We start from the raw sequence: 223263 nt of genomic DNA, 5'->3' as shown, positions 1-223263 counted from the left end.
GCCGCGTCGAGGTGACGATTCCGCGGCTGGGCAAGGGGCTCGACGGGCTGAAGATCGTCCAGCTCACCGACACCCACTACGGGCCGATCGACCGCGTGCGGTGGTCCCAGGGGGTCACCGAGGTCGTCAACTCGCTCGGGGCCGACATCGTCGCGCACACCGGGGACATCGCCGACGGCACCGTCGCGCAGCGCGTCGAGCAGGCGGCGCCGCTCGGGGACGTCAGGGCCGGGCTGGCGCGGGTGTACGTCACCGGCAACCACGAGTACTTCGGCGAGGCGCAGGGCTGGCTCGACCACATGCGGGCGCTCGGCTGGGAGCCGCTGCACAACCGGCACATCGTCGTCGAGCGCGGCGGTGACCGGCTCGTCGTGGCCGGCGTCGACGACCGGACCGCGGCCGGGACCGGCCTGGAGGGGCACCGGGCCGACCACGCCCAGGCGCTGGACGGGGCCGACCCCGACCTGCCGGTGCTGCTGCTCGCCCACCAGCCCAAGCAGATCGACGCGGCCGTGGCGCACGGCATCGACCTGCAGATCTCCGGCCACACTCACGGCGGGCAGATCTGGCCCTTCCACTACCTCGTGCGCGTCGACCAGCCGGTGGTACAGGGACTCACCCGCCACGGGGAGCGCACCCAGCTGTTCACCAGCCGCGGCGCCGGCTTCTGGGGCCCGCCGTTCCGGGTGTTCGCCCCGAGCGAGATCACGCAGCTCACGCTGCGCTCGGCGCGGTAGACCGGCGGCCCGCCCCTTGGTACCGTGGGGTACCAAGGGGGTGGGGTCATGCTGGCGGGGACGGCGGTCCGGTGGGCCACGAAGCACGGGTTCATGCGGGCGGGCATCAGCGCCGCCGCGCGCAAGGGCGACGAGCAGGCCCGGTTCTTCTCCGATCCGGGCGTGCGCGAGAACCCGTACCCCTTCTACACCTCCGTCCGCGAGGCCGGGCCGGTCGTGCCGGGCCGGCTCATGTGGGCCACCGCGCGGCACGACGTCGTCAGCCAGGTCCTGCGCCACGACGCGTTCGGGGTCGGCTTCACCGACCGGCCGCTGCCCGCGCCCGTGGCGCTCGCGTTCCGGTTCAGCCGGCGCAGCTCGCCGATCGGGCCGGTCGACCCGCCGTCGATGCTCGTCGTGGACCCGCCGGACCACACGCGGTACCGCCGCCTCGTCTCGAAGGTCTTCACCGCCCGGGCCATCGAGGGGCTGCGGCCGCGGATCGAGCGCACGTGCGCGGAGCTGCTGCGGGACAAGCCCGCCGACCTCGTCGCCGACTTCGCCTCGCTGCTGCCGGTGACCGTCATCGCCGAGATCCTCGGGGTGCCGCTGGACATGCGCCGGCAGTTCCTGGCCTGGGGGCACGCGGCGGCGCCGACGCTCGACCTCGGGCTGTCCTTCTCGACGTACCGCCGCACGGAAATCAACATCCGCAAGGTCAACAACTGGATGCGCGGGCACTTCGCCCGGCTGCGCCGCGAGCCCGGCGACGACCTGCTCAGCCAGCTCGTCCAGCTCGACGACCTCGGTGAGGACGAGCTGCTGGCGACGGCCGGCCTGCTGCTGGCCGCCGGGTTCGAGACCACCGTGAACCTGCTCGGCACCGGCGCCTGGCTGCTCATGCGCCACCCCGAGCAGCTGGCGCTGCTGCGCGAGGAGCCGCAGCGGTGGGGCAACGCCGTCGAGGAGGCGCTCCGCTTCGACCCGCCGGTGCAGATCACCGCGCGGGTCTGCCGCCGTGAGGCCGAACTCGCCGGCGCGCACATCCGGCCCGGGCACGTGGTGATGGCGATGCTGGCCGGCGCCAACCGCGACCCGGCGGTCTTCGCCGACCCGGACACGTTCGACGTGACGCGCCCCAACGCGCGCGAGCACCTGTCGTTCTCCGGCGGCGTGCACTACTGCCTCGGCGCGGCCCTGGCCCGGCTGGAGGGCGAGATCGGGCTGCGCATGCTCTTCGAGCGCTACCCGGACCTGCGCATCGACGGCGAGCCGCATCGACGGACCACCCGGGTGTTGCGCGGCTTCGACGCACTGCCGGTGACGATCTGACCAGGGACGGGTTCCCGGGTGCGCCATCCGGCCGCCCGCCTGTGCATTCCAGCATCGCTGAAACGGCGCCGGATCGGGTTGTGACGGCGCATTCGTGAGCGCGCCGCAGCATGCCGGCCGTGCGTCCGCGGAGCTCGTGGGCCGGCCGGCGGTGGCGTACGTCCTCGGCTACGACCGGATGCCGCGCGGGTCCAGGGCCGGTGAGCGCACCTTCGTCCGGTCGGCATCCCGGCGGCGTGATCGGCATCCTGGCCCCTGAAGGGACAACGCGAGGTTCCTACGGCATGCTGTTCGCGTGCAGTTCGAACTCGGGACCGACGGCCCGAAGGTCATCGTGGTCGGTGTCGACGGATCGGACACGTCCATGCGCGCCGGCGCCTACGCCGCGGGCCTGGCCCGCCGCCAGCGCGCCCGCCTGGTCGTGGTCTACGTGACCGGCGCCCCGGCGGCGAGCCGCCTGGTCGCGGAGGCGGCGGGCGCGGTGGAGCAGGCCATCACCGAGTCGATCGAGGACATGCGCCGCCAGGTCCGCGAGGGCGCCCTGCACACCGGCGTGCCGACGGACTTCGTCGCGGTCCGCGGCGACCCGTACCAGGAGCTGGTAAGGGTGGCGACGGAACTGCGAGCGGACGCCGTCGTGGTGGGCGCGAGCCGCAGGTTCGGCCACCGCTTCGTGGGCTCACTGGCGGTAAGGCTGGTCAAGTCCGGCCGCTGGCCCGTCACCGTCGTCCCCTGACCGCGGCACGACGACGCGAAGGAGGCCGCGCGGGCCCGCGACATGGCCGCCTCGACCAGGGTTCGGGTCACCATGGCAGGCCCCGCAGGTCGATGAGGCCGTCCGGCCATTCGGACAGCGGGCGGCGGCCGGGGCGGACGAAGGTCGGGAACTCGCCCTCGTTGACGGTGCGGGCGTCGCGGACCGACAGGAAGCGGGTCGGGTTCGGCACCCGGGTCCAGCCGGTGCTCGCGTAGAAGCCGGTGACCGCCTCGCGGCACTGCAGGAAGCCGAAATCGACGGCGAGCGGGCCGGATGCCAGGGCCGAGTCCAGCGCGTCCATCAGGGCCGCGCCCAGGCCCTGGCCCCGGCGCGCGGGGAGACCGCCACGTCGCCCACGCCGGCGATCAGCAGTTCGCCGGCCGGGGTGGCGACCAGGCGGCGTTCAAGGCCCAGGTGAGCCAGAGGCGGGCCTGCTTGCGGGCCCACGACGCCGGCCACGAGCGGTCCGCGGCGAACTGCGGGCCGGGGAACGCCGCCTGCAGCAGGGAAGACAACGACCGGTGGTCGGCGGAGGTCAGGGACGTTTCCCAGGCGGTCCGGACCCGCATGTCACTGGAACTTGCGGGCCGAGCTGTCGCGGTTCTGGGCGCCCGGCGTGTCGGTGAAGGCGCGGCGCAGGTGTTCGTGCTCCGTGCGGCGCTCCTCGGTCACGTCGCGCAGCGTCACCACCATGCCGCGGACCAGGCGGTCGTCGCGCAGGTCGCGGAAGATGACCTCGAGCAGGACCCGCGTGCCGTCGGGGCGGCGCAGGGTCCACTCGTCGCGGGTGGCGCCCGTCGTGTCCGAGCCGGCGCGGGACACGGTGCGGGCGACCTGTTCGCGGTCCTCCGCGGCGACGATCTCGCGCAGCGTGGCGAACGGCGTCGGCCAGATGCCCAGGACCTCCGCCGCCGACGGGCTGGTGTAGCGGATGCGCTGGTCGTCGTCGAGGACCAGGACCACGTCGCCGGCATGCTCGGTCACCGCGCGCAGATACTCGTCGCTGTCGCGGCGGCTCGCGGCCTCCGTCAGGCTGATCCTGGCCAGGGCGAGCGCGGCCTGGCCCGCGACCACCGAGACCGCGTCGATCGCGGCCAGCAGGTCGCGGCGGTGGCCGGCCACGTAGAGCACGCCGGCGTCCAGGGGACAGACCAGCACGTGGTCGTACTCCGCCAGCTTCGCGCCCCACAGCGGCGGGATCTCGCCGACCGGCTGGATGTGCGGCGCGGACAGCTCGCCCAGCGGCAACAGGTCGGTGAGGCTGAAGTCGACGACGATGGCGTGCGGGGCGCCGGCCGGCAGCAGCGTGCGCACGGCGGACTTCACCGCGGCGGCGACCTGGCCCGCGTCGGCCGCGCCGACCAGGACCGTGCCGGCCTGGCGGAGGGCGCGCTCGCGGCGCAGGGCGCTGCTGTGCTTGCCGATCGCGTCGCTGAGCCGGACGACCAGCAGGAGCAGGGTGATGCCGGACGTGATGGCGATCATCGGGCCGTCGTGGACGCCGCCGGTCAGGGACTGCACCAGCAGCATCAGCGGGGCGAGCGCGACGCAGGCCAGCAGCAGGGCCAGGCCCAGGCCGTGGACCGGCTCGCGGGGGGCGCGCACGGCACCGGCCGGGGGCGCGGTGAGCCGCGCCATCGACGGGAGCAGGGCCGCGGCGCCCCAGGTGCCGTAGAGCACCGCGTAGGCCAGGTCGGCCGCGCCGCCGGGGCGGACGCTGCCGTCGGCCACGCCGACGCCGTAGGCCACGTCGCCGATCAGCATGCCCACGGCGCCGACGGAAAGCAGGATCGCGGACGGGTTGCGCGGGGCGGCGGTCACCAGCCGGACGGTCACCACGAGGACGATCACGTCGCCGAGGGTGAACGCGGCCTGGGTCGACCAGTCGGCGGGGCTCATGCCGCCGGCCAGGCGCGGGGAGGCGATGAAGACCCAGCCGGCCAGCAGTGCGGCGGTGCCCAGGGCCAGCAGGTCGACCAGGCGGGAGCGGTCCTCGAGGAAAGTGCCGGTGCGGGTCAGGCCGATCAGGGCGGCCGAGACGATCGGGAACATCGCGAGGTAGGCGACCTCGGCCAGGGCCGGCGGGCGGTCCGGCGCGAGGCCGTAGAGGAAGTCGCCGATCATCATCGCGACCAGGGCGGCGGCCAGCGCCCACCACAGGGCCGGGCGCTGCGGGCGGAAGCGCGCGATGCCGGCGACGATCGCGCCGGCCGAGCTCAGGCCGATCCCGGCCCACGCCACGGAGTCGAGGCCGGGCCGGGCGACGAGCATGGCGACCAGAGCCGTGACGAGCACGGCGAAACCAACCAGGAGTCGCCTTCCGCTCAGCGCGCCCATCGACATCCTCACCGTAGGTGACGTCCTCTATACCACATCGTGGTTGTTCAGCCCAGATCCCGCAGGTCCGAAAGCAGCCAGGGGGTGACCCATTCGCGCCGCTCGCGCGCGGTTTCGCCGACCACGGCCCGGCTCGGCATCTCGATCAGGAGCAACAGACAGAACTGGATTCGGTACAGCATGAGCCGGGCCCGCTCCGCCTCCGTGAACGCGTGCGGGACGCGGCCGTAGTAGCCGTGCAGGACCGGGTGCGACGGCTCCTGCTCGATGCGCCGGCCGATCGCCGGGGACACGAAGTCGTAGAGCGGGTCGCCCCAGAAGTACCGCTCGCCGTCGACGAGGCCGGTCAGCTTTCCGTCCTCGTGCAGCACGTTGCCGTCCCACAGGTCGAAGTGGACCAGCGCCGGGGCGCGCACCTCGGCCAGCACGCCGGTATGCCGGTCGATGGCGGCCATGATCCGCTCCTCGGGCACCGGCAGGCTCACGCCCCAGTCCCGCCCGTCGGCGAGCAGGTCGGCGGTCATCGCGGTGAACGCCTCGGGCCACGTGTCGCCGCCGGCCCGACCCTCGCCGTCGTAGCCGAACCGGGTCCCCTCGACCGCGTGCAGGCGCCGGAGTGCCTCGCCGAGCTCACGGCGTACGACCTGCTGCTCTTGATCTGTCGCCGGATCGCTCAGCGGCCGCCCCGGCAGCAGGCCGACCAGGACGACGTCGGAGTCGGCGGCGAGGACCGGCGGGACCGGGACCCCACCGGCGGCCCCGGCCAGGCGGTAGTAGCGCGCCTCGGCGGCGATCACGCCCCGCTCGTAGCGCAGCAGCGGCACGCCGGGCGGCGGGCCGATCTTCGCCACCGCCTCGGTGCCGTCGTTGAGGGTGACTCGCCAGACCGCGGCGAACGTGCCGCCGGAGAGCGGTCCACAGTGGACGGCGACGCGGCCGAAGCGCTCGTGCAGCAGGGCCGCGACGGTCTCGGGCGTCAGCTGGCGCTGGGTCGGGCTGATGGCGGCGGGCACCCGGACACCTTACGCGCCCGCGCCGGCCGCGCCGCGACCGTCCGGACGACATTGGCGATGATCGTTGTGGTGATCGAATTCTCCATTGATTGAAATTAGTGGATAAGAAAGGGTGGTGCGGGCGACCTCGCCGGTCATAGCGTGCATGAAACAGCCTGACTCAATGGGGAGGCCAAGTGAGGAAAAGGCTCGCGAGTATCGCCGTGGCCGGCCTGATCGCCGGGACCGTGGTGATGGTCGCACCGGCACCGGCGGGCGCGGCACCCTCGTCGCCGCACGGTGACCTCGAGGCGGGGATCCGGCGGCAGCTCGCCGCCGGGATCCAGGTCGTGCCGAAGCAGGCCGCGGCGGGCAAGCTGGCCGCGACCAGTGCGGCGAACCCGTACACCGCGCTGCTGCGCGACCCGGCCAAGGTCGACAAGTACTACTGGTCCGAGCAGGCCAGGACCCGCTCGGCGGCCCGCGCGCAGCAGAAGACCGCCCAGAAGGGGCTGGCGGCCGTGGCGAACCCGATCATCCACGACGAGGCGGAGCCGAAGGGCACCCACGGCTCGAACGACTCGCACGCGACCGCCGAGCTCATCAAGGGCTTCGGCACCGGCAAGAAGCTCAACAACCGCGTCCGCGTCCTCGGCCAGCTCTCGCCCGAGACCGTCAGCCCGTCAGCGCTGAACCCGGCCACCGAGGACGACGGATCGATCCCGCTGGCCTACGAGTTCGGCCTGGGCAGCCTGCGCAACGGGTTCACCACCACCGGCACGATCGGCGACGGCCCGCACGGCAGCGCCGGCGACGGCAGCGGCGACTTCGACTTCGCCAAGGTCCACGCCCGCGCCGGGCAGCAGCTGGTCGCCGGCACCTCAGGTGCGCTGGACACCGTCGTGGGCCTCTACGACGCCGGCGGCGTGCTGGTCGCCTCCGACGACGACAGCGGACCGGGCCTGAGCAGCCTGCTCGACTTCACGATCCCGGCCACCGGCGACTACTTCCTCATGGTCGCCGGGTACGGCCTGGGCACGGTGCTGCCCGAGGACCCGTTCGACTCCGGAAGCGGCCTCGGCACCGGGCGCGAGGGCGCGTACAACCTCGACGTCTCGCTCGCGTTCCCCGACCTGGACTTCTACGCCGTCGACCTGCTCGCCGGCGACGTCCTGGGCGGCTCGGTGACCGGCGTCGGCACCCGGCTCACCGTCCGCGACCCCGGCGGCCGGATCGTCTTCGGCTCCGAGCAGGACGCGAGCTTCATCTACGCGCCCGCCGCGCCGCTGCCGGGCGGTGGCAACGCGGTCGTGTCGTACGTCGCCCCGCGCGGCGGCCGGTACACCGTCGAGGTGGGCGGGCTCGCCGGGCAGTACGACATCACCGTGGAGGCCTACCGGCCCGGGCCCGAGGCCCTGGACCAGGGCACCACGCAGACGCTGTTCCTCGACTTCGACGGGGCGCGCGTCAACACCGCGATCTTCGGCGGCCCCGGCGTGCGGCAGCTGAGCCCGCTGCAGGGCTTCCTGGGCCGGTGGGGTCTCACGGCCGCCGACGAGGACAAGGTCATCGACCAGGTGATCGCCGCCGTGCGGGAGAACATCCTCGCCGACGCCAAGGCGCGCGGCACCGACCCGCGGGTCGGGCTCACGATCCTCAACAGCCGCGACGATGCGGACCCGTTCGGCCGGCCCAACGTGCACCGGATCGTGGTCGGCGGGACGATCGACGAGTCGGGGATCGACACGATCGGGATCGCGCAGTACATCGACCCGGGCAACTTCGCGACCGAGGACAGCGCGATCGTGCTGCTCGACACGCTGAGCGATCCGAGCGGCGCCGCGTCGCTGAACACGTACATTACGCCCGCCTCCAACAAGATCAAGTTCATCGGGCGGGCGCTGGGCAACGTGATCTCGCACGAGGCCGGGCACCTCTACGGCAACTTCCACACCGATCCGCTCAACGAGACGCCGAACCTCATGGACGCCGGCGGGGCCTTCCCCGGCCTCTTCGGGGTCGGGCCGGACAACGTCGGCGGCACCGCGGACGACTTCGACTACGACTTCGGCGAGGACGTGTACACGCCGGACGAGGGTCTCGCCGGGACCGAGGACACGCTGAACACCACGGCCTGGGCCCTGGTGAAGGGCAAGGCCAAGTAAGGTACGTCACCTGCCGGAATGGCGCGCGTCCACGGCGGGGTTGACCCCGTCGTGGACGTGGTGGTGATCGGGGCCGGGCAGGCCGGGCTGTCGGCCGCCTACTGGCTGCGGCGGCGCGGCCTGTCCTTCGTCGTGCTCGACGCCGATGCGGCACCCGGCGGCGCCTGGCGGCACCGCTCGCCGTCGCTCGACGTGTCGGCGCTGCACCGGATCTTCGACCTTCCGGGGTATCCGTTCACGCCGCCCGCCTCCGGACCGGCGGCCGCCGTCGTGCCGGCGTACTTCCGCACCTACGAGTCGCGGCACGCGCTTCCCGTGCTGCGGCCGGTCACCGTCCACTCGGTGTCCCGCGCCGGGGAGTCCCTGCTCGTGGAGGCGTCCGGCGGCGATCACCTCACCCGCGCCGTGATCAACGCGACCGGCACCTGGCGATCGCCCTACGGGCCCTACTACCCGGGCATCGCCGACTTCTCCGGACATCAGCGGCACTATGCGCAGTATCGCGGCCCGGACGAGTTCGCGGGGCGGCGGGTCCTGGTCGTGGGCGGCGGGAACTCGGCGATCCATCTGCTGGCGGAGCTGCCCGACGCGTACTGGGTGACCCGCCGCGAGCCGGTGTTCCACGACGCCGAGTTCACGGCGGAGTACGGCCGGACGGTCGTGGCCAAGGTCGCCGAGCGGGTCGAGGCCGGCCTGCCCCCGCGCAGCGTGGTGAGCGTGACCGGCCTGGGGTACACCGCGCTGGCGCGCCGGGCCCTGCGCCGCGGCGCCCTGGTCCGCCACCCCATGTTCGACCGGCTGGTCCGGGGCGGTGCGATGTGGGGCGATCACTTCGAGCCCTTCGACGCGATCATCTGGGCCACGGGCTTCCGCGCCGCGCTGTCGCACCTCGCCCCGCTGCACCTGCGCGAGCCCGGCGGCGGCGTCCGCATGGCCGGCACGAGGGTCGTCCGCGAGCCCCGCCTGCACCTGGTCGGCTACGGCCCGTCGGCGAGCACGGTCGGCGCCAACCGCGCGGGCCGGGCCGCGGTCCACGAGCTTTCCGCCCTGCTCGCGCCCCCTGTCGGCATAACCCCCCCTCTGTTAAATCTCGACGGCAGGGTCCGAGGGTCTAGACATTGACGTGGGCGACTGCCAGAGTCTCCGCCGTGGCTGACAATGGGTTACCGAGCCTTCGCGCTCGGGTGAGGTCGGTGGCCGGCTCCGTGAAGGCGAACCCCGGCCTCTATTTCGGCGCCTACCCAGCCGCCGACTGGCCGCTCATCATCGCCGCCTGGACCGCCGCCGACCTGCTCCGCCTCGCGCCGGCAGCCCCGCACGTGGCGGTGACCCTCCACCGCGACGGCAGCCTGTCAGCAACCGTCTGCGGAGCGACGGTGACCGCCCCGTCGTCGGGCGACCAGCGCCCGCTGCCGGACATCATCCGCGCCGGCATGTGGTACACCGAGCTGTCCCGCGCCACCACGGTCACCATCACCCCCGAGTGCCCACCGGTGGTGCTGGGCCCCGAGCGTATGTGGTCGGGCCTGACGGTCACGATCGGGTCCACATTGGATGCGAGCCTGTTCGGCCTGCCCGAGGGCACCTGGTGGCGCGACGGCGTGCCCCGCCTCGCCAAACTGCTGGCCGCGCCCCGCCACCGCCTCCCCGGCGGCCGCCGCGTCCACATCACCGACGGCTCCACCGGCGAGACCGCCGCCCTGCCGTAGAGCGTGTTGGGTAACTGAGTGACAACGGCCCGTATCAAGCCGCCGTCGCTCGGATGTTCTGGTAGCGGATCTGTTGCCCAGCAAGGCGGCTCAGGTTCGGCGGCGGGAATCCAACTCCGGCAATCCGCGACACGGCGACATGCGGCGCAGTCGTCACGCAGTCGCGGGACGCTGGCTGAGCGGCGGTAGCTGGCCCGTGGCGGCCGATGCTTTCAGTGCCGCCAGGATCGCGTGTATCGCGGGACTGTCGTCGCCGGCTGCCGCGATCAGCCGGTCGGCCTGCTGTTGATCGCCGAGGTAGACCTCGGCGACGGCGCGGATCTGCATCATCAGCGCTCCCGTGCGGGGGTAGGCGCTGGTGATGCTGTGGGCGCCGACGAGCAGGCCGCGGGTTTCCAGGGGTCGGTGGTCCAGGAGCCTGACGATGGCCAGCCCGATGCGGGCGTGGATGTCATCTGGTCTCAGCCGGAACGCGAGCTCACCGATATCGATGATCTCGTCGGTGTCGGCGCGGCTGACCGGCGCGCCGTCCACGATCGCGACGTACAGGTATTGCATCCCGAAGAGCGTCGCGAGACGGCCGGCGATGAGCGATGCGTGATTTGGATCGGTACGTTCGTCGTGCGCGATAGCGCTGAGCCGCTCGGCTTCGGCGACGATCCGGGCCCGGTCCTCGTCGGTATCGACTCGCGGGCGCCGCTCGAACGCCGCGAGGAGCACGAGTGGATCGTCGCTCGCGGCAACGATCTCATCGATCCGTGCCCCGTCCACGCGGCCACCTACGATCGCGTGGACCGTTCGTACCCTGGCTGCGACGCGCTGCCTGCGCTCGAGTTCGGCACGGGCCTTGCCCGGGTTCAGCGTCCAGCGCAGCACGTTGGATCCGTCTGAACGCAGCCCCGACGGCAACCGAAATGGCAACAGGTTGAGCAGGCCTGTGGCGAGGCCGGTCACCGTGGCCACGACCAGGGCGTACCGCGCCAGTACCGGCATTGATTCCGAGGCGAGCTGATAGGTCAGCGCCGCGCACCCGAGGTTCGCCAGCGGCCCACCAAGCGCGAAAACCACGGTCCGTACCGCCAACGCAGCCGAGGACGGTCGTAGCCGAACCACGACCATGCTGTGTGACCGCAAGCTGATCCGCACCCTCGTGACCGGCAGGCCGGTCAGCAGCGCGGCAAGCAGATGCCCTCCCTCGTGGATTATCAGGTGAGCGACGATCGCAACCATGAGGGCAGCGACGGTGACCTCGACGCCGATTGGTCCCTTACCACTGCGCAACCCCCAGGCGACGGCTGCACCGACAATCACCAGAGCAAGCGGCCAACGCCACGGGCTTCTGGCAACGCTGTTCCGGACGTCGCTCATCCGCGCACGATACGCACCGCCGTCGAGCGATGGCCGAAGATCGCGAACTGTTGCCGGCGCATTAATCCGGCCTTCAAGGCACTTCGACGGGTGATCAGCCGGCGGTTGGCGAGGCATGCGGCGCCAGCCGTCACCAGGCCCAGGCGCTCCAGGCGGCGGATGCCGGGGAACACCGCGAACTGGGTCCAGCCCGCGGCGAGGTCGGCGACGAGCCGGCGCACCTCGGGCTGCAGCCAGGTCGGCGCCGGGCCGGCGGGCGGGACCGCGTCCGGGGCGAGCTGCAGCAGTTGGTTGCTCAGGGGCCAGCCGCGGCGCCCGTCCGGCGGCAGCGAGTACACGGCCTCGATCGACACCATGGCCGCAGTCTGCCAGCCGCGATCAACCCAGGTGCAGGCCTCGCCCCGGCCAGCGGGACCGCAGCCAGCGGTCGTGGGACGCGACGACGAACGCGCCCGGGCCGGTGGCGAGCGCCTCCTCCAGTTCGTCGCACAGTGCGGGCGACAGGTGGTTGGTCGGCTCGTCGAGCAGGAGCAGGTCGGGCGGGTCCGCGATCAGCAGCGCCAGGTCGAGCCGGCGGCGCTGGCCGACCGACAGCTCGCCGACGGGGCGCGCGGCGTCGCGCGGGGCGAGCAGGCCGAGGCTGCGCAGCGGTACCGACTCCGCCCGCTCCTCGCCGAGGACCGCCGCGTAGGTGGCCAGCGCCGTGCGGTCCGGGCGCTCGAAGGTCGTGTCCTGCGCGAGCAGCCCGATCCGCAGGCCCGGCCGGCGCCGGACGCCCTCGGCCGGCAGCCGCCCGGCGATGACGGCCAGCAGCGTCGACTTGCCGGTGCCGTTGGCGCCGGTGACGAGCAGCCGGTCGCCGGCCGGCAGGTCGAGGCGGTCCAGGCGCAGCCGGCCCGGCACCCGCACGTCCCGCAGCGCGACGAGCAGGCCATCAGCGTCGGTGGCGAGGGCCGGGGCGCGCAAGCGTAGCGGTGGCGGGGGCTTGCGGACCTGTTCGCGGGTCAGCGTGTCGAGGCGGCGGGTGGCGTTGCGCACGCGGCGGGAGATCTGCTGCTCGACGCGGCCGGTGGTGCGGCCGAAGTTGAGCTTCTCGTTGTCGCGCTTGGCCCGGTTGTGGGCGACCTGGTGGGCGGTGACGGTGGCGGTGCGGCGCAGTTCGGCGAGCTGCTCCTGCTCCTCGGCGAAGCGGCGCTCCCAGCGTTCGCGTTCGGCGCGGCGCTCGGCCTGGTAGGCGGTGTACCCGCCGCCGTAGCGGACCGGGCCGCCCACCGCCGGATCGAGGTCGATCAGGTCGGTGCAGACGGCGTCGAGGAAGGCCCGGTCGTGGCTGGCCAGCACGATCGCGCCGGGCAGGCCGCGCAGCTGCTCCTCGAGGAACGCCGCGGCGGCGTCGTCGAGGTGGTTGGTCGGCTCGTCGAGCAGCAGCGCCGACGGGCGGCGCACGAGCAGGGCCGCGAGGGCGAGGCGTCCGCGCTGCCCGCCCGACAGGGTGGCCAGGCTTCGCGCATGCGGTACTGCCGAAAGCCCGAGCCCGTCAAGGACGATGCCGGCCCGCCGGTCGGCGTCCCAGGCGTCGATCTCCTGGGCGCGCTCCAGCAGGACGGCGTAGTCGTCGAGGCGCCCGTCGGCCAGGGCCGCGTCCATGCCGGCGACGCAGTCGCGGGCCTCGCGCAGCGCGTCGGCGACGACGCCCGCGACGGTCTCGGCCGGGTCGTACGGCATCTCCTGGTGCAGGTAGCCCAGGTCGGGCGGGCGCACGACGGTGCCGCCGTCGGGCTCGTCGGCGCCGGCGAGCAGGCGCAGCAGCGTCGACTTGCCGGTGCCGTTCTCGCCGATCAGGCCGATGCGGCGGCCCGGGGCGGCGGTGAGGGACACCCCGTCGAGCACGCGGCGGGCGCCGAAGGTGCGGACGAGGTCGTGGGCGAGCAGGGGTGCGGGAGGCAAGGCAGACCACCGGAGGGTAGACACTTCCGCCCGCCGGGCAGTCAGCCTCGGTCGCGGGCGCGGGAAGGTCCGGTGATCACATCCCGTCCAACGTAACCCGCACCCCACGGCCCCGCAACGTGATTTCCGTCAGACGCTGATGTTCCCGGCGCCCTTGAGCGACCGGCTGATCTTCTTCTTGTCCACCATGGCGTAGCAGCGGGCGGTGTGGTTGCCGGCGGCCCAGTCGGCCTTGTTCGCCGTCATCCAGTACCCGTAGTACAGCGCCTTCTGCGACGCCCAGCTGTTGCGGCTCATCCCGATGTACGACAGCATCTTCGCCTCGCACGTCTTGCCGAATGCCGCGTCGTAGGCCTTTTCGTCGGCGGGGTAGTCGTTCCCGGGGCTGGTGACGGTGCCGACGTACTCGGTGTCGTGCGGCTGGTCGCACGGCGTGGCGGTGATGTCGTCCCAGCTGTCCTGGCTGACGCCGACCTGGGTGCCGCAGCCCAGCCGCAGCGCGTCGCCGCCCTTGGCCAGGGCGCCCTTCATCGTGGTGGTGCGCGGGTCCAGCTTGCCGAACTCGGAGCGCACGGCTGCGATGTCGCAGCGGTAGTATCGCGCGCCGCCGTCCCACTGCCGCTCCGGTGGCACCCTGACGAGCACGACGACGCGGCCGTCCTGCCACTGCGCGCCGAGGTAGTCGTCGGCGGCCTGGGAGCAGTCCTTCCACGCGTCGGCGAGCTTCGCGCTCTGCGGTGAGGCCGAGCCGCTCGCCGCGTCGCCGGTGAAGTGGCCGACCTTCGCCGTCTCGAAGGAGTGCTCCATGTCGCACGGCTTCTGGGTCCCGAGCGTGTAGAACGCGTCGGCGACGTCGGTCGCCGTGCTCGTCCAGCACGAGCCGGCCTCGGGCTCGGGCACCTTGGCCGCGGCCAGCATGCCCCAGTCGTCGACCAGGTCCCCGTCGCCGGCCTTGACCTGCCCGCAGCCAGTGGACGCGCCCAGCAGCGCCACGGCGCACGCCAGCAGCGCGATGCGCTTCATCAGATTGCCTCCCCCGCGAATGATGCGAGGGCACTATGTCAACTTCTTGATCGCCCCGGAATCAACCGAACAGCCGACCTCAGCGCGCCCGGCCGCGGCGCTGCCGGTCGGCGGGGCGGGCCGGCCCGAGCAGCGCGTCGAGGTGCGGCGCCGGCACCGACTCGGCCCCCGCGATCTCGCGCACCGCGGTCGGCATCGCGTCGAGCTCCAGGCCCGGCTCGCCTCGGCGCCCTGCGGCATCGAGGTCTTGAACGCCCCGAGCCGGCGGGTCACCGCGTTGCGCTCGGCGGGGCTCGGCTCGATCGGGCAGCCGATCCGCGCCCGGATCGCCGCCACCTCCCGCATGACCGCCCGCGCGAACCCGTTGACGAGCGGGTCGTCGAGGATCAGGTCGCGGCGGTCATCGGCCGGGTCTCGGCGTCGAGTGACCAGCCGCGCTCGCGCAGGCCCGTGAGGGTGGCCCGGTGGCCCTGCGGGCCAGGACCTCCAGCGGCTCGGCGATTCGGGCGGCGGGCACCGTGCAATCCTTGGTCGCGCGGGCGTTTCCAGGAGGTTCTCCTCGAGCCGGGCGAGGCTGGCCCTACGGGCCAGGACCTCCGGCGGCCCGCGATCCGGGCGGCGAACACCGTGCAAGCCCTGGTCACGCCGGCGCTTCCAGGAGGTTCTCCTCGAGCCGGGCGAGGGTGGCGTCGGGCAGGGCGAGGTAGTCGCGGACCGAGCCGTGCCGGGTCCGCAGGTCGGCCAGGAAGTACGTCATGGTGGCGGCGGGGGACAGCAGCCACCGGCGCGGCATCTGCGCGACCTCGGGGTTGAGCGCGCGCAGGAACGCGATGCTGCGCTCGGTCGCGGCGCTGGTCAGCGCGTAGTCCGCGGCGATGACCTCGTCGGGGACGCCGAGCGCGGCCAGGGTCACCGCCGACACCACGCCGGTGCGGTCCTTGCCGGCCACGCAGTGCACCACGACCGGGGCGTTGTCGGCGTCGGCGATGACCTCGACGGCCCGGGCGACGGCGGCGTGCCCGTCGCGGGCCAGCTCGAGGTAGCGGTTGGCGAGCCAGCGGGCGTCGTCGGTCTCCTCGGGGTCGAGGGCCTCCTCCCACTCGGCGTGGACGGGGCTGATGTGGTGATACGTCAGCCCGTCGAACGCGTGCACGCGCCCGTCGCGGGCGATCTCCCGCGGCCGGCGCAGGTCGATGACGGTCTTGACGCCGAGCTCGGTGAACGTGGTGGCGTCGGCGGGGTCGATCCGGCTGAGCGAGTCGGACCGGAACAGCCGCCGCCACCGGGTGACCCGCCCGTCGGCCGTGGCGTATCCGCCCAGGTCGCGGAAGTTGAACAGGTTGGGATGGTCGTAGTTCCGCACGGCATGGACCCTACTGGTTCGCGCGGCCGGTCGCGGCCCCGCGCGGAGCCCGGCCCGGCATGGCGGAGCTCTCACGATGTGTCCGTGCGGCCGGCGTTCTGCGGGGATGGGGGAGGATTGAGGGCGTGGCGCGCAGACCGCACGAAGTTGTGACCGAACCGATCGGGGCGCTGCTGGCCAGCGTGCCGAAGAGCAAGCCGAGCTGGCTCACCATCGTCAAGACCACCGCCGCGGCGACGATCGCGTGGATGCTGGCCCGGCAGTTCGGCGAGAACGCCGCCGTGCTCTTCGCGCCCGTGATCGCGGTGCTGACGCTGCAGGCCAGCGTCTACGGCTCGATCGCCACCGGGCTGCAGCTGCTCTTCGCCAACCTCGTCGGCACCGCACTGGCCGGCGCCTGGACGAAGCTGCTCGGGCTCACCTGGTGGTCCCTCGCGCTCGCCGCGTTCGCCGCGCTGGCGGTCGCCCGGCAGATCACCAACACACCGCTCGCCCGCAACCAGCTCACCATCGCCACGCTCGCGGTGCTGGTCCTCGCGCCGGTCGCGCACGGATACGGCCAGTGGCGCTTCATCGATGTCGCCATCGGCTCGGTGGTCGGGCTCACCATCGCCGTCGTCGTGCCGGAGCGGCCGCGCATCGCGCACATCCGGGCCACGCTCGACACCTGGGGGCGGACCGCGGTCGCGGTGCTGTGCAGCGTCGCCGACGAGCTCAAGGGCGCGGACGGGCCGCTGGAGCCGGACGGGCGGCACGCCTGGATCGCCGAGTCCCGGCAGCTCAACGAGGTCGGGTCCGAGGCCGTCGCCGCGGTCGCCGGGGTCGAGGAGGTCACGCTGCTCAACGTGTTCGCCCGCGGGTTGCGCCGCGACGTCGAGGACGTGCGGCGCCAGCAGCTGTGGCTGGTACGCATCACCCTGCAGGTGCGGGCGATCTCGCTCGCCGTCGACCGGCTCTACGACCGGCCGGGGCAGCCGCCGGCGCTGGAGCGCGAGACGCTGCGGGCCCTGCTGCTCGCCCTCGCCGATCTGCTGCGGCGGCGCCTCGATGGCGAGGAGCCCGTCGACACCTCGCTGCGCGCCGGGTTGATCGCCGCCGTCGAGCGGGTGCACACCGTGTTCCCGACGGCGCTGGCCGCGCTCGACTCCGTTTCGCTGCTCGGGCGGCTCGACCAGCTGCGCCAGGACATCGCGGGCGAGACGGCGGAGGCGCTCGTCGACGCGGACACGCTGCCGCGCAACTCGTCGAAGGGCAGGTGAGCGAAGTTCGTTCATCGCAGTCAGCCATGCGTGAACGACCGCTCCTTGCCTCGCTCGTTCTTCATAGGGCAGGCTAACCTTCGTTCGGCACGAGGGCGGGCGAGGCGGGGGACGGATGGCGCGCGAGGAGGAGTCGCTCAGCGACCTGCTGGGCGGCTGGCGATCGGCTGTGGAGACCGCCGCCCCGGTGCTCGGGTTCGCGGTGGGCTGGCTGGCCGGCGGGCACTCGATCCCGCTCGGTGCCGGGATCGCGGTCCTGGCCGGCGCGGCCGTCGCCGGCTGGCGCCTCGCCGCGCGCAGGCGCCCGATCGGCACCGTGTTCAGCCTGCTGGTCGTCTGCGTCGGTGCGCTGGTGGCGGTGCGCACAGGCCGCGCCGAGGACTTCTTCGGCGTCCGGGTGCTCACCAACGCCGCCAGCGCGCTCGGCTGGGCCGCGAGCATCCTGGTCCGCTGGCCCCTGCTCGGCCTGGTGGTCGGCACGGTGCTGGGGCAGAAGGCGCGGTGGCGGTCCGATCCGGCGCTGCTGCGGGCCTATCAGCGGGCCAGCTGGGTGTGGGTCCTGCAGTACGTCCTGAGGCTCGCCGTCTTCGTCCCGCTCTGGTGGGCCGGGGCGGTGCTCTGGCTCGCCGCCGCGCAGACGGTCCTCACCTGGCCGCTCGTCGCCGCGTGCCTCGCGGTCAGCTGGTGGGTGCTGCGCCGCTCACTGCCCGCCGGGCACCCCGGGATCCGCCACCCCGTCCCGGTCCGTGAGCGCGGCGAGCGCCTCGTCGACGGTGTCGGTGAGAATTAGGACCCGGTCCAGCGCCGTCAGGTCGAAGATGCGCCGAATCCGCGCGTGCGGGCAGACCACGGCGAACCCGCCAGCATCCCGCAGCCGCTTGTGGATCGACACCAGCACCCGCAGCGCCGTCGAGTCGAGGAAGTCGACCCGCGACAGGTCGAGCACCAGGCGCGTCGCCCCGTCGTCGAGGATCCGGTGCAGCAGGGTGTGCAGCTCCGGCGAGGTGGCCACGTCGAGCGCCCCGGTGGGCGTGACGACGGCGCACCCACCCACGGTGCCGGTCGCGATACCGTCGGTCATACCCGCCCCCACGGCCTGCAGCGGTGCGTCAATCGAGGTCCCTCTCCGGTCGAGCTTGCGGCATGGTACCGCCCCGGCCCGCGGCGCCGGCGATCCCACGCCCGGACCATTCCGTGCGTGACCCCTCGGCGCCTCCCGCCGTTGAGCCCTGCGACACGACCGCATCACCTCACGACGCCGCGACGGGATTGGACTCCATGGACGGGACCGCCACCGAACAGCTCAGCATGACCGCCGCCGAACTGTCGTTCCTGCTGGCCAGCGGCGATCGGCAGGGTCAGACCCCGCGCCTTCTGGGCCTGGGCGACGCCGACCGCACCGACGCCGTGCTAAGCGCCGGCGTGGGCTCGCTGCTGCTGCGCCACCTGGCCGCTCCGGTCGAGGGCAGCCGGCTGGAGCTCGCCCCCGCCGTGGCCGCGGTCGCCGCCGGGCTGCACCGCCCGCGCGGCTTCGTCCAGGTCGGCCTGACCGCCGAGGACCACACCGACGGTGCCCTGCTGCTCGACGCCGGGCACATCCGGCTGCTGGTCGCGGCGCGGGCGTACCGCTGCTACGACATCACCCCGATCCCGGCCGACGCCGACCTGCGCGATCCGCTGCTGGCCGTCGCCGACAAGTTCCTGCACCGCCACCGCCCGGCGCTGGCCACCTTCACCGCCTCGTCGACGGCCGACTTCGAGCGCGGCGTCCAGCCGGCCCGCGCCACGCTGTCGTCGTCCGCCGAGGGCACCTGGAAGGTGGCGGCCCGCGACGGGACCGAGACCTCGGCGGACGACTTCGACATGGCGGCGAAGGTGCTGCGCGAGGAACTGGCCGGCATGCTCCCGATGGCCCCCGTTTCCTGAGGTGGCCGTCATCGAGGCGATCGGCGCGCGCGACCCGGACCGGGCGGAGCCGGCGATGCGCGCGCACCTCGACAGCAAGCTCGGCCTACTATCGGGACTCGCCGTTCACGCCCAGCCGTAGCCGGAGCGCAGCTGCGCGGCGACGCGGTCGAAGCGCTCGCGGTCGAGCACGGCCCCCTCGCGGCGGATACCGTCGGCGTCCACGGTGAGCACCCGGTCGAGGCGCACCCAGCTCGGGCGCTGCTCCCGGTCCCAGGTGCCGGGGCCGAGGGCGTACCAGTTGCGCTGGCCGTCGCGGTCGGACTGGCTGGAGAGCATCAGGCCGAGCACGTCCCGGCCCTTGCGCCCGACGACCAGCACCGGACGGTCCTTGCCCTGGCTGGGGTCGTCCTCGTACGCCACCCACGTCCACACGATCTCGCCGGGGTCGGCGTCGCCGTCCAGCGCCGGGGAGTACTCCAGCAGCTTCTGCGTCTCGTGCTTCAGCGGGGGGCCGGGGACCGGCCCGCGGGCGGGCTTGCGCGCGACCGTCACCGGGGCGGGGGAGGAAGGGGCGGGACGGCGCATGCCCAGCCGCGTTGCGACCGCCTGAAGAAGTCGTTTCACGCCGACGACCATAACGTTCCCCGTCTTTACGGTCTTGTCCGCGGCAGGAACACTGTGCCCCATGTACGACTTCGATGTCCTCGTGCTCGGCTCCGGGCCGGGCGGGCAGAAGGCCGCGATCGCGGCGGCGAAGCTCGACCGGCGGGTCGGCGTCGTCGAACGGCGCAACATGATCGGCGGGGTGTGCATCAACACCGGCACGATTCCGAGCAAGACGCTGCGGGAGGCGGTCATGTACCTGACCGGCCTCAACCAGCGCGAGATGTACGGCCAGAGCTATCGCGTCAAGGAGGACATCACCGTCAGTGACCTCGGCGCCCGGACCACCCACGTGATCGGCCGGGAGATCGAGGTCATCCGCAGTCAGCTCGCCCGCAACCGGATCCGGCTGCTGCCGGGCACCGGGCGGTTCGTCGACCCGCACACCATCGAGATCTCCGACGAGCAGGGGCGCGAGTCCCACGTCACCGCCGACAAGATCATCCTCGCGGCCGGGACCCGCCCGGCGCGCCCGGAGAGCGTCGAGTTCGACGACGTGACGATCATCGACTCGGACGGGATCCTCAACCTGGACAAGGTGCCGCACTCGATGGTGGTGGTCGGCGCCGGGGTGATCGGCATCGAGTATGCGTCGATGTTCGCGGCCCTGGGGACGAAGGTCACCGTGGTCGAGCGGCGCGACCGGATGCTCGACTTCTGCGACCTGGAGATCGTGGAGGCGCTGAAGTACCACCTGCGCGACCTGTCGGTGTCGTTCCGCTTCCGCGAGTCGGTCGCGGCGGTCGAGAAGCACGGGCGCACCGCGGTCGCCGTCCTGGCCAGCGGCAAGCGCATCGCGGCGGACACGGTGATGTACTCGGCCGGGCGGCAGGGCGCGGCGGACCTGCTGTCGCTGGACAAGGCGGGGCTGACCGCCGACGCGCGCGGCCGGATCACCGTCGACGAGCACTTCCGCACCGAGGTCCCGCACATCTACGCGGTCGGCGACATCATCGGCTTCCCGGCGCTCGCCTCGACGTCGATGGAGCAGGGCCGCCTCGCCGCGCACCACGCCTGCGACGAGCCGGTGCGCGCCATGCAACAGCTGCAGCCGATCGGCATCTACACCATCCCGGAGATCAGCTTCGTCGGGCGGACCGAGGACGACCTGACCGACGCGAGCATCCCGTTCGAGGTCGGCATCTCCCGCTACCGGGAGCTGGCCCGCGGGCAGATCATCGGCGACTCCTACGGCATGCTGAAGATCATCGTGTCGCCCGAGGACGGCAAGATCCTGGGCGTGCACGTCTTCGGCACCGGGGCGACCGAACTCGTCCACATCGGACAAACCGTGATGGGGTGCGGCGGGACGGTCGACTACCTGGTCGACGCGGTCTTCAACTACCCGACGCTCGCGGAGTCGTACAAGGTTGCCGCGCTTGACGCGATGAACAAGATGCGGTCGGTGTCGCGCCTGAGCGCGTGAGCGGGGTTAGGGTCGGCGCGTGACGAGGCTTCGGGGGATCCTGCTCCTGCTGTGCGCGCTGGCCCTGCTCACGCCGCTGGCCGCCGCCTGCGACGACGGCAAGCCGTCGGTCGACGAGCGGTTCGCGGCGTTCCTCGACGCCTGGCGCAAGGCCGACTTCACCGGCTTCCAGGACCTGCTCACCCAACAGGGCCGCACGCTGAACCCGGCCGCGGCCAAGGAACTGCTGGCCGGGACCGAGGGCGACCTGTCGGCGCGGCGGCCGGCCCTCACACCGCACGGCAAGGCGGTCGTGCAGGCCGCGGACGCCACGCTGAGCGTCGGGGTGTCGTGGCCGCTGCCGGACGGTCGGACGTGGACGTACGACACGAAGGTCGCGGCCCGGCTGCTGGGGCAGCGCTGGCAGCTGTACCTCGGGGCGAGCACCGTCAATCCGGGGCTGGAGGACGGCGAGCACCTGGCTCTGCGCTCGACCCCGGCCAAGCGCGGGATCGTCACCGCCGCCGACGACAGCCCCATCGTCAGCGACACCCCGGTCGTCTACGTCGGCGTCGAGCCGCAGCGGGTGCCCGACGTCGCCGGGCTCGTGCGGCACCTCGACGCCGTGTTCCGCTCGGTGCAGGTCGAGGTCGACGTGCAGGGCCTGCCGGCGAAGCTGCAGGCCGCCAAGCCGGACGCGTTCGTCGACGTCGTGACCCTGCGCAGGAGCGACTACGCACAGATCGCCCGCGACCTCGGCGCCGCCGAGGGTGTCCGCACCCGCGACGGCGTGCTGCCCCTGCCGCTGACCCGCACGTTCGCCCGCGCGCTGCTGGGCACCTCGGGCACCGTGACCCGGGAGCTCATCGACGCCGGCCAGGGCGCGCTCAAGCCCGGCGACATCGCGGGCCTGACCGGCCTGCAGCGCCGCTACGACACCCGGCTGCGCGGCCTGCCCGGCGTGCAGATCGTGGCCCTGGACAAGGGACCCGGCCGGGAGCTGTTCACGCTCCCGGCCCAGGACGGCGCCACCGTCGCCACCACGATCGACCCGCGCGTGCAGAAGGCCGCCGACGCGGCGATCGCCACGACCGCGAAGCCCTCGGCGCTGGTGGCGCTGCGGGTCGGCGACGGTGCCGTGCTCGCCGCCGCGAACGGGCCGGGCGCCGCGGGGTACAACCTCGCCTTCCTGGGGGAGGTCCCCGGGCCGGCCTGGCCCGCGGACCCCGCCGCCCTCGGCGTCGGCGCCAGGTGGGACGCGCTCGGTGCGGACGTCTTCACCGGCCGCACCGCCCAGAGCGGCGTGGTGGCGGCCCCCGTCGGCTACGCCGCGGCCGCCGCCGCCCTGTCCCGCGGCAAATGGCAGGATCCGGTGCTGGTCAAGGGCGGCAAGCCGGCGGCACCGGGCCCGGTCGTGTCCGGGACCCTGAGCGTGCCCGGCCTCAGCGTCGGCGTCCGCGGCGACATCGCCTACTGCGTCTACGTCACCGACGCCGGCCACGACGTGACCGATCCAATCGCGGAGGCCTTTCTCGCCGCGATCCGGTAGCGTCCGCCTCGTGCCCTTCGGTTGACGTCGCGCCCCTGAACCCCTGCCCGCCGATGTCCGGCGCCTGAGCCGGCGCGGGGTCGGGTGGGCACTGCTGTCCGACGCGGTGCCGCTCTACCCGCTCTACGCCCTGCTGTTCACCGACACGGGCCTGTCCGGCGGGCAGATCTCGCTGCTGTTCGCCATCTGGTCCGCGGTCGGGATCGCCGCCGAGGTGCCCACCGGCGCGCTCGCCGACCGGTTCTCCCGCCGCGCCTCGCTCGTCGCGTCCGGGCTGCTGCAGGCGTCCGGGTTCGCGCTGTGGACCGCGCTGCCGTCCTTCGCCGTGTTCGCGGCCGGGTTCGTGCTGTGGGGCCTGGGCGGGGCCCTCCCCAGTGGGGCGCTCGAGGCGCTGCTCTACGACGGGCTCGCGGCGGCCGGACACTCCCACCGCTACGTGCGCGTCTGCGGACAGGTCACCGCGGCCGGGCTGATCGCGCAGGTCCCCGCGGCCGTGGCCGCCGTGGCGCTGTTCCCGCTCGGCGGGTATCGGCTCGTCGGCTGGGTCAGCGTCGCCGTCTGCCTCACCGCCGCCGCCCTGGCCGCCCGGCTGCCCGAATCCGTCGCGGACAGCGACGAGGAGTCGTGCGCGGACGGCTACTTCGCCACGCTGCGGGACGGCCTTCGCGAGGCGGCCCGGCGCCCGGCGGTGCGCACCGCGGCGCTCGTGCTCGCGGCCCTCGCCGGCCTCGATGCCTTCGAGGAGTACTTCGCGCTGCTCGGCGCCGCCTGGGGCGTGCCGACCGCGGTCAACCCCGCCTTCACCCTGGTGATCACGCTCGGCGGGGCCGCGGGCGCCGCGCTCGCCGGGCGCGCCGGATGGCTGCCGGGCGGGGGCCTGGCCGGGCTGATGCTGGCCGCCGCGGTCGCGCTCGCCGGGGCGGCCGCACTCGACCGGCCGGCCGGGATCGTCCTCGTCGCCGTCTTCTATGCGTTGTATCGGCTGGTGCTCGTCGTCGCCGACGCGCGCCTGCAGGCCGTGATCGCCGGCGCCGCCCGGGCCACGGTGACCTCGGTCGCGGCGCTGGCGACCGAGGTGTCGGCATTCCTGGTGTACGGTGCCTGGGCGTTCGGCGGTGTCTGGTGCGTGGCCGCGCTGACCGTCGCGCTGTCGATTCCGTTGGCCGGCGCGGCAAAGGGTGGGAAACGTGCGCGTGAATGAATCGGATCGGCGGTTGCCCTGCGTAAAGGTCATCGTCGCTCGGCGTAGATAAGTCGGGCGCTCGGCAGTACCATCTAAGTCGCTAAATGCGCAAAAGCCTGCAAAGGCGTCGGGCCGGCCGCTCGGAACGATCCTGCCAGGTACTCCTCATTCGGCAGCGAACTGGGTAGCGTCTGCCTCGCTGCGGTCAACCGCGGGGCGGGCAAGGCGTTGCAGATAAGGGCAGCTGGGAGTGAACGGGTCGGCACGTGGGGTGCTGGCGGGCTACGTCGGCGCGATGGCGGTCCTGGTGATCGCCAACTTCGCCCTGCCCGCGTTCCACCTCGTGCTGTGGTCGGCGATCGGCTACGCCTCCGTCGCGGCGATCCTGCTCGGCGTACACCTGCACCGCCCCCGCCGCCGCGCGCCCTGGCTGCTGCTGGCCGCCGCGGTCGCCTGCTTCATCACCGGTGACCTGACCGCGGACGTGCTCACCCGCCTGCTGCACCGCTCCGGCTTCCCGTCGCTGGCGGACGCGTTCTATCTCACGATGTACGTCCTCATCGCCGCCGCCATGGTCTGGCTCTACCGCCTCGGCGTCGTGCGCCGCGACCCCGCCGGGCTCTTCGACGCCGCCACGCTCACCGCCGGCCTGGGGCTGCTGTCGTACATCTTCCTGATCCGCCCGTACGTCGAGAACGAGTCGCTGTCGATGGTGGACCGCAGCATCTCGATCGCGTACCCGCTCGCCGACATCGTCGTGCTGCTCGCCGGCGCGCGGCTCATCGCCTCCGTGCGCCTCAACACCGCCGTCGCGCTGCTGGCCGCCGGCGGCGCCGGGCTGCTCAGCTCCGACGTCGGCTACGGCCTGCGCCAGCTCGCCGGCGAATGGGCCACCGGCGGACCGGTCGACATCGGCTGGGCCGCGTTCTACGTGCTGTGGGGCGTCGCCGCGCTGCACCCGTCGATGGTGCAGCTCACCGAGCCACAGATGCAGCGCGGCGGCGACGAGCGGCTCGGCCGCCTGCTGCTGATCGGCCTGTCGCTGTTCATCGCCCCGATCGTGCTGTTCGTCGAGATGCGGGGAGGCCGGGTGCGCGACGCCGCCGCCATTGCCGCCGTGTCCGCGCTGCTGTCCGGCCTGGTCCTGCTGCGCCTGGGCCGGGCGGTCCGCGCGCAGCGGCTCACCGTCCAGCGCGAGCGACGCCTGCGCAGCGCCGGCGCCGCGCTGCTCATGGCCACCGACGAGGACGCCGTGATGCGCACGGTCCGCGTCGCCGTCGCCGACCTGCTGCCGCCCGGCCGCCCGCACGCCGTCGCGCTCGGCCCGGCGCTGGGGCCGAAGGCGTCGATGCCGTACCGCTCCGTCCTCGACCCGCGGGTCGCCGCCGAGCTCGGCGCGTTCGAGGTGACCCTGTGCTGCCCGCTGGCGCTGGCCGACGGGCGGGCGGCGGAGCGGGCGCTGTACGTCGCCGCCGACGAGGTGCTGCTCGTCGGGCTGCAGGAGGCCGCGCAGATCCTGGCCACGCAGGCGGCGATGGCCGTGGAGCGCATCGCGCTGGGCGAGGAGGTCGGGCGGCGTAACAGCGAGGCGTACTTCCGGACCCTGGTGCTCAACACCGCCGACGTCATCCTCATCGTCGGCGGCGACGACCTCGTGCACTACGCGAGCCCCTCCGCGCAGGCGCTGTTCGGCTCCGACCTCGTCGGCACCGCACTGCCCGCCGCGTTCGCCGCCGACAGCGCCACGGAGGTCGGCCGGCGGCTGCGGGAGGTCCGCGCCGGCATCGCCGCCCGCCCCGGCGACGACCTGCGGGTGACCGGCCCCGACGGCCGCCCGGCGCTGGTCGAGGCGACCTTCCGCGACCTGCGCGACGAGCCCACCGTGCGCGGTGTGGTCGTCACACTGCGGGACGTGACCGAGCGCAGCCGGCTGCAGGCCGAGCTGTACCAGCGGGCCACCTTCGACGCGCTCACCGGCCTGCCCAACCGCGAGGTGTTCCTGACCCGGGTCCAGGAGGCCGTCGCCTCCGGTGCGGAGACCGGCGCCACGGTCGGCGTGCTCATCGTCGAGCTCGACGACTTCAAGGTCGTCAACGACACCTTCGGCCACAGCGCCGGCGACGAGCTGCTGGTCGCCGTCGGGCAGCGGCTCACCGAGGCGCTGCGGGCCGTCGACGGCTCCTACGGCGCGGCCGGGACCGTCGCCCGGCTCGGCGGCGACGAGTTCGCCGCGCTGGTGCGCCGGGCCGGCACGTCCGCCGAGGTCGAGCGGGTCGCCGAGCGGGTGCTGCGCAGCTTCAAGGCGCCGTTCGAGCTCGCCCACGGCACGGTGACCGCGACCGCCAGCATCGGCGTGTCCACCACCACCGAGGCCGCCACCGCGCAGGAGCTGTTACGCCACGCCGACCTCGCGGTGTACGTGGCCAAGGACGCCGGCCGCGACCGCGTGCGGCGCTTCGAGTCCTCCCTGCACAGCGCCGTCGTCGAGCGGCACAAGCTGCGCGCCGACCTCGACCGGGCCATCGCCGACGAGGCGTTCCTGCTGCACTTCCAGCCCATCGTCACCCTCGCCGACGACCGCACCCGCGGCTTCGAGGCCCTCGTGCGCTGGGACCACCCGACCCGCGGCATGGTCCCGCCCGACGAGTTCATCTCCGTCGCCGAGGAGAGCGGCCTCATCGTCCCGCTCGGTGCGTGGGTGCTCACCAACGCCATCACCGCCGCCGCGCAGTGGCGCATCGCATACCCCGGCGAGGAGATCTACGTCTCGGTCAACGTCTCGGCCCGGCAGTTCCGCTCGCCGGACTTCGCCCAGTGGGTCCTCGCCGAGATCGACCGGCTCGGCCTGCCGCCCGGCGGCCTGCTGCTGGAGATGACCGAGAGCCTGCTGCTGCACGACGACGGCGAGGTCGCCGCCGAGCTCGCGGCCCTGCGCCAGGCCGGGGTCCGGATCGCCATCGACGACTTCGGCACCGGTTTCTCTTCGTTGTCGTACCTGCGCCGCCTCCCCGTCGACGTGCTGAAGCTGGACAAGAGCTTCATCGACACCGTGGTCTCCTCGGCCGAGCAGCACGCGGTCGTCGACATGATCGTGCAGCTGACCCGGATCCTGAAGCTGCAGGTGGTCGCCGAGGGCATCGAGACCGAAGCGGAGCGCGAGCTGTTGGTGACCATGGGTTGCGATCATGGCCAGGGTTATTTGTTCTCACGGCCGTTGAGCTACGGTGACGCGAGCCAATGGTTGTCGGACGATGCATCGGGGCCTCAGCGGAGAGGCCGCTCGGCGGCCTGAAAAACCCACCGGAGGGCACGTGTACGCCTCGGAACTCGCCACCGAAGTCGACCTTGATCCCCGATACAGCGGCATCGCCCGCCTCCGCGCCGAGACCCGCTTCTACGACGCCGTCATCGACGAGATCGACGGCCGCCGCATCCGGATCGGCGAGCACTGGCTGACCGACTGGGCCTCCTGCAACTACCTCGGCTTCGACCTCGAGCCGCAGATCATCGGCGCCGTCGAGGAGCAGCTGCGCCGCTGGGGCACCCACCCGAGCTGGTCGCGGATGCTGGGCAACCCGGCGCTCTACCCGCGGATCGAGGAGCGTCTCGCCGACCTCCTCGGCGCCCCGGACGCCCTGGTCCTGCCGACCATCACCCAGATCCACCTCTCGGTCATCCCCGTCCTCGCCGGGCAGGGCACGATCCTCATCGACTCCCGCGCCCACAAGACGATCTGGGACGGCTGCGTCTTCGCCCGCGCCCAGGGCGCCACGCTGGAGCGCTTCCGCACCCTCGACCAGCTCGCCGGGCTCCTGCCGGCGGCCGCGGCGAAGGGCGGCCCCGTGCTGGTCTGCATGGACGGCGTCAACAGCATGACCGGCAACATCCCCGACGTGCGGCAGTATCTCGACCTGTGCCGCGCCCACGGCGCCGTCCTCTACGTCGACGACGCACACGGCTTCGGCGTCATCGGCGCCCGCTCGCACGACGAGAGCAGCCCCTACGGCACGTCCGGCAACAGCATCATCCGCTACTTCGGCGAGTCCTACGACAACGTCGTGCTCGTCGGCGGCTTCTCCAAGGCGTACAGCTCCCTGATGGCGTTCCTGGCCGTGCCGACGGTGCTCAAGAACCGCCTCAAGTCCTCGGCCGCGCCGTATCTCTACTCCGGCCCGTCCCCGACCGCGTCCCTGGCCACCGTCCTGGCCGGCTTCGACGTCAACGCCGAGCGCGGCGACAAGCTGCGCGCCGAGCTCTACCGCATGTCGATGCGCGTCCTCAACCACGTGCGCGGCCTCGGCGTCTTCACCCCCAACACGGACGACACCCCGATCATCGAGCTGCCCATCGCCCTGGACCGCGACCTGGTGGCCGTCTCGGAACTGCTGTGGCAGCGCGGCCTGTTCGTGACGCTGGCGCCGTATCCGGGCGTGCCCCGCGACCAGGTCGGCTTCCGGGTCCAGGTCACCGCGGCCAACACCGACGCCGAGATCGACCATCTCAACGCGGTCATCTCGGAGTTGGCCGGCGCCGGCGTCTTCCAGGAGGCCCGCGAGGGCAGCGCCAGCTGATCCCGGCCCGCCGTAGGGCGCGATGCTGGGTGCGTGACCCGTTCTCACCCCTGGACGGGCTCGGGCTGCTGCGGCTGTGCTGATCTTCGCGAAGTGGCCCGCCATGGCGTCCAGGTGGCGACGTGCCCACTGCCTCGGCGAGGCGGCCAGTAGCGGCCGGATGACGCTGCGAAGTATTTAAGGTTCGGATTTTTTCGGGTCGTCTACCGTAAGTGGATAGAAGGAACGCCCGCCCGCGAGGGAGGTCCCTCAGGGGCGGGCCGCTATCACGGATTCATGCTGTGCTGCCGCTTCACCCCGAGCTGCTCGCACGACGCCGCCGAGGCCATCACCAGACACGGCGCCGCGCGCGGCCTGTGGCTGGCCACCCGCCGCCTGGCCCGCTGCCGCCCCGGCGGCACCCACGGGCTGGACCCGGTCCCGATCTGAGGTCCCGTCCGAGCGCTTACCTTTCCGGTTCGCGGCCCCCGGCTGTTCGTGGCCCCCGCTATTCGTGGCCCCGCTACTCGCGGCGCTGGTGGCTCAGACGCTCCGGGTGACCAGGACCGGCGACGCGGCGTGGTGCACGACCATCTGCGTGATCGGGTTCGGGCGGGGCTGCTCGTACCACCCGACCCGGTGGGCCCCGACGATCAGCATCAGCGCGTCGCGGGCCGCCTCTGTCAGCGTCTCCAGCACCCCGGTGTCGCGGCTGTCGAAGTGCGTCTCGACCTCGGGGTGGCGCAGCAGCCACGGTTCGAGCTCGGCCGCGACCACCCGGTGCGGCCGGGCCCGGCCGGCGTGCATGGCGACGAGCGGCACGTGGCGAGCGGCCGCCTCGCCGTAGCCGAACGCGAGCGCCCGCTGACTCGACGGCGACCCGTCGACCCCGACGACGATCGGGGCATGGGCGGGCAGCGCGGCCATCGGGTCGGCCCAGCGCCAGCCGTTGTTGACCACCAGGACCGGGCAGTGCGCGAACGCGGCCAGGTGCGAGCCGACCGACGCGTCGAGGGCCCCGCCCTCGTGGACCCGCCCGCCGATGACCACCAGGGCCGCCGTCCGCGACTGCTCGCGCAGCACCCGCGCGGGCGACCCGCCGAGCGTGACCGTCTCGACCGCGATGCCGGGCTGCCAGGTCTTCGCCTCCGCGGCGGCGTCGAGCGCGACGCCCTGCCCGTCGGCCGGCCCCTCCCATGACAAGGCGTGCACGATGCGCAGCAGGCGGCCGTGCCGGGCGGCCTCGTCGGCGGCCCAGCGAGCGGCCCCCGTCGACGCGGCGGACCCGTCGACGCCGACGACCACGGGACTGTGTTCCAGCAGCATGACGCACCCCCCTTCCCCGTTCCACCCTCCCTCTCCCGCCACCCCGGGAGCAAGGGACGTTTGCGCAGCTGAACGACGCTGGGGCGCCGGACAAATCGGACGAGTTGCCGCGTCGGGCCGGCGAGCGGTTCGCTCTGGAGGCGCCGGGCGCGGGGTTCGAACGCGTCACGGCGGGCAGTGACCGGCGCATGAGCACACCTGTCGTACTCATCACCGGGGCCCTCAGCGGGATCGGGCGGGCCACCGCGCTCGCGTACGCCGAGGCGCACGCCACCGTCGTCGCGGCCGGGCGGCACGACGAGGCCGGCGCCGACCTGGTCGACGACCTGCGCGACGCCGGTGGCCAGGCCGCCTACGTGCACGCCGACGTGCGCCGGGACGACGAGGTCCGCAGGCTCGTCGCCGCCACCGTCGAGCGGTTCGGCCGCCTCGACGTCGCCGTCAACAACGCCGGGACCGAGGGGTTCACGGGGCCGATCGAGGAGCAGACCCCGCAGACGTACGCCGAGACGTTCGAGACCAACGTCCTCGGCACGATGCTGAGCCTCAAGCACGAGCTGCGCGCGATGGTCCCGCGGGGCGGCGGCAGCATCGTGAACGTCTCGTCGATCTACGGGCACACCGGGGAGCCGGCCCTGCCGGTGTACGCGGCCAGCAAGCACGCCGTCGAGGGGCTCACGAGGTCGGCCGCGCTGGAGGTCGCCGGGGCCGGGGTGCGGGTGAACGCGGTCGCGCCCGGCCCGGTACACACGCCGATGCTCGACCGTTTCATGCCGACGCCGGAGGCCGTGGCGGTGTCCGCTTCCCGGGTGCCGATGGGCCGCATCGGCACCCCCGACGAGATCGCCGACGTCGTGCTGTTCCTCGGCTCCGACCAGGCCAGGTACATGACCGGCCAGGTGGTCACCGTCGATGGTGGCGCCTCGGCCGGCTGAGTGACACCCGTCGCTTTCCCCGGTAGCTGATCGTGTACGGTCCCGTTCGACCGAGATCGCGAGGGGAGCGCGGGACCATGCACATCAACGACTTCTGGGTGGCCATCCCGATCGGCCTGGTCATCGGAGTGCTCGGGCGCCTGGTGCTCCCCGGCCGCCAGTCCATCGGCGTCTTCATCACGTTCCTGATCGGTGTCGGCGCCGCGCTGCTCGGCACGCTCGTCGCCGAGCTGGTGAACCTCGACGACAAGGCCGTCGTCAAGATCTGGAAGATCCAGTGGAGCTGGTGGGAGCTGGGTATCCAGGTCCTCTTCGCCGCGGTCGGCATCGGCCTGGCGAACATGCTGACGTACACGAAGCTCGCCTCCGGCAACCCGCGCCCCCGCAAGCGCACCACCCGCAAGAAGCGCACCAAGAAGACCGAGGACGACTGATCACTCGTCCAGCCAGTTGATGGGCCCCGGCTTCGGCTTGGGCCCGAACAGCGGCCGCGGGACGTGCCGCGGCGTGGCGGGCGGTGGTTTCGGCGGCGGCTCCGGCTCGCTCTGCCAGGGCTCGGCGGTCTCGTACTCGAACCCGTCGACCGGCACCGCCTCGACCCGGATCCGGGTGATGGCGGGCGCCGGCGTCCGCAACGGCCGGACGGCCAGCTGTGGCGGCGCCTCCTCCTTGGGCTCCTCGCGAACCTCCGGCACCGGGCGGGGCCGCGGCGGGGCGGGCGGCCGGCTGAAGACCCCGGCGGCGGTCTCCCGGTTCGCGTACCGGTAGCCCCGGACGGGCGGGGGCTCCTCGGTCTCCTCGGCGCGGCGTCTCCATCGGGGCATGGCGGCACCTCCTGCCCTGCTGTACGGACAAATCGCCCCCGGGGATCAGCGCCTGTCGGCGACCGCGTCCCGAGCTGAGCGGCTGCTGCTCGGGGACCGAGTGTTTTCGGTTGACGGTCGGCGCGGTGCTCGGCAGCATCCCGCTCATGGACGCGACGACGCGGGCGAACCGGGCCGTCTGGGAGACGGCGTCGCAGAAGCACGTGCAGGAGTACGACGAGCTGCTGGCCGAGGCGGCGAGCGGCTCCTCGCTGTTCGGGGCCGAGCGCGAGCTGCTCGGCGGGATTCTGGGCCGGGCGCCTCGGGTGGTACACCTGCAAAGCGGCCACGGCCTGGAAGACGTCGCCCTGGTCAAGGCCGGCGCCCGCGAGGTGGTGGGCGTGGACTACAGCACCGTGGCGACGGGCGCGGCCCAGCGCCGGGCCGACGAGCTCGGCGTGGCCTGCCGCTACGTGGTGGCCGCCCTGCCCGGCGCGCCGCTGGCCGATGGGTGCGCGGATCTGGTGTATACCGGCAAGGGCGCCCTGATCTGGATGCCCGATCTGACGGCGTGGGCCGGGGACGCGGCCCGCCTGCTGCGCCCGGACGCCCACCTGTTCATCTACGAGTCCCACCCGGCCGTTCCCCTGTGGACCTGGGACGAGGACGAGCCCCGCATCCGGCCCGACCGCAGCTACTTCGCCCGCCGGCACGTCAACGACACCTTCCCGGCACGCGGGGCGGTCGAGTGGCAGTGGACCCTGGGCCACCTCATCACCGCGCTGGCAACGGCCGGCCTGCGGCTCGTGCACGTCGCCGAGTACCCCGACCCGTTCTGGCGCCCGTCGCACGTGCGAGCGGCGGCGTGGAACGGCGCACTGCCCAACGCCTTCTCGATCCTCGCCCGCCGCCCCGGGCCGCCGGTGTAGGCGTGCTCGGCCGATGCCGGCCAGAAGCTCCTCGTGGCGTACCCGGCGAAGTCCCGGCGGCTGCAGTACGGTGAGCCCATGCGGGCCATTCGCGTCATGGCCGATCTGCGGGTCGGCGACCTCGAGGCGGCCAAGGAGTTCTACGCCGGCTTCCTGGGCCTCGGCGTCGAGGAGTTCAACCTGGGCTGGGTCGCGCGATACACCTCGGAGGACCGCCAGGCCATTGTCCAGCTCCTCACGCGCGACGCGAGCGCGGCCGAGGACCCGGTCATCTCCGTGCACACCGACGACGTCGAGGCGGCCTACGCCGAGGCGCAGGCGCTGGGCTACGAGATCGTGCACCCGCTGACCACCGAGGCCTGGGGCGTCCGGCGGTTCTTCGTACGAGACCCCGACGGCAACGTGGTCAACATCGTGGGCCACAAGGACTGAACACCGGCCAGGCGGTGCCTTCGCAGGGTCATGGTCATCGCAGGAATGCGGCGATGGTGACGGTGGCATGCAGCGACACGCCGTCGATGTCGAGCCTGTCGGTCATGTCGCTCTCATCATCGCGGTGACGACTAAACCTCACCGATCGCAGCGGCCTGGATCGAGCTGTGCAGGGCGGGGCCGATCGGTCCGCTCAGCTTGGTGAGTTCCTGGATGCGCTGTTTGCTGGCGCGTCTGGTCTTGCGGTCGAGGACGAGCTTGAGGTCGCCGGCGGCAATGATGGCCACGAGTGCGGCGTCGGCGGGGTCGATGCTGCCGATGGGGTTGTGCAGGGCGGTGTTGACCCGGTCGAGGAGTTCCTTGCGGACGCGGGGGTCGCGGATGGTCACCTTGGTGGTGGGGAACAGCCCGAGAATTCTGTGGGGTTGGAGGTGGACCCAGCCGCCATCGTTGAGCTGCTGGCGTACCGTTCGGACGGCGGCGCGGCCGCGTTCGTCGGTGAGGTGGCCGCCCCGGTAGAGGTCGGCGAGGGCCGCGGCGCGGAGCATGGCGCCCAGGTAGGTGCCCAGGCCGACCCGGCCTTTGTCCGGGTTGTAAGCCAGCAGGAAGATGCGCTGGGGGAGGCTGTGGGGTACGGCCATGTCATGCTTCTTTCGGGTCGCGTGTGGCGGGGGATACTGCGACGCCCCTGGTCAGCGCTGCTTTGACGATGCGGATGGCCTCGTTGGCGTCGATGCCGACGCTGGCGATGACGGCGGCGTATTCGGCGGCGGCGCGACTGGCCCGTTCGCGTCCCTTCTCGCCGGCCGCGGACACGAACGAGCCGGCTGACCCGCGGGTCTCGATCAACCCTGCCTCCTCCAGCTCCCGGTAGGCCCGGCCGACGGTGTTGACGGCCAAGCCGAGGTCTGCGGCCAGCCGACGGATCGTCGGCAGCCGGGTGCCCACGGCGAGCGTGTGGTCCTGGATCTGCCGGGCGAGCTGAGCACGCAACTGCTCGAACGGCGGGACGGGCGAGGCCGCGTCGATGACGATCATTCGGTTCACGATGCGCTCATGACGTGCCGCGCCACCATGGCGGTCCGCTCGGTCCGCGCCTCGATCAGGGCCTGCGCGATGACGCTCAGGACGATGAAGACGAGCCAGACAACGTTCCACCACCCGAATGTGGTACTGAACACCGACACCACCGGCAGCGACCACACCGACCACACCGACATCGGCACGGCGCCGACTCGGGCATCGTCGACCCGCATGATGACGTCAGCGCCGCCGGAAGCTGGCGAAACGCCCTGCCGTGACGGTCCGGCCCCGGGCGCCGGTCGGCGAGCCTTCGAGCTTGGCGAGGACCGCCTCGGTCATCGGGTGCTCGAGGCGGTCGAGGGTCTGCGGGGCGCGCCGCCAGGCGGTGCGTGCGGCGGGCTCGTCGTCGCGCCGCAGGTTGATGATGGTCTCCTCATCGTCGGCGGCATCGGGGTCTCGGCAATCGCGCACCGCAAGGGTGTCCAGGCCCCCTCTGGTAACAGGCCTTCGACTCGGCGTGGCTGGCCCAGGCTGTCCCAGGCCGCGGCCTCGCGGCTGCCGTTCTTGCGGGGCGGTTCCATCCCGGCCCGGCGGTGCAGTGCAGCCGCGAACCACGCCAGCGCCGCGTCCACGTCCGGCAGCCAGCCGGCCGGCACGACGGACCCGGGACGCTCACGCTGGCTGTGCCATGCCGGTGTGGGCGTCCCGCGTGTCAATACGACGTGGGGCTGGCCGCGGAACGGTGTGGACAGCCGGGCCCGGCCGCCTCAGCACCAGGCGGTGTATTCGCCGGCGAGCTCGGCCCGGACGGCATGAACCGGTGAACAGATCTGCGGTGTCCAGTACGTTGTCGCGGTGCTGATGTAACAGATGTACACCCCGAGCCACGAGCTCTGGCTGTATCCGGTGTCCTGCTTCGCCACAAGGCTGCCACCGCCGACGCATCCGAGCCCGGTCGGGTACACCACCAGGCGCTCGCCGTCCCCGCCTGACGGTCAGGGGCGGCTCAGGTTGGCCAGCAGGGTCGCGCGGACCATGGCCCGGCCGGCCTCCTGGGCGCCGAGCAGCGCCGCGTCGTCCTCGACCAGCGTGGTGGCGATCGTCGTGTCCAGCGGGGCGGCCTCGGACAGGGCCGTGGCCACCGCCGTGCCCAGCGGCGGGCCGCCGGCCTGGCCGACCTCGCCGCCGATGACGACCAGGGGCGGGTCCAGGACTGCGACGACCGCGGACAGGCCGATCGCGATGCGGCCGGCCAGGGCGGTGATGAAGTCGTGGGCGGCGGTGTCGCCCTCGGCGGCCCGCACCGCGGCGGCGGCCATGGTGCCGGCGGCCGTGGGGGTGGCGATGCCGTGGGCCGCGGCGAGCTCGAGGACCGCGGCGCCGCCGACCAGGTCCTGGAAGTTGCCGCCGCCAGGGCCGCCGATCGGCATGTACCCGATCTCGCCGGCGCCGCCGCGGGCGCCCCGCAGCAGGGTGCCGCCGAGGTCGATGGCCAGGCCCAGGCCGGACTCGCCGAGCCAGAGCAGGGCGAAGCTCTCGGCGTCGCGGCCGGCGCCCTGGGCGCGCTCGGCCACCGCGGCCAGGTTCACGTCGTTGTCGACGCCGACCGGGACGCCCAGGCGGTGGCGGAGGTCCTCGACCAGGCCGGGGCGGCCCCAGCCGGGGACCTCGACGTGGTGCAGGACGTCGCCGCGCGGGTCGTACGAGCCGGCGACCGCGATCTGTACCTGCGCGACGGGCTCGCGGGCGACGCCGGCCTCCTTGCACACCGCCTCGACGATGTCGACGACGCCGGTGACCGGGTCGGTGCGGGCGAAGTCGACGGCGGACTCCAGGCGCGCGCGGACCGTCCCGGCGAGGTCGGTCACGGCGGCCGTGACCGCCGGGGTGTCGCGGTCGCCGCGGTCGCGCACGGACAGCGCCACGGCGTAGGCGGCGTCGGGGTTCACGGCATACACCTCGGCGTTGGGGCCGGGGCCGGCGCTCACGTAGCCCACGACGCTGACCAGCTTCGCCTCGGTGAGGCGACGCAGCGCCTCCGAGATCGTCGGCTTGGACAGGCCGGTGAGGTCGCGCAGGTCCCCGCGGGTCAGCGGCCCGCGTTCCAGGATGTGACTCAGTGCGGCCGCGTCGTTCATGGCCCTGAGCAGCTTCGATGATCCGCCGAGGTGCGTCATTGTGGCTCGAAAAGTACGGGCGGCCCTCGCCGGTGTCAATCCGCGACCCGCCATAAATGCCACGGAATCGACAAAAAGCGACGCCGTCTATGCTGCATGTCATGCCGCTGGAGCGCGGCGCGGTCCAGGAGATGATGCTCGTCACGCTGCACGCCCGGGCCGCGCGCCGGCAACGAGGCCGCGCGCCGGCTCGTCGAGGCGACCGACCACGACTTCACGCAGTCCGAGCGCCACGCCGGCTGACGCTGTTCCACGTGCTGCGATCATTCGGCGTACGACGAGCGGACGCGCCGGTTCCTCGCCGAGTGTCCACACAGGACGGCGGTGGAACTCGGGACGGCCGGTGGAACACGGGACGGCGGTGGAACTCGGGGCGAGGCTGAGCACGCGCGCGGACCGGCTCGACAACGCCACGGCGCGCTGGATGCTCGCGCACCTGCCCGACGTGTCCGCGCTCCGGCCCGGGCTGCTGCCGGACAGCCCACGGCGCCCGACCGTGGTCGGCTCGGTGCCGCAGCCGGACTGGGCCGACGCCGTCGCCGCGCCGCCCGGCCCTTGCAAACGATGAACTCGGCCGGTTCATGTCGCGACGTGGAGCTCGACAAGCAGGCCCCTGCGTGTGCATGCCTGCCCGTCGCGCGCCCGCGGTGCGGCAGCCGAAGCCGCGCAGCACGGTTCGGGATCCCGTCGGTCGGTGATGCCGGGCGGCTGGCTCGGCGGCCAGGGCGGCACCGGAGCGTCGGCTCCGTCTGTTGACGACATTACGGTCACTTCGGAGGGGATCGTGCTCCCGTTCCTCCTCGGCCCCTGATACCTGAGGTGGCGGTCGCGGCGAGTGACGGACTCGGCGTCGTCGTCCGTGGTGGTGCGGTCGAGCCGCGCGCCCAGCGATTGCCGTCAGGCCGTCTGATGGTCGAAGGCGACGGGCGGCGAGATCGGACACGTGAATGACGAAGTGGACGTGGTCTGGGTGAAGCACACGGCGGCCGGGCTGAGCCGGGGCTCGGCGGCGGTGAGGATGCGCCGGTGCGGCGGTGGGCTGGCGGGTGGCGGGTGTCGGGGAGGTGGGTGGTGGTGCGGCGGTGGTGCGGCGGTGGGCTGGCAGGTGTCGGGGAGGTGGGTGGTGCGGCGTTGCTGGAACGGCTCGGACGTTGCTGCGGCGGTGACGCAGCGGCGTCGCCGCAACGGCCTGGCTGGTGCGGTGGTGGTGGCGCTGCGGATTGAGAGCACGACGACTGGACGCCTCGGGGGTGTGACGTCGGCGCAGGCTGGGAACGCGGCGATGGTGTAGGCCTTGGCGAAGGCTCTGGTGATGGTGCACGGGATGTCGGCGGCGATGGTGGCCTCGGCGACTGCGTACGAGCTGCCGGTGGGGGCGGGAGCGATGGGGCGGCAAGGTCGTGAGGGCGGGACGATCCGGGCAGCGCGGGCGCGGACGGATCGGAGCGGGGGTTGGGCTGGGTGGCTGGGTGGTCGGGGTTGGGCTGGGGCCCCGGGCGGTGGGAGTCGGGCTGGATCGGCGGGCCGCCCGGGTTGGGCTGGGTGGCCGGGCGGTGGGGGTTGGGCTGGATCGGCGGGCCGCCCGGGTCGGGCTGGGTTGGCGGACGGCCGGGGCTGGGCTGGGTGGACAGGGAGCGGCGGCGGGCGGCTCGGGCGTCCTGTTCGGCCCAGTGGGCGGTGATCTCGGCGGTGCGGGCCTCGGCGTCCAGGCGGGCCAGACGTTCGGCATGGCGCGCCTCCAGACCACGGCGGCGGGCCTCGGCGAACTCGGCGCGGACCGCACGGCGGCGGGCCACCTGACGGTTGTGCTCGGCCAGCATCGCGTCCAATCGGCTGCGCCACTCCGATTCGGCGGTTGTGGTCAGCACCTCGCTCATGGGAAGAACTTAGAACAGGGGTATGACAATATCCGCTGAGCAGGGGAAACGGGTGGGCTGGCCGGTGCCGAGGGGTGAGACACTGGAAGTCGCTCTTGGAGCGCCCGGCGGCTCATTGAAGATGTTCGTCCGGGCGTGGGTGCGTTTTACGACCCGGCGCCGGTCGGGAGGTGGCGGCCCGACGCGGCCGCTTCGCTCGAACAGGTCCCTATTGTCGGACATCCCGCGGCGTTGACCGGATGAGCGTCACGCGGTTGCCGGCTGGGTCGGTGATCTGGGCCTTGACCACCCAGCCGTTGTCGGTTGGCGGCATGATCACGGTGCCGCCCAGCGATACGGCCCGCTCGACCGCCTCGTCGAGGTCGTCGACCGCGACGCCGAACACCACGCCGGGGGCGTCCTCGGACTCGACCAGGGCGCCGTCCGGGCTGCCCGGTGGCGTGCTGACCAGGGCGTAGCCGGGGCCCTTGGCGTTGACCTGCCAGCCGAACAGGTCGGCGTAGAAGCGGTGCTGGGCGGGCTCGTCGCCGCCGTGGATGTCGATGTGCACGATCGGACTGCTCATCATGAAATTCCTCCAATATCCGAAAAATCGGTCAGATAGCGGGCGAGCCAGCGCAGCGGGGCGGGATTCGTGCGGTACAGCCGGAATGTTCCCTGCTTCTCCAGTGCGACGAGGCCGGCCTTGCGCAGCACCTTGAGGTGCTCGGACGTGCTCGCGGGCGCCAGGCCCAGGGCGTCGGTGAGTGCCCCGGCCGCCTGAGGGCGGGGGCCGCACAGTCGCAGGATCTCGCGCCGCGCCGGATGCGCGACGGCCCGCAGCAGCTCGTCGACCTCCATGAGCTCACTATTTCGCCACTACCCGAAATAGTCAACCAGCCGGGGGAGCGCGGCGGTGACAGAATCGGGCACCTATGGAGCCCAGTCGCGTCCTCGCCGCCCTCGCCGACCTCGCGCCGGCCGGGCGGGACCGCGTGCTCGACGTGGCCAAGGGCGCGCCCGCCCCGCTGTGGCTCGCCGATCCCGAACGCGTCCCGGCCGGCACGGCCGCCCAGCGGCTCGCGGCGCTCGACTCGCTGCACCGGGAGGAGCGCATCCTGCGTCGCGGGTGGGCGTGGCTGCTGGGGACCGCCGAGATCGATGGCACCGCCCGGCCGATCCGGCTGCCGCTCGTCGCCGAGCCGGTACGGCTGGACGGGTCGGGGAGCCGGCTGCGCGGATATCGGGTCGTGCCGGCCGGCGATCTCGAGGTCACGCCGCTCGTCGGGGACCGGGAACTCGCCGCCGTGCTGGAGTCCGCGCCGGGGCTGGGCACCTCGGCGTGGCTGGGCGCGCCCGGGACCGGCGCCTGGGTCGGCACCGCGGCCGAGGCGGCCGGGTTCAAGCCCGACCGGGTCGCCGCCGACGATACCCCGCTTGCCCGGCTGCCCGACCGCGAGCTCATCGGCCAGGCCGTCGCCGGGCTGTTCGTCTCCCGCGAGGTCGCCACCCCCGGCCTGCGCGACACGCTGCGCGCCTGGGCCGCCCGGCCGGGGCTTGCCGAGACCGCCCTCGCCCGCGTCTACGGCGACACCCCGGCGCCCGAGGAGACCGCCGACGAGGAGGTGTACTCCCCGCTGCCGCTCAACCCCGCCCAGCGCGAGGTCGTCCGGCGCGTGCGGCGCGAGCGGATCGTCGTGGTCTCCGGGCCGCCGGGCAACGGCAAGAGCCACGCGGTCGTCGCGGCGGCGCTGGACACCGTCCACCGTGGCGGCTCCGTCCTCGTCGCCACGCAGGCCGCGCACGCGGCGGAGGTGCTGGGCGGGCTGCTCGCGCGATACCCGGGCGCCGAACCCGTCCTCTTCGGCAACGCCGAGCGCCGCGACCGGTTCGCGCTCGCGCTCACCTCCGGGCGGGCCGAGGGCGTGGCGGGCCGGCAGGTCGACGCCCGGCGGGCCGAGATACGCGCGGCCGCGGACGCCGTCCGGGCGATCGAGGACGGCATCGGCGCGGCCCTCGATCTGGAGCGGAAGGCGGCGACCATGGCCGTCTGGGAGCCGCTCCTGGCGGGCCTGCGCCTGGAGGCGCCGAAGGTGTTCGGGCCGGCATTTGACGTACAGAAGGCAAGAAAGGCCCTTGAATCTCGCTTTTTCCGGACATGGCGGGTGCGGCGGCGCGCGGGGGTCGCCCCGCGGCGGCTTCCCGCGCTGCTGGAGGCGCTGGAGGCCGACCGGGCCGCGGCGACCCTGGCGGTGAACGGCGGGACCGACCTCGCATCGGTGTGGCCGGCGCTGCTGGCCGCGGACGCGCGCCTGCGGGAGGCGGCCGGGGCGGCCATGCGCGACGCCGCCGCGGCCGCCGACCGCTGGGGCCGGGCCGCCCGGGGCAGCGCCGCCGAGCTCGGCGCCGCGCTGCGGGCCGGACGCAACCGGCGGCGAGAGGCGCTGGCCGCGCTGGACGGGCCGGCGCTGGTACGGGCGCTGCCGCTGTGGGTCGGTACCGTCGCGGACGTCGAGGACCTGCTGCCGCCGACACCCGGGCTGTTCGACCTGGTCATTCTCGACGAGGCCGCGCACATCGACCAGATCCGGGCCGCACCGGTACTGGCCCGCGCCCGGCGCGCCCTGGTCGCCGGCGACCCGAGCCAGCTGCGGTTCGTGTCCTTCGTCGCCGACGTCGACGTGGCCGCGACCCTGGCCCGGCACGGGCTGCCGGAGCGCATCGACGTACGGCGCTCCAGCGCCTTCGACGTGGCCGTCGGCGCCGCCCCGGTGACGTGGCTGGGGGAGCACTACCGGTGCGCGCCGCACCTCATCGCGTTCGCGGCGCGGCGCTTCTACGACGGGCGGCTCACCCTGATGACCCGCACGCCGGCGTCGGAGCGCCTGGACGCCATCGACGTCGTACGGGTCGCTGGCGCCTCGGTCCGCGACGGCGTCAACCAGGCCGAGGTCGACGCGGTGATCCAGGTCGTGCGCTCGTTGCCGGGCCCCGGCATCGGCATCGTCACGCCCTTCCGGGCCCAGGCCGACGCGATCGAGGCGGCGCTGCTCAAGGAGTTCACCGCCGAGGAGATCGAGCGGCTCGGGCTGCGGTCCGGGACCGTGCACGCCTTCCAGGGCGCGGAGGCCGACACCGTCATCGTCTCGCTCGGCCTGGTCGACGGCGACACGCCGGCCCGGCAGCGCTTCGCCGCCGAGCCGAACCTGTTCAACGTGATGACCACGCGGGCGCGGCAACGCCTGGTGTTGGTCACGTCCCTGACCGCCGGCACCGGCCTGATCGCGGACTTCCTCGCCCACGCCTCGGCACCATCCGCGCCGGTCGACGCGGCGGCTCCGGCGACGGCGACGTGGGCGGCCCGCCTCGCCGCCGAGCTGTCCGCGGCCGGCCGCGAGGTCCACGCCGCGTACGCGGTCGGCGACTGGACCATCGACCTCGTCGTGGACGGCGTCGGCTACATCTGCCGGCCGCACCCGGACGGCAACGCGGCCCACCTGGAACGGCAACGCGCCCTGCTGCGCGCCGGCTGGACCTTGCGCGACGCCTTCCCCACCCGCTGGCGCGGCGACGCCGTCCGGGCCGCCCTCGACCTGTGAACCGAGGCCGCCGGCCGAGACCGCCGGCCGAGACCGGGGGGCCGGGATTGCCCCGCGATCGGCGAACTCGGATCTCCGGGCGGACGACGGGGTTTTCCCTGAGGTCACCAAGGCGATTGCGCACCACACTCGACGTATGACCGTACGCCGCATCTTCACCGTCGTCGGCGCCGCCCTCGCCGGCACCGTCAACGCCGCCGACGAGGCCGTCCCGCCCGCCGACCCGCGCGAGGTGCGGGCCCTGCTCATCGACATCGGCCTGCTGCGCCCCGGCGCGTTCGACGCCGAGCTGCCCGCCGCGCTGCGCCGTTTCCAGGCCCGCGCCGGCCTGGTCGTCGACGGCATCGCCGGGCCGCGTACCAGTCAGGCCCTGGCCCGCTCCGCCCGCGAGGCCCGCCACCTGCGCGACCTCGGCATGGCTGCCTGAGCCGCTGCAACGCCGATGTGGGCCAGTCGCTCGGTGGTACCTGCGGCGGGGTCGCAGGCGGGGTGCTGCGCCGTGGGCGTCGTCGCACGTTCGGCGAGCTGGACGGCTGTCGGCTGCGACTCCCGACCATGGCCGGGTCCGCGCCGTTGTGGCTGCGGCTGAACCGGGCGATACCGTATCCGACCGAGCAGGTGCGGTCCGTGACGCTGCTCGCCGACGGTGGCCGGTTGCGGCTGGAGGTCACCGCCGAGGTCCCGGTCGCGACCTATCCGGCCGGGACCGGCCCGGGTGCGGGCGTCGACCTGGGCATCATCCATCCCTGTGCCGTTGCCGGGCCGGACGGGCGGTCCGAGCCGAGCGTTCGTGTGGCGGAACGTAGTTGGACTGCTGCGGTCCGTGGTTCAGGCCGGCAGTGTCGCCTGTAGGCGGTCGAGGCCCTCCTGGGTGCCGATGCCTGGCCGGTCCTCCACGTGGTTCAGGTAGTGGTTGATCACGTCGTGGAGGAACTCGCGGTCCACGGCGCTGGACTGCAGCTGCAGCTGGACGCGCTGCAGGTTGCGCTTGCGGCCCAGGCCCCGGCTCGTCACCAGCTCCGGCCACAGGATGCCCAGGCGGCCCACGCCGAAGACCGTCGGCAGCGGGCCCGACATCACGGCCGCCCACGGCACTTCGTGCGTCGTGAACGCGTCGACGACGGTCAGGCTGTCGGCGCGCAGGACCAGGCCGCCGGTGCCGCGGATGAGCATCACGAGGGTGTACACCAGCAGATAGACGCAGCCCATCGTCGCTGCGAACAGCATCCAGGTGAACACGCCCCAGTCGTCGTCGTCATAGACGATGCTGAACAGCACGCCGACCAGCGCGGGCATGGCCGAGGCGTTGACGGCGAGCCGGAAATACGACGGCGGCGCGACGAACTCGTCGGGGCGGATCAGCAGGGCTCGGGGCTTGTGCGCGCGCAGCGCCGCCACGAGGCCGACCACGCCGGTGCCGACGAGCAGCAGGAACGCCAGCAGCTCCGGCCAGAGCTCGGCGTGCAGCGCCACCGTGAAGGGCAGCAGCAGGATGCCCGCGCCGCCCACGAGCAGGTAGTAGAGCCAGGCCTTGCGTCGGCCTAACTCGTCTTCCCCGTTCGCACTCTGTGACACTGCGCCACCTCCTATGCCCGGGAATGTATCGGGTCGCCGGGAGTCACCGCCGCCGCGAATTCGACACAGCCTAAGGGCAACCGGTGAACGGGCTCACACGCCCCTGGGCGGGCACGATCGGTGAACGGCGGGGATTTCCGCGTCTGTACCGATATGACTGTCATCGTGGACGCCGACACCTTCGGGGATCTGAGCCGCCGGTACCGCCGAGAGCTTCAGGTCCACTGTTACCGCATGCTCGGCTCGGCCGACCTGGCCGAGGAGCACGTCCAGGAGGTGTTCCTGCGCGCGTGGCGGGGGCGGGACACGTTCGAGGAGCGTGCCAGCCCGCGCACGTGGCTGTACCGTATCGCCACCAACGCCTGCCTGGACACGCTGCGCCGCCCGAGCCCACCCCTGCAGCCGTACCCCGACCAGCTCCTCGACGACGAACCCGGCCCCGAGTCCGTGGCGGTGAGCCGGGAGACGATATCGCTGGCGTTCATGGTGGCGATCCGCCTGCTGCCGCCCAGGCAGCGGGCCGTGTTCGTGCTCCGCGACGTGCTCGCCTTCCCGGCCGCCGACACCGCCGCGCTGCTCGGCATCGGCGTCACCGCGGCCAACAGCGCCCTGCAGCGGGCCCGGGCCACGCTGCGCTCGCACTGGCCGGACGGCCGCCTGGCGTGGCGGGCTGAGGCCGGGCCGCAGGAGCGGGAGCTGCTGCGACGGTACATCGAAGCCCACGAGAACGCCGACCCCGACGCGCTCGTCGCCGTGCTCGGCGACGACGTGCGCATGACCATCGAGGGGCTCGGCACCTGGAACGGCCGCGAGGAACTCGCCGCCGCGCTGCGCAAGGACATGAACACGCCCGGCCGCTGGCGCATGCTGCCGGTCGCGGCGAACCGCCAGCCCGCCGTGGCCGCGTACGTCTGCCCGCCCGGCGGATCGCGGTACGAGGCCTTCGCCCTCATCGTGCTCGCCGCGCGCGACGGCCGCCTCGCCGAGATCGACGTGTGGCACGACCCGGCGCTGTTCCCCGCGTTCGGGGTGCCGGACGCGCTGCCCTTAGGCTGAGGGTATGCAGCCGCTGCCGAGCACTGACGACCTGCTGCGGGCGATGACCGTGCTGGGGATCGCGGGCGATCCGCTGTACATCATGCGGGATCTGGACCCTGACCGGCGGCGCGCGCACCTGCTCGCGCACATCTGCGCCGCGCTCGTCGCGCGCCAGGAGGCCCTGGAGAGCCTCGCCGGCCTCGAGGTCGACGACCGCGCGGACCTGCACTGGGAGGCCGACCGCGCGGCCGGCGACGTCGAGGCGCTGCAGGCGGCCCGCCTGGCGTGGGTCCAGCACATTGTCGCCCGGCAGCGCGGCCGCCGCCCGGACCCGGTCGCCGACGCGGTCGCCACGACCCTCGGCGTGCTGGTCGAGCTGCTCAGCGCGCCGCCGCGCACCGGGCCGGTCGTCGCCGACGCGATCCAGGGCCTGTGCGGCGCCGCCGACCATCTCGGCACCGTCCTGCGCGCTCACACCGAGCCGGCTTGAACGCACGCGTCCCTGGACCGGATCGGCTTCAGCCGGGTACACCCGCGACGTTCTGGTCCAGATACCAGCCGTACGGGCTGGGATGAGCACCCTGGGCGGCCCGTGGTTCGTAGTGCCGGTGGTAGATGGCGGCCACCAGTTCGCTGCGGCTTCGCACACCGACCTTCGCGAACACGGACTTGAGATGGTCGGCGACGGTGAACGGCGAAATGCCCAGCTCGCCGGCGATCTGACGGGTGCTGCGACCCAACGCCACCAGTCCGGTCACCTCACGCTCACGGACGGTCAGACCGTGAGCGCTCGCGATGACGTCGCTGACGACGATCGGGCGGGCGCCCTCGATGATGACCGAGACGGCAGGATCGGTGATCCCGGCGCCTGAAAGCGGGGAACCATGCAACACCACGTAGTGGCCGGAGCGGCTGGGGACGGCGGCCCGCGCCATCGGATTGCCGGCGCGCACGGCCGCGGCCACCGACTGCACGACGGCCGGGACACGGCCCCGGTCGTCAAGCATGCTCAACCAGCGTTCGGCGGCGGCGGACACCCCTCCCACGGTCCCGTCCGGCTCGACCAGCAGCATCCCGGGCGGATGCTCGAGCCCGACCGGGACGCGCAGCGCCGCGCGCAGCAGTGCGAGCCGGAAGATCTCGGCCATCGTGGAACTCGCGTCCGCGACGAGTGCGACGTCATGGGCGGTGAAACGGGGCGCCTCGCCGGCTCGGTAGAGCGTCAGGGTGGCCCAGCACCGCTGCTCGGATCGCAGGACCGCCCGGAGCTCATCAGTGACCCGCAGCTGGCTGAGCAACGTCTGCCATCGGGCCGCCCGTGACAGGTCACCTCCGGTCGCCTGGTGCAACGACGCCACCGGGACGGCCCGGGTCGCCAACTCGGTGTAGCCGTTGACATCCTCGCCCCGGAACTCCAGGTCGAAGAGGACCCGTTCCCGGTCGCGAGACCCCGCCGGATCGATGCCCGACACGTAGCAACTGGTCCACAGCATGGTGGCGGGGTCGATCGTCGAGATGGCGGCGAAGTCGTAATGGACAGCGCTGCGCAACAGCGTGTCGAGACCCCGGCGCACCGCGTCGAGGTCGCTGTCGCCGGCAGCGAGACGCCTGACGGCTTGCCGCAAGTTCATGTCGCCAGTATCGCCGGTTCCGGATGCGGCCTGTACCCCCACAAAGCAGGGATGGTGGCGCGCTTTCCGCTCGCCATAGGTTGCTGACGAGCCACTGATGAATGGAGTACTCGCCTGATGACCGAGCTGACCACGCCGCGCGTCGACCTTTTCACCGGAATTCACAAGGCCATCCGGGCCGGCCTGTGCGACCTGACCGTACGCGCCGGCGCGACGGATTGGAGCGACCCGGCCGAGCGCGCCGAACTCGGCACGTGCTGGGATGCCATGGTTGAGCTCCTGCACAGCCACACCGAGCACGAGGACAAGTACATCTTCCGGCTCCTCGACGGCCACGAGGCCGCGCTCGCCCTGCCCGAGGACGACCATCGAGACCTCGACGATCTACTGGCCGACCTGCAGGAACGCTTCATCGCGTTGCGCACCGAGGCGGACCCGGCGGCTGGGCTCGCCTGGTACCGCGACCTCTCCCGCTACGTCGGCTCGACGCTGCACCACCTGCACGAGGAAGAGACGGCCGTGATGGCGGCGATCTGGCAGGTGTGCACGGACGAGCAACTGGTCGCCTGCCGTGAGCAGTTCCTCGCCGCCACCCCTGCCCCGGTGACCCGAACCTCGATCCGCTGGCTGTTGCCGGCACTCGATCGTCCGGCCCGGCTCGCGTGGCTGTCCGGTCTCGCCGCCGCACCGGCGGCGATCCGAGGAGCCGTCGCGGACGTGGCACAGCAGGTCCTCGCCCGCGAGGAGGTGGAGCAGGCCCGCGTGGCGCTGCGCCTGAGCTGAAGGGACCAGCTGTGCCGTGCCGTCAGGCCGGTCAGGTCGTACACCACGTGTGACGCCGGCCCACGACCACGCACAGCTGACCACGTGCACCCGATGACGATCAGCCGTCCCGCCGCGCGACCCGCGGCCGCCGCCGGTCGCGCACGTCCGTGCCGCGGTCCCAGATCAGCGGGTTGAGGCCGGCCGGGGACAGCGGGCCCGGCCGCTCGGCGAGCACTTCGCGGCGGGCCGTGCCGGCGGCCGACACGCGGCGCCGGTAGTCGCGGAAGACCTGGATCTCGCCGTTGGGCCAGTCGATCTCGGCGTAGTCCATGCCGGCGAAGGCGTGCTCGCCCAGCTCATGGACAACCGCCGCGTTCTCCTTGAGTATTGCCGGCGTGGCGGTCAAGGTGACCAGGCCACCGATCCGGTCGGCCCGTTGCTGAAATCCGCGCGGCGGGATCCACGGCGCACGCCAACTGCCCGGGATCCGTTTCCGCGCCTCACGTCGCGCGGCGACCGCGGCGTCCAGTCCGTGGGTGTGCCATCGGACGGTGCCGTCCGGGGCGCCGCGCAGCGGCAGGCGCTGACGCAGCTCCCGGGCGGCCTTGCCGGTCATCGGGGTGAGCAACGCCGGCACCAGCGCGATCGGGTCGGCGGGTTCCGCGTCGAACGGGTTGGGATCCAGGTGCGGCCGGTCGATCAGCACGAGCGTGCCGGGAACGCGCTGGTACGCCAGCCCCCACAGCAGGCGGCCGAGCAATCGCGCGCCGCGCCAGTCCGACAGTACGTGCCACGTGCCGTGGTAGAAGTTCGTGCTGAAGCGGACCTCGGTGCCGGGACGCAGCGTCACCACCGTGTACTCCCGCCCGTCCAGCCGCAGCCGGCGGCGGTGCAGCTTCATGCGATCGACGACCTGCGTCACCGCGTGCGGACGCGGCCTTCCGCGCACCCGTACACCTCCTGCGCAATGGGGTTCGGCACGCTCCACTACAACAGCCCGCAGCCGAGCCGGCAAACGGGTTTCCGGTCGGCGATCACGCCACCGGCCACCACGTTTTCCCCGCGGGGGCGTCCTTGACGAAGACGATCCCGTCGTGGCGGGCCACGTGGGCCGGGTCCAGCGGGGCGTAGCCGAACCAGGGGGACACCCGGGGAGCCACGTCGCCGAGGACGGCGGTCAATCGGCGGGCGTCGACGACGTACCGGTCCTCCGGGAGCGCGTACAGCAGCCCCTCGATGGTGTCCGGGGACGGGGTGTCCACACCGCGGTGGCGGATCGTGCCGATGGCCGTGGGCACGAAGGCGTACCCCTCGCCGAGTTGAGCGCTGACGATTGACCCGGCGCTCCACCAGTGCAGCGCCAGGCCGCCCATCCGCGCGCTGCTTTTGTCCCGCTGGAGATGCCCGTTGTGGGCGTACACCATCGCCGGGCCCCGCTCGGCGACGGCGAGCAGGTTGGCGGCCATCATCGACGCCCGCCCGCCCAGCAGTCGCGCAATGCGGCCCGGGGACGAGTCGGCCATCCAGAAGTGGTACCGCAGCAGCCCGACGGCGGTACGACCGTGCATGCGGGCCCGGTCCCAGTCCTCGCGCGAGGACGCAGCGATCAGGTGTGGCGTCTGCGCGTCGAGCAGGGCCACCAGGTCGTCGGCGAGCAGTCGCAGCTGTCCGGCCTCGGGCGTCTGCCCCACGGACCGGGACGGGTCCAGCACGGCCGCGGGATCGCTCCACCGGTCGTCGGCGCCGAGCAGGCGGTCGAGGGTTTCCGCGGTGCACGGAAGCAGGTCGGCGTCGACCCGGGCGGTGAGGTAGGCGTGGAGTGCGGTGAGGGCCTGCCGAGGGCTCGCGGCGCCGGTCGTCTCCAGCGGGCCGTCGAAACCGGCGAAGCGCACCCGCTGGGACCCGGGCCGGCCGTCGTTGTACGCGCGCATCCAGCGCACAAGCTCGCGGTTGGCCGCGGACGCGCCGAACCCGTGGCTGAAGCCGCGCTCCATGGCCTCGTCGAGGGTGCCGGCACCCGACGTCACGTAATCGTCCACGACCAGCCCCATCAGACAGTCGCTCTCGATGGCGATCGTCCGGTACCCCTCCTGCTCGACGAGTTGCCGGAAGAGCTCGTTTCGCACGTCGAGCAGAACGTCCTCGCCGTGCGTGGGCTCGCCCATGGCGAGCAGTCGCGGCCGGGCCGGGAGCAACCCCATGACGGTAGCGGCGTCGACGACATGGACGGCGTCTTTGATGGCAGCAGTCATGCCATCGACCGTATCGTTGAACCAACGGTTGATACTTTTCCGCGACAGTGGCGAACAAGCGCGGCCAAACCTTCAAATCGCGTCCCTGGCCCGGGTCACACCGGCAGGGCTGTCTTCCCGAGGCCCTTGAGGCTGGCGTGGACCTTGCGCTGGTATGGCACCATCGCGAAGCACCGCTGGTGATGGTCGCCGGATTGCCACTGGTTCTGGCTCATGCCGTCCCAGGTGATGTGGATGTCGGAGCGGCTGCTGAGCTGTGACTGGGTCAACCCGAGAAACGCGGCCACCTTGGCCCAGCAGGCGTCGATCATCATGGTCTCGAGCTTGTCGCCAACCGGGAGCGTGGTGCCGGGGACGATGACGCTGCCGGTGTACTCGGCGCCGTGCGGCTTCGCGCAGTCGATCGGGGTCATCGCGGACAGATGCTGGTACCAGCCGTCGGCTCGCTGCTCGGCGACGACGTCGAGGCAGTGCATCGCCGACGGCGCCGCACCGGCCATCGCGCCCTTGAGTGAACCCGTGCGGAACGCCATCGTGCCGTACGCGGTGGCGCTGCCGTAGACCGTGCACACGTAGGTGCGCTGCCCGCCGCCCCACGGGGTCTTCGTCGGCAGTTGCACGTCGATGCCGAGCAGCCCGTCGTGCCAGTCCCCGCCGACGTACTCGTCGGCGGCCTTCCCGCACGCGGCGTACGCGGCCTGGTATCCCGCGCTTCCCGGCTCGGGCGGCGCCGCGGCGGCCGCGGCCTCACCGTCGACGGTCCCGACGAGCACGACCTCCAGCGCGTGACGCCGCTCGCACGCGACCGGCGTGGCCCGGTAGAACCGGGGATCGAACGAGAACCGTGCCTGGCCGTCGAAGCACTGCCCGACGTCCGGTACCTCGAACGCGGGCGAGGGCAGCGGCCGCCAGTCGTCGGCGAGGTCCCCGTCGGTGCCGGCCGGCGCCTGGCACGCGGCCGTCGCCAGTACGAGCGCGCCCACCGTCACGAACCGTGCAGCCTTCTTCACCGTCGTCGCCCCCGTGTCGTTCCGCGCGCCGATAAAGAGCGTCAGCACCGGTACCGGTTTTGTCAACGCTCCGGCCGGGCGGCACGTTCCGGGTGGCTCAGCATGCCTCGCCGCTGGCGTCGTGGCGGGCGCGTGCGGATGTCGTTTCCGCCCAGCGGCCGGAATCACCGGCCGCGGGCCGTCCAGGCGAATTGGCGGGCCGTCATGCCGAACCAGCGATCAGTCAGGCCCTCGTCGGCCATGCCGAGGCGGCGCGCCACTGCCTGCGACGCGGTGTTGTCGAGGTCGGTCAGGGCGAGCACGCGATGGACGCCGGCGTCGGCGGCGGCGCTGAGCAAGGCTCGCGCGGCCTCGGTGACCAGACCGCGTCCGTGGTGGTCGGGGTGCAGATGCCAGCCGATCTCGGTCTGATCGGTGCGACCGTCGGCATCGTGCAGCGGCAGGAGCAGCACCGTTCCCACGGGGTCCGACGCCGGTGCGGTGCTCTCGAGCGGCACCAGGGCCCAGAGACCGAACGGGGCGTCGAGGCCCGCTTCCCGTTCGTGCCATCGAGCGAGACGTTCCCGTGCCTCCGACATGTCCTGGACGGCCCGTCGCGGTGCCGCACCGAGCCAGCGCATGACTTCCCAGCGCGAGTAGAGGTCGAAGTACGCGGGCAGGTCGTCGCCTTCCCAGCGGCGTAACAGGACCCGCGACGTCCGGAGCAGTTCCATGACGACATGGTCGCTTCCCCGTCCGGGCGTAACCACATGAGGGGACGCGCCGTACGACGCGGGCTCGCCCAGGGTTTCTCGTCGAACCGACCGGGTAGCGGCGTCGCCGAAGGCAGTCTGTGCGGTCGCAGGAAAGGGAGGCGCGCCATGACGTCGGCGGATCGCGGGCAGGACCCTGGCACGGCCGAGGAACGGAGCATCGTCGAGGACGACGCGTCCGGTGCCGCCGGCGGTGCGTCGGGTGGCTCCGGTGGTAATTCCGGGTTGCCCGGCCGGCCGGATCCGGGCGGTAACGGGTCGCGCGGGAGGCTCGGAGGACTCAGGCTGCGCCCGCTCGAGCAGCAGACCGTGGTCATCACGGGCGCGTCGAGCGGCATCGGATTGGTGACGGCGCGGATGGCGGCGCGGCGCGGCGCCCGCCTGGTGCTCGCCGCCCGCAACGAGGACGCCCTGCGCACGCTGTGCGACGAGATCCGCGACGCGGGCGGCGAGGCGGCGTTCGTGGTGACCGACGTCGGCCGGCGGGATGACGTGGCCCGCGTGGCGCGCACCGCCGTGGAGACGTTCGGCGGGTTCGACACGTGGGTCAACAATGCCGGCGTTTCGCTGTACGGGCAGGTCTGGGACGTCTCGCTGGACGACATGCACCGGGTGTTCGACACCGTGTTCTGGGGCGTCGTGCACGGCTCGCGGGCCGCCGTCGAGCACTTCCGCGACAGCGGGCGGCCGGGCGCGCTCATCAACGTGGGCAGCGTCTTCGGCGACCGCGCCACCCCCGTACAGTCCACGTACGGCAGCGCCAAGTTCGCCGTGCACGGATTCACCGACGCGCTGCGGGTCGAGGTCAACGCGGCGGGGCTGCCGGTCTCGGTCACCCTCGTGCACCCCGGCGGGATCGACACACCGTACGACGAGCACGCCGAGAGCTACCTGGACGAGCGGCCGGCCCGCCGGGGCATGCTCTACCCGCCGGAGGCGGTCGCCGAGGCCATCCTCTACGCCGCCGCGCACCCGAAGCGGGACCTGTACGTCGGCTCGCAGGCGAAGGTCCTGGCGACGGTGGCGAACATCGCGCCCAAGCTGACCGACCGCGTGATGCGCCGGTACATGTACTGGTCGCAGCGCGCGGACCGCCCGTCCCGGCCACGCGAGGCGAGCGCGCTGTGGCACGCCGGCGACGACCTGCGTGAGCGAGGCTCGCACGAGGGCTGGGTCCGCCGGCGCAGCTACCTCGTCGCGGCGAGCACCCATCCGGTCGCGACGGGCACGATGGCCCTCGCGGCGGCGGCCGGCGCGACGACGCTGGTGCTGCGCCGGATGCGCGACCGCTGGTGACTTCGGCCCGCCCTGCTGTGTCGGGTTGTCGGCAAACCTGGCCGGTGGACCGGGTTTTCGGCGAACCTGACACTGTTGTGCGAGAGAGGGGTGGGCGGTGGTTCGCGGTTCCGGCGGGGCGGTCCGGACGGCCGGTGTCCGGGTCGCGGCGGTCGTCTTCGCGCTGACGTGGCTGGTCTATCCCGGGTTCGGGGTGCCCGACCTGGCGGTGACGTGGGACCCGGCCTGGGCGGTGGCGCTGAATGCCGGTTGGGGGCTGCTGTTCACCGTACTGGTCGCGGCGGCCTTCGTGCGGATCGCCGTGCGGCCCCAGCGCTCGGCGCCCGCCGTGGTACAGCTGCTGTGCGTCGCGGCGGTGCTCGCGGTCTCCGCGGCCGTCTCGTTCGAGTGGGGCCTGCTGCTCGTCGCGCTGGCCGTGGCCGGGGAGACGCTCGCCGTCGCATTCGTGCCGGGGCGTGAGCCGCTGACGGCCGGCGGTGTCCGGGTGGACCGGCCGCTGGCGGTTCTGGCCGGGCTCGGCGCGCTGCCCTGGCTGCTGTACGCCCACGAGATGTACGCGGCGAACCGGGTTGGGCTGCCCGACGACATCACCATCGGGCTCGACCACTACAGCGTGCAGGGGGCGGTGGGTCTCGTCCTCGTGGTGCTCAGCGTGACGGCGGCGGCCTGGGCGCGGGGCCGGCGCTACGTCGGCGTCGGAGCCGGGCTGGTGGCCGCCTATCTCGGCCTCGTCTGTCTCGCCCAGCCGGACACGCCGGGCGGTCTCGCGCCGGTCTGGTCGGCGCTGAGCATACTCTGGGGCATCGCCTTCGGCGCGGTGGCCGCCGTCCGGGGCACGGGTGCGGTGACCACGGACGCGGCGGCCACACCGGTGCCGGAACACTGAGCCGGGAAGCCCTGCTCGACCTGCACCGACCCGCCCGGGACGCCGAACACTCGGCCGGAAGGTCGTCATGACCCCAGCCGTGGACGTCTGCCTGCCGACGTTGCGGATCGTCCGTTTCCGCGGCAACCCGTGCGATCAGCGCTTGTAGCTCGTCCGACTCCTCGGCCGTAAGCTCACCGAGTAGGCCGACCGCATCGTTCAGCAGGTCCGATCCCACCTCCGCCGAGATCTCCTCCTCGTCGGCAAGGTCGATCGACACCATCAAGTTCGCGAGGGCCAACACGAGCTTGTAGGTCAGCACGTGCATCCCCCCAGACATCGAACTCGGACCGATGAAGCCTTCGGCCCATCGGTCCTCGTCGAGGGTGTAGCGGTCGATGAGGAAGCAGTCGGGCTCGTCGCGAAAGCCGGGCAGCGACCGGGCGCGGGCGATGCGGTCCTGGGCCTTCTGCTCCGAGGAGTAGACGCCGAGGGCCTTCAGGTCGTCGCCCTCCTCCTCGTCCCAGTCCAGTTCACCCGCCGCGTCGCGATGTCGTGTCGGCCGGCCGTCGGCGAAGGGCGCGTGCCGAATGTGCCAGAGGAGAAAGACGTCCACCGGCCAACGGTACGGCCACGCCAGCACGTAGGGCGGCCTTCCCCGTGGCGTTCAGGGCCGTCTCCCGGGCTGTCGTTTCCGTACAAGACGGCCGTAGGGGCGCTTCCTAGCATGGGCGGGGTACGCCGCGTCTCGTCGCCTGACCATGAGGAGAACAGCACGTGCGTGAATTGGTATATACCGGCTTTGTCTCGCTTGACGGTGTCGTGGATTCCCCGGGCGGTGGGCCGGGCGAGGATCACCGCAGCGGTGGCTGGGTGATCAAGGACGTCGAGTTCCTGCCGGAGGCGTTCTCGCTCAAGGGCGAGGAGCTCGAGGACACGACGGCGCTGATGTTCGGCCGGAGAAGCTACGAGGCGTTCGCGCCGGTCTGGCGCGACTCGGACGACCACGCCGCGTATCGGGAACTGCCCAAGTATGTGCTGTCGACCACGCTGCGCGACGGCGCCCTCGTCGATGGGTGGGGTCCGACGACGATTCTGCGCTCGGCCGACGACGTCGTCGAGCTCAAGAAGAGCGAGGGTGGCGCGATCTTCATCCATGGCAGTGCGGAGCTCGCCCGCCGGCTGGCGGACGCGGGCCTGATCGACCGGTACCACCTTCTCGTCTTCCCCGTGCTGCTCGGAGCCGGGAAGAGCCTGTTCAGCCGGGCGGACAAGGACAAGCAGATGCTGAACCTCCGCGCGTGCGAGCCCTACCCGAACGGCGTGATCAAGCTGATCTACGACGTTGTCGGCTGATCCAGGTCCAGGGCGATGGCACCGCCGGTGCCCTCGCGCAGTTGCCGCGCTGTACGTCCGACGTACCGGCGCAGCGCACGGGCCAGGTGCGGCTCGTCGAAGTACTCGAGCCCGGAGATGACATCGGCGACCGGGACGCCGGCGGCCAGCAGCGTCGAGGCCCGGCGGGCGCGTCCGATCTGCCGTACGGCACCCTGGGTGAGGCCGGTCGCGGCCCGGAACCGGCGCTCGACGGTGCGCGCGGAGACCGCTGGGCGGTGGCCCCGGCTGATCTCGGTGACGAGCGGGTCACGGACCACGGTTCCGGAGTGGACGAGCCGGTCGACCAGCGCCTCGGCGTCGTCGGGCCCGGGCGTCTCCCAGCGGACGCCATCCAGCCGGAAGGTCCTGCGCGTCACGTCGGCGAGTTCGATGCCGCCGTCGACCAGGGCGAGCATGGGCACAGCCCGCAGCCGGGTGCCCACGGCGAACTCGATCCCGACGAAGGTCGCGCCCTGCGGCACCGGCGCGGTGCCGGTCCGGGTCTCGGGGCCGGTGATGCTCGCGTAGGCGGTGCCCTCGCGTTCGAAGAACACCAGGCCCCAGCACACCGCGGCGACGGAGGTCATCTCCGCGACCTGCTCGCTCGTGCAGGTCCACACGGTGTCGACCCACGGCGAGTCGGACGCGCGCGTCTCGAACCGCAACCCCACGGCAGTAGGATAGGCACGGTTCGCCGCGCATCCCATCCGCGTCGGTCACCAAGCCCGGACGTGGCCGGGGTGTTCGGGCGGCGATATGGTGCAGCGATGGATCGCACCGCGCTGGTCACTGGGGCGTCGTCCGGGATCGGGAAGGCGACCGCCGCCGCGCTGGTCGCGCGGGGCTACCGGGTCGTGGGCACCAGCCGGCGGCCGGAGGCGCTCGCGGCGGGGCAGCGGGCGGACGGGGTGCAGTACCTCCCGCTCGACCTCGGCGACGACGCGTCGATCGACGCTCTCGCGGGCGCCGCCGGGGCGGTCGACGTGCTGGTCAACAACGCCGGGGAGAGCCAGTCGGGGCCGTTCGAGGAGCTGCCCGGCGACGCGCTGCGACGGCTGTTCCAGGTCAACGTGCTCGGGCCGGTCCGGCTCGCCCAGCTGCTCCTGCCCGGCATGCGTGAGCGAGGCCGCGGGCGGGTGGTGATGGTCGGGTCCATGCTCGCGTCGTTCCCGCTCGCGTACCGCTCGTCGTATGTCGCGTCCAAGGCCGCGTTGAAGGGGTTCAGCGACGGGGCCCGGCACGAGTACTCGCCGTTCGGTGTGTGGCTGACCACCGTCGAGCCCGGGTCGATCAACACCGGGATCAGCGAGCGCCGCACGAAGTACACCTCGGAAGGCTCGCCGCACCGCGGAGACTTCGAGCGGATGCTGGCCGCGCTCGACCGCAACGAGCGGGCGGGCGTGCCGGCCGAGCGGGTCGCCGCGACCATCGTCAAGGCGATCGAGGCGCCCCGGCCGAGGGCGCACTACGCCGTGGGCAGCAACGCGCCGATCGTCTTCCCGCTGCGCCGCCTGCTGCCCTCGGCGCTGGTGGAGAAGGCCACCCACCGCCGCCACGACCTGCGCCGCTGACCGGGTATCCGATCGCGGCGACATCGTCGCTCAGCCGCGGGAGCGTGGGCGCCGACCGGCGGGGTTGGGTACGATCCGCGCGTGGCTGATGGGGGTTCGAACGCTGCCGTGCTCGCGTTGGTCGGTGCGCTCGGGGGTGTGCTGGTCACCGGGGCGATGAGTCTCATCACGGCGGCGCTCAATCAGCGGTGGAGTGAGCGGGCGCGGGTGCAGGCGTCCGACGAGTCCAGGGTGCGGGCGCGGCGTGACGAGCTGCGTGCCGCCTGCCATGCCTACCTCGTGGCCGCCAACCGGTTCTACCAGGCGCTGGAGGAGGCGCGGCGGGGGGAGCCGGCCGATGCCACGGAGCGCACCCGGCCGGCCGTGACGGCGATGCAGGACGCCTACCTGTACCTGACCATCAGCGCGGGTGCCCGAGTGCGCAAGCTCGCCCAGGCGTACAACACGTCCCAGTACGAGCTCGAGGCCGTCGGATTCGACGACCGGGCGGCCTGGGACGAGCGGGTTCGCATCGTCAATCAGCGCCGCGAGGAGCTGCGCGCCGCCATGCGGGCCGACCTCGGGGTCGAGGACTAGGCGGCGGGACGGAAGAAGCGGTTCGCCGGCGGTACGCAGAGCAGGACGAGGCTCGCCAGCAGGAGTGTGGGTCTGCTCGCCGTAGCCGTAGTCCAGGAAGCTCAGCAGGCGACGGACGCGACCAGCGGGGCGGCCACGGCCAGCAGGACGGCTGACGCGGTCACGGTGCGTGGCATCGCCGGGGCGCCTCCAAGGTCAACTTCGAAGGCGTGATTCAACCGCACTGGCGGGCGTTTGACATCGTGGAGGGATGAGCGGGGAGCGGGTTCTGCACACCTCGGCGATGCCGACCGGTCATCGGCGCAGTGTTGTCGTCACGGTCGGTGGCGAGCCGGCCAGGCTCACCTTCGCGGAGAAGTACACCGGGGACGGGATCGGATGGATGGGGCGGTTCACCTCGTTCCGGGTCGAGGCGCGGCTCGACGGCGATCCCGAGCCGCTCGTCGCCGCCGTCGCCGATCTCGCCGAGCGCGGGAAGCTGGACCTGCCGCCGATGGGGGCACGGGAGCGGGTCGCGGATCTGCTCGCCGCGGCCGGGCTGCTCGTGCGGCGGGCGAGCACCGTGCCGTGGGCGCACCTCACCAGGAGCGTCACGCTCGCCGTCGAGCCCGACGGGCGGCCGCCCGCGATCACGTTCTCGCAGCACGGCGGGCAGGAGGGGCGGCGGCAGGTCGTCATGGAGTACGACGCCCTGGACCGGATCGCCGAGCACCTCTCGGGCCGGTATCCGCAGTCCTCTGTGGACATCGCGGCGGGCGACCGGATCGGGCGGTTCCTGGCCGGGTTCACGGCGTTCGCCGGCGATGGGGGCGCGAGCGTCGAGGCCGTCTCCGGGCTCTGCGCGGGGCTCGGGGTCGAGACGCAGGAGCGGTTCGAGCGGCGATACCCGCTGCTGCACACCAGGCGCGAGAACACCGACTGCCTGTTCTCGCTGACGCTGCTCGTGTCCTCGATCGAGAACAAGATCTCGTTCACGGAGTTCTACGACTACGGGGCCCGGCCCGGGGATGCCGGGCGCGAGTACGTCTACAGCGCCGTCACGCCGTACGACTCCCTGGAGGCACTGCTCGCGCACCTGGAGGGCAGCCTCGGCCTCGCCCACGACGGGCTCGGCGCCGATCGGCTCGCCGCCTGCTTCCGCGAGCTGGTCGCGCGCGGCGCGCTCGGCGACGGCCGGGGCATCGAGGCGAACCGCGACATCGTCGCCGGCTGGTTCGTGGAGGCGGGCGTGCCCTACAAGCCCGACGTCTGGGTCTGGTTCAACAGCGACTGAGTCGGGGCGGCCCGGCGCAGGCCGCGGACGGCGGGGATGAGCAGCAGCGCCAGGCAGCCCAGCGCGCTGACGCCCGCGGACGCGCCCAGCACCGTCTCCGCGCCGACGACGGCGGCGACCGGGCCGGCGAGCGCCTGACCGATCGGCAGGCTGCCGTCGGAGCCGAAGACCTCGTACGACGTGATGCGGTTGAGCATCTCCGCCGGCACGTGGGTCTGCACGCTCGTCTGCCACATCACCGACCAGAACGCCCACGCGGCGCCGTTGACGACCGCCGCGCACAGCAGCGGGACCAGTGGCGCGTGCAGGGCGATCGCCAGGGGCAGCAGCCCGTAGCCGAACATGGCGACCGCCCCGGCGGCGAGCGGGCGGCCGGGCCGGACCCGGGCGGCGAGGAGTCCGCCGGCGACGGCGCCGACCCCGAGGCCGGACTCGGTCCAGCCGTACGCGGGCGCGCCGAGCCGCTGGCTGACGAGCACGGCGCCGAGCGGGATGAGCGGGCCGAAGAGCAGCACGCCGTACACCACCCAGACCAGGATTACGCTCCAGATCCACGTGCGGGAGCGGAACTCGTGCCACCCGGCGGCGAGGTCGCGCAGCGGTGACGAGCCGGCCCCGTTCGCCGGCATCCGGCTCAGGCGCAGGCCGGCGAGGCAGGCCGCGCTCACCGCGAACGAGGCGGCGTCGGCGGCGTACACCGGCCCGGCCCCGAGGAACCCGAAGACCAGGCCGGCGCTCGCGGGCCCGAGCAGCTGCGCCACGGACTGGGCGACCTTTAGGGTCGCGTTGGCACGGTGCGGGTCGTCGGCGACCAGTGGCACGATCCCGTTGACCCCCGGCTGGAACATCGCCGCCGCGGCGCCGCTCGTGGCCGAGCAGACGAGCAGGAGCCACATCGAAGGCGTACCGGCGAAGAACGCGACCGCGACCGTGCCCTGCGCCACCAGCCGGACCAGGTCGGCGCCGAGCATCAGCGGGCGCGCCCCGATCCGGTCGGCGAACACCCCGCCGAACAGGATGCAGCCGAGGAACGGCACCATCCACGCGGCGAGCACGAACCCGACCCCGGTCGAGCCGTAGGCCTGCCCGACCGCGAGTGCTGCGGCCACCACGAGCATCGCGTCGCCGAATACGGATACGACCCGGGCGATGAAGTACCGCCTGAAGTTGGGCGTCCAGAGCACGAGTCAGCGAAGCATGATCGGCTCGCGTTCGCCAATCCCATTAGAGGAAGGAACTGTCCAACGAACCCCCCGGCGGGGATCGCCGGCTACGCGCCGAAGCCGGGCAGCGTCAGGGAGCCGCCGGCCGGGCCGGGCGGTGCCGGCCGGGTGCCAGCAGCAGCAGGAGGCCGAGGCCGCACAGGGCGGTCGAGAGGCCGTACGCCCAGCGGTACCCGAAGTGCGCCGCGACGCCCAGCAGCGGGCCGGCGATCGCCGCGCCGATCGGGAACGTGTTGGTGAACAGGGTCGTGGCGTGGCCGGGGCGCCCCGGCATCAGGTCCTGCACGTAGGATATGCCCACACCCGAGACCGCGGAGATGAACACGGCGTTGACCGGCTGGGCGGCGACGAGGATCCACAGGCTCGGGGTGCTCAGCGCGACCGCGTAGTACGCGACCCCGGCCACGGCGCCGGCCAGGATCAGCGTGCGCAGCCGGAACCGGGTGGTCAGGGCGCCGAGGCCGAGCATCAGCGGGATCTCCAGCGCCGCGCACAGGCCGAGCACCAGCCCCGCGGCGGACGGGTCGCGGTGCAGGTCCTCGCGGATGAACAGCGGCAGGGCCTGCACGGCCAGCGTCATCGGGATCTGGAGCAGGACGAACGCGGCGAGCGTGAGCGGCAGCAGCAGGCGGGGCAGTGCCGGGGCCGCCGCGTCGCCCGGGACGTCCGGCGGGGCCTCGGGCCGCGGGGTGGCGACGTTGCCGAGCACGAGCGCGGCGACGAGCGCGGCCACGGCGTACAGGGCCGCGGCTACGCCGTAGAGCAGGCGGAACCCGCCCACGTCCAGCAGCAGCGCCGCGAGTGCCGGGCCGCCGACCCAGGCCAGGGAGAACACGGTGCGCATGGTGCTGATGCCCAGGGCCGCGTGGCCGGGACTGTCGCGCTCGAGGACCTGGCGGGCGTAGGCGAAGGTCTGCGGGAACAGCGCCCCGGACAGCGCGGTCGCGGTCACCGCGAGGGCGAGCAGCACCCAGTAGTCGCGCACGAACGCGGTGGCGGCCGTGCCCGCGACACCGGCCAGCGCCGCGCCGACGAGGATGCGGCGGCGGTACGGGCCGCGGTCGGACAACCGCCCGACGAGGGTCGTGAGGAGCACGCCGGCGGCCGGCGCCGCGACGAGGAACACGGTCACCCGGGCCGGGCCGGCGTGGACGTCGGTGCTGAGGAACAGGGCGAGGAACGGGAGGACCACGGCTGTGGACATGCCGACGGCCAGGAACATCACGCCCAGGGGGATGAGGGCGGGGCTCAGGCCGCGCAGCCCGGCGCGGGCGGTGCTCGTCATGGGCGTACTTTACCGGTCATGAAGCCGGCCTGCCCCGGCGTGGTTGGTGACCGCGGGGCCGGATGCCGGGCACCCGAACCGGCCCCGCCGGCCGACCGCCACGAGCCGCGGCGTCACATCCCGGACCTGCACGTCGCCGCGGCCACCCGACCAACGGCCGGGCCGGGTTTGTTTCCGGGTGAGGGCACCGGGTAGGCGCAGCGCATGAGCCAAGCAGCAACGGCCGGGCCGGGGTCCGCGCCATGAGGGCGGTCGCCTGGCACGGCAAGCGCGACGTGCGGGTCGACACGGTGGCGGACCCGCGCATCGAGCGGCCCAACGACATCGTCATCAAGGTGACCTCGACCGGCATCTGCGGCTCCGACCTGCACCTGTACGAGGTGCTCGGGGCGTTCCTGAGCGAGGGCGACATCCTCGGCCACGAGCCGATCGGCGTCGTGGAGGAGGTCGGCGCCGACATCACCAACGTGCGCCCCGGCGACCGGGTCGTCATCCCGTTCAACATCTCCTGCGGACACTGCTGGATGTGCAAGCGCGGCCTCATGGCCCAGTGCGAGACGACCCAGGTGCGGTCCGAGGGCAAGGGCGCGGCGCTGTTCGGCTATACGCGGCTGTACGGCCAGGTGCCGGGCGGGCAGGCGGAGTACCTTCGGGTGCCCGAGGCGCAGTTCGGGCCGATCGTCGTGCCCGAGGGGCCGTCCGACGACCGGTTCGTCTACCTCTCCGACGTGCTGCCGACGGCGTGGCAGGCGGTCGAGTTCGCCGCCGTGCCGCCCGGCGGGACGCTCGCCGTGCTCGGCCTGGGACCGATCGGCGACATGTGCACGCGGATCGCCTCCTACCGCGGGTACCGCGTCATCGGCGTCGACCTCGTCCCGGAGCGGCTGGCCCGGGCGCACGCGGGCGGCGTCGAAGCCGTCGACCTGTCCGAGCACGACGACGTCGCCGAGTGGCTGCGCGAGCTGACCGGCGGGCGCGGGCCCGACTCCGTCATCGACGCCGTCGGCATGGAGGCGCACGGCTCGCCGGCCGGCAAGCTGGCCCAGACCGCCGCCGGTCTGCTGCCGGACGCGCTCGCGGCGAGGTTCGTCGACAAGGCCGGCGTGGACCGGCTGGCCGCCCTGCACCTGGCGATCGACGCCGTCCGCCGGGGCGGGACGATCTCGCTGTCGGGCGTCTACGGCGGCACGGCGGACCCGGTTCCGCTCATGGTGCTGTTCGACAAGCAGATCCAGCTGCGGATGGGCCAGGCCAACGTCAAGCGCTGGGTGGACGACATCCTGCCGCTGCTGACCGGCGACGACGACCCGCTCGGCGTCGAGTCCTTCGCCACGCACCGGATGCCGCTGGACGAGGCGCCCCAGGCCTACGCGGCGTTCCAGCAGAAGAAGGACGGCACCGTGAAGGTACTGCTACAGCCCTGACCCGGCACTCTCGCCGCGATGCGGCCGCTGGACGGGTCGAGGCCTACGAGGTCGGCGACACCGCCGGCTCCGAGCGCGGGGTGCGCAGGCTGCTGGCGCGCTCCTGGGCGGTGGGCAGCGCGATGGTCTCGCCGCGCAGGACCGGGGTCACCTCGGCCGGGATGCGGGCCGCGACCGTGGGCTGCAGGAAGTTCGACACCGGGTCGCGGAAGGCGGTGTAGTCGTCGTGGTGGATCGGGATCACCAGCTCGGGGCGGATCAGGTTGGAAAGCGCCACGCCGTCGCGGGCGTCCATGGTGACCAGGACGCCGAGCACCCGCGTGCCGCCCAGGTGCAGCAGGGCCACGTCGACGTCGCCGAAGCGGCGCGGGATCTCGCGCAGGAGCCGGCGGTTGAACCGGGTGTCGCCGCTGACGTACAGCCGTAGCCGCCGCTCCCCGTCGCGTTCCCAGTCCACGATGGTGCCCATCGTCGGCGGCATCGCCAGGTGCACGCCGGTCGGTCCGTGCCGGGCCGGGACCGCGGTGACCCGCAGCGTCTCGCCGTCGCGGTGCAGCACCGCGTCGTGCCACGTGCGCAGTCCGACGGCGTCGTGGAAGCGCCACTTGCGCAGCTTGCGCGCCGCCGAGACCGTGGTGAGCACCGGCACCTCCCGGGGCAGCCGCCGCCGCGCGATGCGGTCGAAGTGGTCGCCGTGCAGGTGCGACAGGACGATCCCGTCCAGCGCGGGCAGGTCGTCCGGCCCCATCGCCGGCTCGGTCAGCCGCCGGGTCCACAGCCCGTGCCCGAGGTACGCCCGCTGCCCCTGGTGCAGGAAGTTCGGGTCGGTCAGCACCGTGAACCCGCCCAGCCGCAGCAGTACCGTCGCGTTGCCGATGAACGTGACCGAGGCCTCCATGTCGGCTCCCCTCCGTGAACGTCCGTCGAAAGAGGACTACCCGCCGGGCGGCGATACAACCCGGACGTCACCGCGCGGTCAGCAACGTGTCCGTGGTCACCGGGCCGTTCTGGCTGCCCGGGGTGAGGTGTGGCTGAAACGGGCCAGCTACCGTCGGAGGCGGTGGCCTTCGAAGGGATACGTGATGTCCTCGACCGCAACTGCCCTCGCCGTCATCATCATCGTGCTGATCGTCGCTGCCTTCGTCGCGACGATCGTCGCCCGGCACCGCCGGACCCAGGAGCTGCGCCGCCGCTTCGGCCCCGAGTACGACCGGGCGGTCGCCTCGGGCTCAGGCCGCCGCGCGGGCGAGCGCGACCTGCGGCACCGGGAACGCCGCCACGACCGGCTGGAGCTGCACGAGCTCGACCCCGAGCAGCGGCGGCGCTACGCCGACCAGTGGCAGCGCACCCAGGCCCACTTCGTCGAGGAGCCGGAGATCGCCACCCGCGACGCCGACGCGCTGGTGACCCGCGTGATGGCCGAGCGCGGCTACCCGGTCACCGAGGACTTCGACACCCGCGCGCAGGATCTCAGCGTCGAGCACGCCGAAACCCTCGGCCACTACCGCGAGGCCCACGAGATCAGCCAGGCCAACGAGCGCGGCCAAGCGACGACCGAGCAGTTGCGCCAGGCCCTCATGCACTACCGGGCGCTCTTCGCCGAGTTGCTGGGCGAGCGCCCCGGCGGCCACCCCGCCCCCGGCTGACCCCGGCGGCGCAGCAGCAGCACGCCGAGCGCGACGATCCCGCCCAGCACCACCAGCGCCCCGGTCGCGGCCACCCCCAGCACGATCCGGGTGTTGGGGCCCAGACCCGAGGGCGGGTGCCCAGGGCGCTCCCGGCCGCCCGCGATCGCGTCGTCGGCCACGTCGATCGAGAGGACGTCGGGGCCCTGGACCAGCACCCGCGTCGCGCCCGTCGGGCTCGCCGGCACGGCGAGGACCCGCGCCGCGCTGACCCACTCGTACGCGGTCAGCCGGGTGTGCACCGACGCCAGGGTGTCCTGGTTGGTGGAAAAGTCGAGCACGGCCGTGCCCGCCTCCGGATACAGCGCGGCCACGACCGCCTCGCCGGACGGTGACCAGCCCAGCAGCCGCACCGCGACCAGCCCGGCCAGCTCGGGCAGGACCGGGGCGGTCCGGGCGGAGCCGTCGGCCGGGGCGACCACGGTGAGCTGCCACCGGGACCCGTACTGCTCGCCCTGGCAGCAGCGGCGCTGGCTGACCAGGGTGAGGCCGCGGTCGTCCGGGGTCCAGGCGCCCTTGCCGGCCAGCCGCGCCCCGGCGGGTGCGGTGAACCGGCTCAGGACCTTGCCGTCCAGGTCGGTGACGGTGATCTCCTGGCCGGACTGGTACGCCAGCCGCCGGCCGTCGTGGGCGAACGCCACCGTCCAGCCGTCGGTCACGCCCTGCGGCAGCAGGTCGCCGATCTTGCGATGCTCGCCCGAAGCCGGGGCGACGAGGTGGAGTCCGGCGGCGCTGGCCATTAGCACGCCGGTGCCGTCGGCCTGTTGGCGGTGCGTGGCGTACGCGATCACCGCCAGCCACCGGCCGTCGGGCGACCAGGCCTGGGGCACCAGCGGGTCGGCGCGCAGGTCGGGCAGCCGGGTGACGGCACCGGTCCGCAGGTCGGTGACCCGGCCCGAGCCCGCCAGGCGGCCGCCGTCGGGGGAGAGCACGGCCTGCTCGCCGGCGTAGAGGAAGTCGTCGTTCTCGACGATGCCGTAGTCGTCGGTGCCGGCGCCGACGACCGCCGTGACGCCCTTGCTCTCGCCCCACCACCAGGTGCCCGAGCCGAACGCGACACTGGCGGGGCCGAGCCGCTCGTCGGTCACCGGCGGGGTCCCCCACAGCGGCGCACCGATGCGGGCCGGCAGGCTCGGGGGAGCAGGCGGGGGCTCGGCCGGTGCGGGCGCGATCCGGTGCAGCCACAGCGGCACGGCCAGCCCGGCCACCGCCGCGATCACGACGGCCGCGGCCGCCGCGGTCAGGCGCCGCCGCCGGTCCCGGCGCATCCGGGCGACGGCCCCGCGGTAGAGCTCATACGGCTCGGGCCGGTCGGTGACCCGCTCGGCCGTCTCGCGCATCGCCTCTCGCAGCCGGGCCGTCACCGCAGGCCTCCCGTGATCCGCACGTCGTCGACGAGGTGGGGCGCGACGCTCCGTAGCCGGACCAGGCCGTCGTGCGCGTGGCGCTTGACGGTCCCGACCGTGCAGCCGAGCATCGACGCCGCCTGCGCTTCGGTGAGATCTTCGTAGAACCGCAGCACCAGTACTGCCCGCTGCCGGGGCGTGAGCAGCGCGAGCGCGCGGTCCAGGCTCATCCGCAACGCGGTGCCCGCGTGCGGGTCAGCGCCGGCCTGCTCGGGCGGGGCGGCGAAGAGTTGCTCGCGCACGCGGCGCCGGCGCCACCAGGACATCCGCAGGTGGTACATGGTCCGGCGGACGTAGGCTTCGGGATCGCCGTCGCTGGCCCGCCGCCAGTGCCGCAGCACCCGCGCGAGCGCGGACTGCAGCAGGTCCTCGGCGGCGTGATGGTCTCCGGTCAGCAGATAGGCCGTGCGCAACAACGCCGTGCCGCGTCCGGACACGAAATCACGGAAGCCCGGATACGGCTCCTCGTCCACGCCACCACCTCCTGCCCCTCTCAAACGCCTCCCGGCCGCCGCATGGTTGAGGGCATTCGATCGATTCTGCTCCGGCGGTTCACCGCCGGGGGTGCTCTCCGCGATGACCGTCGATGCCGAACGCCCTTGCCCGCGATGTCGAGGGCGGCCGCGGCGCGGGTTGAGATCCTGGCCACGCTGGTGCGGCGGTGGTGGGGGGCGGGGCGTTTGCGATGATCGGACCGTGTCCGGGACCTCGCCGCCGCTTGCGCCGGAGGTGACGGACGTCCCCAGCGGGCCGCCGCGGCGCCGGCCGTGGGGGCGTCTGGTCGCCGTCGGGCTCATTGTGCTCGTGCTCGCCGCGATCGGGCTGCGCGGGCGGCTGCCGGCGCCGCACGAGATTCTCGGGGCGCTGGGCGGGGCGAAGTACGGCTGGATCGCCCTCGCGGCGCTGCTGCAGTTCGCCTCCATCGAGTCGTTCGCACTCCAGCAGCGCAGGCTGCTCAACAGCCTCGGCGCCCACCTGACCCGCGGCCACGTGATGGCGATCACGCTCGCGGGCACGGCGCTGTCGATCTCCATGCCCGCGGGTCCGGCGGTGTCGACCGCGTTCACGATCCGGGAGTACCAGCGCGGCGGCGCCACCCGCGAGGCCTCGGCCGCGTCCGCGATCGTCTCCGGCCTCGCCTCCATCGGCGGGCTCGCACTGCTCTACGTCGGCGGCGGACTGGCCCTGCTCGCCGGCAGCCCCGACGGCCTGCTCAACTGGCGCCCGCTCGCGGTCGTCGTCGCGCTGGCCGCGCTCACCACCGCCGCGATCCTGGCCGGCCGCCGCCTCGCGAGCCGCCCCGCCCGCGACGCGGCCCGGCCTGCCGGCAACCGCGTCGCCCGCACCCTGCAGGGCCTGCTGCGCTCCGGCCGCGACGCCTGGCGGGCCGGCGCCGAGTTGCGGATCGCGGACTGGGTGTTCGCGCTGGTGTACGCGACCGTGAAGTGGCTCACCGACCTGCTCTGCATGGTCGCGGTCGCCGAGGCGCTGCACCTGCCGGTCGGCGTGACCGCCATGGCCGGGATCTACCTCAGCGTCCAGATCGTCCGGCAGGTCCCGCTGACCCCGGGCGGTGTGGGCGTCGTCGAGACCGCCCTGGCCGCCGGGCTCACCGCCGCGGGCGCGACGGGCGTGGGCGCGGCGGCCGCGGTCCTGGTGTACCGCGTCCTGTCCTGCTGGATCCTGATCCCGATCGGCGGGATCGCCGCGGTGACGCTGCGCCGCACCCGCGATCAGAAGTCGTAGACCGTGGTGGCGATGTCGCGCTCGCACAGGGCCGCGACGACGAGCGGCTCGACCCGCTCCCACCGGCCGCCGGCCAGGCCGCAGCCGATGCGCGGCATGTGGACGCCGGCGTTGCGCTGGGCCGCGTGCTCGGCGACCGTGTGCAGGCAGCGCTCGATCGCCTCGTATCGCACCGGCGGCCCGCCGCTTCCGGTGCGGATGCCGCGCTGGCCGACCATGTTCGCCACCCAGATATCGGGGCGGACCTGGACCAGCTGCGTGGCGCCGAGCCCGAAGTCGTTGCCGGCGCGCTCGCGGTGCCACTGCCGGAAGGCGCGTTCGGGCTCCGGCCATCGCCGCGAGATCGCCAGGACGAACCCCTTGCCCCACCCGCCGAGGTCGTTGCAGACATGGGCGATGATCTTCGGGCCGGAGGCCTGGGGGCTGGTCGCGTCCCCGTTGATGATCCGCAGCGGTACCACGCTGTGATGCTGCCACCCGCCGCGATCCAGCGTCGAGCCGGTTTCGGCGGCGCTCAGCCGGCCGGTCGCTGCTGCCGCCGCCGGGCATCGACGCGCACGGCGGCCTCACGGGCGTACCGGCTCGCGGCGGCGGACCGCTCGTCGTGCCCCTTCGCCGCCTCGGCGGCCTCCCGTGCCCGCGCCCGGGCCCGGGCCGCGAACGCGACGTACGCACGCATCCGCTCGACCGCTCCCGACTCCGTTGTATCCACGCCTGTCATGGCGCCGCGCCACGGCGGTTGACGCAAGATATCGTCCGGCTCGGATTCGTTTTCCGGTTCGATCGTTCGCATGATGGCGTTCCGGGTTCGCCGCGTGTGATCCTGCAGCGTGCGCTCACCCGTCAGCCCGCCCGTCGTCCGGCTCGCCACCAGCCACGCCGACGAGTTCCGGGACTGGATCGCCGCCCGCTACACCGACCATGAGCGGCGGGTGCGCCCGCGGGCCCGGGGCTTCGCGTTCCTGGGCGTGCACGGGGCGATCGGCGGGCTGACGTACATCCGGACGCAGTACACCGCGGTGGCCGTCGACATCGACTGCCCGCCGAATCCCTTCGTCTGCGTCGCGGACCTGTCCGCCGGCCGGGCCCTGGTGCGGTGGGACGGCGGCGAGGGGCGGGCGGCCGGGAGCGACATTCTGCTGCTGCCGCCGTACGGAACCAGGATGGTGTTCGACTGCAACGACGCCGGCACCGTCGGCGTGACCCTCGACGGGGTGCTGCGGGTGGCCGAGGAGACCGCGGGGCTGGACCGGGCGCACGTCCGCTTCACCGGGCTGCGGCCCGTTTCCGCCGCCGCCGGGCGGCAGTGGCGGGACACCGCGCAGTACGTGCGCCGCGGCGTCTACACCCGGGGGCTGGACCACCCGCTGCTGCTGGCCGCGGCCGAGCGGCTGGCCGCGGCGAGCATGCTGGCGACGTTTCCGAACACCACCATGACGCTCGAGCTGCGTGTCCCGCGGGACGCGGCCACCCCGGCGGTGGTGCGCCGGGCGATGGCGTACATCGACGCCAACGCGGCCCGCCCGATCACCCTGAGCGACGTCGCCGCGGCGGTCGGGGTGGTGCCGCGGACGCTGCAGTACGCCTTCCGCCGCCACCGCGACACGACCCCGGCCGCCTACCTGCGCCGCGTCCGGCTGGCCCGCGCGCACGAGGAGCTGCTCGCCGCGCAGCCCGGCGACGGGACCACGGTCGTCGCGGTCGCGGCCCGCTGGGGCTTCGCCCGCGCGCACCGCTTCGCGGCCGCCTACCGGCAGGCGTACGCCCGGCCGCCGGGCCAGACCTTGCGCGCCTGACCGCGGTCTACGCCCCGGCCCGAGGTAGGAGGTGGTCGAGCAGGAGTGGTGCCAGCCGGACCTCGCCCGGGTGCGCCGGGTTCAGCCAGTGCAGCTCCTCGATCTCGGCCAGCGGCGCGACCGGGCCGTCGAGCGGGGCGGTGTAGACGTCCGCGTCGACGGTGTGGCCGGGCTCGTTCGCGGCCGGGGCGGTGAAGCGGCCGACGTAGCCGAGGCGGTCGGGCGAGACGAGCAGGCCCAGTTCCTCGGCCAGTTCCCGGGTCAGGGCGTCCGCGGCCGCCTCGCCCGGCTCCAGCTTGCCGCCGGGCTGCATGAACACCGTGGTTCCCCGTTTGCGGACCAGCAGCCAGCGGCCGTCGGGGTCGCGGAGCACCGCGGCGACGATACGGATCGTGGGCACGCGGTCAGGCTATCGCCTCGCCCACCGCCGTCCATCGAGCGGCCGGGGTCAGGGGGCGCGCCGGCGGGACCTGGTGCGGGTCGTGAGCGGGGCTGCGCCCGGTCCGGGCGGCGCGGGCGGCCCTGCTCAGGCGGTGAAGCCGCCGTCCGAGGTGATGACGGCGCCGTTGACGTTGCGCGCCTCCGCGCTGCCCAGCCAGCCGATCAGACCCGCGATCTCGTCCGGCTCGGCGGTGCGTACCGTCCGGGTGAACGACGGCGACAGCCGGTCGAACGCCCACTGCGACCCGACGCTCGCCGTGCGGCCGATGCCGGTGTTCACGCCGCCCGGGCACACCGCGTTGACGCGGATGCCGTCGGGCGCGTAGAGGTAGGCCAGCGACCGCGTGAGGCCGATCAGGCCGTGCTTCGCGGCGGTGTACGCGGTGCCGGCGACCGACCCGGTGAGCGCGCCGATCGAGGCGACGTTGACGATCGCGCCCCCGGCGTTGGTGCGCATCGCCGGGATGACGGCCCGGCACAGCCGCATCGGGCCGGTGAGGTTGACGGCGATGACCCGCTCCCACGTCTCGTCGTCGAGGTCGGTGACCGGCAGGAAGTGGTCCATGATGCCGGCGACGTTGGCGAGCAGGTCGATGTCGCCACCCGGCAGCGCGGCGACGGCCCGCGCGACGCCGGCCGGGTCGGCGACGTCCGCCTCGAGCAGCGTCGCGGCGTAGCCGTCGTGGGAGAGGAGCTTCTCGGTGGCCTCGAGCCCGGCCGGGTCGACGTCGCAGCCGACGACCGTGGCCCCCTCGTGCGCGAGCCGCAGCACGGTCGCCTGCCCGATGCCGCAGCCGGCCCCGGTTACCAGGGCGACGCTTCCGGAGTACCGCTGGTGTGTCATGACGATCCCTCCTCGGTGGACGGCCCCAGCGTGCTCGCGCGACCCCGGTCCGGACAGGGGCGAAAGTCCCGGCGGCGGTGGCCCGTCGGCCCTGCCGCGATCCGGCCCGAAGGCACAGTGTTTGTAGGTACGTGGGGAACGCAGGAGGGACCCAATGATCAGCACATATGACCTGATGGTCGGGCACCCGTTCCTCGCCGGCATGCGGCCGCGCGATGTCGAGCGGCTGACCCGGTGGGCGCACCGTGCGCCGTTGCGGGCGGGGACCCGGATCTTCGAGGAGAACGGGCGGGCCGAGCGCTTCTGGCTCATCCGGGAGGGCGGCGTCGAGCTGGACACCAGAGTGCCCGGCGGCGGCGCCGTCGTGGTGGACACGCTCGGCCCCGGGACGGTGCTGGGCTGGTCGTGGCTCTTCCCGCCGTACCGCTGGCATTTCGGCGCGGTCACCACCAGTCCGGTGCTGGCCATCGCCCTGGACGGCCCGGGCGTGCGCGGCCTGTGCGACGCCGACCCGGTTCTCGGCCAGGAGCTGACCCGCCGCTTCATGGCCGTGGTCGTCGCGCGGCTGCAGGCGACCCGGTCCCGGCTGCTCGGCCTGGGCCTGGACCGGGAGATACCGGCCGGGTGAGGCTGGACCGGGGATACCGGCCGGGTGCGGCCGGGTCAGCGGTGCGGCCGGGTCAGCGGTGCGGCAGGGTCAGCGGTGCGGCAGGGTCAGCGGTGCGGCCGGCCGGACCCGGGGTCCGATACGGCGGTGAGGCGGCCCTGCCAGGCCGCCCGGGCCCCGGAGTCGCCGATGCGGTAGATGTCGTAGACGGCGAGCCCGGCCACGACGACCGCGACGGCGGTGACGACGGCGGTCACGGCCGACGACTGCGGCGCGAGCAGGCGCCGGGGCAGCAGTGTGCGACCCTCGCCCGCCTCCCGCTGCCGCCACCAGATGACCAGCGCCACCGCCGCGACCGCGAAGGCGGCCCACACAGCGGTGTCGCCGAGCTCCGTGTGCTCGCGCAGCGCCGTCGTCGACGGGGTCTGCCGCTCGAGCCACTCCCCGGCGTCGGTGGTGACGGGCGTCAGGACAAGCACGGCGGCCGCCAGCGCCAGGTTCGGCCCGGCGAGGCGGCGGCGGGCGGCGGGCCAGGCGGCGGTGAGCACCACCAGCAGCGCGCACAGCGGCAGCAGTACGACGATGGCGTGGACGAGCAGGACGTGGGCCGGCAGGCCGTTCACGGTGGTCACCAGCGTTTTCCTCTCCCGGGCGCGCAACCCGCCCGTCACGGCGAAGCGTAGGGTCGTGATTCTTGGAGTTCTCCAATCCGGGCGCGGCAGCGTGGGCCTCGCACGAAGGGAGGGGCTGGCGTGAGCGGTACGCAGCGCAGCGGAGTGGCTGGCGTGAGCGACCCGGCGGCGGCCGGCGGCGCGCGTGTGCTCGTCGTCGAGGACGATGCGCCGCTCGGCGCGCTGCTGCTGCGGATGTTCCGCGCCGAGGGATACCACGCCGAGCTGGCCGCCGACGGCCAGCGCGGGCTGCACCTGGCACTGACCCGGCGCTACGACGTCCTGGTGATCGACCGCGGGCTGCCCGCCATCGACGGCCTCGACCTGCTCCGGCGGCTGCGCCGGGGCGGGCTGAGCACGCCGGCGCTGATCCTGACGGCGCTGGGCACGCTCGCCGACCGCGTGACCGGGCTGGACACCGGGGCCGACGACTACCTCGTCAAGCCCTTCGAGGCCGAGGAGCTGGCGGCGCGGGTGCGGGTGCTGGCCCGCCGCAGCGCCCGGGGGGCCCACGTCATCCCGGTCGGGGCGGCCGAGTTCGACCTGATCACCCGGGCCGTGACGGCGCCGGGCGGCGACGCGGTCACGCTCTCCGGGCGGGAGAGCGACCTGCTGCGCCTGCTCGCGCGGCACCCGTCGCGGGTGTTCACCCGCGACGAGATCATGGCCCAGGTCTTCCCCGACTCCGGCACGGACTCGCTGGTCGACACGTACGTGCACTACCTGCGCCGCAAGCTCGGTGCGCAGGTCGTGCACACGGTGCGCGGCGTCGGATACCGGGCCGGCGCGCTGTGAGCCGCGACGCGGTGCCGGACCCGGACGCGGCGGTGCTGGCCCGCGCCCGCCGGGTGCTCGGGCTGCAGGCGGCCGCGGCCATCACCGTGAGCCTGCTCGTCGTCGGCCTGCTGGCCCTGGTCGTGGTCGACCGCGGGCAGGACTCGGCGGTCGAGAACGTGCTGCGCCACACGGCCGCCACCGAGGAGGACGTCATCGATCCGCCACCCGGCGTGTGGCTGTTCGACCAGCGGCCCGACGGCTCGATGACGGCAACCCCGGGCGCCCCGGACGGCCTGCCCGACCGCGACGCCATCGCCCGGGTCCGCGCCGGCGGCCCCGCCGTCCTGCGCGCCCTCGACACCGACGACGGTGACTTCGAGGTCCTCACGCAACGCCGCGGCGACGACGTGGTGCAGGTCGTGGCGAGCCTGGCGGGCCGGCGGGCCGACCAGCGGCGGCTGCTGCTGGCGCTGGGACTGTCCGAGGTCGCCGGGCTGGGCGCCGCGCTGCTGTTCGCCGTCGTGCTGTCCCGGCGGGCCACCGCGCCGCTGGCCGAGGCGATGACCCGCCAGCGGCGCTTCGTCGCCGACGCCGGCCACGAGCTGCGCACGCCCCTGGCCCAGCTGCACCTGCGCGCCCAGCTGCTGCGGGCCGACCTCCGCGCGGGCGCGGCCACCCCGTCCATCACCGAGGACGTCGAGCAGCTCGTCGTCGGCACCCGCCAGCTCGGCGAGGTGATCGAGGACCTGCTCACCTCGGCGCAGATGTCGCAGCGCCTCGGCGATCCGGCGCCGGTCGACCTGACGGCCGTCGCCGGCGGTGTCGTGGCCCAGCACGCGGCGCAGGCCCGCGACCGGCGCATCGAGCTGACGCTGGTGCCCGATCCGGCGGGGCCGGCGATGGTGGCCGGCCGCGAGGCCGCGCTGCGGCGGGTCGTCACCGCGCTGGTCGACAACGCGCTGAACCACACGCCGGCGGGCGGCCATGTCACCGTGGAGGTGACGCATACGGACGGGCCGCGGCGGGTCAGCCTCGTCGTGCGCGACGACGGCTCGGGCTTCGATCCGCGCGACACGGAGCGGCTCTTCGCCCGCTTCGCCCGCGGCCACTCGGACCATCGCCGGTTCGGGCTGGGGCTGGCGCTGGCCCGCGAGGTCGTGACCGGGCACGGCGGCACGATCACCGCGTGGGGGCGGCCGGGCGAGGGCGCGGCCTTCACGATCGTGCTGCCCACGGCGCCGGGCTGAGCGGCGGGAGCGCTCAGGGCCGGCCGTCTCGCCCGGTGCGGACGACCAGCAGCGGGCAGGCGGCGTGGTAGAGCAGGCGATGGGTGACGGAGCCCGCCAGCAGCGCCGAGGCGGGCCCGTGGCCCCGGCTGCCGAGCACCAGCAGCTGGGCCTCGCCGGATGCGTCGAGCAGGACGCTCGCCGGGTCGCCGGCGGGCACGCGCGCCGTGGCGGGCACCGAAGGGTACTTCTCATGCCAGCGCTGCACGTCGTCGGTGAGCTCCCACAGCAGGTCGGCGCGCTCCCGCGGGCGCGGGCCGGCGCTCCACGGCCCGGCCGGCGTCGCCAGGGCGTGGATGGCCACCACGTCGCAGCCGCGCCGGTCCGCGTGCTCGAACGCCGCGGCCAGCAGGCGGTTGTCCGCGCAGGAGCCGTCCAGGCCGACCACCACCGGCCCGTCGGCGGCGCCGGTCCGGCCGCGCACCACGGCGACTCGGCCCGGGGCCCGCAGGGCGACCCGGGTCCCTGTGGCGCCGTGCAGCGCCTCGGCGAGCGCGGTGTGCCCGTGGCTGCCGACGCCGCCTCGGAGGCCGCCTGCGTGAGTGCCTCGACCGCGTCGCCGAGGACGACCTGGCCGGCGACGTCGACGCCCGGGCGGGCCAGCCGGGCCACCGCGACCGCCCGCCGGACGGCCTCCTCCGCCCGCCACGGCTCCGGGCGGGGCCAGGCGTGCAGGATGCGCAGCCGGCCGCCGGTGCGCGCGGCCTCGGCCGCGGCCCAGCGCACGGCGGTGTCGCTCGCGTCGGTGCCGTCGATGCCCACGATCACGTCGTCGATGCCGTTCATGGCCGCCTCCCGCGGGTGGTGACGCAGAGCCTGCACGTCGAACGCTCTCACCGCCGCGTCCGGCGCGGCAGGGGCGCCCGGCCGGCCGCCGAGGTGCCCAACGTCCCGTCCGGGGGGTGTCCTTGGACCCTGGGCACGCCGGTGCGCCGGTCATACGTTCGGAGCGTGACGAGCGGGTGACACGAGCGAGGAGGCCGGAGATGAACCGCTGGGACGTCGCGGATGTGATGACCGTCGGGGCGGTGTCGGTACAGCAGGACACGCCCTTCCGGGAGATCGTCGACCGGCTGGAGGCACACGGCGTCAACGCCGTGCCCGTGGTCGACAGCTTCGAGCGGGTGGTCGGGGTCGTGTCGTCGGCCGATCTCCTGGCGAAGCTCGAGTTCGCCGGCGACGACGACCGGGTCCGGCTGTTCGAGGCCCGCCACACCCGCCAGGCGCGCGGCAAGGCGCACGCCACCGCGGCCGGCGAGCTGATGACCGCCCCGGCCGTGACGGTCACGGGCCGCACGACGCTGCCGGCCGCGGCCCGGATCATGGAGTCGGCCGGGCTGAAGCGGCTGCCGGTCGTGGACGACCTCGGGCGGCTGGTCGGCATGGTGACCCGCCGCGACCTGCTCAAGGTCTTCCTGCGTCCGGACCGGCAGATCCGCGACGAGATCCTGGACGTGGCGGTGCAGGGCCTCGCCGGCGTGGAGCCGGAGCAGCTGCGCGTCGAGGTCGCCGACGGCGTCGTGACGCTGCTGGGCCAGGTGGAGCGCGCCTCGCTCGTGCCGCCGCTGGTGCGCCAGATCGAGCGGGTGGACGGGGTCGTCGACGTGGTCAGCCACCTCACCGCGGCGCTCGACGACGAGGCGCGGCCGTACAACGCCCCGGTGATGTTCTGAGGACACGCGACGGGCGGCCCGCACCTGCGGGCCGCCCGTCGTCGTATCCGCTCAGACCAGCGGTAGTCCCAGCCTCCGCCCGGCCTCCCGCAGCTCGTCGCGGGCGGACGGGTGGGCGGCGTGGTCGAGGATCTGCTGGGCCTGCTCGGCCGAGTCGCGGCCCCAGATCTGGGCGGTGCCCTGCTCGGTGACGATGAAGCTGTGCTGGAACGACGTCACGGGGCCCGACAGCAGCGGCACCACCGCCGAGACGTCCGCCTTCGGGTGCCAGGAGCGCAGCGCGATGACCGCGTGGCCGCCGGGGGAGTGCATGGCGCCGACGATGAAGTCGGTCTGGCCGCCGAAGCCGGAGTGGGTCCGGGCGCCGACCCGGCTCGCGTTCGCCTGGGCGAACAGGTCGACCTGCAGGGCGCTGTTGATGCTCATCAGGGCGGGATGCCCGGCGATCGTGCCCGGGTCGTTGGTCTTCTCCGTGCGCAGCATGCGTACCCGCGGGTTGTGGTCGACCCAGTCGTAGAGCTCGGCCGAGCCGAAGCAGAACGACGCGGTCACCGGCGTGGCGGGGTCCAGGGCGCCGGCCTTGTCCAGCGCCAGGGCGCCATCGCTGAACATCTCCGACCAGATGCGCAAGCCCCGGCGCGTCAGCAGCGCCTCGAGGGTGGCGTCGGGGATGGCGCCGATGCCCAGCTGCAGGGTCGCCTCGGGCGGTACCAGCGCGGCCACCCGCTCGCCGATCGCCAGTGAGGTCCCGTCGGGTGCGGCGGCCGCGGGCACGGCGAGCGGCTCGTCGGCCTCGAGGACGTAGTCCACCAGGTCCAGCGGCAGCTGGGCGTCGCCGAACGTGACCGGCATGCTCGGGTTGGCCTGGGCGACCACGATCCCGCCGCGGGCGCGGACCGCCTCGACGGCCGCCGGCAGCACGTTGACCTCCACGCCGAGGCTCACCGACCCGCCCGACGGCGGCGAGGTGTGCAGCAGCGCGACGTCCGGCACCAGGCGCTGGCGCAGCAGGTGGGGCACGAGGGACAGGCGGCACGGGAAGTACCGCAGCCGCGCCCCGCCCCGCATGCCCGGCCCGACGAACGAGGTCTCGTGCACCACTCCCTCCCGGTCCGGGATGCCGCGCTGGGCGTTGAGCATGACGAGCCGGAACTCCGCGATGCTCGCGTCGGCGACGGCCAGCAGCCGCCCCGGGGCGGCGAAGTTGCCGCTCGCCACGATGCGCGGCACGCCGGGCAGGGCGGCGAGGATTCGGCCGAGCTCGGACTCGGTCACGGTTCGCATCAAATCTCCTTCGTGTCGGTGCTGGTCATCGGCAGTACCGCAGGCCCGCGCGCCCGCCGGCGGTCCGGGCGAACGCGGTGGAGTGCTCCGGGGCCGCCGCGTCGGCGGAGCGCAGCATGACGTGGTGCAGCGGCCGGCGCGGGCTCGCCGGGACGTGGTGGCCGTAGCCGACCCGCAGGATCATCTGCGGATACCAGCGCCCGCCCGGCGCGGCCAGCAGCCGGCGCAGGTGTGCCACCTCCAGCGCCTGCGTCATCGGCTGCGCGGCCAGGCCGTGGATCGCGGCGGTGAGCAGGACCCGCTCCAGCGCGCGGCCGGCGTCGAGCCAGTCGCCGGGGCCGTCGCCGCGCGAATGCAGCACGACCAGGTTGGGGTGGGCCTCGAACCGGGCCGCGTCCCGCTCGGCGCCGGGCTGCCCGAGCCCGAAGTCCCGCAGCGTCAGGGCCGCGCTCGTCGGCCGCGGGCCGAAGAGCGGGGCGACGACGCCGTCGCGCCGGTCGCCGTGCTCGGTGGTCCAGCGGGCCAGCTCGGCGCGGTACTGCGGGTCGTCCCGCTGCCAGGCGTCCGCCGCCTGGGTGAGGGCGAGCACGGCGCCGCGGCGCACGGGGTCGAGCACGACCAGCCGGCAGTCGCGCGTCGCGGCCGCCTGCCGCAGCGCCTCGAGCACCGCCACCGGCACCGGGTCGCCGTCGTAGGGGCCGCGGTTGGTCCGGCGGCGGGCGATCGCCAGCGCCAGCGCCCGCACGGACGGGCTCGGCTCGTGGCGGTCCGCGGCCACGACCCGGGCGAGCGCCCCGCCGGTCGCGGGGTGCTCCAGCCGCGAGGTCCAGCCGTCGGCGGCGAGGGCGAGCCGCAGGTTGCACAGCGCCGCGCCCACGCTGATGTGCAGGGCGCGGTGGGCCGGGTCGACGACGCGCAGCGCGCGCCCGGCGTCGGCGAAGACGTCGAAGCCGGCCCCGTCGAACCGGAACCGCCACGGCTGGGTGTTGTGGATCGAGGGGGCGGCGACAGCGGCCCGCAGGCACGCCGCGGCCGACCGCTCCGGCAGTTGCTCGGACATGGTCGTCACCTCCAGCGGCGGATGCTCCATGCCGACGGTCGCCCATTCGCGGCTCACCGGGCAGGGCCGATGGTCCCGGTCCGCCGGGACGGCGGGCTCTGGGTGCGGGCCCCGTCCCGGCCGAGGATTCGAGGCGGACCGATCGGTCCATGCCGCCTGAAAGGGCATGTCGCCTGAAAGGCAACGCCGAGAAGGGACGTGATGACGGTGACCGGGACACTCGCCCAGTCCGCCGCGGAGCTCGAGCTGACCGTCGAGGACACCGCGGCGGCCATCGACCGGCTGGTGCGCCGGGCGCTGGGCGCGCTGGACGGCTACGCCGCACTGGACCAGCAGCGCATCGACCACATCGTCAAGAAGGCCTCCGTCGCCGCGCTGAGCGAGCACGGCCGCCTGGCCGAGCTGGCGATCGAGGAGACCGGCCGGGGCGTGTTCGAGGACAAGGCGGTGAAGAACATCTTCGCCTCCGAACACATCGCGCACAGCCTGGACGGGCTGCGGACCGTCGGCGTGATCGGCCGCGACGAGATCGACGGCATCGTCGAGATCGCCGACCCGGTCGGGGTCGTCTGCGCGGTGACGCCGGTGACGAACCCGACCTCGACGACGGTCTTCAAGGCGCTCATCGCGCTCAAGACCCGCAACCCGGTCGTGTTCGCGTTCCACCCGTCGGCCCAGCGCTGCAGCGTCGAGGCCGCCCGGATCGTGCGCGACGCCGCGATCGCCGCCGGGGCGCCGCGGCACTGCATCCAGTGGATCGAGCAACCCTCGATCGAGGCGACCCAGGCGCTCATGGCACACCCGGGGGTGGCCGTCATTCTGGCCACCGGCGGCGCCGGCATGGTCCGGGCCGCGTACTCGGCCGGCAAGCCCGCGCTCGGCGTCGGCCCCGGTAACGTCCCCGCGTTCATCGAGCGCAGCGCCGACGTGGTGCGCGCGGTGCACGACATCGTCGTGTCCAAGACGTTCGACAACGGCATGATCTGCGCCTCCGAGCAGGCTGCCATTCTCGACGAGCCGATCGAACGGGCCGCGCTGGAGCAGTTCCGGCGGCTGCACGCGCACGTGGCGACGCCCGAGGAGAAGCTGCTGCTGGAGCGGTTCGTCTTCGGCGACGGCGCCCGCGTCAACGCCGACGTGGTGGGGCGCCCGGCGGCCTGGATCGCCGCGCGGGCCGGCTTCACGGTCGCCGAGGACACCTCGGTGATCCTGGTGCCGGTCGACGGCGTCGGCCCGCAGGAGCCGCTGACCCGCGAGAAGCTGTGCCCGGTCCTGGCGGTGCTGCGGGCCGAGTCGCGCGAGGAGGGATTTCGCCTCGCCGAGCAGATGGTGCAGCTCGACGGGCTCGGCCACAGTGCCGTCATCCACACGGCCGGCGCCGACGTGGCCGAGGCGTACGGCCGGCACGTGAAGGCGGTGCGGATCATCTGGAACTCGCCGTCGTCGCAGGGCGGCATCGGCGACGTCTACAACGCCTTCCTGCCCTCCCTCACGCTCGGCTGCGGCAGCTACGGGCGCAACTCGGTGTCGGGCAACGTCTCGGCGGTGAACCTGCTCAACATCAAGCGGGTCGGGCGGCGCACGAACAACCTGCAGTGGTTCAAGGTACCGCCGAAGATCTACTTCGAGCCGAACGCGATCCGCTACCTCACCGACATGCCCGACGTGCACCGCGTGAGCATCGTGACCGACGCGACGATGACCCGGCTCGGCTACGTCGACCGCATCCGCACCGCCCTGCGCGCCGGCGCGAACCCGGTCACCGTGCAGATCCTCGACAACGTCGAGCCGGAGCCGACCATGGCGACCGTGGAGCGCGGCGCGGGGCTCATGCGCGAGTTCCGGCCGGACACCATCATCGCGCTCGGCGGCGGCTCGCCGATGGACGCGGCGAAGGTGATGTGGCTGCTGTACGAGCACCCGGGCACCGAGTTCGCCGACATGCGGGAGAAGTTCTTCGACATCCGCAAGCGGGCGTTCCGGTTTCCGCCGCTGGGCCGGCTCGCCCGGCTGGTGTGCATCCCGACGACCTCCGGCACCGGCGCCGAGATCACCCCGTTCGCGGTCATCACCGACACGGACACCGGCAAAAAGTACCCCCTCGCCGACTACGCGCTCACGCCGAGCGTCGCGATCGTCGACCCGGTGCTCACCGCAGACCTCCCGCCGGCCGTGACCGCGGACAGCGGCTTCGACGCGCTCACCCATGCCACGGAGGCGTACGTCTCGGTGTACGCCAGCGACTACACCGACGGCCTCGCGCTGCACGCGATCCGGCTGGTGTTCCAGAACCTGCCCGGTGCCGTGCACCGCGGCGCCGCCGACCCGGTGGCCCGCGAGAAGATGCACAACGCCGGGTCCATCGCCGGCATGGCGTTCGGCAACGCGTTCCTCGGCATCGTGCACGCCCTCGCCCACACGCTGGGCGCGACGTTCCACATCGCGCACGGCCGCACCAATGCCATCCTGCTGCCGCACGTCATCCGGCACAACGGCAAGGTGCCGGCGAAGCTGAACTCGTGGCCGAAGTACGAGCGGTACGTGGCCCCGGAGCGCTTCGCCGACATCGCCCGGATGCTCGGCCTGCCCGCGGCCACGCCGGAGGAGGGCGTCGAGTCCTACGCCCGCGCCGTCGAGCGGCTGCGCGACGAGGTTGGCATCGAGCCGTCGTTCCAGGCGGTGGGCGTCGACGAGCGGACGTTCCTCGACGCGCTGCCGCAGCAGGCGATGAACGCGTACCTCGACCAGTGCGCCCCGGCCAACCCGCGCATGCCGATGCTCGCCGACCTGCGCGAGATCATGCGGGCGGCGTACTACGGCACCCCGGGCGCCTGACGGCACCTCGGCCGGTGGGCCCGCGCAGCTCGGGACCACCGGCCCTGCCGTGCGGTCCGGGCGAGCGGGATCGTGGAAACGGAAGGCATCGTGGAAACGGAAGGCACCGGGAAACGGAAGGCATCCGAAACGGGAGGGAGCGGGCCATGACGAAGCCGGGACGTGCCGAGATCGACCAGGTGGCCGAAGCGTCGATCGCGGCCCTGCGCGCGCCGTCCATCTTGAACACCCAGCCGTGGCGCTGGCGGCTGTCCGGCGACCGCGGCGAGCTGTGGGCCGACCGGACCCGGCAGTTGGCCGGCCTTGATCCCGATGGCCACCTGCTGCTGCTCAGCTGCGGCGCCGCCCTGCACCACGCGACGGTCGCGCTGCTCGCGGCCGGCTACGCCGCGGACGTGTCGCGCCTGCCGGACCCGGACCGGGCGGATCTCGTCGCCCTGGTGCGCCAGGGGCGGCCGAGCGAGCAGGACGACCGGCTGTACCGGGCGATCTACCGCCGGCGCACCGACCGCCGCCCGTTCGCCGACGAGCGGCCGTCCGCGGCGGTGCTTTCGCAGCTGCGGGATGCCGCCGAGCGGCACGGTGTGCACCTGCACGTCATCCGCGCGGACCAGGCGACCGCGTTCGCCGCGGCCGTGGCGCACGCGGGCGCGGTCGAGCACGGCGACGCCCGGTTCCGCGACGACGTGCTGGCGTGGACGACCCGGGCCCGGCCCGACCGCGACGGGGTGTCCGCCCGCAACATGGTGCCGCCCACGCCCCGCGACGTCGCGCCCCGCGACCTCGCCGTGGCGCGCCCCCCGGCGCTGCATCCGGGCCCCGGCCAGGACCGCGGAACCGTCTACGTCGTGCTGGCCCTCGACGCCGAGGAGCCCGAGGACTGGCTGGCGGCCGGCGAGGCGCTGTCGGACGTCTGGCTCACGCTGACCGCGGGCGGCCTCGCGGCCTCGCCGATCAGCGAGGTGATCGAGGTCGAGCCGGTGCGCCAGGCGCTGCGGCGGCTGCTCGGCGTCGGCAGCCCGGCGATCGCGATGCGCGTCGGCGTGCCCGTCGCCGACCTCGAACCGGTTCCCGCGACGCCGCGCCGCTCCGGCACCGACACCGTCGGCCTGCCCGGCGAGCCCTGACCGCGAGGAGGCCGGCGGGAAACGGCCGCGGCGGCCCGGATGCCAGACGCATCCGGGCCGCCGCGTGCTCGTCCCGGGCCGTGAACCCGCATGGATTGCGGCACGTCATACGGGCCGAAAGGCAGCCCAGTCCAGAACGTGGGATCAACAGGAGTGTCGTATGCCTGAAACACAGCGTCCTTCGGAAACGGAATGTCCGCGCCCGGGCGGCTCCGCGCCGGGGGCCCGCCGGTGGTACCGCGGCCCGCTCGCGGGACTCGTCACGCTCGCCGCCACCGCCGCTGCTCTGACGGCCTTCCAAGCTCCCGCGCAGGCGGCGTGGGTCGGCGAGAAGAACCTCAGGAACCGGTCGACCGGACTCTGCCTCGAGGCCGACGCGAACCACGAGGTCTTCATGCGCAAGTGCGCGAGCGGCAGGACCCTGCAGCTCTGGGTGGGGGAGTACGTGAAGAAGGACAACCACGAGGTCGTGGTGATCAGGAACAAGGCGAACGGCTGGTGCCTGGAGAAGTTCAACGACACTGACGTGCGTCTGTTGAGCGAGGTGAACTGCAAGGCCGACCAGGTCGCCTTCAGGGCGATCGGGACGAGCTGGGACAACGTCATGCTCCAGCACTACGACCATTTCAAGAACCTACCGGCCAACTTCGGGTGCCTCGACAGCAGCAAGGATCCCGCTGGCGTCTCGGGGGACTCCTACCTCGGGACCTGCTACGCGGGGGACCGGTCGCTGCACTGGCAGTTCGTCAAAGCCTGAGCCGGTACCACCCGCAACGCACAGCAGCGACGGCTCGTCCGGCGTCGAGGACGAAGACCCTGACCGGCTTTGCGCCGGTCGGGGTCTTGTTCATCATCGCGACACCGCTGCCTTGCGCTCGTGCGCGATGAGCACGGGGCACTCGGTGTGCTGCATGAGCTGCTGGCCGACCGAGCCGAGCAGCAGCCCGGCGAAGCCGCCGTGGCCGCGGCTGCCGACGACGACGAGCTGGGCGGTGTGGGAGACGCCGATGAGCACCTTGGCCGCCCGCCCGGCGGCGACGAGGGCCTCGACCTGCACATCGGGGTACTTGTCCACCCACTGCGCCAGCGAGGCGCCCAGCTCGGCCCGCTCGTGCTCCTCGATGTCGCGCAGCGGCAGGGCGGGCTGGGCGGGCGTGACGTGCGCCCGGATGGCGACCAGCCCGGCGCGCCGGGACCGGGCCGCCTCGAACGCCAGGGCCAGCGCGGTACCGCTCGCGGGCGAGCCGTCGACGCCGACGACCACCGGGCCGTCGCCCGCGCCGCGGCCGCGTACGACGGCGACCGGGACGCTCGCGTGCGTGGCGACCTGGTGGCTCACGGAGCCCATGACCAGGTTGGTGATGCCGCCCGCGCCGCGGTTGCCGACGACGAGCAGCCGGGCGCCGGCGTCGCCGAGCTCCAGCAGGGTGGACGCGGGCAGCGCCTGGACGCTGACGCCGAAGACGTCGACGCCGGGGTGCCGCTCGCGGACCTGATCGCAGATCTCGGCGATCATTCCCTCGGCGGCCTCCCGCGCGGCGGTGGTCTGCTCGGCGACGGCGGCGTAGTAGGCGCCGGGCCACGTGATCTGGTACGCGTTGACGATCTGCAACGCGGTGGCGGTGCGCTCGGCCTCGGCGGCCGCCCACTCCACCGCCGCGCGGGCCTCGCCGGACCCGTCGTAGCCGGCGACGATCCGGTGTGGGCTGATGTTGGCGTGCATCGCTTCCTCCTCGATGGGCTCCTACCGCCAGCATCGATCGATTCCCTTCGACCCGGCAGAGGACATCGGCGGGCGGCGGCGGGTCCTACGTCCCCTCCGGGCGCAGCGCCGCGGCGATCTGGTGTGCCCAGCCGCAGACCTCGCCCGGTTCGGGCTCCAGCGCGTGCGGCGCCCACGCGATGCGGGCGCCGCCGGACAGGAACGGGTGGTGGTCGCGGGGCTCCACCGCCTCCTCGACGGGGTCGAGTGCGATGCGCTGCTCGGGGACCAGGGCGTCGCCGGGAGAGCTGTTGGAGTACAGCCACACCGGCACCCGGCGCAGCCCGGCCTGGTTGGCCAGCGCGAACCGGACCGCGCGGCGCAGCCAGTGCCCCGCGCGGGCGGTGCTGCCGAGGACCACCGCGTCGTAGCCGCCGATGGCGCCGGCCCGGTCCACGGGCCGGACCGTGCTGTGCAGCCCGTGGAGCACGAGCGTGTCGGCGATGAGCCGGGCGGTGTGCGCGGCGGCCCCGTCGTCGTCGGCGTAGGTGACCAGGATGTGCGCGGCGCCGGTCATCGGGTGTCCGATCCCGCCGCGGTGACCGCGCTGCGGCCCGCCTCGAGCCGCGCGACGGGCACCCGGAACGGGGAGCAGGACACGTAGTCCAGGCCGGCCTCGTGGAAGAACCGGATGGAGGCGGGGTCGCCGCCGTGCTCGCCGCAGACGCCGATGTGCAGGTCCGGGCGGGCCGCGCGGCCCTCGGCGACGGCGATGCGGATGAGCCGGCCGACCCCGTCGCGGTCGATGGACTCGAACGGCGAGACGCCGAAGATGCCCAGCTCCAGGTATCGGCCGAAGAACGCCCCTTCCACGTCGTCGCGGGAGAAGCCCCAGCCCATCTGGGTCAGGTCGTTCGTGCCGAACGAGAAGAAGTCCGCGGCCCGGGCGATCTCGCCCGCGGTCAGCGCCGCGCGGGGCACCTCGATCATGGTGCCGATGCGGGCCTCGACGCCGAGCTCGTCGAGCAGCCGCTGCGCTTCCTGCCGTACGGCCTCCAGCTCCTGCACGGCGCCGACCAGCGGCACCATGATCTCGGCCCGCGCGCCCGGGACCGCCGCGGCCGCCTCGGCGATCGCCCGCACCTGCATGGCGAACAGGCCCGGGATGACCAGGCCGAGGCGCACGCCGCGCAGGCCGAGCATCGGGTTCTCCTCGTGCATGCGGTGGACGGCGTCGAGCAGCTCCCGGTCGTGGCCGGGGTCGGCGCCGCGCTCCTCGGCGCGCGCGACCCGCACGGCGAGGTCCTCCAGGGGCGGGAGGAACTCGTGCAGGGGCGGATCGATCAGCCGTACGGTCACGGGCAGGCCGGCCATCTCGCGGAACAGCTCGGTGAAGTCGGCGCGCTGCAGGGGCAGCAGTTCGGCGAGGGCGGCGTCGCGCTGCTCGCCGGTGCGGGCCAGGATGAGCCGCTCGACGAGGGCGCGGCGCTCACCGAGGAACATGTGCTCGGTGCGGCACAGGCCGATGCCCTGGGCGCCGAAGCGGCGGGCCCGGGCCGCGTCCGCGGCGGTGTCGGCGTTGGTGCGCACGGCGAGCCGGCGGCGCTTGTCGGCGTGGGTGAGGATGCGGTCGACGGCGCGGATGAGCGGCCCGCCGGCGTCGGGGGTGACGCTACCCTCGAAGTAGCGCACGACCGGCGAGGGCTGCACGGGCACCGCACCGAGGTAGACCGCGCCCGACGTGCCGTCGATCGAGACGACGTCCCCCTCGCTGACGGTGATGCCGCCGGCGCGCAGTTGTGCCCCGGTGATGTCGACGTCGATCTCCTCGGCCCCGCAGACGCAGGTCTTGCCCATGCCGCGGGCGACCACGGCGGCGTGCGAGGTCTTGCCGCCCCGGCTGGTGAGGATGCCCTGGGCGGCGATCATGCCGGGCAGGTCGTCGGGGTTGGTCTCCCGGCGCACCAGGATCACCGGCGTGCCGGCGGCGGCGAGCGCGGCGGCGCGGCGGGCGTCGAAGGCGACGGCGCCGACGGCGGCCCCCGGCGAGGCGGCGATGCCCGCGGCGATCCGCCGCGGCCCGCCGGACAGGTCGAAGGCGGGGAACATCAGCTGCGCCAGCTGCGCGCCGGTGACCCGGCTCAGAGCCTCGTCGAGGTCGATGACGCCCTCGTCGACGAGCTGGGCGGCGATGACGAACGCGGCGGCGGCGGTGCGCTTGCCGACCCGGGTCTGCAGCATCCACAGCTTGCCGCGCTCGATGGTGAACTCGATGTCGCACAGGTCCTTGTAGTGCTCCTCGAGCTTCGCCATGATCGACATCAGCTCGTCGTAGCCGGCCTTGTCGCGGCGCTCGAGCTCCTGCAGCGGCATGGTGTTGCGGATGCCGGCCACGACATCCTCGCCCTGGGCGTTGGTCAGGTAGTCGCCGTAGACCCCGCGCTCGCCGGTGGCCGGGTCGCGGGTGAACGCCACGCCGGTGCCGGAGTCCGCGCCGAGGTTGCCGAACACCATCGCCACCACGTTGACGGCGGTGCCGAGGTCCCCGGGGATGTGCTCCTGGCGGCGGTACAGCACGGCGCGCTCGGCATTCCAGGACCGGAACACCGCCCGGATCGCCTCGCTCAGCTGTTCGTGCGGGTCCTGCGGGAAGTCGCGGCCCGTGTGCTCGCGGAAGATCTCCTGGTACCGCCGCACGCACTCGCGCGGATCCGCGTCGAGCGGACCCGGCTCGAACGCCTCGCCCGGGATGTCGCAGACGGTCCGGCCGAACATCTCGATGAGCCGCCGGTAGCAGTCCCAGGCGAAGCGCTCGTCCCCGCCGGCCTGCGCGGACAGCCCGGCGACGCTGTCGTCGGTCAGCCCGACGTTGAGCACCGTCTCCATCATCCCGGGCATCGAGAACTTCGCGCCCGAGCGCACCGAGACCAGCAGCGGGTCGGCCGCGTCGCCGAGCCGCCGACCGGCCCTGCGCTCCAGGCGCTCCAGGTGCACGGCGATCTCGTCCCGCAGGCCGTACGGTTCCGTGCCGGACCGCAGAAAGGCCCGGCAGGCGTCGGTGGTGACGGTGAAGCCGGGCGGCACCGGCAGGCCGAGGTTGGCCATCTCGGCGAGGTTGCCGCCCTTGCCGCCGAGCAGGTCCTTGAGCTCCCGGCTGCCCTCGGCGAAGTCGTAGACGTACTTGGTCATGGCGCACCTCCACAGGGGTCGGCAGTAACGCTAGGCGCGGTGCGGCGGTGGCCGGCAGGGCCGTGGGCCCGGGCGGACGGGGACTTCGGCCCTGCTGTGCGCCGCCCGCGCGAGAGAGGCTGGCCGTGAAGGTACCCGATCGGGGAGGAACCATGAGCACCACGAGTGTTCCCGCTGCCACCGAGTTCGCCGCCTGGCGCGGTTTCCGGGGCGGGCGGTGGCGCGACGAGGTCGACGTCGCCGACTTCGTCCGGGCGAACGTTCGGCCGTACGAGGGCGACGGGGCGTTCCTCGCCGGGCCGACGCCGCGGACCCGGCACGTCTGGGGTCTGCTGACGGCGATGTTCCCGGCCGAGCGGGAGCGCGGAATCCACGACGTCGACGTGCACACGCCCGCCTCGATCACCTCGCACGCGCCCGGCTACATCGACCGCGACCGGGAGCTGATCGTCGGCCTGCAGACCGACGCGCCCCTGCGGCGGGCCATCATGCCGGCGGGCGGGCTGCGGATGGTGGAGAACGGCCTGCGGGCGTACGGCTACGAGCTCGACCCCGCCGTCCGCGAGATCTTCACCCGCTACCGCAAGACCCACAACGACGCGGTCTTCGACGCGTACACCCCGCAGATCCTGGCGGCGCGCAAGGCGCACATCATCACCGGGCTGCCGGACGCCTACGGGCGCGGGCGCATCATCGGCGACTACCGCCGGGTGGCGCTGTACGGCGTGGACTTCCTCGTCGAGGCCAAGCGCCGCGACAAGGCGTCGCTGGAGCACCGCCCCGCCACCGCGGACGTCGTGCGCGACCGGGAGGAGCTCGCCGAGCAGCTGCGCGCGCTGGGGGAGCTCAAGGCGATGGCGGCCTCCTACGGGTACGACATCTCGAAGCCGGCGCGGACCGCGCGGGAGGCGGTGCAGTGGCTGTACTTCGCCTACCTCGCCGCGGTCAAGGAGCAGAACGGCGCCGCCATGTCGCTCGGGCGCACCTCGACGTTCCTCGACGTGTACCTCGAGCGGGACCTCGCCGAGGGCAGCCTGAACGAGTCGCAGGCGCAGGAGCTGGTCGACGACTTCGTCATCAAGCTGCGCATCGTGCGGTTCCTGCGCACGCCGGAGTACGACGAGCTGTTCTCGGGCGACCCGACGTGGGTGACCGAGTCGATCGGCGGGATGGGCGCCGGCGGGCGCACGCTGGTGACCCGGACCTCGTACCGGTACCTGCAGACCCTGTACAACCTGGGTCCGGCGCCGGAGCCGAACCTGACCGTGCTGTGGTCGCCGTCGCTGCCGGAGCCGTTCAAGCGCTTCTGCGCGCAGGTGTCGCTGTCCACCAGCGCGATCCAGTACGAGAACGACGAGCTGCTGCGCGAGTACGGCGACGACGACACGGCCATCGCCTGCTGCGTGTCGGCGATGCGGGTCGGCAAGGACATGCAGTTCTTCGGCGCGCGGGTGAACCTCGCCAAGGCGCTGCTGTACGCCATCAACGGCGGCCGCGACGAGATCACCGGCGCGCAGGTCGCGCCCGCGTCCCCGCCGGTCACCGAGGACGTCCTGGACTACGACACGGTCCTGGCCGCGTACGAGCGGACCCTGGAATGGCTGGCCCGCACCTACGTCGACGCCCTGAACATCATCCACTACATGCACGACAAGTACGCCTACGAGCGCATCGAGATGGCCCTGCACGACTACCCGGTCCGCCGGTTCCTCGCCTGCGGGATCGCCGGGCTGTCCGTGGCCGCCGACAGCCTGTCGGCGATCCGCTACGCCCGGGTGACGCCGGTGCGCGACGAGACCGGCCTCGTCGTCGACTACGTCGTCGAGGGCGAGTACCCGGCGTACGGCAACGGCGACGAGCGTGCCGACCGCATCGCCGTGCGGCTCGTGGAGACGTTCATGGACAAGGTGCGCGGCAACCCCGCCTACCGCGACGCGATCCACACCCAGTCGGTGCTCACCATCACCTCCAATGTGGTGTACGGCAAGCACACCGGCAACACCCCGGACGGGCGGCGCGCGGGTGAGCCGTTCGCGCCCGGTGCCAACCCGATGAACGGCCGCGACCGTCACGGCATGGCCGCGTCCGCGCTGTCGGTGGCGAAGCTGCCCTACGCCTCGGCCCGCGACGGGATCTCGCTCACCTCGACCGTCACCCCGGACGGGCTGGGCCGCGACGACGCCGAGCGTGCGGCGAACCTCGCCGGGCTGCTCGACGCCTACACCGCCGCCGGGGGTTTCCACCTCAACGTCAACGTGCTCGACCGCGAGACGCTGCTGGACGCCATGGCGCACCCGGAGCGCTATCCGCAGCTGACGATCCGGGTCTCCGGCTACGCCGTCAACTTCGTCAAGCTGACGCCGGAGCAGCAGCGCGACGTGCTCAACCGCACCTTCCACGGTGCGCGATGAGCACCTCGGTCGTCCCGGCGCGGGCCCGTCGCGCCGGGACCGCCCGGCCGGACGCCACCACGGTCTCCTGCCCTCCGTGGCGTCCGGCCGCGGGCCGGTTGCACTCCTGGGACCTCTCCACCGGCGTGGACGGCCCCGGCACCCGGTTCGTGGCGTTCCTGGCCGGGTGCCCGCTGCGCTGCCTCTACTGCCAGAACCCCGACACGTGGCACATGCGCGACGGCAGCGCCACGACCGCCGGCGAGGTGCTCTCGACCGTCGCCGGCTTCGCGCCGTTCCTGCGCACGGCCGGCGGCGGCCTGACCGTCAGCGGCGGCGAGCCGCTGCTGCAGCGCGCGTTCACCCGGGCCCTGTTCGCCGGTGCCCGCGAGCTCGGGCTGCACACGGCGCTGGACACGTCCGGGGCGCTCGGCGCCCGCGCCGGCGACGACCTGCTCGACCTGACCAGCCTGGTGCTGCTGGACATCAAGTGCTGGGACCCGGCCGGATACCGGCGGCTGACCGGCGGCGAGCTGCGCCCGACCCTGGACTTCGCCCGCCGGCTCGCGCGCCGGGGGACGCCGGTCTGGCTGCGGTACGTCCTCGTGCCCGGCCTCACCGACGACCTCGACGACGTGGCGGGGCTGGCCGGGTTCGCGGCCTCCCTGGGCAACGTCGAGCGGGTCGACGTCCTGCCGTTCCACCGGCTCGGCGCGGCGAAGTACGAGCGCCTCGGCATCCCGTTCCCGCTGCGTGACACCGAACCGCCGGACGCCGCACTGATCGGGCGGGTCCGCGACCGGTTCCGCCACGCCGGCCTGGTCGCCTACTGAGGGCGCAGACAAGTCTTGCCTGTGACGTGACGTCACAGGCAAGACTTGTCTGCGCAAGCTGTTTATCGTTCGGCGTCGGTGTCGAGCAGTCGGCGGACGTCGCGCTCGACGAGCACCGGCACGAACGCGTGCACCTCGGCCGTGGCGTACCGCTCGCTCACGAGCCGGACGGCCGCGCGGACGGTTTCGGCGTCGTGGCGCCCGGCGTACCGGCGGATCAGTCGTTCGGTCGCGTGGTCGATGGCGTGCGTCTCGATCTGGGTCTTGAACTCCACGGCGAGCATGGCGAGCTCCTTCGGCGGTGACGTCTGCCTTCACGTCTCACTCTCGTCCGCGCACGCCGCCGCAACCAGGGGCCAACGACCCGCTCGACTCGGGACCGGCGACTCAGGTGCGCGGGCGCCGGGTGCGGGACCGTCGAGGTGGACCCGAATACGAGAGGTGGGCAGCGACAATGAGACGACTTCAGGTAGTGCTCCTCGGTGCCGGGGTCGCGGTGCTGGGCGCGGCGATGAGCGGTGCCCTGGCCCGGATGACGGTCATCGCCCAGCGCGAACCCGCCGCGGGCCGGCGGGAACCGGGCGGACGGAGCTGACGATGCGCGCGCTGCTGGTACGCGACGTGATGACCACGAGCGTGGTCACGGTCGCGCCCGACCTGGGCTACAAGCAGATCGCCGATCTGCTCGTCGAGGTGGGCGTGAGCGCCCTGCCGGTGGTCGGCGACGACCGGCGGGTGCTGGGGGTCGTCTCCGAGGCCGACCTGCTGCACAAGGTGGAGTACAACGGGGCCGACGTGCACCCCGGGCTGTTCGAGCGGCGCCGCTCCCGCGAGGCCAAGCAGAAGGCCACCGGCGAGACGGCGGCCGAGCTCATGACGGGCCCGGCGGTCACCGTGGCGGCCTCGGCCCCGCTCACGGTCGCGGCCCGGCTCATGGAGCGCCACAACGTCAAGCGGCTGCCGGTGGTGGACGACGACGGGCACCTGACCGGCATCGTCGCCCGCCGGGACCTGCTGCGCCGATACCTGCGCACGGACGACGAGATCCGCGCGGACGTGCTCGACGGGGTGCTGTCCGGGGTGCTGTGGCTCGATCCGATCGAGGTCGCCGTCGCCGTCGCCGAGGGGCACGTCAGCCTGACCGGCAAGGTGGACCGGCGCAGCACCGCCCAGATCGCCGTGCGGCTCACCCGGGCCATCGACGGCGTCGTGGGCGTGACCGACGAGCTCGAGTGGGGCTTCGACGACACCACCTTGCAGCGCCGGTACGCCTTCGACGTCTGACCGGCGACGGTCCGGCACCGAGGAGGGGTTTCGCAATGTCCAGCAGGATCGTCGCCGGATTCGACGGCTCCGCCGCGTCCCTGGCCGCCGTGCGGTTCGCCGCCGCCGCGGCGGCCGCGGCCGGCGCCGCCCTGCGGGTCCTGCACTCCCGGCTGCCGATCGCCGGCTACACGCTGCTGCTGCCGGCGGGCCGCGTGGCCCGGGGGGACCCGGCCCGGTGGCTCGTCGAGCGGGCGTGCGACGCGCTCCGCCACGACTATCCGGGCCTGGACGTCTCGACGGTGGCGACCGACGTCGGCGCCGCCGTGGCGCTGCTGCGCGCGTCCCGCTCGGCCGGGGCGCTCGTGATCGGCCGCACCGGCCACGGCACGGGGCGCCGCTCGCCGGTCGGGTCGACCGCCCGGCGGCTCACGGCCGGCGCGAGCGCCCGGTGACGGTCGTCGGCCCGCGGCTGCCCGGCGGCGGCCCGGTCGTGCTGGGCTTCGATCCGGCCGATCCGCGCTCCGCGGCGGTGCCGTACGCCTTCGGCGCGGCCCAGCGGCACGGAGCCGGGCTGCGGATCTGCTCCGTGCGGCCGGGCGAGGACCAGCCCTGGGCGGATGACGCGACGCTGCGGCGGGGCATCAGCGAGGCGATCGCCGGCTGGCGCGGGGCGTTCGCCGACGTCGCGGTGGCGCTCGACGTGGCCGCCGGGCTGGACCCGCTCACCCGGCTGCTCGACGTGTCGGCCGGCGCCGCCCTGATCGTCGTCGACAGCGGCTCCGGATGCGGTTTCGGCGCCGGGCAGCGGTTGCCGGACGTCCTCGCCCGCGAGGCCGTGTGCCCGGTCGCCGTGGTCCGCCCGCAGCGCTCGCACGGCCGGCGCCCCGTCCCGGCCGGCTGACGCTCAGGCACGGACCGGGTCGTCGGCCTTCCTGCCCGCGGGGCGTCGCGGCGCCGTGTCGTCGGTCCGCCACCGCAGCCGATCGTCGACCGCGGCGACGCAGTCGACCGTGCGGGCGAGCGCCACGAGCCGCTGGGCGGCGCTGCGCCGCTCCACGGTGCCGCGCAGGGTGGCGACCCCGTCGCGCACCTCGACCTCGATCCGCGTCGGGTCGACGCCGAAGGCCGGCAGGACCACGTTGTCCACGATCTCGTGCTCGACGGCGGCGTCGCTGCGCATCGTGCGGCGGATCAGGTCGCCGCGGGTGAGCATGCCGACCAGGCGGCCGGTGCCGTCCTCCACGACGGGCAGCCGCCCGACCCGGTGCCGGGCCATCAGCCGGGCGGCGATGCGGACCCCGGCGTCCGGGCCGACGGAAACCGCCGGCGTGGTCATGAGCTCGCGGGCGCTTCGCCGGGCGACGGCGTCGTCATCGGCGTCCCCGGCCAGCGCCGGGAGCAGGTCGGCCTCGGACACCACGCCGATCACCCGGTCGTCGGAGTCGACCACGGGCAGCCCGCTGACGCCGTAGTCGGTGAGCACGTCGATGATCTCGCGGACCAGGCAGTCCGCGGTGGCCACGACGACCTCGGGGGTCATCACGTCGGCAACGGTCAGCTGTCGCATCGGGCATCTCCCTTCGCCTCCATGGTCGGTCGCGCGGCCGCCCATCGTCACGGTCTTCGGTCCCGGATGGCGGACCCATCGGGCCCTACCGGCCGGCCGGTGCCGCGCCAAGCTGGAGTGAGAAGCCCGGACGCGGGAGGTGCCCGATGACCTCGACGACGATTCCCCGCAGTTGGAGCCCGCAGACCGTGGCGTCGCCGGTGGGCGACGCCGTCTGGGCGCCGTCGATCCACAACAGCCAGCCGTGGCGGTTCCGGTGTGCCGGCGTCGGTGTCGAGGTCCGGCTCGACACCGCCCGCCGGCTCGCGGTCTGCGACCCCGACGGGCGGGCCGCGCGCATATCGTGCGGCGCCGCGGCGTACACCCTCGCGCTGGCGCTGGCGATGTCCGGCCTGCCGGCCGACTGCCGCCTGGACGACGGCGATGCGCTGGTGCGTCTCGTGCCGGCTCCGGCGCGCCGGGTCGCGGGGATCGAGCGGCGACTGTACCAGCAGATCCACCGGCGGCACACCAACCGTGAGCCCTTCGCCGACCGGCCCATCGCAGCCGGGGAAGCGGCAGCGCTGGAGGAGGCCGCCCGGCAGGAGGGCGGCTGGCTGCACTTCGTGACCTGCGAGCAGGAGCTGTGGGACCTGGCCGCCCTGATCCGCGCCGCCGATGCGCAGCTGAACGCGAACCCGGCCTACCTGGCCGAACTGCGGGCGTGGAGCACCGCGGCGGACCACCGGGTGGAGGGCGTCTGCCGGTCCGCGGCCGGCGCCGCGCCCCATCCGGCGGAGCTGCTGACCAGGCGCGACTTCGGCGGCCCGGCGCACCTGGAGACCCGGGAGCTGTCCCAGCGGCCGGCCGTGGCGGTGCTGGGCGCGTTCGGCTCCGACCCGGCCGCCGAGGTGCGGGCCGGCATGGCGCTGCAGCGGCTCCTGCTCACGGCGGCGGACGCAGGTCTGGCCGCGGCGATGTTCTCGCAGCCGATCGAGGTGCCGGCGATCCGCGAGACGCTGCGGCGCTCGGTCTTCGCGGTGCACGATCCGCAGCTGGTGCTGCGCTTCGGCTACGCGCCGACCACCTGCTACACCAACCGGCGGCCGGTCGCCGAGGTCATGGACCGCTGAGCGGGCCTATGCCACCACGGCGGCCGTCGCCTCCGCGTGCGCCGGTATCCGGGCCGGGCCGTGCGCGACCAGGACCGGGCAGGCGGCGTACTCCAGCAGCCGGGCCGTCACCGACGGGTGCGGCGGCCGCGCGTGGTCGGCCGGGCATTGCGTGCCCAGGACCAGTAGGGTCGCCCACTGCGACGCGGCGGCCAGCGCGTCCACCGGGTCCCCGGGCTCGCTGCGCACCTCGACCTCGAGCAGCGGGTGCTCCGCGTGCCAGGGCCGGATGGTCTCGCAGAGCGCCTCGTGCACGGCGGCCTCGTCGGTGCTGAGGTCGCTGCCGCGCGCTGAGCCGGGGTGCCACAGGTCGGGGTGGCGCCACGCCTGGACGATGACGAGCCGGTCGCACCGCGCCGCCGCCTCCTCGAAGGCCGGCCGCAGCGTGCGCAGGGCCGGCTCGGAGCCGTCGAACCCGACGACGACCGGCCCGGTGTGGGGCAGGACGGCCTCCGGGGAGGCCCAGCGCTGTGCATTGTGGACGATGAGCACCGGGGCGTCAGCCCGGTGGCCGAGGGCCCGCGCGACCGAACCCAGCGGCGGGTCGAGGTGCTCGCCGGCACCGCGCCCGCCCACGACGACGAGGCGGGCGTCCTCGGCCAGCCGGCGCAGCACCTCGATCGGCCGGCCGCGGTGGGTCTCGCCGACCGCCGCGACCCCGACCCGCCACCGCCGCGCCTCCTCGGCGGCCCAGTCCGCGATCCGTTCCTGCTCGCGCTGCGCGTCCAGGGCCGCGTCCGGCGGCAGCACGCTGACCGCCAGCAGCATGCGGGTCCACCGGCAAGCCTCGTCCGCGGCCCACCGCAGCGCGCCGATGCTGTGCTGCGATCCGTCGACGCCGACGACGACCGGACCGTACTGATAAGTCATCAGGTCCTCCTGTCACGTGGCCGCCCGCTCCCGTGCCCTCTATCCATGCTGCCTCGCCGGAGGTCCAGGTGGTAAGGCCGAAGGGCCGGGGACACCGGGGACACACGCCCGCCGCCTTCGTGCATGAGGTGCCGATTCCCGGGAATCGAGCGCCGGACGGTGACATCGCGCGAGGAGGGTACGCCGATGACGGGCGAGCCGGTCGTGGTGGGTGTCGACGGGGGTGAGACGGCGCTGGCGGCGGCGCGGTGGGCCGCGGCCGAGGCCGCCCGGCGCGGGGCGGGGCTGCACGTGCTGCTCGCGTACCACTGGCGGGTGCCCGCGGTCCTCGGGCCGCGCGGCGGGCTCGCCGAGACCGCGCAGGACCTGGCGGAGATGGTCGCCGCCGACGCGGCCCGGCGGGCCGCGGACGCCGTGCCCGGGGTGGACGTGCAGGCCTCGGCCGTGCTGGGCCAGCCGGCCGATGTGCTGCTGCACGCGGCGGAGGGCGCCGGGCTGCTGGTCGTCGGCACCCGCGGCCGGCACGAGATCACCGGGACGTTCCTGGGCTCGGTGAGCCAGCAGGTGACGGCCCACGCGGCGGGGCCGGTCGCGGTCGTGCGCGGCCGCCCGGACCCGAGCGGGGACGTGCTGGTGGGCGTCGACGGCTCCGAGCCGTCCGACGCCGCGCTGGAGCTCGCGTTCGCCGAGGCGACCCGCTGGGGCAGCCGGGTGGCGGCGGTCCGGGCGCTGGAGGTGCCGATCGCTCCGCCGTCGCTGGGCACGCCGCCGCTGCTGTACGACGTGGAGGAGACCCGCCGGTCGCTGTGCCAGACCACCGCGGCGCACGTGGCCGCGGTCGGCGAGCGGCATCCGGGCGTGCCGTGGGAGTTCAACGGGATCGTCGGCGACGCGGCCGAGGTGCTGACCGAGCGCTCGGCCCGGTGCCGGATCGTCGTCGTCGGCAACCGCGGGCACGGCGGCTTCCGCGGGCTGCTGCTCGGCTCGGTCGGGCTCCGCCTGCTGCACCGGGCTGAATGCCCGGTGCTGGTCGCCCACGCGCCGGCACCGGGCGCCGTCTCCGGGGCATCGGCGGACGCCGCCGCGGCGGCGCCGTGAGCGCACGAGAGTCGGGGCGTGCAAACGCGGGGGATCGTGCGGGCGGCATGCCTCCCCGCAGCGCGACCTTCGTGGGAGGTAGGCCCGGATGGAGACGATGACCGCCTGGCAGGTGCACCGGCCCGGGCCGATCGCCGGGGGGCCGCTGCGGCGGGCGGTGGTGCCGGTGCCGGAGCCGGCCGCCGACGAGGTGCTCGTCCGGGTCCAGGTCTGCGCGGTCTGCCGCACCGACCTGCATCTGGCGGAGGGGGATCTCGCGCCGCGGCGCCCCGGCACGGTGCCCGGCCACGAGGTCGTCGGCACGGTCGAGCGGGTGGGCGCGCAGGTGACCGACCCGCCGCCCGGGACCCGCGTCGGCGTGGCGTGGCTGCGGCGGACCTGCGGGCGCTGCCGCTACTGCCGGCGGGGCGCGGAGAACCTCTGCCCGCAGTCGCGGTACACCGGCTGGGACGCCGACGGCGGATACGCCGAGTACTGCGTGGCCCCCGCCGCCTTCGTGTACCGGCTGCCCACCGGCTACAGCGATGCCGAGCTGGCGCCGCTGCTGTGCGCCGGCATCATCGGCTACCGCGCGCTGCGCCGCAGCGAGTTGCCGCCCGGCGGGCGGCTGGGCGTCTACGGGTTCGGCGGGTCGGCGCACCTGGCCGCGCAGGTCGCGATCGCCGAGGGGGCCACCGTCCACGTCGTGACCCGCGCGGCCGCCGCGCGGGAGCTGGCGCTGTCCCTCGGCGCCGCGTCGGCGTCGGCCACCGCGCCGCCGGAGCCGCTCGACGCGGCCATCCTGTTCGCGCCGGTGGGCACGCTGGTGCCGCCGGCGCTGGCGGCGCTGGACCGCGGCGGCACGCTGGCGATCGCCGGGATCCACCTGACCGACATCCCGCCGCTGCGCTACGCCGAGCACCTGTTCCAGGAGCGGCGGCTGGGCAGCGTCACCGCGAACACCCGGGAGGACGGCCGGCAGTTCCTCGAGTTCGCGCAGCGGCACCGCCTGAAGGTGACGGTGAACCCGTACCCGTTCGACGGCGCGCCCGACGCCCTGGCCGACCTCGCCGCGGACCGGTTCAGCGGCGCCGCGGTGCTGCACATGCCGGCCCGATAGCCGGGGCCGGCCTCAACCGGCCGGCGGCCCGTCGGCGGTGGGCTCGATGCCGTGGTACACCCGGCAGTGCGGATGGGCGTCGCCGTGGCGCATGTCGTGCAGCGCCCGCTCCTGACCCATGCAGGTGTCCTCGACGTAGTCGAGCCCGGCCTCGGCGGCGATGCGCCGGGCCGGCGGGCTGACGATGCCCAGCTGCAGCCAGACAGCGCCGGCACCGGCCGCGATGGCGGACCGGACGATCCCGGGCGCCTCGCCGGCCGGGCGGAAGACCTCGACGACGTCGATGTGCTCCGGGACCTCCGCCAGCCGGCGGTAGGCGGGCTCGTCCAGGATCCGTTCGGCGAACGGGTTGACCGGGACGATGCGCCAGCCCTGCTCCTTGAGCATCCGGGGCACCCAGTGCGCCGGCTTCTGCGGGTCGCGGGAGGCGCCGACGACGGCGATCGTGTGGGCCTCGGCGAGGATCTGTCGCGGGGTACGCATGCGGACCCGCCTCCTGTCGGCAGCGGCGGACGTTTCAAGCATCCGCCGCCGCGCCGCCGGATGGCGACCCGTCGGCCGGGACGGGGTCGGCGACGACCTCGACGATCTCGATCGCCGGGCGGCGCGGTGCCCGCGGCGGGGCCGGGCCGGCCGCCGGGACGCCGATGCGCAGGCCGATCGCCGGGTATCCGACGCCCCCGAGCATGTGGCGCAGCGTGCGGCGGGACACCTCGCGCTCCACCAGGTCACTCATCGCGGACGTGGCCAGGTGCTCGGCGGTGGCGGTGAGCATGACCGCGGAGAGCGCCACCCCGGCGGTGAGCCAGTCGTTCGGGCCGTCGCCGTCGGTCACGACGACGCCGTAGCGCGCCTCCCGGTCGCCGACGTCGACCTCGCTGGTGATGCTCGGCCCTCCGCCGGTGCCGGTGAAGTCGCGCAGCGGCACCGGCCGCGCGCCGGGCGGCGCGACCGTGTCCAGCGGGACGCCGTCGTCGCCCTCGCCCGGGCGGCGGACCCAGGCGGCGAGCTCGCTGCGGCACGCGGGGTCCGACAGCATGGCGGCGGTGGCCTGCCCGGCCGCGGTCGCGATGTCGGTCAGGTCGCGCGACCACGTCAGCTGCAGGTGAGCGCCGACCCGCTGGGCGGCGCGCCGCATGCGCTCCAGCGCGGGCTCCGGAACCGGCCGGGCCGCGAACGGGCGGCGGTCGGAGCTGCGGACCGGGATGGCACTGTGCAGGCGCTGGGCGCGGACGGACGGCGCGGCCGGGCCGCGGTACCGGATGACGGCGAGCAGGTCGCCCTCGCCTTCCGGGAACGGCTCGACCGTGAAGCCGGCCCCCTCGGCGGCCAGGGTGACGCACGCGTGGTGCAGTGCCGCGCCGCAGCTGACCACGAGCATCCGCCCGCTCGGGTCGAGGGCGGCCAGGCGGCGGCGCCGGTCGGCGTAGAGCAGCGCCGCGTCGCCGGCGATGCGCCAGTGCCACGGCTGGGTGTTGAGCACGGAGGGCGCCTGCACGGCGGCCACCGCCGCTCGGGTGAGCTCCCGGCTGACGGCACCGATGCGGAACGCGACCGGCGTCCCGGAGCCCGGTCCTCGCTGACTGCTCGGCATTGCGGTTTCCCCTCGCTCTTCCGATACTGCCTCCCCCTGCCCATTCCGCAGCGGACTACTCGGCTGCCGCGCAGTGGGCAGGCGCCCGGGCGAGCAGCCGCGCGGCGAGGCCGGGGACCGCTGCGAACCCGGCGGCCGTGGCGAGCTCGGGCAGGGTCAGCGCCTCGGTGCCGAGCAGGTCGCGCAGCCACGGCAGGTACAGCGCGCCCAGCTGCAGGGCCAGTGACACCACGACCGCAACGTCCAGGCCCCGGTTGTGCCGGTCCGTGCCGCGGGTGCGCACGGCGAGCGCCACGCCGAGCTGGGCCAGGCCGAGGACGGTGAACAGGACGGTCTGCCACGGGGCGCCGGCGTGGCGGGCCCACAGCGCGGCGCTGAGTGCGGTCGCGGTGATGAGCGCGGCGATGCCGGCGATGCGTCCGGTGAGGCCGCCGAGGATCGCGTCGCCGGGGCGGCGCGGCCGGCGGTGCATCAGCCCGGGGGCCGCGGGCTCACCGCCGAGGGCGACGCCCGGCAGGCCGTGGGTGTTCATGTTGATCCAGAGGATCTGCGCGGGCAGCAGCGGTACCGCCAGACCCAGCCACGGCCCGGCCAGCATCACGAGCACCTCCGCGGCGCCGCCGGACAGGGCGTAGACCAGGAACCGCCGGATGTTGTCGTAGATGCGCCGCCCCTCCAGCACCGCGCGCCCCACGGTGGCGAGGTTGTCGTCGGCGAGCACGAGGTCGGCGGCCTGCCGGGCGGCCTCGGTGCCGCCGCGACCCATGGCCACGCCGATGTCGGCGCGGCGCAGGGCCGGCGCGTCGTTGACGCCGTCGCCGGTCATCGCGACCACGGCGCCCTCGCGCTGCAGCCGCTCGACGATGGTGAGCTTCTGCTCCGGGTCGGTCCGGGCGAAGACCTCGATGCCGGGATCCGCGCTCGCGGCGGCGTCGCCGAGCGCGACCCGGGCCGGGCCGGTGGCGAGGCCGACGCGCTCGGCGATCGCGGCGGCGGTGGCCGGGGCGTCGCCGGTGATGAGCACCAGGCCGATCCCGGCCTCGCGGAACGCGGCGACGGTCTCGGGCGTCCCGGCCCGGACCGGGTCGGTCAGCACCGCCAGGCCCAGCAGGTCGAGGCGGCGCTCCGCCTCGGCGGCGCTGACGTATCCGGTGCGGCGGGCCCCGGCGACGGCCAGGACCCGGTAGCCCGACCGGGACAGCGCCTCGGCCGCCGCCGCGAGCACCCCGTCATCGGCGCACACCGGGCCGAGCAGGGCCTCGGGGGCGCCCTTGCACAGGACGAGGTACCCGCCATCGGGGTGGCGGTGGATGGTGGTCATCCGGCGCCGGACCGGGTCGAAGGGCACCTCGTCGATGCGGGGGAGCGCGCTGCGGAGATCGTCGGGCACTCCGCAGCGGGCCGCGGCCGTCAGCAGCGCGGCCTCCATCGGGTCCCCGACCGGCCGCCAGGCGCCGGGCCCGGCCTCGGGCGCGGCCAGCGCGGCGTCGTTGCACAGCGCGAGCGCTTCGGCCAGCCGCACGGCCTGCGGGCCGGGCGTGGGGTCGGCCGTGCCGCCCGGGTCGTAGCCGCGGCCGGTGAGGGTGACGGTCGCGCCGCCGGGCAGCACGAGCCGGTCGACCGACATGACGCCCTCGGTCAGGGTGCCGGTCTTGTCGGTGGCCAGGATCGTGACCGAGCCGAGCGTCTCCACGGCCGCGAGTCGCCGCACGATCGCCGAGCGGCGGGCCATGCGGTGCGCGCCGAGCGCGAGGGCGAGCGTCACCACGGCCGGCAGCGACTCCGGCACCGCGGCGACGGTCAGGCTGACCGCGGCGAGGAGCATCTCGCCGAACGGCTGGCCGCGCAGCACACCGACGGCCAGTACCACCGCGGACAGCACCGCCGCGGCCAGCGCGAGGACCCGGCCGAGTCCTGCCAGCCGGCGCTGCAGCGGCGTCGGCCGCCGTGGCTGGCCGGACACCAGCGCGGCGATGCGGCCCAGGGCGCTGTCGGGGCCGATGCGGGTCACCTCGCCGACCGCACGGCCACCGGCCGCCACGGTCCCGGCGGACAGCTCCTCACCGGCGCCGCGGGCCACCGGCATCGACTCGCCGGTGAGCGCGGCCTCGTCGACGCTGAGCTGGACCGCCTCGACGATGCGCAGGTCCGCGGGGATGATGTCGCCGGACTCGACGCGCACGATGTCGCCCGGCACCAGTTCGGCCGCCGGGATCGCGACGTCGGCGCCGTCGCGCCGCACCCGGGCCGACGGCGCGGCCATGCTCCGCAGCGCCGCCACCGCGCGGTCGGCCCGGATCTCCTGGACCACGCCGATGGTGGTGTTGAGCACGACGACGAGCAGGATGACGACGAGGTCGCTGACGTCGCGCAGCAGGGCGGTGACCACCATGGCCGCCAGCAGGACCAGCACGAGCGGGTCGCGCAGCTGGGTGCCGGCCCGCGCGGCGAGGGACGGAGGCCGGGGTGCGGGCAGCTCGTTGCGGCCATGGCGCCGCTGCCGCTCGGCGGCCTCGCTCGTGGTGAGCCCGGCGGTGCCGAGGGCTGGAAGGGCGGTCATGCTTCCACCGTGCCGCCCGGCGGCGCGGGACTGCAGGGCCGAACGTCACGCCCGGGTGAGGATCCCGTCACGACCGCCCGCCCGCCGGGCAACCGGATCGCGTGTTCGCGTGTCGGCGCGGCGATGGCGGGTAGCCGGGGCTCTTCCCGCTCACCGGATTCGGGAGTAGACATGCAGAGACCTGGATCGACGTGGAGACCGGCGGCCGTCCTCGCGATGACGGCCGGGGCCGGCGTGCTCGCCGGTGCCGTCATCGCCGCGCGGCGCCGCGGCCGCCCCGAGCCCGACCGCTGGCACAGCGTCACCATCTACAGCTCGCCCGAGAGGCTCGCGTCAATGCCGCCGCCGCTGGACGAGCTTGGCTTCCCGGTCGAGATCCGCATCCGGCCCGCGCCCGGGGACCGGGGCACGGAGCTCGCGGCCCGGATCGCGGACGGCTCCGGTGGCGACCGGGTCCGGCAGTTGCGCACCGCACTGCGGGAGGCCCGGTCCCTGGCGGAGGTCGGCGAGGTGCTGCGGCCGGACGCGCCGTCGGCCACGCAGCCGACCCTGACCGGGGCGCCGCTGGAGTACGCGACCCGGTACGGCAGGGAGGAGGGGCGGCTGTGAGGGCGATGTGCTGGGAAGGCGTGAACAAGGTCGGCCCGCAGGAGGTGCCCGACCCGCAGATCCGCAACCGCGGCGACATCATCGTCCGCGTCCGCCGGTCTGTGGCCTGCGGCTCGGACCTGCACCTGCTCGGCGGGTACATCCCGTTCATGCACCCGGGTGACGTGCTCGGGCACGAGTTCATCGGCGAGGTCGTCGAGGTCGGCCCGGACGTACGGCGGCACTCGGTGGGTGACCGGGTCGTCGTGTCGTCGTTCATCGCGTGCGGGCAGTGCTGGTACTGCCGGCGAGAGGAGTACTCCCTGTGCGACAACGCCAACATCAACCCGGCGATCACCGAGCAGCTGTGGGGCGCGGCGCCGGGTGGCTGCTTCGGCTACTCGCACGCGATGGGCGGCTTCGCCGGCAGCCACGCCGAGTACGTCCGGGTGCCGTTCGCCGACGTCGGCGCGTTCACCGTGCCCGAAGACGTCAGCGACGAGCGGGCCGTGTTCGCGTCCGACTCGGCCTCGACCGGGTGGATGGGCGCCGACCTCGGCGGCGTGCGCCCCGGTGACGTGGTGGCCGTCTGGGGCGCGGGCGCGGTCGGGCAGCTGGCGGCGCGGGCGGCGATGCTGCTCGGCGCCGAGCAGGTCATCTGCATCGACCGGTACGACTACCGCCTCGACATGACCCGGCGGCACATCGGCGCCGAGACGATCGACTACTCGAGCACCGACGTCGAAGCCGAACTGCTGGAGCGCACCGCAGGCCGCGGCCCGGACGTGTGCATCGAGGCCGTCGGCATGCAAGCCCGCACGGGCGGGCCGCAGGACGTCTACGACACGGTCAAGCAGCAGTTGCGGCTGCAGACCGACCGCCCGGCCGCGGTGCGCTCGGCGATCTACAACTGCCGCAAGGGCGGCAGCGTCTTCGTGCTCGGCGTCTTCGCCGGCATGGTGGACAAGTTCCCGCTGGGAGCGGTGATGAACAAGGGCCTGACGCTGCGCGGTGCGCAGGTGCACGGGCAGCGGTACATCCCGATGGTGCTGCGGCGCATGGCGCGCGGTGAGCTGGTGACGGAGCACCTGGCGACGCACACCATGCCGCTTTCGCGCGGGCAGGAGGGGTACACCATCTTCAAGGAGAAGCGCGACGGCTGCGTGCGCACCGTCTTCACGCCGTAGCGGTTCCGGGGGTAATTCCCCAGCCGACCATGACCAGCACGGGAACAGGAGAGAAGGACCCGACGTGTCTGATCCGAAGGGCGCGACCGAGAGCGTCAGCGAGAGCGAAAACCCGTCAATCCCCGCGCCGACCGCGAAGCCCCCGGGCCGGCCCCGCACCAACCGGGACTGGTGGCCCAACCAGCTGGACCTCTCGGTGCTCCACCAGCACTCGCCCCGGTCCAACCCCCTGGGCGAGGACTTCGACTACCGCACGGAGTTCAGCGGCCTCGACGTCGAGGCGCTCAAGCGGGACCTCGTCGAGCTGATGCGCACCTCGCAGGACTGGTGGCCCGCCGACTACGGCCACTACGGGCCGCTGTTCATCCGGATGAGCTGGCACGCCGCGGGCACCTACCGCATCGCCGACGGCCGGGGCGGTGGCGGCAGCGGCGCGCAGCGCTTCGCCCCGCTCAACAGCTGGCCCGACAACGCGAGCCTGGACAAGGCCCGGCGGCTGCTGTGGCCGATCAAGGAGAAGTACGGCCGGAAGCTCTCCTGGGCGGACCTGCTCATCTTCGCCGGCAACTGCGCCTACGAGTCGATGGGCTTCACCACCTTTGGCTTCGGCTTCGGCCGCGAGGACATCTGGGAGCCGGATGAGATCTTCTGGGGCCCCGAGGACACCTGGCTCGGCGACGAGCGCTACAGCGGCGACCGGGAGCTCGCCGGCCCGCTCGGTGCCGTGCAGATGGGCCTGATCTACGTCAACCCGGAGGGGCCCAGCGGCCACCCCGACCCGCTCGCGTCGGCCCGGGACATCCGCGAGACGTTCGGCCGGATGGCGATGAACGACGAGGAGACCGTGGCGCTCATCGTCGGCGGCCACACGGTCGGCAAGACGCACGGCGCCGTCGACCCGCAGTACCTCGGCCCCGAGCCGGAGGGCGCGCCCATCGAGCAGCAGGGCCTGGGCTGGAAGAACGCGCACGGCACCGGCGTCGGCGCGGACGCGCTCACCAGCGGCCTGGAGGGCGCGTGGACCTCCGCCCCGACCCGATGGGACAACGGCTTCCTGGACAACCTGTTCAACTACGACTGGGAGCTCACCACGAGCCCCGCCGGGGCGAAGCAGTGGACGCCGAAGAACCCCGAGGCGCAGGGCACCGTGCCCGACGCCCACGACCCGGCCGAACGGCACGCCCCGATGATGCTGACCTCGGACCTGGCGCTGCGCCTCGACCCGGTCTACGGCCCGATCGCGAAGCGGTTCCACGAGAACCCGCAGCAGTTCGCCGAGGCGTTCGCCAAGGCGTGGTACAAGCTGCTGCACCGCGACATGGGCCCGATCTCGCGCTATCTCGGCCCGTGGGTGCCGCAGCCGCAGCTGTGGCAGGACCCGGTCCCGCCGGTCGAGCACGACCTGGTCACCGACGCCGACGTCGTCGCGCTCAAGGCGAAGCTGCTCGAGTCCGGCCTGACGCCGCCCCAGCTGGTCGCGACCGCCTGGGCCGCGGCGGCGAGCTACCGCGGCACCGACAAGCGCGGCGGGGCCAACGGCGCCCGGCTCCGCCTGGCCCCGCAGAAGGATTGGGAGGTCAACGAGCCGGCGGCGCTCTCGTCAGTACTCGCGGTGCTCGACCGCGTCCGGCAGGACTTCACCGCCGGTGGCCGGAGGATCTCGCTGGCCGACCTCATCGTGCTGGGCGGCTGCGCGGGCATCGAGCGGGCGGCCCGGGACGGCGGGCACGACGTCACCGTGCCGTTCACGCCGGGGCGTACCGACGCCTCCCAGGAGCAGACCGACGCCGAGTCGTTCGCCGTGCTCGAACCGCGGGCCGACGGCTTCCGCAACTACGTGCGGGCCGGCGAGAAGCTCCCGCCGGAGGTGCTGCTGATCGACCGCGCCTTCATGCTCGAGCTCAGCGCCCCCGAGATGACCGTCCTGCTCGGCGGCCTGCGCTCGCTGAACGTCAACCACGGCGGCCGCGCCCACGGCGTGCTCACCGACCGCCCGGGCACGCTGAGCAACGACTTCTTCCGCAACCTGCTCGGCATGGGCACGGTCTGGTCGCCGTCGCGCACGCAGGAGCACGTCTACGAGGGCCGCGACCGTGCCACGGGCGAGCCGAGGTGGACCGCGACCGCGGTGGACCTGGTCTTCGGCTCCCACTCCCAGCTGCGCGCCATCGCCGAGGTCTACGCCGCGGCCGACGCCGGCGAGCAGTTCCTCCGCGACTTCGTGGCCGCCTGGACGAAGGTCATGAACCTGGACCGCTTCGACCTCGCCTGACAGCGCGTGCGTACGGCCGTTCGCGAGCCTCGCCGGCCGGGCCCGCGCCCGCACCGGGGCGGGCGCGGGCCCGCGGCAGCTCAGCGCGACAGGGCGCGCTCCAGCTCGGCCTTCGACATGTTCGAGCGCCCCTTGATGTTGCGCTGCTTGGCCTCGTTGTAGAGCTGCTCCTTGGTACGGCCCTGTGCGCCGGTGTGCGACCGCTTGCCGCCGCGGTGGCCCGACGACACGTCGGTGATGGAGGAACGGCTCGCGGTCCGCGATTCGCCGGCGCGGGCGCGTTCCTTGTTGACGGTCCGGGCCGCGATCTCCTTGGCCCGCTTGGTGGACTGGCCGCGGTTCTTGGCGCTGTCCTTGATGTGTTCGTACTGCCGTTCGCGCTTGGCGCTCGAACCCGCTGGCATGATCCCTCCTCCTTTGCGGCTTTTGATAAAGGGTTTCCCAGCCCGCGCCGCCTGTAACGCGTGGGTCACCAAGCCGTAGCTGTCGTATGCGCGATTGACGCGGGCCTTGCGGGGCCGCGGCGCCGACGATGGCCGCCATGAGTTCCTCGAATATTCTCGTCCGGCGTCGCCTCACGGTCGGCGCCGGCGTTCTCGTTCTGCTTCTGGCCGTGTTCACCGTCGTAGCGCGGGCGAACCCCGGGAATCTGATACTGCTGGGGCGGATCGGGCGGTGGACGCTGGCGGCGGCGCTGTTCCTCGGGCCGCTGGTGGTGGCCGGGTTCGTCCTGCTGTACGTCCGTGAGCGCGCCATCTCCATCACCGTCACGGTGCTGTGCGCCGTGCTCAGCGTGGTGCTCTTCGGCTGCTCCGGCTTCGCGTGGTTGTTGACGCCGAGCCACGAACGGACGGTGGTCGCCTGGTCGAGCGACCTGCGCTACCAGGTGGTGATCGACAAGAGCGACGAAGGGCTCAGCGAGCATCAGTGGGTGAGGGTCGTGCGGCCGGCGGGGCTGAACACCCGCGAGTCGGCGCAGCCGCTGCTGTGCGCGCGGGCCGAGTTCCAGGACCCGCCGCCGATGCAGTACTCGTCGGTCGCCTTCACCGGCGCGCACGAGGTCGAGCTGACGCTGACGGACGGCAGCCGGCACCGTATCGGCTTCCATCCCTCGACGGTCGAGCCCGAGTACACCCTCGACATCTGGTGCTACCTGGACGGCCCGCGGGTCCGCACCCTCGCCTGACGGCCGGCGCCCGCGGGCCGGGGCACCGCCCCGGCCCGCGGGCTCTATGCGCAGCCGCCGGGCGACTAATCGATGGGTACGTCCTCCACATTGCCTCCATGAGAAGTTGTGTCGACGCACCTGTTACAGGAAGGTTTCCCCTCCTAGCGTTCTCTGCGGGAAGTTGAGCAGTTTGACCGACTTGTCCGCTACCTGTCGGTGTAGACGCGGCCGGCTTCCCACCGACAGATCGGAAACGGAGGTCTAGTGTCAATCCGCCGTAGCACCCCACGCCGAACAGGCATGCTGGGTCTCGCCGCAGCCCTGACCGTGGGATTCCTGGTCGCCATCGCGCAGCAGCAGACCGCCGCCGCTGCTGGCGCGTGGACCAGCGAAACCATCGCGGGCATGAACGTTCGCGTCTACACCCCGTCAACCCCAGGCCTGCTGGCCGGCAAACGCGCCCTCATGATCAGCCTTCACGGCTGCGTCCAGACAAACGCCAATCTTCAGTCCGGGGCCAACTGGGCAAGCACCGCCGACCAGTACGGCATGGTTGTCGCACTCCCCGCCGCCCCGAACGGCGGCGTCATCCTCGGTTGCTGGGACTACTACGACACGAACCACAGCAGTAGCAATCCCGCCAGACACGACGACGATCTGCTGAACCTGGTCAGCGCCATGCTCGCGCGCACAGCGCTCAACCTCGATCCGAATCAGGTCTACATCTCGGGACTGTCGTCCGGTGGCGGCGAGACCATGGTCATGGGGTGTCTCGCGCCCGACGTCTTCGCGGGCATCGGCATCAACGCCGGACCGACCGTGGGAACGACGTCCGGCCAGATCTCCTCGGTCGCCACCAATCAGTCGACCGGAACCTCGGTCTGCAAACAGTTTGCCGGATCGCACACGGCCGGCTTCAGCACGCAACTGACCTCGGTGATCTACGGCAGTAACGACACGACGGTCGCGCCCGGCTACGACACGCTCGATGCTCAGATCATGGCGGGCATCTACGGCGCCAACACCACGTCGACGTTCAGCCTCAGCGGCCTGGCCGGCACCAACACCGCAGGCAGCGGGACGTTGTACTCCGACGCCCAGGGACCCCGGGTCTCGCTCATCCAGAACACGAACCTCGGCCACAACTGGCCGGCGGGAGCACAACCGGGTGGCAGCTACATCAGCACCAACAGCATCAACTACCCGGCGTATCTCACCAATTTCCTCTTCACCAACAACCGGCGTGTCGACCGGTCGACGACCCCGACCTCATCCCCGACCGCAACGCCGACCGCATCGCCGACCCCAACACCTACGCCTACGGCAACGCCGACGCCGACGTCGACGCTGTTCTGTGGCGCGGCGACGAACCTGCAACATCAGGCCGCCGGGCGGGCGACCAGCTACGGCGTGAACCCGTACAACCCGTACTACGCGAACGGGTCGTGGGGTTACATGGGGATGGGCGACGCGACGGTGACAACGTTGAAAGAAACCGCGCCCAGGACCTTCACGGTCGTAACCAGCTGCTGATCCACACCTCGACGACCTGTGGCGCCGAGCGCTGGCGCCACAGGTCGTGCGGGCGCGCCGAGGCGCTGCCGGTGATGCCGGCGGAGCGAGAATCGCCCGCTGGACTGATTCACGTCCAAGCGAAATTGACTACCGTACGGCCATGATGACCGTCGAAACCCGGCACGACCCGGAGCACGAGCTCATCTGGATCACCGTGGCCGGGCAGCTGACCACCGAGCGCAAGCACCATCTGCGCACCAGCATCAGCAAGGCGCTCGTCGCCTGCCCGCGGGCCGTCGTCGTCGACCTCACCGACTTCGACGACCCGACCGGCACCGCGGCGCCGCTGTTCCGGGCGGCACAGGACCGGGCCGCCAGCGACTACGGCGTGATCCTGCTGTGGGTGACGCCGGCCCGCGGGCAGCTGCGGGAGCGGCTGTTCAGCCCGTTCTGGCACCGCAGGCTGCGGCTGTACGGCGACCGCGCGCAGGCTGAGGTGGCCGCGCATCACGGCGCGCCCCCGCCGGACCGGTTCCGGCTCACCCTGCAGCCGGACGCGTTCGCCGGCAGCCGCGCCCGGCTGCTCGTCCAGGACGCCTGCGCCGCCTGGGCCGTCCCGCAGATCGCCACGGCCGCCCGCCGGGTCGTCTTCGAGCTGGTGTTCAACGCCGTCCTCTACGCCGGCACGGAGGTGACCGTCACCGTCAGCCGCCGCGGGGCGTACCTGCACCTGGCCGTCCGCGACGGCGACCGGCGCCCGCCGACGGTCCTGCCGGCCGCCCGCCGGCCCCACCCGGACCAGCCCGGCCAGCCGGGCGACGGCCTGCGCATCGTCGCCCGCACCGCGACCGCATGGGGCTACCTGCGCGACCCCGCCGGCAAGACGGTATGGGCCGCACTCCGGCTGCCGGGCACGGACGCGTAGCCGCCGGCGTCGTCGGGGTGCGGCCGGTCGCGCCACCGCTGGTGCTACCCGGCCCGGCCGCCGGGGCTCGGGGCCCGGCGACCGGTGAGCCACTGCACGAACCACGCGCCGGTCAGCTCCGTCAGGGCGGCCAGGGTGCCCGCCTCCTGCAGCTGGCGCCCGGCATCGCGCAGGATCGCCAGGCGGCCACCGTGCGCCAGCCCCTCGTACGCCGCCCGGTTGAGCTCGGCCAGATGCTCGTCGCGCCCGCCGGCCACCAGTAGCGCGGGCGCCCGGACCCGGCCCAGGTCGCGCCAGGCCAGGTCCGGCCGTCCGTCGTGGCACACGACCGCCGCGACCGGGTCGCGGGCCGGTCGAGCCGCGACCGCGAGGGCCGCGGCGGCCGCGTTGCCGGTGGCGAACAGGCCGATCGGCAGCGCCCGGACCGTCGCATCGGCGCGCAGGCGCCGCAGACCGCCGGCGAGCCGGTCGGCGAGCAGCCGCACGTCGCAGGCCGCTGTCCAGTCGAGCTCCTCCTCCGGCCGCAGCAGGTTCATCGACAGGGTGGCCAGCCCGGCGTCGCGCAGGCGGCCGCCGATCCAGCGGTACCGGGGCCCGAACTCGGCCCGCCGGCTGGTGTGCGCCAGCACGACGGCGCCCACGGCGTCCGGCGGCACGGTGAGGCGGCCGTGCTCCTCGGGCGGGTCGGCGACCCGGCGGCGGCCGGACGGCATGCTCCGGCCGTCCGCGGCGGCCAGCAGGGAGACCACCTCGTCGTCGGGCACCGGCCGGAAGTCGGCGTACCGTCCGCCGGCCCGTGCGCCGTCCGCGACCGTGTCCAGGTGGATCATCTGGTCGGCCGCCGCCGGCTCTTCCAGGCCGGCCTCGCCGGCGACAGGTACCGCCGCCAGCACTCGGGTCGCGCCCGCGATCCGTGCGGCCCGGCACGCCGCCCGCACCGTCGCGCCCGTGACGATCACGTCGTCCACGACGATCACCGGCCGCCCGCGGATGTCGGGCGCCGGACGCCCGGCGAGCAGCCGCCGGGCCCGGTCGGCGGCGCAGGCCCGGGCGCGGCCGGCCTCGGTCGCCAGCTCGTCGGCGTCGACGTTCGCCTCGTGCAGCACCGCGGCGTTCACGGCGAGCGCACCGCCGGGCCCCAGGGCCGCCATCGCCGAGTCCGGCTGGAACGGGACGGCGAGCCGCTGCACGACCAGCGGAGCCAGCCGGGTGCCCAAGGCCGCGGCGACCTCGACCGCGACCGGAACCCCGCCGCCCGGGACGGCCAGCACGACCGTGTCGCTTCGCAGTTCGCGCCCGAGCCGCTCGGCGAGGCGGCGTCCGGCCTCCGCGCGATCGGTGAATCGCCGGGGCCCGTTCGCGGGCCGGCCGTCGGTCGTCGCGGTCGTCATGCCGCCTCCGGCCTCGACACGTCGTCCTCGGGCAGGCCGAGCTCGCGGGCCTTGAGCAGGCGGCGCAGGACCTTGCCGTTACTGGTGTGCGGCAGGTCCGGCGCGAAGTCGATCTGTTGCGGGGCGAGCGCGCCGAGCCGGCCGCGGGCGAAGGCCAGCAGCTCCCGGCGCAGGTCGGTCGAGGGCCGATGACCGGGGCGCAGCGCGACGAACGCCTTGACGAGCGATCCCGCGCCCGGGTCGGGTTTGCCGATGACCCCCGCCTCGGCGACGGCGGGGTGCCGCATCAGCTGGCTCTCCACCTCGAACGGGCCGACGAGGTGGCCGCCCGACTTGATGACGTCGTCGGCCCGGCCGACGAACCAGTAGTATCCGTCGTCGTCGCGGCGGGCCAGGTCGCCCGAGAGGTACCAGCCGCCGGCGAAGCAGCGCGCGTACCCGGCCGTGTCGTGCAGGTAGCCGCGGAACATCGAGGGCCAGCCCGCCCGCAGCGCGAGCTCGCCGACGGCGCCCGGCTCCTCGATCGGCGACACGCGGCCGTCGCGCACGGCGGCCCGGCCGTCCTCGCCGCGGCGCAGCAGTGCGGCCTCCACGCCGGGCACCGGCAGGCCCATGGAGCCGGGCCGGATGTCCAGACCCGCGAAGTTGCTGATCATGATGGCCCCGGTCTCCGTCTGCCCCCAGGCGTCGTGCACCGCTCGCCCGAGCGCGCGCAGGCCCCATCCGACGATCTCGGGGTTGAGCGGCTCGCCGGTGGACGCCACGTGGCGCAGCGCGGACAGGTCGTGCCGCGTCGCCAGGTCGCCGCCGTGGCGCATCAGCATCCACAGCTCGCTCGGCGCGGTGTACCAGACCGTGACCCGGTGCCGGGCGAGGTTGGCGTACCAGCGCTCGGCCTCGTACTCGCGCTCGTCGACGAGCACCGTGGCGCCGACGGTGAGCGGGGCGACGATGCCGTACGAGGTGCCGGTGACCCAGCCGGGATCGGCGGTGCACCAGAAGACGTCGTCGGGGCGCAGGTCCAGGGCGAGCCTGCCCGTCGCGTGGTGGGCGACCACCGCCTCGTGGACGTGGACGACACCCTTCGGCCGGCCCGTGGCGCCGCTGGTGAAGTGGATCAGCGCCATGCTCAGCGGGTCCGTCGGCGGGACCTCGAAGCCGGCGCCGGCCCCGGACATGGCACGCTCGAGGCTCGTCGTGCCCGCGGGCACGTCCTCACCGGTGACGAGGACGTGGCGCAGCGCCGGCAGCATGGGCAGCACCGGCGCGACGCGCTCCTCGTACAGCTCCGGCGTGGTCACCACGACGGCCGCGTCACCGAACGCGAGCCGCTGCCGGACCGGTTCGCGGCCGAACGCGCAGAACAGCGGCGCGAGCACGGCGGTGTACTTCAGCGTGCCGAGGGCCGCGACGTACAGCTGCGGGCAGCGATCGAGCAGGCAGAACACCCGCTCGCCCGGCTTGACGCCCAGTCCGCCGAGCACGTTGGCGAAGCGGCTGGTCTGCTCGGCAAGCTGCGCGTAGGTCAGGTCGTGGCCGGCCCCGGCCTGGTTGAGGCACCGCAGGGCGACGGCGTCCGCGCGCTCGCCCCGGGCGTGCCGGTCGACGGCCTGGTAGGCGATGTTGAGACCGGCGCCGGAGGGCTGTTGCGGCAGCCACGTGCGCGCGTGCCGCCAGGTGAAGTCGTGGCACGCCCACCGGTAGTCGCTCAGGTTCGCGGCGGAGCGCTCCGCCGCGCTCTTGACGACGGGTTCGTACCCCATTGCCGGACTCTGCCCCGCCCGCGGCTGGTGAAACGGCCGCCGGGGCAGGCCGCGGGCGGGGTTTCGGGACGTTCGGCCTTGGATGTTGGCGAGGGTTGGGCGAGGTTGGATAGGGAAGAGTTTCGGCTCGAGGATGGGAGATGGGTCCGATGCGTACCGCACGGCAGATTCTGGCGGACGCGAGGACGATCGCGGTCGTCGGAGCGTCACGGGATCCGCTCAAGGCCGGGTACTGGGTGCCGAAGATGCTGCAGGAACAAGGCTGGCGGATCATTCCGGTCAACCCGCACGCCGCGCGGCTCTTCGGCGAGCACTCCTACGCACGGCTCTCTGATGTTCCGTGCGACCTCGACGTGGTGAGCGTCTTCCGGCCGGCCCACGAGGCACCGGGGATTGTGCGTGCGGCGGCGGCGATCGGCGCCGGCGCCGTGTGGCTGCAGATCGGCCTGGCCAGTCCGCAGGCGCGGCAGCTGGCCGAGGCGTCCGGGATCGACTATGTCGAGGACACCTGCATCGGCATGGAACGCACGCTGTCTCAGATGGTCGCCGGCGGCGTCACGCCCGCGTCCCCGGTGTACCACGGCATCAACCCCCGCCTGGCGCCGGCGGCCGCCGGCAAAGCCGCGCCGGCACGGCCCGCGCAGCCCCATCGGTCGGTCGCCTGGCAGGAGGCCCGGCACCGGGCCGGCCGCCATGCCGGTCGCCGGCGGGCCGGGACACAGCAGCGGCTGGCGCGGTGGCGCACGCACACCGCCCACAACCCGGGGGGTGCGGCGAGGCCCGGACGGTGAGTGCGGGCCGCTATCGGGCGGCGGTGCCGGCCGACCGGCGGTGCCTGGTGTTCACCTGGGCGGTGATGTAGATGCCGATGATCGCGAAGATGATCTGGATGGCGTGCCGGATCCAGTCGACGCCGCTGGTCCTGCCCACGCCGAGCCAGGTGGCGACCAGGCCTCCGACGAAGGCCGCGATGATGCCGACCACCACGGTGGCGAGGACCGAGATGTTCTGCCGTCCGGGCAGAATGAGCCGTGCCAGCACGCCGAGCACGGCGCCGCCGATGATCGCCCACAGGATTGTTCCGATCATGGTCGTCGGCCTCCTCTCGGCGGTGCGCCGGATCGACGCACCTTCACGCTCAACGTACCGCCGCGCCCACGATCCGGACGGATGGTCATGCGTGTGATTTCGTGCGGGCGCGCCGGTCGACGCCGATGCCCGCCGAACCCGGTTGACACCTCCCGGTCTGGGTAGGGAATTGTCGCGGAGATTGCCAGCTGCACCGGAAGGAGGCCGGCGATGACGGGCGGAACGGGATACCACACGTTCTCCTCCACAGTGGACAAGACCAATCACCTGCTCAAGGACATTGAGCAGGTGTACGGCTGGCCGAGGGAGCGGCGCAACCAATCCTTCGCCGCGCTCCGGTCGGTGCTGCACGCCGTGCGCGACCGGCTGCCGGTGGCCGAGTCGGCGAACTTCGCGGCGTGCCTGCCGATGCTGGTGCGCGGCCTCTACTACGAGGGCTGGGAGCCCAGCCGCGTGCCGGTGAAGATGAACCGGGACGAGTTCCGCGAACGGGTGCGCAGCGAGTTCCCGTTCGAGGTCGACGGCGGCATCGACGCGCTCATCTCGACCGTGCTCACCGCACTCAAGCGCTTCGGCGCCGAGGGCGAGTGGGAGGAGGTGAAGGGCAGCATGCCGAAGGAGTTGGCGGCGGCGATGCCCTGAGGACGCCGAGGGCAGCGTTGAGGAGGGGCTGTGACACCGAGCCTTCGCCTGGGCACCATTGCCGGCATCCGGGTGGGCGTGCACTGGTCGGTGCTGCTCATCATGCTGCTGCTGACGCAGATCCTCGCGTTGACGGTCGTGCCGCGGGGCGCACCCGGACTGCCGGCCATCACGACGTGGCTGCTCGGTGTGGCCGGCGCGGTGGTTTTCCTGCTGTCGCTGCTGGCCCACGAGCTGGCGCACGCCCTGGTCGCCCGGGCGTTCGGCATCCGGGTCGAGCGGGTGACACTGTGGCTGCTCGGCGGGGTCGCCGAGTTCGGCGCCGAGCCACCGCACGCCCGGGCCGATCTGCTGACCGCGGGTGCGGGACCGGCCACCAGCGCGCTGCTCGGCGCCGGCTTCGCCGGGATCGGTGTGGGCCTGAACGCGATCGGCGCGCCGGCCGGCGTGCTCGCCGTCGTGTTCTGGCTTTCGGGGATCAACCTCCTGCTGGCCGTGTTCAATCTGCTGCCGGGCGCACCGCTGGACGGCGGACGGGTGCTGCGCGCGGCGCTGTGGCACTGGCGCGGCGACCGCTACTGGGCCGCCGCCGCGGCGGCGCGCGCGGGCCGGGCGATCGGGCTGGTGCTGATCGCCGTGGGCGCGGTGCAGGTCCTGCTCACCAACGTGTTCGGCGGCCTCTGGCTCGCCCTCATCGGATGGTTCCTCATGTCCGCGGCGACCGCCGAGTCGCAGGTGGACCGCTACCGGGCGCTGCTGGGCCGGCTGCCGGTGTCCGCGGCCATGCATCCCCAGGTGACGTATGCCGATCCGAACCGCAGCGTGGCCGACGTCGTGGCGGACGTCGACGCGGCGCCCGGCAGCCGGTTCATCGCGTTGCGCACCGACGACCTGCGACCCGCCGGGCTGGTCCGCCTGACGGATCTGGCCCGCGTTGCGGAGTCCGAGCGCGCGGACACTCCGGTCAGCCGGGTCGCGACACCGGCGGCCTCGGTGCCCACCGTCAAGGCGTCCGAACCGCTCGCCGACGTCGCGTACATGGTTTCCCGGTCCGGTACCACCTTCGTCGTCGACCAGGGGCTGCTCGTGGGCGTGCTGGAACCGGAGGACGTCACGCTGGCCACCCAGCGCTCGGCCCTGCACCCTCCTTCGGCGGACGGCACCCGCTGACCAGTGCCGGTTCATACGGCGTTTACTTGGCGCGCCTAGATTTTCGCGGACACGGACCCGAAGGGAATCGCATGTCCGCTCTGCTCTCCGCCATCGCCGTCGAGGTGGCCAGCGCCCTGCTGATCTCGCTCATCGTCGCCGCCGTCCGCCGGCTCTTCAGCGACCGCGCCGGGCGGACCGCCGCCGCCTGAACGCGAGGCGGGATTCCACCCGGGGCCGGCCGGTCCTGGGCTCGATTCGTGATTGATCACATGTGGTCCGGGTAGGCACTTCTCTTCTGGAGGTGCTTGCCATGACGACAACCGCACAGCCGCGCACGCGAGGCCGTTCCCAGCCGAAGTCGACCGATGCGGCACAGGCCGCGACCCGGCGTCCGAGCCGGGCGCGAAAGGCGACCGAGCCACCGGCGGCGGCGAAGACCGCTGAGCCGGAGGCTCCCGCGAAGGCGGCCGAGCCGGAAGCTGCCGCGAAGCCGGCCGAGCCGGAGCGTGCCGCCGAGGGGCCCGAGACCGAGCGGGTCACCTGGCACGAGGTGCCGATGCCGCACGTGAAGGTGCCGGTCGTCCACATGGGTGCGGCCGATGCGGGATCCGCCGTCGAACGCGTGCGGTGGACCACCCGCACGATCGTGTCCGCCATTCCCTTCCCCAGGCCCGGGCCCACACGGCTGCTGTACTACGGCGGTGTCGGCGCACTGGCCGTGCTCGGCGTCCTGGACTGGCCGGTCGCCGTCGCGGCCGCGGCGGGGGTGTGGGTGGCGACCCGTGGGCGTCGCACCGCAACCGTCGCCGGGTGACGGCGCGGTCCGCGCACCGGCCGTCCCGCGGCCGGCGGAAGGCCTGGACGCGGGACGGCTTGGCGCACATCGAGATTCGCGGCGCCCGGCAGGGTCTGGTCACCGCCGAGCACGGCCGGCTGATCGAGAAGACGGTCGGCGCACTGCACGGGGTCGACTGGGCCGCATGGAATGCGGCCCTCGGCCGGCTGCTCGTCAGCTATGACGAGGACGGCCTCGACCTCGGCGACCTCATCGACGCGGTCGCGGACGTCGAGTCCGACCTCATTCCCGGAACCGGCGCGGACAACCTGGACGCCGAGACCCGGCACCGGCTCACGCTGGTCGCCGATCTGCTCGGCGCCGCCGGGTCGGCCGTGGCGCGGCGGCTGCGGCTGCCCGTGGCGGCCCGCGAGCTGGTCGCGCTCGTCGCGTTGGTCGACCACCTGCCGGGGGTACGCCACCGGCTGCAGCGGCTGCTGGGCCGCCACGAGGCCGACCTGCTGATCTCCGCGGTGAACGCGACGATCAACGCCGCGGGCCAGGCCGAGCTGTCCCTGCTCGCCGACGCGGCCCTGCGCGTGCTGCTGCTGCGGGAGGACTCGGCGCAGCGGGAGACCTGGCGGCGCCGGGGGAGCGAACTGGCGCCGGACGCGGCCGCCGGGCGGGCCGACCGGCCCGGTGACGGCCGGGCGGGCGAGCCCCCGATGGCCCGCTCGAGCGGTACGCCCGCCGGATCAGCACGATCACGCTGCTGGCCGCCGCCGCAGCGACGCCGCTGCCCGCAGGGATTCGCCGGGCGGCCCGGGTGCTCATGGCCGGGTCGCCGGTCCCCGCGCACACCGGGCGGGAGGCGTTCGCCGGCGGTCTCGGCCGGCTGCTCGCGCGCCGCGACGTGCTCGTGCGCGACCGTGCGGCGCTGCGCCGGCTGGACCGGGTCGACACCGTCGTCATCGACGCAGCCGTGTTGACCGGCGGCCGGCAGATCATCACCCACGTGGTACCCGTGCACGAAACGGTCGAGAGCGCCTGGGAGGCCGCCGCCCGGCTCGTCGGCGACCCCGGTGCCACACCGCCGGCCGAGGCCGGAGCCGATGGCTGGGCGCTCACCGACCTGCGCCACCTCGACACCCGGATCCCCGATGCCGTCCTCGACGACGCGCGCGCGCATGACGGGCAACGCGGCAAGCTGTACGCGCTGACCCGCGATCGGGCCGTCGCGGCGGTCGTCGTCGTCGAGCAGGCCCTGGATCCGCTGACCGCGGCCGTGATCGCGGCCGGCCGCCGGGCCGGAACCGTCCTGCTCGCCGGGGCCACGGCCGGAGTCCGCCGCCGGGTCCCGGCGGACGGGCACGTGCCCGGAGGCTCGCGACTGGCCGCGTCGGTCCGCGCGCTGCAGGCCGACGGGCACGTCGTGGTACTGATCGCGGATCGCAACGACGCCGCGCTCGCCGCGGCGGACTGCGGCTTCGGCGTGCTGCGGGAGGATCGCCGCCCGCCGTGGGGCGCGCACCTGATGGGCGGACCCGACCTGGAGACGGCCTGGCTGCTGCTCGAGGCGGCGGAGATGGCTCGCGTCGTGAGCCGGCGGAGCACCCACGTGGCGTTGCAGGGCTCCGCGGCCGGCGCGCTGCTGGGGCTCGCGGACCCTTCCGAGCAGGGCGCCCGCCGTACGTCGATCGCCACGGCCGTCGCGCAGGCGGTCAACGTCGCCGGCGGGATGTGGTCGGTGCTGGGGCTGTCCCGCCGGACTCCGCCCGTGCCGGCCCCCGACGTCGCCTGGCACGCCCTGCCCGTCGGCGAGGTCCTGCGGGTGCTGGGCACGGACGCGCACGGCATCGCCGAGGCGGAGGCCGAGCGGCGCCGGCGGGACCGGATCGCGGACCAGCCCTCCGAGACGCCGGCCGGGCTGGGAGTGCTCGGCACCATCGCCCATGAGCTCGACACCCCGCTGACACTGCCCCTGGCCGCCGGTGCCGGCGTCTCCGCCGTGACCGGGGCGACGAGCGACGCGGCGCTGGTCGCCGCCGTCCTGCTCGGCAACGCGATACTGTCCGGCGCCCAGGGCGCGGCGGCCCGCCGCGCGCTGCGACGGCTGGTCACCGAGGCGGCACCCCCGGTCCGGCTGCGCCGCGACGGCGTCGACCGGGTCGGCATCGTCGACGATCTGGTGCCGGGCGACATCGTGCTCCTGGAACCGGGCGACGCGGTGCCGGCGGACTGCCGGCTCATCGAGACCGTCGGTCTGGAGATGGACGAGTCCCCGCTGACCGGCGAGTCCGTGCCGGTCGCCAAGAGCGCCGCCGCCACCCGGGCGGCCGCGATCGGCGAGCGCACCAGCATGGCGTACGCCGGCACGACCGTCGCCGCCGGGTCGGCCGTCTGCGTCGTGGTCGCGACCGGCGCGGAGACGGAGGCCGGTCGCAATGCGCTGACCGCGTTGCAGGAACCGCCGAGGAGCGGTGTGCAGCAGCGGCTGCGCGAGCTGACGAAGGCGTCGCTGCCGGCGGCCGGCGCGGCCGCGGCGGCCCTGCTCACCACCGGCCTGCTGCGGGGCCGGCTGGCCGAGTCGGTCAGCAACTCCGTCGCGCTCGCGGTCTCGGCGATCCCCGAAGGGCTGCCGTTCATCGCGACCGCCGCGGAGCTCAGCGCCAGCCGCCGGCTGTCCCGGCGCAACATCCTGGTCCGCGATCCCCGTTCGATGGAGGCGCTCGGCCGGACGGACGTGATCTGTTTCGACAAGACCGGCACGCTGACGGAGGGGCGCATCGCGCTGCGCGTCGTCTCCGACGGCCGGGTATGCGCGTCGATCGATCAGCTCACGCCGGGGCAGCGTGGAATCCTCGGCGCCGCGCTGCGGGCGAGCCCGCCCTCGAACGGGCAGGAGGTGCTGCCCCACCCGACCGATCAGGCGGTCGTGGCCGGCGCCGAGACGGCCGGCGTCACCACGGGCGAGGCCGCCGATGGCTGGCACGGCCTGCGCGAGCTGCCGTTCGAGCCGGTGCGCGGGTTCCACGCCGTGCTCGGCGCGGCGGACGCCGGCCTGATGATCAGCGTCAAGGGTGCGCCCGAGACGACACTGCCGCGGTGCACCAGCCGGCGCGTCGACGCACAGGTACAGCCCCTGACACCGGCCGATCGCCAGGAGATCGAGGCGGAGGTCGACCGCATGGCCCGCCAGGGGCTGCGGGTGCTGGCGATCGCGGAGCGGGCGGCGTCGACCCGCGGCCGGCTCGTCGACGAGCGCGTCGACGGCATGCAGTTCCTCGGCCTGCTCGGGCTGGCCGACCCGACGCGCCCCACCGCCGCCGAGGCGATCCGCCGGCTGCGCCGCGCCGGCATCACGGTGCTCATGCTGACCGGTGACCATCCCAGCACCGCGGAGGCGATCGCCGCCGAGCTCGGGCTGCTCGACGGCGGTACCGTCGTGACGGGCCCGGAGCTCGACGATGCGGAGGCGGACGACGCCGCCGTCGACGCACTGGTGTCGAAGGCGTCGGTCTTCGCCCGGGTGAGCCCCACCCACAAGGTCGCGGTGGTTCAGGCGCTGCACCGAGCCGGGCGCAGCGTCGCGGTCACCGGCGACGGCGCCAACGACGCGCCGGCCATCCGGCTCGCCGACGTCGGCATCGCGCTCGGCGAGCAGGCCACCGCCGCGGCCCGCCAGGCGGCTGACCTGATCGTCATGGACGGCCGGCTCGAGACGATCGTCGACGGGGTCGTGGAGGGGCGCGCCATGTGGGCGTCGGTCCGCGAGTCGCTGGCCCTGCTGCTCGGCGGCAACCTGGGCGAGATCCTCTTCACCGTCGGCGGCTCCCTCGTCTCGCCCACGCCGGCGCTCAACGCGCGGCAGATCCTCTTCGTGAACCTGATGACGGATCTGCTGCCCGCGATCACCGTCGCCGCCCGCCCGCCGCGGAACGTCGACCCGGAGCGGCTGGTCCGCGAGGGGCCGGACACCTCCCTGGGACGGGCGCTGACCGGCGACGTGATCCGGCGCGCGGTCGCGACCTCGACCGCGACGGCGGGCGCCTGGCTCGCGGCCAAGGCGACCGGGACGCAACGGCGCGCCAGCACCGTGGCCCTCGCCTCACTCGTCGGTGCGCAGCTGGGCCAGACCGCGCTGCTGTCCGGCGGCGACCCGATCGTCCTCGGCGCCGCCGGCGCGTCCGCCGCGGCGCTGGTCGGTGCCGTGCAGACCCCGGGTGTGAGCCAGTTCTTCGGTTGCCGGCCGCTGGGACCGTTCGCCTGGGGCATCGTCCTGGTCGCGACGGCGGCCGGTACGGCGTTCGGGACGCTGCGGTTGCCCGTGCCGGGGCCGGACCAGTCGCCGCCGACTGGGGAAGCGGACGGCGGTCATGGGGAGGACTGAGCGACCCTTCGAGTCGGGAAGTGAGGTACGACGACGATGTCGACGATCACCCGGCCGGCTGCGTGGCCGGCGCCGACGACGGACACCGGCGACACGGCACTGCGCCAGGCCTGCGCGGAACGGCGGATCGAGGCGCTGTCGGTCGCGATCCTGCTGCTGCTGGACCAGGCCAAGACCCCGCAGCAGCGGCGCGCGGCGGCGCTCGCCCGCGAGGCGCTGGACGAGGTCGGCCTCCCGCACGGCTGAACCGGCCGACGATCGAGGAGACGCGGAGCGAAGGAGGAGCGATGCACGCCAAGGACATCATGAGTACCCCGGCCTACACGGTGCGAGCCGGCGCGCCGGTCGGGGAGGCCGTGGCGTTGCTGGAGCGGCGGTCGATCACCGAGGTCCCCGTGGTCGACGACGACGGCACCCTCGTCGGCATGCTCAGCGAGCGGGACCTGCTGCGGCAGGCGTTCTCCGCCGCCGCGCCGCGCCGCGTGCGGGACGTGATGACCGGCCTGCCGGTGACGGCCTGGCCCGACGCCGACGTCGCCGACCTGGCGGCGGTCATGGTGCAGCGGGACGCCCACACGATCCCGATCGTCACCGAGGAGCACGTCGTCGGCGTGGTCAGCCGCGGCGACGTGCTGCGGACGCTGCTGCCGACCGACGAGGCGGCCCAGCGGCGGCTCGACACCTAGAGACCGGAGAGCCGGTTGAAGGCGTTGTGCCAGGCGTTGGTTGCCCGGACGATTCCTCACCGGTGCGCCGCTGACCGGACGATGGCCACCGGGCAGGCGGCGTGGTGGATGGCGGCCTGGCTCACCGAGCCCAGCATCAGCCCCGCGAACCCGCCCCGCCCGCGGGAGCCGACGACGAGCAGTTCGGCACCCGCGGAGAGCGCGATGAGCACGGCGGCGGGCCGGCCCTTTACCACGGTGGAGCGGAAGTCGACGTCCGGGTACTTCTCGATCCATCCGCAGGTCGCCTCGGCCAGCGTGCGCCGCTCGTCCTCGCGCAGGGCGCCGGGATCGAAGGCCACGGGCAGCATGTCCCCGGGTCCGTTGGACTTCGGCCAGTGGTAGGCGAGCACGGCCGTCAGGCCGGTGCCGCGGGACGAGGCCTGCTCGAACGCGAACCGCAGGGCGCGTTCGGCGTCGTGCGAGCCGTCGATGCCGATGACGACGCGGCCCGCCTCGGCGCCGGCCGGCCGTTCGGCGCGGCGGACGATGACGACCGGGCAGGCGGCGTGCGCGGCGAGTTGGACGCCCACGGAGCCCAGCAGCAACCCGGCGAACCCGCCGCGGCCCCGGCTGCCCACGACGACGGTGCCGGCGTGTTCGGCGGCTCGCAACAGCGCCGAGGCCGCCGGCTCCACCTGCATGGCGGTGGTGAGCCGGACACCGGGCGCGGCGGCCCGGGCCCGGGCCGCCGCCTCGGCGACGATCTCCGCGGCGACCGCCTGCATGCCCTGCTCGTAGGGTGTCGGCACCGGCGCGGCGACCGGGGCGTAGACGCTCGGCCACATGAACGCGTACAGGATGTTCAGCGGCCGGCCGCGGTGCGACGCGTCGAGCGCGGCCCAGGCGACCGCGTCCAGACTCTGCGGGGAGCCGTCGACGCCGACAACGACGCCCTGCTCGGCAACCATGATGACCTCCCTGCCGTGGTGGGCGGGTCACTTTCAGCGTTGCGCGCGCATCGCCCGGATCGGAAGGGCTCTCCGGCCTCAGATGGGCTGCGCGTCCAGATCGGCGCGGTCGGCCGGCACCGCCTGGCGCACCGGGCGGGCGGCCTGCTGGCTGTCCATCCAGGCCTGCAGCTGCGGGCCGGACTCGAAGCTGGCGATGAGCGCGTAGCGGTCGCGGGAACCCGGGTGGAACGCGGCGTGCCAGAGCCGTTCGGTGTCCACGACGAACTGGGCGCCCCGCGGCAGCGGGATGCGGTGCTCGGTCGCCGGGTCGTCGCGGTCCTCGCGCAGGAGCATGTAGCTGTCGGGGTCGTCCGTCAGGTTCAGCCAGGCGCGCACCACCCAGCCCTCGCCCTCGGGGTTGAGCCGGTTGTTGTCGTCCAGGTGCATGTACCGCTGCACGACCGTGGCCTCGTCGGTGGACGGCGCCAGCTTGATGATGCGCACGCGGCCGTAGCGGGCTCCGACCGACGTGACCCACGAGCACAGCGCCGGCGCGAGCGCGGCGTTCGGCGTCCACCGGCCGTCCTTGTCCGCCCGCCCGTGCTCCCAGAACCCGCGCGGGTCGTCGTCACCGAGCGCGGAGGCCAGCACCGCGAAGTTGGTGTCGCCGCCGGATTTCCAGTCGAGGTACTGCAACCGCTCCCACTCCTGCGGGTCGAGCGTCTCCGAGAACGGCCGCAGAATCTGGAATCCGGTCTCGGCGAGTGCCGGAAGTTTGTGATGGCGATCCTGTGCGACGGGCATTGACGACCTCCGATCCGGCCGGCCCGGTTGGGCCAGCGTCGCCGGCGGGCCTACCCGGCGCGCCGCCCGCCACACCGGCCCGGAGCGAGGCTCTGCATGTGATCCGTCCGCCGGGATCGCCTCACCCGGACGGGCGCCGTCGCGCCGGCCGGCGGGCGAGCACCATGACGGCCTGGTCCGCCGACGCCGCGACGAACCCGGCGGCGAATCCCGCGGCGAATGCGGCCGGCAACGCCACGACGGACCACTTCCAGCATCGAGCGTCACCCGGCATCACACCCTCCCCGCGCGGTCGCGGCTGCGGCCTCGAGTCGACCGTAGGCACGTCCGGCCGGACCGGCGGACGACCAGCCGGGTGGAAAGGCGGGAAAGGGGGCGTATTGCGCCGGGGCGGCCGCTTCCGCGGCAGCCGCCGCCCCGATGCGTGACCGGGCCGCCGCGGCAGCTGCCGTGCTGCGGTGGGCTATGGCGTCCGGCGGGCGCCATTTGTCGCCACGGTGGCCTCGAACCATCCGATCGGACCACGCGCGCCGGGTGCCACGGATCCGGCCGATTTTCGAGCATGCTGTACCACTTGAGTACTTTCGGACGATGCGGCCACGGTTGATCGGCCCACCCGTTCCGCCGCGCGTCCAGGCGCGCCGGCCGCCGGAAACCGGCCGGGATCCGGCATGACTCGCGGTGCCCGGGGAAGCACCCCCATGCGTGCCGGCCAGGGCGTTTCGGGATGCGGGGACGAGATGGACGAGCGGGGCGGGGCGACCGGGTCGCCGATCGCGGTGATGCTCTACCGGGCGGCGGACGAGGCCAGGCGGGCGCCGTCGCTGCTCAACACCCAGCCGTGGCGGTGGCGGCTGCGGGGCGAGGTGCTCGAGCTGCAGGCCGACCCGCGCCGGCAGCTGCCCGCGATCGACCCGGACGGGCGGCTGCTGATCGTCAGCTGCGGCGCCGCGCTGCACCACGCCCGGGTCGCGATCGCGGCCGCGGGCTACGAGCCGAGGGTTTCGCGGTGGCCCGATCCGGCCCGCCCGCTGCTGCTCGCCCGGATCCAGGACTGTCACCCCCGACCGCCGAGCCTGAGCAGCGTGCTGGCGTACCGCAGCATGCGCCTGCGCCACACGGACCGTCGCGGGATGGCCGCCGGGGCGCCGGTGCCGGCCGGGACGATCGACGCGCTGCGGCTGGCCGCTGCCGCACACCATGCCCGGCTGCACACGGTCGCCCCCGACGACGTGGTGTACCTGCGTTACGCGGCGCAGGGCGCGCACCGCATCGCGAGCGCCGACGAGCGGCGCGCCGGCGAGCTGCGCCTGTGGACGTCGCGCGGCCCGGACGACACCGACGGTGTGGCGCCGCAGACCGTGGCGGCGCCGGCGCCGCGCCGCGTGCCGCTGCGTGACTTCGGCCTCGGGCCGGCGGCGCGGCTGGCGCCCGGGTCCGGTGACGACAGCTCCGCCGAGTACTGCGTGCTGGCGACCGATCACGACGAGCCGGCGGACTGGCTGGCCGCGGGTGAGGCGGCCAGCGCCGTGTGGCTGACCGCCACGGGCCGGGGCCTGGCGGTCTCGCCGATGAGCGACGTCGTCGAGGTTCCCGGCGCCCGGATGCTGCTGCGCAGCCTGCTGCACCCGCCGGGCCGGCCCCAGCTGGTGCTGCGGGTCGGCGTCGCCGGCGATCCCGGACCGCCGCCGGCCAGCGGGCGGCGGCCGGCATCGGAGGTCATCGACGCGTCCGGGTGGCTGGGCGCCGCGCGAGGTGATTGATCGAGGGATGGCCGGCGGTGCCCGCCGCCGTCGCCGGGACGGGCCGGGTGGTGGTTGCCCGCCGCCGGAGGGAGGTTCGAAGCAGAGACCATCGGCCACCGGGGAGGCGGCGATGCAGGCCGGGATTCTCATCGGCTACGACGGCTCTCCCGCCGCGGGCGCGGCGATCGAGGCCGGCGCCCAGCTGTTTCCGCGCGCCTGCGCCTGGATCGCGCACCTGTGGGCCCCGCCGTTCGGCAGCGCGAGCCTGCGGGCCCGCCTGTGGACCGGCACGAGCGATGTCGACGACTACGTCGAGGCGGTCGAGCGGGAGGGCAGGCGGGAGGCGGAGCGGCTGGCGGACGACGGGGTCATCCTCGCCGGGGCCGCCGGGTGGGACGCGGAGCCACTCGTGGTCTGCAGCTTCGGCGGGGAAGGGCCGCGGCTGGCCGAGCTCTCCGAGCAGGTCGACGCCGACGTGCTGCTGCTCGGCTCGCGCGGGCTGGGCGGGACCCGGGCACTGCTGGGCAGCGTGTCCGACATGGCGGTGCACTACTCGTCCCGGCCGGTGCTCGTGGTCCCGCACCCGCTGCTGGCGGCCGAGTTCGCGGCCCTGGCCGACGGGGCCGTGCTGATCGGGTACGACGACTCGCCGGGCGCGCGGACCGCGTTGACGACCGCGGCCCGGCTGTTCCCGGCACGGCCCCTATTGCTGGCGACCGTGGACGACGGGCACGCCACCGAGGAGGTGGCCGGTCCGTCGCCGGCGGCCGGCGCCGAGGTGACGCGGCTGTACCTGCCCAGCGGGCACGGGCCCCACGGCCGCGCCATCGCCGAGTCGCTCGCCGGGTGCGCCCGGAGCCGGTCGGCGGCGCTGCTGGTCGTCGGCTCGCGCGGGCGGTCCGCGGTGCGCAAGATTCTCCTCGGCAGCGTGGCCATGGCCGTGCTGCACCACGCCGGCCTGCCGGTCCTGGTCGTCCCCGGTACGGCCGGCGACGAACGGTGAGCCGTCGCGAGGGCGGCTCAGCGCAGCACCGCGACCGGGCAGGGCGCGCGGTGCAGCACCCGGCGGGTGACCGTGCCGAGCAACTGTTCGCTGCGCCCGACGTGCGAACACGTCGAGACGACCAGCATCGCGGCCTGCTCCGACGCCTGGATCAGCGCCTCGGCCGGGTCGTGGTGCAGCACCGCCCGGCGCCGCACCCGGACCTGCGGATACCGCTCGCTCCAGCCGGCGAGGGCCTCCGCCAGCACCCGATCGGCCTCGTCCGCCGCCCGGCGCAGGTCGTAGGCGAAGGGGTCGACCTCGCTCAGCGCCGTGTCCGGCAGGCCGCTCCAGGCGTAGAGCGGCACGAGGGTGACGCCGCGGCGCTCCGCCTCCTCGAAGGCGAACGTCAGCGCGGCCGGCCACGGGTTGGCCCCGTCGACGCCTACCACGATCGGGCCGTCCGGCGCGGGGTGGCCGCCGGCCCCGGTCACCACCAGCACCGGCGCACTGGCGTGCGCGGCGACGCGCTCGCTGGCGGCGAACTCGCCGGTCTCGCCGACGGCCACCAGCTCCGCGCCGTGCGATGCGTCGATCAGCACGTCGGCGAGATCACCGGATTCCAGGCCGACGCGCGGTGACAGCCCGGGATGCGCTTCGCGCACGACGGACTCCGCCTCCGCCAGCCAGTGCCGGGTCCCGGATTCGCCCGGCCGCGTCTGGTCCGGTTGCGGCCGGTGGGTCGCGAAGAGCGTCAGCGGCCGGCCGCGCAGCGTCGCCTCGCTCGCGGCGAGGCGAACGGCGCGGAATCCGGCGGCGGTACCGTCGACGCCCGCCACGACCGGCGAGTCCGGGCGATTGCTCATGGCGGCCTCCTCGGTCGAGCGGCTGGACGCACCCGGCAACCACCATGCTCGCGCGGTCCGTGCGCGTATCCGGCCGTACCGTGGCCGGAGGCACCGCGCCCGCCTGCTGACCCCGATTGAAGGCCGGCCGCCACACCGGCGGCCGGCCACTGTCCTGCGCCGCGGCTACAGCTTGCTCGTCTGCTCGCCGGCCTGCTTCTGCTCGCCGGTCTGCTTCCCCGGCTGCCGGCCGCCCTGGCCGCGCCCGATCTCGATGCGCCGCGGCTGGGCGCCGCGGGCCTTGCCGACGGTGATCGTGAGCACGCCGCTGTCGTACTGGGCCTCGACCCGCTCCGAGTCGATGTCGCCCGGCAGGTCCACGACGTACTCGAACTCGCCGCTCTGGCGGTTCTGCCGGCGGACCACGCCGCCGCGCTCGCGCTGGGCGTAGCGGCCGGTGATGCGCAGCTCCTCGCCGCGCATCTCCAGATCGACGTCGGAGGGGTCGACGCTGGGCAGGTCGATGTCCACGACGTACGCCTCGTCGGTCTCCTCGATGTCGATCGGCGCGCCCAGCGTGGTCAGCGACAGCGGCGCGGTGAACCCGGTCTCGCCGAAGACCGACCGGATCAGCTGGCCGAACCGCTCGTTGAGCTCGTCGATCTCCCGGGCCGGGTCCCAGCCGATGCCCGGCCGCCGGGCCAGCTGGCCGCCGCGCCGCTGACGGGCGGAGAACGGTGCGAGTGACATGTGGTCGCTCCCTTCCTTGAGCTCCGGTCCATCGCGTCCATCGTCCGGCGCGCCCGGGCGAGGCGTCTCCCCTCGCGGGGATGGGTACCGGGTGAGCACGCCGTGGCCGGCACGCGGCCGGCCGCCGCGCCGGACAGCGCGGCGGTCACCCGGTCCCGGCCGCTGAGGCCGCGCCGCTACCAGGTCAGGTGCGTCGGCTTGTCGGACACGGCCTCGATGTCGGCGGCGGCGGTGAGCAGCAGCCGGTGGCCCAGGTCGCTCAGCGCCCGCGCCACCGCCAGCTCGTCGCCGATCTCCGGGATGTCCTCGTCGGCCGGGTTCAGCCGGGCCTTGCCGGTGCCGACCACCTCCGTGTCCTCCTCGGTGTGCAGCCTGGCCTCCGCGGACGTCGTTCCGTTGTGTTCGCCGATGTAGACATCGACCGTCCACTGTTTGGCTACCGGCATACTGACCTCCAGGCTTTCCGGGCGCGCTGCCGCGCCGCCGCATGGCTCGCCGCCCCGGCGCCCGTCATCGGTTGCTCCCGGGCCTGGCCGGCCCGCCGATGCGGGCGTCCGGCCCCGGGAACACGACGGTCCGGCGCCCGTCCTCCCACTGGACCGTGTATGGCGGCGTGCCGTCGTTGTGTTCCACCTCGACGATCACGCCCGCGCGGTACGGATCGCCGAGATGGGTGCCTTCCAGCACGATGCGGTCGCCGACGTGTGCCTTCATGGCTACCTCCTCACAGGTCGCGTCGCCCTTGCCTACCCGTCCCAGGCGGGCGCACACAGGGTCGACGGTCCCGGCTCGGCCGCCGCCACGGTCGGCGGCACGACGGCCACGACGCAGTCGGCCTGCTCCGCGAACGCGCGGCTCACCGATCCCAGGCGCAGCAGCGCCGGGCGGCGCTCGCCGTGCCGGCCCACGACGAGCAGCGCCGCGCCGGTGGCGGCGTGGCGCAGCGCGGCGACCGGATTGCCGCCGAACACCGCCCGCTTGACGGCCACGCGGGGATGCCCGGCGGCGACCGGCTCGATCTCGCGGGCGAGCAGCTCCAGCGCGGCGGGCTCGGCGGCGAAGTGCGTCTCCAGGTAACGGTCGTCGAACCAGAAGTCGCCGGGCCACCTGTCGTCGACGTGGACGGCCGCGACCGGCAGGTGGCGCCGCCGCGCATGGCGGAAGCCGAACTCGATCGCCGCGGCGGAGGCGGGCGAGCCGTCCACCCCGACGACGACGTGACCGGCGAACGGCGCGCCGTCGTGGTCCGGGACCGGCCGGACGACCACGACCGGGCACATCGCCCGGGCGGCGAGCTGCGCGGGGACGGACCGGTGCAGCCGGCCGCCGTCGGGGTGGCCGCCGACCACGAGCAGATCGGCGTGCTCGCTGAGACCCAGCAGCGCCGAGGACAGCTCGCCCAGCGGCAGCTCCATCGTCACGTTGAAGCCGCCGAGCAGCTTCCGGCACCACTCCACCCGGCGTACGAGGTCCGGCTGCGTGAGGCGCAACGTCTCCAGATCGGCGGCGGCGCCCCGGTCCCCGTCGCGGCGAGCATGGCAGATGGTCATCCGCGCGCCCGAGGCGACCGCCTCCTCGGTCGCCCAGGACAGGGCCGCGAGTCCGCCGGGTCCCGGCTCGACGCCGACGGCGATGCGGCCGTCGGCGCGGTCGTAGGGAACGTGGGTGGTCTCAGGGGTCATCGTCATGGCGATCCTCTCCTCGGAGCCGACCACCTTCAGCGTCCCGCGTATCCACCCCCGGCGACCACGCTCCCCGGGTCCCCGGCGGGGTGGTCGGTCACCGTCAACACCGGCACGGTGCGTTGCCCGGCGGCTGCGGTCACAGCAGCGACTTCGGTACCTCGAGCGGATGCTCCACCGCGTCGCGCGCCGCGAGCCGCGCCATCGCGTCGTGGTAGCCGGGCCGGTCGAGCTCGCCGGCCAGGCGGCGGCGCGCCGCATCGCTCTCCGCGCGGCCGCGGCGGCGTTCGCCGGCGGCGGCCAGCCACGTGGCCAGCCGCGGACGGTCGCCGGCCGCGCCGCCGCGGATCGCGGCGACGTGCATGGCGATCAGCGCGGCATAGAGCGCCGCGACGAACGCGGCGACGATCATGGTGGCCGCCATTCGAACCACCTCCTGGCGGTACGGCCGGTGAACGTCCTCGCCATCGACGATAGCCAGCGCGCGGCCCGCCGGTTCAGGGCCGATCGTCCCGCTCGCGGCGGTACCTGCGACCCTGACCGGCGGTGTGCGTCAGGATGCGGCTGTGGGCTGCCGGGGCGCGGCCACCGGCTCGGGCTCGGTGCCGTGGGCGTCGGTGTCGAGCATCGTGCGCTCGTCGAAGGGCAGCCGGCCGGCCAGGACCTCGGCGCAGCGGTCGCGGTCGAAGGCGTCGGTCCACCGGCCGACGAGGACGGTGGCCACCGCGTTGCCGGCGAAGTTGGTCAGGGCCCGGGCCTCCGACATGAAGCGGTCGATGCCGACGATCAGGCCGACGCCGTCGACCAGCTCCGGGCGGTGCGCCTGCAGGCCGCCGGCCAATGTGGACAGACCGGCGCCGGTGACACCCGCCGCGCCCTTCGAGGCGATGATCATGAACAGCAGCAGCGAGATCTGCTGGCCGATGCTCAGCGGCCGGCCGAGCGCTTCGGCGATGAACAGCGACGCCATCGTCAGGTAGATGGCGGTGCCGTCCAGGTTGAAGGAGTACCCGGTCGGCACGGTCAGGCCGACGACCGTGCGCGACACCCCGGCGTGCTCCATCTTGGCCATGAGCCGGGGCAGGGCCGACTCCGACGACGACGTGCCGAGGATGAGCAGGAACTCGCGGGCCAGGTACTTCAGCAGCAGCAGGATGTTGACCCCGGCCACGGCCCGCAGCAGCGCGCCGAGGACCACGAAGACGAAGATGGCGCAGGTGAGGTAGAAGCCGGCCATGATCTGCAGCAGGCTCTCGATCGCGCTCCAGCCGCCGGCGCCGACGACCGCGGCGATGGCGCCGAACGCGCCGATCGGGGCCAGCCACATGATCATCGACAGGATGCGGAACACGAGCCGCTGCAGGTGGCCGATGCCGGTGAGGATGACCCGGCCGGAGTCGCCGATGGCGTGCAGGGCGAAGCCCACGAGCAGGGCGACGAGCAGCGTCTGCAGCACCGCGCCGGAGGTGAGCGCGGAGAAGAAGCTGGTCGGGATCACGCCGAGCAGGAAGTCGACGGTCGAGCCGGAGCCGCTGGCCGCCTGCTTCTCCGCGGCCGCCTTGGCCGCGTCGGTCAGGTGCAGGTTCGCCCCGGGCTGCAGGATGTTGCCCACGACGAGGCCGATGGCCAGCGCGACCGTCGACATGACGAGGAAGTACCCCAGCGCCAGGCCGCCGACCTTGCCGACGCTGGCGACCTTGCGGACGGACCCGACGCCGAGCACGATCGTGCAGAAGATGATCGGGCTGATCATCATCTTGATGAGGTTGACGAAGCCGGTGCCGAGCGGCTTGAGCTCCACCGCGGACTTCGGGAAGAGCAGTCCGAGGGCGGCGCCGAGGATCACGGCGGCGATGACGGCCAGGTACAGGTAGTGGGTGCGGTCGCGCCGCCGGGCGGGGGCGGTCGCGTGATCGAGGGGTGTCATACCCCGAGGATGGGAGGCTCAGTGATCTGAGTCACTGTTCTGTACATTGCGTTTATGTCCCCGCGCCGTTGGAGCCTCGCCCGCCAGCTGCTCGGCCTCCAGCTGACGGTCATCACCGTGCTCGTGAGCGGCACGCTGGTCGGCGCCTACGTCCAGGCCGACCGGGCCGGCCTCGACGCCGCCCGGCAGAAGGTCCTCGGCATCGCCTGGAGCGTCGCCGACTCGCCCGCGGTGCGCGACGGGCTCGCCACCGCCGACCCGACCGCCGTCCTGCAGCCGCTCGCCGAGCAGCTCAACCGCGACGCCGGCACCGACTTCGTGGTCGTCATGACGACGGAGGGCATCCGGTACACCCACCCCGACCCCAGCCAGATCGGCGGGCACTTCCTCGGCACCATCGACGCCGCCGTGCGCGGCCGTCCCCTCACCGAGACCTACACCGGCACGCTCGGCCCCTCGGTGCGGGCCGTGGTGCCGGTCCGGGTGGGGGAGCGGGTCACCGGCCTGGTCTCGGTCGGCATCCGGCTCACCTCGGTCGCCCGCGCCGTGCGCAACCGCCTGCCCTCGCTGTTCGTCACCGCCGCGCTGGCGCTGGCGATGGCGGCCGCCGGCTCCTGGCTGGTGAGCCGCTGGCTGCGCCGCCAGACCCATGACCTCGGGCCGGCCGAGCTCGCCAGGATGTACGAGTTCTACGACGCCGTGCTGCACGCGGTCCGCGAGGGCCTGCTCCTGCTCGACCGGCACGGGTGCCTGCTGCTGGCCAACGACGAGGCCCGCCGCCTGCTCGGGCTCGCCGAGGACGCGGTGGGCCGGCCGATCGGCGACGCCGGGCTGCCCGCGGCGCTCGGCGGCGCACTCGCGCAGGGCCGGCCACGCACCGACGAACTCCACCTCGCCGGCGACCGGGTCCTGGTCATCAACCAGGCCCCCGCCGCCGCGGGCGGCGACGGCGCCCCGCTCGGCACCGTGGTGACCCTGCGCGATCACACCGACCTGCAGGCGCTCACCGGCGAGCTGGACACCGTGCGGGGCTTCGCCGAGTCGCTGCGCGCCCAGGCCCACGAGGCCGCGAACCGGCTGCACACCATCCTGTCCCTCATCGAGCTCGGCCGCACCGAGGAGGCGATCGGCTTCGCAGCCAACGAGCTGGCCGTCGCCCAGCGCCTCACCGACCGCGTCGTCGGCGCCGTCCGCGAGCCGGCGCTGGCGGCGCTGCTGCTGGCCAAGGCCGCCCAGGCTGCCGAGCGCGGCGTCGAGCTCGAGGTCGCGCCCGACGCCGAGGTACCGGTGGCGGGACTGCCGGCCGGTGACCTCGTCACGATCGTCGGCAACCTGCTCGACAACGCCATCGACGCCGCCGTGGCCGCGCCCCCGCCCCGCCGGGTGGAGTTCGCCGCCGTGGCGGACGGCGGTGCGCTGGAACTGCGCGTCACCGACAGCGGCCCCGGCCTCGACCCCGCCGACGTCACGCACGCCTTCGAGCGCGGCTGGTCCACCAAGCCCGCCGCCGGCAACCCGGTCGGCCGCGGCCTCGGCCTGGCCCTCGTCGGCCAGGCCGTGCACCGCCACGGCGGCACCATCGCCGTCGACGGCGCCGCGTTCACCGTCCGGCTGCCGCTTTCCGACCCGGTGGCCGCGCCGTGATCCGCGTGCTGGTCGTCGAGGACGAGCCGATCGCCGCCGACGCACACGCGATGTACGTCGAGCGGGTGCCGGGCTTCGCGGTGGCGGCGAAGGCGGCGACCGCGGCCGAGGCGCTGCGCGCGCTGGGCCGGGGCGGCGTGGATCTGGTGCTGCTGGACATGAACCTGCCCGACATGCACGGCATGGACCTGGTGCGCGCGATGCGGGCGGCCGGCCACCCCGCCGACGTCATGGCCGTGACCTCCGCACGCGACCTGGAGATCGTGCGCGCCGCGGTCTCCCAGGGCATCGTGCACTACCTGCTCAAGCCGTTCGCCTTCCCGGCGCTGCGGGACAAGCTGGAGCGCTATCGGCAGTACCGCACCCGGCTGGCCGGCACCGAGTCGGTCGCCGATCAGCAGGAGGTCGACGGCCTCCTGGCCACGCTGCGGGCCCCGTCGCCGAGCCACCTTCCGAAGGGCATGAGCCCCGAGTCGCTTTCCGCCGTCGCCGACCTCATCCGCGCCGCCGGCACCGGCCTGTCCGCGGCCGAGGCCGCCCAGTCCCTGCAGGCGTCCCGCGTGACCGCGCGGCGCTACCTGGAGTACCTGGCCGAGCGCGGCGCGGTGACCCGGCATCTGCGCTACGGCGGCGCGGGCCGCCCCGAGGTCGAGTATCGCTGGCTGCCGGGCAAGGCGGACTGACCGGTGGGTCGCAGGGCTTGCTCGACGAGTCCGGCGACCTGGTCCGCCGACGTCCGGGGCGTTCCCTGATAGACCTTGGCGACGCTTCCGCCCGGGCGGACGACAACCAGGACCGGCAGCGCCGGTGCGACCCGCAGCCCGGCGAAGAGTTGTCCGGAGCGGTCGAAAGCGACGGGCAGGCCGGGCGAGACGTCCAGGATCAGTTGAGCGGAGGACTCGCTGTCGACGGCGAGCACCGTGAGGACGCGAACGCCGTCCGGCTGCGTCCGGTGGTATTCGCCGATGGCTTTGAGCTCGTCGCGGCAGTGCGAACAGTACGACGCCCACAGGGCGATCAGCATCGGCTTGGCGTCAGTGTAGTCCGAAAGCTGGATCGTGGCGGGGCCGGCCGAGCTCATGCACGGCAGCTCGACTGACGGTAGCCCGCCGGCGACGGGCCCACCGGACAGATCGGGGCACGGGGCGATCCGGCTGTCTCTCGTGACGTCCTCGACGGCTTTTCCGGCACTGTTCGATTCCCGGCTCCACGACCATGCCACCGTCGCGGCGACGATCGCGAGAACCACACCGATGCTGACGTACAACCGGCGGCGCATGTGTCGATATTAAGAGCCTCTGGAGGCCGTGTCGCAAAGTTCCGGCACAGCGATGACACTGGGGGCCGTGTGGCCCCATATTGGTCGGTGTGGCGGCAGCGGGGTCGATACGGCGGCGCGGACCGAACCAGGCGGTGCCGTGGCGGTACGACGGTCCGGTGTCGGTGTTGCGGCTGCCGCTGGACGTGCATGACCCAGCAGTGCGGCGGCATGCGGAGCGGGTCTTCACGGCGGTGTTCGCGGTCCGGCGGGCGGTGCAGCGTGACGCCCGCGCCAAGGTCGACGGATACTGGGCCGCACATCGCGCGCGGGCCGTCGCAGGTCCGGCTGTGGTCCGTGACCGGCTGGGGTTGACCCGGAACCGGGTTGGAGCATGCCGCGTACCGACACCTGGATCGTGCCCCGCATCTGCGCCGCTCCTGTACGAAAGCGGTGGCGATGCACGTCGCCGACAGCGTGTGGCAGGCTGCCGATCGGCACCTGTTCCCCGACGCGACCGGACGACGCCACGGCCGGCCGAAGGTCGGCGGCTGGTGGACGTTCAGCCGCATCCCCGGGCGGGCGCGGTCGCACGCCAGGGCGCGGAAGTGGGAGACGTTCCGCCTGGCCGGCACCCTGGCGGGGCATGACGCGGTGTTCGACCGGGCTGGGCGGTTGTGGCAGCCACGGCGGATGCCCGCCGTCACCCCCACCGCCGATGGCCGGCCGGTACGGTCGTGGTGGGACCACGACGGCGCCCTCGCCGTGGTGTTGACCGGCACCGGCGCCCGGGACCTGATCCTGCCGGTCCGCCTCCCCCAGGGCCCCCGTCGTCAGCCGGTGCTGGAGCACTACCTCACCGACCCGCGCCGATCGACCTCGTGCGGTATCGCGACCCGGGTTCCCCGGGTGGGTGGCGGTACGAGGCCCATGTGATGGTCCTCGGCCCCGGCTACACCTCCCCCACGGTCACGGCCCGCCGCCAGACGGCCGCGGCCCTGCACCGGCGCGGCGGCGTCGACGTCAACGTGTCCAACCTTGCCGTCGTCTCCGTCCCGATCGACGGTGGCCCCGGGGTGCGCGCCACACAGATCACGAAGACCGGCGCCGACGCCGACCGGCTCGCGGCGGAACGGTTGCGGCAGCGGCGGCGTCACCGCGCCCTGCAACGCTCCCGCCGCGCCACCAACCCAGGCCAGTACCGGCTCTCTGCCCGGCAGCAGCGGCGAGCCGACCGTCGCCGAACCGCTGGCCTGCGCTCCGTGCAGGTCTCGGTGCCGGGCGGCGCCCGCATGGCCAACGCGGCGGGTATCCCGGTGCAGGCTTACCGCCGCGACCAGCTTTCGGCCGGCTACCTGCGGCTGCGCGGGCAGGCGGCTGCTGACGGCGCGGCCCGTACCCAGGCCGGGCGTACCCGCGCCCGGATCGTTGCCGCCGGTATTGTGGCCGCCCATGGCCCGAACCTGGTTGTCGAGGCCGGTGATCTGCGGGTGTGGGCGCGGCATCCACGCCTTCACTCCCGGCATCCTCGTCGCCGCCGTCGATCGGGAAGCCGCCAACGTCGCGGCGTTGGCTGGTGGTGGGTTGGTCCGGGCCGGGACCCGGCACACCGCCTGGACCCAGCATTGCCTCTGCACCGCCCACGTCCCCAAACAGCTGCATCACCGCCGTCACACCTGCCCGCAGTGCGGTCTGACCGGCGACCGGGACCTCGTCGCGGCTCTCGTCGGGGCGCACACCGTGCTGAGCGACCCGGCCGTGCCCGGCACCGCCCGGGTGGATTGGGTCGCCGCGCAGACCACCCTCGCCACCCACGGCGTGGATGCCATCCATGAGGGGCTGCAAGGAGCCCTGCCCGAGTCAACCGGACACCACCGCCCCGACCGGCACCCAACCAGTGCCCGACCGCGGCGGCCGCAGCGCAGCACCAGCCACCCCAGACGGCCGGAGCCGGCGTGCTCGGCGAACTCCCGGAACGACGCCCTCGACAACCCCGGACCAGACCCGCACCCCAACATGCGGGACCACACCGGAACGACCAGACGCACAACCCGGACTGTTCCATCTCGCGGACACCAAACCCGAGTTTGAAACAGACCTTAGGCGATCCTGGCGAGGTCGGTGGTGCAGTGCGGGCATCGGGTCGCGGCCGCCGGTAGGTCGGTGAGCCGGCAGCTCGGGCACTCCTTGGTCGGTGGCGGGTCGCCGAAGACGGTCTGGCCGCGCTTGCGCATGTAGGCCCGGTACGGTACGACGATCAGGAAATAGATGACCGCCATGAAGACGATGAAGTAGATGAACGCGCCGATGAAGGCGCCGACGTCGATCCGCTGGCCGTTGATCGTCCAGCCGAGTCCCTTCCCGGCCGTCCCGCCGCCCGCGATCGAGTTGATCAGCGGTGTGATGATGCTGTCGGTGAATGCCTTGATCAGGGTGCTGAAGGCCAGGGCGACAACCAGGCCCACCGCGACAACGATCAGGTCGCCCTGCATGAGAAAGTTTTTGAAGCCTTTCAACATTCGCATTCCCCTGCTGTGAAGCTCGGATGGCCGGCCTGCGGGTCGCTGTCCCTGGCTGCACCATGAGAACATTCCGCGACCGGCCCGGGGCGCCGGAGCGCGTGGCGGTCACCTCGCGGCGAGTCCGGGATCACCCCGGTCGCACCACCCACCGGTCGTCACAGTGCGTCGAGGAAGGTGCGGCTGCGCGGCCAGGCCAGGTCGTGCCGAAAGCGATGTTCTGGGGAGCATACCCAGGCGTTCACCTTGGCGTGCTGCCATGCGCAGGTCATGGAATTTCGCAATCTGGAAGTGTTTCGCGCGATTGCAGCGGAGAAGCACTTCGGACGGGCCGCGCAGCGGTTGTTCCTGGCCCAGTCCTCGGTCAGCCAGCAACTGCAACGGCTGGAGGCCGAGGTCGGCGTGCGGCTGGTGCACCGCTCGTCACGCAGGGTGGAGCTCACCGCCGCCGGCGTGGTGTTCCTGCGCGAGGTGGACCGCATCTTCGCCGACGTGGACCGGGCGATCCGCATCGCGCGGCAGGTCGCGGCCGGCCAGGAGGGCGCGCTGCGGGTCGCGACCAACTATCCGGCTAGCCGATTGCTCGTGGCGCCGCTGCTGGATCAGTTGCGGCGCGCACAGCCGCAGCTGGGCCTGCTGCTGCGCGAGATGGGCACGCCCGAGCAGCTGCACGGCCTCGCCCGCGGCGACCTCGACGTCGGCCTCGTCTACGGCCCGGTCGAGCATCCCGAGCTGTCCGCCCGGCACCTGCTCGACGTCCCGGTCGTGGCGACCGTGCGGGCCGGGCATCCGCTGGCCACGGGGTCCGTCGTGAGCTATCGGGAGATCGCGCGGCACCGGTACATCACCGGCTACCGCGGCGGCGGGACGGGCATCGAGGAGGCGTTGCTGAGCGAGGCCGCGCGCCACGGGGTCCGGCTGGCGCCGTCGCAGGGCGCCGGCGATCTGTCGAGCTACCTGCTGGAGCTGGAGGCGACCGACGCCATCGGCTTCAGCTCGCGGCCGCGGAGCGAGCAGAGCCGGGCCAGCGGGATGCACGTGTTGCGGCTGGCGCCGACGGAGCCGCAGCTGCACATCCACGTGGCGTGGCACCGCAAGTCGGAGGAACCCGCGGTGAACATTGTGGTCGAGCAGCTCCTTGGGCTTGCCGAGGACGCCCGACGAGGCGGATAGTGCGCCCGCTCATCGATCGCCCAGGGCGATCGTTCGTTCCTGATCTGTCCGTTGATCCCGGACTCGCCGCCTCCGCAGCATGGTCTGGCAGGGCCGCGCACCGCGGGCCCCGGAGCAGAAACGACGCCATGCGACTCCTTCCCCTCGGCCGGCTCGCCGGCATGCCCGCCGCCGGCGAGGCCAGTTCCGGTTACCTCGTCGAGTCCGGCGGAACCCGGATCATGCTCGACGCCGGCCCCGGCACCGCAGTGGCCGTCAGCCGCCACCTCGCCGACCCCCGCCCGCTGGACGGCGTGTTCATCAGCCACCTGCACACCGACCACCTGCTGGACGTGCTGCCCATCGGCAAGATGCTGCTGCGCCGTCGGCTCCACGGCGACCTGGGCGCGGGACGCGTGGAGATCGACGAGACCGTGCCGCGGGTGCCGCTGTTCGTACCCGGCGGTGCCCGGGCGGTGCTCGACCGGTACGCCGCCCTGTTCCCCGTCACCACCCATCCGCTGCTCGACCGCGCCTTCGACCTCGCCTTCGAGGTGATCGAGTACCAGCCCGGCGAGGTGCGGCGGGTCGGCGAGCTGTCGCTGCGCTTCGAGCTGCTGCGACACGTCGCACCCGACTGCGGGGTGCGCGTCGAGGCCGGCGGGCGCAGCCTCGTCTACACCGGCGACACGGGCGTCACGCCCGCGCTGCCCGAACTGGCGCAGGGGGCCGACCTCCTGCTCAGCGAGAGCACCCTGCGACAGACCGACACCACCGGCCACGGGCATCTGAGCTCCGGCGACGCGGCGCGGGCCGCCCGGGAGGCCGGCGTCGGAACCCTGGTGCTCACCCACTTCGCAAGCCCGGACCCGGCCGAGCACGAGTGGCACCGCTCCCGCGCGGCGGAGGTATTCGACGGCCCAGTCGGCATCGCCCGCATCGGCCGACCCCACGTCATCGACCAGCGAGAGGCATCCTGATGAACCGCATCACCCGCGGCGGCCTGGCGGTCGCCCTAGCCGTCGCGCTCGGCGGTACAGCCGCGTGCTCCAGCGACGACGCCGGCGCCGCCGGCACCGTCAGCATCACCTTCAGCTCCTACAACTACGGAACCCAGGGCGCCGCCGGCACCGGCACCCAGGCGCTGCTGGACCGCTTCGCCAAGCTGCACCCCGAAATCACCGTGCGGCCCGAAGCCGTGCCAACGGCCGACGTGCTGACGAAGACGAAGGCCGCCGTCGCGGCCGGCGATCCGCCGGACGTGGTGCAGATCGGCTACAGCAAGCTCGCCGAGGCCCTGCAGACACTGCCCACCCAGTCGCTGGAGCAGATCGCGGGCGACCAGTGGCGCGGGCACGTCGAGGGCATCACCCCCGGGCCGGTGGAGGCGGGGCGGTGGAACGGCACCGTGCACGCGCTGCCGTACACGATCTCCATCCCCACGGTGTTCTACAACGCCGACCTCTTCCGCGCCTCCGGACTCGACCCGGCCAACCCGCCGAAGACGATGGACGAGGTACGGACCGCGGCCCAGGCCATCGCCAAGAACGGTCATCACGGTGTCTACTTCGGCATCGTCGACTCGGGCAAGTCCGACTACCTGACCCAGTCCGTCATCGACAGCGCCGGGGGAGCGCTGCTGGACGGCAACGGCCGGGTGGCCGTCGACTCTCCCGAGGCGATCGCCGGCATCCGGCAGATCCAGCAGCTGACCGCCGACAAGCTCCAGCCCGCAGTGGCGCCGGAGGACGCCCTGTCCGCCTTCGCCTCGGGCGACCTCGGCATGCTCGTCGTCAGCACGGCGGTCCTGGGCAACCTGCAGTCCGCCGCGAAGGGCAAGTTCGAGCTGCGCACCGCCGCGTTCCCGAGCTTCGGCACCGGCCCGGCCCGGCCCACGCACTCGGGCGCCGCCCTCATCGTGCTGAGCAAGGACACGGCGAAGCAGCGCGCGGCGTGGGAGTTCGTCAAGTTCCTCACCAGCGACGAGGGGTACTCGCTCGTCACCACCGGCATCGGCTACCTGCCGCTGCGCGCGAACCTGGTCACCGGCGCGCTTGCCGACTACCTGCGGAAGAATCCGTTGCTGCTGCCGACGATCCAGCAGCTGGGCGACATGCAACCGTACCGTTCGTTCCCCGGCCCGAAGGCCAACCAGGCCACGGTGCTGCTGCAGGACGACGCGATCGCCCCGATCGTGCTGCGGGGCGCGGACGCGCAGGCGACGCTGCACAAGACGGCCGATCGGATCCGCACGCTGGTCGGATCGCAGTGAGCATGCCCGCCCGGCGGCGCTTCGCGTGGGGCGCCTGGCCGTACGTCATGCCTTTGCTGGTCATGCTCGGTGTGTGGATCTACGGGCCGGCGCTGGCCACGCTGGTGCTCTCGGTGCTGGACTGGAACCTCACGGGGCCGCCCGCCGGCTTTGTCGGGCTGGAGAACTTCCGGCGGCTGGTGCAGGAGCCGGAGTTCGCCCGGGCGGCGAGCCAGACCCTGCTCTACGCGCTGGCGCTGCTGCCATTCGCGACGATCGTGCCCCTGCTCCTGGCGATCATGCTCTGGCTGCGACCGGGCCGGGCGAGCACCGTGTACCGCGCGCTGCTCTTCGTGCCCGCGATGGTGGCGCCCGTCGCGCTGGCGGTCTCGTGGCGCTTCCTGCTCAACCCGCTCAACGGCCTCGCCAACGAGGTGCTCGGGTGGTTCGGCGGGCCGGCCGTCAACTGGCTCGGCGACCCGGCCGCGGCACTGCCGGTGGTCGTGGCCGTCACCGCGGCGCGGGTCGTCGCGTTCAACATGCTGCTGTACAGCGCCGCGCTCGCCACCCTCGACCGTCGCACGATCGAGGCGGCGCGCCTGGAGGGGGCGACCTCCGGGGAGGTGGTGTCCTTCGTCGTGGCACCGCAACTGGTTCGGACCACCGTGCTGCTGGGGCTGCTCAGCGTCGTCCTGGCCGGCCAGTGGGCCTTCACCAACATCTCCGTGCTCACCCAGGGCGGCCCGGACGGCGTCACCGACAACGTGTACTACCGCATCTACACATTGGGATTCGAGTTCTTCGAGACGGGCACCGCCTCGGCGGCGTCCGTGCTCGTGCTCGCCGGCTTCGCCGTCGCGGCGCTCGCCGCGGCGGTCCTGCGGAGGCGGCGTGCCATCGTCTGAACGCCTCCGCCGCGCCGCCGGCGGCGTCTGCTGGCACCTGGCGCTGGCCGGCACCGCGCTGGGCATGATGTTCCCGGTGCTGTGGGCGCTGCTGGCATCGCTGAAGCCGGACAACGAGATCTACAGCCCCGCGCCCGTGGCCTCCGCGCCGACCCTGGAGCACTACCGGCACGCGCTGCTCGACTGGCCCGTGGCGACCCTGCTGCGCAACACCTTCACGATGGCCGCCGGGGTGGCCGCGGGCCAGGTGGTGATCGGCGTGCTGGGTGCCTTCGCCCTGGTGTACTTCGCACCCCGCGGACGCGCCCTCGTCCTCGGGCTGCTCACGACGTCGCTCGCGATCCCGCCGCAGGCGCTGGTCATTCCCCAGTTCCTCATCGCCGCCCGGCTGGGCTGGCGCAACACCGAGTGGGGCCTGATCGTGCCGCAGCTGGGCGCCTCGGCCCTGGCCGTGCTGGTGCTCATGCAGCACGTCCGGGCGATCCCGCCCTCGGTGCTCAACGCGGCCCGGCTCGACGGTGCCCGGCCGCGCGAGATCCTCTGGCACATCGTGCTGCCCGCGCTGCGCCCGGCGGTCGCGGCCGTGGCCATCCTGGTGCTCATCACCACCTGGAACGAGTACCTCTGGCCGCTGCTCGCGGCGCCGCGGGCCGAGGACACCACGGTGCAGATCGGACTGGCGCAGTTCCAGACCGCCGAGGGCAACGACTACGGCGGTCTGCTCGCCGCGGCCACGCTGACCAGCCTGCCCATCCTCGTCGTGTACGCGATCGCCGCGCGCCGCGTCACCGACGCCTTCCTGCAGACGGGACTGAGGTAGATGATCCATCGCGATCACGCCGGCGAGCTGCGGCTGACCGGGCTCACGATGCGCTACGGGCCCACCGTGGCCCTGGACGGCGTCGACCTGCACGTGCGGGCCGGCTCCTTCACCGCCGTCGTCGGCCCATCCGGGTGCGGGAAGTCCACGCTCCTGCGGGTGCTCAGCGGGCTCGAGGCCCCCACCGGCGGGACGGTCGAGATCGACGGGCGCGGCGTCACCGGGCAGCGCGCCGGTGAGCGGCGGGTCGCCATGGTGTTCCAGGACTACGCGCTCTACCCCCACATGACGGTCGCCGGGAACATCTCCTTCGGCCTGCGCCTGCAGGCCCGCCACGACCGGCGCAACGGGCCGTCCCGGCAGCAGATCGACGAGCGGGTGCGGGAGGTGGCCGACCTGCTCGGCCTCGGCGCGCTGCTGGGGCGCAAGCCCGGTCAGCTCAGCGGCGGCCAGCGCCAGCGGGTCGCCCTCGCCCGCGCGATCGTCCGACGGCCGGCCGTGCTGCTGCTGGACGAGCCGCTGTCGGCCCTCGACGCGCAGCTGCGCGCGGACGCCCGCGCCGAGCTGCTCCGGCTGCACCGCGAGATCGGTGCCACGCTCGTGCTGGTGACGCACGACCAGTACGAGGCGCTGTCGATGGCCACCGACCTCGTCGTCATGCGCGACGGCCGCGTCGTGCAGGCCGGCCCGCCGCGTGAGCTCTACGAACGGCCCGGGACCGAGTTCGTCGCCACCTTCGTGGGCGCGCCCGCGATGAACCTCGTCGCGGACCGGGGCGGCGGGCGGCTCGGCTGGCGGCCGGCCGACGGGCGGGCGCTGGAACCCGGTCAGGCGCCGGAGGGATTTCTGGCCGAGGGTGTCGTGGAGGTGTGCGCGTACACCGGCTCCGGCCAGGACGTACTGTGCCGCTCACCCGCGGGCGACTTCGTGCTGCAGCAACGCGAGGGCGACCGGTGGCTGACCCCGGGCGAGCCGGTCCGCGTCGCGGTGCCGGACGCTCGGCTGCATCGATTCGACGAGGCGGGGCGCCGCCGTGCCGGCTGAGGACACCGCGGCCCCGGTCGTCTGGTGCGATTTCGGCGGGGTGCTCACGCCACCGATGAGCGACGCCGTGGACGCCATCGTCGCCGCGAGCGGCGTCCCGTGGGCCGTGCTCGAGGCAGCCGCCGAGACGGTCGCCGCGCAGGAGGGCCTGCGCGGGTTCGCGCCGCTGGAGCTCGGCCGGCTCAGCCAGGCCGAGTGGGGCCGGCGGCTCACCGCGGCGCTGCCGGCGGGCATCCGGTCCCGCGTCGACCTCGGCGACTGGGGCACCCACTGGTACCACGGCCGGGAGCTGAACCGGCCGATCGTCGAGGAGCTGCGGCGCCTGCGCGGGCGCGGGCTGCGGATAGGGCTGCTGACCAACAGCGTCGCCGAGTGGGAGCGGCATCGCGACCGGCTGCTGGCCGGCGTCGACGTGTTCGCGCACGTGGTCCGCTCACACGAGCTCGGCATCGCCAAACCCGACCGGCGCATCTACGAGCACGCCGACCGGATCCTCGTCACCGCGGGGGAGCGGCTGCTCATCGACGACTCCGCCGGCAACTGCCGCGCGGCGCGGGCGCACGGCTGGAGCGCCGTGCTGCATCGCGGCAACGCGGCGACCATCGGCGAGCTGCGGCGCCGGCTCGGGTGAACGGGGCGGCACCCGGGCCGGGGTGTAGGGCGAGCGCGGCCGGGTAGTGCCCGGCGGTGCCTGTGGTGCGCTGGTTGCGGGAACGCGGACTGGCCGGGGAGCTGGCGGCGGAGTTCGCCGGGACGATGGTGCTCATCCTGTTCGGGTGCGGTGCCGTCGCGCAGGTCATCGCCGGTGGGCTCGGCGGGCACGACAGCATCGCGTGGTCGTGGGGATTCGGGGTGACGTTCGGCGTGTACGTCGCCGGGCGGATCAGCGGCGGACACCTCAACCCGGCCGTGAGCGTGGCGCTGGCCATGTTCAGCGGCTTCGAGTGGCGCAAGGTGCTGCCGTACTCCGTGGCCCAGACCGCGGGCGCGTTCGTCGGCGCCCTGCTCGTGCGCTGGAACTACGGATCGATGCTGCACGCCGCCGACCCGCGGCACACCATCAAGACGCAGATCGTGTTCTCCACGTTGCCGGGCAACGGCACCCTGCCGGTCGACGTGCGCAACGCGTTCCTCGACCAGATCATCGGCACGGCGATCCTGCTGTTTCTCATCCTGGCGGTCACCGACACCCGCAACGTCGCGCCGCAGGCCAACCTGATGCCGTTGATCGTGGGGCTCATCGTCGTGGCGATCGGCATGGCGTGGGGCTCCGCCGCCGGGTACGCCATCAACCCGGCGCGCGACTTCGGGCCGCGGTTCGCGTCGTTCCTCACCGGCTACGGCGGCGCGTTCGTGGACCAGACCGGCTACCCGTACTTCTGGGTGCCGATCGTCGCGCCGATCCTGGGCGGGGCCGGCGGCGCCGGGGCGTACCGCCTTGTCATCGGCCGGTACCTGCCGGTCGAGCAGCGCGAGCCGGGAAGGGCGGACCAGACCAGTGGCTGACTACATCGGGGCGATCGATCAGGGCACCACGAGTACCCGGGCGATGGTGTTCGACCACCACGGCCGTGTCGTGGCCCAGCGCCAGGTCGAGCACCAGCAGATCCTGCCGCGGGCCGGCTGGGTGGAGCACGACCCGGACGAGATCCGGCGCAATGTGCTCCTCGTCGCCCGCGAGGCGTTCCAGGAGTACAGCATCCGCGCTCTGGGCCTCACCAACCAGCGCGAGACCACCGTGGTGTGGGACCGGCGCACCGGCACGCCGTTCGGCAACGCGATCGTCTGGCAGGACACCCGCACCGACCGGATCGCCGAGGCACTCAACCGCGACGGGCGCGGTGAGCTCATCCGGCGCAAGAGCGGCCTGCGCCCGGCCACGTACTTCTCCGGCGGCAAGCTGCAGTGGATCCTCGAACACGTCGACGGCGCCCGGGACGCGGCCGAACGCGGCGACGCGCTCTTCGGCACCATCGACACCTGGATGCTGTGGAACCTCACCGGCGGCCGGGTCCACGCGACCGACGTGACCAACGCCAGCCGGACCATGCTGATGGATCTGGAGACGCTGGACTGGGACGACGAGCTGCTGGCGTGCTTCGGCGTGCCGCGAGCGATGCTGCCGCGGATCTGCCCGTCGTGCGATCCCGCCAGCTTCGGCCGGACCGCGGAGGGGATCCCGCTCACCGCCGCGCTCGGCGACCAGCACGCCGCCACCGTCGGGCAGGTCTGCTTCGCGCCCGGCGAGGCCAAGAACACGTACGGCACCGGCAACTTCCTGCTGCTCAACACCGGCACCGAACCGGTCCGCTCGCAGCACGGGCTGCTCACCACGGTCGCGTACCGGTTCGGCTCCGCGCCGCCGGTCTACGCGCTGGAGGGCTCGATCGCCGTCACCGGCGCGGCCGTGCAGTGGCTGCGCGACCAGCTGCACATCATCGGCACCGCGGCCGAGAGCGAAACCCTCGCGGCCCGGGTGGCGGACAACGGTGGCATGTACTTCGTGCCCGCCTTCTCCGGCCTGTTCGCGCCCTACTGGCGGGCGGACGCGCGCGGCGCGATCGTCGGGCTGTCGCGGTTCGACACCGACGCGCACCTCGCCCGCGCCACCCTGGAGGCGATCTGCTACCAGTCCCGCGACGTCGTCGAGGCGATGCAGGAGGACTCCGGCGTGACCCTCGACGTGCTCAAGGTCGACGGTGGCGTCACCGCCAACGACCTGTGCATGCAACTGCAGGCCGACATCCTCGGCGTGCCGGTGAGCCGGCCCGTGGTCGCCGAGACCACCGCGCTCGGCGCCGCCTACGCCGCCGGGCTCGCGGCCGGCTACTGGAACGACACGGACGAGCTGCGGGCGAACTGGAGCGAGTCGCACCGCTGGAAGCCGACGTGGTCGCCGCGGCAGCGCGACGAGGGGTATCGGCGCTGGCACGACGCCGTCCGGCGGAGCCTGGACTGGATCGAGATCGGGGCCTGACCGTGCACCACACCGGCATGATGTCACCCACCGCCCGGGACGAGGCCGTCGCGGCCCTGGCCGGCACCGAGCTCGACGTCGTCGTCATCGGCGGCGGCGTGGTCGGGGCCGGCTGCGCCCTCGACGCCACCACCCGCGGCCTGTCCACCGGCCTGCTGGAGATGCGCGACTTCGCCAGCGGGACGTCGAGCCGGTCGAGCAAGCTCATCCACGGCGGCCTGCGCTACCTGGAGATGCTCGACTTCCGGCTGGTCCGCGAGGCGCTGCGCGAACGCAATCTCCTCCTGCGCCGCCTGGCCCCGCACCTCGTCCGGCCGGTCCAGTTCCTCTACCCGCTCACCCACCCCGTGTGGGAGCGCGGCTACGTCGGCGCCGGCGTCACGCTGTACGACACCATGGCCGGGCGCGGCGCGGACGCCCTGCCGCACCACCGCCAGCTGACCCGGCGCGGCGCGCTGCGGGTCTGCCCGGCGCTGCGCCCGGACAGCTTCGTCGGCGCGATCCAGTACTGGGACGCGCAGGTCGACGACGCCCGGCACACCATGTTCGTGGTCCGCACCGCCGCCGCCCACGGCGCGCACGTGCTGTCCCGCGCGCAGGTCATCGGGTTCCTGCGCGAGGGCGGCCGGATCACCGGCGTGCGGGTCCGCGACCTGGAGCACGACTGCGAGTTCGAGGTCCGCGCCCGGCAGGTCGTCAACGCGACCGGGGTCTGGACCGACGACACCCAGGCGATGATCGGCGAACGCGGCCAGTTCCGCGTCCGCGCCTCCAAGGGCATCCATCTGGTCGTGCCCCGCGACCGGATCCGGTCGGCCGCCGGCATGATCCTGCGCACCGCGATCAGCGTGCTGTTCGTCATCCCGTGGGGCCGGCACTGGATCGTGGGTACCACCGACACCGACTGGACGCTGGACAAGGCGCACCCGGCCGCGACGCGCACCGACATCGACTACCTGCTGCGTGAGGTCAACACGGTCCTCGCCACGCCGCTGCGCCGCGACGACGTCGAGGGCATCTACGCCGGCCTGCGCCCACTGCTGGCCGGCGAGTCGGAGCTCACGTCGAAGCTGTCCCGCGAGCACCTCGTCGCCACGCCGGTGCCCGGGCTCGTCGCGGTCGCCGGCGGCAAGTACACCACGTACCGGGTGATGGCCGCCGATGCCGTCGACGCCGCGGTCCACAACCTGGGCGGGGCGGTACCCCGCTCGTGCACCGACGAGGTCCCGCTCGTCGGCGCCGACGGATTCGCGGCACTGTGGAACCGCCGCACCACGCTCGCGGCCGCCAGCGGCCTGCACGTCGCCCGGGTCGAGCACCTCCTCGGCCGGCACGGCAGCCTCGTGCCCGAGGTGCTGGACCTGATCCGCGCCGAGCCGGGCCTGGCGCAGCCGGTGCCCGGCGCCGACGACTATCTGCTGGCGGAGGTGCGCTACGCCGTCGAGGCCGAGGGCGCCCGCCACGTCGAGGACGTGCTCACCCGCCGGACCCGCATCTCGATCGAGACGTTCGACCGGGGCATGACCGCGGTACGCCCCGTGGCCACCCTGATGGCCGGAACGCTCGGCTGGACCGCCGAGCAGATCGACCGTGAGGTCGATCACTACCGGCTGCGCGTGGAGGCGGAGCGGGCCTCGCAGGACCAGCCGGACGACCGGACCGCCGAACTGATCCGCCGCGAGGCCCCCGATGTCGTACCGGTGGTGCACGCCTCCTGAGCGCCTGCGACGGATCCTGCGCCGGGCCGGCCAGGTCTTCGGCCTCCTGGCCGCAGTCCCGCACCGGTCAGCGTGCACGACCTGTGAGCGGCGGTCCGGCCGGTCCGCGTCCTCAGCCGGCCGGCGCGGCGCAGGCCAACCGGACCGCCCGGCGACGCGACCAGACCTGGATCAGCACGATCGCCCCCGCCGCGGCGGCCGGGACGAGACCGCAGACGGCCATCCCGAGCCGGGCGCCGAAGTCGTTGGTGATCGCCCCGATGATCGGCGCGCCGATCGGGGTTCCGCCGGTGAACACCAGCAGGTACAGGCCCATCACGCGGCCGCGCATCTCCGGGTCGACCCACAGCTGGACCGACGAGTTCGCCAGCGCCTGGAACGCCAGGTTCGCGAACCCCAGCCCGACGAGCAACGGCAGGAACGTCGCCAGGTTGGGTGCGGCGGCGGCCAGTGCCTGGATCGCCCCGAAGAGACCGCCGAACAGCACGATCCGCCGCAGCCGGGTGGACGCGGCCGCTCCGGCGACGAGCGCGCCCGACGCGGAGCCGATGGCCAGCATGATGTTGAACAGCCCGTACATGCCGGCGGTGCCCTGGAACGACTCGGTCGCGATCGCCGTCAGCACGATCGGGAAGTTCAGGCCGAAGGTGCCGATGACGCCGACGAGGACGATCGTCCAGAACACCCGCGGTCGCTGCCACACGTATCGGCCGGCCGTGCGGAACGCCCGGGGCTCGCGACCCGCCGGCGGCGCGGGGGTCAGGTCGCCCGGCCGCAACCGCAGCAGCGCCATCGTCGGCCCGAGGTAGCACAGGGCGTTGCACACGAAGACCCAGCCCGTGCCGGCGGTGCCGATGAGCACGCCGGCGAGCGCCGGGCCGACGAGCCTGGTGGCCTGGAAAACCGTCGCGTTGAGTGAGACGGCCCCGCGCAGATGGCTCGCCGGAACGACCTCGGTCGCGAACACCTGGCGGGTGGGGGCGTCGACGACGAAGACGAGCCCGGTCAGCAGTGCGAACAGGTACACGTACTCGATGCGGATCGCGCCGGCGATGATGAGCACGGCGAGCGTGGCGGTCAGGCCGGCGTTGACACTCTGGGTGATGAGCAGGAGCCGGCGCTTCGGGTAGCGATCCGCGAGCAGACCGCCGTGGACGCCCAGGAAGAGGATGGGCAAGAACTGCAGAGCCATGGTGATGCCGACGGCTGTCGGGCTGTTCGTGAGCTGCAGCGCCATCCAGTCCAGCGCGATGCTTCCCATCCAGGTGCCGGTGCTGGCGAGGCTCTGTCCGATCGCGTAGATGCGGTAGCCGCGGTATCTCAGTGCGTTGAACGGGCTTTCGGCGGTGGTCGAGGTCGAACTTCGGACGGCTGAAGCCGTGGTCACGACAATTCCTCTCGCCTCTTTGCGTGCTGTTTCATCCTTCCTGGAGGCGCACTACATATAGAAGACCGATAAGCCGACACACAGTTATAGTGTTTCGCTATGACTGGCGCGTACGACCCCCAATTGCTCGCCACCCTGCTGGCGGTGGAGCAGACCGGCAGCTTCACGCAGGCCGCGGCCCGGCTGCGGATCCGGCAGCCGACGGTGAGCCAGCACATCCGCCGGCTGGAGCAGCAGGTCGGTCGCACGCTCGTGCACCGCACGACGCACGCGCTGGCGCTCACGGCGGACGGTGAGGCCATGATCGGCTTCGCGCGCACGATCCTGGCCGCGCACGAGCAGGCCGCGGCATATTTCAGCGGCTCGCGCCCGCGCGGCCGGCTCCGGATCGGGATGTCCGACGACCTAGCCCTCACCCGGCTGCCGCAGATCCTCTGGGAGTTCCGCCGGGACAACCCGATGGTCGACTTCTACCTCACCGTCGAGCAGAGCCGGGTGCTGCACGAGTGGATGGTCAACGACAAGCTCGACGTGCTCGTCGGCAAGCGACCGCCCGGCGACGAGCGCGGCCAGCTCGTCAAGCGCGAGCGGCTCGTCTGGGTCGGCACGCCCAGCACGAAGATCGACCTGACCAAGCCCGTGCCGCTGGTCGTCTACGCCGCTCCCAGCATGTCCCGCGACGAGATGCGCAAGGCGCTCAACCGGGCGCGGCTTCCGTATCGCAGCGCGTGCGTCTGCCGCGGGGTCAACGGCCTGATCGCGGGGGTCGCGGCCGGCATCGGCATCTCCGCCCTGGCCGCCAGCCTGGTGCCCTCTCAGCTCACCACCCTGGGTCCCGCGCATCGCCTCCCCGAGCTCGGACACATCGACCTCGTGCTCCTGGCCAACCCGCGCGCCGAGGGCCGCCCCGCCGTCAAGGCCCTGATCGCGACCGTCCTGGCGAGCGGGTCCCGCTCACTGAGCGCGTCGACCACGTGACGAACGGTGCGGCGCGGCATTGTCCGGTCGCTGCAAGTCGGCTGCAGGTCAACGACCAGTGGCCGGCCGCACACTCGGGGTCCGATCCCTGAGGAGGAGATTCATGATATCGACGTTGACCAGATACCTGATCCGAACGGTCGTGGCCGTCGCGGCGGCGTTGCCGCTGGTCGCCGCGGTCGCGGCGGCCGACGACCAGGCGGTCGCCGACCGGCGGATCATCGTCTACTCGACGACCAGCTGACGAACCGAGCAGCACGAACATGCGGCCCGGCCGTGCGGGTGAACAGCAGGACCCGATAGCCGTTGGCGGGGTTGAAGTTGCCCCAGTCGTGGTAGCAGCGTTCGTCGGTGTCGCGGCAGACAGGAATGCAGAACCAGGTAGCGGACCAAACCGTTGAAGGGAGCAATCATGTCCACCACCGAGCGAACCATCGCCACACCCACTCGCCGACCGTGGACCGCGCCCCGTGTGGAGTGCCTGGAGACCCGGCCGGAGGTCTCGGCCTACTCCGGCGCGGGTGACCCGTGGTCGCGGCCGAGCCACTGAGCCGGGAGGCGTTCGCCGAGGCCCTGCGGGGCCTCGGCGCGCACTACTGGGACCGGCACCGCTTCCATGTGAGACTGCACGACGGTCGCTGCACGCCGGAGGAGATCCGGTCGTGGGTGGCGAACCGGTGGTACTACCAGCGGTGCCTGGCACAGAAGAACGCCGCGATCGTCTCCGCCTGCCCCGTGCCGCAGGTGCGGCGGGTGTGGCTGCCGCGGGTGACCTTCCACGACGGAGCCCACGCCGGTGCGGGTGGCATGGCCGAGTGGCTCGTCCTCGCCGAGGCCGTCGGGCTGTCCCGGGAAGAGGTCCTCGACGAGCGGCACGTGCTGCGCGGGGTGCGGTTCGCCGTCGACGGGTATCTGCACTTCTGCCAGACCCGGCCGTGGACCGAGGGCGTCGCCGCGGCGCTCACCGAGCTGTTCGCACCGGAGCTGATGAGCGATCGGATGCGGGCCTGGCAGCGGCACTACGACTGGATCAAACCCGACGGCCTCACCTACTTCGAGACGAGGATCCCGGTGGCCCGCAGCGAGAGCGCCGACACCCTCGAAATCGTGCTCGCGCACTGCACCGGAGCGGAGCAGCAGCAGGCGGCGCTGGCCGCGCTGCGGTTCAAGTGCGACGTGCTCGGTGCGATGCTCGACGCCATCGACTACGAGGCGATGACGGCATGAGCCGTCCGGCGCCGGCTCGCGGCGTCCGCCTCGTCCGGGACGCGGTGCGCGGCCAGCACGCCCTGCTGTACCCGGAGGGCGTGCTGTTGCTCGACCCGGTCGCCGCCGACGTGGTGCGGCTCTGCGACGGCCGCCGCGACCTCGCCGCGATCGTCGGCCGGCTGGGCCGCGACTACGACGGTGTCGACGCCGCGGACGTCGAACGGCTGCTGACCGACCTGGCCGGCCGGAAGCTGCTGTCGGCCGGCCTTCCCACGGGTCCCGAACGTCCCGGCGGCGCCCCGGCGGGCGCCGGGGCAGTCCCCTGGACCAGCGACCACCCGCGGCCGACGGGGCTGCTGGCGGAGGTCACCTACCGGTGCCCGTTGCAGTGCGCGTACTGCTCGAACCCCGTCGACCTGGCCGCCTACCGCGACGAGCTGGGCACCTCGAAATGGCTCGACGTGCTGGACCAGGCGCGGGCCGCCGGGGTGCTGCAGGTGCACCTGTCCGGCGGGGAGCCCTTGCTGCGGCGGGACCTGGCGGACCTGGTGGGGCACGCGGGCCGGCTCGGGATGTACACCAACCTCGTCACCAGCGGCATCCCGCTCACCGCGGACCGGTTGGCCGCGTTGGTGGGGGCGGGGCTGGACCACCTGCAACTGTCCATTCAGGACGCTGTACCGGCCCGGGCCGATCGGGTCGCCGGTGGCCGGTTCCACGAGCGCAAGCTGGCCGTGGCGGCGCTGGTCCGCGACGCGGGGATCCCGTTGTCGGTCAACGTGGTGCTGCACGCCGGCAACGTGGCGCGGCTGACCGCGATCGCCGAGCTGGCCGTGGGTCTCGGCGCGGACCGGCTGGAGCTGGCGCACACCCAGTTCTACGGGTGGGGGCTGCGGAACCGGGCCGCGCTGATGCCGACCCGGGCCCAAGCTGACGCCGCCGCGGCCGCCGTCGCCGACATCCACGACCGGTTCGGTGACCGGGTGCAGATCGTGTACGTCGAGCCGGACTACCACACCGGGACGGTGAAGCCGTGCATGAACGGCTGGGGGAGCCGGCAGCTCGTCGTGGCGCCCAACGGTGACGTGCTGCCCTGCCTCGCCGCTGCCCAGCTGCCGGGCGTCGACGTGCCGTCGGTGCGCACCGAGTCGCTGGTGCGGATCTGGCAGGACTCGCCGCTGTTCAACGCGTTTCGGGGCACCGGCTGGATGCCCGAGCCGTGCCGCGGCTGCGCCTTGCGGGAGGTCGACTTCGGCGGCTGCCGCTGCCAGGCGTTCCAGCTCACCGGCGACGCCTCGGCGACGGATCCGGCGTGCCACTGGTCACCCCGGCACGACACCGTCCTGGCCGCCGCCGCTTCCGGTGCCCGTCCGCCGGCGGTACCACGGAGGCCGCGGTGAAGGTCCGCGTCCTCGGCAGCGCGGCCGGCGGCGGCTTCCCCCAGTGGAACTGCGCCTGCGACGGCTGCGCGACCGCCCGCCGCACCGGGGCACACCGCACTCAGGACAGCGTCGCCGTCACCGGCGACGGCACCGCCTGGTACCTGATCAACGCCTCGCCCGACATCCGCGCCCAGGTGCTCGCCACTGGGGAGCTCGCACCCGGCCCCGGCCCGCGCGACACCCCGATCCGCGGGGTGCTGCTCACCACGGCCGAACTCGACCACACCGCCGGCCTGCTCAGCCTCCGCGAATCCGGCCGGATCACCCTCTACGCCACCACCACCGTGCTCGCAGCCCTGCCGTTCGTGCCGATCCTGCGCGCCTGCACCGACCTGCGCACGTTCGAACTCCCGACGAATAGGCCGCTCGTCCTGGACGGCGGGCTGACCGTGCGGGCGGCGGTGGTCGGCGGCAAGGTACCCCGCCACGCCGACCCGGGTGCCGGCGACGAATGGGTCTGTGCGCTGCGGATCACCGACCGGACCGGGCGAGCGTTCGTCTACGCGACCTGCCTGCCGGAGTGGACCGACGCTTTTGACGACCTCCTCGACGGCGCGGGCGCCGCCCTGCTCGACGGCACCTTCCTCACCGACGACGAGCCGGCCCGGCGAGCCGGGCTGTGCCGAACTCCGCGGCAGATGGGCCACCTGCCGATCACCGATGCGATCGCCGCCCTGGAGCGCCATCGCGGCACGCGCGTGCTCTTCGGTCATCTCAACAACACCAACCCGCTCGCCATAGCCGGCACGCCGGGCCCCGCGGAGGCGGCCTACGACGGCCAGAGCATCCAGTGGTGAACGGTCACCGGCCGCCGACGTACGGCCTGGAAGCGATCATGTCGCCGAGCAGCTGCCGGCAGCGCTCCCGCCGGGCACTGCCCCGTCTCGAAATCGTATCCGGCCGCGGCGCTGCCGAGGTCGTGGAACGCCAGCCGGAAGCACGCGTTTGCCTCGCCGGCCCCGAACATCGTCGGGAACGACGACCGCGTCTGCACAAGCAGCGTGAGGTCCGGCGTGCGGGCGAGCACCCACACCCAGGCCCCGGCCGCGTCGGGTGTGGTGGTGAGTGCGTAGAGCCGGGCATCGTCGGGACCGCCCCGATCGCGGGAGGCCCCGACGACCTGGTCCGCGTAGTGGCGGGCGATGGCCGGCAGTTCCTGCTGCGCCCGTTGCCGCTCCCGCTCGAACCGGTCGGACCGGTCCTGCCACTGCCAGCCGATCGCGCAGAGGACGCCGGCGACGCACGCCCCGGCGACCAACACCGCGATGAGTGCCTTGCGCACGGCGCCCTCCTTCGCTGTTCGGCGGTGGCGACCAACCACTGCTGTCGGTGCTGGTAGCCCACCGCGACGAGCCCGCTGGAAACCGCCGCTGTGCATCCCGGAGCGGTCCGAGCGTATGCTGCTGCGGCGAGGGGGACGAGGACCGCAAGCGGTTCTACGGGCTCGGCGACCGGGCCATGGACGGCGACCCGTCGAAGCGCCCGCCGCTGTGGCTGCTCGCGCCGGGCACCGGAACGAGCTACGCCTCATACCTGAGCAAGGTCGCCGTCGACATCGCTGGCGGAAAGATCCGTCCCTCCACGCACCGGAAAGAACTGTCCTGGTGCTCTCCGGTACGCCAGCGCCCTGGGGCGTCGGAGGAGACGATTCAGAAGACACCACCCGACAGAATAGAGCTTCATCTCGGCGCTTCAGCAAATTTCGAAAGGCCACTTGACCAACGCCAAACAGGTGCCTGCTGAGGGCTAGGAGATCTTTCGGCGGTAGATGCTCATAGCGAAGGCGTACGCGATGATGAGGATGCCGACACACCAGGCGAGGGCGATCCAGATGTCGTTGCTGACCGACTGCTGTGTGAACAGGGCGCGGATCGCGTTGACGATCGACGTGACAGGTTGGTGTTCGGCGAAGGCGCGCACTGGGCCGGGCATGGTGGCAGTGGGTACGAATGCCGAGCTGATGAACGGCAGGAAGATGAGCGGGTAGGAGAACGCGCTCGCGCCGTCGACGGACTTCGCGGACAGGCCGGGGATGACGGCGATCCAGGTCAGTGCCAGGGTGAACAGGATGAGGATGCTGGCGACAGCGAGCCAGGCCGGCAGGCCCGCCCCTGAGCGGAAGCCCATGAGGAGGGCGACGAGCACGACGACCACGACCGAGATGAGATTGGCCACCAGCGAGGTCAGCACGTGGGCCCACAGCACGGACGACCGCGTGATCGGCATGGACTGGAATCGCTCGAAGATACCGCTCTTCATGTCCAGGAAGAGCCGGAACGCGGTGTAGGCGATGCCGGAGACGACCGTGATGAGCAGGATGCCGGGTAGCAGATAGTCCACATAGGAGTCCGACCCGGAGTTGATCGCGCCGCCGAACACGTACACGAACAGCAGCATGAACGCGATCGGCATGATCGTGGTGGTGATGATGGTGTCCAGGCTGCGAGTGATGTGACGCAAGGAGCGTCGCGTCAGGACGGCGGTATCGCCGAAGAAATGCTTGGTCATCGTTATTGTCCCTTACTTGTCCGTGCCGACGTTGCGGGCGTCGCCGTTCGCGCCGGCGCCGACGAGGGTGAGGAAGACGTCTTCGAGGGTGGGCTGCTTCTCGACGTATTCGACCTTGGCGGGCGGGAGGAGCTGCTTGAGTTCGGCGAGGGTGCCGTTGACGATGATCCGTCCTTCGTGGAGGATCGCGATCTGGTCAGCGAGCTGTTCGGCCTCGTCGAGGTACTGGGTGGTGAGCAGCACCGTGGTACCCCGACCGGCAAGCTCCTTGACCGACTGCCACACTTCGATGCGGCCCTGGGGGTCGAGCCCGGTCGTCGGCTCGTCGAGGAATATGATCGGCGGATTCCCGACCAGGCTCATCGCGATGTCGAGGCGGCGGCGCATGCCACCCGAGTAGGTCGACACCCTCCGCGCGGCCGCGTCGGTCAGCGAGAAGCGCGCGAGCAGGTCGTCCGCGATCTTGCCCGCGCCCTTGAGATGCCGCAGCTGGGCGACGAGCATGAGGTTCTCCCGGCCGGTGAGGATCTCGTCGACGGCCGCGAACTGTCCGGTGAGGCTGATGGACTCCCGCACGTTCGCCGGTTGTTTGGCGACGTCGAACTCGTGCACCCTGGCGGTCCCCGCGTCGGCCTTGAGCAGTGTGGACAGGATCTTCACGATCGTGGTCTTCCCGGCCCCGTTCGAGCCGAGCAGGGCGAAGATGCTGCCCCGCGCCACGTCGAAGTCCACGCCGCGCAGTACATGCAGCTCGTCGTACGACTTCTGCAGGCCCCGCACCTGGATCGCGGGCCCTTGGACCTGATCGGGAATCATTTCGAGGCTTCCCTTCCGGGGGTTGTGATGCGGCGGATGATGACGTTGCCGTAGTTGGCGTGCAGGTGAAGTTCGACCGAGCGGTCGCTGGCGGCGGCCGCCGGGTCGGGGGTGAGTTCGTTGCGCACCCGGCCGTGGGCTGAGCTGGCGTCGATCCAGGCCGCGATGCCGGTCGGAACACCGACGTCAACGTCGGCGTGGCCGTTGTCGAGCCGGATCGTCCCGCCATTGACTTCCCGGACGCGGATGGGTCCATGGGCGCTGCGCGCGGTCACGTCGCCGAGGGCCCGGTCGATGGTGAGCGCCCCGGACGTGGCGACCTCCACGTCGCCGGCGGCGGTACCCAGCTCCATGCTCCCGTGCGAAGCGCGCAGCCGAGCATCGCCGTGCACCTCGGCGATGCGCACCACACCGTAGCCGGCGGTGATGTCGAGCCGGCCGGTCACCTCGGCGACATCGGTGGTCCCGTACGGCGCTTCGAGGACGAGATTGGCGACGGTATCGGCGGTGACGCCGCCGTACTTGGCCACGATGCGAGCGTCCCCGAGCACGCCGCGGGCCCGCACCGACCCGTAGGCGTTCTCGATCGTGACCCGCGACCCGGTCGGGACTTCGCAGCGGACGTCGACCGAGTCACCCTTGCCGAACAGGTTGAGCCGACGCGGGACCTTGACCCGCACCCGGCCGCTGTCGAACGAGACTGTGGACTCGCGGGCGAGTGACTCATCGCCGCTGCGGCCGGGTTTGCTCGGCACGACCTCGACGACGGCATCGGGCCGATCCGAAGCGACGATGTCAACGAACGCGACACCGACCGTGACGTCCAGGTCGATCGGACCGGAAACGTCGTAACTGGGCATGACTGACCTCCACATGGGCATGCCGGATCAGTCCCGCCTCGCGACGGGACGACGCAATTGCTTGCTTGTTCGGCTCCGCAAGCGTCGCCGAGGTCGGACAGGCAGGGACTAGCGGGCCCAGCCGGTAAAGCTGTCTCCCTGCTTGGTCTCGCGCCGCGAGGCGCGACGGACGTTTGGTTCCAGGGCGGCGGCGATCGCGCGGACGAACCACGAGTTCACCGACACCCCCTCCTCGGCCGCCGCCTGCTCGACCCGGGCCTTGAGCCGGTCCGGCAGCCGCAGCGTGGTCCGAGAGGTCACCGTGTCGTCGAGCGGCTCGGCCGGCACCGCGACCTCGAACGTGGGCGGATCGGTTGGATCCGTCGCCGGCGCTTCGGGGCGAGACACCACCAGGTGCGGATCACGCCCCCGCAGCACGACATCGACCGACCCCGGCGCGATCTCCCGCGTAATCTCGCCGGCCACGTCGCTCACGACTCCCAACAGCATCAGCCGCACCGCGGCGTCGAGGGCGGCACTGAGCTGCTCGGCGACGGCCCGCGCGGCTGCGTCACCGTGCTCGGCCGCCGCAGCCAGCTGCGTCTGGAGTTCGGAGACGTACCGGTCGAGGTCCATGACACCAAGCTAGCACCATCGTGGTGTCATGACAACGATGACTGACACCACATGACACCACTGCGGGCCACGGTGGTGTCAGGGGCCGCCGGTCGAAGAGGATTCCAGACCGGCAAGGCCACCTTGGACTCGATCACAGCCAGGTGAGGCTCTACACCACCCTGGTGTCACTATGGCCGCCCTCGCGGGTATGACGTCACCAAGCTCGCGCCGCGCCCAGGCCGCGATCTTGGCGCTCGCGGCCGGGAGCGAGCGCCTTCTGCGAGACAGCATGCGTCACCTTCCAGTAGTCGGCGGACCTACCGCGCCGCGCTGGGTCCGGGCTCGACGGCGATCAGCACGATGACGAGCACGATCCACGCCGTGAACAGGCACCAGCAGCAGGAGCGGCAGAAACCGGCTGACCGGCCTCATGACGGCCTGACGGGTCGTTGGAGCGTGAGTGTCGTCCAGGCGCCGATGTGGATGCGGTCGCCGTCGCCGATCGGGTGCGGCCGGTCGGGCGGCAGCGGCTCGGTGGCGTCGTTGAGGTAGGTGCCGTTGGCGGAGCCGAGGTCGACGACGGTGCACGCGCCGTCCGGCCCGGTGAGCAGCATGGCGTGGGCGTGCGAGATGCCCGGGTCCTCCGGCTGGCCGGACAGGTCGATGTCGGGCGCGATGCCGCGGGACCGGCTGCGCCGGCCGATGAGGACGCGAGCGCCGCCCAGGTCGAAGCCGCGTTCCGGGCAGTACGCCGGGAACGCGACGCCCTCGCCCACCCGGGCATGATGGTCGGGGTCGGCCGACGCGACCAGCCGCCACCCGGCCGCCGGAGACGCAGTGGGCTCGGCCGGGACTTCCGGCGAGCCGGTTCGCTCGAAATCCCGGCCACACACCTCGCAGAACCGGCCGTCCCGCGGGGTGCCACAGTCCGGGCACTGCCCGGCAACCGGCGCCGGAGCGGGCGCATCCATCCGGGCGCCGCAGACGTCGCAGTAGTCGCTGGCCTCGGAGTCGTGTCCGGCCGGGCAGGCGGCCATGGCCTCACTCACGCCCGACCCGGATGGTCTTGACCGAGCGGACGTTGGCCAGCTCGGCGTCGACGCCGGCCACCGAGCGCTTCAGCCGCACGGTGCCGGTGCGCGCGTCGATCACGTCGACGACCTTGGCCAACAGCTTCGCGGTGTCCTCGTGGCCGGACTCCGCCGCGAGGCGCACGGCACGGCCGAGCTTCGCGGTGGCGGTGGCGGTGTCGCCAGAGTCGCGCGCGGCGAGTCCGTCCTGGATCGCGGCGGCGAGCTCGGCCTGGCCGGTGTAGTGCGCGACCCGCTCGTTGATCCGAGTGGACCGGGCCTCGTCGGCGGTCCACTCGGCCAGGATCAGCGACTGGGCCAGCACGTCGTCGCCGACGGCGAGGGCGACCCGGGCCGCGAGGCGCTCCTCGCCGACCTCGCCGGCCGGCACGTCGATGCAGATGTGGTAATCGCGGCTCTCCGCGCCCCAGGCCCCGGTCGGGTAGTCGCCGATGCGCGGGCTGACCTCGCCGCGGCGGGCGGTGAGGTCCTCGACGTGCGGGTACACCTGCTTCACGAACCGGATCCGGGCCTCGGCCGGCAACCACAGCCGCAGCGCGACCGCGGCGACGCTCTTGCCCATGGCCGCCTCGGTCATCGCGCGGAAGTCGGCGGCCAGGCCCGCCGGGTCGGTCAGGCCGTCGGCGGTGCCGAGCAGGGCGGAGGCGACCGAACGCAGCTCGGCGGCGCGCCAGCCGGCGCCGACACCGCGGGCGTCGCACACGAACCGGCCCTCGCAGGCGTGCAGCACGGCGGCGAGCTGCTCGGGGGTCTCGTGCTGGTTCTCGCCGTCAGTCAGCATGATGGCGTGCCGGTACCGGGCCGGCCCGGCCGCGAACAGCTGGCCGGCCAGGCTCAGCCAGGCGCCGAGCGCGGTGCCGCCGCCCGCGACGAGCCGGTCGACGGCCCGCCTGGCGGCGGCGCGGGTGTCCGGGCCGGCCACGGCGAGCCCCGGGCTCTTCGGGTAGACCATCGTGGCGTCGGCCCGCCCGGCGACGACCGCGAACGCGACGCCGTCGCGCAGCGTGTCCAGGGCGACGGCGGTCGCCTTCTTCGCCTCCTCCAGCTTGCGGGCCGGCGCGCCCATCGACCCGGAGCAGTCGAGCATGATGACCTGCGCGGCGTCGGTGGCCGCCGGTGCGGACGGGTCGGACGCGGTGACGGTGACCACGGCGTTGACGGTGGTGGCACCGGCCGGCAGGTAGGGGTTTTGGTACACCTCGGCGCTGAACGCCGTCGTGGACGGCACGGTCATGTGGCGGAACCTCCCTGCCCGGCCGGCGGGTACGCCAGCACGGCGACGGTGACGTTGTCGTGGCCGCCCGCGGCGAGCGCCAGCTCCACGAGGTGCCGCGCGGCGAGCAGCGGCCCGCCGCCGGCGACGGCGGGCGCCAGCGCGGCCACGACGGCCGGGTAGCGGGTCAGGCCGTCGCTGCACACCACGACCGCACCGGCCGTGTCCGGCACGTACCCGTGCAGGTGGGGCTCGGTGTCGGTGGCGTCGGCGCCGAGCCAGCGCAGCAGCGCGCCGGAGCCGGGGACAGCGTCGTCGGCGGTCAGCAGGACGGCCCGGCCACGGGCCGGCACCCAGTACGCCCGGCTGTCGCCGAGCCAGCCGACGCTCACCTGCCGCCCGTCGGCCACCGCGCACACGAACGTGCAGCTGGGCGCGTCCGGGCCGGGGTCGGCGGGGTCGCCGAGCCGCGCCGTGGCATTTTGTGCGGCGCGGACCGCGGCGGCGATCGCGGCTGCGGCGGACCCGCCCGCGTCCAGCGCTTCGAGCAGGGCCGGTGCGGCGGCGGCGACCGCCGCCCGGGCCGCCTCACCGGCCCGCGGCGTGGCCGAGACGCCGTCGCAGACCACGGCGAACGCGGCACCCCGCGCCGCACCGATGACCGCCGCGTCCTCGTTCTCCGGGTGCGACCGGCCGCGGTCGGTGACCGCCGCCGCCGAGCCGAGGTCCGCCTCGACCCGCACGCCGTCCGGTGCGAGCGCCCACTGCCCCCGCGCGGCCAGCGGGCGGCCGCACGCCTCGCAGTAGCGGTCGGCCGCGGCGGGCTCGCCGCAGGCCGGGCAGCCGGCGGCGGTCACCACAGCGTCCACGGCCGTACCGCGTTCGCCTGGTCGACCAGCGCGTGGCGGGCCGCCTTCTGCGGCTCCAGCGTCGCCAGGGCCCGGTAGGTGCGCTCCAGGCCGGTGCGCAGCTCGCGCTCGGTGAGGCCATGGCCGAGCACCCGGCCGGCGTACGGCGCAGGAGCACCGGTGTGGTCGAGCCAGTGCAGCGCGCCGCTGAACATCTCGACCGCCAGCAGGGCCTGCCGCCGGGCGTCCAACCGCAGCCGCTCCAGCCGCGCCGAAGCCTCGACGAACGTGGCCTCGCTCAGCGCGCCCGTGCCGGGGTCCAGCAGAGCGTGCACGGCGGCGATCTGCGCGGCGACGTGCAGGCTGGCCGTCTCGGGCACCTCGTCGAGGGCACGTACGGCGCCAGCGCGGTCGCCAGCGGCGAGCCGCACCCGGGCCAGCCCGAACGCGGCGCTGACGAACGCGTGGTCGACCCGCCAGACCCGCTCGTAGCGGCGCCCGGCCGCCGGGGCGTCGCCGGCTAGCTCGCAGGCCGCGGCGAGCGCCAGCCGGGCGGCCGGCTCGCCGGGCAGCGCGTCGTACACCGCGTCGAAGTGGGTGCGCGCCTCGCCCGCCCGCGCCCCGGTAAGAGCGATCAGCCCGGCGTGCCAGTCGTGCCGCCAGTCGTCGTCAGCCAGGGTCGTGCCCTGCAGTTGCCGCAGCGCGGCGGCCGGGTCGCCGGCCGCGAGCAGCGCCCGGACCAGCTGCAGCCGCACCTCGACGCTCTGCACGGGCGCGGCGCGCAGCGCGGCGACGGCGGCCTGCGGATCGGCGGTGGTCAGCGCGGCGAGGAACCCGGCGGCGGGATCGGCGGGGTCGCCGAGCGGCACCGGCAGGGCTGCGGCCACCGCGGCGCCGTCGAGTGGCTCGGCGGTGGTACCGAACGCGGCGCGCTCGCCGGCGAACAGGGCCGAGCCGGCTGGGCGCGGCACCCTGTCGTCGTCGGCGAGCACCTCGCGGAGCACCCCGAGCAGCTGCTCGGCCATGTCGGCGGCCGAGGCGAACCGGCGGTGCGGCTCCAGGTCGGTGGCCCGGCGCAGGAAGCGGTGGTAGGACTCCTCGCGGGCCAGCAGCGGCACGCCGGCCGAATCCGGCAGCCGGTCGGCGTAGCGGGTGGAGAAGCCGTCGAACTCGAAGCTCAGTACGGCCAGGGTGCGCCCGACGGTGTAGAGGTCCGAGCCGATCGACGCTCCGGCGGTGGCCAGCTCGGGCGCCTGGTAGCCGGGCGTGCCGTAGAGCGCGGAGATGTCGTCGCCGATCGCGCGCACCGCGCCGAGGTCGATGAGCTTGAGCTGTTCCTCGGCGTGGATCACGTTGTCGGGCTTGAAGTCGCAGTACAGCAGCCCGCGCTCGTGGAGGTGGCCGAGCGCCGGCAGCACCTCGAGGCCGTAGGCGAGCACCTGCGGCAGGGGCAGTGGGACCCGGCGGCCGTCCGGGCCGGCGCCGGCCAGGGCCAGCTGCTTCAGCGACTGGCCGCCGACGTACTCCATCACGATGTAGCCGGCCGTTTCGCCGGTCGCCGGGTCGGTGTGCTGGGCGAAGTCGTAGATTTTGACGATGTTCGGGTGGTCGACGGTGACCAGGAACCGGCGCTCGGCGACCGCGGCGGCCACCGCGTCCGGGTCATCGGTGTCGATGAGGCCCTTGAGCACCACCCAGCGGTCGGCGCCGGCCTCGCTGACCTTGCGGTCCCGGGCGAGGTGAATCCAGCCGAGGCCGCCGTGCGCGAGGGCGCCAAGGATTTCGTACCGGCCGTCGACCAGCTCACTGGGGCGCAGACGGGGCACGAACGAGTACGGGACCCGGTCGTTGGGGCAGAACCCCTCGACGCGGCCGGGCCGCCCGTCCCGGCCCCGGCCGACCGGCGCGCCGCAGCGCGTGCAGAACCGCTGCGCCTCGGGCACCTGCGGATCGGCCAGGATCGCGGTCGCCGGGTCGCGCAGCGGCACCGGCGCCAGCTCGACAAGATCGGCGCCGAGCCCGCCCCGGCCTCGCGTGCGGCCGCTGGTCCGCCCGATGCTCGGGCCGCCGAGGCCGGTACCGGTACCGGCCTCGGTGATGGCTGCGGCCTTGTGACCGCACTCGTCGCAGTAGCCGTCCGCGGCGTACGTGCCGGTGCAGCCCGGCCGACGGCAGAGACTCATCGCCGCTCCTCGATCAGCATGGCCAGCGCCGCCTGGTAGGCGTGCACGGCGCGGGTGCTCTCACGCAGGTCGCACGGCGCGGTGTGCAGCAGCGCCCGGGCCCGCTCGTGCTGCGCGGCGAGGCCGTCGTCCTCGACGAGGCCGGCCGCGGCCGCCTTGACCTGGTACGCATCCAGCCGTCCGCGCAGCTCGTCGCGGCGCTGCAGCAGCCCGGCAGCGTCCAGGCGGAGCCGCAACCCCCGTTGCCGCGCGGCCGTCACCGCCTCGGCCACCGCGGCGCAGCCGGTCGCGGCCGTCGGCCACTGTCCGTCCCGGGCGAGCGCGTCGACCTGCCGCAGCCGGGCCCGCAGCACCGGCGCCGCCCGGGGCGCGGGTGGCAGCCCGGACCCGGCGATCTTTGCCCTGACGACGGCGAACTCACGGGCAGTGCCGTTCTCGGCCGCCGCCAGCTCGTCCACAGCCGCGTGCAACGCCGCCGACCGGGCCGGGTAGTCCTCGCGGAACCGGGCGAGCTCGTCCAGCCGGGCGAGCGTGCTCGCGGCGAGCGCGGCGAGCCGGTTCAGCCGGGCGGTCGCGGCGGCCACCGGGTCGGCGAGGTCGTGCCGGCGGACCTCCATGACGGCCTCGCGCAATGGGCGGAGCCCGTCGGCGACGAGCGGGTCGCCGCCGAGCCCGTCCGCCAGCCGGGCCGCCCGGTCGAGCGCGGCCTGGGCGCCGTCGAGGCGGGCGGACACCGCGGTCCAGGCGGCCTCCACGGCGGTCAGCTCGCGCAGCAGGTCGGCGGCGCGGCGGTCCAAGTCGGCCGCGAGGTCGGCGACCGCCACGCGGGAGACCGGCGGGTTACCGGTGCCGGCGGCGGGCAGCCCATCGGCGGCGAGTTCGATCGACGCGGCGGCGTCCGGCGTGCCGCCCAGGGCCGCGAACAGCGTCCACAGCCGGGCCAGCTCGTCGGGCAGCCGCCGGGCGAGCTCGGCGGTGCGCCCGGTGCAGGCGTCGCCTTGCAGCACCGCCATGGCTGGATGGCCGTCGCAGGCGAACAGGGCCATGGCCACCCGGCTGCGCGCGGCGTCGAGGTCGGCGGTGCGCTTCACCGGTACTCCACCAGCCGCCGGCGCAGCCCGAGCGCCAGCAGCCCGAGGATCACAACGGCGGCCGTCCCCGGCAGGTACGCCGAGGCGGACAGGTCACGCTCGGCGGCGGCGATGTGGTCGTCGAACGCCCGCTGGTTGATGTCGGTGAGCGCGACGAGCGCCTGGTCGTACTGGTCGAACGCGTAGTTCGAGTCGCCGGGCCGGTAGCTGGTGCAGAAGGCGATGGCGGCGCGGCGGTCGCCGTCACGCACGAGCTGCCGGATGCGCCGGTCGTCGAGCTGGTAGGTCTGATAGCGGGTCAGCGCAGTCTCGGCGGCTTCCCGCTCGCCGGCGAAGGTGATGTTGCGGAACTCGGTGCCGAAGTACCCCTGCCAGCCGACGGCGGCGTGGTCGCGCTCGTACGTCTGCAGCGCGGCGGCGAGCCGGCCGGCGACGGTGTCCAAGGTCGCGCCGTCCAGGGTGACCAGCTGCCGGGTTTTGTCCAGGAACGCGGTCTCGTACTGCCCGGCGCGCTCCGGGTCGACCAGGTAGCGGCTCTCGTCGGCGTTGGCGTCGTAGCTGACCGCCCGGGCGCGCTCCAGCACCAGGATCGAGTCGAAGGCGTCCCGCTTGGCGCCGCGCAGGTGCTCGGCGGCGCCGGCGGTGAGCGCCACGCCGCCGGTGGCGAGCCCGATGGCCACGACCGTCGCGGCCAGCAGCGGCGCGTTGAGGGTCCGGCGGAACCGGCGGGCGAGATACACCTGCAAACCCACCAGCGCGGCCAGCAGGAGCACGCCGAGCCCGATCAGCCACGCGCGCACGGCCAGCTCCCGGTCGCGCTCGGCCTCGTAGGTGCGCTCCAGGGCCGCGGCGTGCCGGTCGGTCAGGTCGCGGGCGGCGGGCAGCAGCTCGCCGGCGAGCTGTGCGGTCGCCAGCCGGTACTGCGCCAGAGTGGCGGCCGGCGGTGCACCCGCCGGGTGCGGGGCCTGCTCGTCGAGCAGGAGCGTACGCGCGGCTAGGGTCTCGTACCGGCCGAGCGCGTCGAGCAGGTCGCGGACACGCTGCGCGGTGGCCGGGTCCGTGGTGGCCGCGGCCGCCTGCTGCAGGTCGCGGCTGACCTGGCCGCGGCGCTGCTGGTAGAGGTCGAGAGCCTGGGCATGGGTGAACCCCAGCGTCGTGTCGTCGCCGACCAGCAGCACGTTGGCGAGCTGGGCATCCATGTCGTTGAGCGCGAAGTACAGGTCGGCGGTGGCGACCACCTCCGGCGCCGCCTGGTGGCCGATCACCCGCAGCCCCGCCCGCTCCTGTCCCACCTCCACGGTCAGCACCACCGCCAGCGCGACGGCGAGCGCCGCGGCGACACCCGCCAGCACCCGGATCCGGGTCGCGGTGCCGGTCTCGTGCAGGCGCCCGCCGACCGGCGACGCCCGCCGCACCTGAGCTGCCTGCAGTGCCACGACATCCTCTCCCCGTATCGACGTTCCGATGATGGGCACGCCGGCGTCGCCGGCGGTAGCGGTCTTGACGAAAAAACCATGCGGCCGCGGATGCCCGACTCACCCCGCTCTGGGCTTGCCGGCCGTCAGCTGCCGCAGCACCAGGTGGGTGGCGGTGCTGGTGGCGCCGCCCTCGATGCGCAGCCGGGTGAGTAGGCGGCGCAGCTCGGGCAGGTCCCGGCAGGACACCAGGACGAGCAGGTCGGCGTCGCCGGCCAGGACCCAGGCCGTGGTCACGCCCGGGGCGTCGCGCAGCAGCCGTTCCAGCCGCGCGGCGCCGGGGTCGGCCGCCCGCACGAGCACGACCGCCTGGATGTCACCGTCCCAGGTCACGCGCGAGCAGGTCGTCGAGGGACTCGCGGCGGATCAGGACCCGGGCCCGGCCGTCGGCGGCGGCCAGCAGCGCGGGGCGGGCGACGAGGTGGAAGTTGGTGGCCCGGGCGTGGTGGTAGGCGCCGGTGCCGGCGACCGCGAGCAGGTCGCCCGGGTGCACGTCGGCCGGCAACTGCGCGTCGGGGACGACCACGTCGTCGGCGTCGTTGTGCCGACCGACGCCGACCGCCGGGCCGGTGCCGGCGAGTCCGGTGCGGCCGATGAGCACGGCGCTGTGCCGGCTGCCGCACAGCGCGGTGGCCGGGCAGTCGGACATGCCGCCGTCGACGGCGACGAGGCGGTCGCCGCGCTGGGTCCGGGTCACCGCGAGGACCCGGTACACGGTAACGCCGGCCCGGGCCACCACGGCCCGGCCGGGCGAGACGGTCAGCCGCGGCGCGGGCACGCCGTGCCGCCCGGCCTCCAGGTGCAGCACAGCGCGCATACGGGTGGCGAACGCTTCCAGCGCCAGGTCGAGCTCGGCCGGCCGGTAGGCGACGGCGTGCCCGCCGCCGAGGTTCAGCCGCTCCGGCTCGACGCCGTGCGCGCGGCGCATCGCAGCGGCGAACTCGCACAGGCGGCCGATTTCCCGCTCGTACAGGCTGAACCGGTTGAGCTGATGGCCGAGCGAGCAGTCGAAGCCCGCCAGGCGCAGCCCCGGCTGGGCCGCGATCCGGGCGACCGCCGCGGCGGCCTCCCCACCGGCGACGCGCAACCCGAACCGCCGGTCGCCACCGCCGGCGGGCTCTGGCTCGGCGAGCACCCGCAGCAACACGCGCTGGCCGTGCGGTGCGGTCGCGGCCAGCCGGGTGATCTCACCGAGGGACTCCACGACGACGGTGCCGACGCCGGCGGCGTAGGCTGCGTCGAGGTCCTCGGGGGTCTTCGCGCTGCCGTAGAGCACCACCTTGCCCATGTCGAACCCCGCCAGGGCGGCGACACGGACCTCACCCGCCGAGCCCGCGTAGAGCCCGAGGCCCTCGGCGGCGACCCAGCGGGCCACGTCGACGCTCAGCAGCGCCTTGCCGGTGTAGGCGACGTCACCGGGGCCGAACGCGTCCGCGTAGGCCCGGCAACGCCCGCGGACGTCGGCCTTGTCGACGACGTAGCTGGGCGTGCCGTGCTCGGCAGCCAGGGCGGCAAGGCTGGCCCCGCCCACGCACAGGTCGCCGCCGTCGCCCCAGCGGGCCGTCCGTGGCCACACGCCGGGGTCGAGGTGCGCCGGCAGCGAGGAGCGCAGCGTGGGAAGGATTTCGGTGAGCGTCATGGTTGGCACCGCTCCGGTCTCTTTACGGGTGGGGTGCCTCCAACGCTGGCGCCGCGGCTGCGGGGTGCCAAGGTGTCCTGACGCAATCTCTACGCAGGAAACCGGGGCGCCATCAGGGAACCGTGAAGATTTCCCGGGGCGGCGTATGGATTTCGTCAGGACCGGTAGGCAGCGGCGGCGGCGAGTGACACGGTGCGGGGCGTGCCTTCGACCGTGCCGTACCGCGTCCACCTGACCTTCGCCGCCCGCCTGCTGCTGGAGGAGGCCACTGACGGACGGCTGTTGTGGCTTGTCCTGCAGGACGACGCCGCGACCCGGTCGCATCCGGTGCTCGGCCGGGCGCTGCGGCTCATCGTGGAGTCCGGGCCGCGCAGCGGCGGCGGCCTGCCCGGGCGCGTCCTCGGCGAGGTCCGCGACGGGCGGCGGATCCTCCGCACGGCCGGCCGCGACGTCCCTGCCGCCGTGGCCGCCGTGCTCTTCGCGGCCCGCGATCACACGGGCGTGGTGCCGCGGCTGTCGTGCGCGTGGCCGGACCGCCACCCACTCGCCGAGCTGGTCGGCCTCGCCGATCCTTCGGTCATGTCGGTGCCCCGGCTGCGGGCGCTGCTGCACCGCGCCGAGCCGGACCCGAGCCGGCGGCCGGTCGTACACACCTGGTGAGCGTTCCGGCCCGAACAGCCTCAGCGAATCTGCCACGCATTTCCTGGGCGACACCGCCGTCCTGCTGGTCGGCCTTCTGGACGCGCTTCCCGTCGAGTCCGACCCGCGGGCGCAGCGGATGCTGGACCTGATGCGCGAGCGCAGCTGGGCCGGTGGACCCCGACTGGAGCGGCTGGCGCCGCCGCCCGACTAACCTCCGGGCGTCGTTTCACACCTGGATATCGACTACTCCTGCTGGCAAGAGGCTCAACTCCCACTCCCAGGACCCCGCAGCAGACGCCGCGGGGGCACGACGAGCATTGTGCGGGCTGGCGCACGCCACCCGCACCATCAACGATCCTCCGGTCAGGTCCGGCGATCGGGCCCGGAACGTGCGGCGTCGAATGCGGCGCCGACCCGGTCGGCGAGCGTGACCGCGACGAGCCGGGCCTGCAGCGTGACGGCGTGGCCAGGGGTAGGACTGAGCATGAACCGCCCGTAGTAGACACCGCCTGCGGAGACCCTGAGCTCGACGTCCTCGTCCGGAAGCTCGCCCGGCTGCGACGACGAGTGAACGGGCCTCGGCGTGATGCTGCCGTCGGGTTCGAGCCGTGGTGGACGGCCGAGCAGTACTCCCTGCTCGAATCGGCATCCGCGCAGGTGCAGCAGGTCGACCAGCTGGGGGCGGACCTGGTTGACGACCTCGTTGGGGGCGGCGCCGGATTGGACCAGTTGGGTGGTCCGGTGGATCCGGGACAGGTGGTCGGCGTCGGTGATGGTGACGAGGTGCAGGCGGCGGGCTCGCGCGGCCAGCTGCGACACCGCCAAGCCGACGGCGAGCAGGAGGATCGCCGTGAGGACATCGGGGCCCGCGGCGATGGTGAACCGCCCGTACGGCTCGGTCAGGAGGAAGTCGAACCACACCGCGGCGGACACGGCCGCGAGCGCACCGGCCAGGCGGCTGCCGATGGCGGCCACCGCGACGACGGCCACCACCAGGACCAGCGCCATGTTCGCGCCGGAGATCGCGGTGCGGAAGGGAATCAGGCCTCCGGCGACGGCGAACGGCCCAACGACCGCCGCCGCGAGCGCGATCCGGTCGCGACTGACGGAGCTGAGCATCGTGTACCGCCTGCCTCTTCGCCCAGCGGGAAGCGTGTCTTGTGCGGGTCTGTTGTCGCCGAGGTCGCCTCGGTTACGCTCACGGCTGGAACCGGTAGCCCATGGCCGGTTCGGTCAGCAGGTGCCGCGGGCGCGACGGGCCGGCCTCCAGTTTACGCCGCAGCTGGCCCATGTACTGGCGCAGGTAGTGGCTCTCTTGACATACGTCGGCCCCACACGTGCTGCAGCAGCTCCCGGTGGCCGACCAGCGACGACGACGTCGAGGTGCCGGTCGGCAGCGGCCCGTAGGGCGCTGGTGCCGTCGGCGGCGGTGACCACGTCGTACTGGCGGGCCTGCAGGTTGATCCGCAGGGCCCGCAGCAGCTGCGGCTCGTCGTCGACGATGAGGATGCGGATGCGGGTCATGCTGGGTCGGCTTTTCCGGTGCGCCGCACGTCCAGGTGTGCTGGCAGCGCGGGATCGGCCGGGGCCGCCGCCGGGGTGTGCTCGGGCTGCAGGGTGCCGCCCATGGCCTCGGCGAGGCCGCGGGACAGGGCCAGGCCGAGGCCGACGCCGGTGGCGTTGTCGCGATCGCCGAGGCGCTGGAAGGGTTGGAAGACCCGCTCCCGGTCGGCGGCCGAGATGCCGGGGCCGTGGTCGATGATGCGGATGTCGAGGTCCGGCGGCGCGGGCGCGGGGACTACTCGAACCCCTGACCCCGCACTGTCAGTGTGGCGGAGGACCGGTGATCTCGTAGCCGAACTCGGCGGCGACCGCGGTCAGCGCCGCGGGGTCGGGCGGCCCCGGCGGCATCGCGGCGACCCGCTCGGCGAACTGTTCGAACCCCGCTGGCCAGGTCAGTTGCAGCAGCCGCGCCGGTTCGGAGCTGACGACGGCGAAGGCGTGCGGGCGCCGGCGGGGCAGCAGGACGAAGGCTCCCGGGCCGGCCTCCCACGTGTCCTCGCCGTGGTGGACCCGGATCGCCCCGTCGAGCACGTAGAACGCCTCGTCGTCGTGGTGGTGCAGGTGGCGCGGGGTGGCGAACCCGGGCGGGCAGACCTGTTCGATGAGGGTCAGGCCACCGTCGGTCTGCGACGCGGACGCCTTGACGGTCATGGTGGTGCCGAGGAACGGGTATTCGGTGCCCGCACCGGCCGGCAGGGTGATCAGGGACATGGCGCCTCCTTCGTCAGCGGGGCGTGGCGGTGTAGAGCCGGACTTCGATGCCGTCGGGGTCGGTGACGCCGCCGGCCAGCCAGCCGACGCTGCCCTCGGCGAGTGGGCCGTGCGCGATCCCGAGCTCGTCGAGGTGCGCGACCCAGTCCCGCAGCGCGGCGACGTCGGGCACGGCGAAGGCCACCGGGTCGAACCCGGTCAAGGCGCCGGCGTGGTCGGGATCCTGGCGCAGCGCGAGCATCAGCGTGCCGCCGGGATCGCGCAGGGCGACGCCGCGGCGGACTCCGTCCTCGACGAATTCGATTGCCACCTGCAGGCCCAGCACCCGCTGGTACCACTCGAGGCTCTTGTCGACGTCGGCGACGGGGATCTTGACGTGGTGGAACCCTGCGAGTGCCGGCATCGCGTCCGCCTCACGATCGGGGCTTTTTAGAGCTGACCTCTAGAGTGTTACTCTAGCTTGGTGTCTGACGTCAAGGGGCCACGCCAACGCTCGGCACGCACGAAACGCGCCATCGTCGCCGCGGCTCACGACCTGTTCACCAGCAAGGGATACGCGGCGACCACGCTGCAGGAGATCGCCGGCGCGGCGGGCGTGGCGGTGCAGACGGTGTATTTCCACTTCGGCACGAAGAGCCGGCTGCTCAAGGAGGTCGTCGACGTCCGATCGGCCGGCGACGACGAGCCGGTGGCCCTGCTGGAGCGGGACTGGTTCGCCCGGCTGCGAGCCGCGACCGATCCCGCGGAGGTGCTCACCGGGTGGGTGCGCGCCAGCGGCCTGATCCTGGCCCGGGTCGCGCCGATCCTCGCCGTCGTGCGGGACGCGGCTCCCACCGATCCGGAGATGGCCGGCCAGTGGACGGTCAACAGCCGGCAACGTCGCCAGGCCCACGCCGAGTTCGTCACGGTGCTCGGCGGCCTGGGCGCGTTGCCGCCGGCGATGAGCGAGGACCGGGCGAGCGACATCACGGTCGCCCTGTTGTCGCCGGAGCTGTTCCTCGTGCTGACCCGGGAGTGCGGCTGGTCACGCGAGGCGTGGGAGGCCTGGGCCCTCGACCATCTCCGCCACGACCTGCTGGGCCGGTCACAGGCCCACTAACGCCCGTTCAAGGGCGACGAGTGCGGGTTTTTCCAGCTAGCAGGCGTTGGCAGGGCCGGCGGCCTTGAGTAACGTCGTGGGTCGCCCGACCCGGTTGGTGCCCACCACAGGTGGCGCCGGGACGGGCCCGCTGAGTCGTGCATGCACGAGCCGGGGACCCACCGCAAGCCTGGGGTGAATCCGCGGGCCGACGGCCCGCGGTAGGGCGACCTTCGCGCCCGAACCCGTCAGCTAACCCGGTAGGCGGACGCGTAAGGAGATCTGTCTGTGCACAGCCGGCTCAACCCCCATCGCACCAGTCCTCGCCAGCCGCGCGCCCGCTCGGCCGCACACAGACCGGCATCGACAGGACGCTGACGCGGTCGCCGTAGCGCGGCGCACGGCCACGCCGTTGCGCAGCCTGCGGACACCCGCACGCCACCACCGCTGACGACACGGTTCGTCACACACCCAGCACGCCGCGGCGTGCCGGGTGCGCTGCCCTGTGCGCGATCCCGCACCTTGCCCGGTCGAAGAGCCCCTGGAGAGTCGCAATGAACCTCGTACGTGTACTGCAGCAGGCCCGGCAGACGGTTGCCGCGAGCCGGCCGCGAACCGCCGTGATCTCCGGCGCGCTGCTCGCCGCGGCCGCCGCGGCCGGCATCGTGCTCAGCCAGCTCGGCGATCCGCCGCCCGCGAACACGGCCTCGGCCGGTGCGGCGCCGGCCGTCGAGCAGTCGGTCGCGCCCGCGCCCAAGCAGTCGACGGCACCGGCCCCAGCGGCGAAGGTCCTCGACTACCAGTTCCAGCTTCAGCCCAACTTCTATTACTGCGGGCCGGCCGCCACCCGGATCGCGCTCACGGCGGCCGGCCACACCATCAGCCAGGATCAGGCCGCCACCCTGCTGCACACCACCACCAGCGGGACCAACTCGGCCTTCGACACCACCCGCGCCCTCAACAGCGTGCTCGACCGCGGGACGGTGTACCGGACCAGGGAGATCCCAGCGTACCCGGCAACACCGGCACAGGCGGCCCAGCTGCGGTCGGACGTGGTGAGTGCCATCACCAGCGGCCGGGCTGTCGTCGCCAACATCGCCGGGCACCTCACCGACAACACCGGTGTGGTCCACGCCTACGAAGGCGGGCACTACCTCACGCTCGTCGGATACGAGGACGGCGGCAGCACGGTGAAGATCGCCGATCCGGCCAACCCGCGCGGCGACGGCACCTACTGGGTGAGCATCCCCAGGCTGGCCGACTGGATCTCCCAGCGCGGCTACTCGTACTGAGGTGTTCCGGTTGGCCATCCCGCGGTTCCTCGCCTGACAGGTGAATCGCCCTTCAACTGTCGGATGACACTTCGTAGCAGGTGGCGATCGCGGCGGCGCGGTTGCGCAGGGCGGTGCGCAACCACTGCGGGGCCAGGGCTTCCGCGTTCGTGGCGAGCTGCCACAGCGCCCATTCGGCATGTCTGGGATCTTGGAAGGTCACCTCCAGTCGCAGCCAGCCGTCCGCGTCGGCTTCCTCGGCGAGGACGGCCAGCGCGGTGCCCACCAAGTCCTCCCGCCGCGCCGCGTGCACCCGCACCAGCACGGTGACCGAGTCGCCGCCGGTGCGAAACTGCGTGCTGCGTTCCTGCCAGGCCCGGTCCAGATCGACCCGGTCAGGTCGCTGTGCGGGTTCGGCGAGTTCCTCGGCGGCCAACACCCGGGACAGTCGGTACGTGCGGTCCGCGCCAGACCTCGTGGCCAGCAAGTAGCCCTGTTCGCGTACGGTGACCAGGCCGATCGGGTCCACCGTGCGCCACTTCGGGGTCTGGCCCACTGCCGCGTAATGGATGTGCAGCTTGTGTCCGGCGAGCACCGCGCGCCGAATCTCGGCCACGATGCTCTCGGGGACCTCCTCGGCGACCAGCCGGCGCGACAGCAGGTCGGTCTCCGGGTCGATGAGCAATCGCTCGACCGCGCCGGCCGCGGTGTCCCGATGGCTTTCGGGGAGCGCGTCGAGCACCTTGAGCATGGCCGAAGCGAGCGCCGAGCCGAGACCGAATGCCTGTGCGCCGCGCCGCGATCCGGCGACCAGCAGAGCGAGCGCTTCGTCGTGGTTCAGGCCGGTGAGCTCGGTCTGGAAACCGGGCAACAACGCGAAACCGCCGTGCCGCCCGCGTTCGGCGTAGACCGGGACGCCGGCCGCGGACAGCGCCTCGATGTCGCGTAGCACGGTGCGGGTGGATACCTCCAGCTCGCGGGCCAGTGTGGCCGCGGACAACCGACCGCGCTGGCGCAGCAGCAGCACCAGCGAGACCAACCGATCGGCCCGCATACGAAAACTATGCCAGGAATACACGACACAGGATGTCGCGATTGGCTGAGAGGCTCACCGGCACGTGGGCACGAGTCCCAGCGTGCCCACACTCTCGACGAACGGAGCTGAGATGACAATGCAGCGAACGGCGGTCAATCCGTGGACGTGGTCGGCGGAGTTGGGGTTCAACCAGGGTGAGATCGTCTCCGGGCACACCCGGACCCTGTACTGCTCCGGGCAGACCGCGATGAGCGGTGATGGCAAACCCCAGCATGCCGATGACATGGCGGCACAGTTGACGCTGAGCCTCGACAACCTGGAGGCCATTCTCGGCGAGGCCGGCATGTCCCTCGCGAACCTTGTCCGGCTCAACGTCTACACCACCGACGTCGATCTGCTGTTCCAGCACTACGGCGCGCTGGCGTCGAGGTTGGGCGCCGCCGGGGTGGCGCCGACCACCACGATGCTCGGGGTGACCCGGCTGGCGGTCCCCGACCTGATGGTCGAGCTCGAGGGGACCGCCGTCGCGTGATGCGACCTCGCCGCCTTCGGCAGGGTTGCCGGAGGCGGCGGCACGAGGTCACCGATCGCATCGCTGGCCGGCACGGGGTGGGAGCGCTCAGTTGGGCCGGGCCCGGTACAGCTCCGCCTCGAACCGGTACGCGTCGCCCCGGTAGTGGTTGACGCCGACCAGGATCGGTGACCCGTCGGCGGTGTAGGCGACCTCCCGGCCGACCAGAACCGGGGCGCCGGGGCCGATGTTCAGCAGCGCGGCCAACTTCTCGTCGGCGGCCACCGCCTGTACGGAGTAGGCCGAGCGGTGGACGTACAGTCCACAGTGGATTTCGAGGCACTGGTACAGCGACGTGTCGTTCATGTCGATGCTGAGCAGTGCGGCGGCGCGGTTGTGCACCAGGACGACGGTGTCGACGCAGACCGGGGTGTCATCCATGCCACGCAGCCGCTGGAGCTCGATGATCTGCGCCGCCGGCGCGATGCCGAGCTTCTCCGCCTCATCGAGCGTGGCCGGCCGGAGCCGCTGGACCAGCACCCGGGCGGTGGGTCGCAGGCCGCGGGCGGTGGCCATCTCGGTGAAGCTCTGCAGCGTGCTGGGTGGCTCGCCGAAGGTGTGCGGCGCGATGAACCAGCCGCGCTGCGCGGACCGGGTCACCAGTCCGCCGGCCTCGAGCATGCTCAGGGCCTGACGCAGGGTCGTGCGGGAGACGCCGAGCAGTACCGACAGTTCCCGCTCGCTCGGCAGCCGCGACCCGGGCGGGAACACTCCGCGGCGGATCTCGTCACCCAGCCGGCGATGGGTCCCCTCTACGGTCGACACAGGTGGCATGGAAAAACCGTAGCAGTGTGAACCAATCGCCTGCATCAGTGGCCCAGATGGACCAAATGAGTTGGCTCGCGTATGCGATGATAAGCCGCAATATGGACGCACATTGCCGACGGGGGGCGGAGTAAGTCGCTTCGATCAGAAGGTACAGCCCGGCATCTGGTCTAACTGGTCTAACACTGGTACGGTCGGCCGAGGTCGAGGAAGAAGACCAGGTAGTTGCGATAGCGGTACACCCCCGCCCACGTCGGTGCGACTGCGCTTGTCGTGGGTGACCGTCCCATCATGAAACGGAGTGCTGCGCATGGTAGTTCACAAGCTGCGGCGGCGCCTGCTGGTCAGCGTCGCGGTGGCGGTGATCGCGTCCCCGGTCGCCGCCTGTTCCCCAGGCAGCTCCCAGGGACCCGCTTCCACCAATCCCAGCGTGGTGTCGACCGACATTTCGGGCCAAGGCAACGTCAAGCTCAAGATGCTGGACTTCTGGCCCTCCGGCGCCGAGAACGACTGGATGAACAAGGTCGTCAAGGAGTTCCAGACCGCCCACCCCAACGTCACGATCACGCGGACCTCCCAGAACTGGGGCGAGGTCAACAGCACGCTCAACCTGCGCCTGGCCGACTCCGGTGGGCCGGACATCGCCACCGCCAACCAGGGCTGGCAGGCGCTGGGCACCTACGCCAAGGGGCACCTGGTACTCAACCTCGACGCGTACGCGTCGGCGTACAAATGGGCGGACAAGGTACCCAGGTCGCTGCTGAAGCAGCAGCAGTTCTCGGCCGACGGTAAGCAGATGGGCACCGGCTCGCTCTACGCGACGCCCGTCGCCTCCTCGTCGATCGTCGGCGTCAACTTCAACAAGAAGATTCTCGGCGACCTCGGTATCGCGGTACCGACGACCCTCGCCGAGTTCGAGGCCGCCTGCACCAAGATCAAGGCGGCCGGCCAGGTACCGATCAACTTCGGCTCCCTGGAGCCCGGCTCGGCCACCGCGATGCTGTTCGCCGTCCAGGCGATGTACGGCGCCAAGGACAAGATCTCCGGCTTCGTCTACGGGGACACCGGGATCCAGGCGAGCGACACCGGCTTGGTGGAAGCCGCGCAGAAGGTCAAGCAGTGGGCGGACGCCGGTTGGCTCACGCCGAACTATGCGGGTATCGCCTACCAGGACACGGTCGACTCGTTCAAGAAGGGCAAGGGCGCCTTCCAGTTCAACTACTCCGGTACCCTCTCGCCGACCGGCGACGAGCAGCAGAACTTCGGTTTCGCGCTACTGAAGCAGGTCAGCGGTGGCGCTCCGGTCGGGGTCGGCGCGTCTCGGGCGGCCATCGTGATCTCGGCGAAGTCGGCGCACCCGGACGTGGCCGCGGCGTTCCTGGACTTCCTGGTCTCCCAGCAGACGGCGCAGGCGGCCGTGGACAACAACCTCACCCCGGCGTTCTACCCGCAGCTGACCATGCCGGCCGGCCAGCCGGAGTTCACCGAGGAGTCCAAGGCGGTACAGACGCTCGACGGCAGCGACGGCTACGTCCCGTACTTCGACTGGTCGACGCCGACGCTGCTGGACACGATCGGCCGCCAGCTGCAGACGATGCTGGCCGGCAAGACCACGCCGCAGGACATGGTCGCGGCGGCACAGGCGGACCGGGTCAAGTTCGCCACCGGACAGAAGTGAGCAGGGGCGCGGCATGGTCACCGAATCCGTGACGCAGCCCGCCACGCCGCGATCGCAGCTCTCGCGTACCCGTGGCTCCCGCCGGAACGTCCGGCGGGGGCCACGGGGGGCGCGCCGGAACCGGTGGATCGGCCTGGCCTTCGTCGCGCCGGGGCTGCTGATCTACGCGCTGGTGGTCCTGGCCTCGCTGCTGCGGTCGATGTCGTACTCCTTCTACTCCTGGGACGGCGTCACCCAGGCCACCTGGGTGGGACTGCGCAACTACGAGACCTTCTTCACCGACCCGGACCTGCGCGGCTCGCTCGGTCACGTGCTGGTGCTGATCGTCTTCTTCTCGCTGCTGCCGATCCTGCTCGGACTGCTCGCCGCGGCCCTGCTGGGCCGGCCGCGTCCGGGTGCGGCGGTCTTCCGCTGGATCCTGTTCCTGCCGCAGGTGATCACGTCCGTGGTGATCGCGATCATCTGGAAGCGGATGTACGCGCCGGACGGGCCGGTCAATGCCACCCTCCGCGCGATCGGGCTCGGCCGGCTGGCGCACAACTGGCTGGGCGACTTCGCCTGGGCGCTGCCGGCGCTCGGCGTGATCGGTAGCTGGGTCACGTTCGGGTTCTGCATGCTGCTGTTCACCGCCGGCATCTCGGCGATACCCACCGAGCTGTACGAGGCGGCCGCGATCGACGGCGCGAACGCGTTCCGCCGGTTCACCGCGGTCACCCTGCCCGGGCTGCGCGCGCAGATCGGCGTGGCGCTCGTGCTCACCGTCACCGGAGCCCTGCGCACCTTCGACCTGGTCTGGATCACCACGAAGGGCGGCCCCGGCACCTCGAGCATGACGCCCGCCGTGTTGCTCTACCGGGCCGCCTTCGAGAACCCACAGGTCGGGCTGGCCTCGGCGATCGGCGTCATCATGGCAGTTCTCTGCCTCGCCGTGGCCCTGGTCATCAACCGCGTAGCGGAGCGGGGTACGTGATGCAGTCAAAGGTCGAACGCGTCGTCACGTCCGCGGCGCTGGGTCTGTTCGCGGTCGTCGTGCTGTTCCCGGTGGCGTGGTTCGTGCTGATCGCGCTCAGCCCGGGCACCTCCGGCACGATCAGCCCGCGGCTGCACTTCTCCAACTTCGTGCACGCGTGGCAGGTGGCGGACTTCTCGCACGCCATGGTGGCCTCGCTGGTCGTTGTCGTCGTCACCGTCGTGGCTCAGGTGGTGCTGGCCGTCATGACCGGCTACGGGCTGGGCGTGCTCAACGCCGCCGGGCACCGGGTCATCTTCCCGGTGCTGCTGCTGGGCATGATGATCTCCACCGAGGCGACCATCGTGCCGCTGTACTACCAGTTCCGGGATCTGGGCCTGACCAACTCCTGGCTCGGCCTGATCATCATCCATACCGGGATGGGCATTCCGTTCGGCGCGTTCTGGATGCGGGCCACGTTCCGGGCACTGCCTCCGACAATCTTGGAGGCCGCGCGTCTGGACGGCGCCGGATCCATCCGTCTCCTGTGGTCGGTCCTCATGCCGCTGGCCCGGCCCGCCATCTACACATTGCTGCTGCTCAGTTTCATGTGGACCTGGAACGACTACTTCATCGCCCTGGTGTTCATGTCCGACCCGGTGAAGCAGACCGCACCGGTCGCGCTCGGCATCTTCCAGGGCCGGTTCCTGGTTGAGGTCAACTACATGGCGGCCGCGAGCCTCATCGTGGCCGCGCCGGTACTGATCCTCTACGTCTTCTTCCAGCGCCAGTTCATCAGAGGGGTGCTCGGCGGCGCGATCAAGGAATAGACCCGGGACCGGCTACCGCTCGCACAGATAGGCACGCTCATGCACGTCCTGCCCGAGATCCACCACTCTCCTGACGTCCTCGGCCAATCGGCCGCCGCCATCATCGCCGACGGCATCGCCGCCGCCGGCCGTGACGGCCGGCAGTACCTGCTCGGCTGCCCCACCGGGCGCAGCCCGCAGCCGGTGTTCCGGGCGCTGACCGATGAGGTACGCACCCGCCGGCTCGACCTGTCGCACGTCGTGCTGGTGCTCATGGACGACTACGTGACCCGCGCGCCGGGCGGCGCGTTCCAGCGGGTCCCCGCCCACCTGCCGTACAGCTGCGAAGGCTTCGGCCGCCGGCACATCGCCGGGCCGCTGGCACAGGCCGCCGCGCAGGCCGGCCGATCATCGCAGCCGGCCCTGTGGCTGCCCGATCCGGCCGACCCGGCGGCGTACGACCAGCGGATCGCCGCGTACGGCGGCCTCGACCTGTTCATCCTGGCGTGCGGCACCTCGGACGGGCACATCGCGTTCAACCCGCCGGGTTCGGCCCGGGACTCGATCACTCGCATCATCGAACTGCCCGAGGCCACCCGGCGGGACAACCTCGTCACCTTCCCCGAGTTCCCGAACCTCGACGCGGTACCGACGCACGGCGTCTCGGTCGGCATCGGCACGATCGCCGAGCTGTCCAAGTCGGCCGTCATGGTGGTGCACGGCCCGGACAAGGCCCGCGCATACCAGCGGCTGAGCACCGCCACCGACTACGAACCCGACTGGCCGGCGACGATCCTGACCGCGTGCCGGCAACCCCGGCTGCTCGCCGACCGCGCGGCCATGTCCGGGGAATCCACCCTGACTCCGCGGCACTGACCAGACCGACGGTCCACTGTGTACTGAAAGGCTGAGGCGTGGCACGCATCAAACTCGTTTACGTCGGCGGTGGCTCGTCCCGGGCCGCCGGGACGATGGCATCGTTCATCCAGCACGGCGAGGAGTTCAACGGCTCCGAGGTCGTGCTGGTCGACCTGGACCCCGATCGGCTTTCGATCGTCCGGACGATCGCCGAGAAGCTGGTGGCAGAGCACGGTGTGGATCTGACGATCACGGCGACGACGGACCGGCGGGCCGGCCTCACCGACGCCGACGCCGTGCTGACCAGCTTCCGGGCCGGCGACTTCGCGGCCCGCGCGCTGGACGAGCGGATCCCCGTCAAGCACGGCGTCATCGGCCAGGAGACGCAGGGACCCGGCGGCATGTTCATGGCGATGCGGTCGCTGCACGTCATCAAGGACATCGTGGCGGAGATCGAACAGGTCGCCCCGCGCGCCACGATCTTCAACTACACCAACCCGGTGAACATCGTCTCCCAGGCGGTCAGCGACTTCTCCGAGGTGCCGATCTACTCGATGTGCGAGGGACCGGTCGTGTTCCCGCCGTACGTGCTGCGCGCCGCCGGGCTCGATCCGGACCGGGCCAACGTGGTGATGGCCGGCCTGAACCACAACTGCTGGTCCTTCGAGCACACCTACGACGGGCAGGACCTGATACCGCTGCTGCGCGACGCCTGGGAGGCCCGCCGGGACGACCCGACGCTCAGCGCCTACGAGCGGCGCCTGCTGCACCTGGCCGTGGTCGCCGAGTCGGTGCCGGCGGACTACTTCAACTACTACTACTTCCGCGACGAGGTGCTGCGCGAGCAGCAGGCGGCCCCGCGTACCCGCGCCGAGGTGATCCTGGACGCGCTGCCCGGGTACTGGCAGCACTACACGGAACAGGCGCAGGCACCGGTGCCGACCCTGGACCCCGGGCGGTCCCGGGGCGGCATCCACGAGCTCGAACTGGCCATCGACGTGATGAGCGCGCACTTCAACGACACCGGCGCCCGGCTGCCCGTCAACCTGCCCAACACCGGCGGCGCGCTGCCCGGGTTCTCCGACGACACGGTCGTCGAGATGTGGTGCACAGTGGACGCGGCCGGGATTCACCCGGTGCCGCAGCGGCCGCTGCCACCGATCGCCCTGGCGCTGACCCAGCACCTGGCCGAGTACCAGAAGCTCGCCGCGTACGCGGCCTGGCAGGGCACCCGGGCCGACGGTGTGCGGGCCATGCTGGCCAACCCGTTGGTACCGTCGCTCTCGGCGGCCGAGGCACTCTACGACGAGCTTGCCTTGGCCCACGCCCGCTATCTGCCGGAGCGCCTTCTGTCATGAGCGTGTACCTGGGGGTGGACGCGGGCAACTCGAAGACCGTGGCGCTCGTCTGCGACGACCGGGGCACGGTGCTCGGCTGGGGCCGGGCCGGCATCGGCGACATCTATGGCGCACCCGACGAGCAGACCGCCGTCCGCAACGTGTTCACCGCCGTCGACGCCGCACTCGACCGGGCCGCACTCGACCCGGCCGGGTCCGGCGGCGCCGCGGTCCGCGCGGCGGCGTTCTGCCTCGCGGGCGTGGACTGGCCCGAGGACGAGCGGTTCTGGCGGGACCACGTGTCCCGCCGGTACCCCGGCCTCGGCCCGTTCAGCGTGCGCAACGACGGGTTCGCCACGCTGAGCGCCGGGACCCCGAGCGGCACCGGCATCGCCGTGGTCGTCGGTACCGGCCCAGCCGTCGCCGCCCGCGCCCCGGACAACACCGAACGGTGCCTCGGCTGGTGGTGCTTTCAGCACCTGGGCGGCGGCGGGCTCGGCGCGGACGGGCTGCGCGCTGTGTACCAGGCGCACCAGGGCCTGGCCCCGCCGACCGCGCTGACCGAGATCCTGACCGGCCTGTACCACGCCGGCTCCGTCCCCGACCTGCTGCACGCGTTCACCCGGCGGGCCGACCCGATACCGCCGGACCACCGCAGCAGGGCCGCCCGGGTCGTACTCGCCTGCGCCGCCGATGGCGACCCGGTGGCCCGGGACATCGTGGACCGGCACGCCCTCGCGTTCGCCGAGTACGCCTGGTGGGTCGGGCGGCAGGCCGGGTTCGACACCGACCGCGCGGACATCCCCGTGGTCCTGGGCGGCTCGGTGGTCACCTCACACATCCCGGTGCTGCGCGAACTGCTCGCGGAGCAGATCAAGCAACGGATTCCAGGCGCCCTGACCACCGTCGTGGACGTACCGCCGGTGATCGGCGCGCTGGTCGAGGCGCTGGCCCTGGACGACGCGCCGGACCGAACTGTCCTGAGTGGACAGTTGGCCGCCGCCGAACTACCCGCAGAACTCTTCCACACCGACTGAATGGCTGGATGCCTGATGAACGCACAGCACGTATCCACGGTCGACCTCGCCACCCTGCTCGCCGGCCTGACCCTGGAGCAGAAGGTGTCGCTGCTGTCCGGTCTGGACGACTGGCGGACCCAGCCGATCGAGGCGGCCGGACTGCCGTCGATCGAACTGGGCGACGGGCCGCACGGGCTACGCAAGGAGACCGGCGTGGACATGGTGTGGTATCCGGCCACCTGTTTCCCCACGGCGTCGGCGCTGGGTTCTTCGTGGGACCGGGCGCTGCTGCGGCGGGTCGGGGAGGCGTTGGGCGCGGAGGCACGCGCCGCGGGTGTGCAGGTGCTGCTCGGTCCCGGCATCAACATGAAGCGTTCGCCGCTGTGCGGGCGCAACTTCGAGTATCTGTCCGAGGATCCGGTGCACGCCGGTGAACTGGCCACCGCATATGTGCAGGGTGTGCAGTCGCGGGGTGTGGGCGCGTGCGTGAAGCACTTCGCCGTCAACAACCAGGAGACGTCCCGGCGGTGGGTGTCGGCCGAGGTCGACGGGCGGACTCTGCGCGAGGTCTACCTGGCCGGGTTCGAGCGGGTGGTCACCGCGGCCGAGCCGTGGACCGTCATGTGCTCGTACAACCGGATCAACGGGGTGCACGCGTCCCGCGACCATTGGCTGCTCACCGAGATCCTGCGCGACGAGTGGGGCTACACCGGTGCGGTGGTCTCCGACTGGGACGCGGTCCATGACCGGGTGGCCGCGGTGGCCGCGGGGCTGGATCTGGAGATGCCGGGCAACGACACCGCCAACGACGGCGTTCTGCTCGCGGCGGTGGCGTCGGGCGCGCTGCCGCAGGACGCGGTGGACACCGCCGCTGCCCGGGTCCTGGCACTGGTCGGCAAGGGGCTGCCGGCCCGGGCCGAGCCGGGAACCGTCGACACCGAGGCGCACCACCGGCTGGCGCGGGAGGCCGCCGCGCAGTGCGTCGTGCTGCTGCGCAATGAGCATGCCACCCTGCCCGTCGACCGCGCGTCGATCGCCACGATCGCGGTCATCGGCGAGTACGCGGCGCGGCCACGGCTGCAGGGCGGCGGATCGGCCGGGGTCCTGCCCACCCGGGTCGATCTCCCGCTGGATGAGATCACGGCGGCGGCCGGCGACACCGTGCAGGTGCGGTACGAGCTGGGCTACCAGGATTTGTCCAGAGTGGACCTCGCGGGCGTCGACGGTACCGTCCGCGAACCGGGTGCCGCGGCCCGCGACCGCGACCCGCGCTCCGACGAGGACCTGGTCGCTGACGCGGTACGCCTGGCCGCCGCGAGTGATGTCACCATCGTGTACGCCGGTCTGCCGCTGTCGGCCGAGGAGGAGGCCCGCGACCGGGCCGGCATCGACCTGCCGGCCGGCCAGGAGGCGCTGCTGGCCGCGCTCGCCGCGGTGGACACGACCCTGATCGTCGTGCTCAGCAACGGGTCAGCGGTCGCGCTCGGGCCGTGGCACGAGCGGTGCGCCGCCCTCGTGGCCGGGGGACTGGCCGGCCAGGGCGGTGGGTGGGCGGTGGCCCAGGTCCTGTTCGGCGCGGTGAACCCGTCCGGGAAGCTGGCCGAGACCTACCCGGTCCGGCTGCAGGACACGCCGTCGTTCCTGAACTTCCCCGGCGAGCGGGGTCAGGTCCGCTACGGCGAGGGCGTGTTCATCGGGTACCGCTGGTACGACGCCACCGGCATCGCGCCGCGCTACCCGTTCGGGCACGGGCTGTCGTACACCACGTTCGAGTACTCGCCGCTGCGGGTGCGGGTGAGCGACCCGGACGCCGGCACGGTCGAGGTGTCACTCACGGTGTCCAACACGGGATCGCGGGCCGGATCGGAGACCGTGCAACTTTACGTCGGCGACCCCGAGGCGGCGGTTCGGCGGCCGGTACGGGAACTGAAGGCGTTCGAGAAGCTCCACCTCCAGCCGGGCGAGTCCCAGCGCGTCACCTTCCACCTCGGCAACCGCGACTTCGCCTTCTACGACACCGGCTCCGCACTCTGGCGCCGCGAGGCCGGTGAATTCATCCTCGCGGCCGGCTCGTCCAGTGTGGACCTCCGGGCCCAGGCCGGCATCACCTTGCCCGACGACCCGCACATCCCGCCACTGATCGACGACGACACCCTCGGCGGCCGCCCCTGACCACGCCGTCTCGGAGCAGTCTGCGGCCGGTGGCCAGGGCGGCGTCGACGCCGACTCACCAACTTCGTGCCGGAACCACATCACCATGGCTAACCGAGACGCCGCCCTGACCGTAACGCGTTACGCCTGCCCGTCGTCCTCCATGGCGGCGGTCAGGCGTTCGTGTGCGGCACCAGCGCCGGGGCCTGTTCGAGGACCGACGCCGGCAACTGCGGGCCGGCCGGCAGGGCGAGCGGCTCCTTGGCGCGGGAAACGAGCTCGACCACGGTCTTGCTGAGCCGCTGCGAGGTCTGGGACATGGACTCGTTGGCCGTGACGATCGCGGTGACCACCTCCGCCCGCTTCTGCTGGCCGAACTTCACGGCATCCTCGATGCCCCGGGCCTGCGCGTCGATCGAGTCGGCGACCTCCAGGATCGTCTCCGGGCGGATGGTCGGTGTCTGGATGACGCGGGCGATCTGCGGTACTGCCGTCTTCGACGCCTGTGCGTAGGCGGACAGGACGTCGTTGGCGCCGTCCGCCACCGCCTGCTGCATGTCCGCCGCCTGGTTGGCCTGCAGCATCAGCGCCCACTGGGCGATGGTCAGCTTCATCGTCGGGATGGTGAGGTTCATCAGCAGGGCGAGCCGCTGGCCCAGGCCGTAGTTGAGCGTGCGGATGTTGCGCACCTGCGGCGAGGTGGACCAGGCGACGAAGAGCCGCTGCTGGAACTCGTTGATGCGCACCTCGAGCGCCTGGATGAACTCGGTGATGAGGGACAGCCGCTCCTGCAGGTCGCGCTCGTCGGGCGCACCCGGCGTGATCTTGATCGAGCGGGCGTCCTCCAGGGCCACGTCGCGGACCAGCTCCATCACCGCGATCGCGCCGATGAGCTGGCCGATCGCGGCCTCGTTGGCCTTGTACAGCTCATCGCACAGCACCACGTTGCGCTTGAGCTGCAGCTGCTTGTCGCTGAGCTGGCCGGCGACCTTGTCGAGCTGCTGCTCGACGGTCTTCGCCTCCTCGAACAGCATCTCCAGCAGATCGCGGCCCTTGCGGAACAGGCCCTTGATCGAGTCCGAGAACTTGTTGAAGGTCTCGCGGACCTTCGGGTCGCTCGGGTCGTACTTGCGGCGGAAGTTGCGCATCCGGTCGTTGAGCTCGTGCATGATGCCGGTGAGCTCGGGGATGTTGACCCGGCCGACCTCGCGGAAGATCCGGCTGACCTGGGTGTTGACCCCGTCGATCGCGCTGTTGCCGAAGGCGGCCAGCTGGTCGGTGTTGGCGAGCATCACCGGGTACAGCTGCTTGGCCGCCGCCTCCGCCTGCGTGACCTGGGCCGGGCTGAGCAGGTCCTTGCAGACGAGCGCGCGTGGCTCGCTCGCGGCGACGGCGGCCGTGATGGCGCTGTCGGCCGAACCCGCCGCCGGTTCGGCGGGCCCGCCGACGAGGTTGCCGAAGTCGATCTGAAGTCCGTCGCTCATCTCATTCCCCTCATTGGCACTTCTTGGCGTCCTTCATGCAGTCGAGCAGCGCCAAGGTCACGTCGGCGGCCGGCGGCACGGTGGTGTGGATCTGCTCGGCCAGGCTGATGTCCTTGAAGTCGACGACGTTGTTGATGCCGACCTGCACGGCCGAGCGGAAGCCGTACTGCTTCCACGCGCGCGTCTGGATGTCGGCGTCCTTCATCGCCTCGATGAACCGGACGGCGTTCGCGTTGAGCGCGAGCACCGGGTGGTCGCTGTAGATGGTCGGGTCGGGGTACAGCACCCTGATCTTCTTCAGGATGTCAGCACTGCTGGCTCCGGCCTGGACGACCTGCTGAATCAGCTGGCTCTCGTAGCCGGCATAGAGGGGGGACTTGAACTCGCCACCCTGCGTGAGCCACTCCCGGAACCCCGCGTCGGAGCTGCGCGCCTGCAGGCCCTGCGCCTCGTACAGCGCCCGGATGGCCGGCAGCGCCTTGCGCGCCTGGTCGATGTTGGGCGCGGAGAAGACGTCATCGGTCGCGAGGATGTTCAGCTGCAGCTGCGCCAGCACGAAGCCGCTGTTGGACCGGGCGGGGTCGGTGCTCGACATCGTGATCGGGCCGCGCAGTTCGGTGGCGCCGATGCCTTCCCAGGTCTGCTTCTTCGTGATGTAGTCGAGCAGCAGCGTCTTCATGTTGACGATGTAGTACCGGTTCTCGCGCAGCTGGACGATGCCCTTGGCCATGAGCGCGTCGGTGCCGCCCGGCCCGGCGTAGATCACCTCGGGCGACTGCAGGATGTTCTCCGCGCGGTACTCCTTGAAGGCCCCCTGGTGCTGCGCCTCGAAGACGCTCTGCGCGCTGGCGCTGGACGGCCACAGGCAGTCGAGCTTGCGCGCCTTGATCTCGTCGGCGCTCAGCTGCACCTGGTCGTAGGAGCCCATCGGCTGGAAGTTGATCGTCAGGTGGTACTTGTCGTGAAGCACGCGCCTGACTTCTTTGTCGGCCATGAGCTCGGATTTCTCGGAGCCGCCCACGCAGTTCAACGTCGTGTCCGGGGCGGCGGCCGGCGTGTTGTCCGACCGGCCCAGCCTCGTCCACAGAATAGCGGCGGCGACGCACACGACGATCACCGTGGCCAGCCCGATCAGGAACCGGACGCTCGGCAGTCTCAACGTGACTCCTTCATCCCAACTCAGGAAGCTTCGGTGGAGCGACGGTGTCCAGGTTGGCCTTGTACTGCGCGAGGTCGCCCTGGTTGATCAACCGTACGCTCTCCAGGGCGAAGTCCGCGAAACGCTGGAACGCCTCCTCGCCACTGCCGCGCAAGGCCTCCGGATCGCGATACAGCACCGGCTTGCGCTGGATGTCGAGGTACTGGCGCACCGCGCCCTCGAGGCTGCGCAGGTGCCCGCCGATCTGGCTGGCGGTGGAGTACAGGCTGTTCGGCGACTTCGCGCGGACCCGGGCGAACAGCTCCGGCACGTAGTGGCACGCGGACTCGAGCGCCTTGCGCGCGCCGGGCGCGTGAACGTCCTTGGCGAGGCGCTCGATGGCCCGGATGAGCTTGAGCGCCTCGTCCACCTTCTCCTGGGCCTCGTCGGCGTAGTTGTCGCTGCTGACCTGCGCCCGGTTGCGGTCGTCGAGCATGAGATAGACACCGATCGCCGCCGCGACCGCGAGGATCGGCGCCCACAGCACGCTGCCCGTGAGCGCGAAGACGATCCCGAACACCGCCACGGCCGCGACGAGCGCGACCGGGGCGGCGAGCCGTCGCCTCACTTGTACCCCGCCGCCTGACGCAGCGCCGCCACCAGGTCGTTCTGCTGGACGAACGCGCCACCGGTGGCCGACGCGACCTCCTTGAGCTGGCTCGGCTTGGCGTCGCTGCCGAACGCGATCGCGACGACCGGCACGCCGGCGGTCTTCAGGGCCGACAGCGCGGCGTCACGCTCACCGGTCTCCGACTGGCCGTCGGTCATCAGCACGACCAGCCCCTTGCGATCGCCGGTCTGCGGCTTGGCCAGCTCGTCGCCCGCCCGCTTGAGGCAGGTGTACATGTTGGTGCCGCCGTCGGGACTGTACCCGTTGATGTTGTTGGTGAGCCCGTGCAGCGCCGTCGCGTCGTTGCCCTCGACGGTCCAAGGTCCCTCGGCGACCTTGCTGTTGAAGATCGTCACCGTGGTCACGTCCTTCGGGTGGCTCTGCAGGAAGTTCAGCGCCGCCTGGTCCTGGTCGAAGACCTGGTGCGCGGCCGCCTTCACACCGTCCCACCCGCCGTTGCCGGACATGGAACCGCTGCCGTCGAGGCAGTAGTAGGCGTTGACCGGGCGCCGGTAGCGGGTCTGGTAGCGGTCCAGCGCGGCCTGGATGACGGGACCGGACGGGTACTGGATGCCCTGCTCGTTGATCGTCGCCTGGATGCCCCACGCCGGGTTGAAGACGGCGGTGTCCGGGTTGTCGAGGGTCAGCCCGACGCTCGTGGCCGGGCGCCGGCCCAGCTTCAGCAGCTTGGCCTGCGCGTCGCGGTCCTTGAGCAGGTAGTCCTGCAGCTCGTTGAGGATCTGCTTCTTGCCGGCGTCGGCGCCGCTGTTGTGCGGGAGGAAGCCCAGCGGCGCGTCGCTGATCGCGAGCGACCCGCGCGGGTACGCGACGACGAGCGGCTCCTTGCCGGCCTTGGCCAGCTCCTGGTTCTTCTCGATCACCAGATCCTCGTACGTGAACATCGTCCGGCACTCGCCGGGCCGCTCCACGCACTGGTCCATCATCGTGCCGGTCGACGGCGGCGTCTGGTCCATCGCCTTGATGAATCGGGTGATCCCGTCCTCGACCGGCGTCGAGTCCAGCTGCTCCTGGGTGAGCGCCTTGCCCGGCCCGTTGCCGGCGAAGTAGTTCATGAACCCGAACAGCACGGTGGCACCAGAGTTCGACTGGGTCGGGTTGGTCACCCAGACCTTGGTCTGGCCCGACTCCACAGCCTTGAGGATGTCACCGATGGCCACGTCGGTGCGCCCGGCGAAGCCGAGCTTCTGCATCTCGCTCTGCCACCCGGCGAAGACGACCGGGGTCAGGAACATCGTCTTGACGTCCTGCAGCTTCCCGGCCTGGTCGCCGATCTGCGCGAAGACGCTCGAGGCGAACCAGTACGCGTCGTAGTCACCGCTGCCGCTCGCGAGCAGGCGCGCCTGGTCGACCGAGCCCTTCAGCGTGACGTTGCACTGGTACCCCTTGCTCTGGCACCAGGGCTTGACAATCGTGCTGACGACGGTGTCCTGTTCGGTGCCCGCGATGATGTTGAGCGCCTTAGGGCTGGCGTCGTAGCCGCCGGTCGCGTCCGGCGACGGCTTCTTACTGCTGGTGCACCCCGATGCCAGCACCAACGCCGCGATGGCGAGTGCCGTAAACGCCTTGAACCGCACGAACGCTCCGTTCCGACCTACCTGTCCGACCGCCCGACCGCCCCGTGGCGGACGCGATCTCGTTGGTAGCAATGTTCGGTCAACGGAACGGCAAACGAAAAGTGAACAACAGGAATCAAGATTGCGCCGAATGAAGCGAAACCCGGTGACGTTCACGTCGCCGAGCGCGCCGCTCACGCCGTCCCGTCATGACGGCGCCCCGATCACGTCGTCGATCGCGGCACGAGGGTGAAGCGGATGGGCTGCGTGTCGCCGTGCTGGTCGCCCGCTGCCGCGGCGGGCGACCATTCCTCGACCGTCCAGTCGCCGCGGACGGTCGTGAGCGGCGGATGTGACAGCGCCGCGAACTCCAGGTCGTCGGCGCCGATCAGGGCGAGCCCCTCGGGAACCGCGAGCCCGAGCGCGTCGGCCGCGGCGAGGACGCGTAGCGCAGCCAGGTCGTTGTAGCCCGCGACCGCGGTGATGCGGGGTGCCGCGGCGAGCAGGTCCCGCAGCGCCGCCGCGGTCGCCCCGGGGTCGCCGGTCGGCAGCAGCCGCGGATCGGCCATCCCAAGCGCACGGGCGCTTGCGGTCGCCGCATCCCACCTGGCCCGCGTGAGCGGCGCCAACTCCGGATCGGAGAGCGTCGCGAAGGCGATCGCGGTATGGCCGCGCTCTCGCAGATGCTGCAGTTGCATGCGTACCGGCGCCGCCAGCATCTCCGTCATGACGTCGTGCGACGGGATGCCGGAGAAGAACGTCTCGACGCCGTGCTCGCGAAGCAGGTCGCGCCGCGCCTCGTCGAGCGGGAGGATCGTCATCACTGCGGACGGCTGGATCGCCTGTGCGACCTCGGCGAGCAGGCGATGGTCGCCCGAGGCGTGCGGAAGCTGGTGGAAGACGGGAGTGTAGCCGGCGTCCTGCAGCCGGGCGATGAGCTGCTCGGTGACCTGCGGGGTCCACGCGCCGGCCGGCACGTCGTTCAGGTCGACGACGATGATGCGCGATCTGCCCATGGCGAGCGCTCGTGCCGATGCGTTCGGCACGTAGCCGAGCCGCTGAGCGGCTTCGTGGACGCGTCGCCGGGTCGTATCGGGGATACGCCGCCCCTCCGCGTCGTTGAGCACATAGCTCACGGTTGTGCGAGACACTCCGCTGACCCGCGCGACATCGTCCGCGGTGGGACGGCGCGGTCGTGGCTGTGCGTTCACAGCCAGCAGTGTGGCACACGTTGCGGGCGCGGACTTGCGCCCGGAGAGCATGCGCTCCTAGATTGGTGACGCGCTTCACCAGCTGCCGTTCATTCGCCTCCAAGGAGCGGCCCAGTGACCATTCCCGCCTCGTCGAATACTGATCGGCATCCCGTCGCCGCAACCGAGGCGCGGGTCCGCGCCGGCGCAGTGTGGGCGTTCCTTGGCGCCTACCTCGGTGCCTACCTCATCCTCATCGTTCCGGTCGCCACAACGCTCGCCATCAAGGTCGCCGAGGTGGCCGGCGACGGTCGTGCGGCCGCGCTGGGCGTCATCACCGGTCTCGGGGCGCTGGTCGCGCTCATCGCAGGCCCCGTGTTCGGCTTCCTGAGTGATCGCACGACCTCCCGGTGGGGGCGGCGGCGGCCGTGGATTCTCGGCGGCGCCGTGGTTGGCGTAGCGGCCCTGCTCGCGCTCGCGATCTCGCCGACCCCGCTCCTGGTCGGCCTGTTCTGGTGCATCGTGCAGCTCGCGCTCAACGCCACCCTCGTCGGGCTCGCCGCGTTCCTCCCCGACCGAGTGCCCCAGGAGCAGCGCGGGAAGGTGTCGGCCTGGACCGGGATCGCACAGCAGACTGCCCCGTTGATCGGGCTCGTGATCGCCAACGTCGCCCTCGGAGCCGGCGGCGGCACTCTCGGCATGTTCGTCGCGCCGTCGGTGATCGGCCTCATCCTCGTCGTCGTGTTCACCGTCGCGGTCGACGACCCCGCAGCGGATCGCCGGGCGAGCGATGCATCGCCTGCCGAGACCGGACAGGCTCCGGTCACGGTCGCCGCCAGTGCCCGCTGGGACTTCGCCTGGGCATGGATCGGGCGCTTCCTCATCACACTGTCCTTCGCCGCGGCGAACACCTATCAGGTGTACTTCCTCAACGATCGGCTCGACATCCCACTCGAGACCGTGCCCCTCATCCAGCTCGGGCTCGTACTGCTGACGACCGTCTTGATGTCGGCGAGCGCGGCCGCGAGCGGTATCGTCTCCGATCGCATCCGACGCCGGAAACCATTCGTCATCGTGGCATCGATCCTCATCGCGACATCGAGCCTTCTCACCGCCTTCGCGTTCGAGCTCCCGGTGTACATCGTCGCCTCGGCGATCACCGGAGTCGCGATCGGCGCCTATTTCGCGATCGACCTCGCCCTCGTCACCGAGGTGCTGCCCGACCGCGGCGGCGCGGCCGCGCGCGACATGGGCGTCTTCAACATCGCCAATACGCTGCCGCAGTCACTCGCGCCCGCCGGCGCCCCGCTGCTGCTCGCGATCGGCGGCGATGGCTCCAACTACGCGGCGCTCTTTGTCGCCGCGGCGGGCACCGCCGTATTCGGCGCGATCGCGACCATGCCCATCCGGGGCGTGCGCTGACCCGCCGTCCCGCACCCCAGGAGAACCCGGAAGAGCAGGAGAGCACGATGACCCACCCCGCGCTGCCCAAACTCAGCCGACAGGAGAAGGCGCGCCTCGTCAGCGGCGCCGACCTCTGGCACACCGAGTCCGTCGAGCATGCCGGAGTCGATGGCGCGACCCTGACCGACGGGCCCCACGGGCTGCGCCTGCAGGATGCCTCGCAGGACCACCTCGGCGTCTACGGAAGTCGCCCGGCGACCGCCTTCCCCACTGCGACAGCGCTCGGCTCCTCGTGGGATCCCGGGCTTCTGGCCGAGGTCGGCGAGGCGCTCGGGCGGGAAGCACGGGACCAGGGGGTCGACATCCTGCTCGGTCCCGGCGTCAACATGAAACGCTCGCCGCTGTGCGGCCGGAACTTCGAGTATTTCTCCGAAGATCCCCTCCACGCCGGGGTGCTCGGCTCCGCCTGGGTCGCGGGACTGCAGAGCAAGGGGGTCGGGGCCTCGCTCAAGCACTTCGCCGCCAACAACCAGGAGACCGAGCGGATGCGCGTCAGCGCCGAGGTCGACGAGCGCACCCTCCGCGAGATCTATCTCCCCGCCTTCGAGCGGGTCGTGACCACGGCGCAGCCGGCGACCGTGATGTGCTCCTACAACAGGATCAACGGGGTGTTCGCCGCGGAGAACTCCTGGCTGCTCACCGACGTGCTGCGAACCGAATGGGGCTTCGGCGGCTACGTCGTCTCCGACTGGGGCGCGGTTCACGATCCGGCCCGGGCTCTCGCGGCGGGGTTGGATCTCGAGATGCCGTCCTCCGGCGAGCGCAGTCCGGCGTTGATCGTCTCGGCCATCGAGGCAGGGAATCTTCCCGAGGAGACCCTCGACCGCGCAGTCGGTCGTATTCTGACCACGCACGATCGACTTCGCGCCGCACGCACGCCGCTCGACCCCGTGGACTGGGACGCGCATCACGCACTCGCCCGGCGCGCCGCCGCCGCGAGCGCCGTCCTGCTGGAGAACCGCGATGGCTTCCTCCCGCTGGATCCGGCGGACGGCAACACCATCGCCGTGATCGGCGAATTCGCGCGAATCGCACGCTTCCAGGGTGCGGGCAGCTCGCATGTGAACGCGACCCGGGTCGAGGACGCGCTCACCGAGATGCGTACCATCGCTCAGCGAGACCTCGAGTTTGAGCCTGGCTTCGCCACCGACGGCTCGGCGCAGCCCGAACTGCATGATGCCGCGGTGCGGCTCGCGGCGCGAGCGGAAGCCGTGGTGCTGTTCCTCGGGCTCCCCGCCGCGGACGAGTCGGAGGGCTTCGACCGGGAGCACCTCGACCTCCCGGCAGCGCAGCTCGCCCTGTTCGACGCTGTCATCGCCGTCAATCCCCGGGTGGCGGTCGTGCTCAGCAACGGTGGCGCCGTCCGGCTCGACCGCGTCGCCGGTCGCAGCCGCGCGCTGATCGAGATGTGGCTGGGCGGCCAGGCGGCGGGAGGGGCCGCAGCCGACCTGCTGTTCGGGCGCGCGGCCCCGGAGGGGCGCCTCGCCGAGACCATCCCCGTGCGCCTGGAGGAAACCCCGGCGTACATCAACTGGCCGGGCACACGTGACCGGGTGCACTATGGCGAGCGGATCTACATCGGCTATCGGTGGTACGACAAGGTGAGCCGCGAGGTCACCTACCCCTTCGGGCACGGGCTCGGCTACACCAGCTTCGCGTACTCCGACCTGCGGGTGGAGGTACCGGACGCACAAACCCCCGCCGCCACGGTGCGCTTCACGGTGACCAACACCGGCGACCGCGCGGGCGCCGACGTGCCGCAGGTCTACGTTGAAGACGTCGTCTCGTCGGTCGATCGCCCGATTCGCGAGCTCAAGGGCTTCGCCAAGGTGCGGCTCGAGCCCGGCGAGTCCGTCGACGTGGAAGTCGCCCTTGACGAGCGCGCCTTCGCCTTCTGGTCGGACGGTGCCTGGCGAGCCGAGGCCGGCGATTTCCGGATCTGGGTCGGCGCGTCGAGCCGTGACCTTCGCCTGGACGCGACGATCACGCTCGACCTTCCCTATGCCGCCGGCGACCTCACCATCGAGTCCACGATCGGCGAGTGGTTCGCGCATCCAGCCGGGGCCCCGCTCGCGATGGGCGCGCTGAGCGCGCTCGGCGGCGAGGGCGGCGGAGTCGACCTCACGCAGGGGGAGCTGTTCAAGATGATCGCGCAGCTTCCGCTTCCCCGGATCTTCGACCTCACCGGTCGCGATGGCCAGGTGGAGGTCCGGGGGCTACTCGCCGCACTTGATTGACCGCGCGCGACCGGGTGCCTCCTGAATGAACGTAGTGACAGCGTCCACGGAGGCCCCGCGTCGCGGCGCGGCAGCGGCGCGCGGCAAAGCGACGCGCTCAGTTGAGAACGGTGTAGCCGGCATCCACGGGGATGCGGGCGCCGGACACGGCGCCGAATCCGCTCGCGAGCACCGTGGCGATCACCGTGGCGACGTCCTCGGGGTCGAGCATCCGGCCCAGGGTCGACCGGCGAGCGAATGCCGCCTCGGTCTCGGCGGTGCGCATCGCCGCCGTGGCCTCGGTGCGCACCGGGCCGGGCGCGACCGTGTTCACCGCAATCCCGTGCCGGCCGGCTTCCGCGGCGACGTGCCGTGCGAACGTGTCGAGCGCCGCCTTCGCGGTGGCGTGGGCGACCGTGCCCGGGCGCAGCAGGTCGGCGCTGAGGCTGGAGACGTACACGATGCCGCCACCGCCCTGTCGGCGCATGCGTTCAAGAACGAGCCGGGTCACGTGGAAGACCGCGGCGAGCTCGCCGGTGACCTTGCCGGCGAAGTCGTCCCAGGACAGCTCGGCCAGCGGCGCGAACGGCGGCGGGATGTTGGCGTTGCAGACGAGTGCGTCGACCCGTGTGCAGGCGTCGACCAGGTCCGCCACCGCGCCGGGGTCGCAGACGTCGGCCCGCACCGCCCGGGCGGTCCCGCCGTCCGTCTCGATCGCCCGTACCACCGCCGCGGCGGCGTCCGCGTCGCGGCGGTAGTTGACGACGACGTGGTATCCACGCCTGCCCAGTTCCCGTGCTGTCGCGGCGCCGATGCCACGACCTGCGCCGGTGACGAGTGCGATCCGGTCCATTCCGCAGACCTCCGTTCCTGTACGACCTCAAGACCAGACGATAGGTACTGGGCAAACGAATAGTAAGTACCTACCCTGAGGGAAGCCCCGAACCGTCCGGTCGGCGTGCACCTCAGGGACCTCGGAGCGCCGCATGCGTGACGCGTTTCACCGCGACTGCCCGGCGCGGGTCGTGCTCGACCACGTCGCCAGCCGCTGGGCGGTGCTGGTGCTGACCGCCCTGCGCGATGGTCCGCTGCGCTTCTACGAGTTGCGGACCAGGATCGAGGGCATCAGCGAGAAGATGCTGTCGCAGACACTGCGCACACTCGTGGGCGACGGGTTCGTCGCCCGCACCGTCGTTCCGGCGACACCCCCGCAGGTCAGCTACGACCTGACACCCCTCGGCGCGGGGATCACCGAGTCGCTGCGCGCGCTGTTCGACTGGATCCGCGACCACGCCGAGGACATCCTGGCCGCTCAGGAGCGCCGTGGTCCCGGCACCTGAGACCGGCGAGCGTCGCAGCGGCTGCGTGCGGCGCGGTGGCATCCCTGCGCACTCTCGGCGCCCACCTGCACCGTCACTGCTCGACGATCGAACCGTTCACCTCGCCCGGCCCGGCCGGTGCGGGACGCATGCCGGCCACGGCGAAGGTCAGCAGCCGGTCGGCCTGCTCCGCCGATCCGTGGCCGCGCAGCCACGCGGCCGCATTCATCAGCGCGAACACGTCGTTGCCGGTGACATCGGCGCGGATCGCGCCGCTCGCGCGGGCCCGCTCGACGATACGCTCGCCGATCGCCGTCATCCGCACGCAGCTCGTGTGCAGCTCGGACGCCTCGTCGTCCAGGCCGTCGACGAGCACGCCGGCGAGGCCCTGGTAGGCGGCCGCGTGGTCGGCCACCGCGCGGAGCCAGGCCGCCAGTGCCTCCTCCTCCGCCTCCTGCGGCGGCAGTTCCAGCAACCGGTCGCCGAGCGCGAACAGCGCCTCGTTGCGTTCGCGCAGCAGCGCGCCGAGCAGCACGCGGCGGTTCGGGAAATGGCCGTACAGCGTGCCGATCGCGACGCCGGCGCGGCGCGCGATCTGCTCCAGCGGTGCGTCGACGCCGTGCTCACGGAACGCCGCCTCGGCCGCCACGAGCAGCAGTTCGGCGTTGCGTTGCGCGTCGGCGCGGGGCCGGCGTGGCCGGTTGCTCGACACGATGCCTCCTTGACGGATAAGTCGAGGTACCCTCAGAATAAGTCCTGAGGCGCCCTCAGGTTAGCGGCTGAACGGAGTTTGACATGATCCTGGTGACCGCGGCGACCGGTTCGATCGGCACCCACCTCGTGCGGCGTCTGCGCACGCTCGGCGTGCCGTTGCGGGCCATGGTGCGCGACGAGGCCCGCGGCCGGGCCCTCGGCTGCGACGTCGTCGTCGGCGACTTCGACGATCCGGACTCGGTCGCCGCCGCGCTCGACGGCGTCGACCGGCTGTTCCTCAACGGTGCCGGCGCCGTCCCGGTGCCCGGGCCGCAGCCGATGGTCCGCCAGCAGATCGCCGCGATCGACGCTGCCGTGGCGGCGGGGGTCGAGGCGATCGTGAAGGTCTCGGTCTGGGGTGCCCGCCGGGGTGGCCGGCTCGCCGAGGGTGCGCACTGGGAGATCGAGCAGCACCTCAAGGCAGCCCCGGTCGCCTGGTCACTGCTGCAGCCGGGCGGCTTCATGCAGAGCTTCCGCACCGGTGCCGGTGCCTTCTCGGACGCCGGAGACCTCATCGGGCTCGCCGGCGACTGGCGGGTGTCGTACATCGACTGCGCCGACATCGCCGCGTGCGCGGCCGTCCTGCTGACCGGCGCCGAGCGGGGCGGTGGCACGTTCGTGCTCACCGGTCCGGAGGCACTGACCCAGGCGGAGGTCGCGGCAAAGCTGTCCGCCGCGTCCGGCCGGCCGGTGCGGTTCGTCGGACTGTCGCCGCAGGAGATGACGGCGCGGCTCACCGCGCAGGGCATGCCCGCGCAGTCCGCCGCCGACGTGGTCGCGCTGTGGCGCGGCGTCGCGTCCGGTGCGTTGTCCGCGGTCACTCCGACCGTACGCGAACTGACCGGCGTCGAGCCACGCACGTTCGACGAGTTCCTGGCCGCGCGGTGACCTGCCGGTCGTAGCAGGGCGGGCTGGGGGAGAGCGGGGGCCGGCCGTCCGATTTGCGGACTTCATGTGCCGTCTGGGTCATCCTGGTGCGTGCCCGGCCGCGGCCAGCCCGGCGGCTGATCAGCCATCGGCCGTCTTCGTGTTCGAAGTCGTCTTCGACCGCGGTTGCCAGCCGTCGCTTCTTTCGCCAGTGCGTCAGGAGTTCCAAATCGCGCGGACGATCAGTTGCCGGCGTCGGCAATCCTGACCGACGTGGCGAGGCGGCTGATGTCGTGTTCGTCGTCGGGCCCTTCGCTGAGGGGGGCCCTCTTGGCGCCTCGGTAGGCGGAGCGTCCGCCGGGGGGATCGGCGATCAGCGCGACGAGCGGTTGGACCGCTTTGTCAGGCTCCTGGCCGATGAGGGGTGCGAGCAGGGCCGAGGCCCACCTCATCGCCGGTCCGACGTTGCCGGCGAAGCTGGTCTTGACCAGCCTGCTCGGTCCCCAGGTGATGTAGCTGACCTTCGGATCGCGCGTAGCCAGGATGCCGAGGAGTTCGTTGGCGCGGCGTTGCTGGGCGTTGGACCGGGCGAAGCTGAAGGTTCTGGCCGATTCAAGGTCGTCGAAGTCGATCGCCCCGGGCTTGGTGCCGGGCACCGAGGTGTTGATGATGACCGGCCGGTCGGCGGACACGAGCAGGTCTGCGAGGCCGGTGACGAAGAGGTACTTGGACACGAAGAACAGCACCCACGACGCTTCGTGCCCTTCGGCGGTGACGTGGCGCTGTTGGCGTATGAACGACGCCGCCAGGATGAGCACGTCGATCCGCTCGTAACGCTCCTTGAGTTGCTCCACCACGCCCGTGCTTTCGGCGATCAGTGACAGGTCGGCGCCGATGAAGTGCGCCCGCTCGGCGATCGAGGGTGCGCCTTCGGTGGTGAGCGCGGCGACGAGCGCGTCGAACTTGGCCTGGCTGCGGCCCACGACGGTCACGTCGTCGCCCTGTCGCAGATAGTGGCGTGCCAGCGCCGCTCCCATGCCGTCGGTGCCGCCGGTGACCACCACGGTCTTCATGTCGCGCCTCCCCATCGCCGGAACTGGTGTTCCGTTTTTTCGAGGCTAGCACATCGGAACGCGGGTTCCGGATTGATAGGATCAGAGCATGACGGAGGTGCAACGACAGCGGCGCGATGTGGTCGCCAACCGCGCCCGGATCATCAACGCCGCGACGGCCATGCTGCGCGAGCACGGCCTGAGCACCGACATGCGCGCGATCGCCAAGGAAGCGGGCGTGGGGATCGGCACGCTCTACCGGCATTTCCCAACGCGTGAGCACCTCGTGCACGAGATCACCGGCGTCGACCTGACCCGACTCGCTGCCTCCGGGCTTCCCCCGCACCTACCGGCCATCGACGCGCTGCGACAGTTCTTCACCGCCGCTCTCGACCACCTCGCGCGCAACCGGGCCCTGGTTGACCTGCTCGCCAGTGCCGAGGTGTCCGACACCGACATGGAGCAGTGCGTGAACCACCTGACCGGCATCGGCCGCGAAGCCGTCGCCCGCTCCGAGGATGATCGGACGCTGGCCACCGACGTCACCGAAACCGACATCGCCTACCAGTTCCTCGCCTTGGTACGCATCATCCAGCTTCTCCCGGACGGGCGGGCTGGTGACATCAGGCATTACGTGAACATGACCCTGCGCGGTATCGAGAATCGGCAATCCCTGACTCCGGACCCCGGACATCGACGACCGGGTCAGGCGCGGATCCACAGGGCGGGGTAGGGCAGTGTGCCGTAGGCCGGCCAGATGTACGCGTCGCCGATGCCGATGCCCACCCGGCGGCGCTCGCGATCGAAGCGCAGCGGGATCGCCACGGCCTGCGCCATCGCGGTGCGGTTGAGCCGGGCCCAGGCGCGGGCCGCGGCCGCCGGGTCGGGCTCGGCCGCCGCCGTCGCCGCGTCGGCGGCGAACGAGCGGTCGTCGTAACGCGACAGATCGTGGCCGCCGGACATCGTCAGCAGCTGCGGGATGACCGTCGCCGCGCTCGGCCAGTCGGCCCCCCACGCCGAGAGCATGAGCTCGCCTGCGGTCGCGGGGTCGGAGATCGTGCGGTAGTACTGCGCCCGGCCGATCGGCCGTGCGGTGACCTCGATGCCGGCCCGCCGCAGCGAGTCCACGATCGCCCGGGCGACAGGGTCGTTGGCCGGCGCCTGGTCGTAGTCCAGCGTCAGCGCGGGCATCGGCGCGCCCGAGCGCTCGATCAGCCGGCGGGCGTAGGCGGGGTCGCCGTGCTCGCCGATGCGCTGGCCGAGCAGCGAGTCCCACAGGTGCGTCGGCTCGTGCGCGGCCCCCAGGCTGGGGCTGATCAGCCCGTCGGCCTCGGTGCCCGGCGGCGACCCGAACGCGGCGTTGACCGCGGCCCGGTCGACCGCGGCCAGGATGGCCTGCCGCTGGCCCAGCCGCGCCACCTTGCGGGTGTCGATGGCCAGGTAGCGCACGAATGGCTGAAATCCCTCGATCCGCCGCCCGGGCCCGTCGGTGCCGGGATCGGCATCCGCGCCGGTGTCGGCCAGCGCGCTGGCCGGGCCGGTGTCCGAGGCGAGCCGCGCGGTGACCGTGGCGGCGCTGAGCCCCGAGTCGAGCTCGATGCGGTCCGGGTAGGCGGGCCGGTAGGGGTCGCTGGCGCGGCTCCAGCGCTCGTTGCGCACGAGCACGAGCCGCTCGCCGGGCACGTTCTCCGCGATCCGGTACGGCCCGGAGGCGACCGGATGCCCTTCGTAGCCGGTGCCGGTGTCGGCCCGCCGCGGCACCGGGCTGAACGCCAGCTGCGACACGGCGCCGTTGAAGTCGCCGACCGGCCGGGCCAGGCGGAAGGTGATCGAGCGCTGGTCGGCCGAGCAGGTGACCGCCCGGTCGAAGGCGGCCACGTCGTTGCCCTGGGTCGCATACGGCCCGTGGTAGGTCGGCTGTCCAGTGGCGTCGAGCGGGATGTCCAGCAGCCGGACGCCGGCGGCGCGGGGCCCCGGCAGCTCCCGGGTGGCGAAGGCGCGAGCTACGCCGTACTTCACGTCGTCGCAGCCGATCGGCGCGCCGTCCTCGAAGGACACTCCGGCGCGCAGGGTGAACGTCCAGGCGCTCGCGTCCGCGCTGGGCCGGCCGGTGTCGGTGGCCAGGTCGGGCACGAGGCGCCCGCCGTCCGGCGCCGGCTGGTACGCGGTCAGCGTGCGCTGCAGGAAGCCGCCGGCCAGGGCCGCGTCCTCGGCCACGACGTCCAGCTGGGGGTCCAGGTGGGCGATACCGTGGTCGGTGCGCAGCAGGTGCAGCGTCCCGCCGGCGCGCGGCCGCTCGGGCGGCTCCGGCGCGTCGCTGCACGACGAGAGCAGGAACAGCAGTGCGAGCAGGCGCGCCAGCGCGCGGGTCGCCGCCCTTCCGCGCGATGGGTCCGTGGCCCCGCTCCTCGATCCTCGTTGTCCGACGCTTCGAGGTCTACCGGCGCAATGTGACGACGACGTGACGCCGGGGTGGCATTTCACATGGCGGCACGCGTGGACGCGCGCCCGGTCGCCGGCGGGGCGGCCGAGTCCTCGACCTGGACGGCCAGCTGCGGGTGGTGCGCACGCTCCTCGGCCGCGTCGATCAGCTTCAGGTCGGCCTGGGTGTGCAGGATCGCCGCGTCGATGGTGAGGGCGGCCAGCGGCTCGTCGCGGTGCTGCCGGCGTAGCCCGCGCAGCGTCTGCAGCTCGGCCATCCGGGCGTTGCGCTGGGTCCGGCAGACCTCGAGCACGGCGTCGGGGCCGCGCCGGGCCGCCGCCAGCACCTTGAGCAGGAAGTCGTCGCGGAAGCCGGCCGTGCGCACCACCGGCTCGGCCAGCCACGAGTCCAGCTCACGCCGGCCGGCGGCGGTGATCTTGTAGATGGTCCGGTCGGGGCGGCGGGTCTCCTGCTGCACCGTGCGCCCGGTGACCAGGCCGTCGCGGGACAGCCGGTCGAGGATCTGGTAGACGTGGCCGATGTTGAACCCACCCCACTGCGGCCCGACCGCCCGCTCGAAGCTGCTGCGCAGCTGGTAGCCGTAGCTCGGCCCATCGGTCAGCAGGGCGAGCACGGCGTGTTGGATAGGCACGGCCTACAGTCTAGGGACATCCGGGCAGCCCGCTGGTTGCGCACACCGGGTCGTCGACGGAGGGACCGTGCGATGAGCGACGAGACGTCCGAGCGGGGTGCCCGGGTCTCCCTCGTCGGGGTCACCCGCCGATACCGGCAGGGCAACGCCACGGTGACCGCCGTCGACGACGTGACCCTCGACATCGAACCCGGCCAGACGCTCGCCCTCACCGGGCCGTCGGGCTCGGGCAAGTCGAGCCTGTTGCACCTCATCGGCGCGCTGGAGCGGCCCGACCAGGGCGAGGTCGTGGTCGACGGGGTGGCGCTGCACACGCTGTCGCGCCGGGCGGCCGCCCGGCATCGGGCCGGCGTCGGGCTCATCTTCCAGAACTACCGGCTGCTGGCGACCCTGAGTGCGGCCGACAACGTGCTGCTGCCGGTGCTGCCGCTGCGGGTGGACTTCGACAAGCGGGCCCGCGCCCGTGAGCTGCTCGACGCGGTGGGCCTGGCCGCCGTGGCCGACGTGCCGGCCGAGCAGCTCTCGGGCGGGCAGCGGCAGCGGGTCGCGGTGGCCCGGGCCCTGGTCAACCGGCCCCGTCTGCTGCTGGCCGACGAGCCGACCGGGAGCCTGGACTCCCGCACCGGGGAGGATCTGCTCGACCTGCTGGCCGACGTGCAGCAGGCGCACGGCATGACGATGGTGCTGGCCACCCACGACCCGGCCGTGGCCGCGCAGTGCGGCCGGCTGGTGCGGCTGCGCGACGGGGCGGTCGTCGACGACCACCGGCTGGACGCCCCCGATTCCGACGCGATGCTGCGCCGCGTCACCGGGCCGGGCTGACGGTCGAGGGCCGATGGTTGATCGGGGCTGATCCATGGATGGCAGGCAGGGGTAGAAGAGGCGAACAACGAATACATAGTCGCTAGGTGCCTTGACCCAACGTAGTCATGCTCTTACCGTCGTGGACTGTCCGGCCGGGGCGCGTGAGGCCGCCGGCCGAATCCCGGAGGAGTGGCACGATGTCCGCTGTTCTGACCAAGATTTCGAGGGCGTTGGGTTCTGCGCGGGCCGACGGCTGCGCGCCGGACTGCAGCTACGAGTACCTGTGCGACGGCAACGGGATCTACTACTCACGCCAGTGCTGCTATCAGCCCGACTGCTCGTACCTGTGCGGCAGCTGGTTCAAGATCGGGCGCTGCTGACGCCTCGTCGCCCCAGGACTGGTGGACACATGGGTACCACTCAGGCGCTGGCCGGATACGCCGCGGTCACCGCGACCGTCGCGCTCGGCCTGGTGCTGCTGTTGATCCGGCGGCTGCGGCACGGTGCGCCGGCCCGCCACCCGCTGCCCGACAGCGGGCCCGAGATCGGCCGGCCCGCGCCGGCGCTCGACCTTCCGCCCGGCGTCGAGGCCGCCGCCGGGCCCCGCCTGCTGGCCTTCTACTCCGTCGACTGCGCGGGCTGCCGGCACAGCCTCCCGCGCTTCCTGCCCTACGCCCGCGAGTTCGCCGGCACCGGCGGGCAGGTCGTCGCCGTCATCGTCGGCGACGAACGGGGCGGGGCGGAACTCGCCTCGTTCCTGCACGGGATCGCCACCGTCGTGCACGAGCCGGAGCCGGGCGTGCGGGCGCAGCGCTACGGCATCCGGCTCTTTCCGCAGTACGTCCTCGTCGACGCGGACGGCCAAGTCATCGCCACGACGCACTCGGCCACCGAACTGCCGCACCTGGCGGGCCGGGCGTAGAACGGAGCGTGGTCGTGGGCGCGGCGGCGACGGCATGGCGGGCCGGGCGGTTCGTCATCGGCGCCGCGCCCGGGCCGCACGCGGCCCAGGCCGCCCTCGCGGTCATCGCCGGCGGGCTGCCCCCGGCGACCGCGGCGCTGCTGTCGGCCGTGCTGGACCGGCTCGCGGCCGGCCGGCCCGGTGTTGTCGGGCCGGCCGCCGCGCTGGGCCTGCTCGCGGCCGGCGTGCCGCTGGCCGGCGTGCTCTCCGGCTACGCACAGGCCGAGTGCGGGCGGCGGGTCTCGGTGCGGGCCAAGGCCGAGCTGATGCGCGCGGTCAACGCCGTGCCGGGCCTCGGGCCGCTGGAGGACCCGAAGTTCCTCGACCGGCTGCGCCTGGCCCAGCAGGTCGCCTCCGGCGGCTCGCAGGTGCTGGTGGGTGCGGTGCTGGCCGGCGTCCGCGCCGTCACGACGCTCGCCGGCTTCGCGGTGGCGCTGCTGGCCATCCAGCCCTGGCTCGCGCTGCTCGCCGCGGTGGGGGCGGCCCCGGCCGCCGTCGCCGCGCTGATCGACGGCCGGGAGCGGGCCGGGCTGGCCTGGCGGGCGAGCCCGGCGCTGCGCCGCGAGCTGTTCTACGCGGGGCTGCTCACCGATGCCCGGGCGGCCAAGGAGATCCGGGTGTTCGGCACCGGCTCCTGGCTGCTGGGCCGGCTGATCGACGAGGCCCGCCGGATCGGCCGCGGGCAGCGGCGCGCTGATCGCCGCGGGGCCGGGCGGCAGGCGCTGCTCATCGGGCTCGGCGCCGTCGTGGCCGCGGCCGGCGTCGCCTGGTCGGCCCGCGCGGCCGAGCACGGGCAGCTCAGCGTCGGCCAGCTCGCCGTCATGGTGGCCGCGCTCGGGGGTGTGCTGGGCGGGCTCTCGTCGCTGCTGCGCGCGGTCGCCGACGGGCACGGGGCGCTGCTGGCCTTCGAACACCTGCACGCCGTGCTCGACGCGGCCGGGCCGCCGGCGGCGGGCGCGCCGGCGCCGCCGCTGCGCCAGGGGATCGAGCTGCGCGGCGTGAGCTTCGCCTACCCGGGCGGTGCTACCGTACTCGACCGGATCGACCTCACCATCCCGGCCGGCGCGCTCGTGGCCGTGGTCGGGGTGAACGGAGCCGGGAAGTCGACGCTGGTGAAGCTGCTGTGCCGGCTGTACGAGCCGACGGGCGGGACGATCGCGTGGGACGGCGCGCCGCTGGGCGGGCTGGACCCCGGCGCGCTGCGGGCCCGGATCGCGGTGCTGTTCCAGGACTTCATGCAGTACGACCTGACCGCGGCGGAGAACATCGGGCTGGGGCGGCTGGAGCGCCTCGACGACCGGGCCGCGTTACAGCGCGCGGCCGGGGACGCCGGGGTACACGAGACCGTGCGGCGGCTGCCGTCGGGCTACGACACGCTGCTCAGTCGCGCCTTCGCCCGGTCCGGCGACGGGCCCGAGGAGGCCGGCAGCCAGCTGTCCGGGGGGCAGTGGCAGCGCCTGGCGCTGGCCCGGGTGCTGCTGCGCGACGACGCCGACCTCGCGCTGCTCGACGAGCCCGGCTCCTGGCTGGACGCCGACGGTGAGGCGAGCCTGCCCGAGCGGATCCGGGCCCGCCCGGGCCGCACCACCGTCGTCGTCTCGCACCGGCTCAGCCTCGTGCGCGACGCCGACCTCATCGTCGTGCTCGACGGCGGCCGGATCGCCGAGCGGGGCACCCACGCCGAGCTGATGGCGGCCGGCGGGCGATACGCGCGGTTGTTCGAGGCCCAGTCCCGGGCGTACCGGCCGGACCGGGCGGCGACCGCGTCGTGATCCGGCTCGTCTGGCGGCAGATCCGGCGGCGGTGGCGGCGCAGCGCCGCCCAGGTGCTCGCCGTGGCAGCGGCGGCGACGACGTTCACCGTGCTGACCGGGCACCTCGACGCCGAGCGGCTCGAGGTGCGCGACACGGTCGAGGCCGGCAGCCGCGGGCCGTACGACATCCTGATCAGGTCGGCCGGGGACGGCTCCGCCGATGACGGGCTGGTGCGGCCCGACCCGCTCGGCGACGGGACGGGCGGGATCAGCCAGGCGCAGTACCGGGCCGTGCGGTCCGTCGCCGGGGTGGAGGTGGCCGCGCCGATCGCCGTCGTCGGGTACGTGCTGCTGCCGGTCTCCGTGCCGGTGCCCGTGCCCGCCGGGCCGTCCGGCCGCGAGCTGTACGTGGCCGACGTGGCCCACACGACCGACCGTGGGCTGTCCCGCTTCGACGAGCCGGCCGCGTCGTACACCTATGTCACCGGCGACCGCGTCGAGCTGCGCGCGCCCGACAACAGCCCGGGTCCGTTCGGCGCCGTCGAGGTCGGCGCGGACGGGCGCGGGACGCTGGTGTGCCCCGAGCCGGCCGCGAGCGCGGACCCGTTCGCCGCGGCCGCCCGGCGCACCGGCACCTGCTGGTCACGGGTGAGCGGCCCCGTCGGCGGCGGCTGGACCGCGCCCCCGGGCGACCAGGTCGCCGTCCAGGTGCGCTGGAGCGTGCCGATGCTCGTAGCCGCCGTCGACCCGGCCGCGGAGGCGGCGCTGGCCGGCGTGGACCGGGCGATGTCGTCCGGCAGCTTCCTGCCGCAGGACGGGGCGGAGCCGGGCGGGCCGATCCCCATGCTGCTGGCCGACCGCCTCCAGCTCGACGACTCCGACCAGGTCAGCGTGCGCCGGCTGCCCGCGGAGGCGGCCGACCGGCTGGCCGCCGGCCTGGACCCGGCCCAGGTCGGCGAGCTGCTCGACCCCGCCCGGCCCGGCGGCGGGGGAGCGGTGGTGGTGCGCCGGACGGTGACCGCCGACGAGGCCTACCAGCACCTGCTGGCCCAGCGGACGACCGGGCCGCCGACCGTCGTGGACTGCTACTGGACGCCGGGCCCGGCCCCGCGGGCGGTGACCAACCCGCCCGACATCTGGCGCTCCCAGCTGCGCGCGGGCGGCGTGGTGCCGGCGCCGCCGGACGCCGCCGACACCGCGCTGCGGACGCTGACCCCGCACGTGGCCGCCGCCTCCGGCCCGGCCGCGTCCGGAGCCGCGCCGCGCCTGCGGGCCGTCGGCGCCTTCGACCCGACCCGGATCGGCACGGACCCGGTCCTCGGCACGGACCCGGGCCGGCCCGCCGCACTGCTGGGATACGGCACGTCGGCGCCGCGCGGCGCCGACCCGGCCAGTGACGCCCTCCTGGGCGGGCGCCCCCTGCTGCCCAACGCCAACCCGGCCGGCTACCCGCCCGCCCCGATCACCGCGCTGATCGCGCTGCACGACGTCGACGCCTTCACCGATCCCGGCGCGTTCACCGGCACCCACCCGGCCGCGCCGATCAGTGCCATCCGGGTGCGGGTGGCCGGGGCGGCCGGCGGCCAGGTCGGCCGGGAGCGGGTCCGGGTGGTCGCCGACGCCATCGCCCGCGCCACCGGGCTGAGCGTCGAGGTGGTGCGCGGTGCCTCCCTCGCCGCGCGGACCGTCGAGCTCCCGGCCGGCACGCACGGCCGCCCGCCGCTGCGGCTGACCGAGATGTGGCTGCGCAACGGGGTGGCCACGAGCATCGTCACCGCCTCGGACCGCGAGAGTCTGATCCTGTTCGTCCTCGTCCTGGTGGTCTGTGCGCTGTTCGTGGCCAACGCGACGACCGCCGCGACGCACGGGCGCCGGCAGGACGCCGGCCTGCTGTCCGCGCTCGGCTGGAGCCCGGCGCGGGTGGCGGCCTTCCTGGTGGCCGACGCCGCCCTGCTGGCCCTCATCGCCGGTGGGCTCGCGGCCGGGCTGTCGTTCGCGATCGACGCCGGACAGGGCACGGGCCCCACGGCGCTGCGCATCGGCGTGGTCGCGCCGACGGCAGCGCTGGTCTCGGCGCTGGTCGTGCTGCCGACGGCCTGGCGCGCCACGCGCCCCGGGCCCGCAGCCGCGGCGCCGGGTCCGTCCCGGCGCCGGGCCCGGACCCGGCTGCGGGCGGCCGGAGTGACCGGGCTGGCCCTGGCCAACCTGGTGCGGGTGCCGCGCCGCAGCCTGGTCGCCGCCTTGGGGGTGGCGGTCGGCTGCGCCGCGCTGACGGTCGCGCTGTCGGTTCGCTGGGCCTTTCACGGGGCCCTGGTCGGCTCGGTGCTGGGCGAGGCGGTGTCGGTGGAGGCCCGCGCCGTGGACTACGTCGCCGTTGTCGCCACGCTGCTGATGTCCGCGGTCGCGGTCGCGGACGTGGGGTACCTCAACCTCGCCGACCGCCGCCCCGAGATCGCCGTCGCCGTCGCGGTCGGCTGGCGTACCGGCACGCTGGTGCGGCTGTTCGCGATCGAGGCGGCGGTGCTCGGGCTCGCCGGCGCCCTCGCCGGCACCGCCGTCGGGCTCGGGCTGGCCGCCACGCTCTCCGGCGCGGTGCCGCCGGCCCTGGTGGCGGTCGGGGCGGTCGCGGTCGCGGGCGGCACCGCGCTGACGGCGCTGGCCACCCTGGTCCCGCTGTGGCTGGCGGGCCGCCCGGACGTCACCGGGATCCTCGCGTCCGAGTCCTGACCCATCGTACCTAGCGGCTAGGTGCATAGTCGCTATGTGTATGTTCGCCGCGTGTGAGGCTTGCGGCAGGACTGTTCACCGTTCGTTGGCGTTGTCGTAGCAGTCTCGGCGAATACCTCGTGGCAATCTGTTCCGCAGCATAGTGACTAGGTAAGCGACTCGACCTGGCCGACGGTGAATAGTGCCGCTGGCCTGTAGTTTTGTCGACCCTGTATCCATAGTGGACTCTCACCACCTTGCGGGACGGCTTGTTTACGAAAAGTGTCTTCGAGTGCCACCTGAGTTTCCTTACAGCAGTCCGACTCGTCGATAAGGTCTTCGATGGCCGGCCCGACAGGCCGGTGTGGGGCGCCGAATCCGGACGCCCCGCAAGCGCACCGATCGATCTACAGGAGGAAATCGTGCGCTCAGCCATCAAGGCGGTAGCGGCCGGCGGTGCGGCCGTCGCGCTGCTGTTCGCCATGGCGGGTCCCGCCGCCGCCGAGCCCCCGCCCAACCCGGGACCCCTCGACTACACGTCGGTCGGCTCCGACACGCTCCAGGGCATCGAGGACGCCATCCAGGCCGACTGGAACGCGACCTCGCCCGCGCACAAGTACGTGAGCTGGGACGCGACCGGCCCGACGCCCATCGTGCCCAAGGGCACCGGCACCAGCGCCTGCGCCTCGATCACCCGGCCGAACGGCTCCGGCGGCGGCATCAACGCCCTGGCCGCCAACGCGGTGACGGGCTCGGGCGACAGCGGTAACCACTACTGCATCAACATCGCCCGCTCCTCGCGCGGCCCCGTCTCGACCGACCCGACCGGCCTGACCTGGCTGAACCTGGCCAAGGACGACGTGTCGTGGGCGGCCGACGCCACCGGCAACGCGCCGAGCAACCTCACCCGCGCGCAGCTTATCGGCATCTACACCTGCGCCGTCGGCTTCCGGCACTGGAACGACTCCGGCATCGGTGGCAGCAGCGCCGACGAGATCTACCCGGTCCTGCCGCAGCCGCAGTCGGGCACCCGCTCGTTCTGGCTGTCCGCGCTGGGCATCACCACCCCGGGCTCGTGCGTCGACGTGACCACCAACCCGGAGGAGAACGAGGGCGTCAACGCCATCTTCACCGGCGCCCACAAGAACAACGTCGTGTTCCCGTACTCGGGCGCGGTGTTCGCCGCCCAGCACTACAACGGCCACGGCACCGGGCAGGAGGGCACGCTGACCATCCGCGACATCGATGGCCAGAGCCCGGTCACCGCCTCCGGCTCGCCGCGCACGATCAACCCGAACTTCACCACGCCCGTGCCGGCGGCGGACAAGAACAAGTTCCTGCGGATCGTGTACAAGGTCATCCGCACCACCGCCCTCAACACCACCAACACCAAGGACGGCTCGGTGTACGCCGACCTCGCCGCCCCGTACAACCTGACCACGCACACCGGCGGCTACGAGTGCCAGTACTCGACCGCCTCGCCGTTCCCGACGCCGCAGCAGGAACTGCTCAGCTACGGCTTCGCGAGCCTCGGCGCGCAGTGCGGCGCGGTCGCCGCGCAGACCTGATCCACGCCCGACCGTTCTGACCTAGCGTCTCCGATCCTTTGGCAACACCGCGGACAGGCGGTTCCGGCGCGCTCCCCCGTGCCGGAACCGCCCAGCTCGGCCCCGCAATCGAGGTTCGCCCGCCCCGCGGGCGGACCTCTTCGACAGGTAGGTACTCCATTCCCCACACAAGGTGGTCTCCTGTGCGTATCGCCAAGTTCCTGGCCCTGCCCGCGCTCGCCCTGGCGCTCACGACCGGCTCGCTGGTCGCCTCCGCCGGCCCGGCGGCGGCCGACGTGGTCAGCGGCAACACGACCCTGAGCGTGCAGCTGTCGTTCGTCGTCCAGGCCGCCGGCGCGGGGATCGTGCCGGTCCCCGTCAAGCCCGCGACGACCAACTACAACTCCAGCAAGGGCACCCTGGACGTCGGCTTCCCGGTGACCGGCGGCGACGCCGACCTCACCCTGTTCACCGGCTATGTCCAGCACAGCGGCACGCTGTGCATCGTCAACGTCACCAACGGCAAGTCGGTCACGCTCACCAACCTCGAGTTCGACGTGTCGGCGACGGTGCTCACCATGCAGCCGAAGGGCAGCACCACCAAGGTCATGCTGTTCGACCTCGTCCCGCCGACCACCACCAGCGAGACCCACACCGCCGCGAGCTTCACGGCGGCCGGCCTGGCCATCGACCCGGCCGGCGCGAGCTACCTCGACAGCGCGCTCGGCACCACCTTCTTCACCGCGGGCCAGCCGGTGGGCAGCTTCGCCTCCAACTGGACCGAGAACTAACCAATCCCCGGCACCGCCAGGAACGACAGACTGCCGGGAACCCCTCGGTTCCCGGCAGCAGCCCGCACACGACCTCTGGGAGCGGCAAGACATGGTTAGGACGCTGCGCTCGCACCGGCGGCTGTTCGCCGCGGCGATCGTCGCGGTGACGATGGCGTTCATCGCCGTCGCGCCCGGCCTGCCGTGGAAGGCCGCGCAGGCGGCCGTCACGGGGATGGGGCAGACCACCTGTGCCCCGAGCGGTGCCAACGGCACCACCTGCACCGGGACGTTCGGCGGCGACACCGCCTGGGACCCGGTCAACCTGGTGCCGATCTCCGCGCGGCCCGCGGTGACGGTCAGCCAGACGTCGAATCTCACCTACCAGACCGTCCGCGTCTCGTGGTCCAACTTCACGCCCGGCGACATCAGCGACTACGGCGTCGGCATCTACGAGTGCCGTGGCGCGGTCAACGACGCCGGCCAGGTCGTGCCGACCGAGGCGCCCAACCTGAGCTGGTTCGACTCCCAGGGGCTGCTGCTGCCCGACGACGTCTACAAGGGCGGCCCCGGCAACACCGGCAAGGGCTCGTGCTACCACGCCCGCAGTGACGTGCAGGCGTGGTCCGGCGCGGCCAACGCCGGCTGGTTCCAGACCCTGGCCGACGGCACCGGCCAGGCCACCATCGCGGTGGAGACCGCGTTCGAGAACAAGTGGCTCGGCTGCGACCGCACCCACCCGTGCTGGCTGGTCGTGGTGCCCAACTGGGGCGGCGACCACATCGGCCTGGAGAACTACGACGCCCAGGGCCTGCCGACACCCAACTGCGCCGACCACAACCTCGACACTGACTTCGTCTCCGACACCGCCGGCAACGCCTCCATCGCCAAGCACTGCTCCTGGAACGACCGGATCATGGTGCCGCTGAACTTCTCCGAGACGCCGTCCGAGTGCCCGTCGGGCACCGACGCGTTCGCCTCGGAGGGCTCGCCGCTGCTGGCCCGGGCGATGGCGCAGTGGCGGACCGCCTGGTGCGAGGGGGCCGACGGGCTGCACTTCAACTACGACGGCAGCCTGAATGAGTACCAGGCCCGCGACGCGTTCCTGCACGGCGCCGGCGCCCTGACCTCGAGCCTGGACCTGGCGATGGTGACCCGCCCGGTGCCGGCCGACGCCGCGAGCGCCAGCCAGCGCAAGTTCACCTACGCGCCGCTGGCCAACTCGTCCATCGCGATCGCCTACTACCTCGACGATCCGAACACGTACCGCCCGATCACGGGGATCAAGCTCAACGCCCGGCTGGTGGCGAAGATGCTCACCCAGTCGTACACGATGGGCTTCACCGACCAGTGCGACGCGGCGCTCACCCCCGCGCCGCTGTGCGATCCGGCGGTCGCCGGCAACCCGCGCACGATCCTCGCGGATCCGGAGTTCCTGGCGCTCAACCCCCAGGTCGCCGGCATCGACTTCACCCTCGCCGCCACCGGCGGCCTGCTGCCGACCGTCGTGGCGGGCAACAGCGACCTGACGTACGAGCTGACCCGCTGGATCGCCGCCGACCCGGACGCGGCCGCGTTCCTCTCCGGGGCCGACGACGGCCACGGCATGCACGTCAACACCAACTACCGCGGCATCGCCTACCCGCTGGACCAGTTCCAGGCGCTCGACCCCGGCTTCACCAAGGAGTTCCCCAACCCCGGCGGGGTGCCCTCGGAGCTGTGGGGCATGCAGTCGACCTGGTTCCCGAAGGCCGGCCTGAGCAACGTCGCCGACACGCTGGTCCAGGGCAAGTCCACCGCGGTGAACTACGCCGGCTACCCGCCGCCGACCGGCGGGTCCTACGTGCACGCGGCGCTGCCCGCCACCGCCCCCGGCCAGCGGGCGCTGTTCGCGGTGGTCGCCGGGGCGGACGCGGCCGCCTTCGACTTCCCGACCGCGCAGCTGAAGAACAACGCCGGGCAGTACGTGGCGCCGACGCTGGAGTCGATGGGCGCGGCCGTCAACGCCTACCAGACCAACGACGACGGCATCACGCAGCACGCCAACGTGGCGAGCACCGATCCGAAGGCCTATCCGCTGACGGCGACCTCCTACGCCGTCGTGCCGACCTGCGGGCTGCCGGCCGAGCATGCCGCCGCCGTCACCCGGATGCTCAACGACGCCGCGTCCTCCCGGCAGGTGTACGGCACCGGGGCCGGCCAACTCGGCGTGGGCTACCTGGCGCTGACCTCGTCGCAGAAGACCCAGACGAGCACCGCGGCGGGCAAGGTGGGCACCGGGGACTGCGCGAGCGCGCCGCCGAGCAACGGAAATCCGACCGGCAACTCCGGCACCGGCGGCGGGAACAACGCGAATCACACGACGGGCGCCACGACCGCGGCCGGCTCGGCGACGCCCAACTCCGGCTCGCGGCCGTCGGCCTCCTCGTCCGCGTCGGCGGCGGCGAATCCGTCGACCCGGGCCGCCGGGGACATTCATCCCGACGCGGTGGGGCTCATGCGGTACACCTTGCCGGTTCTGCTCATCGTGGGCGGCCTGCTCGCCGTGGCCGGACCGGTGACCTACGTGCTGGGCCGCACCGGGGCGGGGCTGAGCCTGGCCAACGGCACCCGCGCCGCGTTCGACTGGCTCTTCGGCTGGATGCGCTGATGGCTCACGAACTGACCTCAACCCGCGAGTACGACCCACGGCACCGCGACGAGCAGGCCACCGGCGCCGAGGAGCGGCTGGTCATCGCGCCGGCCTACTCGACCGGCGACGTGATCTTCCGGGCGGTGCTGCGCGGCGGCGGCCTGGCCGTGCTCACCGTCACCGGACTGATCGCGTTCTTCCTGGTCATGCGGGGCGGCGGGGTGCTGGCCAAGGTCGGCTGGCGGTTCCTGACCACCCGCGAGTGGATTCCCTCCAGCGGGCGGTTCGGCATCGGCGCGCTGCTGCCCGACGGCACGATCATCGCCGTCATCTCGCTCGTGATCGCGGTGCCGGTGGCGCTGGCCGCGGCGCTGTTCATGAGCGAGGTGGCGCCGGCGTGGCTGCGCCGGCCGCTGATCTCGCTGGTGGACCTGATGGCCGCGATCCCCAGCATCATCTACGGCCTGTGGGGCGTGTTCTTCCTGCAGCCCCGGGCCATCGGCACGATCCGCTGGATGTCGGAGCACCTCGGGTTCGTCCCGATCTTCGAGGTGCGCGGCGAGCACACGCCGTCGTCGTTCACCACGTCGACGTTCCTGGCCGGCGTCGTCGTGTCGCTGATGCTCATCCCGATCATCGCGTCGATCTCGCGGCAGGTCTTCTCCCAGGCCCCGCAGTCCGAGCGGGAGGCCGCCTACGCGCTGGGCTCGACCCGCTGGGGCATGATCCGCGCCGTCGTACTGCCCTACGGCCGCGGCGGCGTGATCGGCGCGGTCATGCTGGCCTTCGGCCGGGCCATGGGCGAGACCATCGCCATCGCGCTGATCATCTCGCCGACCTTCGAGATCGCCTACCGGATCTTCGAGAACAGCGGCATGTCCATCGCCGCGCTGATCGCCCTGCGCTACCAGGAGTCCACCCCGCAGATGCTGTCCTCACTCATGGCCGCCGGCCTCGCCCTGTTCGCCATCACGATCGCCGTGAACACCCTCGGTTCGATCATCATCAGCCGGTCCCGCTCCGGCCTGCAGACCGCGGACTGACGATGTCGAATCCGACTGTGTCCGAGCCGGCCGTCCGCGACGAGCCGCTGCAACTCCATCGGCTCACCGCCGACGCGGTGCTGTCGCTGGTCTGCTCCGCGGCCGGGGCGCTGGCCCTGGTCTGGCTGCTCTACGAGCGGCTGCTGCCCTTCACCGGGCTCGTCGGCTTCTGGCTGTGCTGGTACGTCGTGTTCCTGCTGCTCTACGGCCTGGTCTCGGCCGCGCGGTGGGGCCGTCGGGTGCTGGTCGACCGGGTCGCCGGCGTCGCCCTGGCCACCGGCGGGCTCCTGGTGCTGGTCGTGGTGGTCGCCCAGATCGGCTACACCGTCTACCGGGGCACCCCGGCGCTGCGCCACGGCAACTTCTTCACCGAGACGATGGGCATCACCGGGCCGCTCGACCCGCTCACCAGCGGCGGCGTGCTGCACGCCCTGATCGGCTCGCTGGAGCAGCTCGGCCTGGCCACGCTCTTCTCGGTCCCGCTCGGCGTGCTCGCCGCGCTGTTCCTCGCCGAGATCGGCGGCTCGCTGGCCCGCCCGGTCCGCGTGATCGTCGAGGCGATGACCGCCCTGCCGGAGATCATCGCCGGCCTGTTCATCTACGCCGTCGTCATCCTCACCCTGGGCCTGGAGCAGTCCGGCTTCGCCGCCTCCCTGGCGCTGACCGTCATGATGATCCCTATCGTGACCCGCGCGTCCGAGGTGATGCTGCGGCTGGTGCCCAACGGCCTGCGGGAGGCGTCCTACGCGCTGGGCGCCAGCCAGTGGCGCACCGTGTGGAACGTCGTGCTGCCCACCGCGCGGTCCGGCCTGGGCACCGCAGTGGTGCTGGCCATGGCCCGGGCGGTCGGCGAGACCGCGCCGGTGCTGCTGGCGTCGGGCTTCACCAAGGAGCTCAACTCGGACCCGTTCACCGGGCCGCAGCTGAGCCTGCCCCTCTACATCTGGAACTACGTGCGGTATCCCCAGCCCGACATGGTCGCGCGCGCGTTCGGCGCCGGCCTCGCGCTGATGATCGCGGTGCTGGCGCTCTTCGTCCTCGCCCGGATCATCGGCGGCGGCACCCCGGGCGAGCTGACCCGCCGCCAGCAGCGGCGGATGGCCCGCGACGCGGCCGCGTACCGGCACGACCGACAGCCCGTGGAGTCGTCATGATCGCTCGAACGCCGCGGCGCTGGCCGTACGCGGTCGCCGCCCTGCTGATGGTCGCGCTCGTCGCGGTGCCGTCCCCGGCCAGCGCCGAGAGCTACGTCGCCATCAAGGGGGCCGGCTCGTCCTGGGCCGCCCCGGCCATCGACGCCTGGTCGACCGACGTGCACCCGCAGGGCATCGTCATCAACTTCACGGCGAGCGGCTCCGCGGCCGGGCGGCAGGCGTACACGCTCAACGAGGTGGACTTCGCCGCGACCGACATCGCCTTCCTCACCCAGGGCGACCCGTTCGGCGGGGGCATCGAGAACAGCAGCTACGCGTACTCGTACATCCCGATCGTGGCCGGCGGCACCGCGCTGATGTACAACCTCAAGGTCGGCAACCAGAAGATCACGAACCTGCGGCTGTCGGGCGACACGATCGTCAAGATCTTCACCGGAAAGATCACCAACTGGTCCGACCCGGCGATCACCCGGGACTACGGCGCGCAGCTGCCCAGCCAGAAGATCACCGTGGTGACCCGCTCCGACGGCTCCGGCGCGACCTACCAGTTCACCCGCTGGATGTCCAAGCAGTACGCCTCGCAGTGGAACGCCTTCTGCGGCGGCTTCGGCGTCGGGGCGCCCTGCCCGCCGACCGAGTTCTACCCCAAGTTCACCGGCTCGGTGCAGCGCCAGGGGTCGGACCAGGTCGCCAACTACGTCGCCTCGCCGTCGTACGGCGTGGGCTCGATCGGCTACGACGAGTACGCCTACGCCCTCAACAACGGCATCCCGGTCGTCAAGGTGCTCAACGCCAAGGGCTACTACGCCCTGCCGACTCCCTCGAACGTGGCGATCGCCCTGCAGAAGGCGGTCATCGACGAGGACCCGACGTCGGTGACGTTCCTGATGCAGAACCTCGACCAGGTGTACAGCTACGACGACCCGCGGACCTATCCGATCTCCAGCTACAGCTACCTGGTCGTGCCCCGCGACTCGCGGCTGGACCCGCGCGGGGTTCAGCAGGGCCCGCCGCCCGCCTTCAACACCGACAAGGGCAAGACGCTCACCACGTGGATCAAGTACGTGCTGTGCGGGGCCCAGCAGAGCGCGGGCCGGCTGGGCTACTCGCCGCTGCCCAAGAACCTGGTGGTCGGCGGGTTCAACCAGATGGGGCACGTGCCGGGCAGCGTGCCGGTGCCCGACACCAGCCAGCTCATCGGGTGCAACAACCCGACGTACTCCGACGGCGTCAACCACCTCATCGCCGGCGCGCCGCAGCCCTCGCCCTGCGACTTCCACACCGCCCCGCTCAACTGTGTGGTCAGCAACGGGCAGGCGGTCGCGGGCGGCAACAACGCCGGCTCTCAGACCAACGGGTCGGTCAACACCGGCGCCAGCAACGGCGCCACCGCCGGCGGGACCAACCCGTCGGCCGCGCCGGGCGCCGGGGTCGACCCGGACACCGGCCAGGTGCTGACGGACGACTCCGGCACCGGCGGCGACTCCGGCACCGCCGCGCATCGGCTGGCCGACAGCCGCCGGACGGGCAACTCGGTGCTCGTCGCGCTGACGGCGCTCGAGCTGGCCGCGGCGATGGTCGCGCCGGCGGTGATCGGGGCGCGGCTGCGGCGGCGCCGGACGCAGTTGGAGCAGATGGGGAGCGACGGATGACCGCGACACTGGCCTCGTCCACGGCTGTGCCGGCGGCCCCGCGCGCGCCCTCGGCGCGCCCCTCGTCCGCGGCGGTGCGGGCCGTCGGCGCCAGCATCAGCCTGATGGCGCTCTTCCTCGTCGGGTTCGTGGCCTACCTCTACGGCCTGTCGGGCGTGGCCGAGCAGAGCGGCCAGCGCAACCTTCGAGGCGAGTTCGGCGCCGCGCTCAAGGACGCGGTCGCCCCGGACGGGCCGACGCAGGCGGGCCGGCCCGTCGCCATCCTGCACCTGCCCCGGATCGGTCTTCCCGACGCGGTCGTCGTCGAGGGCACCACGGCCGGGCAGCTGACCAAGGGGCCCGGTCACCGCGCCGACACGGTGCTGCCGGGCCAGGCCGGCGTCAGCGTCATCTACGCTCGCGCGGCCACCTTCGGCGCACCGTTCGCCCGGCTCATGAACCTGCGCCCGGGCGAGCGGTTCACCGTGACCACCGGCCAGGGCCTGGCCACCTACGTGGTGGCCTCGTTCGGCGACGGCTACCACCCGGCCCCGGCGAGCTCGCCGAACCGGCTCGTGCTCACCACCGCGGACTCCGGCTACATCCCGCGGATGACGGTGAGCGTCAGCGCCGAACTGGTCGGCCAGCCGCAACCGGCGGCCACCGGGCGGCCCGGGATCACCGGCGCCGAGCAGGGCCTCGCGCAGGACACCGACGCGCTGGTGCCGCTGCTGCTGTGGACCCAGGTGTTCCTGCTGGTGGTCGTGGCCGCCGCGTTCGCCGGGAACCGGTGGGCCCGCCTGCCCACCTACCTGTGCTTCACGCCGATCGTGCTCGCCTGCGCCTGGAACGTCTACGAGAACCTGGCCGGGCTCCTGCCCAATGTCTACTGACCCGACCCACGACGCAACGAGGAGGCGCCCATGACCGGTATCGAAGAGCTGCTCGTCGACGACCACGGCCGGATGCCGTACGAACCCGGCCGGCCGCTCATCGACCTGGAGGCGCGCGACGTGTCGGCCTGGTTCGGCGACCACAAGGTGCTCGAGCGGGTGAGTCTGACCATGGCCGCGGGCGAGGTGACCGCGCTCATCGGCCCGTCCGGCTGCGGCAAGTCGACCTTCCTGCGCATCCTCAACCGCCTGCACGAGATGGTCCGCGGGGCGTCGCTGGGCGGGCAGGTGCTGCTGGGCGGCGAGAACATCTACCGGCCCGGCCGCCGGCCGATGGACGTACGCCGGCGGATCGGGATGGTGTTCCAGAAGCCCAACCCGTTCCCGGCGATGTCCATCTACGACAACGTCGCCTCCGGGCTGAAGCTGGCCGGTGTCAAGGTCGCCGACAAGGACGAGGTGGTCGAGGGCAGCCTGCGGCGGGCCGGGCTGTGGGAGGAGGTGCGCTGGCGGCTGCGGGCGCCCGGCGGCGCCCTGTCCGGCGGCCAGCAGCAGCGGCTGTGCATCGCCCGCTCGCTGGCGGTGTCGCCGGACGTGCTGCTGATGGACGAGCCCTGCTCGGCGCTCGACCCGACCTCGACCCGGCACGTCGAGGACACGATCGAGGAACTGCGCGGGCAGATCACCATCGTCATCGTCACCCACAACATGCAGCAGGCGCTGCGGGTCTCGCAGTCCTGCGCCTTCTTCCTCGCCACCCACGACACGCCGGGCCGCATCGTGGAGTCCGGGCCGACCGGCCAGATCTTCAACGATCCGGCCGACTCGCGGACCGCCGACTACGTCCACGGCCGGTTCGGCTGATCGCATGACACGTGTGGAGATTCTGGCGACCGCCGACGGCAGCTACCGGTGGTGCCTGCGGGCCGGCAACCACCGCTTGCTGGCCGCGTCGGCGGCGGACTTCGCCGACCGCCCCTCGTGCCTGCGGCACGTGGCGCTGGCCGCCGCCCTGACCGGCACCAACCCGCCGTTCGCGCAGCGGCACCCGGGCGGCCGCTGGGGCTGGGTGCTGGCCGACGGCGACGGCAGCGTGGTCGCCCGGTCCGTCGCCGAGTACACCCGCCGCGCCGAGTGCATGGACGCGATCGCCCGGTTCGTCGCGGCCCTCGGCGCGGCGGGGCTGCTCAGGCAGTAGCCGTTCCCGCGGGAACACTTACTTTTCCGAAACCACAAAAGAAGCGCAGCCTTACCTTCTTCGCGTCGCCTCGCGGTGAATTCGCAGAACTTTCGGGGCTCTGCACATCACCCGTTTGAACAGGTATTACTGCTCCTCATCCCCTGGCATCGCCCCCGGTTACCGCGCCGACAGGGCATTTCCTGGCTATTGTCGGGAAATGGTCGCTCGTCAAGGAATGGAGGAGTCATGAAGACGCTTTTGCAGATGCCTGCCGTCCGTGAATGCGCCGCCGTTGCGTGCAGCTTCAACAGCGGTGGCTGTCACGCGCCGGCCGTGACCGTCGCGGCGGCCGACGGGGCGGCGTCCTGTGCGACGTTCGTCGAGTCGTCGGTGCGCGGGGGCATCGCGGAGATCACCGGCAGCGTCGGCGCGTGCGCCCGCACCGACTGTGTTCACAACAGCAACCTGGCCTGCACGGCGCCGTCCGTCGAGATCGGCCCGGGCGCCACCGCCAGCGACTGTCTGACCTACCGGGCGGCCTGACCCGCTCGGTGAGCAGGGCCACCGGACTTCTTCACACCGCGGTCCGCTTGAATAAGGCAAGCCTTACCTATTACGGTGGGTATTGCTTCAAGCTGACCGCGGTGGAAGGGGCGGTGTGACACCTGAACGCGACCGCTCGCCGGCGCTGACCGACGAGTGGCCCTCACGTGACGCGGTCGAGGTCCGCTCCGCCCTCGCGACCTGCACCTCGCTACGGCTGGGGGTGGCCGGCGCCGCCGTCGACCTGCTCGACGCGCACGCCGTCTTCTCCGACGGCACGGTTGTCGTCGCCGTCGACGCGATGGCCCCGGTCGGTGGGCTGCTGGTCGCCGCCCGCGGCACGGACGGCGCCGTCCGGCTCGACATCACCAGCCTCATCCCGGTGCCGGTGCGCGCTCGGGTCCGGGCCCGGGTGGTCGTGACCGGCAAGGCCGGCCGGTTCGATCCGGCCCTGCTCGACTCGTGCGACAGCGACGCCGCGACAGCGCTGCTCGACCTGCCGCAGACAGACCTGTGGACGGTTCACCCCGACGGCATCCGTCTCGAACGCCACGGGGCCGCCGTCGAGGTGCCGGTCGCGGCCTACCGCGCGGCGCGTCCCGACCCGGTCGCCGCCGTCGAGGCGGCGCACCTTTCGCGCCTGGCCGGCTGGGTCCGGCACCACCGCCAGGTCGTGCACCGGTTCGCCGTGCCGGTGGAGCCGGCCCTGACCGCCGCCCCGGGTGCCCGGCTGGTGCCGGTTGGCGTCGACGCCGATGGGCTGACCTTGCGCGCGGAGACCGCGGAGCGGCATCACGACATCCGCCTGCCGTTCGGCGTGCGGGTCACCGACGAGGCCGCGCTCGATCGCGAACTGCGGCGGTTGCTGCCGGGCATGCCCGGCCGGTGACGTCCGCGCAGGCGGCGGGCCGTCTTCGTGGGCCGGGACGGTGACGGGGACCTGGTAGATCAACGCCGCGACCGGCGCTCGCCTACGGCCGCGGCGCGGGGGACTCGGTTGCCGGGCCCTCCGCCGTCCATCGTGCGACGGCCTCGGTCCGGTTGGCGACCCGCAGCTTCGCGAAGGCGTGGTTGAGGTGGTTCTTCACGGTCTTCTCGCTCAGGCCGAGCCGCTGCCCGATCGCCCCGTTGGACAGGCCCACCGGCAGCAGGTCGAGGATCTCCCGCTCGCGGGCGGTCAGCCCGATCCGGCGGGCGAAGTCGGCCCGTTGCCGCTCGGTGCGGTCCTTGTCGTCCTGCGTGCGCAGGGCTGCGGTCACGATCGACACGGCGGCGGGGGAGAGCCAGCCTTCTCCCGCGGCGACCGAGCGGACCGCCCGGACCAGGTCGGGGGCGTCGAACTGGCCGTGCACGAGATACCCGCGGGCCCCGCCGCGGATCATCGCGGCGATGACCGGCTCCGTGTCGTCGCTGGTGAGCGTCAGCACGCTGGTGTACCGGGTGAGGTCGGCCACGATCGAGAGCCCGTCGGCGACCGGCATCCGGTAGTCCAGCAGGGTCACGTCGGGCTGCAGGCGCCGGGCGGCCTTGAGCCCGTCGACGCCGTTGCCGGCCTCGGCGACGACCTCGATGTCGTCCTCGGCGGCCAGCACCGCACACAGCGCCTGGCGCACGATCGGGTTGTCGTCGGTCACGAGGACCGTGATCACGCTCATGCCGGGACGGTCCGCGCCGTGCCGGCGGTGTCGACGCGGAGCGTCATGAAGCGCATCAGCTCGTCGATCGGTTCCATGCGTGAAGCCCCCATGCGATCGTGCCGTGGGTTTCCTTGAACGCTTAAGTGAGGACATCGTGCGGGGTCGAACGAGCCCGCGCAACCCGCGCCCCGGCGGTGAGGCGGCCGCGACGACGATTGGCAACGTCCCTGTAACGGGATCGTGGGCCGGTCCGTGAACCGCCGCGGGTCGTTGTCCGTCTTCACGGGCGTGGTTCTCAGGCTGGCCACGGCCATCGTGGTTCTGGTTGTGTTGTTACCCACACCGGCAATGGCGGCACCGAGCCCGGTCGCGCCGAGCCAGGCAGTGGTGAAGTACACGGTCGTCGCGGCCGGGGCGGACGGCGGCCGGGAGCACCTGTTCGGTATCGCCCAGCAGACGCTGGGGGACGGCCGCCGATACCCGGAGATCCTCGAGCTCAACCGCGGCCGCGTCCAGCCGGACGGCCGGCGGATGACCGACGCCGTCGTCGAGCCCGGCTGGATCCTGCTGCTGCCCGTCGACGCCCGCGGCGCCCGGGTCCGCACCGGCGCGGTGCCCAGTTTCGCGCCCGCCGGCATCTCCGCCGGCCCGGAGCCGGCGCGCTCACCGCCGGGGGCGGACACGCCGAGCGCGCTGCCGATGCGGGCCGCCGCGATCGGCGGTGCCGTCGCGCTGCTCGGGCTGGCGCTGCTCGTCCGCCGGCCCCGCCGCCGGGCTGCCGCGACGCCCCGAGCCGAGTCGCCGGAGCCGGCGGTCGGGCCGGGGGAGCTGTAACCGGGGCCGGACGCGTTCACGCGTTCGGCGGGCCCCGGAATCCTCGCCGGTCCGGGGCCACGCCACGCCGCTCAGCAGGACCCGGTCACGTCCATCACGAACGCCTTGGTCGGCTGGTGCCGAATCCGGGCCGTGCAGTCGGTCTGGCGGCCCGGGACCCGCCGCACGACGTAGGTGGTCGTCGACTCGACCCCGGCGGTCATGTCCCAGCTGAACGTGGCCGGCACCAGCCACACCAGGTTGCCGCTCACCTTCCCGAGGTTCAAGGACACCGGCGAGTTCTCCTCGCTGGTCATGATGGTCACCGTCACGGCCTTGGTGGCGTCGCTGGTGGTCAGCCGCATGGTCCGGGGCCGCCAGATCGACGTGCCCTTGACCCAGCCCCATGTCCAGCACGCTCGCACGGTGACGTCACCCACCTTCGCGGAGTCGGTGCAGCCGGTCCGGTCCGGCGCGGCCGTCGTCGCCGGCACCGTGACGCTCGGCCGGGCGGCGGCGGAGCTCCCGGCCGTCGCGGCCGGCCGCGGGGCCGTCGTCGTGGCCGCCGGGGCCGTCGTCGTCGCCCGGCCGCTCGGCGCCGTCGACGCGGCGGTGGCCGACGGCGGGGCGAGGCTCGGCGGGGCGCCGGTCCGCAGCTGCGACTGGCCGGCGTACCACTGGGCGTATCGCCCGACCGTGTCGACGTACGCCTGGGCGCTCGCCGGCACGCCCGCCGCCTCCAGCACCGCGCCCGACCCGGTCTGGTGCGCCGCGAGGGCGTCGCGCCACAGGTCGTCGTCCATCCCGGCGGCACGCAGCTGGCCGACGAGCTGGCACATGTGATGCGACAGAGCCTGCACGTAGGCGCCCGGCTCCGCCCGGTTCGCCCGCGGCCACGGCGCCCACCGGTTCCACACCTCAGCCGAGAGCGACGAGCGGTCGGCCACCAGCTGGGCGGCCAGCCGCGACGGCGACAGCGCCGGGCACGCGTCGGCGGCGGCCAGCACCGCCACCACCTCGGCCCCGCTGAGCCCGCGCCGGCCCGTTCCCGGTTCGGCGACGGCGCCGCCGAACTGCAGTGCCGCGACCCCGCCCAGCAACAACGCCGCGCCGGCCGCCGTCCCGGCGACGACCCGCCGTCCCGTTCCACCGCGGATCATCTTCACGTTCCGCCTCCTGTCCTGTGTCTGCGACACGAGGGAAACGGTCAGCGCGGCTGCGTGGTTCAGCGAACCTCGAACTCGTAGAGCGAGTATCCGTAGCTACTGGCGCGTGCCGTGCCGTACATCTGCACGTAACGCGCGCTCACCGCGGCGAAGCGCACCTCGTCGACGCCGCCGTCGGAGTCGCTGACCGCCTGCGCCACCGTCCACTGTGCACCGTCCGCGCTGACCCGGATCGCGTACTGCGTCGCCCGCGCGGACTCCCAGGACAACGTGACCCGCTCGACGGTGTATACGGACCCCAGGTCGACGGTGAGCCACTGCGGGTCGGCGGCCTGGCTGGCCCAGCGGCTGGCCGGGTCGCCGTCCACGGCGTTGGCCGCCGCCCAGTGGGCGCCCTGCTGCGACGAGCTCGTCACCGCCTTGCCCCGGGCCAGGTTCGCGCCGTTGCTGCCCGGCGGCGCGGGTGCCCCGGTCGGTCCGGGATCCGCGAGCGTCAGTTCCGGCGCCGGCGCCGGCGCTGCGGGCCCGGCCGGCGACGCCGTCGCAGTGGGGCCGGCGCTGCGACTCGACGGTGTGCCCGGTGCCGAGGCCGTGGCCGAGGCCTGGTCCTGGGCGGAGGGCGCGGGCCAGGCGCCGACGACGGGTGTGCCGAGCCCCGTCCGGCTGCCGTTCTCGCCCGCGTCGGCGTCCGGCCCCGCCGACGAGAGCAGCATGCCGGCCGCGATGAGCGCCCCCGCGAGGAGCACGGCGGTCCCGCCGACCGCGGCCACCAGCCCGATCCCGCCCGACCGGCGACGCGCCGGCGGCCCATTCCCATCGTTCACCGCGGCATCGTAGGGACACCACGTTGCCGGGCGCTACGAGGACTGGGAGCGGTTCCATGAACATCGGGTGACCCGCCGTGATGGGTCCCCCGGACGGGGACACCGGCGCCGCGACGTGGGCAGATCCGGGCCGCGGTGGTTCGGCGCCAGGTCACTCGCCGGGCGGGTCCGCAGCATCGGCGGTGTCGGCGGCGCCGAGTGCGGGCCGGATCACCGTCGGCCCGCTCCGGCGCGATCGGCACCGCTGCACCCGTAGCACGAACTCCAGCACGCCGACCGCGACGAGCAGGACACCGGCGGCGCCGAGGGCGATCGGCGCGTACACCTCGGCCGGGGTCACGGCTTGTGCTTGTCGACCCCGAGGCCGTTGCACTGCCGGCCGCCGTTGACGCAGTGTTCGATGACCTGGCGCTGGCGCTCGGGGTCCCAGCCGTTCATGAAGTCGAAGTGGAAGGAGTAGCCCGGGCCGGACGAGTACGCCAGGCCGTCGGTCTTGCCGCCGGGCAGCTTGTACGGGACCTTCATCTCGAACATCGGCAGCGGCACCGGATGGTCGGCCGGGCACACGCCCCGCACCGGGTACACCATGTGCGACTTGTGGTCCGGCGGGTCGAGGTCGACGCCGTTCCAGCAGCTGGGTGCCTGGTACCGCACGATGAGTGACGACCCGTCCGGGCAGGACGCCGGGATGTCGTCGGTGAGGTTGCCGCCGCAGCTCCAGGTGCCCCCGAAGGCCGCGGCGCTCGGGGTTTTCATGTCGCCCACCAGCAGCCGGAAGCCGGCCGGGAACGGCAGCACCGTGCGGTAGTCCTTCACGCCGGCCTTGTAGTAGACCGTGACCATCCCGGTTTCGACCGGTACGCCGTGCTGCAGCAGGGTGGGGAACCAGTACGCGGACGCGTCCTTCGCGTCCTGGCAGGAGCTGCGCCCGCCCAGCAGCGACGCGTTCGTGCTGCCCGCGTTGGTGGACGGGTTGCCGACGAACGTGTGGTTGTGGGACGCGCCGGTCAGGCCGGGGAAGACGATCGGGTCGTCGCTGAGCCGGTGGGTGACCGTGCAGTTCGCCGCGACCTCCTGGTACTGCGCGTGCGGCGGCGGGCCGGCGAAGGTCCGCGTCGGGCGGACCGGGGCCGGATCGGTGGCCGGCGCCGGGCCGGACGTCGTCGCGGCGCTCGGCGCCGAGCCGGAGGCCGTCGCGTTGCCCGTCGCCGGACCGGTCGGCGAGGCGGCGGCGGACGGGACCGGCGATGTCTCGATGCTGACCGGCCCGCACGCCGCGGCGCCGAACGCGGTCACCGCGAGGACCACGGCCATCACACTTCGCGGAAGGCTCTTCACCCCGGTCACGCTACGGAGGCGGCCGGTGCGGGGAATGAGTCGAAGCTCCCAGGCGGGCCCGGCGCGAGGGCCCAGTTTCTGGGCCCTCCCTCAGTACCGCACCCCGACCATCACCGTCGTGCCGCTCCCGGGTGCGGTCGTGAGCTGCAGCTCGCCTCCGGCCCGGCGGGCCCGCTCGTACATCCCGACGATGCCGAAGTGGCCGCCGGCGTGCCAGGTGGCCGGCTCCTGCGGCACGAACCCGGCGCCGTCGTCGTGGATGATCAGCTCGGCCGCGCCGGCGCCGCCGGTGAGCGAGACCCGGACCCGGCGGGCGCCCGCGTGCCGCTCGATGTTGGTCAGGGCCTCGCCGAGGATCCGCACCAGCTCGTAGCGGACGTCCACCGGAGGGTCCACCGAAGCCGTGCTGATCGACAGCTCGATCCCGGTGCGGGCCGCCCACTGCTGGCAGACCATCGCCACGGTCTCCCGCAACGGCCGGTCGACCGCGTCCACGCGCAGCCCCTCCAGCAGCTCACGAGCCTCGCGGGCGGCGGCCTCGGCGCCTTGGGAGACGGTCGCGGCCAGCTGCTCGGCCAGCGCGGGCTGCCGGCGCAACGACGAGGGCAGCGCCAGCGCGGCGAACGAGATGCCCCGTAGCGTCTTGGCCACCGAGTCGTGCAGCTCGCGGGCCAGCCGGGCGCGCTCGGACGCGGCCGCGGACTGCTGGGCCCGGGCGATCGCGTCGACGCTGAGTGTCATGAACCGCACCAGCGCGCTGGTCGCGGTGGCCGCGCCGATCCCGGCCAGCAGGCACATCACCGGGAACGCGGCGATGAACGCGGTGACCTCCGGCGACGAGGCGTTGGCCCGCACGATCATGCCGGCCGCCACGTATCCGAGCGCGGCGTAGCCGAACCACATCGGCAGGGCCCGCATCCCCTGCAGGGCCCCCGACAGAGCGGCCGACCCGGCGAGGTAACAGAAGTACGCCATGCCGCCGTCCATCGCGTACATGATCGCGATGGCCACGGCCAGGTCCAGCGCGAGCACCGCCCACGGCCGGCGGACGAGCCCCGGCCAGCGGGTCAGCGCGCTCACCATCGCGACCGTCGACACCGCGGTGATGAGCAGGACCGCGGCGATCCGCCACATCTCCTCCACCACCAGCAGCCCGGCCCCGGCCGCGACCAGGACCACGGCGGCCCGGCCGAGCAGTAGTGAGCGGCACACCGCGGCCGGCGCGACGGCCGGGTCGATCGTCTGGGCCGGCGCCGCGGCGTCGACTGTGGATGCCATTGATGCTGCGCCCTTGCGGATCGTTGGGGACTCGGACGTGAGGGTATCGACGGAAATGGGTGGTTCGACCGGGGCCGACATCGCGACCGGACGATAACGTTATCCGACGGTGACTTGTGGACCTCCGCGCGGCCGGCCCGGTGACGACGGTTCGGGGACGAACGGCCGGGCGTCACAGGGACGTGACACCCGGGCGTCCACTGTGCGTTACTTGGGGCAGCGGTTGCCAACGCAGAGCGGGAGACCGTCGGCCTGGATGCTGGCCGCGGTGCCCTGGACGGTCAGGCCGACGGCGAACGAGGCCACCAACGGCAGGACGAGTAACGCGAGTCTTCGAAGCTTCGGCTTCACTGGTAGTTCCCTCCTGGGTACGCCACGCGTGCGGCGCACCGGGGCTCAGACGCCGCAGGCGTGGAATGTGAAAGTGATTCGGCCCGGCCCCTGCATCATCTGTTTTTGGCTGCGCAACACAACAATTGCGAAGTAAAAGGTTGGTGTCGCCGACAAAGCGGCGCGTCCCTGCGCCGATGCGTGCTCGTCACCGTCGCCCGTTGAAAGATCCATGCCCACGTCGCCCGGCCGGTGTGCCGGCGGCGACCGGTTCGAGCCAGACCCGGCCGAGCCCGACCTGCTCGACCGAAGCCTGCTCGGCCGGGAACCGTCGGCGGGCGACAAGGACCGCGCCCACGCGTGAACTCCGTTGACGCCACGCACGTCTCACGGCCGTGCGACGACGCCGG

225 protein-coding genes, 5 pseudogenes and 1 riboswitch (1 of these 231 running past the window's edge) are annotated in these 223263 nt (G+C 73.1%); of the genes and pseudogenes, 122 read left to right on the top strand and 108 right to left on the bottom strand.

All coding sequences use genetic code 11. The features are described 5' to 3' along the window. The 3 genes from ACQPY0_RS37380 to ACQPY0_RS37370 form a co-directional block, all read left to right on the top strand. Window positions 1-737, top strand: partial view of a metallophosphoesterase gene (locus ACQPY0_RS37380; protein ID WP_432971756.1) — the 3' portion only. Its footprint begins 451 nt before the window's first position; 737 of the gene's 1188 nt are visible here — the last part of the coding sequence; its start codon lies beyond the left edge, outside the window; its stop codon occupies window positions 735-737. A gap of 48 nt (window positions 738-785) precedes the next feature. Further along, window positions 786-2048 carry a cytochrome P450 gene (locus ACQPY0_RS37375; RefSeq protein ID WP_432971753.1) on the top strand — a complete coding sequence of 421 codons (1263 nt, stop codon included), beginning with the start codon at window positions 786-788 and terminating at the stop codon, window positions 2046-2048. Window positions 2049-2343: 295 nt separating this feature from the next. Beyond that, window positions 2344-2784: a universal stress protein gene (locus ACQPY0_RS37370; RefSeq protein WP_432971750.1), complete on the top strand. Its 441-nt coding sequence runs from the start codon at window positions 2344-2346 to the stop codon at window positions 2782-2784. 67 nt (window positions 2785-2851) lie between these two features. On the opposite strand, the gene ACQPY0_RS37365 is transcribed toward ACQPY0_RS37370, so the two are convergent. The 4 genes from ACQPY0_RS37365 to ACQPY0_RS37350 all read right to left on the bottom strand — a co-directional run bounded on the left by ACQPY0_RS37365 (window position 2852) and on the right by ACQPY0_RS37350 (window position 6155). Further along, entirely contained in the window at window positions 2852-3106 is a 255-nt protein-coding gene (locus ACQPY0_RS37365; protein WP_432971747.1) for a hypothetical protein, read from the bottom strand. Window positions 3107-3170: 64 nt separating this feature from the next. Next, a complete protein-coding gene (locus ACQPY0_RS37360) occupies window positions 3171-3374 on the bottom strand; it encodes a hypothetical protein (protein ID WP_432971744.1) in 204 nt (67 codons plus the stop codon). 1 nt (window position 3375) lies between these two features. Next, window positions 3376-5142, bottom strand: a complete 1767-nt coding sequence (locus ACQPY0_RS37355) for a PAS domain-containing protein (protein WP_432971741.1) — start codon at window positions 5140-5142, stop codon at window positions 3376-3378. A 47-nt stretch (window positions 5143-5189) separates the two neighbouring features. Next, a complete protein-coding gene (locus ACQPY0_RS37350; RefSeq protein ID WP_432971738.1) occupies window positions 5190-6155 on the bottom strand; it encodes a phosphotransferase family protein in 966 nt (321 codons plus the stop codon). A 176-nt stretch (window positions 6156-6331) separates the two neighbouring features. Here ACQPY0_RS37350 and ACQPY0_RS37345 point away from each other — a divergent pair, with 176 nt between their 5' ends. From ACQPY0_RS37345 to ACQPY0_RS37335, 3 genes are all read left to right on the top strand, one after another. Then, window positions 6332-8299, top strand: a complete 1968-nt coding sequence (locus tag ACQPY0_RS37345) for a hypothetical protein (RefSeq protein ID WP_432971735.1) — start codon at window positions 6332-6334, stop codon at window positions 8297-8299. A 51-nt stretch (window positions 8300-8350) separates the two neighbouring features. Next, complete coding sequence (locus ACQPY0_RS37340; RefSeq protein ID WP_432971732.1) at window positions 8351-9421, top strand: FAD-dependent oxidoreductase; 1071 nt, start codon at window positions 8351-8353, stop codon at window positions 9419-9421. 71 nt (window positions 9422-9492) lie between these two features. Then, on the top strand, window positions 9493-10008 hold the full coding sequence (locus ACQPY0_RS37335) for a hypothetical protein (protein ID WP_432971729.1): 516 nt from the start codon (window positions 9493-9495) through the stop codon (window positions 10006-10008). Between the two features lie 153 nt (window positions 10009-10161). Here the strand turns inward: ACQPY0_RS37335 and ACQPY0_RS37330 are convergent, their stop codons facing one another. From ACQPY0_RS37330 to ACQPY0_RS37310, 5 genes are all read right to left on the bottom strand, one after another. After that, window positions 10162-11376, bottom strand: coding sequence for a hypothetical protein (locus ACQPY0_RS37330; protein WP_432971726.1), 1215 nt, complete (start codon window positions 11374-11376; stop codon window positions 10162-10164). Next, a complete protein-coding gene (locus ACQPY0_RS37325; RefSeq protein WP_432971723.1) occupies window positions 11373-11732 on the bottom strand; it encodes a hypothetical protein in 360 nt (119 codons plus the stop codon). Before ACQPY0_RS37325 ends, ACQPY0_RS37330 begins: the two co-directional genes overlap by 4 nt. A 22-nt stretch (window positions 11733-11754) precedes the next feature. After that, complete coding sequence (locus ACQPY0_RS37320; protein WP_432971720.1) at window positions 11755-13323, bottom strand: ABC-F family ATP-binding cassette domain-containing protein; 1569 nt, start codon at window positions 13321-13323, stop codon at window positions 11755-11757. Between the two features lie 129 nt (window positions 13324-13452). After that, window positions 13453-14346 carry a septum formation family protein gene (locus ACQPY0_RS37315; protein WP_432971717.1) on the bottom strand — a complete coding sequence of 298 codons (894 nt, stop codon included), beginning with the start codon at window positions 14344-14346 and terminating at the stop codon, window positions 13453-13455. Between the two features lie 640 nt (window positions 14347-14986). After that, entirely contained in the window at window positions 14987-15709 is a 723-nt protein-coding gene (locus ACQPY0_RS37310; RefSeq protein WP_432971714.1) for a tyrosine-protein phosphatase, read from the bottom strand. Window positions 15710-15858: 149 nt separating this feature from the next. Between ACQPY0_RS37310 and ACQPY0_RS37305 the strand changes: the two genes are divergently transcribed. After that, the gene (locus tag ACQPY0_RS37305) at window positions 15859-16968 is read left to right on the top strand and encodes an FUSC family protein (RefSeq protein ID WP_432971712.1); all 1110 of its coding nucleotides are present in this window, start codon (window positions 15859-15861) and stop codon (window positions 16966-16968) included. A gap of 115 nt (window positions 16969-17083) precedes the next feature. Then, the gene (locus ACQPY0_RS37300; RefSeq protein ID WP_432971709.1) at window positions 17084-17758 is read left to right on the top strand and encodes a DUF3159 domain-containing protein; all 675 of its coding nucleotides are present in this window, start codon (window positions 17084-17086) and stop codon (window positions 17756-17758) included. Here the strand turns inward: ACQPY0_RS37300 and ACQPY0_RS37295 are convergent. Further along, window positions 17669-18049: an STAS domain-containing protein gene (locus ACQPY0_RS37295; RefSeq protein ID WP_432971706.1), complete on the bottom strand. Its 381-nt coding sequence runs from the start codon at window positions 18047-18049 to the stop codon at window positions 17669-17671. The genes ACQPY0_RS37300 and ACQPY0_RS37295 overlap by 90 nt on opposite strands. Before the next feature lie 197 nt (window positions 18050-18246). Between ACQPY0_RS37295 and ACQPY0_RS37290 the strand changes: the two genes are divergently transcribed. After that, on the top strand, window positions 18247-18894 hold the full coding sequence (locus ACQPY0_RS37290) for a hypothetical protein (protein WP_432971703.1): 648 nt from the start codon (window positions 18247-18249) through the stop codon (window positions 18892-18894). A 105-nt stretch (window positions 18895-18999) separates the two neighbouring features. Here ACQPY0_RS37290 and ACQPY0_RS37285 read toward each other — a convergent pair whose 3' ends face one another. Continuing rightward, on the bottom strand, window positions 19000-19512 hold the full coding sequence (locus ACQPY0_RS37285; RefSeq protein WP_432971700.1) for a type II toxin-antitoxin system PemK/MazF family toxin: 513 nt from the start codon (window positions 19510-19512) through the stop codon (window positions 19000-19002). Between the two features lie 49 nt (window positions 19513-19561). Between ACQPY0_RS37285 and sthA the strand changes: the two genes are divergently transcribed. The 6 genes from sthA (at window position 19562) to yidD (ending at window position 28676) form a co-directional block, all read left to right on the top strand. Next, window positions 19562-20965, top strand: coding sequence for a Si-specific NAD(P)(+) transhydrogenase (sthA, locus tag ACQPY0_RS37280; RefSeq protein ID WP_432971697.1), 1404 nt, complete (start codon window positions 19562-19564; stop codon window positions 20963-20965). Between the two features lie 19 nt (window positions 20966-20984). Next, window positions 20985-22493 carry an NTF2-like N-terminal transpeptidase domain-containing protein gene (locus ACQPY0_RS37275; protein ID WP_432971694.1) on the top strand — a complete coding sequence of 503 codons (1509 nt, stop codon included), beginning with the start codon at window positions 20985-20987 and terminating at the stop codon, window positions 22491-22493. Window positions 22494-22599: 106 nt separating this feature from the next. Beyond that, a complete protein-coding gene (locus ACQPY0_RS37270; protein ID WP_432971691.1) occupies window positions 22600-23694 on the top strand; it encodes an MFS transporter in 1095 nt (364 codons plus the stop codon). Window positions 23695-23926: 232 nt separating this feature from the next. Continuing rightward, window positions 23927-26968, top strand: coding sequence for an EAL domain-containing protein (locus ACQPY0_RS37265; RefSeq protein ID WP_432971688.1), 3042 nt, complete (start codon window positions 23927-23929; stop codon window positions 26966-26968). Window positions 26969-26987: 19 nt separating this feature from the next. After that, on the top strand, window positions 26988-28247 hold the full coding sequence (locus ACQPY0_RS37260; RefSeq protein ID WP_432971685.1) for an aminotransferase class I/II-fold pyridoxal phosphate-dependent enzyme: 1260 nt from the start codon (window positions 26988-26990) through the stop codon (window positions 28245-28247). A gap of 276 nt (window positions 28248-28523) precedes the next feature. Further along, a complete protein-coding gene (gene yidD / locus ACQPY0_RS37255) occupies window positions 28524-28676 on the top strand; it encodes a membrane protein insertion efficiency factor YidD (RefSeq protein WP_432971682.1) in 153 nt (50 codons plus the stop codon). A gap of 93 nt (window positions 28677-28769) precedes the next feature. On the opposite strand, the gene ACQPY0_RS37250 is transcribed toward yidD, so the two are convergent. Continuing rightward, a complete protein-coding gene (locus ACQPY0_RS37250; RefSeq protein WP_432971679.1) occupies window positions 28770-29552 on the bottom strand; it encodes a universal stress protein in 783 nt (260 codons plus the stop codon). A 188-nt stretch (window positions 29553-29740) separates the two neighbouring features. On the opposite strand from ACQPY0_RS37250, the gene ACQPY0_RS37245 reads away from it, so the two are divergent. Beyond that, window positions 29741-30487 carry an SDR family NAD(P)-dependent oxidoreductase gene (locus ACQPY0_RS37245; RefSeq protein ID WP_432971676.1) on the top strand — a complete coding sequence of 249 codons (747 nt, stop codon included), beginning with the start codon at window positions 29741-29743 and terminating at the stop codon, window positions 30485-30487. A 77-nt stretch (window positions 30488-30564) separates the two neighbouring features. Then, window positions 30565-30921, top strand: coding sequence for a hypothetical protein (locus ACQPY0_RS37240; protein WP_432971673.1), 357 nt, complete (start codon window positions 30565-30567; stop codon window positions 30919-30921). On the opposite strand, the gene ACQPY0_RS37235 is transcribed toward ACQPY0_RS37240, so the two are convergent. Next, a complete protein-coding gene (locus ACQPY0_RS37235) occupies window positions 30922-31311 on the bottom strand; it encodes a hypothetical protein (RefSeq protein ID WP_432971670.1) in 390 nt (129 codons plus the stop codon). Between the two features lie 110 nt (window positions 31312-31421). Between ACQPY0_RS37235 and ACQPY0_RS37230 the strand changes: the two genes are divergently transcribed. Then, on the top strand, window positions 31422-32219 hold the full coding sequence (locus ACQPY0_RS37230; protein ID WP_432971667.1) for a class I SAM-dependent methyltransferase: 798 nt from the start codon (window positions 31422-31424) through the stop codon (window positions 32217-32219). Window positions 32220-32297: 78 nt separating this feature from the next. Beyond that, a complete protein-coding gene (locus tag ACQPY0_RS37225) occupies window positions 32298-32651 on the top strand; it encodes a VOC family protein (RefSeq protein ID WP_432971664.1) in 354 nt (117 codons plus the stop codon). 131 nt (window positions 32652-32782) lie between these two features. Here the strand turns inward: ACQPY0_RS37225 and ACQPY0_RS37220 are convergent, their stop codons facing one another. The 6 genes from ACQPY0_RS37220 to ACQPY0_RS37195 form a co-directional block, all read right to left on the bottom strand. Continuing rightward, window positions 32783-33292, bottom strand: coding sequence for a GOLPH3/VPS74 family protein (locus tag ACQPY0_RS37220; RefSeq protein ID WP_432971661.1), 510 nt, complete (start codon window positions 33290-33292; stop codon window positions 32783-32785). Between the two features lies 1 nt (window position 33293). Next, window positions 33294-33689, bottom strand: coding sequence for a GntR family transcriptional regulator (locus ACQPY0_RS37215; protein ID WP_432971658.1), 396 nt, complete (start codon window positions 33687-33689; stop codon window positions 33294-33296). A 5-nt stretch (window positions 33690-33694) separates the two neighbouring features. Beyond that, on the bottom strand, window positions 33695-33907 hold the full coding sequence (locus tag ACQPY0_RS37210; protein ID WP_432971655.1) for a hypothetical protein: 213 nt from the start codon (window positions 33905-33907) through the stop codon (window positions 33695-33697). Window positions 33908-33914: 7 nt separating this feature from the next. Then, a complete protein-coding gene (locus tag ACQPY0_RS37205; RefSeq protein ID WP_432971652.1) occupies window positions 33915-34145 on the bottom strand; it encodes a hypothetical protein in 231 nt (76 codons plus the stop codon). Between the two features lie 296 nt (window positions 34146-34441). Continuing rightward, the gene (locus ACQPY0_RS37200) at window positions 34442-34642 is read right to left on the bottom strand and encodes a hypothetical protein (RefSeq protein WP_432971649.1); all 201 of its coding nucleotides are present in this window, start codon (window positions 34640-34642) and stop codon (window positions 34442-34444) included. A 27-nt stretch (window positions 34643-34669) separates the two neighbouring features. Then, window positions 34670-35812 carry an ROK family transcriptional regulator gene (locus ACQPY0_RS37195; RefSeq protein ID WP_432971646.1) on the bottom strand — a complete coding sequence of 381 codons (1143 nt, stop codon included), beginning with the start codon at window positions 35810-35812 and terminating at the stop codon, window positions 34670-34672. Window positions 35813-36194: 382 nt separating this feature from the next. On the opposite strand from ACQPY0_RS37195, the gene ACQPY0_RS37190 reads away from it, so the two are divergent. Both ACQPY0_RS37190 and ACQPY0_RS37185 read left to right on the top strand, forming a co-directional pair. Then, window positions 36195-36419, top strand: coding sequence for a hypothetical protein (locus tag ACQPY0_RS37190; RefSeq protein ID WP_432971643.1), 225 nt, complete (start codon window positions 36195-36197; stop codon window positions 36417-36419). A gap of 1102 nt (window positions 36420-37521) precedes the next feature. Then, complete coding sequence (locus ACQPY0_RS37185; RefSeq protein WP_432971640.1) at window positions 37522-37767, top strand: hypothetical protein; 246 nt, start codon at window positions 37522-37524, stop codon at window positions 37765-37767. Between the two features lie 169 nt (window positions 37768-37936). Here ACQPY0_RS37185 and ACQPY0_RS37180 read toward each other — a convergent pair whose 3' ends face one another. Together ACQPY0_RS37180 and ACQPY0_RS37175 are read right to left on the bottom strand one after the other, a co-directional pair. Then, the gene (locus ACQPY0_RS37180; RefSeq protein WP_432971637.1) at window positions 37937-38296 is read right to left on the bottom strand and encodes a VOC family protein; all 360 of its coding nucleotides are present in this window, start codon (window positions 38294-38296) and stop codon (window positions 37937-37939) included. Then, complete coding sequence (locus tag ACQPY0_RS37175) at window positions 38293-38568, bottom strand: ArsR/SmtB family transcription factor (RefSeq protein WP_432971634.1); 276 nt, start codon at window positions 38566-38568, stop codon at window positions 38293-38295. The genes ACQPY0_RS37180 and ACQPY0_RS37175 overlap by 4 nt, the downstream gene beginning before the upstream one ends. Before the next feature lie 74 nt (window positions 38569-38642). On the opposite strand from ACQPY0_RS37175, the gene ACQPY0_RS37170 reads away from it, so the two are divergent. The 3 genes from ACQPY0_RS37170 (at window position 38643) to ACQPY0_RS37160 (ending at window position 42158) form a co-directional block, all read left to right on the top strand. Further along, on the top strand, window positions 38643-41306 hold the full coding sequence (locus tag ACQPY0_RS37170) for an AAA domain-containing protein (RefSeq protein WP_432971631.1): 2664 nt from the start codon (window positions 38643-38645) through the stop codon (window positions 41304-41306). Window positions 41307-41442: 136 nt separating this feature from the next. Further along, on the top strand, window positions 41443-41733 hold the full coding sequence (locus ACQPY0_RS37165) for a peptidoglycan-binding domain-containing protein (RefSeq protein ID WP_432971628.1): 291 nt from the start codon (window positions 41443-41445) through the stop codon (window positions 41731-41733). A 200-nt stretch (window positions 41734-41933) separates the two neighbouring features. Further along, the gene (locus ACQPY0_RS37160; protein ID WP_432971625.1) at window positions 41934-42158 is read left to right on the top strand and encodes a hypothetical protein; all 225 of its coding nucleotides are present in this window, start codon (window positions 41934-41936) and stop codon (window positions 42156-42158) included. Here ACQPY0_RS37160 and ACQPY0_RS37155 read toward each other — a convergent pair. Continuing rightward, window positions 42135-42881 carry a hypothetical protein gene (locus tag ACQPY0_RS37155; RefSeq protein WP_432971622.1) on the bottom strand — a complete coding sequence of 249 codons (747 nt, stop codon included), beginning with the start codon at window positions 42879-42881 and terminating at the stop codon, window positions 42135-42137. The two genes, ACQPY0_RS37160 and ACQPY0_RS37155, sit on opposite strands and share 24 nt — an antisense overlap. A 153-nt stretch (window positions 42882-43034) precedes the next feature. On the opposite strand from ACQPY0_RS37155, the gene ACQPY0_RS37150 reads away from it, so the two are divergent. Both ACQPY0_RS37150 and ACQPY0_RS37145 read left to right on the top strand, forming a co-directional pair. Then, on the top strand, window positions 43035-43937 hold the full coding sequence (locus tag ACQPY0_RS37150) for a sigma-70 family RNA polymerase sigma factor (RefSeq protein WP_432971619.1): 903 nt from the start codon (window positions 43035-43037) through the stop codon (window positions 43935-43937). A 4-nt stretch (window positions 43938-43941) separates the two neighbouring features. Beyond that, window positions 43942-44409, top strand: a complete 468-nt coding sequence (locus ACQPY0_RS37145) for a hypothetical protein (protein ID WP_432971616.1) — start codon at window positions 43942-43944, stop codon at window positions 44407-44409. Window positions 44410-44437: 28 nt separating this feature from the next. Here the strand turns inward: ACQPY0_RS37145 and ACQPY0_RS37140 are convergent, their stop codons facing one another. After that, window positions 44438-45550: a LuxR C-terminal-related transcriptional regulator gene (locus ACQPY0_RS37140; protein WP_432971613.1), complete on the bottom strand. Its 1113-nt coding sequence runs from the start codon at window positions 45548-45550 to the stop codon at window positions 44438-44440. 117 nt (window positions 45551-45667) lie between these two features. Between ACQPY0_RS37140 and ACQPY0_RS37135 the strand changes: the two genes are divergently transcribed. Beyond that, a complete protein-coding gene (locus ACQPY0_RS37135) occupies window positions 45668-46333 on the top strand; it encodes a hemerythrin domain-containing protein (RefSeq protein WP_432971610.1) in 666 nt (221 codons plus the stop codon). 100 nt (window positions 46334-46433) lie between these two features. Here the strand turns inward: ACQPY0_RS37135 and ACQPY0_RS37130 are convergent, their stop codons facing one another. The 4 genes from ACQPY0_RS37130 to ACQPY0_RS37115 form a co-directional block, all read right to left on the bottom strand. Then, window positions 46434-47264: a hypothetical protein gene (locus tag ACQPY0_RS37130; RefSeq protein WP_432971607.1), complete on the bottom strand. Its 831-nt coding sequence runs from the start codon at window positions 47262-47264 to the stop codon at window positions 46434-46436. Between the two features lie 85 nt (window positions 47265-47349). After that, the gene (locus tag ACQPY0_RS37125) at window positions 47350-48567 is read right to left on the bottom strand and encodes an erythromycin esterase family protein (RefSeq protein WP_432971604.1); all 1218 of its coding nucleotides are present in this window, start codon (window positions 48565-48567) and stop codon (window positions 47350-47352) included. Window positions 48568-48662: 95 nt separating this feature from the next. After that, a complete protein-coding gene (locus tag ACQPY0_RS37120) occupies window positions 48663-49625 on the bottom strand; it encodes a septum formation family protein (protein ID WP_432971601.1) in 963 nt (320 codons plus the stop codon). A 116-nt stretch (window positions 49626-49741) separates the two neighbouring features. Continuing rightward, window positions 49742-50290 (bottom strand): GNAT family N-acetyltransferase, encoded by a 549-nt coding sequence (locus tag ACQPY0_RS37115; RefSeq protein ID WP_432971598.1) that lies wholly within the window; start codon window positions 50288-50290, stop codon window positions 49742-49744. A 348-nt stretch (window positions 50291-50638) separates the two neighbouring features. Here ACQPY0_RS37115 and ACQPY0_RS37110 point away from each other — a divergent pair, with 348 nt between their 5' ends. Together ACQPY0_RS37110 and ACQPY0_RS37105 are read left to right on the top strand one after the other, a co-directional pair. Then, window positions 50639-51625, top strand: a complete 987-nt coding sequence (locus ACQPY0_RS37110; RefSeq protein ID WP_432971596.1) for an SDR family oxidoreductase — start codon at window positions 50639-50641, stop codon at window positions 51623-51625. Between the two features lie 97 nt (window positions 51626-51722). Continuing rightward, window positions 51723-52511, top strand: coding sequence for a hypothetical protein (locus tag ACQPY0_RS37105; RefSeq protein ID WP_432971593.1), 789 nt, complete (start codon window positions 51723-51725; stop codon window positions 52509-52511). 397 nt (window positions 52512-52908) lie between these two features. Here the strand turns inward: ACQPY0_RS37105 and ACQPY0_RS37100 are convergent. Then, window positions 52909-53106 (bottom strand): annotated as a pseudogene (locus ACQPY0_RS37100) (hypothetical protein); the annotation flags it as partial. A gap of 161 nt (window positions 53107-53267) precedes the next feature. Here ACQPY0_RS37100 and ACQPY0_RS37095 point away from each other — a divergent pair. Continuing rightward, complete coding sequence (locus tag ACQPY0_RS37095) at window positions 53268-53846, top strand: dihydrofolate reductase family protein (RefSeq protein ID WP_432971590.1); 579 nt, start codon at window positions 53268-53270, stop codon at window positions 53844-53846. On the opposite strand, the gene ACQPY0_RS37090 is transcribed toward ACQPY0_RS37095, so the two are convergent. Further along, window positions 53828-54538 carry a helix-turn-helix domain-containing protein gene (locus ACQPY0_RS37090; protein ID WP_432971587.1) on the bottom strand — a complete coding sequence of 237 codons (711 nt, stop codon included), beginning with the start codon at window positions 54536-54538 and terminating at the stop codon, window positions 53828-53830. The genes ACQPY0_RS37095 and ACQPY0_RS37090 overlap by 19 nt on opposite strands. Before the next feature lie 96 nt (window positions 54539-54634). On the opposite strand from ACQPY0_RS37090, the gene ACQPY0_RS37085 reads away from it, so the two are divergent. From ACQPY0_RS37085 to ACQPY0_RS37075, 3 genes are all read left to right on the top strand, one after another. Next, window positions 54635-55438 (top strand): SDR family oxidoreductase, encoded by an 804-nt coding sequence (locus ACQPY0_RS37085; RefSeq protein WP_432971584.1) that lies wholly within the window; start codon window positions 54635-54637, stop codon window positions 55436-55438. An 81-nt stretch (window positions 55439-55519) separates the two neighbouring features. Further along, the gene (locus ACQPY0_RS37080) at window positions 55520-56014 is read left to right on the top strand and encodes a hypothetical protein (protein ID WP_432971581.1); all 495 of its coding nucleotides are present in this window, start codon (window positions 55520-55522) and stop codon (window positions 56012-56014) included. 250 nt (window positions 56015-56264) lie between these two features. Next, window positions 56265-57287, top strand: coding sequence for a hypothetical protein (locus ACQPY0_RS37075; protein WP_432971578.1), 1023 nt, complete (start codon window positions 56265-56267; stop codon window positions 57285-57287). Here ACQPY0_RS37075 and ACQPY0_RS37070 read toward each other — a convergent pair. Both ACQPY0_RS37070 and ACQPY0_RS37065 read right to left on the bottom strand, forming a co-directional pair. Next, window positions 57248-58471: an MFS transporter gene (locus tag ACQPY0_RS37070; RefSeq protein ID WP_432971575.1), complete on the bottom strand. Its 1224-nt coding sequence runs from the start codon at window positions 58469-58471 to the stop codon at window positions 57248-57250. The genes ACQPY0_RS37075 and ACQPY0_RS37070 overlap by 40 nt on opposite strands. 109 nt (window positions 58472-58580) lie before the next feature. Continuing rightward, window positions 58581-59795, bottom strand: coding sequence for a sugar efflux transporter (locus tag ACQPY0_RS37065; RefSeq protein WP_432971572.1), 1215 nt, complete (start codon window positions 59793-59795; stop codon window positions 58581-58583). A gap of 242 nt (window positions 59796-60037) precedes the next feature. Here ACQPY0_RS37065 and ACQPY0_RS37060 point away from each other — a divergent pair, with 242 nt between their 5' ends. Continuing rightward, entirely contained in the window at window positions 60038-61219 is a 1182-nt protein-coding gene (locus ACQPY0_RS37060; RefSeq protein ID WP_432971569.1) for a zinc-dependent alcohol dehydrogenase, read from the top strand. Window positions 61220-61262: 43 nt separating this feature from the next. On the opposite strand, the gene ACQPY0_RS37055 is transcribed toward ACQPY0_RS37060, so the two are convergent. Further along, on the bottom strand, window positions 61263-62117 hold the full coding sequence (locus ACQPY0_RS37055; protein WP_432971566.1) for an MBL fold metallo-hydrolase: 855 nt from the start codon (window positions 62115-62117) through the stop codon (window positions 61263-61265). A gap of 184 nt (window positions 62118-62301) precedes the next feature. Between ACQPY0_RS37055 and ACQPY0_RS37050 the strand changes: the two genes are divergently transcribed. After that, window positions 62302-62865: a hypothetical protein gene (locus ACQPY0_RS37050; protein ID WP_432971563.1), complete on the top strand. Its 564-nt coding sequence runs from the start codon at window positions 62302-62304 to the stop codon at window positions 62863-62865. Here ACQPY0_RS37050 and ACQPY0_RS37045 read toward each other — a convergent pair. Both ACQPY0_RS37045 and ACQPY0_RS37040 read right to left on the bottom strand, forming a co-directional pair. Continuing rightward, on the bottom strand, window positions 62802-64268 hold the full coding sequence (locus ACQPY0_RS37045; protein WP_432971560.1) for a TolB family protein: 1467 nt from the start codon (window positions 64266-64268) through the stop codon (window positions 62802-62804). The two genes, ACQPY0_RS37050 and ACQPY0_RS37045, sit on opposite strands and share 64 nt — an antisense overlap. Continuing rightward, window positions 64265-64783, bottom strand: coding sequence for a SigE family RNA polymerase sigma factor (locus tag ACQPY0_RS37040; protein ID WP_432971557.1), 519 nt, complete (start codon window positions 64781-64783; stop codon window positions 64265-64267). Before ACQPY0_RS37040 ends, ACQPY0_RS37045 begins: the two co-directional genes overlap by 4 nt. Window positions 64784-65006: 223 nt before the next feature. Between ACQPY0_RS37040 and ACQPY0_RS37035 the strand changes: the two genes are divergently transcribed. Beyond that, on the top strand, window positions 65007-66056 hold the full coding sequence (locus ACQPY0_RS37035) for a lysylphosphatidylglycerol synthase transmembrane domain-containing protein (RefSeq protein WP_432971554.1): 1050 nt from the start codon (window positions 65007-65009) through the stop codon (window positions 66054-66056). Here the strand turns inward: ACQPY0_RS37035 and ACQPY0_RS37030 are convergent. Next, window positions 66044-66517, bottom strand: a complete 474-nt coding sequence (locus tag ACQPY0_RS37030; protein WP_432971551.1) for a macro domain-containing protein — start codon at window positions 66515-66517, stop codon at window positions 66044-66046. The two genes, ACQPY0_RS37035 and ACQPY0_RS37030, sit on opposite strands and share 13 nt — an antisense overlap. Window positions 66518-66570: 53 nt before the next feature. Beyond that, window positions 66571-66768 carry a hypothetical protein gene (locus ACQPY0_RS37025; protein WP_432971548.1) on the bottom strand — a complete coding sequence of 66 codons (198 nt, stop codon included), beginning with the start codon at window positions 66766-66768 and terminating at the stop codon, window positions 66571-66573. Window positions 66769-66886: 118 nt separating this feature from the next. Here ACQPY0_RS37025 and ACQPY0_RS37020 point away from each other — a divergent pair, with 118 nt between their 5' ends. Next, complete coding sequence (locus tag ACQPY0_RS37020; protein WP_432971545.1) at window positions 66887-67852, top strand: helix-turn-helix domain-containing protein; 966 nt, start codon at window positions 66887-66889, stop codon at window positions 67850-67852. A gap of 7 nt (window positions 67853-67859) precedes the next feature. Here ACQPY0_RS37020 and ACQPY0_RS37015 read toward each other — a convergent pair whose 3' ends face one another. Continuing rightward, window positions 67860-68252: an NUDIX hydrolase gene (locus tag ACQPY0_RS37015; protein ID WP_432971542.1), complete on the bottom strand. Its 393-nt coding sequence runs from the start codon at window positions 68250-68252 to the stop codon at window positions 67860-67862. Window positions 68253-68378: 126 nt separating this feature from the next. Next, complete coding sequence (locus ACQPY0_RS37010) at window positions 68379-69137, bottom strand: SDR family NAD(P)-dependent oxidoreductase (protein ID WP_432971539.1); 759 nt, start codon at window positions 69135-69137, stop codon at window positions 68379-68381. 154 nt (window positions 69138-69291) lie between these two features. Here ACQPY0_RS37010 and ACQPY0_RS37005 point away from each other — a divergent pair, with 154 nt between their 5' ends. Further along, a complete protein-coding gene (locus tag ACQPY0_RS37005; RefSeq protein WP_432971536.1) occupies window positions 69292-69765 on the top strand; it encodes a Crp/Fnr family transcriptional regulator in 474 nt (157 codons plus the stop codon). An 86-nt stretch (window positions 69766-69851) separates the two neighbouring features. Here the strand turns inward: ACQPY0_RS37005 and ACQPY0_RS37000 are convergent, their stop codons facing one another. After that, the gene (locus ACQPY0_RS37000; RefSeq protein WP_432971533.1) at window positions 69852-70376 is read right to left on the bottom strand and encodes a DUF2231 domain-containing protein; all 525 of its coding nucleotides are present in this window, start codon (window positions 70374-70376) and stop codon (window positions 69852-69854) included. A 120-nt stretch (window positions 70377-70496) separates the two neighbouring features. Here ACQPY0_RS37000 and ACQPY0_RS36995 point away from each other — a divergent pair, with 120 nt between their 5' ends. Together ACQPY0_RS36995 and ACQPY0_RS36990 are read left to right on the top strand one after the other, a co-directional pair. Then, window positions 70497-71210 carry a response regulator transcription factor gene (locus ACQPY0_RS36995; RefSeq protein WP_432971530.1) on the top strand — a complete coding sequence of 238 codons (714 nt, stop codon included), beginning with the start codon at window positions 70497-70499 and terminating at the stop codon, window positions 71208-71210. Continuing rightward, window positions 71207-72439 carry a sensor histidine kinase gene (locus ACQPY0_RS36990; protein ID WP_432971527.1) on the top strand — a complete coding sequence of 411 codons (1233 nt, stop codon included), beginning with the start codon at window positions 71207-71209 and terminating at the stop codon, window positions 72437-72439. Before ACQPY0_RS36995 ends, ACQPY0_RS36990 begins: the two co-directional genes overlap by 4 nt. A 13-nt stretch (window positions 72440-72452) precedes the next feature. Here ACQPY0_RS36990 and ACQPY0_RS36985 read toward each other — a convergent pair whose 3' ends face one another. Further along, window positions 72453-72905: a universal stress protein gene (locus ACQPY0_RS36985; protein WP_432971524.1), complete on the bottom strand. Its 453-nt coding sequence runs from the start codon at window positions 72903-72905 to the stop codon at window positions 72453-72455. Window positions 72906-73183: 278 nt separating this feature from the next. Continuing rightward, window positions 73184-73264 (bottom strand): annotated as a pseudogene (locus ACQPY0_RS36980) (hypothetical protein); the annotation flags it as partial. Window positions 73265-73464: 200 nt separating this feature from the next. On the opposite strand from ACQPY0_RS36980, the gene ACQPY0_RS36975 reads away from it, so the two are divergent. Then, window positions 73465-74151 (top strand): CBS domain-containing protein, encoded by a 687-nt coding sequence (locus tag ACQPY0_RS36975; protein WP_432971521.1) that lies wholly within the window; start codon window positions 73465-73467, stop codon window positions 74149-74151. A 51-nt stretch (window positions 74152-74202) separates the two neighbouring features. Here ACQPY0_RS36975 and ACQPY0_RS36970 read toward each other — a convergent pair whose 3' ends face one another. After that, window positions 74203-75435 carry an acetyl-CoA hydrolase/transferase family protein gene (locus ACQPY0_RS36970; RefSeq protein ID WP_432971518.1) on the bottom strand — a complete coding sequence of 411 codons (1233 nt, stop codon included), beginning with the start codon at window positions 75433-75435 and terminating at the stop codon, window positions 74203-74205. A 25-nt stretch (window positions 75436-75460) separates the two neighbouring features. Beyond that, window positions 75461-76552: an Acg family FMN-binding oxidoreductase gene (locus ACQPY0_RS36965; RefSeq protein WP_432971515.1), complete on the bottom strand. Its 1092-nt coding sequence runs from the start codon at window positions 76550-76552 to the stop codon at window positions 75461-75463. 144 nt (window positions 76553-76696) lie between these two features. On the opposite strand from ACQPY0_RS36965, the gene adhE reads away from it, so the two are divergent. From adhE to ACQPY0_RS36950, 3 genes are all read left to right on the top strand, one after another. Beyond that, on the top strand, window positions 76697-79330 hold the full coding sequence (gene adhE, locus ACQPY0_RS36960; protein WP_432971512.1) for a bifunctional acetaldehyde-CoA/alcohol dehydrogenase: 2634 nt from the start codon (window positions 76697-76699) through the stop codon (window positions 79328-79330). A gap of 146 nt (window positions 79331-79476) precedes the next feature. After that, window positions 79477-80457, top strand: a complete 981-nt coding sequence (locus ACQPY0_RS36955; protein WP_432971509.1) for an Acg family FMN-binding oxidoreductase — start codon at window positions 79477-79479, stop codon at window positions 80455-80457. Between the two features lie 160 nt (window positions 80458-80617). Beyond that, on the top strand, window positions 80618-81214 hold the full coding sequence (locus tag ACQPY0_RS36950; RefSeq protein ID WP_432971506.1) for a hypothetical protein: 597 nt from the start codon (window positions 80618-80620) through the stop codon (window positions 81212-81214). A 93-nt stretch (window positions 81215-81307) separates the two neighbouring features. On the opposite strand, the gene ACQPY0_RS36945 is transcribed toward ACQPY0_RS36950, so the two are convergent. From ACQPY0_RS36945 to ppdK, 3 genes are all read right to left on the bottom strand, one after another. Next, the gene (locus tag ACQPY0_RS36945; RefSeq protein ID WP_432971503.1) at window positions 81308-82180 is read right to left on the bottom strand and encodes a universal stress protein; all 873 of its coding nucleotides are present in this window, start codon (window positions 82178-82180) and stop codon (window positions 81308-81310) included. Window positions 82181-82265: 85 nt separating this feature from the next. Then, entirely contained in the window at window positions 82266-82736 is a 471-nt protein-coding gene (locus ACQPY0_RS36940) for a hypothetical protein (RefSeq protein ID WP_432971500.1), read from the bottom strand. Next, complete coding sequence (gene ppdK / locus ACQPY0_RS36935) at window positions 82733-85348, bottom strand: pyruvate, phosphate dikinase (protein ID WP_432971497.1); 2616 nt, start codon at window positions 85346-85348, stop codon at window positions 82733-82735. Before ppdK ends, ACQPY0_RS36940 begins: the two co-directional genes overlap by 4 nt. Before the next feature lie 152 nt (window positions 85349-85500). Between ppdK and pflB the strand changes: the two genes are divergently transcribed. Beyond that, window positions 85501-87759 carry a formate C-acetyltransferase gene (gene pflB, locus ACQPY0_RS36930; protein ID WP_432971494.1) on the top strand — a complete coding sequence of 753 codons (2259 nt, stop codon included), beginning with the start codon at window positions 85501-85503 and terminating at the stop codon, window positions 87757-87759. Beyond that, window positions 87756-88571 (top strand): pyruvate formate-lyase-activating protein, encoded by an 816-nt coding sequence (pflA, locus tag ACQPY0_RS36925; RefSeq protein ID WP_432971491.1) that lies wholly within the window; start codon window positions 87756-87758, stop codon window positions 88569-88571. Before pflB ends, pflA begins: the two co-directional genes overlap by 4 nt. 62 nt (window positions 88572-88633) lie before the next feature. Here pflA and ACQPY0_RS36920 read toward each other — a convergent pair whose 3' ends face one another. Next, window positions 88634-88855: a three-helix bundle dimerization domain-containing protein gene (locus ACQPY0_RS36920; protein WP_432971488.1), complete on the bottom strand. Its 222-nt coding sequence runs from the start codon at window positions 88853-88855 to the stop codon at window positions 88634-88636. A 170-nt stretch (window positions 88856-89025) separates the two neighbouring features. On the opposite strand from ACQPY0_RS36920, the gene ACQPY0_RS36915 reads away from it, so the two are divergent. Genes ACQPY0_RS36915 through ACQPY0_RS36900 form a run of 4 tightly spaced genes read left to right on the top strand, consistent with a single transcriptional unit; the run spans window position 89026 to window position 90738 of the window. Beyond that, window positions 89026-89166 carry a hypothetical protein gene (locus ACQPY0_RS36915; RefSeq protein WP_432971485.1) on the top strand — a complete coding sequence of 47 codons (141 nt, stop codon included), beginning with the start codon at window positions 89026-89028 and terminating at the stop codon, window positions 89164-89166. 2 nt (window positions 89167-89168) lie between these two features. Continuing rightward, complete coding sequence (locus ACQPY0_RS36910) at window positions 89169-89855, top strand: CBS domain-containing protein (protein ID WP_432971482.1); 687 nt, start codon at window positions 89169-89171, stop codon at window positions 89853-89855. Window positions 89856-89890: 35 nt separating this feature from the next. After that, the gene (locus ACQPY0_RS36905) at window positions 89891-90289 is read left to right on the top strand and encodes a universal stress protein (RefSeq protein WP_432971479.1); all 399 of its coding nucleotides are present in this window, start codon (window positions 89891-89893) and stop codon (window positions 90287-90289) included. After that, window positions 90286-90738 (top strand): hypothetical protein, encoded by a 453-nt coding sequence (locus ACQPY0_RS36900; RefSeq protein WP_432971476.1) that lies wholly within the window; start codon window positions 90286-90288, stop codon window positions 90736-90738. Before ACQPY0_RS36905 ends, ACQPY0_RS36900 begins: the two co-directional genes overlap by 4 nt. A 3-nt stretch (window positions 90739-90741) precedes the next feature. On the opposite strand, the gene ACQPY0_RS36895 is transcribed toward ACQPY0_RS36900, so the two are convergent. Then, window positions 90742-91404, bottom strand: a complete 663-nt coding sequence (locus ACQPY0_RS36895; protein ID WP_432971473.1) for a CBS domain-containing protein — start codon at window positions 91402-91404, stop codon at window positions 90742-90744. 146 nt (window positions 91405-91550) lie between these two features. On the opposite strand from ACQPY0_RS36895, the gene ACQPY0_RS36890 reads away from it, so the two are divergent. Further along, window positions 91551-92516, top strand: coding sequence for an Acg family FMN-binding oxidoreductase (locus ACQPY0_RS36890; RefSeq protein WP_432971470.1), 966 nt, complete (start codon window positions 91551-91553; stop codon window positions 92514-92516). A 6-nt stretch (window positions 92517-92522) separates the two neighbouring features. On the opposite strand, the gene ACQPY0_RS36885 is transcribed toward ACQPY0_RS36890, so the two are convergent. Further along, complete coding sequence (locus tag ACQPY0_RS36885) at window positions 92523-93425, bottom strand: universal stress protein (protein WP_432971467.1); 903 nt, start codon at window positions 93423-93425, stop codon at window positions 92523-92525. A gap of 186 nt (window positions 93426-93611) precedes the next feature. Between ACQPY0_RS36885 and ACQPY0_RS36880 the strand changes: the two genes are divergently transcribed. Next, on the top strand, window positions 93612-94523 hold the full coding sequence (locus ACQPY0_RS36880; RefSeq protein ID WP_432971464.1) for a universal stress protein: 912 nt from the start codon (window positions 93612-93614) through the stop codon (window positions 94521-94523). An 88-nt stretch (window positions 94524-94611) separates the two neighbouring features. Beyond that, the gene (locus ACQPY0_RS36875; RefSeq protein ID WP_432971461.1) at window positions 94612-95622 is read left to right on the top strand and encodes a zinc-binding alcohol dehydrogenase family protein; all 1011 of its coding nucleotides are present in this window, start codon (window positions 94612-94614) and stop codon (window positions 95620-95622) included. Window positions 95623-95634: 12 nt separating this feature from the next. Here ACQPY0_RS36875 and ACQPY0_RS36870 read toward each other — a convergent pair whose 3' ends face one another. From ACQPY0_RS36870 to ACQPY0_RS36860, 3 genes are read right to left on the bottom strand one after another with little or no spacing between them, the layout of a single operon-like run. Then, complete coding sequence (locus tag ACQPY0_RS36870) at window positions 95635-96105, bottom strand: CoA-binding protein (RefSeq protein ID WP_432971458.1); 471 nt, start codon at window positions 96103-96105, stop codon at window positions 95635-95637. A gap of 34 nt (window positions 96106-96139) precedes the next feature. Continuing rightward, window positions 96140-97216 (bottom strand): Acg family FMN-binding oxidoreductase, encoded by a 1077-nt coding sequence (locus tag ACQPY0_RS36865; RefSeq protein WP_432971455.1) that lies wholly within the window; start codon window positions 97214-97216, stop codon window positions 96140-96142. A gap of 55 nt (window positions 97217-97271) precedes the next feature. Next, entirely contained in the window at window positions 97272-99776 is a 2505-nt protein-coding gene (locus ACQPY0_RS36860) for a cation-translocating P-type ATPase (protein WP_432971452.1), read from the bottom strand. 171 nt (window positions 99777-99947) lie between these two features. Here ACQPY0_RS36860 and ACQPY0_RS36855 point away from each other — a divergent pair, with 171 nt between their 5' ends. The 3 genes from ACQPY0_RS36855 to katG all read left to right on the top strand — a co-directional run bounded on the left by ACQPY0_RS36855 (window position 99948) and on the right by katG (window position 103823). Further along, the gene (locus ACQPY0_RS36855; RefSeq protein WP_432971449.1) at window positions 99948-100385 is read left to right on the top strand and encodes a hypothetical protein; all 438 of its coding nucleotides are present in this window, start codon (window positions 99948-99950) and stop codon (window positions 100383-100385) included. Then, window positions 100382-101551: a zinc-dependent alcohol dehydrogenase gene (locus tag ACQPY0_RS36850; protein ID WP_432971446.1), complete on the top strand. Its 1170-nt coding sequence runs from the start codon at window positions 100382-100384 to the stop codon at window positions 101549-101551. The genes ACQPY0_RS36855 and ACQPY0_RS36850 overlap by 4 nt, the downstream gene beginning before the upstream one ends. A gap of 64 nt (window positions 101552-101615) precedes the next feature. Next, window positions 101616-103823, top strand: coding sequence for a catalase/peroxidase HPI (gene katG / locus ACQPY0_RS36845; RefSeq protein ID WP_432971443.1), 2208 nt, complete (start codon window positions 101616-101618; stop codon window positions 103821-103823). Between the two features lie 80 nt (window positions 103824-103903). Here katG and ACQPY0_RS36840 read toward each other — a convergent pair whose 3' ends face one another. Then, complete coding sequence (locus ACQPY0_RS36840) at window positions 103904-104227, bottom strand: plasmid stabilization protein (protein ID WP_432971440.1); 324 nt, start codon at window positions 104225-104227, stop codon at window positions 103904-103906. Window positions 104228-104364: 137 nt separating this feature from the next. Here ACQPY0_RS36840 and ACQPY0_RS36835 point away from each other — a divergent pair, with 137 nt between their 5' ends. The 3 genes from ACQPY0_RS36835 (at window position 104365) to ACQPY0_RS36825 (ending at window position 107431) form a co-directional block, all read left to right on the top strand. After that, on the top strand, window positions 104365-105009 hold the full coding sequence (locus tag ACQPY0_RS36835) for a hypothetical protein (RefSeq protein WP_432971437.1): 645 nt from the start codon (window positions 104365-104367) through the stop codon (window positions 105007-105009). A 282-nt stretch (window positions 105010-105291) separates the two neighbouring features. Beyond that, window positions 105292-106524 carry an extracellular catalytic domain type 1 short-chain-length polyhydroxyalkanoate depolymerase gene (locus tag ACQPY0_RS36830; RefSeq protein ID WP_432971434.1) on the top strand — a complete coding sequence of 411 codons (1233 nt, stop codon included), beginning with the start codon at window positions 105292-105294 and terminating at the stop codon, window positions 106522-106524. A gap of 142 nt (window positions 106525-106666) precedes the next feature. Continuing rightward, complete coding sequence (locus ACQPY0_RS36825; RefSeq protein ID WP_432971431.1) at window positions 106667-107431, top strand: ATP-binding protein; 765 nt, start codon at window positions 106667-106669, stop codon at window positions 107429-107431. Window positions 107432-107475: 44 nt separating this feature from the next. On the opposite strand, the gene ACQPY0_RS36820 is transcribed toward ACQPY0_RS36825, so the two are convergent. Both ACQPY0_RS36820 and acsA read right to left on the bottom strand, forming a co-directional pair. Further along, window positions 107476-108822, bottom strand: coding sequence for a phosphoribosyltransferase family protein (locus tag ACQPY0_RS36820; protein WP_432971428.1), 1347 nt, complete (start codon window positions 108820-108822; stop codon window positions 107476-107478). Beyond that, window positions 108819-110585: an acetate--CoA ligase gene (gene acsA, locus ACQPY0_RS36815; protein WP_432971425.1), complete on the bottom strand. Its 1767-nt coding sequence runs from the start codon at window positions 110583-110585 to the stop codon at window positions 108819-108821. The genes ACQPY0_RS36820 and acsA overlap by 4 nt, the downstream gene beginning before the upstream one ends. 149 nt (window positions 110586-110734) lie before the next feature. On the opposite strand from acsA, the pseudogene ACQPY0_RS36810 reads away from it, so the two are divergent. After that, window positions 110735-111139: pseudogene (locus ACQPY0_RS36810) on the top strand (CoA-binding protein); the annotation flags it as partial. Window positions 111140-111386: 247 nt separating this feature from the next. On the opposite strand, the gene ACQPY0_RS36805 reads toward ACQPY0_RS36810, so the two are convergent. Further along, complete coding sequence (locus ACQPY0_RS36805) at window positions 111387-111674, bottom strand: GlsB/YeaQ/YmgE family stress response membrane protein (RefSeq protein WP_432971422.1); 288 nt, start codon at window positions 111672-111674, stop codon at window positions 111387-111389. Between the two features lie 210 nt (window positions 111675-111884). Here ACQPY0_RS36805 and ACQPY0_RS36800 point away from each other — a divergent pair, with 210 nt between their 5' ends. The 7 genes from ACQPY0_RS36800 (at window position 111885) to ACQPY0_RS36770 (ending at window position 119319) form a co-directional block, all read left to right on the top strand. Further along, complete coding sequence (locus ACQPY0_RS36800; protein ID WP_432971419.1) at window positions 111885-112316, top strand: DUF2267 domain-containing protein; 432 nt, start codon at window positions 111885-111887, stop codon at window positions 112314-112316. A gap of 30 nt (window positions 112317-112346) precedes the next feature. Further along, a complete protein-coding gene (locus ACQPY0_RS36795) occupies window positions 112347-113486 on the top strand; it encodes a site-2 protease family protein (RefSeq protein ID WP_432971416.1) in 1140 nt (379 codons plus the stop codon). A 292-nt stretch (window positions 113487-113778) separates the two neighbouring features. Further along, window positions 113779-114282, top strand: a complete 504-nt coding sequence (locus ACQPY0_RS36790) for a hypothetical protein (protein ID WP_432971413.1) — start codon at window positions 113779-113781, stop codon at window positions 114280-114282. Beyond that, window positions 114279-115232, top strand: a complete 954-nt coding sequence (locus ACQPY0_RS36785; RefSeq protein WP_432971410.1) for a hypothetical protein — start codon at window positions 114279-114281, stop codon at window positions 115230-115232. The genes ACQPY0_RS36790 and ACQPY0_RS36785 overlap by 4 nt, the downstream gene beginning before the upstream one ends. Before the next feature lie 545 nt (window positions 115233-115777). Further along, complete coding sequence (locus tag ACQPY0_RS36780; RefSeq protein WP_432995518.1) at window positions 115778-118633, top strand: cation-translocating P-type ATPase; 2856 nt, start codon at window positions 115778-115780, stop codon at window positions 118631-118633. Between the two features lie 36 nt (window positions 118634-118669). Then, window positions 118670-118879 carry a hypothetical protein gene (locus ACQPY0_RS36775; RefSeq protein WP_432971407.1) on the top strand — a complete coding sequence of 70 codons (210 nt, stop codon included), beginning with the start codon at window positions 118670-118672 and terminating at the stop codon, window positions 118877-118879. Between the two features lie 41 nt (window positions 118880-118920). Next, window positions 118921-119319: a CBS domain-containing protein gene (locus ACQPY0_RS36770; RefSeq protein ID WP_432971404.1), complete on the top strand. Its 399-nt coding sequence runs from the start codon at window positions 118921-118923 to the stop codon at window positions 119317-119319. A 56-nt stretch (window positions 119320-119375) separates the two neighbouring features. Here ACQPY0_RS36770 and ACQPY0_RS36765 read toward each other — a convergent pair whose 3' ends face one another. From ACQPY0_RS36765 to ACQPY0_RS36755, 3 genes are all read right to left on the bottom strand, one after another. Beyond that, the gene (locus tag ACQPY0_RS36765) at window positions 119376-120269 is read right to left on the bottom strand and encodes a universal stress protein (RefSeq protein WP_432971401.1); all 894 of its coding nucleotides are present in this window, start codon (window positions 120267-120269) and stop codon (window positions 119376-119378) included. A 78-nt stretch (window positions 120270-120347) separates the two neighbouring features. Continuing rightward, entirely contained in the window at window positions 120348-121055 is a 708-nt protein-coding gene (locus ACQPY0_RS36760; protein WP_432971399.1) for a hypothetical protein, read from the bottom strand. Window positions 121056-121176: 121 nt separating this feature from the next. Beyond that, the gene (locus tag ACQPY0_RS36755) at window positions 121177-121329 is read right to left on the bottom strand and encodes a hypothetical protein (RefSeq protein ID WP_432971396.1); all 153 of its coding nucleotides are present in this window, start codon (window positions 121327-121329) and stop codon (window positions 121177-121179) included. Between the two features lie 427 nt (window positions 121330-121756). On the opposite strand from ACQPY0_RS36755, the gene ACQPY0_RS36750 reads away from it, so the two are divergent. Together ACQPY0_RS36750 and ACQPY0_RS36745 are read left to right on the top strand one after the other, a co-directional pair. Next, window positions 121757-122818 (top strand): Acg family FMN-binding oxidoreductase, encoded by a 1062-nt coding sequence (locus tag ACQPY0_RS36750; protein ID WP_432971393.1) that lies wholly within the window; start codon window positions 121757-121759, stop codon window positions 122816-122818. A 112-nt stretch (window positions 122819-122930) separates the two neighbouring features. Beyond that, window positions 122931-123803 carry a universal stress protein gene (locus tag ACQPY0_RS36745; protein WP_432971390.1) on the top strand — a complete coding sequence of 291 codons (873 nt, stop codon included), beginning with the start codon at window positions 122931-122933 and terminating at the stop codon, window positions 123801-123803. 17 nt (window positions 123804-123820) lie between these two features. Here ACQPY0_RS36745 and ACQPY0_RS36740 read toward each other — a convergent pair whose 3' ends face one another. The 7 genes from ACQPY0_RS36740 to ACQPY0_RS36710 form a co-directional block, all read right to left on the bottom strand. Further along, entirely contained in the window at window positions 123821-124648 is an 828-nt protein-coding gene (locus ACQPY0_RS36740) for a universal stress protein (protein ID WP_432971387.1), read from the bottom strand. A 165-nt stretch (window positions 124649-124813) separates the two neighbouring features. Then, complete coding sequence (locus ACQPY0_RS36735; RefSeq protein WP_432971384.1) at window positions 124814-125377, bottom strand: Hsp20/alpha crystallin family protein; 564 nt, start codon at window positions 125375-125377, stop codon at window positions 124814-124816. A gap of 176 nt (window positions 125378-125553) precedes the next feature. After that, complete coding sequence (locus ACQPY0_RS36730; protein WP_432971381.1) at window positions 125554-125823, bottom strand: DUF1876 domain-containing protein; 270 nt, start codon at window positions 125821-125823, stop codon at window positions 125554-125556. A gap of 64 nt (window positions 125824-125887) precedes the next feature. Next, window positions 125888-126091, bottom strand: a complete 204-nt coding sequence (locus ACQPY0_RS36725) for a DUF1918 domain-containing protein (protein WP_432971378.1) — start codon at window positions 126089-126091, stop codon at window positions 125888-125890. A gap of 32 nt (window positions 126092-126123) precedes the next feature. Then, complete coding sequence (locus ACQPY0_RS36720) at window positions 126124-127065, bottom strand: universal stress protein (protein ID WP_432971375.1); 942 nt, start codon at window positions 127063-127065, stop codon at window positions 126124-126126. 133 nt (window positions 127066-127198) lie between these two features. Continuing rightward, window positions 127199-127483 carry a hypothetical protein gene (locus tag ACQPY0_RS36715; RefSeq protein ID WP_432971372.1) on the bottom strand — a complete coding sequence of 95 codons (285 nt, stop codon included), beginning with the start codon at window positions 127481-127483 and terminating at the stop codon, window positions 127199-127201. A 129-nt stretch (window positions 127484-127612) separates the two neighbouring features. Then, window positions 127613-128986, bottom strand: a complete 1374-nt coding sequence (locus ACQPY0_RS36710; protein ID WP_432971369.1) for a cation:dicarboxylate symporter family transporter — start codon at window positions 128984-128986, stop codon at window positions 127613-127615. A 54-nt stretch (window positions 128987-129040) separates the two neighbouring features. Here ACQPY0_RS36710 and ACQPY0_RS36705 point away from each other — a divergent pair, with 54 nt between their 5' ends. Further along, window positions 129041-130630: a sensor histidine kinase gene (locus tag ACQPY0_RS36705; protein WP_432971366.1), complete on the top strand. Its 1590-nt coding sequence runs from the start codon at window positions 129041-129043 to the stop codon at window positions 130628-130630. Then, the gene (locus ACQPY0_RS36700) at window positions 130627-131313 is read left to right on the top strand and encodes a response regulator (protein ID WP_432971363.1); all 687 of its coding nucleotides are present in this window, start codon (window positions 130627-130629) and stop codon (window positions 131311-131313) included. Before ACQPY0_RS36705 ends, ACQPY0_RS36700 begins: the two co-directional genes overlap by 4 nt. On the opposite strand, the gene ACQPY0_RS36695 is transcribed toward ACQPY0_RS36700, so the two are convergent. Then, on the bottom strand, window positions 131253-131909 hold the full coding sequence (locus ACQPY0_RS36695; RefSeq protein ID WP_432971360.1) for a TlpA disulfide reductase family protein: 657 nt from the start codon (window positions 131907-131909) through the stop codon (window positions 131253-131255). The genes ACQPY0_RS36700 and ACQPY0_RS36695 overlap by 61 nt on opposite strands. Window positions 131910-132347: 438 nt before the next feature. Between ACQPY0_RS36695 and ACQPY0_RS36690 the strand changes: the two genes are divergently transcribed. Both ACQPY0_RS36690 and ACQPY0_RS36685 read left to right on the top strand, forming a co-directional pair. Further along, window positions 132348-132824, top strand: coding sequence for a hypothetical protein (locus tag ACQPY0_RS36690; protein ID WP_432971357.1), 477 nt, complete (start codon window positions 132348-132350; stop codon window positions 132822-132824). 516 nt (window positions 132825-133340) lie between these two features. Then, window positions 133341-133979, top strand: coding sequence for a zinc ribbon domain-containing protein (locus ACQPY0_RS36685; protein ID WP_432971354.1), 639 nt, complete (start codon window positions 133341-133343; stop codon window positions 133977-133979). A gap of 8 nt (window positions 133980-133987) precedes the next feature. On the opposite strand, the gene ACQPY0_RS36680 is transcribed toward ACQPY0_RS36685, so the two are convergent. Then, window positions 133988-134413: an MscL family protein gene (locus ACQPY0_RS36680; protein ID WP_432971351.1), complete on the bottom strand. Its 426-nt coding sequence runs from the start codon at window positions 134411-134413 to the stop codon at window positions 133988-133990. Between the two features lie 285 nt (window positions 134414-134698). Here ACQPY0_RS36680 and ACQPY0_RS36675 point away from each other — a divergent pair, with 285 nt between their 5' ends. From ACQPY0_RS36675 to ACQPY0_RS36630, 10 genes are all read left to right on the top strand, one after another. Beyond that, window positions 134699-135580, top strand: a complete 882-nt coding sequence (locus ACQPY0_RS36675; RefSeq protein ID WP_432971348.1) for a LysR family transcriptional regulator — start codon at window positions 134699-134701, stop codon at window positions 135578-135580. Window positions 135581-135708: 128 nt separating this feature from the next. Further along, entirely contained in the window at window positions 135709-136539 is an 831-nt protein-coding gene (locus ACQPY0_RS36670; protein ID WP_432971345.1) for an MBL fold metallo-hydrolase, read from the top strand. After that, complete coding sequence (locus ACQPY0_RS36665) at window positions 136539-137831, top strand: ABC transporter substrate-binding protein (RefSeq protein WP_432971342.1); 1293 nt, start codon at window positions 136539-136541, stop codon at window positions 137829-137831. The genes ACQPY0_RS36670 and ACQPY0_RS36665 overlap by 1 nt, the downstream gene beginning before the upstream one ends. After that, complete coding sequence (locus ACQPY0_RS36660) at window positions 137828-138715, top strand: carbohydrate ABC transporter permease (protein ID WP_432971339.1); 888 nt, start codon at window positions 137828-137830, stop codon at window positions 138713-138715. The genes ACQPY0_RS36665 and ACQPY0_RS36660 overlap by 4 nt, the downstream gene beginning before the upstream one ends. After that, a complete protein-coding gene (locus ACQPY0_RS36655) occupies window positions 138702-139535 on the top strand; it encodes a carbohydrate ABC transporter permease (RefSeq protein ID WP_432971336.1) in 834 nt (277 codons plus the stop codon). Before ACQPY0_RS36660 ends, ACQPY0_RS36655 begins: the two co-directional genes overlap by 14 nt. Next, a complete protein-coding gene (locus ACQPY0_RS36650; protein WP_432971333.1) occupies window positions 139536-140579 on the top strand; it encodes an ABC transporter ATP-binding protein in 1044 nt (347 codons plus the stop codon). Next, window positions 140569-141210 (top strand): HAD-IA family hydrolase, encoded by a 642-nt coding sequence (locus ACQPY0_RS36645; protein WP_432971330.1) that lies wholly within the window; start codon window positions 140569-140571, stop codon window positions 141208-141210. Before ACQPY0_RS36650 ends, ACQPY0_RS36645 begins: the two co-directional genes overlap by 11 nt. 62 nt (window positions 141211-141272) lie before the next feature. Continuing rightward, window positions 141273-142085, top strand: a complete 813-nt coding sequence (locus tag ACQPY0_RS36640; protein ID WP_432995516.1) for an MIP/aquaporin family protein — start codon at window positions 141273-141275, stop codon at window positions 142083-142085. Beyond that, complete coding sequence (glpK, locus tag ACQPY0_RS36635) at window positions 142078-143556, top strand: glycerol kinase GlpK (RefSeq protein ID WP_432971327.1); 1479 nt, start codon at window positions 142078-142080, stop codon at window positions 143554-143556. Before ACQPY0_RS36640 ends, glpK begins: the two co-directional genes overlap by 8 nt. A gap of 17 nt (window positions 143557-143573) precedes the next feature. Continuing rightward, the gene (locus tag ACQPY0_RS36630; RefSeq protein WP_432971324.1) at window positions 143574-145274 is read left to right on the top strand and encodes a glycerol-3-phosphate dehydrogenase/oxidase; all 1701 of its coding nucleotides are present in this window, start codon (window positions 143574-143576) and stop codon (window positions 145272-145274) included. 112 nt (window positions 145275-145386) lie between these two features. Here ACQPY0_RS36630 and ACQPY0_RS36625 read toward each other — a convergent pair whose 3' ends face one another. Further along, window positions 145387-146661 (bottom strand): MFS transporter, encoded by a 1275-nt coding sequence (locus ACQPY0_RS36625; RefSeq protein ID WP_432971321.1) that lies wholly within the window; start codon window positions 146659-146661, stop codon window positions 145387-145389. Window positions 146662-146760: 99 nt separating this feature from the next. Between ACQPY0_RS36625 and ACQPY0_RS36620 the strand changes: the two genes are divergently transcribed. The 5 genes from ACQPY0_RS36620 to pqqB all read left to right on the top strand — a co-directional run bounded on the left by ACQPY0_RS36620 (window position 146761) and on the right by pqqB (window position 151087). Next, the gene (locus ACQPY0_RS36620) at window positions 146761-147639 is read left to right on the top strand and encodes a LysR family transcriptional regulator (protein ID WP_432971318.1); all 879 of its coding nucleotides are present in this window, start codon (window positions 146761-146763) and stop codon (window positions 147637-147639) included. Between the two features lie 115 nt (window positions 147640-147754). Beyond that, window positions 147755-147883 carry a hypothetical protein gene (locus ACQPY0_RS36615; protein ID WP_432971316.1) on the top strand — a complete coding sequence of 43 codons (129 nt, stop codon included), beginning with the start codon at window positions 147755-147757 and terminating at the stop codon, window positions 147881-147883. 284 nt (window positions 147884-148167) lie between these two features. Then, a complete protein-coding gene (pqqC, locus tag ACQPY0_RS36610) occupies window positions 148168-148866 on the top strand; it encodes a pyrroloquinoline-quinone synthase PqqC (protein WP_432971314.1) in 699 nt (232 codons plus the stop codon). Further along, window positions 148863-150248, top strand: coding sequence for a pyrroloquinoline quinone biosynthesis protein PqqE (pqqE, locus tag ACQPY0_RS36605; RefSeq protein ID WP_432971311.1), 1386 nt, complete (start codon window positions 148863-148865; stop codon window positions 150246-150248). The genes pqqC and pqqE overlap by 4 nt, the downstream gene beginning before the upstream one ends. Further along, entirely contained in the window at window positions 150245-151087 is an 843-nt protein-coding gene (gene pqqB, locus ACQPY0_RS36600; protein WP_432971308.1) for a pyrroloquinoline quinone biosynthesis protein PqqB, read from the top strand. Before pqqE ends, pqqB begins: the two co-directional genes overlap by 4 nt. Here pqqB and ACQPY0_RS36595 read toward each other — a convergent pair. The 13 genes from ACQPY0_RS36595 to ACQPY0_RS36535 form a co-directional block, all read right to left on the bottom strand. Further along, window positions 151060-151572, bottom strand: coding sequence for a hypothetical protein (locus ACQPY0_RS36595; protein ID WP_432971305.1), 513 nt, complete (start codon window positions 151570-151572; stop codon window positions 151060-151062). The genes pqqB and ACQPY0_RS36595 overlap by 28 nt on opposite strands. Before the next feature lie 464 nt (window positions 151573-152036). Beyond that, window positions 152037-152798 (bottom strand): ABC transporter permease, encoded by a 762-nt coding sequence (locus ACQPY0_RS36590; protein WP_432971302.1) that lies wholly within the window; start codon window positions 152796-152798, stop codon window positions 152037-152039. 12 nt (window positions 152799-152810) lie between these two features. Beyond that, entirely contained in the window at window positions 152811-153614 is an 804-nt protein-coding gene (locus ACQPY0_RS36585) for an ABC transporter ATP-binding protein (RefSeq protein ID WP_432971299.1), read from the bottom strand. Continuing rightward, window positions 153611-154474 carry a hypothetical protein gene (locus ACQPY0_RS36580; protein WP_432971296.1) on the bottom strand — a complete coding sequence of 288 codons (864 nt, stop codon included), beginning with the start codon at window positions 154472-154474 and terminating at the stop codon, window positions 153611-153613. The genes ACQPY0_RS36585 and ACQPY0_RS36580 overlap by 4 nt, the downstream gene beginning before the upstream one ends. A 108-nt stretch (window positions 154475-154582) precedes the next feature. Further along, complete coding sequence (locus ACQPY0_RS36575) at window positions 154583-155089, bottom strand: toxin-antitoxin system HicB family antitoxin (protein ID WP_432971293.1); 507 nt, start codon at window positions 155087-155089, stop codon at window positions 154583-154585. A 410-nt stretch (window positions 155090-155499) separates the two neighbouring features. Beyond that, complete coding sequence (locus ACQPY0_RS36570) at window positions 155500-156120, bottom strand: FHA domain-containing protein (RefSeq protein WP_432971290.1); 621 nt, start codon at window positions 156118-156120, stop codon at window positions 155500-155502. Then, window positions 156113-157396, bottom strand: a complete 1284-nt coding sequence (locus tag ACQPY0_RS36565) for a VWA domain-containing protein (RefSeq protein ID WP_432971287.1) — start codon at window positions 157394-157396, stop codon at window positions 156113-156115. The genes ACQPY0_RS36570 and ACQPY0_RS36565 overlap by 8 nt, the downstream gene beginning before the upstream one ends. After that, a complete protein-coding gene (locus ACQPY0_RS36560) occupies window positions 157393-158244 on the bottom strand; it encodes a PP2C family protein-serine/threonine phosphatase (RefSeq protein WP_432971284.1) in 852 nt (283 codons plus the stop codon). Before ACQPY0_RS36560 ends, ACQPY0_RS36565 begins: the two co-directional genes overlap by 4 nt. Next, window positions 158229-160406 carry a tetratricopeptide repeat protein gene (locus tag ACQPY0_RS36555; protein ID WP_432971281.1) on the bottom strand — a complete coding sequence of 726 codons (2178 nt, stop codon included), beginning with the start codon at window positions 160404-160406 and terminating at the stop codon, window positions 158229-158231. Before ACQPY0_RS36555 ends, ACQPY0_RS36560 begins: the two co-directional genes overlap by 16 nt. Next, entirely contained in the window at window positions 160403-161497 is a 1095-nt protein-coding gene (locus ACQPY0_RS36550) for a hypothetical protein (RefSeq protein WP_432971278.1), read from the bottom strand. Before ACQPY0_RS36550 ends, ACQPY0_RS36555 begins: the two co-directional genes overlap by 4 nt. Beyond that, entirely contained in the window at window positions 161494-162933 is a 1440-nt protein-coding gene (locus ACQPY0_RS36545; protein WP_432971275.1) for a hypothetical protein, read from the bottom strand. The genes ACQPY0_RS36550 and ACQPY0_RS36545 overlap by 4 nt, the downstream gene beginning before the upstream one ends. Window positions 162934-163032: 99 nt before the next feature. After that, on the bottom strand, window positions 163033-163305 hold the full coding sequence (locus ACQPY0_RS36540; protein WP_432971272.1) for an Lrp/AsnC ligand binding domain-containing protein: 273 nt from the start codon (window positions 163303-163305) through the stop codon (window positions 163033-163035). Next, complete coding sequence (locus ACQPY0_RS36535) at window positions 163289-164611, bottom strand: diaminopimelate decarboxylase family protein (protein WP_432971269.1); 1323 nt, start codon at window positions 164609-164611, stop codon at window positions 163289-163291. The genes ACQPY0_RS36540 and ACQPY0_RS36535 overlap by 17 nt, the downstream gene beginning before the upstream one ends. Window positions 164612-164812: 201 nt before the next feature. On the opposite strand from ACQPY0_RS36535, the gene ACQPY0_RS36530 reads away from it, so the two are divergent. Next, the gene (locus tag ACQPY0_RS36530) at window positions 164813-165271 is read left to right on the top strand and encodes a hypothetical protein (RefSeq protein ID WP_432971266.1); all 459 of its coding nucleotides are present in this window, start codon (window positions 164813-164815) and stop codon (window positions 165269-165271) included. Window positions 165272-165616: 345 nt separating this feature from the next. Here ACQPY0_RS36530 and ACQPY0_RS36525 read toward each other — a convergent pair whose 3' ends face one another. The 5 genes and pseudogenes from ACQPY0_RS36525 to ACQPY0_RS36505 all read right to left on the bottom strand — a co-directional run bounded on the left by ACQPY0_RS36525 (window position 165617) and on the right by ACQPY0_RS36505 (window position 167930). After that, window positions 165617-166372, bottom strand: coding sequence for a DUF4118 domain-containing protein (locus ACQPY0_RS36525; RefSeq protein WP_432971263.1), 756 nt, complete (start codon window positions 166370-166372; stop codon window positions 165617-165619). A 114-nt stretch (window positions 166373-166486) separates the two neighbouring features. Next, window positions 166487-166777, bottom strand: a complete 291-nt coding sequence (locus tag ACQPY0_RS36520; RefSeq protein ID WP_432971260.1) for a hypothetical protein — start codon at window positions 166775-166777, stop codon at window positions 166487-166489. Beyond that, window positions 166774-167067 (bottom strand): annotated as a pseudogene (locus tag ACQPY0_RS36515) (sensor histidine kinase); the annotation flags it as partial. The pseudogene ACQPY0_RS36515 and the gene ACQPY0_RS36520, both read right to left, overlap by 4 nt. A gap of 10 nt (window positions 167068-167077) precedes the next feature. Next, entirely contained in the window at window positions 167078-167527 is a 450-nt protein-coding gene (locus ACQPY0_RS36510) for a cupin domain-containing protein (protein WP_432971257.1), read from the bottom strand. Window positions 167528-167540: 13 nt separating this feature from the next. After that, window positions 167541-167930 carry a VOC family protein gene (locus tag ACQPY0_RS36505; protein ID WP_432971254.1) on the bottom strand — a complete coding sequence of 130 codons (390 nt, stop codon included), beginning with the start codon at window positions 167928-167930 and terminating at the stop codon, window positions 167541-167543. Between the two features lie 60 nt (window positions 167931-167990). Here ACQPY0_RS36505 and ACQPY0_RS36500 point away from each other — a divergent pair, with 60 nt between their 5' ends. Beyond that, window positions 167991-168626 carry a TetR/AcrR family transcriptional regulator gene (locus ACQPY0_RS36500; RefSeq protein WP_432971251.1) on the top strand — a complete coding sequence of 212 codons (636 nt, stop codon included), beginning with the start codon at window positions 167991-167993 and terminating at the stop codon, window positions 168624-168626. 118 nt (window positions 168627-168744) lie between these two features. Next, a riboswitch (cyclic di-AMP (ydaO/yuaA leader) is annotated at window positions 168745-168887 on the top strand. A gap of 272 nt (window positions 168888-169159) precedes the next feature. Beyond that, the gene (locus ACQPY0_RS36495; protein WP_432971248.1) at window positions 169160-169897 is read left to right on the top strand and encodes a C39 family peptidase; all 738 of its coding nucleotides are present in this window, start codon (window positions 169160-169162) and stop codon (window positions 169895-169897) included. A gap of 52 nt (window positions 169898-169949) precedes the next feature. On the opposite strand, the gene ACQPY0_RS36490 is transcribed toward ACQPY0_RS36495, so the two are convergent. Further along, complete coding sequence (locus tag ACQPY0_RS36490; protein ID WP_432971245.1) at window positions 169950-170930, bottom strand: helix-turn-helix transcriptional regulator; 981 nt, start codon at window positions 170928-170930, stop codon at window positions 169950-169952. Between the two features lie 112 nt (window positions 170931-171042). Here ACQPY0_RS36490 and ACQPY0_RS36485 point away from each other — a divergent pair, with 112 nt between their 5' ends. Beyond that, a complete protein-coding gene (locus tag ACQPY0_RS36485; protein WP_432971242.1) occupies window positions 171043-171444 on the top strand; it encodes a RidA family protein in 402 nt (133 codons plus the stop codon). A gap of 87 nt (window positions 171445-171531) precedes the next feature. On the opposite strand, the gene ACQPY0_RS36480 is transcribed toward ACQPY0_RS36485, so the two are convergent. Beyond that, window positions 171532-172248, bottom strand: coding sequence for a GntR family transcriptional regulator (locus ACQPY0_RS36480; protein ID WP_432971239.1), 717 nt, complete (start codon window positions 172246-172248; stop codon window positions 171532-171534). Window positions 172249-172558: 310 nt separating this feature from the next. Here ACQPY0_RS36480 and ACQPY0_RS36475 point away from each other — a divergent pair, with 310 nt between their 5' ends. From ACQPY0_RS36475 to ACQPY0_RS36445, 7 genes are read left to right on the top strand one after another with little or no spacing between them, the layout of a single operon-like run. Beyond that, a complete protein-coding gene (locus ACQPY0_RS36475; protein WP_432971236.1) occupies window positions 172559-173926 on the top strand; it encodes an ABC transporter substrate-binding protein in 1368 nt (455 codons plus the stop codon). Between the two features lie 13 nt (window positions 173927-173939). Next, complete coding sequence (locus ACQPY0_RS36470) at window positions 173940-174896, top strand: carbohydrate ABC transporter permease (protein WP_432971233.1); 957 nt, start codon at window positions 173940-173942, stop codon at window positions 174894-174896. Beyond that, window positions 174896-175705: a carbohydrate ABC transporter permease gene (locus ACQPY0_RS36465; RefSeq protein WP_432995514.1), complete on the top strand. Its 810-nt coding sequence runs from the start codon at window positions 174896-174898 to the stop codon at window positions 175703-175705. Before ACQPY0_RS36470 ends, ACQPY0_RS36465 begins: the two co-directional genes overlap by 1 nt. A 39-nt stretch (window positions 175706-175744) precedes the next feature. Then, window positions 175745-176560, top strand: a complete 816-nt coding sequence (locus ACQPY0_RS36460; RefSeq protein ID WP_432971230.1) for a 6-phosphogluconolactonase — start codon at window positions 175745-175747, stop codon at window positions 176558-176560. Window positions 176561-176598: 38 nt separating this feature from the next. Continuing rightward, entirely contained in the window at window positions 176599-177900 is a 1302-nt protein-coding gene (locus ACQPY0_RS36455; protein WP_432971228.1) for a glycoside hydrolase, read from the top strand. Continuing rightward, the gene (locus tag ACQPY0_RS36450) at window positions 177897-178916 is read left to right on the top strand and encodes an N-acetylglucosamine kinase (RefSeq protein WP_432971225.1); all 1020 of its coding nucleotides are present in this window, start codon (window positions 177897-177899) and stop codon (window positions 178914-178916) included. Before ACQPY0_RS36455 ends, ACQPY0_RS36450 begins: the two co-directional genes overlap by 4 nt. A gap of 15 nt (window positions 178917-178931) precedes the next feature. Then, the gene (locus tag ACQPY0_RS36445) at window positions 178932-181070 is read left to right on the top strand and encodes a beta-glucosidase (protein ID WP_432971222.1); all 2139 of its coding nucleotides are present in this window, start codon (window positions 178932-178934) and stop codon (window positions 181068-181070) included. A gap of 152 nt (window positions 181071-181222) precedes the next feature. Here ACQPY0_RS36445 and ACQPY0_RS36440 read toward each other — a convergent pair whose 3' ends face one another. The 6 genes and pseudogenes from ACQPY0_RS36440 to ACQPY0_RS36415 form a co-directional block, all read right to left on the bottom strand. Beyond that, window positions 181223-182533, bottom strand: coding sequence for a toxic anion resistance protein (locus tag ACQPY0_RS36440; protein WP_432971219.1), 1311 nt, complete (start codon window positions 182531-182533; stop codon window positions 181223-181225). Window positions 182534-182543: 10 nt separating this feature from the next. Beyond that, window positions 182544-183692, bottom strand: a complete 1149-nt coding sequence (locus tag ACQPY0_RS36435; RefSeq protein WP_432971216.1) for a hypothetical protein — start codon at window positions 183690-183692, stop codon at window positions 182544-182546. 10 nt (window positions 183693-183702) lie between these two features. Next, window positions 183703-184299, bottom strand: a complete 597-nt coding sequence (locus ACQPY0_RS36430) for a 5-bromo-4-chloroindolyl phosphate hydrolysis family protein (protein WP_432971213.1) — start codon at window positions 184297-184299, stop codon at window positions 183703-183705. Next, complete coding sequence (locus ACQPY0_RS36425; RefSeq protein ID WP_432971210.1) at window positions 184296-185936, bottom strand: vWA domain-containing protein; 1641 nt, start codon at window positions 185934-185936, stop codon at window positions 184296-184298. The genes ACQPY0_RS36430 and ACQPY0_RS36425 overlap by 4 nt, the downstream gene beginning before the upstream one ends. A gap of 203 nt (window positions 185937-186139) precedes the next feature. Beyond that, on the bottom strand, window positions 186140-186931 hold the full coding sequence (locus ACQPY0_RS36420) for a substrate-binding domain-containing protein (RefSeq protein WP_432995512.1): 792 nt from the start codon (window positions 186929-186931) through the stop codon (window positions 186140-186142). Between the two features lie 81 nt (window positions 186932-187012). Beyond that, a pseudogene (locus ACQPY0_RS36415) lies at window positions 187013-187177 on the bottom strand (LacI family DNA-binding transcriptional regulator); the annotation flags it as partial. 63 nt (window positions 187178-187240) lie between these two features. Between ACQPY0_RS36415 and ACQPY0_RS36410 the strand changes: the two are divergent. Both ACQPY0_RS36410 and ACQPY0_RS36405 read left to right on the top strand, forming a co-directional pair. Continuing rightward, window positions 187241-188527: an MFS transporter gene (locus ACQPY0_RS36410; protein ID WP_432971208.1), complete on the top strand. Its 1287-nt coding sequence runs from the start codon at window positions 187241-187243 to the stop codon at window positions 188525-188527. Between the two features lie 47 nt (window positions 188528-188574). Beyond that, complete coding sequence (locus ACQPY0_RS36405) at window positions 188575-190806, top strand: glycoside hydrolase family 3 C-terminal domain-containing protein (RefSeq protein ID WP_432971206.1); 2232 nt, start codon at window positions 188575-188577, stop codon at window positions 190804-190806. Window positions 190807-190903: 97 nt separating this feature from the next. Here the strand turns inward: ACQPY0_RS36405 and ACQPY0_RS36400 are convergent, their stop codons facing one another. Beyond that, window positions 190904-191638 (bottom strand): SDR family oxidoreductase, encoded by a 735-nt coding sequence (locus ACQPY0_RS36400; protein WP_432971203.1) that lies wholly within the window; start codon window positions 191636-191638, stop codon window positions 190904-190906. 133 nt (window positions 191639-191771) lie between these two features. Here ACQPY0_RS36400 and ACQPY0_RS36395 point away from each other — a divergent pair, with 133 nt between their 5' ends. Beyond that, on the top strand, window positions 191772-192125 hold the full coding sequence (locus ACQPY0_RS36395) for a winged helix-turn-helix transcriptional regulator (RefSeq protein ID WP_432971200.1): 354 nt from the start codon (window positions 191772-191774) through the stop codon (window positions 192123-192125). 73 nt (window positions 192126-192198) lie between these two features. On the opposite strand, the gene ACQPY0_RS36390 is transcribed toward ACQPY0_RS36395, so the two are convergent. After that, window positions 192199-192816 (bottom strand): TetR/AcrR family transcriptional regulator, encoded by a 618-nt coding sequence (locus tag ACQPY0_RS36390; RefSeq protein WP_432971197.1) that lies wholly within the window; start codon window positions 192814-192816, stop codon window positions 192199-192201. A gap of 83 nt (window positions 192817-192899) precedes the next feature. Here ACQPY0_RS36390 and ACQPY0_RS36385 point away from each other — a divergent pair, with 83 nt between their 5' ends. Beyond that, window positions 192900-193745, top strand: coding sequence for an NmrA family NAD(P)-binding protein (locus ACQPY0_RS36385; RefSeq protein WP_432971194.1), 846 nt, complete (start codon window positions 192900-192902; stop codon window positions 193743-193745). Window positions 193746-193966: 221 nt separating this feature from the next. Here ACQPY0_RS36385 and ACQPY0_RS36380 read toward each other — a convergent pair whose 3' ends face one another. After that, window positions 193967-194797, bottom strand: a complete 831-nt coding sequence (locus ACQPY0_RS36380; protein ID WP_432971191.1) for an SDR family NAD(P)-dependent oxidoreductase — start codon at window positions 194795-194797, stop codon at window positions 193967-193969. Between the two features lie 118 nt (window positions 194798-194915). Here ACQPY0_RS36380 and ACQPY0_RS36375 point away from each other — a divergent pair, with 118 nt between their 5' ends. Continuing rightward, complete coding sequence (locus tag ACQPY0_RS36375) at window positions 194916-195509, top strand: TetR/AcrR family transcriptional regulator (protein ID WP_432971188.1); 594 nt, start codon at window positions 194916-194918, stop codon at window positions 195507-195509. On the opposite strand, the gene ACQPY0_RS36370 is transcribed toward ACQPY0_RS36375, so the two are convergent. Together ACQPY0_RS36370 and ACQPY0_RS36365 are read right to left on the bottom strand one after the other, a co-directional pair. Next, window positions 195482-197260 (bottom strand): ABC transporter substrate-binding protein, encoded by a 1779-nt coding sequence (locus ACQPY0_RS36370; RefSeq protein ID WP_432971185.1) that lies wholly within the window; start codon window positions 197258-197260, stop codon window positions 195482-195484. The two genes, ACQPY0_RS36375 and ACQPY0_RS36370, sit on opposite strands and share 28 nt — an antisense overlap. Continuing rightward, the gene (locus ACQPY0_RS36365; RefSeq protein ID WP_432971182.1) at window positions 197257-197850 is read right to left on the bottom strand and encodes a PadR family transcriptional regulator; all 594 of its coding nucleotides are present in this window, start codon (window positions 197848-197850) and stop codon (window positions 197257-197259) included. Before ACQPY0_RS36365 ends, ACQPY0_RS36370 begins: the two co-directional genes overlap by 4 nt. Window positions 197851-197922: 72 nt before the next feature. Between ACQPY0_RS36365 and ACQPY0_RS36360 the strand changes: the two genes are divergently transcribed. The 16 genes from ACQPY0_RS36360 (at window position 197923) to ACQPY0_RS36285 (ending at window position 216356) form a co-directional block, all read left to right on the top strand. Next, window positions 197923-198672: an ABC transporter ATP-binding protein gene (locus tag ACQPY0_RS36360; RefSeq protein ID WP_432971179.1), complete on the top strand. Its 750-nt coding sequence runs from the start codon at window positions 197923-197925 to the stop codon at window positions 198670-198672. 179 nt (window positions 198673-198851) lie between these two features. Continuing rightward, window positions 198852-199034 carry a hypothetical protein gene (locus ACQPY0_RS36355; RefSeq protein WP_432971176.1) on the top strand — a complete coding sequence of 61 codons (183 nt, stop codon included), beginning with the start codon at window positions 198852-198854 and terminating at the stop codon, window positions 199032-199034. A gap of 29 nt (window positions 199035-199063) precedes the next feature. Further along, window positions 199064-199576 carry a TlpA family protein disulfide reductase gene (locus ACQPY0_RS36350; RefSeq protein ID WP_432971173.1) on the top strand — a complete coding sequence of 171 codons (513 nt, stop codon included), beginning with the start codon at window positions 199064-199066 and terminating at the stop codon, window positions 199574-199576. 14 nt (window positions 199577-199590) lie between these two features. After that, window positions 199591-201387 (top strand): ABC transporter ATP-binding protein, encoded by a 1797-nt coding sequence (locus ACQPY0_RS36345; RefSeq protein WP_432971170.1) that lies wholly within the window; start codon window positions 199591-199593, stop codon window positions 201385-201387. Continuing rightward, entirely contained in the window at window positions 201384-204095 is a 2712-nt protein-coding gene (locus ACQPY0_RS36340; RefSeq protein WP_432971167.1) for an FtsX-like permease family protein, read from the top strand. The genes ACQPY0_RS36345 and ACQPY0_RS36340 overlap by 4 nt, the downstream gene beginning before the upstream one ends. Window positions 204096-204496: 401 nt before the next feature. Continuing rightward, the gene (locus ACQPY0_RS36335) at window positions 204497-205642 is read left to right on the top strand and encodes a hypothetical protein (RefSeq protein WP_432971164.1); all 1146 of its coding nucleotides are present in this window, start codon (window positions 204497-204499) and stop codon (window positions 205640-205642) included. 182 nt (window positions 205643-205824) lie between these two features. Further along, on the top strand, window positions 205825-206412 hold the full coding sequence (locus ACQPY0_RS36330) for a hypothetical protein (protein WP_432971161.1): 588 nt from the start codon (window positions 205825-205827) through the stop codon (window positions 206410-206412). Window positions 206413-206503: 91 nt separating this feature from the next. Further along, window positions 206504-209041, top strand: a complete 2538-nt coding sequence (locus ACQPY0_RS36325; RefSeq protein WP_432971158.1) for a hypothetical protein — start codon at window positions 206504-206506, stop codon at window positions 209039-209041. Continuing rightward, window positions 209041-210066 carry a phosphate ABC transporter permease subunit PstC gene (pstC, locus tag ACQPY0_RS36320; RefSeq protein ID WP_432971155.1) on the top strand — a complete coding sequence of 342 codons (1026 nt, stop codon included), beginning with the start codon at window positions 209041-209043 and terminating at the stop codon, window positions 210064-210066. The genes ACQPY0_RS36325 and pstC overlap by 1 nt, the downstream gene beginning before the upstream one ends. A gap of 2 nt (window positions 210067-210068) precedes the next feature. After that, the gene (gene pstA, locus ACQPY0_RS36315) at window positions 210069-211220 is read left to right on the top strand and encodes a phosphate ABC transporter permease PstA (RefSeq protein ID WP_432971152.1); all 1152 of its coding nucleotides are present in this window, start codon (window positions 210069-210071) and stop codon (window positions 211218-211220) included. Next, a complete protein-coding gene (locus tag ACQPY0_RS36310) occupies window positions 211217-212872 on the top strand; it encodes a phosphate ABC transporter substrate-binding protein PstS (RefSeq protein ID WP_432971149.1) in 1656 nt (551 codons plus the stop codon). Before pstA ends, ACQPY0_RS36310 begins: the two co-directional genes overlap by 4 nt. Further along, complete coding sequence (locus ACQPY0_RS36305) at window positions 212869-213744, top strand: sortase (RefSeq protein ID WP_432971146.1); 876 nt, start codon at window positions 212869-212871, stop codon at window positions 213742-213744. Before ACQPY0_RS36310 ends, ACQPY0_RS36305 begins: the two co-directional genes overlap by 4 nt. Window positions 213745-213774: 30 nt before the next feature. Continuing rightward, window positions 213775-214608, top strand: a complete 834-nt coding sequence (locus tag ACQPY0_RS36300) for a phosphate ABC transporter ATP-binding protein (protein ID WP_432971143.1) — start codon at window positions 213775-213777, stop codon at window positions 214606-214608. Window positions 214609-214612: 4 nt separating this feature from the next. Beyond that, on the top strand, window positions 214613-214942 hold the full coding sequence (locus ACQPY0_RS36295) for a hypothetical protein (RefSeq protein ID WP_432971140.1): 330 nt from the start codon (window positions 214613-214615) through the stop codon (window positions 214940-214942). Between the two features lie 228 nt (window positions 214943-215170). Beyond that, the gene (locus ACQPY0_RS36290) at window positions 215171-215467 is read left to right on the top strand and encodes a DUF1540 domain-containing protein (RefSeq protein ID WP_432971137.1); all 297 of its coding nucleotides are present in this window, start codon (window positions 215171-215173) and stop codon (window positions 215465-215467) included. 115 nt (window positions 215468-215582) lie between these two features. Next, window positions 215583-216356 (top strand): DUF2470 domain-containing protein, encoded by a 774-nt coding sequence (locus ACQPY0_RS36285; protein ID WP_432971134.1) that lies wholly within the window; start codon window positions 215583-215585, stop codon window positions 216354-216356. A gap of 82 nt (window positions 216357-216438) precedes the next feature. On the opposite strand, the gene ACQPY0_RS36280 is transcribed toward ACQPY0_RS36285, so the two are convergent. Further along, window positions 216439-217122, bottom strand: coding sequence for a response regulator (locus ACQPY0_RS36280; RefSeq protein WP_432971131.1), 684 nt, complete (start codon window positions 217120-217122; stop codon window positions 216439-216441). Between the two features lie 330 nt (window positions 217123-217452). Between ACQPY0_RS36280 and ACQPY0_RS36275 the strand changes: the two genes are divergently transcribed. Next, window positions 217453-217938, top strand: a complete 486-nt coding sequence (locus tag ACQPY0_RS36275; protein WP_432971128.1) for a hypothetical protein — start codon at window positions 217453-217455, stop codon at window positions 217936-217938. Window positions 217939-218009: 71 nt separating this feature from the next. On the opposite strand, the gene ACQPY0_RS36270 is transcribed toward ACQPY0_RS36275, so the two are convergent. From ACQPY0_RS36270 to ACQPY0_RS36240, 7 genes are all read right to left on the bottom strand, one after another. Further along, entirely contained in the window at window positions 218010-219083 is a 1074-nt protein-coding gene (locus tag ACQPY0_RS36270; protein ID WP_432971125.1) for a hypothetical protein, read from the bottom strand. Window positions 219084-219142: 59 nt separating this feature from the next. Beyond that, on the bottom strand, window positions 219143-219907 hold the full coding sequence (locus ACQPY0_RS36265) for a discoidin domain-containing protein (RefSeq protein ID WP_432971122.1): 765 nt from the start codon (window positions 219905-219907) through the stop codon (window positions 219143-219145). A gap of 151 nt (window positions 219908-220058) precedes the next feature. Next, the gene (locus ACQPY0_RS36260) at window positions 220059-220247 is read right to left on the bottom strand and encodes a hypothetical protein (RefSeq protein ID WP_432971119.1); all 189 of its coding nucleotides are present in this window, start codon (window positions 220245-220247) and stop codon (window positions 220059-220061) included. After that, complete coding sequence (locus tag ACQPY0_RS36255) at window positions 220244-221245, bottom strand: DUF1996 domain-containing protein (RefSeq protein WP_432971116.1); 1002 nt, start codon at window positions 221243-221245, stop codon at window positions 220244-220246. The genes ACQPY0_RS36260 and ACQPY0_RS36255 overlap by 4 nt, the downstream gene beginning before the upstream one ends. 90 nt (window positions 221246-221335) lie before the next feature. Continuing rightward, window positions 221336-222523 (bottom strand): sensor histidine kinase, encoded by a 1188-nt coding sequence (locus ACQPY0_RS36250; protein WP_432971113.1) that lies wholly within the window; start codon window positions 222521-222523, stop codon window positions 221336-221338. Between the two features lie 207 nt (window positions 222524-222730). Continuing rightward, entirely contained in the window at window positions 222731-222874 is a 144-nt protein-coding gene (locus tag ACQPY0_RS36245) for a hypothetical protein (RefSeq protein WP_432971110.1), read from the bottom strand. Window positions 222875-222919: 45 nt separating this feature from the next. Then, window positions 222920-223087: a hypothetical protein gene (locus ACQPY0_RS36240; protein WP_432971107.1), complete on the bottom strand. Its 168-nt coding sequence runs from the start codon at window positions 223085-223087 to the stop codon at window positions 222920-222922. On the opposite strand from ACQPY0_RS36240, the gene ACQPY0_RS36235 reads away from it, so the two are divergent. Further along, window positions 223086-223217, top strand: coding sequence for a hypothetical protein (locus ACQPY0_RS36235; RefSeq protein ID WP_432971104.1), 132 nt, complete (start codon window positions 223086-223088; stop codon window positions 223215-223217). The two genes, ACQPY0_RS36240 and ACQPY0_RS36235, sit on opposite strands and share 2 nt — an antisense overlap. Window positions 223218-223263 lie beyond the last annotated feature (46 nt).

Source organism: Dactylosporangium sp. CA-233914, assembly GCF_050942935.1.
Classification (GTDB): Bacteria; Actinomycetota; Actinomycetes; order Mycobacteriales; family Micromonosporaceae; genus Dactylosporangium.
The sequence above is the reverse complement of the archived record's forward strand: the minus strand, read 5'-3'. Positions and strand labels throughout refer to the sequence as shown.

What these genes read in the sequence shown, in the direction of transcription:
- pflB (WP_432971494.1), top strand. Translation starts at nt 85,501, where the DNA reads ATGAGCACCACGAGTGTTCCCGCTGCCACCGAGTTCGCCGCCTGGCGC.
- ACQPY0_RS37220 (WP_432971661.1), bottom strand. Translation starts at nt 33,292, where the DNA reads ATGGCCGTACCCCACAGCCTCCCCCAGCGCATCTTCCTGCTGGCTTAC.
- ACQPY0_RS36680 (WP_432971351.1), bottom strand. Translation starts at nt 134,413, where the DNA reads ATGCGAATGTTGAAAGGCTTCAAAAACTTTCTCATGCAGGGCGACCTG.
- adhE (WP_432971512.1), top strand. Translation starts at nt 76,697, where the DNA reads ATGACGGTGACCGGGACACTCGCCCAGTCCGCCGCGGAGCTCGAGCTG.
- ACQPY0_RS36360 (WP_432971179.1), top strand. Translation starts at nt 197,923, where the DNA reads ATGAGCGACGAGACGTCCGAGCGGGGTGCCCGGGTCTCCCTCGTCGGG.
- ACQPY0_RS37215 (WP_432971658.1), bottom strand. Translation starts at nt 33,689, where the DNA reads ATGATCGTCATCGACGCGGCCTCGCCCGTCCCGCCGTTCGAGCAGTTG.
- ACQPY0_RS36885 (WP_432971467.1), bottom strand. Translation starts at nt 93,425, where the DNA reads ATGACTTATCAGTACGGTCCGGTCGTCGTCGGCGTCGACGGATCGCAG.
- ACQPY0_RS37330 (WP_432971726.1), bottom strand. Translation starts at nt 11,376, where the DNA reads ATGAGCGACGTCCGGAACAGCGTTGCCAGAAGCCCGTGGCGTTGGCCG.
- ACQPY0_RS36710 (WP_432971369.1), bottom strand. Translation starts at nt 128,986, where the DNA reads ATGACACCCCTCGATCACGCGACCGCCCCCGCCCGGCGGCGCGACCGC.
- ACQPY0_RS36800 (WP_432971419.1), top strand. Translation starts at nt 111,885, where the DNA reads ATGACGGGCGGAACGGGATACCACACGTTCTCCTCCACAGTGGACAAG.
- ACQPY0_RS36705 (WP_432971366.1), top strand. Translation starts at nt 129,041, where the DNA reads ATGTCCCCGCGCCGTTGGAGCCTCGCCCGCCAGCTGCTCGGCCTCCAG.
- ACQPY0_RS36855 (WP_432971449.1), top strand. Translation starts at nt 99,948, where the DNA reads ATGCAGAGACCTGGATCGACGTGGAGACCGGCGGCCGTCCTCGCGATG.
- ACQPY0_RS37075 (WP_432971578.1), top strand. Translation starts at nt 56,265, where the DNA reads ATGAGCGGGGAGCGGGTTCTGCACACCTCGGCGATGCCGACCGGTCAT.
- ACQPY0_RS36745 (WP_432971390.1), top strand. Translation starts at nt 122,931, where the DNA reads ATGCAGGCCGGGATTCTCATCGGCTACGACGGCTCTCCCGCCGCGGGC.
- ACQPY0_RS36520 (WP_432971260.1), bottom strand. Translation starts at nt 166,777, where the DNA reads ATGACCCGCATCCGCATCCTCATCGTCGACGACGAGCCGCAGCTGCTG.
- ACQPY0_RS36880 (WP_432971464.1), top strand. Translation starts at nt 93,612, where the DNA reads ATGACGGGCGAGCCGGTCGTGGTGGGTGTCGACGGGGGTGAGACGGCG.
- ACQPY0_RS36590 (WP_432971302.1), bottom strand. Translation starts at nt 152,798, where the DNA reads ATGACCAAGCATTTCTTCGGCGATACCGCCGTCCTGACGCGACGCTCC.
- ACQPY0_RS36385 (WP_432971194.1), top strand. Translation starts at nt 192,900, where the DNA reads ATGATCCTGGTGACCGCGGCGACCGGTTCGATCGGCACCCACCTCGTG.
- ACQPY0_RS37085 (WP_432971584.1), top strand. Translation starts at nt 54,635, where the DNA reads ATGGATCGCACCGCGCTGGTCACTGGGGCGTCGTCCGGGATCGGGAAG.
- ACQPY0_RS36350 (WP_432971173.1), top strand. Translation starts at nt 199,064, where the DNA reads ATGGGTACCACTCAGGCGCTGGCCGGATACGCCGCGGTCACCGCGACC.
- pqqE (WP_432971311.1), top strand. Translation starts at nt 148,863, where the DNA reads ATGAGCCGTCCGGCGCCGGCTCGCGGCGTCCGCCTCGTCCGGGACGCG.
- ACQPY0_RS36495 (WP_432971248.1), top strand. Translation starts at nt 169,160, where the DNA reads ATGAACCTCGTACGTGTACTGCAGCAGGCCCGGCAGACGGTTGCCGCG.
- ACQPY0_RS36940 (WP_432971500.1), bottom strand. Translation starts at nt 82,736, where the DNA reads ATGACCGGCGCCGCGCACATCCTGGTCACCTACGCCGACGACGACGGG.
- ACQPY0_RS36975 (WP_432971521.1), top strand. Translation starts at nt 73,465, where the DNA reads ATGAACCGCTGGGACGTCGCGGATGTGATGACCGTCGGGGCGGTGTCG.
- ACQPY0_RS36830 (WP_432971434.1), top strand. Translation starts at nt 105,292, where the DNA reads ATGCTGGGTCTCGCCGCAGCCCTGACCGTGGGATTCCTGGTCGCCATC.
- ACQPY0_RS36465 (WP_432995514.1), top strand. Translation starts at nt 174,896, where the DNA reads ATGCAGTCAAAGGTCGAACGCGTCGTCACGTCCGCGGCGCTGGGTCTG.
- ACQPY0_RS36690 (WP_432971357.1), top strand. Translation starts at nt 132,348, where the DNA reads ATGCACGTCGCCGACAGCGTGTGGCAGGCTGCCGATCGGCACCTGTTC.
- ACQPY0_RS37180 (WP_432971637.1), bottom strand. Translation starts at nt 38,296, where the DNA reads ATGATGAGCAGTCCGATCGTGCACATCGACATCCACGGCGGCGACGAG.
- ACQPY0_RS37325 (WP_432971723.1), bottom strand. Translation starts at nt 11,732, where the DNA reads ATGGTGTCGATCGAGGCCGTGTACTCGCTGCCGCCGGACGGGCGCCGC.
- ACQPY0_RS36470 (WP_432971233.1), top strand. Translation starts at nt 173,940, where the DNA reads ATGGTCACCGAATCCGTGACGCAGCCCGCCACGCCGCGATCGCAGCTC.
- ACQPY0_RS36555 (WP_432971281.1), bottom strand. Translation starts at nt 160,406, where the DNA reads ATGAGTCTCTGCCGTCGGCCGGGCTGCACCGGCACGTACGCCGCGGAC.
- ACQPY0_RS36325 (WP_432971158.1), top strand. Translation starts at nt 206,504, where the DNA reads ATGGTTAGGACGCTGCGCTCGCACCGGCGGCTGTTCGCCGCGGCGATC.
- ACQPY0_RS36820 (WP_432971428.1), bottom strand. Translation starts at nt 108,822, where the DNA reads ATGACGACCGCGACGACCGACGGCCGGCCCGCGAACGGGCCCCGGCGA.
- ACQPY0_RS36750 (WP_432971393.1), top strand. Translation starts at nt 121,757, where the DNA reads ATGCGTGCCGGCCAGGGCGTTTCGGGATGCGGGGACGAGATGGACGAG.
- ACQPY0_RS36565 (WP_432971287.1), bottom strand. Translation starts at nt 157,396, where the DNA reads ATGACCGTGCCGTCCACGACGGCGTTCAGCGCCGAGGTGTACCAAAAC.
- ACQPY0_RS37005 (WP_432971536.1), top strand. Translation starts at nt 69,292, where the DNA reads ATGATCAGCACATATGACCTGATGGTCGGGCACCCGTTCCTCGCCGGC.
- ACQPY0_RS36300 (WP_432971143.1), top strand. Translation starts at nt 213,775, where the DNA reads ATGACCGGTATCGAAGAGCTGCTCGTCGACGACCACGGCCGGATGCCG.
- ACQPY0_RS36310 (WP_432971149.1), top strand. Translation starts at nt 211,217, where the DNA reads ATGATCGCTCGAACGCCGCGGCGCTGGCCGTACGCGGTCGCCGCCCTG.
- ACQPY0_RS36525 (WP_432971263.1), bottom strand. Translation starts at nt 166,372, where the DNA reads ATGCTCAGCTCCGTCAGTCGCGACCGGATCGCGCTCGCGGCGGCGGTC.
- ACQPY0_RS36905 (WP_432971479.1), top strand. Translation starts at nt 89,891, where the DNA reads ATGTCCAGCAGGATCGTCGCCGGATTCGACGGCTCCGCCGCGTCCCTG.
- ACQPY0_RS36650 (WP_432971333.1), top strand. Translation starts at nt 139,536, where the DNA reads ATGATCCATCGCGATCACGCCGGCGAGCTGCGGCTGACCGGGCTCACG.
- ACQPY0_RS37375 (WP_432971753.1), top strand. Translation starts at nt 786, where the DNA reads ATGCTGGCGGGGACGGCGGTCCGGTGGGCCACGAAGCACGGGTTCATG.
- ACQPY0_RS36275 (WP_432971128.1), top strand. Translation starts at nt 217,453, where the DNA reads ATGGCGGCACCGAGCCCGGTCGCGCCGAGCCAGGCAGTGGTGAAGTAC.
- ACQPY0_RS36575 (WP_432971293.1), bottom strand. Translation starts at nt 155,089, where the DNA reads ATGGACCTCGACCGGTACGTCTCCGAACTCCAGACGCAGCTGGCTGCG.
- ACQPY0_RS36920 (WP_432971488.1), bottom strand. Translation starts at nt 88,855, where the DNA reads ATGCTCGCCGTGGAGTTCAAGACCCAGATCGAGACGCACGCCATCGAC.
- ACQPY0_RS36670 (WP_432971345.1), top strand. Translation starts at nt 135,709, where the DNA reads ATGCGACTCCTTCCCCTCGGCCGGCTCGCCGGCATGCCCGCCGCCGGC.
- ACQPY0_RS36955 (WP_432971509.1), top strand. Translation starts at nt 79,477, where the DNA reads ATGACGAAGCCGGGACGTGCCGAGATCGACCAGGTGGCCGAAGCGTCG.
- ACQPY0_RS36460 (WP_432971230.1), top strand. Translation starts at nt 175,745, where the DNA reads ATGCACGTCCTGCCCGAGATCCACCACTCTCCTGACGTCCTCGGCCAA.
- ACQPY0_RS37060 (WP_432971569.1), top strand. Translation starts at nt 60,038, where the DNA reads ATGAGGGCGGTCGCCTGGCACGGCAAGCGCGACGTGCGGGTCGACACG.
- ACQPY0_RS37250 (WP_432971679.1), bottom strand. Translation starts at nt 29,552, where the DNA reads ATGCTGCTGGAACACAGTCCCGTGGTCGTCGGCGTCGACGGGTCCGCC.
- ACQPY0_RS36490 (WP_432971245.1), bottom strand. Translation starts at nt 170,930, where the DNA reads ATGCGGGCCGATCGGTTGGTCTCGCTGGTGCTGCTGCTGCGCCAGCGC.
- yidD (WP_432971682.1), top strand. Translation starts at nt 28,524, where the DNA reads ATGCTGTGCTGCCGCTTCACCCCGAGCTGCTCGCACGACGCCGCCGAG.
- ACQPY0_RS37240 (WP_432971673.1), top strand. Translation starts at nt 30,565, where the DNA reads ATGCACATCAACGACTTCTGGGTGGCCATCCCGATCGGCCTGGTCATC.
- ACQPY0_RS36740 (WP_432971387.1), bottom strand. Translation starts at nt 124,648, where the DNA reads ATGAGCAATCGCCCGGACTCGCCGGTCGTGGCGGGCGTCGACGGTACC.
- ACQPY0_RS36865 (WP_432971455.1), bottom strand. Translation starts at nt 97,216, where the DNA reads ATGCCGAGCAGTCAGCGAGGACCGGGCTCCGGGACGCCGGTCGCGTTC.
- ACQPY0_RS37150 (WP_432971619.1), top strand. Translation starts at nt 43,035, where the DNA reads ATGACTGTCATCGTGGACGCCGACACCTTCGGGGATCTGAGCCGCCGG.
- pflA (WP_432971491.1), top strand. Translation starts at nt 87,756, where the DNA reads ATGAGCACCTCGGTCGTCCCGGCGCGGGCCCGTCGCGCCGGGACCGCC.
- ACQPY0_RS36235 (WP_432971104.1), top strand. Translation starts at nt 223,086, where the DNA reads ATGCCCACGTCGCCCGGCCGGTGTGCCGGCGGCGACCGGTTCGAGCCA.
- ACQPY0_RS36765 (WP_432971401.1), bottom strand. Translation starts at nt 120,269, where the DNA reads ATGGTTGCCGAGCAGGGCGTCGTTGTCGGCGTCGACGGCTCCCCGCAG.
- ACQPY0_RS37125 (WP_432971604.1), bottom strand. Translation starts at nt 48,567, where the DNA reads ATGACTGCTGCCATCAAAGACGCCGTCCATGTCGTCGACGCCGCTACC.
- ACQPY0_RS36835 (WP_432971437.1), top strand. Translation starts at nt 104,365, where the DNA reads ATGAGTTCCTCGAATATTCTCGTCCGGCGTCGCCTCACGGTCGGCGCC.
- ACQPY0_RS36970 (WP_432971518.1), bottom strand. Translation starts at nt 75,435, where the DNA reads ATGCGAACCGTGACCGAGTCCGAGCTCGGCCGAATCCTCGCCGCCCTG.
- ACQPY0_RS37300 (WP_432971709.1), top strand. Translation starts at nt 17,084, where the DNA reads ATGGCGCGCGAGGAGGAGTCGCTCAGCGACCTGCTGGGCGGCTGGCGA.
- ACQPY0_RS36395 (WP_432971200.1), top strand. Translation starts at nt 191,772, where the DNA reads ATGCGTGACGCGTTTCACCGCGACTGCCCGGCGCGGGTCGTGCTCGAC.
- ACQPY0_RS37245 (WP_432971676.1), top strand. Translation starts at nt 29,741, where the DNA reads ATGAGCACACCTGTCGTACTCATCACCGGGGCCCTCAGCGGGATCGGG.
- ACQPY0_RS36440 (WP_432971219.1), bottom strand. Translation starts at nt 182,533, where the DNA reads ATGAGCGACGGACTTCAGATCGACTTCGGCAACCTCGTCGGCGGGCCC.
- ACQPY0_RS37290 (WP_432971703.1), top strand. Translation starts at nt 18,247, where the DNA reads ATGGACGGGACCGCCACCGAACAGCTCAGCATGACCGCCGCCGAACTG.
- ACQPY0_RS36715 (WP_432971372.1), bottom strand. Translation starts at nt 127,483, where the DNA reads ATGGCGGCCACCATGATCGTCGCCGCGTTCGTCGCGGCGCTCTATGCC.
- ACQPY0_RS36505 (WP_432971254.1), bottom strand. Translation starts at nt 167,930, where the DNA reads ATGCCGGCACTCGCAGGGTTCCACCACGTCAAGATCCCCGTCGCCGAC.
- ACQPY0_RS37065 (WP_432971572.1), bottom strand. Translation starts at nt 59,795, where the DNA reads ATGACGAGCACCGCCCGCGCCGGGCTGCGCGGCCTGAGCCCCGCCCTC.
- ACQPY0_RS36790 (WP_432971413.1), top strand. Translation starts at nt 113,779, where the DNA reads ATGACGACAACCGCACAGCCGCGCACGCGAGGCCGTTCCCAGCCGAAG.
- ACQPY0_RS36895 (WP_432971473.1), bottom strand. Translation starts at nt 91,404, where the DNA reads ATGCGACAGCTGACCGTTGCCGACGTGATGACCCCCGAGGTCGTCGTG.
- ACQPY0_RS36355 (WP_432971176.1), top strand. Translation starts at nt 198,852, where the DNA reads ATGTCCGCTGTTCTGACCAAGATTTCGAGGGCGTTGGGTTCTGCGCGG.
- ACQPY0_RS36805 (WP_432971422.1), bottom strand. Translation starts at nt 111,674, where the DNA reads ATGATCGGAACAATCCTGTGGGCGATCATCGGCGGCGCCGTGCTCGGC.
- ACQPY0_RS36725 (WP_432971378.1), bottom strand. Translation starts at nt 126,091, where the DNA reads ATGAAGGCACACGTCGGCGACCGCATCGTGCTGGAAGGCACCCATCTC.
- ACQPY0_RS36450 (WP_432971225.1), top strand. Translation starts at nt 177,897, where the DNA reads ATGAGCGTGTACCTGGGGGTGGACGCGGGCAACTCGAAGACCGTGGCG.
- ACQPY0_RS36760 (WP_432971399.1), bottom strand. Translation starts at nt 121,055, where the DNA reads ATGCCCGTCGCACAGGATCGCCATCACAAACTTCCGGCACTCGCCGAG.
- ACQPY0_RS36950 (WP_432971506.1), top strand. Translation starts at nt 80,618, where the DNA reads ATGCCTGAAACACAGCGTCCTTCGGAAACGGAATGTCCGCGCCCGGGC.
- ACQPY0_RS36915 (WP_432971485.1), top strand. Translation starts at nt 89,026, where the DNA reads ATGAGACGACTTCAGGTAGTGCTCCTCGGTGCCGGGGTCGCGGTGCTG.
- ACQPY0_RS36405 (WP_432971206.1), top strand. Translation starts at nt 188,575, where the DNA reads ATGACCCACCCCGCGCTGCCCAAACTCAGCCGACAGGAGAAGGCGCGC.
- ACQPY0_RS36720 (WP_432971375.1), bottom strand. Translation starts at nt 127,065, where the DNA reads ATGACGATGACCCCTGAGACCACCCACGTTCCCTACGACCGCGCCGAC.
- ACQPY0_RS37170 (WP_432971631.1), top strand. Translation starts at nt 38,643, where the DNA reads ATGGAGCCCAGTCGCGTCCTCGCCGCCCTCGCCGACCTCGCGCCGGCC.
- ACQPY0_RS36735 (WP_432971384.1), bottom strand. Translation starts at nt 125,377, where the DNA reads ATGTCACTCGCACCGTTCTCCGCCCGTCAGCGGCGCGGCGGCCAGCTG.
- ACQPY0_RS36875 (WP_432971461.1), top strand. Translation starts at nt 94,612, where the DNA reads ATGGAGACGATGACCGCCTGGCAGGTGCACCGGCCCGGGCCGATCGCC.
- ACQPY0_RS37295 (WP_432971706.1), bottom strand. Translation starts at nt 18,049, where the DNA reads ATGACCGACGGTATCGCGACCGGCACCGTGGGTGGGTGCGCCGTCGTC.
- ACQPY0_RS36445 (WP_432971222.1), top strand. Translation starts at nt 178,932, where the DNA reads ATGAACGCACAGCACGTATCCACGGTCGACCTCGCCACCCTGCTCGCC.
- ACQPY0_RS36770 (WP_432971404.1), top strand. Translation starts at nt 118,921, where the DNA reads ATGCACGCCAAGGACATCATGAGTACCCCGGCCTACACGGTGCGAGCC.
- ACQPY0_RS36825 (WP_432971431.1), top strand. Translation starts at nt 106,667, where the DNA reads ATGATGACCGTCGAAACCCGGCACGACCCGGAGCACGAGCTCATCTGG.
- pstC (WP_432971155.1), top strand. Translation starts at nt 209,041, where the DNA reads ATGGCTCACGAACTGACCTCAACCCGCGAGTACGACCCACGGCACCGC.
- ACQPY0_RS37055 (WP_432971566.1), bottom strand. Translation starts at nt 62,117, where the DNA reads ATGGAGGCCTCGGTCACGTTCATCGGCAACGCGACGGTACTGCTGCGG.
- ACQPY0_RS36250 (WP_432971113.1), bottom strand. Translation starts at nt 222,523, where the DNA reads ATGGCATCCACAGTCGACGCCGCGGCGCCGGCCCAGACGATCGACCCG.
- ACQPY0_RS36665 (WP_432971342.1), top strand. Translation starts at nt 136,539, where the DNA reads ATGAACCGCATCACCCGCGGCGGCCTGGCGGTCGCCCTAGCCGTCGCG.
- ACQPY0_RS36945 (WP_432971503.1), bottom strand. Translation starts at nt 82,180, where the DNA reads ATGCACGCCAACATCAGCCCACACCGGATCGTCGCCGGCTACGACGGG.
- ACQPY0_RS36870 (WP_432971458.1), bottom strand. Translation starts at nt 96,105, where the DNA reads ATGCGTACCCCGCGACAGATCCTCGCCGAGGCCCACACGATCGCCGTC.
- ACQPY0_RS37355 (WP_432971741.1), bottom strand. Translation starts at nt 5,142, where the DNA reads ATGGGCGCGCTGAGCGGAAGGCGACTCCTGGTTGGTTTCGCCGTGCTC.
- ACQPY0_RS37315 (WP_432971717.1), bottom strand. Translation starts at nt 14,346, where the DNA reads ATGAAGCGCATCGCGCTGCTGGCGTGCGCCGTGGCGCTGCTGGGCGCG.
- ACQPY0_RS37135 (WP_432971610.1), top strand. Translation starts at nt 45,668, where the DNA reads ATGACCGAGCTGACCACGCCGCGCGTCGACCTTTTCACCGGAATTCAC.
- ACQPY0_RS36775 (WP_432971407.1), top strand. Translation starts at nt 118,670, where the DNA reads ATGTCGACGATCACCCGGCCGGCTGCGTGGCCGGCGCCGACGACGGAC.
- ACQPY0_RS36400 (WP_432971203.1), bottom strand. Translation starts at nt 191,638, where the DNA reads ATGGACCGGATCGCACTCGTCACCGGCGCAGGTCGTGGCATCGGCGCC.
- ACQPY0_RS37360 (WP_432971744.1), bottom strand. Translation starts at nt 3,374, where the DNA reads ATGCGGGTCCGGACCGCCTGGGAAACGTCCCTGACCTCCGCCGACCAC.
- ACQPY0_RS36580 (WP_432971296.1), bottom strand. Translation starts at nt 154,474, where the DNA reads ATGCCCAGTTACGACGTTTCCGGTCCGATCGACCTGGACGTCACGGTC.
- ACQPY0_RS37115 (WP_432971598.1), bottom strand. Translation starts at nt 50,290, where the DNA reads ATGGAACTGCTCCGGACGTCGCGGGTCCTGTTACGCCGCTGGGAAGGC.
- ACQPY0_RS36730 (WP_432971381.1), bottom strand. Translation starts at nt 125,823, where the DNA reads ATGCCGGTAGCCAAACAGTGGACGGTCGATGTCTACATCGGCGAACAC.
- ACQPY0_RS36890 (WP_432971470.1), top strand. Translation starts at nt 91,551, where the DNA reads ATGACCTCGACGACGATTCCCCGCAGTTGGAGCCCGCAGACCGTGGCG.
- ACQPY0_RS36630 (WP_432971324.1), top strand. Translation starts at nt 143,574, where the DNA reads ATGATGTCACCCACCGCCCGGGACGAGGCCGTCGCGGCCCTGGCCGGC.
- ACQPY0_RS36475 (WP_432971236.1), top strand. Translation starts at nt 172,559, where the DNA reads ATGGTAGTTCACAAGCTGCGGCGGCGCCTGCTGGTCAGCGTCGCGGTG.
- acsA (WP_432971425.1), bottom strand. Translation starts at nt 110,585, where the DNA reads ATGGGGTACGAACCCGTCGTCAAGAGCGCGGCGGAGCGCTCCGCCGCG.
- ACQPY0_RS36295 (WP_432971140.1), top strand. Translation starts at nt 214,613, where the DNA reads ATGACACGTGTGGAGATTCTGGCGACCGCCGACGGCAGCTACCGGTGG.
- ACQPY0_RS37145 (WP_432971616.1), top strand. Translation starts at nt 43,942, where the DNA reads ATGCAGCCGCTGCCGAGCACTGACGACCTGCTGCGGGCGATGACCGTG.
- ACQPY0_RS37010 (WP_432971539.1), bottom strand. Translation starts at nt 69,137, where the DNA reads ATGACACACCAGCGGTACTCCGGAAGCGTCGCCCTGGTAACCGGGGCC.
- ACQPY0_RS37050 (WP_432971563.1), top strand. Translation starts at nt 62,302, where the DNA reads ATGTCCTCGACCGCAACTGCCCTCGCCGTCATCATCATCGTGCTGATC.
- ACQPY0_RS36305 (WP_432971146.1), top strand. Translation starts at nt 212,869, where the DNA reads ATGACCGCGACACTGGCCTCGTCCACGGCTGTGCCGGCGGCCCCGCGC.
- ACQPY0_RS36860 (WP_432971452.1), bottom strand. Translation starts at nt 99,776, where the DNA reads ATGACCGCCCTTCCAGCCCTCGGCACCGCCGGGCTCACCACGAGCGAG.
- ACQPY0_RS36910 (WP_432971482.1), top strand. Translation starts at nt 89,169, where the DNA reads ATGCGCGCGCTGCTGGTACGCGACGTGATGACCACGAGCGTGGTCACG.
- ppdK (WP_432971497.1), bottom strand. Translation starts at nt 85,348, where the DNA reads ATGACCAAGTACGTCTACGACTTCGCCGAGGGCAGCCGGGAGCTCAAG.
- ACQPY0_RS37225 (WP_432971664.1), top strand. Translation starts at nt 32,298, where the DNA reads ATGCGGGCCATTCGCGTCATGGCCGATCTGCGGGTCGGCGACCTCGAG.
- ACQPY0_RS37165 (WP_432971628.1), top strand. Translation starts at nt 41,443, where the DNA reads ATGACCGTACGCCGCATCTTCACCGTCGTCGGCGCCGCCCTCGCCGGC.
- pstA (WP_432971152.1), top strand. Translation starts at nt 210,069, where the DNA reads ATGTCGAATCCGACTGTGTCCGAGCCGGCCGTCCGCGACGAGCCGCTG.
- ACQPY0_RS37175 (WP_432971634.1), bottom strand. Translation starts at nt 38,568, where the DNA reads ATGGAGGTCGACGAGCTGCTGCGGGCCGTCGCGCATCCGGCGCGGCGC.
- ACQPY0_RS37365 (WP_432971747.1), bottom strand. Translation starts at nt 3,106, where the DNA reads ATGGACGCGCTGGACTCGGCCCTGGCATCCGGCCCGCTCGCCGTCGAT.
- ACQPY0_RS36420 (WP_432995512.1), bottom strand. Translation starts at nt 186,931, where the DNA reads ATGGGCAGATCGCGCATCATCGTCGTCGACCTGAACGACGTGCCGGCC.
- ACQPY0_RS36240 (WP_432971107.1), bottom strand. Translation starts at nt 223,087, where the DNA reads ATGGATCTTTCAACGGGCGACGGTGACGAGCACGCATCGGCGCAGGGA.
- ACQPY0_RS36510 (WP_432971257.1), bottom strand. Translation starts at nt 167,527, where the DNA reads ATGTCCCTGATCACCCTGCCGGCCGGTGCGGGCACCGAATACCCGTTC.
- ACQPY0_RS36685 (WP_432971354.1), top strand. Translation starts at nt 133,341, where the DNA reads ATGGCCCGAACCTGGTTGTCGAGGCCGGTGATCTGCGGGTGTGGGCGC.
- ACQPY0_RS36695 (WP_432971360.1), bottom strand. Translation starts at nt 131,909, where the DNA reads ATGCGCCGCCGGTTGTACGTCAGCATCGGTGTGGTTCTCGCGATCGTC.
- sthA (WP_432971697.1), top strand. Translation starts at nt 19,562, where the DNA reads ATGTACGACTTCGATGTCCTCGTGCTCGGCTCCGGGCCGGGCGGGCAG.
- ACQPY0_RS36840 (WP_432971440.1), bottom strand. Translation starts at nt 104,227, where the DNA reads ATGCCAGCGGGTTCGAGCGCCAAGCGCGAACGGCAGTACGAACACATC.
- ACQPY0_RS36535 (WP_432971269.1), bottom strand. Translation starts at nt 164,611, where the DNA reads ATGACGCTCACCGAAATCCTTCCCACGCTGCGCTCCTCGCTGCCGGCG.
- ACQPY0_RS37285 (WP_432971700.1), bottom strand. Translation starts at nt 19,512, where the DNA reads ATGGTCGTCGGCGTGAAACGACTTCTTCAGGCGGTCGCAACGCGGCTG.
- ACQPY0_RS36280 (WP_432971131.1), bottom strand. Translation starts at nt 217,122, where the DNA reads ATGAGCGTGATCACGGTCCTCGTGACCGACGACAACCCGATCGTGCGC.
- ACQPY0_RS36380 (WP_432971191.1), bottom strand. Translation starts at nt 194,797, where the DNA reads ATGAAGACCGTGGTGGTCACCGGCGGCACCGACGGCATGGGAGCGGCG.
- ACQPY0_RS36620 (WP_432971318.1), top strand. Translation starts at nt 146,761, where the DNA reads ATGACTGGCGCGTACGACCCCCAATTGCTCGCCACCCTGCTGGCGGTG.
- ACQPY0_RS37195 (WP_432971646.1), bottom strand. Translation starts at nt 35,812, where the DNA reads ATGAACGACGCGGCCGCACTGAGTCACATCCTGGAACGCGGGCCGCTG.
- ACQPY0_RS36290 (WP_432971137.1), top strand. Translation starts at nt 215,171, where the DNA reads ATGAAGACGCTTTTGCAGATGCCTGCCGTCCGTGAATGCGCCGCCGTT.
- ACQPY0_RS37210 (WP_432971655.1), bottom strand. Translation starts at nt 33,907, where the DNA reads ATGCGGGTCGACGATGCCCGAGTCGGCGCCGTGCCGATGTCGGTGTGG.
- ACQPY0_RS37235 (WP_432971670.1), bottom strand. Translation starts at nt 31,311, where the DNA reads ATGCCCCGATGGAGACGCCGCGCCGAGGAGACCGAGGAGCCCCCGCCC.
- ACQPY0_RS36780 (WP_432995518.1), top strand. Translation starts at nt 115,778, where the DNA reads ATGGGCGGACCCGACCTGGAGACGGCCTGGCTGCTGCTCGAGGCGGCG.
- ACQPY0_RS36585 (WP_432971299.1), bottom strand. Translation starts at nt 153,614, where the DNA reads ATGATTCCCGATCAGGTCCAAGGGCCCGCGATCCAGGTGCGGGGCCTG.
- ACQPY0_RS36485 (WP_432971242.1), top strand. Translation starts at nt 171,043, where the DNA reads ATGACAATGCAGCGAACGGCGGTCAATCCGTGGACGTGGTCGGCGGAG.
- ACQPY0_RS37140 (WP_432971613.1), bottom strand. Translation starts at nt 45,550, where the DNA reads ATGAACTTGCGGCAAGCCGTCAGGCGTCTCGCTGCCGGCGACAGCGAC.
- ACQPY0_RS36755 (WP_432971396.1), bottom strand. Translation starts at nt 121,329, where the DNA reads ATGCCGGGTGACGCTCGATGCTGGAAGTGGTCCGTCGTGGCGTTGCCG.